The organism is Lysobacter capsici (assembly GCF_014779555.2).
GTDB classification, from domain to species: Bacteria; Pseudomonadota; Gammaproteobacteria; order Xanthomonadales; family Xanthomonadaceae; genus Lysobacter; species Lysobacter capsici.
The window spans coordinates 230687-461372 of sequence record NZ_CP094357.1; the positions used below are offsets into that span (position 1 = coordinate 230687).

182 protein-coding genes and 3 pseudogenes (2 of these 185 cut by a window edge) are annotated in these 230686 nt (G+C 67.1%); 118 read left to right on the forward strand and 67 right to left on the reverse strand.

What is annotated here, in order from left to right; all coding sequences use genetic code 11:
* From sctT to IEQ11_RS00980, 6 genes are all read right to left on the reverse strand, one after another.
* Nucleotides 1-544 carry the 5' portion of a type III secretion system export apparatus subunit SctT gene (gene sctT, locus IEQ11_RS00945; protein ID WP_036113385.1) on the reverse strand. Its footprint begins 242 nt before the window's first position, so only the first 544 of its 786 coding nucleotides appear in the window; the start codon lies at nucleotides 542-544; its stop codon lies off the left edge, out of view.
* A 34-nt stretch (nucleotides 545-578) separates the two neighbouring features.
* Entirely contained in the window at nucleotides 579-836 is a 258-nt protein-coding gene (gene sctS / locus IEQ11_RS00950; RefSeq protein ID WP_269769273.1) for a type III secretion system export apparatus subunit SctS, read from the reverse strand.
* Nucleotides 837-977: 141 nt separating this feature from the next.
* Nucleotides 978-1910 carry an EscR/YscR/HrcR family type III secretion system export apparatus protein gene (locus IEQ11_RS25850; RefSeq protein ID WP_281439901.1) on the reverse strand — a complete coding sequence of 311 codons (933 nt, stop codon included), beginning with the start codon at nucleotides 1908-1910 and terminating at the stop codon, nucleotides 978-980.
* 3 nt (nucleotides 1911-1913) lie between these two features.
* A complete protein-coding gene (sctQ, locus tag IEQ11_RS00965) occupies nucleotides 1914-3014 on the reverse strand; it encodes a type III secretion system cytoplasmic ring protein SctQ (RefSeq protein WP_036113395.1) in 1101 nt (366 codons plus the stop codon).
* Nucleotides 3007-3609: a response regulator transcription factor gene (locus IEQ11_RS25855; protein WP_036113398.1), complete on the reverse strand. Its 603-nt coding sequence runs from the start codon at nucleotides 3607-3609 to the stop codon at nucleotides 3007-3009. The genes sctQ and IEQ11_RS25855 overlap by 8 nt, the downstream gene beginning before the upstream one ends.
* Before the next feature lie 360 nt (nucleotides 3610-3969).
* Nucleotides 3970-5064, reverse strand: a complete 1095-nt coding sequence (locus IEQ11_RS00980) for a sensor histidine kinase (protein WP_191823034.1) — start codon at nucleotides 5062-5064, stop codon at nucleotides 3970-3972.
* A 168-nt stretch (nucleotides 5065-5232) separates the two neighbouring features.
* On the opposite strand from IEQ11_RS00980, the gene IEQ11_RS00985 reads away from it, so the two are divergent.
* The 14 genes from IEQ11_RS00985 to IEQ11_RS01050 all read left to right on the forward strand — a co-directional run bounded on the left by IEQ11_RS00985 (nucleotide 5233) and on the right by IEQ11_RS01050 (nucleotide 17780).
* Nucleotides 5233-5694 carry a FliO/MopB family protein gene (locus tag IEQ11_RS00985; RefSeq protein ID WP_036113401.1) on the forward strand — a complete coding sequence of 154 codons (462 nt, stop codon included), beginning with the start codon at nucleotides 5233-5235 and terminating at the stop codon, nucleotides 5692-5694.
* A 420-nt stretch (nucleotides 5695-6114) separates the two neighbouring features.
* Nucleotides 6115-8178 (forward strand): FHIPEP family type III secretion protein, encoded by a 2064-nt coding sequence (locus IEQ11_RS00990; RefSeq protein WP_191823035.1) that lies wholly within the window; start codon nucleotides 6115-6117, stop codon nucleotides 8176-8178.
* A 125-nt stretch (nucleotides 8179-8303) separates the two neighbouring features.
* Entirely contained in the window at nucleotides 8304-9761 is a 1458-nt protein-coding gene (locus tag IEQ11_RS00995) for an FHA domain-containing protein (protein ID WP_191823036.1), read from the forward strand.
* 185 nt (nucleotides 9762-9946) lie between these two features.
* Nucleotides 9947-10339, forward strand: a complete 393-nt coding sequence (locus IEQ11_RS01000; RefSeq protein ID WP_194735187.1) for a hypothetical protein — start codon at nucleotides 9947-9949, stop codon at nucleotides 10337-10339.
* A gap of 170 nt (nucleotides 10340-10509) precedes the next feature.
* Entirely contained in the window at nucleotides 10510-10923 is a 414-nt protein-coding gene (locus tag IEQ11_RS01005) for a hypothetical protein (protein WP_036113409.1), read from the forward strand.
* Nucleotides 10924-11000: 77 nt separating this feature from the next.
* A complete protein-coding gene (gene sctJ, locus IEQ11_RS01010; RefSeq protein WP_051547798.1) occupies nucleotides 11001-11762 on the forward strand; it encodes a type III secretion system inner membrane ring lipoprotein SctJ in 762 nt (253 codons plus the stop codon).
* A complete protein-coding gene (locus IEQ11_RS01015; RefSeq protein WP_096411654.1) occupies nucleotides 11759-12406 on the forward strand; it encodes a hypothetical protein in 648 nt (215 codons plus the stop codon). The genes sctJ and IEQ11_RS01015 overlap by 4 nt, the downstream gene beginning before the upstream one ends.
* Nucleotides 12407-12450: 44 nt before the next feature.
* Nucleotides 12451-13185 (forward strand): FliH/SctL family protein, encoded by a 735-nt coding sequence (locus tag IEQ11_RS01020; protein ID WP_051547799.1) that lies wholly within the window; start codon nucleotides 12451-12453, stop codon nucleotides 13183-13185.
* A 52-nt stretch (nucleotides 13186-13237) separates the two neighbouring features.
* Nucleotides 13238-14593: a FliI/YscN family ATPase gene (locus IEQ11_RS01025; protein ID WP_082124656.1), complete on the forward strand. Its 1356-nt coding sequence runs from the start codon at nucleotides 13238-13240 to the stop codon at nucleotides 14591-14593.
* Complete coding sequence (locus tag IEQ11_RS01030; protein ID WP_036113413.1) at nucleotides 14590-15081, forward strand: hypothetical protein; 492 nt, start codon at nucleotides 14590-14592, stop codon at nucleotides 15079-15081. The genes IEQ11_RS01025 and IEQ11_RS01030 overlap by 4 nt, the downstream gene beginning before the upstream one ends.
* An 11-nt stretch (nucleotides 15082-15092) precedes the next feature.
* Complete coding sequence (locus IEQ11_RS01035) at nucleotides 15093-15842, forward strand: hypothetical protein (RefSeq protein WP_036113415.1); 750 nt, start codon at nucleotides 15093-15095, stop codon at nucleotides 15840-15842.
* Between the two features lie 78 nt (nucleotides 15843-15920).
* Nucleotides 15921-16397, forward strand: a complete 477-nt coding sequence (locus tag IEQ11_RS01040) for a hypothetical protein (protein ID WP_036113417.1) — start codon at nucleotides 15921-15923, stop codon at nucleotides 16395-16397.
* Between the two features lie 154 nt (nucleotides 16398-16551).
* Nucleotides 16552-16863 (forward strand): EscF/YscF/HrpA family type III secretion system needle major subunit, encoded by a 312-nt coding sequence (locus IEQ11_RS01045; RefSeq protein ID WP_096411659.1) that lies wholly within the window; start codon nucleotides 16552-16554, stop codon nucleotides 16861-16863.
* A complete protein-coding gene (locus IEQ11_RS01050; protein WP_343226519.1) occupies nucleotides 16863-17780 on the forward strand; it encodes a DUF6683 family protein in 918 nt (305 codons plus the stop codon). The genes IEQ11_RS01045 and IEQ11_RS01050 overlap by 1 nt, the downstream gene beginning before the upstream one ends.
* A gap of 1161 nt (nucleotides 17781-18941) precedes the next feature.
* Here IEQ11_RS01050 and IEQ11_RS01055 read toward each other — a convergent pair.
* Together IEQ11_RS01055 and IEQ11_RS01060 are read right to left on the reverse strand one after the other, a co-directional pair.
* Nucleotides 18942-20183 (reverse strand): hypothetical protein, encoded by a 1242-nt coding sequence (locus IEQ11_RS01055; protein ID WP_191823834.1) that lies wholly within the window; start codon nucleotides 20181-20183, stop codon nucleotides 18942-18944.
* 217 nt (nucleotides 20184-20400) lie between these two features.
* Complete coding sequence (locus IEQ11_RS01060; protein WP_191823835.1) at nucleotides 20401-21627, reverse strand: MFS transporter; 1227 nt, start codon at nucleotides 21625-21627, stop codon at nucleotides 20401-20403.
* A gap of 414 nt (nucleotides 21628-22041) precedes the next feature.
* Between IEQ11_RS01060 and IEQ11_RS01065 the strand changes: the two genes are divergently transcribed.
* Nucleotides 22042-22266 carry a hypothetical protein gene (locus tag IEQ11_RS01065; protein ID WP_096411668.1) on the forward strand — a complete coding sequence of 75 codons (225 nt, stop codon included), beginning with the start codon at nucleotides 22042-22044 and terminating at the stop codon, nucleotides 22264-22266.
* 66 nt (nucleotides 22267-22332) lie between these two features.
* On the opposite strand, the gene IEQ11_RS01070 is transcribed toward IEQ11_RS01065, so the two are convergent.
* On the reverse strand, nucleotides 22333-23445 hold the full coding sequence (locus IEQ11_RS01070; RefSeq protein ID WP_046658666.1) for a glycosyltransferase family 4 protein: 1113 nt from the start codon (nucleotides 23443-23445) through the stop codon (nucleotides 22333-22335).
* A 368-nt stretch (nucleotides 23446-23813) separates the two neighbouring features.
* On the opposite strand from IEQ11_RS01070, the gene IEQ11_RS01075 reads away from it, so the two are divergent.
* From IEQ11_RS01075 to IEQ11_RS01100, 6 genes are all read left to right on the forward strand, one after another.
* Nucleotides 23814-24170: an ArsR/SmtB family transcription factor gene (locus tag IEQ11_RS01075; RefSeq protein ID WP_036110794.1), complete on the forward strand. Its 357-nt coding sequence runs from the start codon at nucleotides 23814-23816 to the stop codon at nucleotides 24168-24170.
* 72 nt (nucleotides 24171-24242) lie between these two features.
* The gene (locus tag IEQ11_RS01080) at nucleotides 24243-24449 is read left to right on the forward strand and encodes a hypothetical protein (RefSeq protein WP_153019062.1); all 207 of its coding nucleotides are present in this window, start codon (nucleotides 24243-24245) and stop codon (nucleotides 24447-24449) included.
* A gap of 1028 nt (nucleotides 24450-25477) precedes the next feature.
* Nucleotides 25478-28246, forward strand: a complete 2769-nt coding sequence (locus IEQ11_RS01085; protein ID WP_191823836.1) for a TonB-dependent receptor — start codon at nucleotides 25478-25480, stop codon at nucleotides 28244-28246.
* Between the two features lie 288 nt (nucleotides 28247-28534).
* The gene (locus IEQ11_RS01090) at nucleotides 28535-28963 is read left to right on the forward strand and encodes a YciI family protein (RefSeq protein ID WP_096411674.1); all 429 of its coding nucleotides are present in this window, start codon (nucleotides 28535-28537) and stop codon (nucleotides 28961-28963) included.
* 202 nt (nucleotides 28964-29165) lie between these two features.
* Nucleotides 29166-29600, forward strand: coding sequence for a VOC family protein (locus IEQ11_RS01095; protein WP_036110806.1), 435 nt, complete (start codon nucleotides 29166-29168; stop codon nucleotides 29598-29600).
* Nucleotides 29601-29850: 250 nt separating this feature from the next.
* Nucleotides 29851-31122 (forward strand): RNA polymerase sigma factor, encoded by a 1272-nt coding sequence (locus IEQ11_RS01100; protein ID WP_057920392.1) that lies wholly within the window; start codon nucleotides 29851-29853, stop codon nucleotides 31120-31122.
* A gap of 433 nt (nucleotides 31123-31555) precedes the next feature.
* Here IEQ11_RS01100 and IEQ11_RS01105 read toward each other — a convergent pair whose 3' ends face one another.
* The 5 genes and pseudogenes from IEQ11_RS01105 to IEQ11_RS01120 all read right to left on the reverse strand — a co-directional run bounded on the left by IEQ11_RS01105 (nucleotide 31556) and on the right by IEQ11_RS01120 (nucleotide 35841).
* Nucleotides 31556-32272, reverse strand: coding sequence for an MgtC/SapB family protein (locus IEQ11_RS01105; protein WP_191823131.1), 717 nt, complete (start codon nucleotides 32270-32272; stop codon nucleotides 31556-31558).
* A 47-nt stretch (nucleotides 32273-32319) separates the two neighbouring features.
* Nucleotides 32320-33648: an ABC transporter ATP-binding protein gene (locus IEQ11_RS01110; protein ID WP_191823132.1), complete on the reverse strand. Its 1329-nt coding sequence runs from the start codon at nucleotides 33646-33648 to the stop codon at nucleotides 32320-32322.
* Nucleotides 33649-33719: 71 nt separating this feature from the next.
* Complete coding sequence (locus IEQ11_RS25965) at nucleotides 33720-34709, reverse strand: ABC transporter permease subunit (RefSeq protein ID WP_425494698.1); 990 nt, start codon at nucleotides 34707-34709, stop codon at nucleotides 33720-33722.
* Nucleotides 34698-35471: pseudogene (locus IEQ11_RS25970) on the reverse strand (ABC transporter permease subunit); the annotation flags it as partial. The pseudogene IEQ11_RS25970 and the gene IEQ11_RS25965, both read right to left, overlap by 12 nt.
* A complete protein-coding gene (locus tag IEQ11_RS01120; RefSeq protein WP_191823134.1) occupies nucleotides 35389-35841 on the reverse strand; it encodes a hypothetical protein in 453 nt (150 codons plus the stop codon). The pseudogene IEQ11_RS25970 and the gene IEQ11_RS01120, both read right to left, overlap by 83 nt.
* Before the next feature lie 489 nt (nucleotides 35842-36330).
* Between IEQ11_RS01120 and IEQ11_RS01125 the strand changes: the two genes are divergently transcribed.
* The gene (locus tag IEQ11_RS01125; protein ID WP_191823135.1) at nucleotides 36331-36720 is read left to right on the forward strand and encodes a hypothetical protein; all 390 of its coding nucleotides are present in this window, start codon (nucleotides 36331-36333) and stop codon (nucleotides 36718-36720) included.
* A 30-nt stretch (nucleotides 36721-36750) separates the two neighbouring features.
* On the opposite strand, the gene IEQ11_RS01130 is transcribed toward IEQ11_RS01125, so the two are convergent.
* On the reverse strand, nucleotides 36751-37341 hold the full coding sequence (locus tag IEQ11_RS01130) for a TetR/AcrR family transcriptional regulator (RefSeq protein WP_191823136.1): 591 nt from the start codon (nucleotides 37339-37341) through the stop codon (nucleotides 36751-36753).
* 142 nt (nucleotides 37342-37483) lie between these two features.
* Between IEQ11_RS01130 and IEQ11_RS01135 the strand changes: the two genes are divergently transcribed.
* From IEQ11_RS01135 to IEQ11_RS01160, 6 genes are all read left to right on the forward strand, one after another.
* On the forward strand, nucleotides 37484-38515 hold the full coding sequence (locus IEQ11_RS01135) for an NAD(P)-dependent oxidoreductase (RefSeq protein WP_191823137.1): 1032 nt from the start codon (nucleotides 37484-37486) through the stop codon (nucleotides 38513-38515).
* Nucleotides 38516-38624: 109 nt separating this feature from the next.
* Entirely contained in the window at nucleotides 38625-41822 is a 3198-nt protein-coding gene (locus IEQ11_RS01140; protein WP_191823138.1) for an efflux RND transporter permease subunit, read from the forward strand.
* Between the two features lie 921 nt (nucleotides 41823-42743).
* A complete protein-coding gene (locus tag IEQ11_RS01145) occupies nucleotides 42744-43232 on the forward strand; it encodes a hypothetical protein (protein WP_191823139.1) in 489 nt (162 codons plus the stop codon).
* Between the two features lie 147 nt (nucleotides 43233-43379).
* On the forward strand, nucleotides 43380-45023 hold the full coding sequence (locus IEQ11_RS01150; protein ID WP_191823140.1) for a multicopper oxidase family protein: 1644 nt from the start codon (nucleotides 43380-43382) through the stop codon (nucleotides 45021-45023).
* Nucleotides 45024-45070: 47 nt separating this feature from the next.
* A complete protein-coding gene (locus IEQ11_RS01155; RefSeq protein WP_191823141.1) occupies nucleotides 45071-45847 on the forward strand; it encodes an FKBP-type peptidyl-prolyl cis-trans isomerase in 777 nt (258 codons plus the stop codon).
* 445 nt (nucleotides 45848-46292) lie between these two features.
* Nucleotides 46293-48044, forward strand: a complete 1752-nt coding sequence (locus IEQ11_RS01160; RefSeq protein ID WP_191823142.1) for a DNRLRE domain-containing protein — start codon at nucleotides 46293-46295, stop codon at nucleotides 48042-48044.
* On the opposite strand, the gene IEQ11_RS01165 is transcribed toward IEQ11_RS01160, so the two are convergent.
* Together IEQ11_RS01165 and IEQ11_RS01170 are read right to left on the reverse strand one after the other, a co-directional pair.
* Nucleotides 48028-48330: a hypothetical protein gene (locus tag IEQ11_RS01165; RefSeq protein ID WP_191823143.1), complete on the reverse strand. Its 303-nt coding sequence runs from the start codon at nucleotides 48328-48330 to the stop codon at nucleotides 48028-48030. The genes IEQ11_RS01160 and IEQ11_RS01165 overlap by 17 nt on opposite strands.
* A gap of 14 nt (nucleotides 48331-48344) precedes the next feature.
* On the reverse strand, nucleotides 48345-48800 hold the full coding sequence (locus tag IEQ11_RS01170) for a hypothetical protein (RefSeq protein WP_148650138.1): 456 nt from the start codon (nucleotides 48798-48800) through the stop codon (nucleotides 48345-48347).
* A 364-nt stretch (nucleotides 48801-49164) separates the two neighbouring features.
* Here IEQ11_RS01170 and IEQ11_RS01175 point away from each other — a divergent pair, with 364 nt between their 5' ends.
* On the forward strand, nucleotides 49165-49977 hold the full coding sequence (locus tag IEQ11_RS01175) for an ankyrin repeat domain-containing protein (protein ID WP_191823144.1): 813 nt from the start codon (nucleotides 49165-49167) through the stop codon (nucleotides 49975-49977).
* 271 nt (nucleotides 49978-50248) lie between these two features.
* Entirely contained in the window at nucleotides 50249-51229 is a 981-nt protein-coding gene (locus IEQ11_RS01180; RefSeq protein WP_096411699.1) for a TerC family protein, read from the forward strand.
* Nucleotides 51230-51340: 111 nt separating this feature from the next.
* On the opposite strand, the gene IEQ11_RS01185 is transcribed toward IEQ11_RS01180, so the two are convergent.
* Nucleotides 51341-51580, reverse strand: a complete 240-nt coding sequence (locus IEQ11_RS01185) for a hypothetical protein (protein WP_191823145.1) — start codon at nucleotides 51578-51580, stop codon at nucleotides 51341-51343.
* Nucleotides 51581-51686: 106 nt separating this feature from the next.
* Between IEQ11_RS01185 and IEQ11_RS01190 the strand changes: the two genes are divergently transcribed.
* The gene (locus IEQ11_RS01190; RefSeq protein ID WP_191823146.1) at nucleotides 51687-52340 is read left to right on the forward strand and encodes a DNA alkylation repair protein; all 654 of its coding nucleotides are present in this window, start codon (nucleotides 51687-51689) and stop codon (nucleotides 52338-52340) included.
* A gap of 119 nt (nucleotides 52341-52459) precedes the next feature.
* Here IEQ11_RS01190 and IEQ11_RS01195 read toward each other — a convergent pair whose 3' ends face one another.
* A complete protein-coding gene (locus IEQ11_RS01195; protein WP_191823147.1) occupies nucleotides 52460-54322 on the reverse strand; it encodes a hypothetical protein in 1863 nt (620 codons plus the stop codon).
* Between the two features lie 412 nt (nucleotides 54323-54734).
* On the opposite strand from IEQ11_RS01195, the gene IEQ11_RS01200 reads away from it, so the two are divergent.
* Nucleotides 54735-55337, forward strand: coding sequence for an NAD(P)H-dependent oxidoreductase (locus IEQ11_RS01200; protein ID WP_191823148.1), 603 nt, complete (start codon nucleotides 54735-54737; stop codon nucleotides 55335-55337).
* Nucleotides 55338-55460: 123 nt separating this feature from the next.
* Here the strand turns inward: IEQ11_RS01200 and IEQ11_RS01205 are convergent, their stop codons facing one another.
* Together IEQ11_RS01205 and IEQ11_RS01210 are read right to left on the reverse strand one after the other, a co-directional pair.
* Nucleotides 55461-56486: an isoaspartyl peptidase/L-asparaginase family protein gene (locus IEQ11_RS01205; protein ID WP_191823171.1), complete on the reverse strand. Its 1026-nt coding sequence runs from the start codon at nucleotides 56484-56486 to the stop codon at nucleotides 55461-55463.
* A gap of 76 nt (nucleotides 56487-56562) precedes the next feature.
* On the reverse strand, nucleotides 56563-57654 hold the full coding sequence (locus IEQ11_RS01210; protein WP_228464956.1) for a cyanophycinase: 1092 nt from the start codon (nucleotides 57652-57654) through the stop codon (nucleotides 56563-56565).
* A 162-nt stretch (nucleotides 57655-57816) separates the two neighbouring features.
* Here IEQ11_RS01210 and IEQ11_RS01215 point away from each other — a divergent pair, with 162 nt between their 5' ends.
* The 3 genes from IEQ11_RS01215 (at nucleotide 57817) to IEQ11_RS01225 (ending at nucleotide 62716) form a co-directional block, all read left to right on the forward strand.
* Nucleotides 57817-58395, forward strand: a complete 579-nt coding sequence (locus tag IEQ11_RS01215; RefSeq protein WP_191823149.1) for an RNA polymerase sigma factor — start codon at nucleotides 57817-57819, stop codon at nucleotides 58393-58395.
* Nucleotides 58373-59533 (forward strand): FecR family protein, encoded by a 1161-nt coding sequence (locus tag IEQ11_RS01220; protein WP_191823150.1) that lies wholly within the window; start codon nucleotides 58373-58375, stop codon nucleotides 59531-59533. The genes IEQ11_RS01215 and IEQ11_RS01220 overlap by 23 nt, the downstream gene beginning before the upstream one ends.
* Nucleotides 59534-59656: 123 nt before the next feature.
* Nucleotides 59657-62716 (forward strand): TonB-dependent receptor, encoded by a 3060-nt coding sequence (locus IEQ11_RS01225; RefSeq protein ID WP_191823151.1) that lies wholly within the window; start codon nucleotides 59657-59659, stop codon nucleotides 62714-62716.
* 136 nt (nucleotides 62717-62852) lie between these two features.
* Here the strand turns inward: IEQ11_RS01225 and IEQ11_RS01230 are convergent, their stop codons facing one another.
* Nucleotides 62853-63620, reverse strand: coding sequence for a trans-aconitate 2-methyltransferase (locus IEQ11_RS01230; protein ID WP_191823152.1), 768 nt, complete (start codon nucleotides 63618-63620; stop codon nucleotides 62853-62855).
* A gap of 248 nt (nucleotides 63621-63868) precedes the next feature.
* Between IEQ11_RS01230 and IEQ11_RS01235 the strand changes: the two genes are divergently transcribed.
* Nucleotides 63869-66037: an FG-GAP repeat domain-containing protein gene (locus IEQ11_RS01235; RefSeq protein ID WP_191823153.1), complete on the forward strand. Its 2169-nt coding sequence runs from the start codon at nucleotides 63869-63871 to the stop codon at nucleotides 66035-66037.
* A 108-nt stretch (nucleotides 66038-66145) separates the two neighbouring features.
* A complete protein-coding gene (locus tag IEQ11_RS01240; RefSeq protein WP_191823154.1) occupies nucleotides 66146-67024 on the forward strand; it encodes an NAD(P)-dependent oxidoreductase in 879 nt (292 codons plus the stop codon).
* A 6-nt stretch (nucleotides 67025-67030) separates the two neighbouring features.
* Here the strand turns inward: IEQ11_RS01240 and IEQ11_RS01245 are convergent, their stop codons facing one another.
* A complete protein-coding gene (locus tag IEQ11_RS01245) occupies nucleotides 67031-67444 on the reverse strand; it encodes an MmcQ/YjbR family DNA-binding protein (RefSeq protein WP_191823155.1) in 414 nt (137 codons plus the stop codon).
* A gap of 224 nt (nucleotides 67445-67668) precedes the next feature.
* Here IEQ11_RS01245 and IEQ11_RS01250 point away from each other — a divergent pair, with 224 nt between their 5' ends.
* From IEQ11_RS01250 to IEQ11_RS01305, 12 genes are all read left to right on the forward strand, one after another.
* Entirely contained in the window at nucleotides 67669-80907 is a 13239-nt protein-coding gene (locus IEQ11_RS01250) for an RHS repeat protein (RefSeq protein WP_191823156.1), read from the forward strand.
* A gap of 2 nt (nucleotides 80908-80909) precedes the next feature.
* Complete coding sequence (locus IEQ11_RS01255) at nucleotides 80910-81326, forward strand: hypothetical protein (RefSeq protein WP_191823157.1); 417 nt, start codon at nucleotides 80910-80912, stop codon at nucleotides 81324-81326.
* A 330-nt stretch (nucleotides 81327-81656) separates the two neighbouring features.
* Complete coding sequence (locus IEQ11_RS01260; RefSeq protein WP_191823158.1) at nucleotides 81657-81869, forward strand: hypothetical protein; 213 nt, start codon at nucleotides 81657-81659, stop codon at nucleotides 81867-81869.
* 132 nt (nucleotides 81870-82001) lie between these two features.
* A complete protein-coding gene (locus IEQ11_RS01265) occupies nucleotides 82002-82814 on the forward strand; it encodes a hypothetical protein (protein WP_191823159.1) in 813 nt (270 codons plus the stop codon).
* 167 nt (nucleotides 82815-82981) lie between these two features.
* A complete protein-coding gene (locus IEQ11_RS01270) occupies nucleotides 82982-83527 on the forward strand; it encodes a CdiA C-terminal domain-containing protein (RefSeq protein WP_152670258.1) in 546 nt (181 codons plus the stop codon).
* 3 nt (nucleotides 83528-83530) lie between these two features.
* Nucleotides 83531-83827, forward strand: coding sequence for a hypothetical protein (locus tag IEQ11_RS01275; protein WP_191823160.1), 297 nt, complete (start codon nucleotides 83531-83533; stop codon nucleotides 83825-83827).
* 293 nt (nucleotides 83828-84120) lie between these two features.
* A complete protein-coding gene (locus IEQ11_RS01280) occupies nucleotides 84121-84519 on the forward strand; it encodes a hypothetical protein (protein WP_191823161.1) in 399 nt (132 codons plus the stop codon).
* 524 nt (nucleotides 84520-85043) lie between these two features.
* The gene (locus tag IEQ11_RS01285; RefSeq protein ID WP_191823162.1) at nucleotides 85044-85430 is read left to right on the forward strand and encodes a hypothetical protein; all 387 of its coding nucleotides are present in this window, start codon (nucleotides 85044-85046) and stop codon (nucleotides 85428-85430) included.
* Nucleotides 85431-86162: 732 nt separating this feature from the next.
* Nucleotides 86163-86501 (forward strand): hypothetical protein, encoded by a 339-nt coding sequence (locus IEQ11_RS01290; protein WP_191823163.1) that lies wholly within the window; start codon nucleotides 86163-86165, stop codon nucleotides 86499-86501.
* 12 nt (nucleotides 86502-86513) lie between these two features.
* Nucleotides 86514-86951: a hypothetical protein gene (locus IEQ11_RS01295; RefSeq protein WP_191823164.1), complete on the forward strand. Its 438-nt coding sequence runs from the start codon at nucleotides 86514-86516 to the stop codon at nucleotides 86949-86951.
* Between the two features lie 809 nt (nucleotides 86952-87760).
* Entirely contained in the window at nucleotides 87761-88006 is a 246-nt protein-coding gene (locus IEQ11_RS01300; RefSeq protein WP_191823165.1) for a hypothetical protein, read from the forward strand.
* A complete protein-coding gene (locus IEQ11_RS01305) occupies nucleotides 88003-88437 on the forward strand; it encodes a hypothetical protein (protein WP_191823166.1) in 435 nt (144 codons plus the stop codon). The genes IEQ11_RS01300 and IEQ11_RS01305 overlap by 4 nt, the downstream gene beginning before the upstream one ends.
* A 180-nt stretch (nucleotides 88438-88617) precedes the next feature.
* Here the strand turns inward: IEQ11_RS01305 and IEQ11_RS01310 are convergent, their stop codons facing one another.
* The 3 genes from IEQ11_RS01310 to IEQ11_RS01320 all read right to left on the reverse strand — a co-directional run bounded on the left by IEQ11_RS01310 (nucleotide 88618) and on the right by IEQ11_RS01320 (nucleotide 89820).
* Entirely contained in the window at nucleotides 88618-88818 is a 201-nt protein-coding gene (locus IEQ11_RS01310; RefSeq protein ID WP_191823167.1) for a hypothetical protein, read from the reverse strand.
* An 82-nt stretch (nucleotides 88819-88900) separates the two neighbouring features.
* Complete coding sequence (locus IEQ11_RS01315) at nucleotides 88901-89290, reverse strand: hypothetical protein (protein WP_191823168.1); 390 nt, start codon at nucleotides 89288-89290, stop codon at nucleotides 88901-88903.
* A 248-nt stretch (nucleotides 89291-89538) separates the two neighbouring features.
* The gene (locus tag IEQ11_RS01320) at nucleotides 89539-89820 is read right to left on the reverse strand and encodes a hypothetical protein (protein ID WP_191823169.1); all 282 of its coding nucleotides are present in this window, start codon (nucleotides 89818-89820) and stop codon (nucleotides 89539-89541) included.
* A gap of 691 nt (nucleotides 89821-90511) precedes the next feature.
* Between IEQ11_RS01320 and IEQ11_RS01325 the strand changes: the two genes are divergently transcribed.
* Nucleotides 90512-91567, forward strand: a complete 1056-nt coding sequence (locus IEQ11_RS01325; protein WP_191823170.1) for a two-component system sensor histidine kinase NtrB — start codon at nucleotides 90512-90514, stop codon at nucleotides 91565-91567.
* Nucleotides 91564-92964, forward strand: coding sequence for a nitrogen regulation protein NR(I) (ntrC, locus tag IEQ11_RS01330; RefSeq protein WP_057920421.1), 1401 nt, complete (start codon nucleotides 91564-91566; stop codon nucleotides 92962-92964). The genes IEQ11_RS01325 and ntrC overlap by 4 nt, the downstream gene beginning before the upstream one ends.
* 126 nt (nucleotides 92965-93090) lie before the next feature.
* On the opposite strand, the gene IEQ11_RS01335 is transcribed toward ntrC, so the two are convergent.
* Nucleotides 93091-93303: a hypothetical protein gene (locus IEQ11_RS01335; protein WP_247024691.1), complete on the reverse strand. Its 213-nt coding sequence runs from the start codon at nucleotides 93301-93303 to the stop codon at nucleotides 93091-93093.
* 112 nt (nucleotides 93304-93415) lie between these two features.
* On the opposite strand from IEQ11_RS01335, the gene IEQ11_RS01340 reads away from it, so the two are divergent.
* The 3 genes from IEQ11_RS01340 to IEQ11_RS01350 all read left to right on the forward strand — a co-directional run bounded on the left by IEQ11_RS01340 (nucleotide 93416) and on the right by IEQ11_RS01350 (nucleotide 95605).
* Entirely contained in the window at nucleotides 93416-93988 is a 573-nt protein-coding gene (locus tag IEQ11_RS01340; protein ID WP_191823845.1) for a superoxide dismutase family protein, read from the forward strand.
* Nucleotides 93989-94367: 379 nt separating this feature from the next.
* Complete coding sequence (locus IEQ11_RS01345) at nucleotides 94368-94850, forward strand: GNAT family N-acetyltransferase (RefSeq protein WP_191823844.1); 483 nt, start codon at nucleotides 94368-94370, stop codon at nucleotides 94848-94850.
* Entirely contained in the window at nucleotides 94847-95605 is a 759-nt protein-coding gene (locus IEQ11_RS01350; protein ID WP_191823843.1) for a hypothetical protein, read from the forward strand. The genes IEQ11_RS01345 and IEQ11_RS01350 overlap by 4 nt, the downstream gene beginning before the upstream one ends.
* Nucleotides 95606-95642: 37 nt before the next feature.
* On the opposite strand, the gene IEQ11_RS01355 is transcribed toward IEQ11_RS01350, so the two are convergent.
* Nucleotides 95643-96560, reverse strand: a complete 918-nt coding sequence (locus IEQ11_RS01355) for a hypothetical protein (protein WP_191823842.1) — start codon at nucleotides 96558-96560, stop codon at nucleotides 95643-95645.
* Nucleotides 96561-96659: 99 nt separating this feature from the next.
* Here IEQ11_RS01355 and IEQ11_RS01360 point away from each other — a divergent pair, with 99 nt between their 5' ends.
* Nucleotides 96660-97952, forward strand: coding sequence for an acetyl-CoA C-acetyltransferase (locus IEQ11_RS01360; RefSeq protein ID WP_411920268.1), 1293 nt, complete (start codon nucleotides 96660-96662; stop codon nucleotides 97950-97952).
* Nucleotides 97953-98135: 183 nt separating this feature from the next.
* Here IEQ11_RS01360 and IEQ11_RS01365 read toward each other — a convergent pair whose 3' ends face one another.
* Nucleotides 98136-99596: a sulfatase family protein gene (locus IEQ11_RS01365; RefSeq protein ID WP_191823841.1), complete on the reverse strand. Its 1461-nt coding sequence runs from the start codon at nucleotides 99594-99596 to the stop codon at nucleotides 98136-98138.
* A 140-nt stretch (nucleotides 99597-99736) separates the two neighbouring features.
* Between IEQ11_RS01365 and IEQ11_RS01370 the strand changes: the two genes are divergently transcribed.
* On the forward strand, nucleotides 99737-100474 hold the full coding sequence (locus IEQ11_RS01370) for a hypothetical protein (protein ID WP_191823840.1): 738 nt from the start codon (nucleotides 99737-99739) through the stop codon (nucleotides 100472-100474).
* A gap of 132 nt (nucleotides 100475-100606) precedes the next feature.
* On the opposite strand, the gene IEQ11_RS01375 is transcribed toward IEQ11_RS01370, so the two are convergent.
* Nucleotides 100607-101992 carry an XVIPCD domain-containing protein gene (locus IEQ11_RS01375; RefSeq protein WP_096411741.1) on the reverse strand — a complete coding sequence of 462 codons (1386 nt, stop codon included), beginning with the start codon at nucleotides 101990-101992 and terminating at the stop codon, nucleotides 100607-100609.
* A 39-nt stretch (nucleotides 101993-102031) separates the two neighbouring features.
* Nucleotides 102032-102769, reverse strand: coding sequence for a hypothetical protein (locus IEQ11_RS01380; protein ID WP_191823839.1), 738 nt, complete (start codon nucleotides 102767-102769; stop codon nucleotides 102032-102034).
* A 460-nt stretch (nucleotides 102770-103229) separates the two neighbouring features.
* Here IEQ11_RS01380 and IEQ11_RS01385 point away from each other — a divergent pair, with 460 nt between their 5' ends.
* The gene (locus IEQ11_RS01385; protein WP_191823838.1) at nucleotides 103230-104810 is read left to right on the forward strand and encodes a CocE/NonD family hydrolase; all 1581 of its coding nucleotides are present in this window, start codon (nucleotides 103230-103232) and stop codon (nucleotides 104808-104810) included.
* 239 nt (nucleotides 104811-105049) lie between these two features.
* Nucleotides 105050-105622 (forward strand): hypothetical protein, encoded by a 573-nt coding sequence (locus tag IEQ11_RS01390; protein ID WP_191823837.1) that lies wholly within the window; start codon nucleotides 105050-105052, stop codon nucleotides 105620-105622.
* A gap of 1045 nt (nucleotides 105623-106667) precedes the next feature.
* On the opposite strand, the gene IEQ11_RS01395 is transcribed toward IEQ11_RS01390, so the two are convergent.
* From IEQ11_RS01395 to IEQ11_RS01405, 3 genes are all read right to left on the reverse strand, one after another.
* Nucleotides 106668-107918 (reverse strand): heme biosynthesis HemY N-terminal domain-containing protein, encoded by a 1251-nt coding sequence (locus tag IEQ11_RS01395; RefSeq protein ID WP_096411750.1) that lies wholly within the window; start codon nucleotides 107916-107918, stop codon nucleotides 106668-106670.
* 94 nt (nucleotides 107919-108012) lie between these two features.
* On the reverse strand, nucleotides 108013-109011 hold the full coding sequence (locus tag IEQ11_RS01400; protein WP_046658711.1) for a uroporphyrinogen-III C-methyltransferase: 999 nt from the start codon (nucleotides 109009-109011) through the stop codon (nucleotides 108013-108015).
* Nucleotides 109012-109146: 135 nt separating this feature from the next.
* Entirely contained in the window at nucleotides 109147-109998 is an 852-nt protein-coding gene (locus IEQ11_RS01405; protein WP_191823197.1) for a uroporphyrinogen-III synthase, read from the reverse strand.
* A gap of 178 nt (nucleotides 109999-110176) precedes the next feature.
* Between IEQ11_RS01405 and IEQ11_RS01410 the strand changes: the two genes are divergently transcribed.
* From IEQ11_RS01410 to IEQ11_RS01430, 5 genes are all read left to right on the forward strand, one after another.
* Nucleotides 110177-110635: a YiiD C-terminal domain-containing protein gene (locus IEQ11_RS01410; protein ID WP_036107600.1), complete on the forward strand. Its 459-nt coding sequence runs from the start codon at nucleotides 110177-110179 to the stop codon at nucleotides 110633-110635.
* Nucleotides 110636-110683: 48 nt separating this feature from the next.
* Nucleotides 110684-111106, forward strand: coding sequence for a hypothetical protein (locus IEQ11_RS01415; RefSeq protein ID WP_036107603.1), 423 nt, complete (start codon nucleotides 110684-110686; stop codon nucleotides 111104-111106).
* A 288-nt stretch (nucleotides 111107-111394) separates the two neighbouring features.
* Nucleotides 111395-111832, forward strand: coding sequence for a rhodanese-like domain-containing protein (locus IEQ11_RS01420; protein ID WP_036107606.1), 438 nt, complete (start codon nucleotides 111395-111397; stop codon nucleotides 111830-111832).
* 260 nt (nucleotides 111833-112092) lie between these two features.
* On the forward strand, nucleotides 112093-112605 hold the full coding sequence (gene secB / locus IEQ11_RS01425; RefSeq protein ID WP_036107609.1) for a protein-export chaperone SecB: 513 nt from the start codon (nucleotides 112093-112095) through the stop codon (nucleotides 112603-112605).
* A gap of 31 nt (nucleotides 112606-112636) precedes the next feature.
* Nucleotides 112637-113683: an NAD(P)H-dependent glycerol-3-phosphate dehydrogenase gene (locus IEQ11_RS01430; protein WP_036107612.1), complete on the forward strand. Its 1047-nt coding sequence runs from the start codon at nucleotides 112637-112639 to the stop codon at nucleotides 113681-113683.
* A 270-nt stretch (nucleotides 113684-113953) separates the two neighbouring features.
* On the opposite strand, the gene IEQ11_RS01435 is transcribed toward IEQ11_RS01430, so the two are convergent.
* Complete coding sequence (locus tag IEQ11_RS01435; RefSeq protein WP_036107614.1) at nucleotides 113954-114571, reverse strand: porin; 618 nt, start codon at nucleotides 114569-114571, stop codon at nucleotides 113954-113956.
* Nucleotides 114572-114926: 355 nt separating this feature from the next.
* On the opposite strand from IEQ11_RS01435, the gene IEQ11_RS01440 reads away from it, so the two are divergent.
* The 12 genes from IEQ11_RS01440 to IEQ11_RS01495 all read left to right on the forward strand — a co-directional run bounded on the left by IEQ11_RS01440 (nucleotide 114927) and on the right by IEQ11_RS01495 (nucleotide 130632).
* On the forward strand, nucleotides 114927-115682 hold the full coding sequence (locus IEQ11_RS01440) for a 2OG-Fe(II) oxygenase (protein ID WP_228464960.1): 756 nt from the start codon (nucleotides 114927-114929) through the stop codon (nucleotides 115680-115682).
* A gap of 245 nt (nucleotides 115683-115927) precedes the next feature.
* A complete protein-coding gene (locus tag IEQ11_RS01445; RefSeq protein WP_191823195.1) occupies nucleotides 115928-116710 on the forward strand; it encodes a peptidoglycan-binding domain-containing protein in 783 nt (260 codons plus the stop codon).
* 249 nt (nucleotides 116711-116959) lie between these two features.
* On the forward strand, nucleotides 116960-119233 hold the full coding sequence (locus tag IEQ11_RS01450) for a TonB-dependent receptor (protein ID WP_247024695.1): 2274 nt from the start codon (nucleotides 116960-116962) through the stop codon (nucleotides 119231-119233).
* Nucleotides 119230-119988, forward strand: a complete 759-nt coding sequence (locus tag IEQ11_RS01455; RefSeq protein ID WP_191823193.1) for an ABC transporter ATP-binding protein — start codon at nucleotides 119230-119232, stop codon at nucleotides 119986-119988. Before IEQ11_RS01450 ends, IEQ11_RS01455 begins: the two co-directional genes overlap by 4 nt.
* Nucleotides 119985-121388: a DUF3526 domain-containing protein gene (locus IEQ11_RS01460; protein WP_191823192.1), complete on the forward strand. Its 1404-nt coding sequence runs from the start codon at nucleotides 119985-119987 to the stop codon at nucleotides 121386-121388. The genes IEQ11_RS01455 and IEQ11_RS01460 overlap by 4 nt, the downstream gene beginning before the upstream one ends.
* Nucleotides 121385-122920: a DUF3526 domain-containing protein gene (locus IEQ11_RS01465; RefSeq protein ID WP_191823191.1), complete on the forward strand. Its 1536-nt coding sequence runs from the start codon at nucleotides 121385-121387 to the stop codon at nucleotides 122918-122920. The genes IEQ11_RS01460 and IEQ11_RS01465 overlap by 4 nt, the downstream gene beginning before the upstream one ends.
* Before the next feature lie 3 nt (nucleotides 122921-122923).
* Entirely contained in the window at nucleotides 122924-124861 is a 1938-nt protein-coding gene (locus tag IEQ11_RS01470) for a TonB-dependent receptor domain-containing protein (protein ID WP_191823190.1), read from the forward strand.
* A 26-nt stretch (nucleotides 124862-124887) separates the two neighbouring features.
* Nucleotides 124888-125880, forward strand: a complete 993-nt coding sequence (locus IEQ11_RS01475; RefSeq protein ID WP_191823189.1) for a GHMP family kinase ATP-binding protein — start codon at nucleotides 124888-124890, stop codon at nucleotides 125878-125880.
* Nucleotides 125880-126941 carry a pyridoxal-phosphate dependent enzyme gene (locus IEQ11_RS01480; protein ID WP_194735196.1) on the forward strand — a complete coding sequence of 354 codons (1062 nt, stop codon included), beginning with the start codon at nucleotides 125880-125882 and terminating at the stop codon, nucleotides 126939-126941. The genes IEQ11_RS01475 and IEQ11_RS01480 overlap by 1 nt, the downstream gene beginning before the upstream one ends.
* 24 nt (nucleotides 126942-126965) lie before the next feature.
* A complete protein-coding gene (locus IEQ11_RS01485) occupies nucleotides 126966-128234 on the forward strand; it encodes an ATP-grasp domain-containing protein (protein ID WP_191823188.1) in 1269 nt (422 codons plus the stop codon).
* Nucleotides 128235-128526: 292 nt separating this feature from the next.
* The gene (locus IEQ11_RS01490; RefSeq protein ID WP_191823187.1) at nucleotides 128527-129387 is read left to right on the forward strand and encodes a Rossmann-like domain-containing protein; all 861 of its coding nucleotides are present in this window, start codon (nucleotides 128527-128529) and stop codon (nucleotides 129385-129387) included.
* A 24-nt stretch (nucleotides 129388-129411) separates the two neighbouring features.
* Entirely contained in the window at nucleotides 129412-130632 is a 1221-nt protein-coding gene (locus IEQ11_RS01495; RefSeq protein ID WP_191823186.1) for an MFS transporter, read from the forward strand.
* Between the two features lie 105 nt (nucleotides 130633-130737).
* Here IEQ11_RS01495 and trmL read toward each other — a convergent pair whose 3' ends face one another.
* Nucleotides 130738-131217, reverse strand: a complete 480-nt coding sequence (trmL, locus tag IEQ11_RS01500; RefSeq protein WP_046658720.1) for a tRNA (uridine(34)/cytosine(34)/5-carboxymethylaminomethyluridine(34)-2'-O)-methyltransferase TrmL — start codon at nucleotides 131215-131217, stop codon at nucleotides 130738-130740.
* A gap of 168 nt (nucleotides 131218-131385) precedes the next feature.
* Here trmL and IEQ11_RS01505 point away from each other — a divergent pair, with 168 nt between their 5' ends.
* The 10 genes and pseudogenes from IEQ11_RS01505 to IEQ11_RS01550 all read left to right on the forward strand — a co-directional run bounded on the left by IEQ11_RS01505 (nucleotide 131386) and on the right by IEQ11_RS01550 (nucleotide 147856).
* On the forward strand, nucleotides 131386-134250 hold the full coding sequence (locus IEQ11_RS01505) for a M16 family metallopeptidase (RefSeq protein WP_191823185.1): 2865 nt from the start codon (nucleotides 131386-131388) through the stop codon (nucleotides 134248-134250).
* 533 nt (nucleotides 134251-134783) lie between these two features.
* Nucleotides 134784-135107 (forward strand): annotated as a pseudogene (locus IEQ11_RS01510) (DUF4156 domain-containing protein); the annotation flags it as partial.
* Between the two features lie 252 nt (nucleotides 135108-135359).
* Nucleotides 135360-136382, forward strand: coding sequence for a 3-oxoacyl-ACP synthase III (locus IEQ11_RS01515; RefSeq protein ID WP_036107633.1), 1023 nt, complete (start codon nucleotides 135360-135362; stop codon nucleotides 136380-136382).
* 442 nt (nucleotides 136383-136824) lie between these two features.
* Nucleotides 136825-137070, forward strand: a complete 246-nt coding sequence (locus IEQ11_RS01520; RefSeq protein WP_036107635.1) for a hypothetical protein — start codon at nucleotides 136825-136827, stop codon at nucleotides 137068-137070.
* A 275-nt stretch (nucleotides 137071-137345) separates the two neighbouring features.
* Nucleotides 137346-137972 carry a biofilm formation regulator BacA gene (gene bacA / locus IEQ11_RS01525; RefSeq protein ID WP_191823184.1) on the forward strand — a complete coding sequence of 209 codons (627 nt, stop codon included), beginning with the start codon at nucleotides 137346-137348 and terminating at the stop codon, nucleotides 137970-137972.
* Nucleotide 137973: 1 nt separating this feature from the next.
* A complete protein-coding gene (locus IEQ11_RS01530) occupies nucleotides 137974-138684 on the forward strand; it encodes a PspA/IM30 family protein (protein ID WP_096411817.1) in 711 nt (236 codons plus the stop codon).
* Between the two features lie 55 nt (nucleotides 138685-138739).
* Nucleotides 138740-139510, forward strand: a complete 771-nt coding sequence (locus IEQ11_RS01535; RefSeq protein ID WP_191823183.1) for a hypothetical protein — start codon at nucleotides 138740-138742, stop codon at nucleotides 139508-139510.
* A gap of 76 nt (nucleotides 139511-139586) precedes the next feature.
* Nucleotides 139587-141650, forward strand: coding sequence for a flotillin family protein (locus IEQ11_RS01540; protein ID WP_036107646.1), 2064 nt, complete (start codon nucleotides 139587-139589; stop codon nucleotides 141648-141650).
* A gap of 109 nt (nucleotides 141651-141759) precedes the next feature.
* The gene (locus IEQ11_RS01545; RefSeq protein ID WP_191823182.1) at nucleotides 141760-147135 is read left to right on the forward strand and encodes a DNA repair ATPase; all 5376 of its coding nucleotides are present in this window, start codon (nucleotides 141760-141762) and stop codon (nucleotides 147133-147135) included.
* A gap of 13 nt (nucleotides 147136-147148) precedes the next feature.
* Nucleotides 147149-147856 carry a phospholipase D-like domain-containing protein gene (locus IEQ11_RS01550; RefSeq protein WP_191823181.1) on the forward strand — a complete coding sequence of 236 codons (708 nt, stop codon included), beginning with the start codon at nucleotides 147149-147151 and terminating at the stop codon, nucleotides 147854-147856.
* A 242-nt stretch (nucleotides 147857-148098) separates the two neighbouring features.
* Here the strand turns inward: IEQ11_RS01550 and IEQ11_RS01555 are convergent, their stop codons facing one another.
* The 9 genes from IEQ11_RS01555 to IEQ11_RS01595 form a co-directional block, all read right to left on the reverse strand.
* Nucleotides 148099-149298 (reverse strand): CaiB/BaiF CoA transferase family protein, encoded by a 1200-nt coding sequence (locus IEQ11_RS01555; protein ID WP_191823180.1) that lies wholly within the window; start codon nucleotides 149296-149298, stop codon nucleotides 148099-148101.
* 133 nt (nucleotides 149299-149431) lie between these two features.
* A complete protein-coding gene (locus IEQ11_RS01560; RefSeq protein WP_228464959.1) occupies nucleotides 149432-151333 on the reverse strand; it encodes a glycoside hydrolase family 127 protein in 1902 nt (633 codons plus the stop codon).
* Nucleotides 151330-153522, reverse strand: coding sequence for a formylglycine-generating enzyme family protein (locus IEQ11_RS01565; RefSeq protein ID WP_191823179.1), 2193 nt, complete (start codon nucleotides 153520-153522; stop codon nucleotides 151330-151332). The genes IEQ11_RS01560 and IEQ11_RS01565 overlap by 4 nt, the downstream gene beginning before the upstream one ends.
* Before the next feature lie 43 nt (nucleotides 153523-153565).
* The gene (locus tag IEQ11_RS01570; protein ID WP_191823178.1) at nucleotides 153566-154468 is read right to left on the reverse strand and encodes a ribokinase; all 903 of its coding nucleotides are present in this window, start codon (nucleotides 154466-154468) and stop codon (nucleotides 153566-153568) included.
* Entirely contained in the window at nucleotides 154465-155889 is a 1425-nt protein-coding gene (locus IEQ11_RS01575; protein ID WP_228464961.1) for a serine hydrolase domain-containing protein, read from the reverse strand. Before IEQ11_RS01575 ends, IEQ11_RS01570 begins: the two co-directional genes overlap by 4 nt.
* Nucleotides 155890-156142: 253 nt before the next feature.
* The gene (locus IEQ11_RS01580; protein ID WP_191823176.1) at nucleotides 156143-158413 is read right to left on the reverse strand and encodes a TonB-dependent receptor; all 2271 of its coding nucleotides are present in this window, start codon (nucleotides 158411-158413) and stop codon (nucleotides 156143-156145) included.
* A gap of 578 nt (nucleotides 158414-158991) precedes the next feature.
* Nucleotides 158992-159873: a LysR family transcriptional regulator gene (locus IEQ11_RS01585; protein ID WP_036107659.1), complete on the reverse strand. Its 882-nt coding sequence runs from the start codon at nucleotides 159871-159873 to the stop codon at nucleotides 158992-158994.
* 235 nt (nucleotides 159874-160108) lie between these two features.
* Nucleotides 160109-162703 (reverse strand): sodium:solute symporter, encoded by a 2595-nt coding sequence (locus IEQ11_RS01590; protein WP_191823175.1) that lies wholly within the window; start codon nucleotides 162701-162703, stop codon nucleotides 160109-160111.
* A gap of 88 nt (nucleotides 162704-162791) precedes the next feature.
* Nucleotides 162792-163646 (reverse strand): HpcH/HpaI aldolase/citrate lyase family protein, encoded by an 855-nt coding sequence (locus tag IEQ11_RS01595; RefSeq protein ID WP_036107662.1) that lies wholly within the window; start codon nucleotides 163644-163646, stop codon nucleotides 162792-162794.
* A gap of 370 nt (nucleotides 163647-164016) precedes the next feature.
* Here IEQ11_RS01595 and IEQ11_RS01600 point away from each other — a divergent pair, with 370 nt between their 5' ends.
* From IEQ11_RS01600 to ubiB, 6 genes are all read left to right on the forward strand, one after another.
* Complete coding sequence (locus IEQ11_RS01600; RefSeq protein WP_191823174.1) at nucleotides 164017-164919, forward strand: alpha/beta fold hydrolase; 903 nt, start codon at nucleotides 164017-164019, stop codon at nucleotides 164917-164919.
* 7 nt (nucleotides 164920-164926) lie between these two features.
* The gene (oleC, locus tag IEQ11_RS01605) at nucleotides 164927-166597 is read left to right on the forward strand and encodes an olefin beta-lactone synthetase (protein ID WP_191823173.1); all 1671 of its coding nucleotides are present in this window, start codon (nucleotides 164927-164929) and stop codon (nucleotides 166595-166597) included.
* Nucleotides 166598-166948: 351 nt separating this feature from the next.
* Nucleotides 166949-167959 carry a 2-alkyl-3-oxoalkanoate reductase gene (gene oleD / locus IEQ11_RS01610; protein ID WP_191823716.1) on the forward strand — a complete coding sequence of 337 codons (1011 nt, stop codon included), beginning with the start codon at nucleotides 166949-166951 and terminating at the stop codon, nucleotides 167957-167959.
* Between the two features lie 81 nt (nucleotides 167960-168040).
* Complete coding sequence (locus tag IEQ11_RS01615) at nucleotides 168041-168202, forward strand: DUF1328 domain-containing protein (RefSeq protein ID WP_036107675.1); 162 nt, start codon at nucleotides 168041-168043, stop codon at nucleotides 168200-168202.
* A gap of 149 nt (nucleotides 168203-168351) precedes the next feature.
* Nucleotides 168352-169014, forward strand: a complete 663-nt coding sequence (locus IEQ11_RS01620; RefSeq protein ID WP_036107678.1) for a ubiquinone biosynthesis accessory factor UbiJ — start codon at nucleotides 168352-168354, stop codon at nucleotides 169012-169014.
* Complete coding sequence (gene ubiB, locus IEQ11_RS01625) at nucleotides 169011-170699, forward strand: ubiquinone biosynthesis regulatory protein kinase UbiB (RefSeq protein ID WP_191823715.1); 1689 nt, start codon at nucleotides 169011-169013, stop codon at nucleotides 170697-170699. Before IEQ11_RS01620 ends, ubiB begins: the two co-directional genes overlap by 4 nt.
* 765 nt (nucleotides 170700-171464) lie before the next feature.
* Here ubiB and IEQ11_RS01630 read toward each other — a convergent pair.
* Nucleotides 171465-174251 carry a M16 family metallopeptidase gene (locus IEQ11_RS01630; protein ID WP_191823714.1) on the reverse strand — a complete coding sequence of 929 codons (2787 nt, stop codon included), beginning with the start codon at nucleotides 174249-174251 and terminating at the stop codon, nucleotides 171465-171467.
* Between the two features lie 135 nt (nucleotides 174252-174386).
* Here IEQ11_RS01630 and IEQ11_RS01635 point away from each other — a divergent pair, with 135 nt between their 5' ends.
* On the forward strand, nucleotides 174387-175151 hold the full coding sequence (locus tag IEQ11_RS01635; RefSeq protein ID WP_228465037.1) for a pseudouridine synthase: 765 nt from the start codon (nucleotides 174387-174389) through the stop codon (nucleotides 175149-175151).
* 3 nt (nucleotides 175152-175154) lie between these two features.
* On the opposite strand, the gene IEQ11_RS01640 is transcribed toward IEQ11_RS01635, so the two are convergent.
* Both IEQ11_RS01640 and IEQ11_RS01645 read right to left on the reverse strand, forming a co-directional pair.
* Complete coding sequence (locus IEQ11_RS01640) at nucleotides 175155-175751, reverse strand: DUF2059 domain-containing protein (RefSeq protein WP_191823712.1); 597 nt, start codon at nucleotides 175749-175751, stop codon at nucleotides 175155-175157.
* Nucleotides 175752-176520: 769 nt separating this feature from the next.
* A complete protein-coding gene (locus tag IEQ11_RS01645) occupies nucleotides 176521-177132 on the reverse strand; it encodes a hypothetical protein (protein WP_191823711.1) in 612 nt (203 codons plus the stop codon).
* 145 nt (nucleotides 177133-177277) lie between these two features.
* Between IEQ11_RS01645 and arfB the strand changes: the two genes are divergently transcribed.
* From arfB to IEQ11_RS01660, 3 genes are read left to right on the forward strand one after another with little or no spacing between them, the layout of a single operon-like run.
* Nucleotides 177278-177691, forward strand: a complete 414-nt coding sequence (gene arfB, locus IEQ11_RS01650; RefSeq protein WP_057920462.1) for an alternative ribosome rescue aminoacyl-tRNA hydrolase ArfB — start codon at nucleotides 177278-177280, stop codon at nucleotides 177689-177691.
* Nucleotides 177692-177704: 13 nt separating this feature from the next.
* Nucleotides 177705-178337, forward strand: a complete 633-nt coding sequence (locus tag IEQ11_RS01655) for a 1-acyl-sn-glycerol-3-phosphate acyltransferase (protein WP_036107702.1) — start codon at nucleotides 177705-177707, stop codon at nucleotides 178335-178337.
* Nucleotides 178338-178372: 35 nt separating this feature from the next.
* Nucleotides 178373-178819, forward strand: a complete 447-nt coding sequence (locus tag IEQ11_RS01660; protein WP_191823710.1) for a hypothetical protein — start codon at nucleotides 178373-178375, stop codon at nucleotides 178817-178819.
* Between the two features lie 238 nt (nucleotides 178820-179057).
* Here the strand turns inward: IEQ11_RS01660 and IEQ11_RS01665 are convergent, their stop codons facing one another.
* The gene (locus IEQ11_RS01665) at nucleotides 179058-179762 is read right to left on the reverse strand and encodes a GntR family transcriptional regulator (protein ID WP_191823709.1); all 705 of its coding nucleotides are present in this window, start codon (nucleotides 179760-179762) and stop codon (nucleotides 179058-179060) included.
* Nucleotides 179763-180505: 743 nt separating this feature from the next.
* On the opposite strand from IEQ11_RS01665, the gene IEQ11_RS01670 reads away from it, so the two are divergent.
* Nucleotides 180506-183163 (forward strand): collagenase, encoded by a 2658-nt coding sequence (locus IEQ11_RS01670; protein WP_228465036.1) that lies wholly within the window; start codon nucleotides 180506-180508, stop codon nucleotides 183161-183163.
* A 309-nt stretch (nucleotides 183164-183472) separates the two neighbouring features.
* On the opposite strand, the gene IEQ11_RS01675 is transcribed toward IEQ11_RS01670, so the two are convergent.
* Nucleotides 183473-184441 carry a LysR family transcriptional regulator gene (locus IEQ11_RS01675; RefSeq protein WP_425494657.1) on the reverse strand — a complete coding sequence of 323 codons (969 nt, stop codon included), beginning with the start codon at nucleotides 184439-184441 and terminating at the stop codon, nucleotides 183473-183475.
* Nucleotides 184442-184575: 134 nt separating this feature from the next.
* On the opposite strand from IEQ11_RS01675, the gene aceB reads away from it, so the two are divergent.
* Complete coding sequence (aceB, locus tag IEQ11_RS01680; protein ID WP_191823708.1) at nucleotides 184576-186213, forward strand: malate synthase A; 1638 nt, start codon at nucleotides 184576-184578, stop codon at nucleotides 186211-186213.
* 160 nt (nucleotides 186214-186373) lie between these two features.
* Nucleotides 186374-187675 carry an isocitrate lyase gene (gene aceA / locus IEQ11_RS01685; RefSeq protein WP_036107713.1) on the forward strand — a complete coding sequence of 434 codons (1302 nt, stop codon included), beginning with the start codon at nucleotides 186374-186376 and terminating at the stop codon, nucleotides 187673-187675.
* A gap of 1116 nt (nucleotides 187676-188791) precedes the next feature.
* Here the strand turns inward: aceA and IEQ11_RS01690 are convergent.
* Nucleotides 188792-190840: an alpha/beta fold hydrolase gene (locus IEQ11_RS01690; protein WP_191823609.1), complete on the reverse strand. Its 2049-nt coding sequence runs from the start codon at nucleotides 190838-190840 to the stop codon at nucleotides 188792-188794.
* A gap of 395 nt (nucleotides 190841-191235) precedes the next feature.
* Here IEQ11_RS01690 and IEQ11_RS01695 point away from each other — a divergent pair, with 395 nt between their 5' ends.
* On the forward strand, nucleotides 191236-192204 hold the full coding sequence (locus IEQ11_RS01695) for a GGDEF domain-containing protein (RefSeq protein ID WP_228465024.1): 969 nt from the start codon (nucleotides 191236-191238) through the stop codon (nucleotides 192202-192204).
* 23 nt (nucleotides 192205-192227) lie between these two features.
* Nucleotides 192228-194855, forward strand: coding sequence for a putative peptide modification system cyclase (locus IEQ11_RS01700; RefSeq protein WP_191823608.1), 2628 nt, complete (start codon nucleotides 192228-192230; stop codon nucleotides 194853-194855).
* Here the strand turns inward: IEQ11_RS01700 and IEQ11_RS01705 are convergent.
* Nucleotides 194807-195127, reverse strand: coding sequence for an NHLP-related RiPP peptide (locus tag IEQ11_RS01705; protein ID WP_036115012.1), 321 nt, complete (start codon nucleotides 195125-195127; stop codon nucleotides 194807-194809). The genes IEQ11_RS01700 and IEQ11_RS01705 overlap by 49 nt on opposite strands.
* 360 nt (nucleotides 195128-195487) lie before the next feature.
* Between IEQ11_RS01705 and IEQ11_RS01710 the strand changes: the two genes are divergently transcribed.
* Complete coding sequence (locus IEQ11_RS01710) at nucleotides 195488-196669, forward strand: putative peptide maturation dehydrogenase (protein WP_191823607.1); 1182 nt, start codon at nucleotides 195488-195490, stop codon at nucleotides 196667-196669.
* Between the two features lie 263 nt (nucleotides 196670-196932).
* Complete coding sequence (locus tag IEQ11_RS01715; RefSeq protein WP_096411904.1) at nucleotides 196933-198006, forward strand: NAD(P)H-dependent flavin oxidoreductase; 1074 nt, start codon at nucleotides 196933-196935, stop codon at nucleotides 198004-198006.
* Between the two features lie 87 nt (nucleotides 198007-198093).
* Here the strand turns inward: IEQ11_RS01715 and IEQ11_RS01720 are convergent, their stop codons facing one another.
* The 4 genes from IEQ11_RS01720 to IEQ11_RS01735 all read right to left on the reverse strand — a co-directional run bounded on the left by IEQ11_RS01720 (nucleotide 198094) and on the right by IEQ11_RS01735 (nucleotide 201289).
* Nucleotides 198094-199101, reverse strand: a complete 1008-nt coding sequence (locus IEQ11_RS01720) for an alpha/beta fold hydrolase (protein WP_191823606.1) — start codon at nucleotides 199099-199101, stop codon at nucleotides 198094-198096.
* Between the two features lie 203 nt (nucleotides 199102-199304).
* The gene (locus tag IEQ11_RS01725; RefSeq protein ID WP_191823605.1) at nucleotides 199305-200171 is read right to left on the reverse strand and encodes an alpha/beta fold hydrolase; all 867 of its coding nucleotides are present in this window, start codon (nucleotides 200169-200171) and stop codon (nucleotides 199305-199307) included.
* Nucleotide 200172: 1 nt separating this feature from the next.
* Nucleotides 200173-200328, reverse strand: a complete 156-nt coding sequence (locus IEQ11_RS01730; protein WP_187313323.1) for a hypothetical protein — start codon at nucleotides 200326-200328, stop codon at nucleotides 200173-200175.
* A gap of 130 nt (nucleotides 200329-200458) precedes the next feature.
* Nucleotides 200459-201289, reverse strand: coding sequence for a helix-turn-helix transcriptional regulator (locus IEQ11_RS01735; protein WP_191823604.1), 831 nt, complete (start codon nucleotides 201287-201289; stop codon nucleotides 200459-200461).
* 184 nt (nucleotides 201290-201473) lie between these two features.
* Here IEQ11_RS01735 and IEQ11_RS01740 point away from each other — a divergent pair, with 184 nt between their 5' ends.
* The 3 genes from IEQ11_RS01740 (at nucleotide 201474) to IEQ11_RS01750 (ending at nucleotide 204554) form a co-directional block, all read left to right on the forward strand.
* On the forward strand, nucleotides 201474-201887 hold the full coding sequence (locus IEQ11_RS01740) for a hypothetical protein (protein WP_191823603.1): 414 nt from the start codon (nucleotides 201474-201476) through the stop codon (nucleotides 201885-201887).
* Between the two features lie 107 nt (nucleotides 201888-201994).
* Nucleotides 201995-203092, forward strand: coding sequence for a GNAT family N-acetyltransferase (locus tag IEQ11_RS01745; RefSeq protein WP_191823602.1), 1098 nt, complete (start codon nucleotides 201995-201997; stop codon nucleotides 203090-203092).
* A gap of 58 nt (nucleotides 203093-203150) precedes the next feature.
* On the forward strand, nucleotides 203151-204554 hold the full coding sequence (locus tag IEQ11_RS01750) for an FAD-binding oxidoreductase (protein WP_191823601.1): 1404 nt from the start codon (nucleotides 203151-203153) through the stop codon (nucleotides 204552-204554).
* Between the two features lie 154 nt (nucleotides 204555-204708).
* Here IEQ11_RS01750 and IEQ11_RS01755 read toward each other — a convergent pair whose 3' ends face one another.
* Entirely contained in the window at nucleotides 204709-206232 is a 1524-nt protein-coding gene (locus IEQ11_RS01755) for a YifB family Mg chelatase-like AAA ATPase (protein WP_036114996.1), read from the reverse strand.
* A 10-nt stretch (nucleotides 206233-206242) separates the two neighbouring features.
* Nucleotides 206243-206509 (reverse strand): ubiquinone biosynthesis accessory factor UbiK, encoded by a 267-nt coding sequence (gene ubiK, locus IEQ11_RS01760; protein WP_036114994.1) that lies wholly within the window; start codon nucleotides 206507-206509, stop codon nucleotides 206243-206245.
* 330 nt (nucleotides 206510-206839) lie between these two features.
* On the opposite strand from ubiK, the gene IEQ11_RS01765 reads away from it, so the two are divergent.
* The gene (locus IEQ11_RS01765) at nucleotides 206840-207178 is read left to right on the forward strand and encodes a P-II family nitrogen regulator (RefSeq protein WP_191823600.1); all 339 of its coding nucleotides are present in this window, start codon (nucleotides 206840-206842) and stop codon (nucleotides 207176-207178) included.
* A 111-nt stretch (nucleotides 207179-207289) separates the two neighbouring features.
* On the opposite strand, the gene IEQ11_RS01770 is transcribed toward IEQ11_RS01765, so the two are convergent.
* Nucleotides 207290-208186: a LysR family transcriptional regulator gene (locus IEQ11_RS01770; RefSeq protein WP_191823599.1), complete on the reverse strand. Its 897-nt coding sequence runs from the start codon at nucleotides 208184-208186 to the stop codon at nucleotides 207290-207292.
* Between the two features lie 106 nt (nucleotides 208187-208292).
* Here IEQ11_RS01770 and IEQ11_RS01775 point away from each other — a divergent pair, with 106 nt between their 5' ends.
* Both IEQ11_RS01775 and IEQ11_RS01780 read left to right on the forward strand, forming a co-directional pair.
* Entirely contained in the window at nucleotides 208293-209357 is a 1065-nt protein-coding gene (locus IEQ11_RS01775) for a YeiH family protein (RefSeq protein WP_228465022.1), read from the forward strand.
* A 486-nt stretch (nucleotides 209358-209843) separates the two neighbouring features.
* Complete coding sequence (locus IEQ11_RS01780; RefSeq protein ID WP_046658766.1) at nucleotides 209844-211124, forward strand: M12 family metallo-peptidase; 1281 nt, start codon at nucleotides 209844-209846, stop codon at nucleotides 211122-211124.
* Between the two features lie 219 nt (nucleotides 211125-211343).
* Here IEQ11_RS01780 and speE read toward each other — a convergent pair whose 3' ends face one another.
* Nucleotides 211344-212198, reverse strand: coding sequence for a polyamine aminopropyltransferase (gene speE / locus IEQ11_RS01785; RefSeq protein WP_191823598.1), 855 nt, complete (start codon nucleotides 212196-212198; stop codon nucleotides 211344-211346).
* 281 nt (nucleotides 212199-212479) lie between these two features.
* Here speE and speA point away from each other — a divergent pair, with 281 nt between their 5' ends.
* The 3 genes from speA (at nucleotide 212480) to IEQ11_RS01800 (ending at nucleotide 215737) form a co-directional block, all read left to right on the forward strand.
* The gene (gene speA / locus IEQ11_RS01790) at nucleotides 212480-214369 is read left to right on the forward strand and encodes an arginine decarboxylase (protein ID WP_191823597.1); all 1890 of its coding nucleotides are present in this window, start codon (nucleotides 212480-212482) and stop codon (nucleotides 214367-214369) included.
* Between the two features lie 17 nt (nucleotides 214370-214386).
* Nucleotides 214387-214638: a YciI family protein gene (locus tag IEQ11_RS01795; protein ID WP_057920493.1), complete on the forward strand. Its 252-nt coding sequence runs from the start codon at nucleotides 214387-214389 to the stop codon at nucleotides 214636-214638.
* A 160-nt stretch (nucleotides 214639-214798) separates the two neighbouring features.
* On the forward strand, nucleotides 214799-215737 hold the full coding sequence (locus IEQ11_RS01800) for an NAD(P)-dependent oxidoreductase (RefSeq protein ID WP_484502480.1): 939 nt from the start codon (nucleotides 214799-214801) through the stop codon (nucleotides 215735-215737).
* 1332 nt (nucleotides 215738-217069) lie between these two features.
* On the opposite strand, the gene IEQ11_RS01805 is transcribed toward IEQ11_RS01800, so the two are convergent.
* Nucleotides 217070-217483 (reverse strand): hypothetical protein, encoded by a 414-nt coding sequence (locus IEQ11_RS01805; RefSeq protein WP_036115295.1) that lies wholly within the window; start codon nucleotides 217481-217483, stop codon nucleotides 217070-217072.
* Nucleotides 217484-217542: 59 nt separating this feature from the next.
* Here IEQ11_RS01805 and IEQ11_RS01810 point away from each other — a divergent pair, with 59 nt between their 5' ends.
* Nucleotides 217543-217956 (forward strand): hypothetical protein, encoded by a 414-nt coding sequence (locus tag IEQ11_RS01810; protein WP_191823776.1) that lies wholly within the window; start codon nucleotides 217543-217545, stop codon nucleotides 217954-217956.
* Here the strand turns inward: IEQ11_RS01810 and IEQ11_RS01815 are convergent.
* The 3 genes from IEQ11_RS01815 to radC form a co-directional block, all read right to left on the reverse strand.
* Nucleotides 217950-218846 (reverse strand): SPOR domain-containing protein, encoded by an 897-nt coding sequence (locus IEQ11_RS01815; RefSeq protein ID WP_191823775.1) that lies wholly within the window; start codon nucleotides 218844-218846, stop codon nucleotides 217950-217952. The genes IEQ11_RS01810 and IEQ11_RS01815 overlap by 7 nt on opposite strands.
* Nucleotides 218847-220535, reverse strand: coding sequence for an arginine--tRNA ligase (argS, locus tag IEQ11_RS01820; RefSeq protein WP_191823774.1), 1689 nt, complete (start codon nucleotides 220533-220535; stop codon nucleotides 218847-218849).
* A 141-nt stretch (nucleotides 220536-220676) separates the two neighbouring features.
* The gene (gene radC / locus IEQ11_RS01825) at nucleotides 220677-221351 is read right to left on the reverse strand and encodes a RadC family protein (RefSeq protein ID WP_046658771.1); all 675 of its coding nucleotides are present in this window, start codon (nucleotides 221349-221351) and stop codon (nucleotides 220677-220679) included.
* A 213-nt stretch (nucleotides 221352-221564) separates the two neighbouring features.
* Here radC and coaBC point away from each other — a divergent pair.
* The 4 genes and pseudogenes from coaBC (at nucleotide 221565) to IEQ11_RS01845 (ending at nucleotide 226203) form a co-directional block, all read left to right on the forward strand.
* A pseudogene (gene coaBC / locus IEQ11_RS01830) lies at nucleotides 221565-222796 on the forward strand (bifunctional phosphopantothenoylcysteine decarboxylase/phosphopantothenate--cysteine ligase CoaBC).
* Nucleotides 222797-222827: 31 nt separating this feature from the next.
* Nucleotides 222828-223109, forward strand: coding sequence for a hypothetical protein (locus IEQ11_RS01835; RefSeq protein WP_036115307.1), 282 nt, complete (start codon nucleotides 222828-222830; stop codon nucleotides 223107-223109).
* A gap of 103 nt (nucleotides 223110-223212) precedes the next feature.
* The gene (gene dut, locus IEQ11_RS01840) at nucleotides 223213-223671 is read left to right on the forward strand and encodes a dUTP diphosphatase (protein WP_036115328.1); all 459 of its coding nucleotides are present in this window, start codon (nucleotides 223213-223215) and stop codon (nucleotides 223669-223671) included.
* 216 nt (nucleotides 223672-223887) lie between these two features.
* On the forward strand, nucleotides 223888-226203 hold the full coding sequence (locus IEQ11_RS01845) for a phosphomannomutase/phosphoglucomutase (protein ID WP_096411942.1): 2316 nt from the start codon (nucleotides 223888-223890) through the stop codon (nucleotides 226201-226203).
* An 812-nt stretch (nucleotides 226204-227015) separates the two neighbouring features.
* Here IEQ11_RS01845 and IEQ11_RS01850 read toward each other — a convergent pair.
* The 3 genes from IEQ11_RS01850 to IEQ11_RS01860 form a co-directional block, all read right to left on the reverse strand.
* Nucleotides 227016-227666, reverse strand: a complete 651-nt coding sequence (locus IEQ11_RS01850) for a hypothetical protein (protein ID WP_191823773.1) — start codon at nucleotides 227664-227666, stop codon at nucleotides 227016-227018.
* Nucleotides 227667-227812: 146 nt separating this feature from the next.
* Nucleotides 227813-228469, reverse strand: coding sequence for an orotate phosphoribosyltransferase (gene pyrE / locus IEQ11_RS01855; RefSeq protein ID WP_191823772.1), 657 nt, complete (start codon nucleotides 228467-228469; stop codon nucleotides 227813-227815).
* Nucleotides 228466-229029: a GNAT family N-acetyltransferase gene (locus IEQ11_RS01860; RefSeq protein WP_052756556.1), complete on the reverse strand. Its 564-nt coding sequence runs from the start codon at nucleotides 229027-229029 to the stop codon at nucleotides 228466-228468. Before IEQ11_RS01860 ends, pyrE begins: the two co-directional genes overlap by 4 nt.
* A gap of 56 nt (nucleotides 229030-229085) precedes the next feature.
* Here IEQ11_RS01860 and IEQ11_RS01865 point away from each other — a divergent pair, with 56 nt between their 5' ends.
* Together IEQ11_RS01865 and IEQ11_RS01870 are read left to right on the forward strand one after the other, a co-directional pair.
* Nucleotides 229086-229859, forward strand: a complete 774-nt coding sequence (locus IEQ11_RS01865; RefSeq protein WP_046658775.1) for an exodeoxyribonuclease III — start codon at nucleotides 229086-229088, stop codon at nucleotides 229857-229859.
* Nucleotides 229860-229941: 82 nt separating this feature from the next.
* Nucleotides 229942-230686 carry the 5' portion of an AmpG family muropeptide MFS transporter gene (locus IEQ11_RS01870; RefSeq protein WP_247024697.1) on the forward strand. The gene runs 602 nt beyond the window's last position, so the window shows 745 of its 1347 coding nt (coding positions 1-745); the start codon lies at nucleotides 229942-229944; its stop codon lies beyond the right edge, outside the window.

Below are 230686 nucleotides of genomic sequence, written 5' to 3' on the forward strand. Positions count from 1 at the left end.
TCATCAGGTAACTGAACTGGCCGACGAACAACTCCATGCCGGCTTGATGCAGGTTCGGGAAGAACGAGTTCACCGGCCACATCGCATAGCTCGACAGCAGCAGGTCGAGGAACACCAGGAACGCGCCGCTGGCCATGAACAGCCACGAGGCGAAGTGCGACAGGAAGTTGCCGTGCAGCGAGGCCTGATGGCCCTGGATCGGATCGAACACCTGCGCCAGGGTCATGCCGACCTGGGTGTCGATGACGTTGCCGGCGGCGCTGATCGCCCAGAACACCATGCCGTAGCAAAACCCGATCGACACGCCGATGAACAATTCCTTGAGGATGATCGGCGCCCACGAAAACGTGCCCAGCTCGTTGAGCGGCACGCCGTTCATCGCCACCGGGATCGCGATGATCGCCAGGCTGACCATGAAACTGTTGCGCACCAGCGGCGGCATGTTTTCGTTGGTGATCAGCGGCAGCATCATGAACGCGCCGATCACCCGCGGCAGCACCAGCCCCAGCGCCAGCATGATGTTGCCGACCGAATCGAAATTCATCGGCGCGCGCGCCGCGCGAGCGAACCGCCGCGCATCAGTGCCGGACCATGCCCGGGAAATCGAGGAAGATGCGGTCGGCGAAGGTGTACAGGGTGCCGCCGATCATCGAGGCGGTCACGAACAGCGTCACCACGATCACGGTGAATTTTATCGCGTAGGCGAAGGTCTGTTCCTGCAACTGGGTCGCGGCCTGGATGAAGGCCACGACCAGGCCGACCACGGCGGCGGCGACCACCGGCGGGCCCGACAGCAGCAGCGTCAGCCACAGCGCCTGTTTGGTCATTTCGAGCATGTCGCCCATTAGCGTGCTGCCGGGAATTGGGAATCGGGAATCGGGAATCGGAAAAGCGGGGCATCGGGTGTGGAGGGTGAATCGGCAAAGCGATGACGCCCGCTTTTACGATTCCCGATTCTCCATTCCCGATTCCCGGCCTCACCCGCCATAAGTCAACACCAAGCCATGCACCAGCTTGGCCCAGCCGCCGATCAGCACGAACAGCAGCAGCTTGAACGGCAGCGACACGGTGGTCGGCGACAGCATCATCATGCCCAGCGACAGCAGGATGTTCGACACCACCAGATCGATGATCAGGAACGGCAGGAAGATCAGGAAGCCGATCTGGAACGCGGCGGTGAGTTCGCTGACGGTGAACGCGGGGATCACCACCAGGAAATCGTTGACGCTGATGTCGGCGCGCGCGTTGGGCGGCAGCAGGCGCTGCGCGCTGCGCAGGAAGAACGCGCGCTCGGCGTCGCTGGAGTGCTTGATCAGGAAGGCGCGCAACGGCTCCTTGCCGGCGTCCATCATCTGCAGCAGGCGGGTGGTGTCCATCTTGCCGGTGCCGCCCAGCAGGGCCGACGGCGCGGCCGGGCGCTTCGCGCCGGCGGCTGGTGCTGCGGATTGTGCGGTGGCGGTGTTCGTCGTCGTCGTCGCGGGCGCGGCGGCCGGCGCGCCCGGAACCGTCGCCGCGGCGGCAGCGGTAGCCGCGGGCACGGCACCCGGCGCCGCGGCGACGCCCGGTGCGGCTGCGGTCGCGGGCGTCGCGGTTGCCGGCGTCGCCGCCGCGGCAGTCCCCGGCGGCTGACCCTGCGTGGCCGCGGCCACGGTGGTGCCGCTCATGCGCGCGTTGATCGCGTCGTGGGTCTCCAGGATCACCGGATACATCACGTAGATCGACAGCACGATCGCCAGACCGTTGATGACCACGTTCGGCGGCACCTGCTGCAGGCCGAGCGCGTTGCGCAGCAGGCTGAGCACCACCACGATCTTGGTGAACGAGGTCACCATCACCGCGACGAACGGCGCCAGCGCGAGGCTGACCACCGTGATCAGCACCAGCGCCGGCGAGAACGAACTGAAATCCATGGTTCAGCTCCAGGCGATCAGACGAACACCCAGGGTGTCGCCGACCGCGACGATTTCGCCGCGACCGGCGTCGCGGCCGTTGGCGCGGATCACCACGTTCGCGCCTTCCAGCCGCGAGGGCAGCGCGAACACGTAACCGGGCTGGAAGCCGGCCAGATCCTCGTAGCGGCATTCGAGCCGGCCCAGGTCGAATTCGAGGCGGACCGGAACCTCCGGTGCGTTGGGTTCGGCCGATTCGGGCGCGGCTTCGGTGTCGCTCATCGCGGAAGTCTCCTGATGCGTGGAAAGGGTCAACGGCGGGCCGTCGATGCGCCAGCCGTCGGCGACCGGCAGCAGCGGCCAGGCATAGCCCGGCACCTGCGCCTGCACCGGCGGCGGACGTTGGTAATTGCCGATCACCAGCACGTCGCCCGGACGCAGCTGGCGCCACTGCGCGCGGCGCAGTTGCGGGCCTAGCCAGCGCAGCGCGATCGGCACCGGCAGGTCGGTCCAGTCGCGGTAACCGCCGGAGTCGTCGTCGCGCGAACGCTCGAAGCTCTCGGCGCGGAACAACAGCCGTTCGACCCAGCCCGGCGGGATGCGCAGATGCCCGCGCACGCGCACCTGGCCGCCGCCGTCGGCGATGGTGAAGGCCAGCCACAGGCCGTCGAGGCTGGCGGCGCTATGCGTTTGCAGGTCGTGCAGCGAGGTGTTGCCGTCGTCGACCACCGGGATCAGGGCGATATCGAGCGCCTGGCTCAGCCGCACCAGCTGCGATTCGTGCGCCAGGCTCCAGGCCAGCACGCGCGAGCGGCCCTGGTAGTCGCTCCAGTGCAGGCCGGTGTCGGTATCGATCGCCAGCCCGCTGTCGAGCTGCAGCTTGATCCGCGCGCCGTCGCCTTCGAGCGTCACCACCTCGCCGTCGATCGCGCCGGCCTGGGCGAAGCTCAGCCAGCCGCCGTCGCGCACCGGCCAGCGCTGCGCGGCGCCGAACAGCCCGCACAGCGCCTGCGCCTGCCACAGCGGCAGCGACGGCACCCGGCCGCGGATCGAACCGGCCTGCGCCTGCGCCGCGGGCTGCGAATAGTGTTCATGCCCCGTCATCGGGCCGTGCGATTCATCCATGGCCCAATGCCACCTTCATCAGCTCGGGCAGCGAGCGTACTCCGAGTTTGTTCATCATGTTCGATCGATGCAGCTCCACGGTCTTGACGCTGATGCCGAGCACGTCGGCGATGATCTTGTTCGGCTTGCTCGCCACCACCAGGTCCATGACCTGACGTTCGCGCGGGCTCAGCTTGGCCAGGCGATCGTCGCCGGCCTCGCTGCCGGCGTGGTTGCGCGCATTGACGATCGCGGCCCGGATCGCATCGATCACGGCCTCGTCGCTGAAGGGTTTTTCGAGAAAATTGGACGCGCCCTTGCGCATCGCCTCGACCGCGAGCGGCACGTCGCCGTGCGCGGTCACGAACACCAGCGGCAGGCCGATCCCGCGCCGGCGCAGTTCCTCCTGCAGCTGCAGCCCGCTCATCAGCGGCATGCGGATGTCGGAAACCAAACAGCACGGCTGCGTGCCGTGGCGCTCGCCGGCGTAGGCGTCCAGAAACGCCGGCCCGGAGGCATAGGCCTGGACTTCGAACCCGGCCGTTTCCAGCAGCCACGCGGTGGATTCGCGAAAGCCGTCGTTGTCGTCGACCAGGTAGATGCGTGCTTCGGTCATCAGCGATGCTCTCCTTGCCGGCGCCGCCGGGCTCGTCGCGTTCGCGCGCCCCGCACTTTAGACGGCGCCGCGCCGCCTGTGTCGCATGCGGCCGGCGGCAGTTCGCGCGACGCGTACGACAGTCGGATGGGCGTGGGCTGGGTCACGGGCGGATCCTTCGCGGCGAATCGGGCGTTGCAGGACATGAACGGGTGGCCGGCGTCATCGCCCGCGCTCGCGTCGCGCTGAGTTTCAGCGAACGCGACGGTATAACCCGCCAGGCGGTGCTCGCGATGGTGACCTTTGTCATCTGTGATCGGCCCGCGGCGGATCGGTCCGGCGGCGCGGCGCCCGGGCGCGCGCGAGGTTCGCGGGCGAGCATCAAGTACGGGCCTCATAGCGGGGCAAGGTAAACCCGAACACGCTGCCGCCGCCTTCACGCGGCTCGAAGAACAGCCGGCCCTCGTGGTATTCGATGATCGAGCGGCAGATCGCCAGGCCGATGCCCAAGCCATCGGTCTTGGTGGTGAAGAACGGCGAGAACAACTGGTCCTGCTCGGCCGGGCTCAGGCCGGCGCCGCGGTCGGACACGCGCACCTCGACCTGATCGTCGAGGTTCATCCGCGCGTCGATGCGTAATTCGCGCCGCGCCGCGGGGATTTCGCGCATCGCCTCGATCGCGTTCTTGACCAGGTTCAGCAGCACCTGCTCGATCATCACCCGGTCGGCGAACACCGGCGCGAGGTTGGTCGGCAGGCCCAGATCGATGCGCAGCTGCAGGCGTTCGGCCTCCAGCCGCAGCAGTTCCAGCACGGTGTCGGCGATCCGGCTCAGCTCGTGCGCGTCGCGTCGCGGTTCGCGCGCGCGCACGAACTCGCGCACTCGCGAAATCACCGCCGCGGCGTGTTCGGCCTGGGTCCGCGCCGCTTGAAGCGCGCGTTCGACCTGGACTGGGCCGCCGGCCTGTTCGACCAGGCGCAGACTTCCGTTCAGATAATTCATGATCGCCGCGAGCGGTTGATTCAACTCGTGCGCGAGCGTCGCGGCCATCTCGCCGACCGACATCAGGCGCGAGGTGAACAGCAGTTTTTCCTGGCGGTTCTTGTGCGAGTCCAGGGTCTCGATGCGTTCGCTGATGTCGATCGCGGTCAGCACCTCGACCGGCGCGGCGGCGTGTTCGGCGCGGCCCCAGTGCAGCGCGTACCAACGGCCGCTGTGCGGCGCCAGCACCTCGCGCGGGCCCTCGCTGTCGCCGCTGTCGCCCTGCAGCAGCGCCAGCAGCGCATCGCGGCTGGCGTGCTCGGGCAGCGCGCCGAATTCCTCGCGATAACGCGCGTTGCCGGCGATCAGGACGCCGCCCGCGTCGAACATCGCGCAGGCGAACGGCACCGCGCCGAGCAGGCCGGCGGACGGGTCGATGGCGGCCGGAGCCTGCGCGGCACGCTTGCCGGCGCGGCTCGTCTTGACGTTGCCCATGCTCACATCCATGCCATGCCGGCCGGCCCGACGATGTGAAGCCGCGGGCATCGGCGAGGGCGCCGCGCGTGTCGGGGCGCCGGGCTGTTACGGTATGTCGCCGCGATGGGCCGCGCCCCGCGCGCTCCCGCACCCACGTTCGAATCCTCGGTCCCGCACTGACTCGCCATGCCGATACTGCCCCTGCTGCCGCGTTGCGTAATCCGTTGCCTAGCCGTCCTGGCCTGCGCGCCGGCGTTGGCGTTCGCCGCCGCCAAGCCCGCGGCGCCTGCGGCCGCCGCCGCGCAACCGCCTTCGATGTTGTTCGAATTCATCTCGATCCTGCTGCCGGTCGCGGTGGTCATCGCCGCGCTGCTCGCGGTGCTGCATTACCTGCGCAAGCGCCACGGGTTGAGCGGGCGCGATGCGCCGCTGTCGATCCTGCAGATCCTCCCCGTCGGCCCCCGCGAACGTATCGTCGTGCTGCGCACGCGCAGCGGACGCGCGCTGGCGGTCGGCGTGGCCGGGCAATCGCTGAACCTGATCGCCGAACTCGACCCCGCGGACATCGCGCCGGCGGTCGCCGCGACGGTTTCAACCGCAACTGCTTCTGTGCCGGCCGTCGCAGCTTCGACCGAACACGAATCCTGAGCGCTGCGCGCTTACGTTAGTCGAACGCGATCACGCAATTGCGCACGAGTTCACAAAAACAGCGATGAATGAGCGCGAATGTAAGCCTTGGGGATCAAGGCGACGTGATTGTGCAGATCACGCACAACAACGTTTGCGTTCACACAACAGGTGACACTTAACACTTAGTATCGGCCGTCCGAACCGGCATCGTGTTTGAGGACAGCGCCATGCGTGGGTGCTCAGGGGTACATGGCAGAGCAGTGATTGCTTCCAGCGTTCGATACAGCGCAAAACCGACGACGATCGCGACCCGCGGCTTGACGCCGTGGCGTAGCGCGGTCGCCGCTGCGCGTGTCGGCGAGGTACCCGAGCCGCCCCGCGTCGCCGACGCCCGAACCCATGCCCGATCACCCAGCAACAGGATGTGGGGCTGACCGAATGCGAGCACTGCTGAGTTCCCTGATGGCCGCGCCGCCCGGCACGCTTCCGCGTCGCCGCGCCGGTTACAGCGACGTGATCCTGGCCATCGGCGCGGTCACCATCATCGCGGTGATGATCCTGCCGCTGCCGCTGGCGATCATCGACACCCTGGTCGCGATCAACATCGCGATCGGCTTCGGCCTGCTGCTGATCGCGCTGTACATCCCAACGCCGGTGGCGTTCTCCAGTTTCCCCAGCGTGCTGCTGCTGACCACGCTGTTCCGGCTGTCGCTGTCGATCGCGATCACCCGCTCGATCCTGCTCGAGGCCAACGGCGGTCATATCGTTGAAACATTCGGCAGCCTGGTCGCCGGCGGCAACCTGGTGGTCGGTTTCGTGGTGTTCCTGATCATCACCGTGGTCCAGTTCATCGTCATCGCCAAGGGCGCCGAGCGCGTGGCCGAAGTCGCCGCGCGCTTCACCCTGGATGCGATGCCGGGCAAGCAGCTGTCGATCGACTCGGACCTGCGCGCGGGCATGCTCGACAAGGACGAGGCCAAGAAGAAGCGCCGCCTGCTGGAAGTGGAAAGCCAGCTGCACGGCAGCCTCGACGGCGCGATGAAGTTCGTGAAGGGCGACGCCATCGCCGGCATCGTCATCATCATCATCAACCTGCTCGGCGGCCTGGCCATCGGCGTGCTGCAGAAGGGCATGCCGCTGGCCGATGCGACCCACACCTACAGCATCCTGACCATCGGCGACGGCCTGGTGTCGCAGATTCCGGCGATCCTGGCGACCATCGCCGCCGGCCTGGTGGTGACCCGCACCGCCGGCGACGAGGACGACCGCCACCTGGGCGAATCGATCACCCGCCAGGTCACCGGCCAGCCGCGCGTGCTGCTGATCACCGGCTGCCTGGCGTTCCTGATGATCTTCGTGCCGGGCTTTCCGAAGCCGGTATTCCTGGTCCTGTCGATGGTGCTGCTGGGCTTCGCCGCGTGGCGCTATCGCCACGGCTCGGCGGTGCTGCGGCGCGTGTTCAAGGTTCCCGAGGGCGAGCGCGGCATCGACGAGAAGGTCGTCAACGAAGACGAGATCGCGCCGCCGGCGCCGTTGCAGCTGGAGCTGTCGCCGACCCTGGCGGCCGCGTTCGGCGAACACCTCACGCGCGAGCGCATCGTCGACGTCGCCCGCCGCCTGCGCGACGAATACGGCGTGCCGCTGCCGGTGCCGGTGATCAAGATCGCCGCCGACCTGGACAACGGCGACGGCCTGGGCGGCTATCGCCTGACCGCGTTCGGCGCGCGCATCGCGTTCGGGCGGCTGTCGCCGAACGCGCAGTTCCGTCCGGCCCGGCTCGGCGACGCCAACGCGCCCAAGCTGCCGGGGTTCTTCCCGCCGCTGGCGGGCGAGTGGACCGGCCAGGCCGGCGCCGATATCCGCGACGGCCTGAGCACGGTGATCGAGCATTCGCGCGCCGCGCTGGAACGGCGCATGGGCAGCTTCATCGGCATCCAGGAAACCTCGAACCTGTTCGGCAAGATGCAGCGCGACTACCCGGACCTGGTCAAGGAAATGCTGCGCGTGGTCGCGCCGCAACGGGTCGCCGACGTGCTGCGCCGGCTGGTCGAGGAAGGCGTGCCGATCCGCAATCTGCGCGACGCGTTCGAAGCGATCACCGATGTCGGCGGGCGCGAGAAGGACGTGGTGCTGCTGACCGAATACGTGCGCGTCGCGCTCAAGCGCGAAATCGCCGACCGCTACGCCGACAGCGACCGCACCATGCAGGTGCTGCTGATCCATCCTGAATTGGAGGACCGTCTGCGCCAATCGGTGCGGGTGGCCGGCGGCGCGACCCAGCTGGCGATTTCGCCCGAGCTGGCCGGTCGCCTGGGCAGCGAGGTGCGCGCGCATCTGAGCCGCCAAGCTGAAGGCGTTAAGCCAGTGCTGTTGTGTTCACTGGATGTTCGCCGTCATCTGCGCAAGCTGCTGGAGATCGATTTCTTCGAACTGCCGGTGCTGTCCTATCAGGAACTCGCACCTGACCTGCGCATCGTGCAGGCAGGCCAGGTCAACGCCTGAGGAGCCCAGACGATGAATCTTCTCCGCCGTCCTTCCCCCCTTCACCGGTCGTCCGGCCCGCGCGCATCGCGCGTCCCGACCGCATGCGCCGCCCGCCGCGGCGGCGTCTGAGACAGGAGTCCGCCATGTCCATCGACGAACATCCGAACACTTCAGGTCCGCTCACGCCGGGCGACGCCGCCGCGCCTGCCGGCGATGCCGGCAAGAGCGCGCTCGACGCCAAGCCGCACGGCGAGGCTCCTCGCGCCGAAATCAGGATCACCCCGGCGATCAGCGTGCTGCGCGTGGTCTCCGGTTTGCACACCGGCGCCAGCCGGCCGTTGTCGGCGCAGGAAACCGTGCTGATCGGCAGCAGCGGCGATTGCGACATCGTGCTGTCCGATCCCGGCGTCGCGCCGCGCCACGCGTTCCTGACCCGCATGGGCGGCACGGTCTCGCTGCGTGCGCTCGACGCGCCGCTGACGATCGACGGCCAGACCCTGAATCCGGGCGACCCGGCCGAGTTGAGCGCGATGCAGCGCGTCGACATGGGCGGCGCGTCGATCGCGGTCGGCGCCGCCGAAGACCCGGGTTGGGCGACGATGCTGCCCAACATGGGCGAGCTGGCCAAGCCGGCCAAATCCTCGATGCGCCATCTGCCGCTGATCGCCGGCTTGGCCGCGCTGTCGCTGGTGTCGGTGGCGATCGCCGCGGCGGTGATGCCGGGCTTCGAGAAAAAGCCCACGCCGAAGGAAGTGGTGCAGCCGCTGATCAAGGAATTCTCGATCGCCGGCGGCCGCCTGATCGAAAACGACGACGGCAGCCTGGTGCTGTCGGGCACGGTCAAGGACGCCACGGTGCGCGAGATGATCCGCAAGCGCCTGGTCACCGATGAAGTCGACGCGCGCCTCGACCTGCGCACCGGCGACGACATCGCCGGCGACGTGCGCGAAGTGCTGCGCAGCCAGGGCCTGACCACGCAGACGCGTTACCTGGGCAACGGCGATGTCGAAGTGATCGGCCGGTTCGAGAACGAGGACGTGTTCAAGCGCGCGGTCGCCTCAAGGGCGATGCAGGACGTGAACGGCGTGCGCCGGGTGATTCCGCGCAACCTCGCCGACGAAGGCCAGCCGGCCGGGCCGACCGTGGCCGCGCCGGAGGTCAAGAAGGCGCCGGTCAGCGTCGAACCGACCCGGATCGTGCAGATCGTCCGCGGCGGCGCCAACCCGCACGTGATCGACGTCGACGGCCACGAGTACGCGGTCGGCGACGTGATGCCCGACGGCCGCAGCCTGATCGCGATCGGCGACAAGGCCTGGGCGCTGAACAAGCTGACCGGGATGACCGACCAGCTCAAGGCGCAGCCGCTGACCGCCGAGGAGCAGGCCGCCGCGGCGGCGGCCGCCAGCGGTGTCCCGGCCGCCACGCCGGGCACGGCGCCGACCGCGACCGCGGCCACTGCCACCCCGGCCGCGCCCACCGCGCCGGTGAGCCCGGCCGCCAGCCCGGCCGCGCGCTCGCCCGCGGCGCCGGCCGACAAGCGCAGCGACAACCCCTTCAGTGTCTCCGAGGCGCCCGCGAAGCCGGCCGGGAGGCGTGAATGACCCCGACCACCCCCGGGTCAGCACTAGCTGGTTTCACGTGTGTATCACCGATTAAATCCATGATCGGCACCATGCATCCGCTTTAGGTCCGTACTGGGCCGTATGCAGTGCCGCATTCAGAGTTCCGCTTCATCCGTTGTTCCACGCCATTCAGCGGCCACGCCGCAACGAGCAGGAGAGACGTCATGAGCAATACGGTAAATCCGAACGCCGGCGGCACCGCCGGCCTGGTCACCAGCTTCATCGCCGATGTCAACAAGAGCAACACCGTCGGCAACGGCAAGAACGCCAGCGCTTCGTCCAACGGCGGCGGTGGCGGTGTGTCCGCCGGCGGCGGCGCGGGCGGCGGCAGCGGCAGCTGGTTCGAAGCGATGGCCAAGGCGTGGGGTTCGACCCTGGACAGCCAGGCCGGCCGCATCACCGAGCTGTCGGGCTCGATCGGCGGCGGCAACGACCAGCCGTCGGCGATGATCGCGTTGACCTCCGAGAGCCTGCGCATGCAGTTCATCTCGAACAACGCCTCGACCTCGATCAACAGCATCGGCGACGCGTTCAAGACCCTGGCGTCGAAGAACTGACGGCGCGGCGCGGCCCGACGTCGCCGCTTCCTGCCGCGGCGCCCGGATCTCGGTCCGGGCGCCGGCTGCGTCGAAGCGCCGCGATCGCACCGCGCACCGCACCGTCTGTTTTTTGATCGCCAGCCGTAATTTGTTGTTCGTTCGGACCCAACGCTCCAGGAGAAAGGGCCATGATCGAAGCCATTCAAGTCGCAGCCGAAGCCGCACAGCCGGCCGCCGCATCGCCGGCGCAGTCGCCGCAGGCGTCGGCCTACGACATCCGCGAGTTCGCCGCCGCATTCGACCGCGGCGCCTCGCCGACCTCGGCCGGTGCTCAGGCCGGCGCGCCCGCGCAAGCCGCGCCGACCGAAATGTCGCAGGGCACCCGCGCGGTGCTGGCCGCGCTCGACAATCTCAACGGCGGCGCCGACAAGATCGACGCGGCGACCAAGACCATGTCGGCCAACAGCGCCGATCTGACCTCGGGCGAGATGATCCAGATGACCATGCGCTGCCACCAGTTCATGTTCACCTCGCAGCTCACCTCGAACGTCGCCAACCGCACCTCCGACGGCATCCAGCAATTGTTCCGTCAGCAGTCCTGAGCAGTCGCTCGCAATCGGTACGCAATCACCACGGGGGATGCATGGGTAGGGCGTCAGGCTTCAATGCGTTACGAGTCATGGCGGCCCTGCTGGCCTGCCTGCTGATCGTCGGCTGTACGCGCACGCCGCTGTACAGCCAGCTCGACGAGCAACAGGCCAATGAACTGATGGCGGCCCTGCTCGATGCGGGGATTCCGGCCGAAAAGGATCCCTCGCCGAGCAAGACCGGCTGGGAGGTCATGGTCAATCGCGGCGACATCCCCTACGCGATGCAGGTGCTGACCTCGCGCGGCTTGCCGCGGGCGAAGTACAGCTCGCTCGGCGACGTGTTCAAGAAGGAAGGCTTCGCCTCCTCCGCGCTGGAGGAAAAGGCGCGCTACCTGTACGGCCTGTCGCAGGAACTGCAGCGCACCCTGACCCGCATCGACGGCGTGGTCGAGGCGCGCGTGCATATCGCCTTGCCCGACCGCGACCCGCTCGGCGGCAACGTGCAGGATTCCTCGGCCTCGGTGCTGATCTTCGAACGCCCCGGCCAGAGCCTGCGCGATCGCGAGACCGACATCAAAGTGTTCGTCAAGGACAGCGTCGAGGGCTTGGACGACGTCAATAAAGTCACGGTCAAGTTCTTCACCGTGACTGCGCCGCCGAAGGCGCATCAGGGCGGCGGTCCGCTCAACGCGGTGATCGGCTCGATCGACCTGAGCGCGGTCATCATCGGCGCCGGCGTGCTGGTGGTGCTGGCGATCGTCGCGTTCTTCTTCGGCCGTCTGCGCTCGCGCTTCGCTCCGGCCGCCGCGGCCGCGCCGACCAACGCACGCAGCGGGGTCTGGAACGGATGAGCGGCACGGCGGCGCTGCGGACGATCCTCTCCGAGGTCGATCCGAGCTGGCACGGCGACGGTCCGAACCGGATCGCACCCGAACTGCTCGCCGCCGCCCGCAACAGCGCGCTCGGCCGTCGCCTGCTAGGCCGCTGGCTCGCCGCCGGCGACGCGCCGGCCTTGCTCGCGCCGCAACCGGGCGAAGGTTTCGGCGCCGCCGCGCTGCGCTGGCCGCGCGCGCGGGTCGAACGCCTAGTGCGCGATCTGGGCGCGCTGGCCTATGCGCCGGCGATCCGCGCCGAAGTGCGGCGCGATCCGGTGCGCCGGCTCAAGCAGGCGCTCGACAACGCCTACCTGCTCGCGCTCGACAGCCTGGTCTGGGACGGCAAGGTCCAGGCGCAACTGGGCGCGCAGCTCAACGCCGAACTCGATGCGGCGCTGCGCGATCCCGACGATCGCACCATGCTGGACCTGCTCGACCGCCGCGGCCGCGCCGAACTGCGCTTGTGGGCCGAGCGCCGCGACCCCGGCCTGGCCGACTGGTCGCGCCTGCTGCTGCCGCGCGCGCTGCACGACCCGAGCTCGACGCTGGTCGCGCATCTGCCGCCGGAAACGGTCGAACGCCTGCATAGCCATCACGGCGCCAGACCGCTGGCGGCCTGAGCCGCCGCGTCGCCGCCGGTCATCGCACTCACCCAAGGACACTCATGCACGCCGATCCGCTCTCCGCCGACCTGTCGTCTTCCGCGTCCGCCACGGCGGGCACGGGTTTGACCGACGGTCCGCGCCGGATCGAACCGCAGCGCGCCACCGGCACGGTGGTGGTGTTCGAGCGCAAGCAATTCGAACGCGCGGTCGCCGGCACCATCGTGCCGGCCAAGCAGTGGAACGCGATCGGCGAACTCGATCAGACCCTGGCGCGGGTCAATGCGCTGTACGCCGAGGCCGGCGACGAGATCAAGCAGGCGCGCGAGGCCGGTTACGCGGCCGGCTTCGCCGAAGGCCTGGCGCGCGCGCAGCAGCAGATGGCGCAGCAGCTGGCCGACCTCAACGAACGCCGCGCGCGCGTGCTCGCCGACGCCGGCAGCCGCGTGACCGAACTGGCCTGCGCGATCGTCGCGCGGATTTCCCCCGAATTCGACGCGCGCAGCGTGGTGCCGCCGCTGGTCATGCACGCGGTCGAGGCCGCGCAGGCCGAGCAGTTCCTGCTGATCCGCGTGCACCCCAGCGTGCGCGAGGACGTAGCCAAGGGCCTGGGCCTGGTGCGCCAGGCGCATCCGGTGGTCGGGGTGATCGAACTGGTCGACGACGAAAGCCTGGACAAGCTCAGCTGCGTGGTGGTGTCGGAGGTCGGCGAAGTGCGCGCCGGCGTGGCTCAGCAGATCGAAGCGATCCGGGTCGCGTTGTCGGGCGCCGAGTACGGCGCGGAGCACAGCGAATGAACCGCCGCGCGCTCGCGGCGGCGTTCGCATGCCGTGCTCGGGCAGGCGCGCGATGAGCAGCTTGCAGCGCACCATCCTGCAACCGGTCGCCGCGCCGGTGCCGCAACAGGACCCGCTGATCGCGGCGCTGGCGCGCGTGCCCAACGTGGTGCGCATCGGCAAGGTCGCCGAAGCCTACGGCACGATGATCCGCGCCACCGGCCTGAAGGCGATGATCGGCGAGCTGTGCGAACTGCGCAGCCCGCGCGACCGCAATTTCCGCCTGGCCGCCGAAGTGGTCGGCGTGTCGCGCCAATACACTTTGCTGACCCCGCTGGGCGCGCTCGACGGCGTCGCCCACGACACCGAAGTGATCGCCACCGGCCGGCAGGCCTCGGTGCGCGCCGGCGACGGGCTGCTCGGCCGCATTCTCGACGCCAACGGCGATCCCATCGACGGCCGCGGCGGGTTCGGTCCGACCGTGCAGATCCCGATCTACGCCGCCTCGCCCAATCCGCTCGCGCGCAGCCTGATCGACCGTCCGTTCGCCACCGGCGTGCGCGCGATCGACACGGTGATGACCGCCGGCGTCGGCCAGCGCCTGGGCATCTTCGCGGTCGCCGGCGGCGGCAAGAGCACCTTGCTCGGCATGCTCGCGCGCGGCGGCGACGCCGACGTCAACGTGATCGCGCTGGTCGGCGAACGCGGCCGCGAGGTCAACGAATTCATCCAGGACAACCTGGGCGAAGCGGGCCTGAAGAAATCCATCATCGTCGTCGCCACCTCCGACCGGCCCGCGCTCGAGCGCAGCCGCGCGGCCTGGGTCGCGACCGCCATCGCCGAGTATTTCCGCGACCGCGGCCAGCGGGTGATGCTGCTGGTCGACTCGGTCACGCGTTTCGCCCGCGCCTTGCGCGACGTCGGCCTGGCGATCGGCGAACCGCCGGCGCGGCGCGGTTTCCCGCCGTCGGTATTCAGCGCCATGCCGCGTCTGTTCGAGCGCGCCGGCAACAACGACAAGGGCAGCATCACCGCGTTCTACACCGTGCTGATGGAAGGCGAGGACGGCGACGATCCGGTCGCCGAAGAAGTGCGCTCGATCCTCGACGGCCACATCGTGCTGTCGCGAAAACTCGCCGCGGCGTATCACTATCCGGCGATCGACGTGCTGACCAGCCTGAGCCGCACCATGCCGCGGGTCGCCGACGACGGCCATCAGCGCGCCGCCGGGCAACTGCGCAAATACCTGGCCAAGCATCAGGACATCGAACTGCTGCTGCAACTGGGCGAGTACAAGCGCGGCAGCGACGCCGAAGCCGACATCGCGATCGAGAAGATCGAACCGATCCGCAAACTGCTCAAGCAGTCCGCCGGCGATCTGGCCGACTACAAACAATCCGTCGACGCGCTGCGCAGGTTGTTCGGATGAGCCGCTATCCACTGCATACGCTGCTGCAACTGCGCTCGCACCGGGTCGAGACCGCGCGCGGCGTGGTGATGGAACGCCAGCGCCAGGTGCAGGCGCGGCGCGAGGCCTGCACCGCGATCGAGGGCGAGATCGCCGACCTCAATCGCGAACGCGCTGGTCAGCGCCTGCGCCTGCTCGATCCGCCGCCGCCGGGCGTGCCGTGGCCGATGGCGATGTCGCAGCGCGAATCGCATATCGACCATCTCGGCGAACTCGCCGTCGCCGCGCATCAGCGGCTGCTCGATGCGCAAGGCAAATTGCGCGAAGCCGAAGCGGCGTTGGACGAAGCGCGCAAGGCGTTCTTCCGCGCCCAGGCGCGGCTGGACGCGCTGGAAAAGCGCAAGGACGTCTGGCGCAAGGAACAACAGGCGGCGAGCCAGCGCCGCGAGGAAGCCCATTCCGCCGACCTGCTGATGGCCTCGCGCCAACAGTCGCAAGGCCCCTTCTGATCGAGGTCGCCATGAGCACGATCCGCAACAGCTCGCCCTCCGCCGATGCCGATGCCAAGCGCGCCGAAGCCGCCAAGCAGGCCGAGCAGGCGCAGCCCACGCGCGCGCCGACGCGCCAGCCGGCCGCGCCCGAATCGGTCGATCAGTTCCGCAGTCTGCTGCAGCAGCGCCAGGGTGGCTTCGCCCAGGCCGGCACCGCCGGCAAGGACGAAGGCCTCGCGCGTTTGCTCGGGCAGAGCGAAAGCGCCGCCGACGGCGGCAAGATGACCGCCGAACAGGTGCGCGCCGAAGCCGGCAACGCGGTTGCGCGCAAGCAGGCCGCCGGCGAGCGCGCGCACGAACACCAGCGCCAGTCGGTCGGCTTCGAGCGCGTCGACAGCGCGCCGCCGCCGGCCGAAAGTTCGGCGATGCTGCAGGCGCAACTCGCGATGCGCGACACCGCCACCCCGCCGCCGGCCGCGCAGCCGACTTCCAACGCCGCCGCGTTCGCCGACCTGATCGAACGCCACGTGCGCCAGCTCGCGGTCAGCAACGGCGGCGCCAGCGGCGAGCAAGGCCAGGTGCTGCTGCGCCTGTCCGACCAGACCCTGCCCGGCACCGACCTGCTGTTGACCAAGACCGCCGAGGGCTGGCAGCTGCGCGCCGATTCTCGCTCGCGTTCGAGCTACGACGCGATCCGCGACGCCGGCCCGGAGCTCGCGCGCCGTTTCGCCGAACGCAACCTCGGGCAGCTCAGCATCGATCCGCATTTCCACGACTGACCTCGCCGCGCGAGGTCCGCGTCCGCGCCGTGAGCGCGCGGACGTTTCCTTCACTCAACCCGATGGACCGCCACCGCCATGACTCAAGCGACCGCCGACGACCAACGCCGCCAGCTGCGGGCTTCGTTCGAAGACCTGTTGCAGCAGCAGCCCGACCTGAGTTCGCAGGACCGCGCTTTCCTGCTGGGCAAGCTCAACGAGGCTCTGGACAAGCAGGACCTGAATGCGCCGATCCAGATCGATCCCGAGGGCATGCGCCGCGACTGGGCCGCCGCGGTCGACGCGCTGATGCCCGAAGCCGACGCCAGCGAACGCGAATTCCAGATCCGTCGTTTCAACGACACCCTGGAGCCGTTGCAGCGCGACGCGGTACAGGACGCGCTGGAATACGGACGCCGCCTGCGCGAGGACGGCGAGATCGCCGCGGCCGAATGGCTCAACGAGCGCAACGCGCAGCGCAAGAAGCGCAATACCGCGGCCGCGGTCACGAATTCCGCGGCCGGCAGCGGCAACAAGAAGCCGGCGCCGCGCAATCCCTGGGGAAATGGCGGCTAAGCGCACGCATTGCACCCGCCGGCACCTAGGGTACGCCATAGCTTGTAGGCCCCCGGGCCCGGCGGGAAGATGGAATCCAGAAACAGGGGCGGTTCGCGGCGAGATGGCAGAACGGCTCTATCTCTCACACCGAAATGAATTTTTGGAGAACGACATGAGCAACGACGTCAACGCCCTCTTCGTCAACTCGCTGGCCACCCAGGAAGTCCGTGGCAAGACCGAGGAAGCCAAGGCCAGCGGCGGCAAGGGTTGGCTGTATGCGATCGCCGAGCTGACCGGCAAGCTGGCCGACAAGAAGGCCGACCAGATGACCAAGGCGATCGAAGGCCTGCCGGCCGACGCGAAGCCGAGCGACATGCTGAAGACGCAGGCCGAAGTGTCCGAGTTCCAGCTGATGATGAACACCTTCACCAACGTGGTGAAGACGCTCGGCGACACCAACGCGCAGGCTTCCCGCAAGAGCTGATGCCGCGTTCGCAAGCCGCCGCGAAAGGAGCGAAGCCTGGCTTCGCTCCTTTTGCGTTTCTGCGTCATGGGTTTGCGGCTGTCGCTTGGTTCCGGCGCGCGCGTTTAGGTGCTTGCGACGGCAGTCGCGACCGACGCCATGGCCTTGGTGTCGCGCTGGGCTCGATCGCGCTGGCGCTCAGTGGCGCGGTCGCGGCGCAGGATTACCAGCCGCAGATGGACGGGTTCAACTCGACCATGGACTCGATGCAGAGCGTCGCCGGCACCGCCGCGGTCAATGCCGCGATCAAGCGATCGTTGAGTCAGCGCTCCGGCGCGGCGGCGCCGGCTCAGCGTCCTTCGGCCCAGCGCGGCGCGGGCGCTTCGAAGTCGCCTGCGGCCGCCACAGGCAGCACCGCCGACCTGTCGTTCCGGCGCGATCCTGCTACTACCGAGCGCGTGCGCGCGGCCTTGATCGCCGCGATGGCCAAGCAAAGCCGCGGCGTCGCCGACGACTTCGCGCGCCGTTCGGCCAGCGCCGAGTACCGCCAGCGTTTCGCCCGCGTCCTGCCGGCGCAGGGACTGGCCAACGACAACCTCGCCGATGTCGCCGCCTACCATGTCGCGGTCAACTGGGCCCTGGTTCATCAGGCGCCGTTGCCGAGCGGTGCGCGCCTGATCGCCTTGCGCAACCAGTTGCGCGGCTCGCTGGCGCAGGGCAGCACCTTGCCGGAACTCGCGCCGCAACGCCGGCAATGGGTCGCCGACGATTTCCTGTTCCGGGCCTTGAACCTGTCCGAACGCATCGACGCCTTCGCCCGCCGTCCCGAGCCCGACACCCAGGCGCAGTTCGCACGCGCGGCGCGCGAGGATATCCGCCGGACGCTGGGCATCGATCTGCAGAATTATCGATTCACTGCGCAGGGGTTGGTGCAGTAGCGTTGCTTGGCGGTGTACGGGGTCTCGCGCCTGCGAGGTCTTGCGGGGGCGGCTCTCTTGGCTGGGCTTCAGCCCGGACGCCTTCCGCTCCGATCGCGATCTTCATGACCCTATCTAACGATCGCGCCATTCATTCGATGGCCCCCTGTAGGAGCGGCGCAAGCCGCGACCGCGCCATGACGGCAATATCGCAACCTGCGCCGTAGGCGAATTCCCGCGGTCGCGGCTCGCGCCGCTCCTACAGGTAGGCCATGTGGCTTTCGCTTGGGCTTGAAGCCGCGCAGTTCATCCAGCGCTGCGAAGCTTGGAACTCGCGTCAGCAAAAGCACACCCGATGGGCGATGTGTATGGATGCGCCTACTCGCGCCATGACGACAATATCGCAACCTGCGCTATAGCCGAATTTCTGCGGTCGCGGCTCGCGCCGCTCCTACAGGTAGGCCATATAGATTCAGCTCGGGTCTGAAGTGGCGCAGTTCATCCAGCGCTGCGAAGCTCGGAACTCGCGAGAACAACAGCACACCCGAAGGGCGGCGCACATGGATGTGCGCCGTGCGCCACCGGGACAGGATGTCCCGTGTGGCGCATGCCTGCGTAAGCACCGTACTTGCGGGCCCTTGATTCACAAAAAAGCGTTTTTCTTTGGTTACCTTTCTTTTGTCGCTTTTGACAAAAGAAAGTAACTCGGCCGCTTGCGGACGAAAGCTGTTGATCTTGCCTTTGGCTTCAAAGCTCTAGAGCTTCAAAGCTTTGAAGCTTTCAAAGCTGCAAGCCAGATCAAAGGCTTCCGCCGCTAAAGCGGCGGGTCACTTTCTTTTGTCTAAAGCAACAAAAGAAAGGTAACCAAAGAAAAATGCTTTTTTGTGGATCAAGTGCCCGCAAGCGCGGAGCTTCCGCAGGCATGCGCCACACGGGACATCCATGTCCCGGTGGCGCACGGCGTGCATCCTGCACGCCGCCCTTCGGGTGTGCTGTTGCTAACGCGAGTTCGGGGCCTCGCAGCGCTGGTGGGTAGGCTCTGCTTCACGCTTAAGCCAAAGCCAAAGCCAAAGCATCAACAGGACGCCCGGAGCCGAAGCATCAAGACGATGTCGAAACCAGTCGAAGCGGAAAGCGAGGGGTACAAAGACGCCGCGCGCGCGAAGCGCTCCGGGCGCGACCTCAACGCCGATTGAGTCGCCGACCCAACCACCACGCCCCGGCTGCCACCGCCACGCCGAGCAGCAGCGCCACGCCGCTGCCGCCGGGACTCGCGCGCTCGGTGATCAGGCTGCCGTCGGGCAGCAACAGCACCACCGCCATCGCCAGGCAGACATAGGCGGCTACGGTCAGCACCCAGAACAACCACTGCAGCGCCCGCACCACTTCCAGGCTCGGCTGGTGTTCGTGCGTGGGGCGATGCACGCCGCCGCGGCCGAAGGCCGACAGCCACTGGGTCAGGCTGGCGTTGTCGACCCGTCCGCCGCGTCGCAGCGGACGGCGCTGCATGCTTTCGCCGGTGTAGATCTGATTGTTGGGCAGGCCGTCGCCGCGTTGCTGGGCGATGCGGTCGTTGAGGTTGAGCGGTTGATTGCGCGCGTCGTTGTTGAGCGTGTTGGTCTGTATCGACGGCAGCGTCGCCGAGGTTTCCGACGGCGGCGGCGCGGCGGTCGCGCCGCTGGCGCCGGGCGGGTTGGCGTGCTGTGGATTGGCCAGGCGCGCGAGCACGTTCTGCTGCGCGATCAACGCGTCCTGGTTCATGGCCGCGGCCATCGGCGCGGCCGGCACCGCATTGGGCGTGTTGTTGGCGACCAGGGTCAACGACGGCGCGGCGACGTTGCTGGCGGTCGCGTTGGATGCGGCCGCGTTGGCGAGCGCGCCGTTGCTGGCGCCGTTGGGCAGCACCGCGGCATTGGGCAGGGCGTTGCCCTGCACGCTGGCCGACGAGGCGTTCGCCATCGCCGCCGGCACGGCGTTGAAGTTCGTCGGCCGGTCCAGGCTGGCGAACTGCGCGGCGTTGTTGAGCGCGCGTTCGGACAGCGTCGGCGCGGGGTATTGGGTCGGGCTGGTGTTGAACGGGGCGTTGCTGTTCTGCGCGGATTGCCCGGGCAGCATGCGGCTGTTGGGATTGGCCAGATCGCGCAGCAGGTCGCCGTTCGCGCCGGGGGTCGTGCCGTTGTTGAACAGGCCGCCGCCGTTGGCCGCGCCGGGGTCGCCGGCGCTGTTGTGGTTGCCGGGCTGCGGATTGGGCGCGTTGGGATCGAGCGGTTTGCCTGGGTCCTGCGGGCCGCCTTCGAAACCCGGCAGCGTGATGTCGGGCAGGTCCCCTGGGCCCTGCGCGCCAGGCACCTGCGGCCCGCCCGGAAACGACGGTCTGTTACCGGGCAAGGGTAAGGGCAGGCTCGTCGGCAGGTTGATGGACATGGGCGTACTCCCACGCAGGGGCTCGCGCCGCGGCGGCCGCGCGTGCATCGACGTTAATGCCGCGACCGCGTCGCAGCATCCTCGGGCCGACCCTAGGTGAATGGCGCGCACCGTAATGCGCTTGTTCGCGATTGCGGCGCGCACGCGGCGGCGCCGCGATCGAGCCATCGTTCCCGCGGCTGCGCGAACGGCCGCAGCCGTCGCCAGCGCCTGGCACTCAGCCGCGCACCGGTTGCGCAGCGCTGCTGCGCAGCACCCAGGTCAGGGCGATCGCGCCCGACGCGGCGAGCGCGACCGGAATCGCGGCCGCCGGCCAGCCCGCGGCCTGGACCACGCTGCCGAACAGCGACGGGCCCAGCACCTGGCCCAGGTAGCTGCCCTGCATCAACAGACCCATCGCCACCGCGGCCAGCGCCGGGTGCGGGGTGAGCTGGGTCGCGCCGTTGATCGCGCTGGCCGGCAACAGGCCGCCGGCCAGGGAGAACAGCACGCACAGCGCGAACACCGCCGGCGCCGGCAGCCCCAGCGCGAACGCGCCGATCGCCGACAGGCCCATCGCCGCGCTGGCGATCGCGATCAGGCGCCAGCCCGGCGTCCCGCGACGCAGCAGCAGGCCGGCGCTGAGGTTGCCGATCACGTTGGCACCGACCGCGACCGCGCTGAGCAGGCCCGCGTCCAGCGCCGAGACCTGCATGCGCTGCATCAGCAGGGTCGGCAGGAAACTCAGCACCGCATAGAACTGCAACGAGTACAGCGCGAACACCAGCGCCAGCAGCAGCGGTCCGCGCGCGCCGGCGACCGCGAGCGCATCGCCGGCGATGCGCCGCCACGGCGTGGCGCCGGTCGCGGCCTGCGGCGCCGGCACGCCCGTGCGCAGCAGCAGCGCGGCGGCCACGCACAACGCGGCGTTGATCAGCCAGAAGCCGCGCCAGCCATCCAGGGCCGCGCCGGTGGCCAGCGCCACCGCCATGCCGGCGGGCAGGTAGCAGCTCCAGATCGCGAACACGACGTTGCGATCGGCCGGCCGCGACACCCGTTGCAACACGCTTGCCCCGGCGACCGCGAACAGCAGGAAGCCCGCGCCTTCGAGCACCCGGCTGGCCAGCAGCCCGGCCAGGCTGTGGACCACGCTGCCCAGGGCGCTGCCGGCGGCCATCGCCAGCAAGCCGCCGACCTGCAGCGCGCGATCGCCCAGCCGCGCCACCAGCGCGCCGGCCGGCACGCTGGCGACCAGGCCGAGCATGCCGAACACCGCCATCACCCAGCCGCCCGCGCGCAGGTCCAGGCGCAGATCGGCGCTGAGCGCGGGCAGGGCGATGGCGACCTTGCCGACCTGCAAGGCCGCGATCAGGCCGGCGCCGAACACCGCGGCGACCGCGATCCAGTCGGTGGAAACGACGACCGGCACGGCCGGCGAGCGTGAGGGCAGGGGCAAGGCGGTCATGGGCGGGGCCGGTGGAAACGATGTGGCCACCTTGCGACCTCAAGCATGGTCGAGGTCAACGAAAGACACCGGAACAGTGCGATCTGCGTGCTGCAGTGCAACGTGATGGGCATCACCACCCCAGCGCCATGGCCGGGTTTATGGCACCTAATGCGTGACCTATGTCACTTATTAGACAAAAACATGGTGATTTAAGGTGGGGCAAGAACCTTTCGGCGGCGTTCGAGTCAGAGAGTGTTCTAGCGTTCAGCTTCATGGGAGGACGGCGCCCGCGGTGGGGACCGCGTTCGTCACAGTCCCACACGGTCCGTCGTTGCTTCCCCCGGCGATGACGGTTCATCCAGCGACCCGGCTCGTCCGGGGAGAAGAACCGATGGGCGGGCTTGAGCCCGTCGTTGCCAGGGGAGTGGAACCATGCATCGAACCCGCGCCGAACTCGACGGCGATTTGTGCCAGCTCAGCGCTGCATTGCCGTTGTGGCGACGCCATTGGAGCGACGACACGGTGTTCTGGCCGCGCGTCGACAGTCTGGTCGAACGACTGCTCACGGTGACGCCGCGCAGCGAGCGCGGGCACGTGGTGTCCAACATCAACCGCATGCTGCTGTCGCAGGGCCTGCAGCACGCGCCCTACGAGTAAGCCGGCGAATGAGCGGGCGCACCAGCCTGCCAGCGCGCGGCGGCCGCGTCGCGGTTCGCGCGCGGCTTACTTCTTGAGCAATTCGTCGAGCAGCGCGGCCACCCGCGCCGCGTAGGCATTGGGCGCGAAGCGCTGGGCGAACGCGCGGCGCTGTTCGGCGCTGCCGACCACCGATTCGCGGCTGAGCCGGATCATCAACTGCGCCAGCAGGTGACGGTCGTGCGGATCGAAGCGCGGCATGTCGCCCGGCGCGACCTCCTCCAGCGCACTGCCCTCGGCGACCGCGACCGGCGTGCCGGCGGCCAGGGCCTCCAGCACCGGCAGGCCGAAGCCTTCAGCGTATGACGGCTGCCACAGCCGTTCGGCGTCGACATACAGCCGCGCCAGGCCGGCATCGTCGATCGCCTCGAACCAATGCACGCCGTTGAGCCGCTGCAGCTCGGGCGCGACGTCGCGCGGCGCGCCGACCACGACCAGATCCGGGGTGTCGTAATGCTGGCGGCGCGCGTCCAGCCACGCGCGCAGGAACAGGTCGGCGTTCTTGCGCGGCTCGCGGGTGCCGACCAGCAGCCAGTAGCGCGGCGGCAACGGCAGCGCCAGTTGGCTGCGCTCGGCTGGCGGCGGCAGCGGCGCGACCGCGTCGGGCAGCACGTACAGCTTGTGCGCGTGCGCCGGGTACAGGCGGCCGCATTCGGCGGTGGTGTAGCGCGACGGCGTCCAGATGGCGTCGGCGCTGGCGATGGAATGGCCGATCGCGGCCTGGTCGACGACCCGCGAGGTCAGCGCCCGCCACGGCGTTGCGGGCGGGCGGCGCAGGGTCAGCCGGAACAGGTCGTGCAGCAACAGCACTTGGCGCACGCTCGAGGGTTTGCGCCACACCGGCAGGCCGCCGTTGGCGGCGGCGATGTAGACGTCGACGCGCTCCTCGCGCAGGGCCGCGGGCAGAAACCCGGCCTCGTAGCGCCAACGCCGGCGCAGGCCGGGCTCGGCGTCCAACGGCACGCCCAGATCGGCGCTGACCGCGATCGCGCGGTGCGGATGATCGCGCGGCGCCTCGGTGAACAGCACCGTCTCGACGTCGTCGCGGCGACGCAGCGCGCGCTCCAGCGCCAGCACCTGGCGGCCGGGGCCGGTGTGCGGCGCGGCGGTCGCGGCGCGGTAGTCGAGGCCTATGCGCATCGGCGTGAATCGTTCGGATGCGCGCACGCCGGGGCCGCGGCGACAGACCGCCCGGCGCACGGAAATACCTGGGAAAACACGTTGAAATACACAAGCGTCATCGGAGTACCGGCATGCCCTGGCCAGACGACTAACGGGACATGCAGCCGAGTCAGCCCTTCCCTCTTAGTGCGAACAGCGTCACATTTATTATGTGATGAACCGCGCTGAGGTGCCCGATGAAAAGTGCCGCTGTTCATGAAGAGGCTGAACGAAATTGCGCCCTGGCACAGGCCGCAAGCCTGGACGGCGCCATCACGGCACGCTTGACACCCTGCGCCGAGCGGGCTTCAACTAGCCGTGTTATTTAACCTACTGGTTGAGTTGATATGCCCGCCGACCCGCTCAGCACCACATTCGCGGCCCTGGCCGATCCGACCCGGCGCGCGATCCTGGCCCGGCTCGCCAACGGCTCGGCCGGGGTGACCGAACTGGCCGAGCCGTTCGACATGAGCCTTCCGGCGATCTCCAAACACATCAAGGTGCTCGAGCGCGCCGGCCTGATCGCGCGCGGCCGCGAAGCGCAGTGGCGGCCGTGCCGGCTGGAGACCGCGCGGCTGCGCGAAGTGTCCGGCTGGCTCGACCGCTATCGCGAATTCTGGGACCAGCGCCTGGACCGGCTCGACGATTACCTGACTCAGTTGCAGACCACTCACGAGGCGGCGCATGCGCGTGACGACGACTAGCGCGCGCGTTCGAAGCGCGCAGGTTCGCGATCGCGCGCGGGCGTCGGCGCGAGCGTGGAGCGACGGCTGACGATGGCCGACACCGGCGCGCCCGATCGCAAAGCCAACGGCAAGCGCGTCGAAGCGTCGTCGACCCGGCCGGCGCGCGCGCCGTGTTGCGGATTGCCGAGTCCGCTGGCGAGCGCGATCCGGCATACCGTGGCTGAGCCGGTGGCGCCTTGCGTTGCTGCATCGGGCGAGGTCAAGCGGCGCGGGCGGGGTGCGCGCGAAACGGGCTGAGCGGGGATCGGGAGGTTTTGCAGCGCACGCGTGTTGGCGGACTGCCGGTTTGGATTGCGCGTGTGGGGTTCTTCGATGCATGGGGCGGCCCTCACCCCAACCCTCTCCCGCAAGCGGGAGAGGGAGCGTTGGTTTCGGCGCGGCTCAATACCGTGTCGAGCTTTGATGCGGTGTCGAGCCTTCACTGTGTGCCGACTATCGACGTCGCCGCTGCACTCTCCCTCTCCCGCAAGCGAGAGAGGGAGCATCGGTTTCAGCGTGGCTCAATGCCGTGTCGAACTTTGATGCCGCATGGAGCATTCGCTCTGAGCCGACTATTGACGCCGCCACTTTACTCTCCCTCTCCCGCTTGCGGGAGAGGGTCGGGGTGAGGGCCGAGTTGCTCATAACATCCAGCATCCCACGCACGCCATCGAACACCCGCGCGCGAAGCCGAATCCTCGCCGCACACGTGATCGCATCCAATCGCACCTGACGCACCTGACGCACCTGACGCACCTGACGCACCGATGCATTGCGCAGCGCCGCAAACACTCGACACATTGCGCAAAGTCGCGCCGCGAGTAAGCGGAACTGCGTCGAAGTATGCGGCGGCCCGGACGTATTAACGTCGATTCCCACGCCGACCGTGATCGCGATCGCGTACTCGCTACGCGGTCGGAAAGACCGATACGCCCGTGTTTTCAGGGGATTTCGCAAGCATGGGTACGGCGATTGAACAACGACGGCATATCCGGTTACGCAATCGCGCGCATCAATCCGTCAGCGCGACGCACAACCGATTGCACGTGCGCGTCCCGACAATGTCGATCAGACATGGGCCAATGCGCGCAGCACGAAAACGCCACGCACCAGACATCAAACACTGATCACCGGGCAAGAAACACCAAGTAAGAAACACCAAGCACTAAACACCAAGCACTAAATACCAAGTACGAGCACCAAGTAAGAAACACAAAACCCGAGCCACCTTGTCCAGCCTTGTTCGCCTTGTCGTTCATTCGCACGACCACCCACGGGAGCCGACCATGTCGCACGCCATCCTCAGCCACGCCATCGCACGCGCGCTGTTCGCCGCCGCCATCGTCGGCGTCGCGCCCGTCGCCGCTTATGCGCAGGACGCGGCGCAACCCACCACCTTGGATCGGGTCGAAGTCACCGGTTCCAACATCAGCCGCGGCGACATGGAAACCGCCTCGCCGGTGCAGGTGGTCACGCGCGCGGAAATCGATCGCACCGGCAAGGCCAGCATCGCCGAATACCTGCAGACGCTGACCACCGACGGCGCCGGCACGATTCCGAAAACCTTCGGCACGGGTTTCGCCGGCGGCGGTTCGGGCATTTCCCTGCGCGGCCTCGGCGCGGGCTCGACCCTGGTGCTGTTGAACGGCCGACGCACCGCGCCCTACGGCCTGGCCGACGATGGACAGAAAGTGTTCACCGACCTGAGCACGATTCCGATGGACGCGGTCGAACGCGTGGAAGTGCTCAAGGACGGCGCCTCGGCGATCTACGGCTCCGACGCCATCGCCGGCGTGGTCAACATCATCCTGCGCAAGGAATTCACCGGCGTCACCGTGCGCAGTTCCTACGGCGTATCGGGCGAAGGCGACGGCCAGCAGGCCAAGGCCTCGGCGACGTTCGGCTTCGGCAATCTGAGCGAGGACCGCTACAACGTCTTCTTCAACATCGAAGCCAGCCAGACCGACGAGATCCAGGTCGCCGACCGCGCCGATCGCAAATGGATCGGCACCGGCGACGCGCGTCGCTGGGGCTACAGCCAGACCAAGCGTTTCATGAACGGTTTCATCCTCGGCGCCGACGCCGACGGTTCGCCGGTCGGCAACGTCAAGAACCCCGCCAGCGGCCAATACGTGTCGTTGCCGGGTTGCGAAAAGTTCTCGACGATTCCGCAGACCGATCCCGGCGGCGGTTGCCTGTGGCAGGCCGGCCAGTTCAACAGCCTGACCCCGGAAGAGAAGTACGTGAACCTGTTCGGCCGCGCCACCTTCGTGCTGTCGGACAACTTCGAGGCCTATGTGGAAGCGGGCTATTCGAAGAAGAAGAACACCTTCGTCAACACGCCGTCGGACGCGTCCGGCGCGTGGGGTTATCCGGGCGGTCCGGTCAACGGCGATTCCGGCGACGGCGCGGTCGTGCTGGGGCCGAATCATCCGGACAATCCGTTCCCCGGCCAGGCCGCGAACCTGCGCTACACCGCGTTCGACGTCGGCCCGCGGGTGATCCGCACCGACAGCGAATTCAGCCGCTTCCTGGCCGGCGTCAAGGGCACCGCCGGCGCGTGGGATGTCGATGTGGCCTACCTGCATTCGCAAAGCGATCTGACCAACACCCGCGACGGTTTCCTGCGCTACAGCGCGGTGCGCGACGCGCTCACCAACGGCACCGGCCCCGGCGGCTATTGGCGCCTGGGCCAGAACGCGAACCTCAATTCGCAGGCGCTGTACGACTACATCTCGCCGACCATCCACGCCGACGGCAAGACCACCTTGGACCTGTTCGACGTCAAGGGCTCGCGTTCGCTGATGGACCTCAAGGGCGGCGCGCTCGGCGTCGCGTTCGGCGCCGAGTGGCGGCGGCAGAAAGCCGAGCTCAAGCCGCAGACCTACACCGACGCGGGCGACATCATCGGCCTGGGTTATTCGGCTTACGAAGGCACCCAGGAAGTCGCGGCCGGTTACGCCGAAATCGTCGCGCCCGTGCTCGAAAGCCTGGAGCTGTCCGGCGCGGTGCGCTACGACAGCTACAAGGGCGGCGACAGCGCGACCACGCCGAAGTTCGGGGTGAAGTGGAGCCCGTTGAAGCAGTTGTCGCTGCGCGCGACTTACGCCGAAGGCTTCCGCGCGCCGAACCCGGCCGAGTCGGGCAAGGGCGGGCTGGCCGGCTTCACCGCCGCGGCCGACCCGGTGCGTTGCCCGGGCGGCAACCCCGCGCCGGGCGGCAGCGTGCGCGATTGCGATATCCAGATCGCGGTGATCACCAGCCCCAATCCCGACCTCAAGCCCGAGGAGTCCAAGAGCTACACCGTCGGCCTGGTGTTCGAACCGACCGCCAGCACCACAGTCACCCTCGACGGCTGGCAGATCAAGCGCACCAACGAGATCAACGTCGAGACCACCGATGCCGCGATCGCCGCCGGCAAGGTGATCCGCAGCGACAACAACCTGCCCGGCCAGGCCAACACCGGCACCTTGCTCGCCGCGCTCGCCAACTACGTCAACTCGGCCTCGACCACCGTGCGCGGCATCGACCTGGACGTGCGCCAGGGCTTCGATCTGGATTCGGCCGGCAAGCTCAACCTGGATCTGCAGTGGAGCCACATCACCACCTTCGAACGCGAGGAACTCGACGGCAGTTCGCTGGAGTTCGCCGGCACCCACGGCAACTGCGACGTGACCAACTGCATCGGCACGCCCAAGGACCGGATCAATTTCGGCGCGACCTGGGAGCTCGGCAACTGGAGCCTGAGCGGCGTGGTCAACTACATCGCCAGCTTCAAGAACGTGCGCGCCGAAGGCGACGTGTGCGCCAGCCGCTACGCCGACGGCAGCCCCGCGCCGGGCGGTTGCCGCATTCCCTCGTTCACCACCGTCGACCTGTCCAGCCGCTGGAAGGCCAAGGACGGGGTGGAAGTGTTCGGTTCGATCCAGAACCTGACCGACAAGATCGCCCCGCTCGACCCGCTGACCTACGGCGCGATCAACTACAACCCGATGCATTCCAGCGGCGCGATCGGCCGCTATTTCACGGTCGGGGTGAAGTACAACTTCCAGTAAGGCGCATCGATCGCGGCGGACCGTCGTCGTCGCGAAACCCCGAAGACCTGCTCCGCGCCCGCCGCGGAGCAGGTCTTCGTGTTTGCGGCCACCGAAGCCCCCGACCACTACTCACACCGATCCGGCCCGAGGCCGCGGGCTGCCTTTACGACTCCCGATTCCCCTTTCCCGATTCCCGGCCTCAACCGACTGTCGATTCCCGCCCGCCCCATTCGTCGCCTTGATGAAGCCAGCCCGACCGGGACCCGCCGGGACCCGGGGCCGGCTCGCCGACGAGGAGCGAGGACGATGAAATTCATGTTGCTGGTCAAGGCCGATGCCCGCAGCGAGGCCGGCGTGCTGCCCGAGGCCGCGCTGCTGAACGCGATGGGCGCCTACAACGAAGATCTGGTCCGCGCCGGCGTGTTGCTCGCCGCCGAAGGCCTGCAGGCCAGCGCCAAGGGCGCGCGGGTGTATTTCGACGGCCGCGGCCGCCGGGTCGAGGACGGGCCGTTCGCCCACACCGACGAACTGATCGCCGGGTTCTGGCTGATCCAGGCGCGTTCGCTGGACGAGGCGATCGAATGGGTCAAGCGGGTGCCGAGCCTGGACGGCTCGCCGGCGCAGATCGAAATCCGCCAGGTGTTCGACGCGGCCGATTTCGGCGACGCGCTCAGCCCGGACCTGCGCGCGGCCGAACAACGCCTGCGCGAGCAAGTCGCCGCGCGAGCCGGTTGAACGGATCGCGCCGAACCGGCTCGTCGTCCGCATATCGCCGCCAACGCCACAAAGTCTTTCGCGGCGGAGGCTTCAGCACCGACGCCGTTAGATCCGCTCGCCCGCGAGCCGCATCCGCGCCGGCCCCGTCCGTGCCCACCGCCATACCGACCGTCACCTCAACGCCATGTCCTTTCAACGATCCGCACCTTTGGAGCCCGTCATGCAACTGGTCACCTATCTGTCCTTCAACGGCGACTGCCGCCAGGCCTTCGAGTTCTACCTCAAGACCCTCGGCGGCAAGATCCTCGCGCTGATGCCGTTCGGCGATCAGGCCGGCTGCGACGGCGGCGAATTCGATGCCGCCGACCGCGACAAGATCATGCACGGCTGTTACGAACTCGACGGCTGCATGCTGATGGGCACCGACGCCACCGCGTCGCACCCCTACCAGGGCGTCGTCGGCGCGCATGTCGCGCTGATGCTCAACGACCCGGCCGACGCCGAGCGCATCTACGCCGCGCTGGCCGACGGCGGCAGCGTGCAGATGCCGCTGCAGGAAACCTTCTGGGCCTTGAGCTACGGCATCGTCACCGACCGTTTCGGCGTGCCGTGGATGATCAACTGCGTTCGCGCCGGGGTCGGCTGCCCGGAATGATCCGGCGCGAAACGGTGGCGCGGCTTCGCGGGATTTCCCGGCCGCAAGCCGCGACCGCGCGAATCGATAGCGCGCTGTCGCCTCGGTAAGGATCGAATCGCGGCGCAAGCGTCGCGTGCCCATCGACAGCCGCGATGCGGTCGACGTGTCGCGGCCATGGCCCGCATCGTTGCCGTGCGCTGCGGGCCGAGCGCGAGCCGAGGCTTCCCGCCCTTGCATCGCCGCGCCCGAGGTGGTCTGATCGGTCGTCGTGACGGACCCCCACTCTTCCAGCGCCACGCACAAAGCCATCGATGCGGTCTGGCGGATCGAATCGGCCAAGCTGATCGCCGGCCTGACCCGCATGGTGCGCGATGTCGGCCTGGCCGAGGAACTCGCCCAGGACGCGCTGGTGGTCGCGCTGGAAAAATGGCCCGAGAGCGGCGTGCCGGACAACCCCGGCGCCTGGCTGATGCAGACCGCCAAGAACCGCGCGATCGACCGGCTGCGGCGCAAGAAGCTGCTCGACCGCAAGCACGAGGAAATCGGGCGCGAGATCGAAGCCAGCCAGGACGAAGTCGAGGACGCGTTCTTCGACAAGCTCGACGACGACATCGGCGACGACCTGCTGCGATTGGTGTTCATCTCCTGCCATCCGGTGCTGTCGACCGAGGCGCGGCTGGCGCTGACCCTGCGCCTGCTCGGCGGCCTGACCACCGACGAGATCGCGCGCGCCTTCCTGGCCAGCGAACCGACCATCGCCCAGCGCATCGTGCGCGCCAAGCGCACCCTGGCCGATGCCCAGGTGCCGTTCGAGGTGCCGCGCGGCGAGGAACTCGCGCAGCGGCTGTCGTCGGTGCTGGAAGTGATCTACCTGATCTTCAACGAAGGCTATTCGGCGACCGCCGGCGACGACTGGATGCGTCCGGGCCTGTGCGAGGACGCGCTGCGGCTCGGCCGCATCCTGGCCGGGCTGATGCCGAAGGAAGCCGAGGTGCATGGCCTGGTCGCGCTGATGGAAATCCAGGCCTCGCGCTCCAAGGCGCGCACCGGTCCGGACGGACAGCCGATTCTGCTGCTGGATCAGGACCGCGCGCGCTGGGACCGAATGCAGATCCAGCGCGGTCTGAGCGCGCTGGAACGCGCGGTGCAGCTGAGCGGCTCCAACGGCCCCTACGCCCTGCAGGCCGCGATCGCCGCCTGCCATGCGCGCGCGGCGACCGCGCAGGACACGCCATGGCCGCGCATCGCCGCGCTGTACCAGCAACTCGCGCTGCGCACGCCGTCGCCGGTGATCGAACTCAACCGCGCGGTCGCATTGTCGATGGCGTTCGGCCCGGCGGCCGGCCTGGAGTTGGTCGATACCTTGCTCGACGAGCCGTCGATGAAAAGCTATCACCTGCTGCCGACGGTGCGCGGCGACCTGCTGTTCAAGCTCGGCCGCCGCGAGGAAGCGCGGATCGAGTTCGAACGCGCCGCAGGGCTGACGCGCAATACGCGCGAGCGCGAGTTGTTGTTGGCGCGTGCGGCGGAGAGTGGTTAGGGGATTTCTCCCTACTGCTCGTCATCGCCGCGAAGGCGGGGATCCAGAGACTTCTGCGCCATCTCCCCAGAACGTCATTCCCGCGAACGCGGGAATCCATAGGCTTCAGCGCCATCCCTCCAGAACGTCATTCCCGCGAAAGCGGAAATCCAGTGACTTCGAGTGTTCTCGCATGAAAGGCCCTGGATGTTCGGCTACGCCGAAGTAAAGCAAAGCCCGCCTTCGCGGGAATGACGGTAGGGAGGTACGTTGGGGCGTGGAAGTACGTTGCTTCGGATGACTTGCGTAATCGAAAGGAGGGAGCGCTACGCTCTAACCGATTCCCGATTCCCGATTCCCGATTCCCGATTCCCGATTCCCGATTCCCGATTCCCGATTCCCGATTCCCGATTCCCGATTCCCGATTCCCACCAATCAATCCCGCGTACTCGAATCAATCGCGAGTACTCGATTCCCAAGTCACATGCCGAACCCCCGGCATACGCCGCAATCGCTCCACCACCGCATCGAGTTCCTTCGCATCCACCGCGGTGCTGACCAAGGTCGCGACGATCTCCACCGCGCCCTCGCCGTGCTCGTCGAGCTCGACATCGCCGACCGGATAATTCGCCGCCTCCAGATGCTCGACCAGCCACTCGCGCGCGGCCGGCAGCGACGCGGGGTCGGCGCTCAGCCGCACCTCGTAGGTCGCTTCCGACAACTGCGCATCGATCGGAATGCGATTGATCGCATTCACCAACGGCCGCAGCAAGGTGTTGCCGGCGATCACGAAGCCGGTCAGCAACACGCCCTCGGCGATCATGTCCGCGCCGGTGCAGGCGCCGACCGCGGCCGAACACCATAACGTCGCCGCGGTATTGAGCCCGCGCACGTTCATGCCTTCCTTCATGATCACGCCGGCGCCGAGAAAGCCGATGCCGGACACCACGTAGGAAATCACCCGCACCGCCTCGGCGCTGCCGGCCAGGCGCATCCCCAGGTCGACGAACGCCGCCGCGCCGAGCGCGACCAGCGCATTGGTGCGCAGTCCGGCGGTGCGCTGGCGGTACTGGCGCTCGGCGCCGATCGCGGTGCCGAGCACGAACGCGGCGAGCAGGCTGATCACCGTGTCGAGAAAGGGATAGAGCTGAAAGGTCTGGATGAAGCGCATGCCGCGGCTCCTTCGAAGGTGGTTGGGCAGGTCGGATAAGCCGTAGATCAGCTCGGGTTGTCGAGGGTGAAGCGATCGGCCTGTTCGTCGTAGGCGAAGTACTCGGCGTAGCGCGCCCAACTGGTCACCGCGCGCAAGGTCGCGGCGGCGTATTCGGCCGACATGTGGTCTTCGAGCTCGTCGCGGAAACGCTGCGCTGGCGCCTGATGCGAGGCGCGCTCATCGAGCACGCGACGGATATGCGCGGCCAGCGGCACCTTGGCCGCGAGCTGGCGGGCGAACTCGCGCTTGCGCGCATCGATGTCGTCGCCGGCGAAACGCAGGCCGGCCTCGCTCAAATGCAGATCGCCGTCGTCGAGCGTGGCCAGACCGAGCAACTGCAGGCTTTCGGCGATCGGAAACAATTCGTCGACCTCCATCTGCCATTGCGCCGCCAACGCCGGCAGATCGGCGCGGCCGCGGTACGGCGCGGCGGCGACGGCTTCGATCAGGCCGGCCATCAGATTGCTCGACACCTGCGGCAATTGCATCGCCAGACCCGGCCGCATCGCGCCGCTCTCGCGCGGCGCCCGCGCCGAGGGCGAACCGGTCATGCGCGCGTAGATGCGGTCGACCTGGGCGCGGAACGCCGGGTCGAGCCGATCGCGCGGCCGCGGCAGCTCGACCCGGATCTCGTCGATCACCCGGCCCGGATTGGAGCCGAAGATCGCGATGCGATCGCACATCAACACCGCTTCCTCGATGTTGTGGGTGACCATCAGGATCGCTTCGATCGGCATGCGTCCTTCCGACCACAGATCGAGCAGGTCGGTGCGCAGGGTCTCGGCGGTGAGCACGTCGAGCGCCGAGAACGGCTCGTCCATCAGCAGCACGCGCGGCTGCACCACCAGCGCGCGCGCCAGGCCGACGCGCTGGCGCATGCCGCCGGACAGTTCCTTCGGGTATGCGCTTTCGTAACCGTCCAGGCCGATCAGATCGATCGCCGCGACCGCGCGGGCGCGCCGTTGCGCGGCGGCGATGCCGCGCGCTTCCAGGCCGAGCTCGACGTTCTGCAACACCGTCAGCCACGGGAACAGGGCGAAACTCTGGAACACCATCGCGATGTCGGCCGGCGCCCGGCTCAACGGCGTGCCGCAGAACGCGACCTCGCCCGCGCTGGGTTGAATCAAGCCGGCGATCGCGCGCAGCAAGGTGGATTTGCCCGAGCCCGAACGGCCGAGCAGGCCGACGATCTCGCCGGCATGCAGGGTCAGGTCGACATCGTCGAGCACCACCAGCGGCGCGGCGCCGTCCTTGCGGTAATGCTGGCGCAGATGCCGCACTTCGATCAGCGGCGCGACGGCGGGCAGGGCGGGGGCGAGGGCGGAAAAGGTCATGGTCGTGACTCCGATGCAGCGATAACAAAAAGGCGATGCGCCGATGCGAATGCAGGCGTCGCCGCGAACGATCAATCCAGGCGCAGCCGCCGTTCGGCATAGGCGTACAGCGGGCGCCACACGATTCGGTTGAACAAGGTGACGAACAGCGACATCACCGCGACGCCGAGCACCACCCGATGGAAGTCGCCGGCTTGCGTGGCGCGCGCGATGTAGGCACCCAGTCCGTAGGCTTCGACCCGCTGATCGCCCCAATGCACCAGCTCGGCGACGATGCTCGCGTTCCACGAGCCGCCCGACGCGGTCAGCGCGCCGGTGACGTAATAGGGAAATACGCCGGGCAGGATCGCGCGCCGCCACCAAGTCCGCGAACGCAGCCGATACACCGTCGCGGCTTCGCGCAGATCGGTCGGGTAGGCGCTGGCGCCGGCGATGACGTTGAACAGGATGTACCACTGGGTGCCGAGCACCATCAGCGGCGACAGCCACAGGTTCGGGTTCGCGCCGGTGCGCATGATCGCGATCACCGCCACCGGGAACAGCACGTTTGCCGGGAACGCGGCGAGGAACTGCGCCAGCGGCTGCACGCGCTGCGCCAGCCGCGGACGCAGGCCGATCCACACCCCGACCGGCACCCAGATCACGCTGGCGATCGCGATCAGGACCGCCACCCGCGCCAAGGTCGCCAGGCCGCCGCCGAACGCCTCGGCCACATCGCCCAGGCTCAGCGTCTGACGGCCGTAATCGAAGGCGAACCAGCCGCCCCAGGCCGCCACCGCGAGGGTCAGCGCCAGCCAGATGCGATCACGCCAGTCCGTCGTTGCCGCGCGCTCGGGTGCCGCCGCGATCGCGCGCGTACGCAGCCGCAGCAGCATCGCGCGTTGCCACAGCCACGCGATCGGCCGCAGCGCGCGCTTGAGCAGACGCGTGCGCCGCGCCATGTCGTAGACCCACGACGCCGGCCGCTGCTGTCCGGCGGTCTGCTCGACCCGGAACTTATCGGCCCAGGCGACGATCGGGCGGAACAGCAACTGATCGTAGAGCGCGATCAACAACGCCATCGCCAATACCGCCCAGGCGACCGCGGCGATGTCCTTGTGCGCGATCGCCAGCGCCAGGTACGAGCCGATGCCCGGCAGTTCGAGCGTGGTGTCGCCGACCGTGATCGCTTCGGACGCGACCACGAAGAACCAGCCGCCCGACATCGACATCATCATGTTCCACACCAGTCCCGGCGCGGCGAACGGCGCGTCCAGGCGCCAGAAACGCTGCCATGCGCTCAGGCCGAAACCGCGGCTGACTTCATCCAGATCGCGCGGCACCGTGCGCAGCGACTGGTAGAACGAGAAGGTCATGTTCCAGGCCTGACTGGTGAAGATCGCGAACACCGCCGCGCATTCCGCGCCGAGCTGGCGACCCGGGAACAGGCCGAGAAAAAAAGTCACGGTGAAGCTGAGAAACCCCAGCACTGGCACCGATTGCAGGATGTCGAGCGCGGGCACGATCACCCGTTCGGCGCGCCGGCTCTTGGCCGCCCAGGTGGCGACCACGAAGGTGAACAACAGCGAGGCGAGCATCGCCGCGAACATGCGTAAGGTGGTGCGCAAGGCGTATTCGGACAGGTTCGCGATCCGCAGCGATACCGGCTGTTGGCTCAGGCCGGCCAGTGGTTCGCGCAGGTCGGCCGCGCCGTGCGCGAGCGCGGCCGCGGCGGCGATCAGCAGCGCGAACGCGGCCAGGTCATAGGCATTGGGCCAGGCGCGCGCGCGGACCAGCGCGGCGACCAGCGGGGAGTGCGGACGGGGACGGACGATGGGCGTCATGGCGAATCTCGATGCGGCTCGATGGAGCGGCGCGGTTCGGTCGAACCGCGGCGGCACGGGTGAATGCGCGGTACGCGCATGCGGCCGGCGGAGGTTCCTCGCTCACGCCTTCGGCGCGGTTCGTGCGCCAACGGCATTCGAGACGCTGGTCGAGCCCATTGCGTTGCCAGCGCGCGGTCAGGCGCGGGTTGTCGTCGGTTGCGCGGCGATGCGCGCTCGCGGCGGCGTGGTCGTTCGCCAAGCGCGCGCGGCTTGGCGCGACGGCGTCATCGACCAACAGGCGAGCGTCGACGCGCGCTGCACGCACGGATGCGAGCAGGCGCGCTACCGACTGCGCTGCAATCGGGACGAATGCGGTCTTCGGGGGCATCGGCGATCTCCGGACGAACGGAAACGCCAAAGGCCACCTGGGCAGGTGTCTTCAGATGGAAACTGCAGTGCTTGTGTAGAGACGCGCGAATCGACGATTCGGCGATAGCGGCTCCGTTCTGCGTGAACGGGGCCGACCTGGGACATCCCAGACCTGTGGCGATCCGTCAGCGCGCGCGCTGCAGCAAAGGTCTAGATCGACTGTCCAAGGGGAGCCTCTGGGGTGGGCGGGAATGCGTGAACGGGCGCATGATCCTCGCCGATCGCCACCGGGTCAACCCCGCGCGGGCCTTTGCTGCATGAAGGTTTTGTAATGCGCGGCCGCGTCGAGGCCGTTCGCGCCTGCGATCGCGGACGATCCGAAGCCAGGTTGCCACGGTTGAATTCGCCCGTGACAAACTGGCGAGAATGCAGGCTGGCCGGCGCACCGTTCACGCATCGCCGTGACCTTGCCAGCGCATCAATGCACGCGGCCACGGAGGCAAAGCGGATGAGCGAAATCGACTGGGCGTTCGTGTTGCCCTTGCTGGTGCTCAACGGCGTGACCACGCTGCTGGCGTGGAACAGCCGCAACCACGCCGGCCGTTCGCGCCGACGCCAGATCGCACTGATCTGGCTGTTGCCGGTGATCGGCGCGGTGCTGGCGCTGATCGCACAGGCGCAACGCAAACCGCCGGCCGCGCGCGTGTCGGTGTCGCGCGCCAACACGCTGCATTACGGCAACGGCGCGACGGTATGGAGTTCGGCCGTGGCCTATCGTTACGAACGCGATGGATACGCCAGCGATGGCGGCAGCGACGGTGGCGGCAGCGCCACGGGAAACGGCGACGGTGGCGGCAGCGACGGTGGTTGCAGCAGCGACGGCGGCGGTTGCGGCTGAGCCGCCGTCGGACGCGATGCGCCGCGACGGTCAGTCCGCGCGCATCCAACGCTCGATCAACGACGCCAGGGTCCGCGCCGCATCCATTTCGGTCATGCGTCCGGCGCTCATCTCGCGCGACAGGGACTCGCCCGCGCCGACGATGGCGATGCAGCGGCGCCGCAGTTCGGCGTCGTCGACCTTGGCGTACGGCGCCAGCAGATCGCGATAGAACGCCACATAGCCCTGCACCAGTTCCTGCTGCACGCGCTCCATCTGCTCGTCGCCCTTGAGCGCGGCGAAGATCGCGTGGCACTCCGGGCCGGCGGTGCGGAAGCAGCTCATGTAGCTGTCGCCCATCAACGCGGCGACATCGGCCAGACGCTTGGGCGTGCGGGCGAAATCCTGGGCGACGGTCGCGGCCTGACGTTCGTCGATCTGCTTGTACAGCGCGATCAGCAGACCCGAACGGGTGCCGAAGTGCTCGTAAGCGATCGGCTTGCTGACGCCGGCGCGCTCGGCCACGTAACCCAGGGTCAGCGCGTCGGTGCCTTGCTCGCGCACGATCGTCATCGCCGTTTCCAGCAATTGGTCGCGGCGTTCGGCCTTGGGCAGGCGGCGGGCGGGGGCGGAGGAACTCATGCGCGGGACTCGTGCGGGGAAGACAGGAAGCGCTTGACAGCGCCGGGCGAAGTGTATCTTACTATTGGTAACTTACCAATCGTAGCTTGTGCCGGAATCCATTCCGGACCCGCGCCGGCCACCTCCTCACGGAATCCTCGTCATGAACGCAAACGCTCTCAAGCCCGTCCTCATCATCGGCGGTTCCGGCGTGGTCGGCGCGCAAGGCGCGCGGGCCCTGCGCCGGCTGCACCCCGAGCTGCCGATAGCGATCGCCGGCCGCGACCTGGCCCGCGCCGAAGCGGTCGCCGCGGCCCTCGGCAACGCTCACGCATTGCGCGTGGACCTGCAACGCGCCGATCTCGGCCTGCCCGAGGACGCGCAATTCTCCGCGCTGGTGTTGTTCGTCAAGGACGACACCCTCAACTCGCTCAAGTACGCGCAACGCCACCGCCTGCCTTACGTCAGCACCTCCAGCGGTTCGTTCGAGATCGCCCCGGAAGTGGCGCGCCATCTGCGCGCACCCGATGCCGCGCCGATCCTGCTCGCCAGCCACTGGCTGGCCGGCGCGGCGACCTTGCCGACCCTGCATTTCGCCGAAGAATTCCGCCGCGTCGACCGGATCGAAATCGGCGCGCTGCTCGACGAACACGACATGGGCGGCCCGGCCGCGGCGGCCGATTACGAACGCCTGGTCGATGCCGCCGCCGCGCAGATTCTCGAAAACGGCCGCTGGCGCTGGGTGCGCGGCGACGAGGCCGCGCGCAGTTTTCTGAGCGTGGACGGCACCCGCGTGGCGGCGTCGGCGTATTCGCCGCTGGACGTGGTCAGCCTGGCCGCGGCGACCGACGCGCATTCGATCCGCCTCGACATGGCGCTGGGCGAAAGCGCGAGCCGGCGCCGTGGCGAAGCGTTCTCGACCGAGATCGTGATCGAACTGGAAGGCGAGTTGCACGACGGCCGCATCGCGCGCCGCCGGCACGAACTGACCCATCCGCAAGGCCAGGCGCCGATCACCGCTATCGGCATCGCGCTTGGCGTCGAACGCCTGCTGGGCCTCGCCGGCGGCGAGGCGGTCGCGCCCGGCCTGTACACGCCCGACGTGCTGATCGACCCGGCGTATCAGCTGCAGCGCCTGCGCGAATTCGGCGTGCAGGTGCGTCGCGCGCCGGATGCGATCGCCGCCGCCGCGTAAGCAAGACCGCGGCGAATCCCGCCGCGAATTCGGTCTCATCCTTCAAACGGCCGACGCCGATGCGTCGGCCGCGACCCCTTGTGGCCGCGCGTCGCGGCAGGACACCGTCATGGACTTCTCGCGTTTCTTCATCGACCGGCCGATCTTCGCCGCGGTGCTGTCGATCCTGATCTTCGCCGCCGGCCTGATCGCGTTGCCGCTGTTGCCGGTCAGCGAATACCCCGAGGTGGTGCCGCCGACCGTGGTGGTGCGCGCGGTCTATCCCGGCGCCAATCCCAAGATGATCGCGCAGACCGTGGCCACGCCGCTGGAGGAGGCGATCAACGGCGTGCAGGACATGATGTACATGAAGTCGGTGGCCGGCACCGACGGCGTGCTGGTCACCACGGTGACTTTCAAACCCGGCACCGATCCCGATCAGGCCCAGGTGCAGGTGCAGAACCGGGTCAGCCAGGCGCATGCGCGCCTGCCCGAGGACGTGCGCCGGCAAGGCGTGACCACGCAGAAGCAATCGCCGACGCTGACCATGCTGGTGCATCTGGTATCGCCCGACGGTCGGTACGATTCGCTGTACCTGCGCAATTACGCGACCTTGAAACTCAAGGACGAACTCGCGCGCCTGCCCGGCGTGGGCCAGACCCAGATGTTCGGCAGCGGCGACTACGCGATGCGGATCTGGCTCGATCCGGGCCGCATCGCCGCGCGCGGCCTCACGGCCGGCGACGTGGTGCGCGCGATCCGCGAACAGAACGTGCAGGTCTCGGCCGGCCAGCTCGGCGCCGAACCGATGCCCGGCGGCAGCGATTTCCTGGTGCCGATCAACAGCCAGGGCCGCTTGAACAGCGTGGCCGAATTCGCCCAGATCGTGCTCAAGCGCGGCGACGATGGCACGATCGTGCGCCTGTCGGATGTGGCGCGGATCGAGCTCGACGCGGCTGACTACACCTTGCGCGCGCAGCTCGACAACGTCGACGCGGTGGCGATCGGCATCTTCGAATCGCCCGGCGCCAATTCGATCGCGCTGTCGGACGCGGTGCGCGAACGCATGGACGAATTGTCGCGAAAATTTCCGCCCGGGCTGGAGTACCGAATCGTCTACGACCCGACCGTGTTCGTGCGCGATTCGATCAAGGCGGTGGTGACCACGCTGGCCGAAGCGGTGCTGCTGGTGGTGTTGGTGGTGATCGTGTTCCTGCAGACCTGGCGCGCATCGATCATCCCGCTGCAGGCGGTGCCGGTGTCGGTGGTCGGCACCTTCGCGGCCTTGTACGTGTTCGGATTCTCGATCAACACCTTGAGCCTGTTCGGTCTGGTGCTGGCGATCGGCATCGTGGTCGACGACGCGATCGTGGTGGTGGAAAACGTCGAGCGCAACATCGAAGGCGGGCTGACTCCGCTGGAAGCAGCGCATCAGGCGATGCGCGAAGTGTCCGGGCCGATCATCGCCATCGCCCTGGTGCTGTGCGCGGTGTTCGTGCCGATGGCGTTCCTGTCGGGGGTGACCGGTCAGTTCTACAAGCAGTTCGCGGTGACCATCGCGATCTCCACGGTGATCTCGGCGATCAATTCATTGACGCTGTCGCCGGCACTCGCGGCCTTGTTGCTCAAACCGCACGGCGCGCCGAAGGATGCCGCGACGCGGCTCATCGATCGCTTGCTGGGCTGGCTGTTCCGGCCGTTCAATCGCTTCTTCGGTTCGAGTTCGCAGCGCTACCACGGCGCGATCGGCCGCCTGCTCGGCCGGCGCGGCGCGGTGCTCGCGATGTACGTGGTGTTGCTCGCGCTGAGCGGGCTGATGTTCAAGGCGGTGCCGGGCGGGTTCATCCCGACCCAGGACAAGCTGTACCTGATCGGCGGCGTGCAATTGCCCGCCGGCGCGTCGCTGTCGCGCACCGATGCCTTGACCCGCAAGATGAGCGCGATCGCGATGCAGACCGACGGCGTGGCCGCATCGGAAGGTTATCCCGGCCTGAACCCGCTGCAATTCACCAACACGCCGAACAGCGGGACACTGTTCTTCGAACTCGAACCGTTCGACCGGCGCGGGCGCAGCGCGCAGGCGATCAACGCCGAACTCAACGAGAAATTCGCGAGTCTGCAGGAAGGCGTGGCGTTCTCGTTCATGCCGCCGCCGATCCTCGGCCTGGGCACCGGCTCGGGCTATGCGCTGTACATCCAGGACCGCGACGGCCAGGGCTACGGCGCCTTGCAGAACGCGCTCAACGATTTCACCGGCGCGATCGCGGGCACGCCGGGACTGGGCGTGCCGATCAGCACCTATCAGGCCAACGTGCCGCAACTCGATGCGCAGGTCGACCGGCTCAAGGCCAAGGCGCAAAGCGTACCGCTGAGCGAGCTGTTCGATACCTTGCAGACCTATCTGGGCTCGGCCTACGTCAACGACTTCAATCAGTTCGGCCGCACCTACCAGGTGATCGCCCAGGCCGACGGCGCGCATCGCGACAGCGTCGAGGACATCGCCAACCTGCGCGTGCGCAACGATCGCGGGCAGATGGTGCCGCTGGGTTCGATGGTCACCCTCGCTCACAGCTATGGCCCGGACCCGGTGATCCGCTACAACGGTTATCCCGCCGCGGACCTGATCGGCGAGGCCGATCCGCGCGTGCTGTCGTCGAGTCAGGCGATGCAGTCGCTGCGCGACATCGCCCGGAAGACGCTGCCCAACGGCATGCGGATCGAATGGACCGATCTGAGTTATCAGCAGGCGACCCAGGGCTCGTCGGCGCTGATCGTGTTTCCGCTGGCGGTGCTGCTGGCGTTTCTGGTGCTCGCGGCCTTGTACGAAAGCTGGACCTTGCCGCTGGCGGTGATCCTGATCGTGCCGATGACCTTGCTGTCGGCCTTGGCCGGCGTGTGGCTCAGCGGAGGCGACAACAACGTATTCGTGCAGGTCGGTCTGGTGGTGCTGATGGGGTTGGCGTGCAAGAACGCGATCCTGATCGTCGAGTTCGCGCGCGAACTGGAGTGGCAGGGGCGCGGCATCGTCGAGGCCGCGCTGGAGGCCTGCCGCCTGCGTTTGCGCCCGATCGTGATGACCTCGATCGCGTTCATCGCCGGCACCGTGCCGTTGCTGATCGGCCAGGGCGCGGGTAGCGAAGTGCGCGCGGCGACCGGCGTGACGGTGTTCGCGGGGATGCTCGGGGTGACCTTATTCGGTTTGTTTCTGACGCCGGTGTTTTATGTGGCGTTGCGGATGTGGGTGGCGCGCAGGGGCGGGGTGATGGTGGGCGCTGGTGCGTCGTCGTCCATAGTCGAAGAGGCGGCTGGTTCTGCGACTCCTCATTGAAGCAATCGGTGGATGACCATCCCACTGAAGCAATTGGTGGGTGACTGTCTCCACGGAAGTGGCCAGCGCGTCAATCGTCGCCCACTTTGTAAAAGGGGGCGTGCGCCCGACGTCGGTACGAAGCTGGATCGAAACACCAGCGCGGGGGATTCGCTTTTCCTCTGGGTGCATGCGATCGGGCAAACGCTAAGCAAAAGCAAAAGCGAATCCCCCTGGCCCCCCTTTTCCAAAGGGGGGACCCCTTCGACAGGGATCGATCCCTTGTTGAAGTTTCGGCAGCTGATGATCCCCGCGGAAGCGATCGTTAGAGGACCATCCCCACGAAGCGACCATCGCGTCAACCGTCGCCCACTTTGCAAAAGGGGGCGAGCGCCCGACGTCGGTACGAAGCCGAATCGAAACGCCAGCGCGGGGGATTCGCTTTTCGACTGGGTGCATGCGATCGGGCAAAAGCTAAGCAAAAGCAAAAGCAAAAGCAAAAGCGAATCCCCCCTGGCCCCCCTTTTCCAAAGGGGGGAACCCCTTCGACAGGGATTGATCCCTTGTTGAAGCTTCGGCAGCTGATGATCCCCGCGGAAGCGATCGATAGAGGACCATCCCCACGAAGCGACCATCGTCAACCATCGCCCACTTTGTAAAAGGGGGCGAGCGCCCAACGTCGGTACGAAGCCGAATCGAAGCGCCAGCGCGGGGGATTCGCTTTTCGCTTGGGTGCAAGCGATCGAGCCGAAACTAAGCAAAAGCAAATCCGCTTCCCCCCTTTTCGAAAGGAGGAAAACCTTAATCAGGACTGCGACTCGCAACCCCTTTCCCCGCCGGAACAACCGTCCCGGCAGCACCCCAAGCGCCTCGCAACCTCCCCGCCAGCGTGTAAAGTGGCCCGGCCGGGGGGCCGACTGAATCGACGTCGAGGGGAGTTTCGTGGAGCAAGCAATCCGACTGGCCGGCTTCTTCGCCGCGCATGGGGTCTGGTGCGTCGCCGACGGCGAGGCGCTGATTCCGCTGTACGCGTACGAGGACGCGCAGGGCGCGCGCAAGATGATCCGCTACGACGCCGACTCGCTCGAAGACGGTGTGGCCCTGGCGCGCGCGAGCCTGGCCCAGAACGACGAGGAGGCCGCGCAGGCGGTGGTCGTCCACGACGGCTATGTCAGCCTGGAGTCGGGACGCACCGACGCCTTGATCGTGATCGCGCGCGATCACGCCGCCGATCTGACCCTGACCATGGCCATCCCTTACCGCAACGCCGCCCATCCACAGGGCTTCGCGGTGCATCGGCCGAAGTTCCTCGACTGGCGCGGCGCGAGCGAACCCGATTACGCGCTGCTCGGCGAACAGTTCTTCGCCGGGGTCGAGATGCACGAACTCGGCGACCGGATCTGGCAGGCCAAGCTCGACGATTCGATCTGAGCGCCACGATCGGCGGCCCCAGGATTGACCCGCGTCACAGAAGCATCGCCTGCCGGCAGCATCTGCAATAACCGACGTGGATGATGGCGGGTCGCTCACGACCCATCGCCAGAGCCGTCGCACCATGCAGCCGGGGACCGCGCACCGATGACCGATCCGCAACGCCGCCGTTTTCTGCTCGGCCTAGCCGTGGGCGGCGCCGCCACCGTGGCCGGGCCGATCGCGATGTGGCGCTGGACCGGCGGGCACGGCCACCGCATGGGCTCGGCGCCCGCGCCGGACCTGCAATTGCTCGCGCCCGAAGCGCGCTTCGTGCAGCCGCTGCGCCTGCCGAGCGCGGAAGGATTGCTGGCCGAGATCGAACTCAAGCAGCCGCTGCAATTGATCGCGCAGGCCACGACGCAGGCGCTGTTTCCCGGCGCGCCGACGCAACTGTGGGCCTACGCCACCCAAGCCAACGCGCGCGCGGTGATCAACCCGCTGCTGCGCGCGCGCCGCGGCGACACCATCGAGGTCGGCCTCGACAACCGTCTCGCCGAAGCCACCACGATCCATTGGCACGGCCTGTCGATCGACGAAGCCAACGACGGCAGCGGCCTGCATCCGGTCGAAGCGGGCACGCAGCGGCGCTATCGCCTGCGCATCGACAACCGCGCCGGCCTGTACTGGTATCACGCCCATCCGCACGGCCGCACCGGCGTGCAGCTGCAGCGCGGGCTGGCCGGTCTGCTGTTGATCGAGGACGCCGAGGAACTCGCGCTGCGCCAGCGCCTGGGCATGCGCTGGGGCGAACGCGACCTGCCGTTGATGATCGCCGACAAACAGGTCGGCGCCGACAACGCGATCGTCTACAAGGACGGCGCCGACGACTGGATCGGCAACCGCGTGCTGGTCAACTGGACGCCCGAGCCGTACCTCGAAGTGATCCCGGCGTGGTATCGCTTCCGCCTGGCCAACGTCGCCAACGCGCGCATGCTGCGCGCAGCCTTCATGCAGGGCGAACGCGCGCTGACGATGCAGTTGATCGGTACCGACGGCGGCCTGCTCGAACGCGCCTGGCCGGTCGACGACGTGTTCCTCGCGCCGGCCCAGCGCATCGACGTGCTGGTCGATTTCAGCGCGCTCAAGCCCGGCGAGCGGGTGATGCTGCGCAGCCTGGACTTTGTTGCGATGGAGAACGAGGACGAATCGGGCGCGTTCCTGCCCGATCCGATGGCCGATCATCCCGGCGCGGCCGCGATGGGCGAGCCGCTGGATCTGATGGAGGTGCGGGTGATCGAGTGCGCGACCGATCAGCGCCCGCCCGCGCACCTGCCCGACCTGAGCGCGATCTCCAGCATCGGCCCGCTGCCCGACACCACCGACTGGCCGGTGCGCGCGCTGCGCCTGCGCATGGACGAAGAAGGCCGCTGGTTCATCAACGACTGGAATTTCCACCTCAGCGGCCACGAGCCCGCGTTCTCGATCCGGCGCGGCAGCCGCGAGGTCTGGGAAATCCGCAACAGCATGACCAGCATGCCGCACCCGATCCATCTGCACGGGTTCCAGTTCCGGATCCTGTCGCGCGCGATCAGCCCACCGGACATCCGCGGCCGTCAGGTCGCGGCCGGCGGCCTGAACCCACAGGACCTGGGCTGGAGCGACACCGTCGTGGTCTGGCCCGGCGAAGTCGTGCGCCTGGCCATCGATTTCGCCCAAGCTTTCAGCGGCACCCAGCGCTACATGCTTCATTGCCACAACCTCGAACACGAGGACATGGGCATGATGCTGACGTTCGCGGTGACCGACTGATCCGTATCGACCGACTCAAGCCACCATCGCCCCACGGAGCCGCCTGCATGCGCCGTTCGACCGTTTCCCGCCTCTGTTTTCTCAGCGCCGCGCTTGCCGTCGCCGCCGCATGTACGCCTGCGTCCAAAGACGCGTCGAAACCAGGGGCGACGGACGCACCCGCGCCGCTCACCGCGGCCCAGGTCGACAGCGACAAGGCCAAGGTCAGTTACATCGTCGGCCGCGATTTCGCCCGCAGCATCGAACCGGTGCGCGGCGAACTCGATACCGAGGTGGTGCTGCGCGCGATCCGCGACGCCCAGGCCGGCCGGCCCTCGCTGTTCGACGAAGCGCAGAGCAAGCGCATCCGCGAAGGGTTCAGCGAACACCTGCGCAGCAAGCACGACGCCGACATCAAGGCGCTGGCGGCGCGCAATCTGCAAACCGGCGAGGAATTTCTAAAGCGCAATGCGCAAGCGCAGGGCGTGACCACCACCGCGTCGGGGCTGCAATACCAGGTGATGCGCGCGGGCAAGGGCGCGCATCCGAAAGCCAGCGACACGGTGCGGGTGAATTACCTCGGCCGCCTGCTCGACGGCAGCAAGTTCGAAAGCACCTACGACACCGATCACCCGGCCGAATTCGTGCTCGCCCAGGTGATGCCGGGCTGGACCGAGGGCGTGCAGCTGATGACGCCGGGCAGCCAGTACCGGTTCTGGATTCCGGCCAAGTTGGCTTATGGCGAACGCGGCATGGCCGGGCAGATCGAACCCAACTCGGTGCTGGTGTTCGAGATCGAATTGCTGGAGATCGCGGGCGAGGGTGCGCCGACGCACGACGAATGAGTGGGCGTGGGCGGGTTGAAACGAATCGCCGGTTGAAACGAAGGCGTCGGGGCAGCTCGCTTTCGCCGCGCTGATGGGGGTGAAGAGCGTCGGACCGAGCCGCCGCCCGCGACCTGCGCTCATCGATGCATTGGTGATGACATCGATAACCCGACACAGCGGAAATGCAGCTGAAACCAAGCCGCGAACGCACAGAAACGATCCAGCCAATGCACGCGGTTCCGGTGACCGAGCGCTTCAGCCGCTAGCCGCCTGGTCCAGATCGCCGCGCCAACACCCAACCGCTCGTCGTCCAGGCGTCGGACTTGTGACCGAGACCTCAGCCAGGCCCGCAACGGGCGCGAAGTCCGTCGCAATCATGTAGCAGTTTTCCGGCCAAACTCCGCAGCCATCGCGGCTCGTATCGTCGCGTCCACCCGCCACTCCCCGTCTTCGGAGACAGCCAGTGAATTCCAAGCTCGCCCACGGCGCCCTCGCCACCGTGCTCATCGGCGCCGCGTTCGCGCCCGCGCAGGCCGCCCAGCGCACGCTGCAACTGTCCGAGGACAACACCCTCAGCAAGCCGATCAGCGCCAGCGCATCGACCCTGCGCGGCACGCCGCTGGCCAGGGCGGCCTTGTCGCAGGCGGTGTCCAACCGCGTCTGCGAAAGCGGCGCCAAGTGGCTGCGGGTGGGCTTCAAGCAACTCAAGCTGTCGGGCTACGACTCGCTGGTGCTCAGCAGCAGCGGCGGCGACCGCCTGGTGCTGGAGGGCAAGCAGTGGAACGACCGCAGCTTCACCACCCGCGCGCTGCGCGGCGAATGCGTCGACATCCAGCCTTACTTCAGCCAGCCCGACAGCGGCTTCCAGCTCGACCGCTACGAATACAGCGCGGTGCCGCTGGAACTGGCCAGCGTGGTCGTGGCCGGCGCCGGCGACATCTGCGACACCAGCGGCAACGCCTGCCAAGGCACCTCCGACCTGATCGTGTCGATCAACCCGACCGCGGTGTTCACCGCCGGCGACAACGCCTACAGCAGCGGCACGCTGACCGAATACAACAACCGCTACGCGCCGACCTGGGGCCGCTTCAAGGCGCTGACCAGCCCGTCGCCGGGCAACCACGACTACAACACCACCGGCGCCAGCGGTTACTTCGATTACTTCAACGGCGTGGGCAACCAGACCGGCCAGGCCGGCGATCGCAGCAAGGGCTATTACAGCTGGGACGTGGGCGACTGGCATTTCGTCGCGCTCAACACCATGTCCGGCGGCACCGTCGCGACCGCGCAGATCGACTGGCTCAAGAGCGACCTGGCCGCGACCACCAAGCCGTGCATCGCCGCGTACTTCCATCATCCGCTGGTCAGCCGCGGCAATTACAGCGGCTACAGCCAGGTCAAGCCGATCTGGGACGCGCTGTATGCGGTCAAGGCCGATCTGGTTCTGGTCGGGCACGATCACAACTACCAGCGCTACGGCAAGATGAACCCCAATCAGGCCGCCGCCAGCGACGGCATCCGCCAGATCCTGGTCGGCACCGGCGGGCGCGCGTTCTACGGCATCAGCGGCAGCCACGCCTTGCTCGAGGCGAGCAACGCCAGCACCTACGGCGTGCTCAAGCTGACCTTGACCGCGACCGGCTACACCGGCGACTTCGTGCCGCGCGCCGGCAGCAGCTACACCGATCATTTCACCGGCACCTGCAACGACGCCGGCACCCCGCCCGCGCAGTCGCTCACCCTCAACGCGACCCGCGACGTCACGGTCAAATCCGGCGGCACCCGGGTCAACACCACGGTGTTGTACGCCGACGGCAGCGACGGCGGCCAGGTGTTGCGCGGCCTGATGGGCTGGGACGTGTCGAGCGCGAACGGTCTGAACCTGACCGGCGCGCAGGTGAAGCTGCAGGTCAGCGACAGGTCCGCCGGCGTCTACGATCTGTATCAGGTCGCCAGCGCCTGGAGCGAAAGCAATGCGACCTATGCCGGCGCGACGCTCGGCAGCAAGCTCGGTTCGGTGACGCCGAACGCGACCGGCGCGCAGTACATCACCCTCAACGCGACCGGCCTGCAACTGGTCAAGAACTGGGCGAACGGCAGCGTGGCCAACAACGGCGTGATCCTGGTGCCGGCCTCGGGCGTCACCGACGGCGTCGACTGGTCTTCGCGCGAAGGCGCGAATGCGCCGCAGCTGGTGCTCAGCTATACGCCTTGAACAACCGCCGGCTTTGATAGCGCCGGCGCAGCCTTAGGGCCGCCGGCTTGGCGAGGTATCCATCCAGACCGGACGCGCGATCGCGCGTCCGGTATTCGGCGCCGTCAGCCGCCGCCACTGGAACCTCGCACCTCCGCGACACCTCCGGGGATGAGACGCGGCGCGAACGCGCGAGGTTCCAGTGGCGGCGACTGACGATCGCGCGCGGCGAGCGCGCATCGGCCGCGACGAATATTGCGATGCCGCCGGCCGTGCGGTCGGCCTGTTGTAAGTCGGCCTGTTGCAATCAGCCCGCTGTAATCAGCTGTTCACCTGCAACGCAGGCCGCGCATTCGCGCCCACGCCGATCATCAACTTGACCGATTCCTTGATCCGCTCGGCGCCGCCCAACTTGACCGCGGCGATCAGGCGTTCGCCGATCGTGCGGCTTTCGTCGGCGGTGCTCGCATGCGCGCCGAGAATCGCCAGACCTTTCTCGGTCAGCCGATAACGTAGCGCCAGATGCACGAACGGCACGCCGTTCAAGGACTCTTTCACGCAGGCGGTGCTGCGCAGATAGCCCTCGTCCATCAACCATTCGAAAGTCGCGCCGCAGGCGAGCACCGCCGCGGCCATCGCTTCGCGATTGCCGGGGTCCACGCCGGGCATATGCCGCGCGGATTCTTCGGCGTTGAAGCGGGCTACGACGGGATGCTGTTCGAGCGCGGCCGCACAGATGCGTGCGGTGGCTATGCTGAAAACTTCAATGTTTTTCATTAATGACGCCCCCTGACGTCCTTGCTATTTACGAGGGGCATACGTAAAAACGGTGTGATGAAAAATGTTGTAAGAAATTGAAAAGTAAAGGGTATTTATTGATTATCGTCTCGTTGAATATGTGATGCGCGCATGGAGAACCATGACAAACTGACCCGGCGCGGCAGTTGCGGTCGGTGCGCGGCAAGCGGGCGGGAAAATCTCGATCAGGTAGATGAACGACGCGTGGGCCGGATGTGGCTCCAAATCGTTCGATTTCGATGGGAGCCAATTGCTGGCTGAGCCGATCGCGCGCCGCTTCAACTCGATGCGCATCGCGCGCCGCCGTACCCGCAAGCCATCCAACCATCGACAAGGACGCGACATGAGCACCGACAAAATCTTCGACGCCGCGCGCGAAGGCGACATCGAAACCACCCGCGCCTGCCTCGACGCCGGCGCCGATCCGGCCGCGCTCAACGCGTACGGTTTCACCGCATTGCAAACCGCGGCGATGGGGTCGAACACGACGCCGGTCGAGCGCAACCTCGCGGTGCTGCGCGTACTGCTCGACGCCGGCAGCCCGCTGGAATACGCGGGCAAGGACGGACGCACCGCGCTGTACCTCGCCGCCGAGTTCGCGCCTACGACCGATGCGGTGCAGTTGCTGATCGATGCCGGCGCCAAGGCCGATATCAGCGATGGCCACGGCAACCACATCCTGGTCAACGCGATGACGGACGAAGTGATCGAACTGCTGTCGCGCGTAACCGGCAAGCCGATCCCCGAACCGCCGCCGCCGGAACCCGAACCGGTCAAGATGACGCCGGCGCAATGGCGCGCGGCGAAGCTGCGGATCGATGCGGTGTTCGCCACCCTCGGTCAGGCCGGCGTGGTCGCGCTGCACGACGCCGGCTACACCCAGGCGGACGGATTTTCCGACGCCAGCGAGGCCTTCCTCGACGGCGGCGGCGAGGCCGCCGGCCTGCACGGCGTGTGCTTCTACACGCGCCAGGACCTGAACGCCGCCAAGCGCAGCAGCCGGCTCTCGCTGGGCTTCTGGGGCGCGCCGGAAGGCGCCGACGCCGACATGCTGCGGGTCGGCGGGCTCATCGTCGCAGCCTTTCGCGACGCGGATTTCGAGGTGCGATGGAACCAGACGGCATCGCTGCGGCCGGAACTCGACCTGCGCACCTGAGCGCGATCCGACGCGCCGGTGAAGCCTGCAGCTGAACCGCAATTCATGTGCCCGCGTGTTATCTTGCGCGCAGAAGGGGAGTAGCTCCCGACTGCCGCATCGTCATTACGGGTCCACAACCCCGGTGCGCAGGCATCCATCACCGACCCGCGTCGGCCGGATGCGAGCAAGACCTTCGCCGACAGCGGCGAAGGCACGTCTTCCAGATCTCAACGGACGACGCTTCGTGCCCTGCGGCTACGAAGCGCCTTTAATCATCCGGGAGAGTCATATGGAAACCATCGGTAGTCCGATGCTGTGGGGCGCGTTCGCCGCCTTCGTCGTCGTCGCGCTGCTCGTCGATCTGGTGCTGATGCGCCACGGCGGGCCGCACAAGGTCACCTTCAAGGAAGCCGCGTGGTGGAGCGTGGGCTGGATCGCGCTCGCGCTGCTGTTCAACGCCGGCCTGTGGTGGTGGCTGCGCGAGCAATCGGGCGCCGACATCGGCAACCGCATCGGCCTGGAATTCCTGACCGGTTACCTCGTCGAGAAATCGCTCGCGGTCGACAACATCTTCGTGTTCCTGATGCTGTTCTCGTACTTCGCCGTGCCCGAGGAACAGCGCCAGCGCGTGCTGGTGATCGGCGTGCTCGGCGCGATCGTGCTGCGCGCGATCCTGATCTTCGCCGGCGCCTTGCTGCTGGCCAAGTTCCACTGGATCTTGTACGTGTTTGGCGCGTTCCTGATCTTCACCGGCATCAAGATGCTGATGGCCGCGGGCAAATCGCCGGATCTGGACAGCAACCCGGTGCTCAAGTGGATGCGCGGGCATCTGCGCCTGACCGACGACTACCACGACAGCAAGCTGTCGATCCTGCGCGACGGCAAGCGCTGGTACACGCCGCTGTTCGCGGTGATCGTGCTGATCGGCGTGACCGACGTGATCTTCGCGGTCGACTCGATCCCGGCGATCTTCGCCATCACCGAAGACCCGTTCATCGTGTTGACCTCGAACGTGTTCGCGGTGCTCGGCCTGCGCGCGATGTTCTTCCTGCTGCAGGGCATGGCCGACCGCTTCCACCTGCTGCCGTACGGCCTGGCGCTGGTGCTGGTGTTCATCGGCGGCAAGATGCTGTTGATCGATGTGTACAAGATCCCGGTGCTGATCTCGCTGATCGGCGTCGCCGCGATCATCGGCGGCTCGGTGGTGTTGAGCCTGATGCGTCCGGCCGCGGCCAAGCCCGGCGAGGGGCAGGGCTCCAGCGCGGTCTGACCGCGCGGCGACGACGCCACCGGGCCGAATCGCGATCGGGGTACATGGCGTGGCGCGGCATCGATGGTTACATTGATGCCGCGCTGTCGCTTTCCGCCCTTATCGCCGGTGTCAGGACATGGCCAGAACCGCTAGTTCGAAAGCGACCGCTCCGGCGGCGAAGACGCCGTCCGCGACCCGGCGAACGGCCGTGAAGAAAGCGGCGGTCACGAAGGTTGCGGCGAAGAAAGCGGCGGCGAAGAAAGTCGTCGCGAAGAAAGCCGCGCCGACCAGGACCGCGCCGGGCAAGGCCGCGTCGAAGAAAGTCACCGCGGGAAAATTCGCAGCGACGAAGAAGCCGGCCACGGTCAAGACAAAACCCAAGGCTTCGGCAACCCGAGGCACGGCCCAAAGCGCCGCGCCCGCGCCCGCGCGTGCCCTGGCGACCCGCCTCGACGACGCCCTGCATCAACTGCGAATGTCGTCGAGCCAGGCCTATCGCGACGGCCTGGCGCGTTACGCGATTCCCAGCGAGCGCGCCTTCGGCGTACCGATGGGTTCGATCCAGGCGCTGGCCAAGCGCCTGGGCCGCGATCACGAGCTCGCGGCCGCGCTGTGGGGCAGCGCCTGGTACGAAGCGCGCCTGCTGGCGTCGTACGTCGACGACCCGGCCTGGGTCACGCCCGCGCAGATGGACCGCTGGGCGCGCGACTTCGACAACTGGGCGGTCTGCGACACGATCTGCTTCGCCCTGTTCGACCGCAGCCCGCACGCGTGGCGCAAGATCGAGCAATGGGCGCCGCGCCGCGACGAATACGTCAGGCGCGCCGCGTTCGCGCTGCTCGCCAGCAAGACCGTCCACGACAAGCAGGCCGACGACGGCTTGTTCCTGCACGGCCTGGAACTGATCCAGACCCATGCCGACGACGAACGCAACTTCGTCAAGAAAGCCGCCAACTGGGCGCTGCGGTCGATCGGCAAGCGCAATGCCGTGCTGCATGCCGCCGCGCACGAAACCGCGACGCGGCTGGCCGCGCGCAAGGACTCCGCGCCGCGCTGGATCGGCAAGGATGCGCTGCGCGAACTCAACAGCGCCTCGGTAATGGAACGGTTGGCGAAACGGGCGCGTTGATCGATGCGCAAGCGATGCGAAAATCGCTAAAAAAAGCCGCACGCCCCGGCGTGCGGCCATGCAGGTCGGGATCGAAGTCGTCGCGTTATCCGATTTCGCTTTAGACCGAGCGTTGGAGTTTACCAGACGTAGCCGAACTGGGCCTGCGGCGTGTACTGCAGCTCGTACTGCGCCGCCCAGCCTTCCCCGAGTTGCGTCGTCGACAGGTGGACCTGACGGATCGGGTGATAGAACAGATACAGCGGACGCATGCCCTGAACCGCGTTGGTTTCGATATAGCCTAGCAAGCCCTCCTGGTTCTGGCCGTTGCAGTCGGCGGCGGTCCACAGGAAGTGATCGGCCCGTCCGATCACCACGCAGCGGTACAGTGGCACGGCGCCCACCGATGCGGCGCTTTTGATCCGAAAGCGGGTGGCCTCGCCTTCCAATACATAACCGGTGCCGTCGTACTCATGCGGATCGGTGCTGTAGGCGCGGTCGTTGCCCAGGGCCCAGCGGTACACCTGTTTGGTCGCCAGTGTCGAGACGGTGCCGTTGCCGACTTGATATTGACCGGACTTCGCCAGCAGCACCGAGGGATCGGTACTGCCGCTGCGGACCGCGTGGACATAGAGCGGTATCGCGCTCGCCGCCGAAACCGCCGACGCCGGCAAGGTTGCCTGGAAGCGATGCGCCGTGCCCGTCATCGTTCCGCAGACCTGGTTTTCGCTGGAAAGATTCGGCAGATTCGCCGTCACGGTCGTCAGCAGGGTTCCGCCGCGCTCGTAAGACTGACCGCCGAATAGCGCGACGGTGACCGGCGTGTTCCAGGCGCGCGCGCAGGCCCAGCCATCGACGATCCACTCGGTCCCCTGCTGGCGGATGTCGTCGACATAGCCCATCAGTGGATAGGTCTGGCGCGCGACGAGCTTGAGATTCCTGACGCTCAAGCCCAGATGCGCATACGTGTCCGAACCGGTCGGAACATAGGCTTCGGGATTGAACACCAGGGTCGAAACGTAATAGTCCTCGGGGCGATAGGACAGCAGCGGCTTGTTGTTGGCGTGCAGGAACTCGTTGGACTTCTTGAGCACTTCGCGAAAGCCCGCGGCGTTCATGGTCAGCTTGTACGGGTAGTAGTCCGGCGAAGCGCTATGACGCATCGCGGTCGTGGTCTGATCGGACAGATTCAGGGTGGGGACGTGACCCAGCGGCAGGTTGACGATAAGGCAGCCCGAATCGGGATCGCTCATGACGTTGAATTCGGCTTGGTCGATCCGCGGGTCGAAGGCGGCGGCGCCGAGGCAGATGGTGCGCTGATGGCCGCTGGTGGCCTCGTTGATAAGCAGATAGCCCAGGACGTTGAGCTGCCCTTTGTTCACCGTGTCGCGGTCGGCGGTCTTCACCTTGAGATCGAACGACAGCTCGATTTCATCCTGGTAGGAATGGCGAAACGGGTAATGCCATTGGCTGAAGTCGTACTGCAGGACCGAGGTGGCCTTGCAAAATTCGTTGTGGATCGGGAAATCCGGCGAATGGATGTTGATGCCGATTTCGCCGCCCTTGACCTGGAAGCCGGTGGACCCCGGCCAGGACGCGTCGGTGGCGGCTTGGTGCGACGCGTAAGGCGCACCGACTTGCAGGCCGGTCCATGGCGCGAAGTGAGTCGCCGACGACGCGGCATACAGACGCACGGCTTCGTCGTCGGCCCACAGCACCATGTTCATTTGGTCCTGAGGGATCGAAGCCACTTTTCGGCCGCCGGCCATTTCGTAGTACGACAACTGCCCGCGCACCGAAGGGCCGTTGCAGGGGCCGGTCTTGTCGTGCGTGCCGATGTACAGGTTCGAATTGACCGAACTCAGGACGGGTTGCTCGATCAGGCTGGTTTCCCGGTAGGACAGGCTGCCTCCGACCAATCCATCGCAATAGGCGCTGGAACAGTAGCTCAGGGCGGCGCAGCCGGTGAGCGCGAGAATGGCGTAGTGACTTGTGCGGATCATGGGATTTCCTTATCGCATTGAGATCGACGACGGCGAGGGCCGTATTGTCCCATGGTGCCGCCATGCGGTCCGTGCCGCTGCGACGCGTTCAACGGTCATGCGTGTTGAGTCGCGACGGATTTAATGGCGAAAGAGTGCCAACTGCAATCGCTGGAGTTAGGTGCAAGACACGTCGCTCGTGCTCCTCGCCCGACGGTATGCAGCCCGCCGCCTTAATCCTGCGGTCATGCCAGGCGATTTCGCCATACGGACCTGTCGTGATCGCGGTTGATGACGATAGTCATGAGGAGACGATCCGCGGGTCGGCTAGGATGCTGCTGGACTGTCAGCATATTGCGGCGGACCGGCGAGGCTCGGCGGCCTGCTATCGCCGCCGTTGCGTTCACCGGCTTTATCTCGGAATCGTATCTGCATGCTCGCATCCCTCATCGTCGCCAACCCAAGCCCCACCAGCCTGAGCCATGCGATGGCGCAGGCGGCGCGGGAGGTGCTGAGCGAGCATGGCTATCGAATCGCCTTCCACGACCTGTACGCCGAGCAGTTCAATCCGGTGCAACCCACCGGCGAAAGCGGCAATGTCGGTTCGAGCGATCCGCTGGTCGAACGGCATTGCCAGGAGCTTGCGCGCGCCGATCTGATCGCGATCTTTCATCCGAACTGGTGGGGCCAGCCGCCGGCGATGCTCAAGGGCTGGATCGATCGGGTGTTCCGCCTGGATACGGCGTATGCGTATCCGCCCGGCGTGTCCTACGAGGGCGTCCCGGTGGGCTTGCTGAAGGCACGCCATGCGCTGGTGTTCAATACCTCCAACACGCCGGCCGATCGCGAGATGGCAGCTTTCGGCGATCCGCTCGAAGCGATCTGGGCGCGCTGCGTGTTCGGCCTGTGCGGCGTGGACAGCGTGATCCGGCGCATGTACGGCCCGGTGTCGGGCAGCGACGCCGCGCAGCGCGCGCAATGGCTGGACGAGGTCGGGTCGCTGGTTGCCGCCGCGGCGCGTCGTGAGGTGGCGTAACGGCAAGCCGCACTGATCACTGGCGATCGCACGGGCGCGATGCACGGCGTGGTTTCTATCTGCTGCAACGCTGCATCAATGCGGCGTCGCGCGCCGCATCTGCACCAACCTCGTGGCGATGGCTCAGCCGTCGGCTTTGGGATCGCCCGGCTCCGCCAGCACATCGTCCTTGAACAAGGCCACATGCGGCTTGCCGTCCGCGCCGATCCAGCCGCGGTACATGCCCTCGGTATTGAACGGCAGGGCGAACCGGCCGTCGGCGCCGAGCACGATCGCGCCGCCGTCGCCGCCGGCTTTCGGGATGTCGCGGTTGATCACGCCTTCGCCGGCTTCGCGCGGGCTCTGGCCGGCGTACTGCATGCGCGCGCAGATCTCGTGCGCGGCGACCGCGCGGATGTAGAACTCGCCCCAGCCGGTGCCCGACACCGCGCAACGCGCGTTGGCGTAGGTGCCGGCGCCGATGATCGGCGCGTCGCCGACGCGGCCGTAACGCTTGTTGGTCATGCCGCCGGTCGAGGTGCCCGCGGCGAGGTGGCCCTGCGCGTCGAGCGCGACCGCGCCGACGGTGCCGAAGTGCTTGGCGGTTTCCAGGTTGGCGTGGGCCTGGCCGGCGGCTTCTTCCTTGAGCGCCTGCTGCAATTGCTGCCAGCGCTTTTCGGTGCGGAAATACGACGGATCGACCAGGGTCACGTCGTTGTCCTTGGCGAAGGCTTCCGCGCCGTCGCCGACCATCATCACGTGCTTGGATTTTTCCATCACCGCGCGCGCGAGCAGGATCGGGTTCTTGACCCGGTGCACGCCCGCGACCGAACCGGCGCGCAGGCCGGCGCCGTCCATCACCGCCGCGTCGAGTTCGTTTTTGCCGTCGTGGGTGAACACCGCGCCGCGGCCGGCGTTGAACATCGGTGCGTCCTCGAGCACGGTGATCGCGGCGGTGACCGCGTCGATCGCCGGTTTGCCCGCGGCCAGTTGCCGGTGCCCGGCGCGCAGCGCCTGTTCGAGCGCGGCGCGCGCATCGCGTTCGTCCTGCGCGCTCATGCCGGCGCGGACCACGCCGGCGCCGCCGTGGATCACCAGCACCGGTTGCGTCGCCGGCGCGGTGGCCGCGGTGGCGGGTTCGGCGGCCTGGGCGACGGCGGCCGAGGCCATCAATGCAACCAGACAGGCATGACGCAACGCATAGTTCATTCTCGGCTCCAGCTCGGTGGCGTGCGGTGGGTCGGCATCAGGCCGCGGGTTCGCGGCGGATCAGCTGCCCGGATTCGACATCATAAAGCTCGCGGAACGCGGGCTGCTCGACCTTGAAATCGCGCAGGCGCAGACGGCTGCCGGTGCCCAGGCCGATCACCGGCACCTCGCGGATGCTCAGCGGCTGGCCCGGCGCATAAACCTTTGCCGACCGGCGCGGTCGCACCAGCCACACATGCCCGCCGTTGCCGCTGAACACCGTGCCGTGACCGCGCGCGTCGATGCACAGCGCGGTGTATTCGTCCACGCCCAGGCCGACCAGATCGTCGCGCGCGTGTTCGTTCGACAGGCGCGCGACGAACGCGATCAATCGGCCGAGCCGTTCGCGCTTGCCGAAATGGCTGTCGGTGATGACTTGCTGCAGGTACGGCATGTGCAGGAAATCGTCGACCAAGGTCAGCTGCGGGCCGGTGGGATCGTGCAGGGCCGTTTGCGAGACCAGGCTGCCGCCGTCCATCGCGCCGTACGAATAACCGCCGAGGATGGCCAGGCCGGCGCTGGTGCCGCCGATCGGCTTGCCGGCGCGCACGTGCGCGTCGAGCGCGCGCGCGAGCGGCGTGCCTTTCCAGAAGCGCACGTAGTTGGACTGATCGCCGCCGGCGATGAAGATGCCGTCGGCTTCGCGCACGATCGCCAGCACCCGCGGATCGCTGGCGGCGCGGCGATCGTCGAACACCAGCGTCTGCGCGGCGGTGATGCCGCCGATGTCGTGGAAGAATTCGTTCTGCGCCTCGACCGAGCCGGACGCGCGCAAAATCACGATGCGGCCGTGGCCGGCGCGCTGGATCATCCATTCGAACGCCTCGCGCGGCCAGTCGCCGCCGCCGACCAGCATCATCCCGGCCTGGGTCGACGCCGGCCGCGGCGCGGACAAGTCGCCGATCTGGTAGTAGCGATAGCCTTCGCGCTGCGCGGATGCAGCCGATGGCGCGGGTGCTGTTTCCCGCGCACACACGGCCGAACCGATGCCGGCGAGCAAGGCGAACAACAACGCCTTCGCCATCGCGCGCTTGAACGCGGCATGCACCCAGCGCGGCTGCGCCGATCGAGCGATCGACGACGTCGCCATCGACGTCTTGGGTCCTTTCGACGAACTGCGCATCGCTCGGCCTCGGCGGGGATCGCTGTTGATGACGAACCAGGCCGCATCATCCCCCATCGCCTCGCCCACACACCGTCGCGGACGCCACCAGCGTGGTCACGCGGCCGGTCGTCGGCTAATGTCGGCGCAATGGACACCGCCCTCGACGCCTGGTTCGCCGACGAAATCCTGGTGCATGAAGCCGCGCTGGTGCATTACCTGCGCCGGGTCTGGGCGCATATCGACGATGTCCACGACCTGCGCCAGGAGATCTATGTGCGCGTCTACGAAGCCGCCGGCCGGGCGCGCCCACACCAGCCCAAGTCGTTCCTGTTCGCGACCGCGCGTCATCTGATGACCGACCGGCTGCGCCGCGGCCGGGTGGTGTCGATCGAGCCGGTGGGTGATTTCGAGTCCTTGAACGTCTTGGTAGATGAGGTGACGCCCGAACGCCGGCTCGGCGCGCGGCAGAACCTCAGACGCCTAGCCGACGCTTTCGACCTGCTGCCCGGCCGTTGCCGGGAAGTCGTCTGGCTGCGCCGGGTCGAGGAGCTGCCGCAGAAGGAGGTGGCCGCGCGCATGGGCATCACCGAGAAGACCGTGGAAAAACAGGTCGCCAAGGGGATGCGTCTGCTGGCGGAGCACTACTACGGCGCAACGCAGTCGCCCGCCGACGATGCGCAGGACGCCGACAGGAATCGCGAACATGGCAGGAAGCAGACAGATTGAACGCGCCGCCGCCGCCTGGCTCGCCAGGCGCGACGGCGGCGACTGGTCGCCCGGCGATCAGGCGCAACTCGATGCCTGGCTCGCGCAGTCGACCGCGCACCGGGTCGCGTGGCTGCGGCTGCAGGCGGCGTGGAATCAGAGCGACCGGCTGAAGGCCTTGGCCGCAGGCGTGGCGCCGGGCGAAGTGCCCGCGCGCGGCGCCTGGTCGGCGTCGCCGTACGCGCCGCGCGGTGAGGCACAGGCGAGTGGTCAGGATGATCGAGCCACGGCGGAGCCGCTCGATCCCGAGGAAGACGCGCGCGCGGTCGTCGCACAGGCATCGGCTGCGGCGCCCGCGACGGCGGTGACGACCGCGCCGCTGATCGGGCTGACGTTCACACCGCGCGCCACGCCGCGCAGTCCGCGCACCGCGCGTTATGCCGCGGCGGCCGCGATCGCGCTGGTGGCCATGTCCTTGCTGTGGGGCTGGCAGCGCTACGGCGTGGTCGAGCATCGCTCCTACCGCACCGCGATCGGCGCGCTCGACACGATCGGGCTCGCCGACGGTTCGCGCGCGACCCTGAGCAGCGACAGCCGCATCGACGTCGCCCTGTCGCGCGCGCAGCGGCATGTCGCGCTGGAACACGGCGAAGCCTTCTTCGACGTGGCCAAGGACCCAGGCCGGCCGTTCGCGGTCGATGCCGGCGCGCGCCGGGTGATCGCGGTCGGCACGCGCTTCTCGGTGCGCCGCGACGGCCCCGACCTGCGCGTGGTGGTGACCGAGGGCACGGTGCGGCTCGAATCCGAACCGGTCGACGGCCGCACTCAGCCGACCACGCTGTTGCCGGCCGGCAGCATCGCCCTGGCCGGCGCCAACGGCGTGCTGGTGCGCAGCGGTTCGATCGAGGACGCCGAACGCTTTGTCGACTGGCGCAACGGCTATCTGGTGTTCCGCGACACCGCGTTGAGCGCGGCGGTGGCCGAGTTCAACCGCTACAACACCCGTCGCCTGGTGATCGGCGATGCCGCGGTTGGCGAGCTGCGGGTCGGCGGCAACTTCCGCTGGTCCAATGCCGAGGTGTTCGTCGGCCTGCTCGAGCAGGCCATGCCGGTGCGCGCCGAGCGCCTGCCGGACCGGATCGTGCTGCACAGCCGCTGAGGCCGTCCGGCCTCGCATGCGTGGCCCAGGGGCGCCGCGCATCCGCGGCATGCGGGATTTTTCGAATTCGTTCGTCTGATAACACAACGGCGCCGCATGCGCGCCGATGGGGAGGGGAACCCGATGGTGCGTCGTCTGCGCGTGTTGCTGTTGAGTCTGGCCTGTACCGCCGCGCTGTCGGCGCAGGCGCAAGTCGCCGCGGGGGCGGTCGACATTCCGGCCGGCGATCTGGTTTCGGCGCTGGACGCGCTGGCGCGGCAATCGGGGGTGCAGTTCGTCTACCGCGCCGATCAGCTCAAGGGTTTGCGCACCTCGGGCGTGCGCGGCGCGATGCCGGCCGCCGATGCGCTCGACCGCTTGCTGCGCGGCAGCGGCTACGTCGCGCGCCGCGATGCGTCGGGGGCGATGGTGATCGTGCAGGCGCCGAAGCCCGCGCCCGCGCCGCGCACGCCGCCCGCGAGCGGCGGCGCTTCGGCCGAACCGGCCTCGGTGACCGAACTGGAAAGCATCCAGGTCACCGGTTCGCGCATTCCGCGCGCGCAGATCGAAGGCCCGGCGCCGATCACGGTGATGACCGCGCAGGAGATCAAGGCCAACGGCTTCACCAGCGTGCCCGACGTGTTGCGCGCGATGACCCAGAACGGCGGCGAGACCCAGAGCCAGCAATCGGCCAGCGGCGCGGACTTCTCGCCCGGCGCGCAGCAGGTCGACCTGCGCGGACTCGGCCCCAATCACACCCTGGTGCTGGTCAACGGCCGCCGCATCGCCGACTTTCCGATGCCGTTCAAGGGCCGCAGCAATTTCACCGACATCTCCAACATCCCGCTGGGCATGGTCGAGCGGATCGAGATCCTGACCGGCAGCGCCTCGGCGATCTACGGTTCGGACGCGATCTCCGGCGTGGTCAACTTCATCCTCAAGAAGCAGGCCGACGGCACCACCGTGGATTTCCGCATGGGCGACAGCACCCGCGGCGGCGGCGAGTCGTTCAACCTCAGCGTGTCCAGCGGCTACAGCAACGAGCGTTTCAGCGCGATCTACGGTTTCGAACTGCAGGCGCAGAACCCGTTATGGGCCTACGAGCGCGCGCGTCAGGATTCGACCAAGGACGCGCCGACGCAATCGACCCGCGCGGCGCGGCGCGCGTTCCTGCGCACCAACTTCGACGACGAATACCTCGATCCGGGCGCGGCCTGCGCCGGTCTGGCCCAGCTCAACGGCGGCACCACGTATCGCGCCTCACGACCGGGCTGGGGCGCCGACGGCGAGGACGGCTATTACTGCGGCAGCGACGAGTCGATCGGCTACGGCACCATGATCAGCAAGCGCAAGGGCGTCAACGCCTTCGCCTCGCTGGGCTATCGCTTCGACAACGGCAGCGAGTGGTTCGCCGACGTGCAGATGGGTTACCACGAGCTGTCGATGTTCCGCGACGTGAGCAGCTGGAGTTATCAGGCGCCCGACGGCAACGAGGACGGCTATTTCTTCAATCAGGCCACCGATCAGGTCGAGTACTGGCAGCGCCAGTTTTCGCCCGAGGAAATGGGAGGCCTGGACGCCGGCACGATCCGCAACCGGCAGAAGACCCTGAGCCTGACCACCGGCTTCAAGGGCCGCTGGGGCGAGCACTGGGATTGGGAAGCGGCGTTGAGCCATTCGCAGTACCAGTCCACGATCAGCTGGCCGCAGATCGTCGCGTCCAAGGCCAACGATCTGTTCCTCGGCCCGCAACTGGGCAGCGACGACGACGGCCTGCCGATCTTCAACGCCGATCCCGAGCGCCTGTACCGTCCGCTGACCCGCGCCGAGTACGACGCGATCGCCGCGCGCACCGTGTACCAGCCCAAGTCGCGCACCGACACCGCGTCGCTGACCCTGACCAACACCGAGCTGTTCACGATGCCGGCCGGCGCGGTCGGTTTCGCCGGCACCCTGGAAGTCGGCAACCAGAGCTACAACCTGCGCCCCGATCCGCTGGCGACGCAGTACTACTACTACAGCTGGCGCGATTCCGACGGCAAGGGCAGCCGCGACCGCTGGGCCGCGGCCGGCGAACTGCGCCTGCCGCTGCTGGAAAAGCTCAACCTCAGCGTCGCCGGCCGTTACGACCAATACCGCTACGGCGGCCACGACATCGACAAGTTCACCTACAGCGCCGGCCTGGAATGGCGCCCGGTCGAATCGCTGTTGTTGCGCGGCTCCTACGGCACAGCGTTCCGCGCGCCGGACCTGCACTACGTGTTTTCCGGCGAAGGCAATCTGGAATCGTTCGGCGCCGACTATTACCGCTGCCGCACCGAGGAGCCCGATTCGGACCTGGGCGATTGCTCGTACTCCGACGAAAACCTGGTGGTGACCCGCCGCGGTAACCGCGAACTCGAGCCCGAGACCAGCACCGCGTGGACCGCGGGCCTGGTGTGGTCGCCCATGGCGAACCTGGATTTCTCGATCGATTACTTCAACATCGAACTGCGCCAGCAGGTCCAGGACCTGCGCATCGACGGCATCCTGCAGGGCGAGGCCAATTGCCGATTGGGCCGGCGTCCGGACGGCAGCGCGGTCGACGCGGCCTCGCCGACCTGCGTCGATGCGCTCGCGCGGGTCGGCCGCAACGGCGACGGCGATCTGTACAGCGTCTACATCAACCCGATCAACATCGCCCGCGAACGCACCAACGGCATCGACTTCAACGCGCGTTACCGCCTGGAAACGCGCTTCGGCAGCTTTCGCTTCAACGGCAACTACAGCTGGGTGCGCGAACACGAAAGCCAGCAGTACAGCGGCGACCCGGTCGAGGACCAGTTCGCGGTCAACAGCGGTTTCGATATTCCGCGCAGCAAGGCCAGCGTCAGCCTGAGCTGGGACAAGGACCGCTGGACTACGACCCTGCACGGCGAACGCCTGGGCAAGTTGCCCAATTACGATTCCTACAACCAGTCCTACGATCCCGACGACGGCGGCAGCGCCTGGGTCGGCGCGACCTACCGCTACAACGCCTCGGTGCAGTACCGCTTCACCGACCACGCCCAGCTGTCGCTGGCGGTGACCAACCTGTTCGACAAGCTGCCGCCGAAAGACGCGACTTACACCAGTTACCCGTATTACGACGTGTCCTGGTTCGACACGGTCGGCCGTCAGGTGTACCTGCAATACACCCACAAATTCGGCGGTAGCGCGCTTTAGTTACCCGCTTCCCGCCGCAAGGATGGCGGCGGGAAGCTTTTTCTTTGGAGCGGACGCGTCGAAATCGCGATTGCGGCATCGTTACGCCCGCATGCTCTTCCCGATTCCCGATTCCCGATTCCCGATTCCCGAAACTTCACTGCGCCGTGCGCGCGACCACGAAGATCCGCCGGAACTCGAACCAGGTCGTGCCGTCGCTACGCGGCGGATAAGCGCGATCGAGCATCGGCGCCAGTTCATCGCGAAACCGCTGCCAATCGGCGTCGTTCAACGCCGACCGCACCGGCCGCAGCGCGGTGCCGGTGATCCATTCCAGCACCGCGTTCGGGCCCGACAGGCGCTGCACGTAGGTGGTTTCCCAGGCATCGACCGTGCAGTCCTCGCCGGCCAGCAACTCGGCGTACTGCCGCGGCATGTCGACGGTATCGTCCTCACGCAAACCGACATCGGCCAGTTGTGTCGTCCAGCCCGCGCTCGCGGCGAGTTCGCGGGTGAGCGCATGCGAGGGCGCGTCGAAATTGCCCGGCACCTGCACGGCGATCCAGGCGCCCGGCGGCAGTTCGCGCGCCCAGCGCCGCAGCAGATCGCGATGCTCCGGCACCCATTGCAGCACGGCGTTGGAAATCAGAACGTCGGTGTCGGCTTGCGGCGACCATTCGCGCAAGTCGATCAACCGCGCGTCGATGCCCGCCGCGCGCGCCGCCGCGACCATCTCCGGCGAGTTGTCGCTGGCTTCCAGCGTTGCTTGGGGCCAGCGCTGCGCCAGCGCGCGGGTCAGGTTGCCGGGGCCGCAGCCCAGGTCGACCACCCGGCGCGGATGCTCGGCGCCGATGCGTCCGACCAGATCGAAGAACGGCCGGCCGCGCAGGTCGGCGAAGTCGAGGTATTTCCTGGGGTCCCACATGGCATCGTCCCGTCGTCGTATCGGCGATCACTATAGAACCGTCGTACGGAAGATCGCGCGAGGAACCGCGCCAGAAATCGCAAAGTTGCCGGCCATCGCACAGGCGAGTCGACGTTGCCGCCGCCGGGCAGCCCGCTCGCAGCCACTGCGATCGCGCTAGCGGATAATGCCGGTGCTGCCGGCGTTGATGTCGCCTGATCCGCCATCGCATGCGGGCAGTGCCGATTTATTCGCTCAAGGATGGTTCCATGTTCAGACACACGCTTCTTTCCGCCGCGCTGGCCGCCTCGTGCGCCCTGCTGGCCGCGCCCGCTCCGGCGCTCGCCGCCGACCCCGGTCATTTCATGGCCGTGCAGAACGGCGCGCTGGTCATCGACGGGCAACGCATCGCCTTGCCCTCGACCAACATGTTCGATCTGCTCTACCTGTACATCAACGACCCGGTGCGCGGAAAGCAGAAGCTGTCCAATGCGCGCGGCAGCGGCTTCAAGGCCGTGCGTTATTTTTCCTCCGGCACCTACAGCGAATCGACCCAGCTGTTTCCCGCGGTCGAGCTGTGGGAAACCCCGGCCACCCGCGCGCAGTTCTATGCCGCCTACGACCGCATGGTCGCCGACGCGGCCGAGCTCGACGTCAAGCTGATTCCGGCGCTGGTGACCGGCTGGTCGGACCCGACCGAAGTCAACCGGCCCAGCGGCGCGGCCTGCCAGCACGCGCCGAACTCGTTGCCGTTGCTGCCGGGCAGCGACAACCGCGCCGCCTTGAAGGCGTTCGCGCTGGCGCTGGTGACGCGTTACCGCGCGTCCGACACCGTGCTGTTCTGGGAACTGGGCAACGAGTTCAACCTCAACGCCAAGCACCGCAACAGCGCCGAGCTGTGCGTGACCCGCGAGGACATCGCCGCCTACATCGCCGAGATGGCCGCGGCGATCAAGGCCATCGACTCCAATCATCTGGTCGCCGCCGGCGTGGCCCAGGAAGGCGATGCCTTGATGCTCGCCGACCAGCCCGGCGCGTACAACGATGCGGGCGATTACTTCCGCCTGTATCACGACATTCCCAATGTCGACCTGTCGACCGTCCACATCTACGAGCAGTATTTCTATCCGGCGCCGTCGGGCTCGGCGAACATGGCCGTGTTCCTGCGGTACTTCAAGGGCATCGCCGACAGCCTCGGACGGCCGCTGTGGGTCGGCGAATTCGGCGCGCCGTTCGATCAGGCGTGGTCGGACAACAACTTCCACGATGCGCCGATGTCGCTGCTGTTGGCGAAGCAATACCTGGGCATCGATCTGGCCACGACCTGGAACTGGGAATCGCGCGAATACGGCTCGCCGAGCTTCCACCCGGAAATGGTCCGTTTCAGCCTGGACCCGGACGAAGACGGCGATGCGATCGCGGCGCTGACCTATCCGCAGGCGCGCATGGGCGGCAACCGGCCCGGAGTGACCTGGGCGCCGATGAGCGGCGATGCCGACGGCGACGGCCGCAGCGATCTGCTCGCCGCGGCCGATCGCGGCCTGTGGCAGGTGTCGCTGATGGGCGCGCAGCCGGCGGTGCCGGGGCAATGGACGTCCAAGTTCGCCGACAACGCGCTCGATCCGGCCGGCGCGCCGTTCCAGCGGCTGGCCGGCGATTGGGATGGCGACGGCAAGGCCGATATCGGCGTGAAGGCGCGCGACGGTCGCTGGTTCGTGGCGTTCTCCGACGGCAAGCGTTACGTCGGCGGCGCGCAATGGCTCAGCGGTTTCGGCAGCGACGCGGCCGATCCGGCCGGCGCGCCGTTCGTGGCCATCAGCGGCGACTGGAACGGCGACGGCACCAGCGACATCGGCCTGAAGGCGCGCGACGGCCGCTGGTACACCGCGACCAGCAACGGCGCCGCGTTCGCCAATCCGAGCCTGGCGTTGTCGAACTTCGTCAACGAGAACCTGGACCCGGGCGGCGGCGGTTACAACGTCCTGACCGGCGACTGGAACGGCGACGGCAAGACCGACATCGGCGCGAAGAGCCGCGATGGCCGCTGGTTCGTGGCGCGTTCCAACGGCGCCGGCTTCGTCGATATCGCGCACTGGCTGAGCAATTTCGGCAGCGACCTCGCCGATCCGGCCGGCGCGCCGTACCAGGCGATCAGCGGCGACTGGAACGGCGACGGCAAGACCGACATCGGCCTGAAGGCGCGCGACGGCCGCTGGTTCACCGCGTTGAGCACCGGCAGCGGCTTCGTCAACGCCAGCCTGGCCTTGTCGAGTTTCGGCGATGAAAACCTGGACCCGAACAACGGCGGTTTCACCGCGTTGAGCGGCGACTGGAACGGCGACGGCAGGACCGATATCGGCATCAAGAGCGGCGATGGCCGCTGGTTCGTCGCTTACTCCAACGGCGCGGGCTTCACCGCGCCCGCGTTGTGGCATTGAGCGATTGAGTCATCCGCCCGCGGCCGCGATGGAGGCGGCCGCGGGCATCGGTCACACTGACGGCGAATCGCGTAACGACCGGCGGCGCTCTACTCGCGGAGAAACTTCATGACCACGCAGATCGGCTTCATCGGCCTGGGCGTAATGGGTCAGCCCATGGCGCTCAATCTCGCCCGCGCCGGCATGACGCCGGTGGTTTGGAACCGGTCCGCCGCCGCGTTGGCGGTGTTGGGCGAGGCCGGCGCGCGCGTGGCCGACAGTCCGGCGCAGGTGTTCGAACAGGCGCGGGTGGTGATCGTGATGCTCGCCGACGAGGCCGCGATCGATGCGGTGCTCGGCCGCGGCGCGCCGCGGTTCGCGGCGCTTCTGCGCGATCGCATCCTGGTCCACATGGGCACGACCTCGGCCGAGTATTCGCGAGCGCTGGAAGCCGATATCCGCGCGGCCGGCGGCGGTTATGTCGAAGCGCCGGTGTCGGGTTCGCGGGTGCCGGCGCAGGCGGGCCAACTGGTGGCGATGCTCGCCGGCGACGAGGCCGTGGTGCAGCGGGTGCGGCCCTTGCTGTCGCCGATGTGCAGCCAGAGTTTCGTCTGCGGCGCGGTGCCCAATGCGCTGCTGATGAAGCTGTCGGTGAATCTGTTCCTGATCACGATGGTGACCGGGCTGGCCGAGTCGGTGCATTTCGCGCAGCGCCAGGGCCTGGACCTGCGTCAGTTGCAGGCCATCGTGGATGCCGGGCCGATGGCCAGCGCGGTGTCGAAGATCAAATTGGCCAAGCTGGTCGACGGCGATTATTCGGTGCAGGCGTCGATCGCGGATGTGTTGAAGAACAACCGCTTGATCGCGCAGGCCGCGCGCGACGCCGGCATCGCCTCGCCCTTGCTGGACGTGTGCCACGCCTTGTTCGGCGAAACCCTGGCGCAGGGCCACGGCGCCGCCGACATGGCCGCGGTGGTGCGGGCGATCCAGGCGCGCAGTTCGGACTGAGCGCGCTCAGGCGCGCGGGCGGTCGAGCAACGTGATCAGTTTCTTCGGCGCCAGCACGCAATAACTTTCGACGATCAGGTCGGCGATCTCATCCCAATCGCTGTGTGCGTCGATCGCGACGCCGACGATGTCGGCGAACCACGGCGGCTTGAAGAACGGCGCCCGGGCGAACTTCGGCGCCGCCACCCGCGCGAGTGGCAAGCGAAACGTGAGCACCGGCAGCGGCCCGTCGCGGCCGGCCGCCTGCGCGTATGCCGGCGGCCAGCCGCGGTCGATCATCACGGCGTGAGCGAAATTTTTCTTGCCGATCATCCAGCGCATGCCGGTCCAGGCGGATTCTTCGTGCACCTCGGGCAGGCCGAGGCAGATGGCGTTGAGTCTGGCGAGGATTTCGCGCGGAACGCTGGCGTGTTCGCTCATCGGGATGGCTCGCGGCGGTGTCGGTGGCTGTCGCGTGTGGCTGCTTTCAAGGTGGCGAATTTGCGCATTGTTCCTGCATGACGCGATCGACAGCGTCGACTGCCGCGAGATTCGCTGCAGAAAAAATCACATCTATTGCCCATTAACTTTAACCCCGAAGATCGGATTTGTTCCCAGAGCAAGGACGCCGCGCAGGGCCGTCCATCGGACGCGAGAGGGAACACATGACGACTTTGATTTCGGGCAGCGGCTTGGGTGTGTTCAACAGTTCCTTCACCCAGGTGGGGCGAGGACTGGGCAGCGACACCCGGACAGCCTCCGGACGCCACGGCCAATACGTCAACGTGGCCACCGGCAACCTGATCGTGCAAGGCCAGGACGAACAATTGTTCGGCAACGGCTTTCTCGCCAGCCAGATGCGCACCTACAACAGCCGCGGCTTGTTCGGCGAGTTCGGTTCCGACGGTTGGAACGGCGGGTTCGAGACGCGCGCGGGCCTGCGCCTGCTCAACGTTCTCAACACCCGCGGCAGCCAGGTGCAGCAGTTGCTCGGCGACGGCTCGATGGTCTACTACGACTACGACGAAGCCAGCGGCGATTACATCAGCACGGTCGGCGACGGCGCGCACGATCGCTTTCGCTACATTCCGCAGCAAACCGGTCAGCCGGCGCGCTGGCAGTGGACCGACGGCAACCAGACCCGGCGCGAGCAGTACTTCCCGGGCACCTTGCTCGGCATCGGGCTACTCGACGGCCGCCTGTCGAAAACCACCGACCTCAAGACCGGCGCCGAATACACCTTCGTTTACGACGATCAGGGCCGGTTGCAGCGCATCGACGGCAGCAACGGCGACGCGCTGGTGTTCGAATACGACCGCTTCGGCTCGCGCCTGCTCGGCCTGTCGACCGTGGAAGGCGGCGTCGCCCGTTCGCAGATCCGCTACGGCTACGACAATCAGGGCCGGCTGACCCGGGTCGAAAGCGACCTGACCCCGGGCGATTGGAGCGACAACGCCGGCAATCCGGCCCGCAGCTTCGTCACCACTTACAGCTATGAGCAAAGCAGCCAGCGGCTGGCGCGGATCGTCCACAGCGACGGCACCGAATCGAGCTATACCTATTACACCAGCGGCGCCGCCAGCGGCCGCGTGCGCACGGTCAGCAGCGGACGCGCCGCGGACGGCTCGCTGCAGACGCTGACCTTCAGCTACGACCTGCAGGACGACCACCGACGCACCGATGTCAGCGACGCCAGCGGCCGCACCTGGACCTATGGCTACGACGCCGCGGGGCAATTGATCCAGGTGCAGGCGCCGGCGATCGACGGCCTGCGCGATGTCACCGATTACCAGTACGACGCCGCCGGCAACGTCATCCGGGTCAGCACCCAGCGCGGCGGGCAGCTGCTCAGCCGCAGCGATTTCAGTTACGACGCCAACGGCAATCTGCTGTGGCAGTGGGATCAGGTCGATCCCGCCCAGGGCGGCGCCGCGCGCGCGGTTCAGCGCACTTACACCGCCGCCAATCAGCTGGCCAGCGAGACTGTGTTCACCGGCCTGGACGCCGACGGCGTCGGCACCGCGCAGGCGCCGGGCGGTGGGCTGACCACGCGCTTCGTGTACGACGCGAGCAACCGCCTGCGTTATGCGATCGATGCGGCCGGTGCGGTCGAGGAACGCACCTATCACGCCAGCGGCAACGGCATCGGGCAGGTCGCCAGCACCCGCCGTTATCTCGGCGCCGCCTACGTCGCCGCCGACGCCAGCCTGGCCGCACTGGACGCGTGGACGACCGCGGCGCAGCGCGCGCAAAGCGTGCTGGTCGAATCGCACTACGACGTCGCCGGCCGGCTGTCGCGCACGCTGGCGTACGCGCAGCTCGACGCGAACGGCGCCGGCATCGTCGACGACGCGGCCGAACTGATCGATTACGTCTACGACGCACAGGGCCTGCTGCGCCAGAAGATCGTCCAGCGCAGCGCTACCGCGGCCGCCAACGACGGTCGCGACAGCGTCGAAACCACCGCCTACGGCTACGACGGCATCGGCCGCATGCTCTCGGAAACGGTCAGCGAACGCGTCGGCACCGGCGCGGTGCGGGTCGTGCGCACCACCGCGTGGGTGCATCAGGACAACGGCAACACCCTGCGCACCACGCTCGAGGGCGGGCCGGCCGGCGACGGCGTGAGCGCCAACGATCAGCTGCGCACCGAACTGCGCAACGCGTCGGGCCAGTTGATCGCGACGACGGTGTCGGCGGTGGCCGGCGGCGAAACCCGCACCAGCCGCAACTACTACGACGGCACCGGCCGCCTGCGCGCCAGCGAGGATGCGTCGGGCGCGCGCGTCTACTTCTTCTACGATGCCGAAGGCGCGTTGGCCGGCGAGGTCGACGTGCAGGGCACGGTGACCGCGTACGTCCGCGACGGCCTGGGCCGGGTGGTGCGCACCACCGTGCACGAGCAGCGCGTCGATACCTCGTCGTGGCTGGTCAACGGCGCGGTGGCGCCGGCCGATTTCGCCGCCGTTCGTCCCGCCGCCGCCGCGAACGATCGCAGCGTGCTCGCGAGCTACGACGCGCTCGGCCGCCTGCTCAGCCAGACCGACGCCGAGGGCACGGTCACCCGGCACGTCTACGACGGCGCCAACCGGTTGATCGAAACCCGCGTCCAGGCCGCCGCCAACGACGCGCCCGAGCGCGTGCTGCGTTATCTGCGCGATGCGCTCGGACGCGAAGTCGGACGGCTCGACGCCGAAGGCTTCCTGGTCGAGACCCGTTACGACCGCGCCGGCCGGGTCGAGGCGACCATCGCCTATGCCGCGGCGACGCCCGACGCCGCGCGCGCGGCCGGCGATCTGGCCGCGTTGCGTCCGCTCGCCCACGCCGGCGATCAGCTCACCCGCTACTTCCACGACGGCCGCGGCAACCGCATCGGCGTGCTCGATGCCGAGGGCGCGCTGACCGAAGCGGTGTTCGACGAGGCGCGCAACGAACGCGCGGTGCGCGTCTACCACCAGCGGATCGCGAGCCCCGCCGGCAACGAGAGCTTCGCCCAGTTGCGCGCCCAGGTGCAGGCCGGCGGCGCGCGCGAAACCCGGCGCCAGTTCGACGCGCTCGGGCAGTTGCGCACCGAGCTCGATCCCGAGGGCACGCTCAGCCGCTACAGCTACGACGCCCAGGGCCGCCTGCTCAAGACCGAGCGCGCGGTCGGCACCAGCGAAGTGCGCGAAGGCCATCGCCGCTACGACGTGTTCGGCAATCTGATCGGCGAACTCGACGGCGAAGGCGCGACCCGCCTGCTGCCAGGCATGAGCGAGGCGCAGCTCGATGCGATCTACGCCCAGTACGGCGTGCGGCATGGCTACGACGTGCTCGGGCGCCGCACCGAAAGCGTCGACGCCGAAGGCAACAAGACCTGGTATTTCTACGATGTCGCCGGCCGTCCGACCTTCACCGTCCACGGCGTGCAGGATGCCGCCGGCGTGCGCAACGGCGCCGGCGAAGTCAGCGAAACCCGCTACACGAACTTCGGCCAGGTCGGCGAAACCATCGCCTACACCGGCCGCATCATCATCGCCGCGCCGCACGACCGCGCCCGCGTCGACGATGCGGTGCGCGCGCTGCAGTTCGTCGCCGCGCAGGACAGCCGCCATCGCTTCGTCTACGACCGCCGCGGCCAATTGACCGAGCACACCGACGCCGAGGGCGCGGTCATCCGCAACCGCTACAACGGGTTCGGCGAACTGGCCACGCAATGGCGCGACCTCGGCGCCGGCCGCGAAGTGGAAACGCGTTACGCCTACGACCGTCGCGGTCTATGGCTGAGCCAGACCGAGCAATCGGTCGGCGCCGCGGCCGACGGCAGCCTGCGCGGCGTCAGCCGCGGTTTCGACGCGTTCGGCCGCGTCGCCACCGCCACCGATGCGCGCGGGCACAGCATTCAGTACGGCTACGACCGCCTGGGCCGACAGATCAGCCAGCGCCAGAGCGTGTCCGGGCGCGAGGAAATGGCGTCGACCGCCTACGACGTCCACGGCCGCGTCCTGACCCAGACCGATGCGCTGGGCCGGGTTACCCGCTACGCCTACGATGAGGCCACCCGCAGCGCCACCGTCACCACGCCCGAAGGCATATCGACCACCTCGACCCGCAACCGTTTCGGCGAAACCGTGCGCGTGACCGACGGCCTCGGCCGCGTGACCACCTTCGATTACGACCGCGACGGCCTGCTGCTCAAGACCACCGATGCCTTGAACGGCGAAAGCCGGCAGCAGTTCGACGCGCGCGGCCTGATGATCCGCAGCGTCGACGCGGCCGGTCGCGTGGTCCGCTTCGTCTACGACGCGCGCGGGCGCGCGATTGAGCGCACCGAGGATCCCGATGGCCTGGCGCTGACCCAGCGCACCGTCTACGACGGCCAGGGCCGCAGCGTGTCGGTGACCGACGCGGCCGGCGTGCGCACCGCGCTGAGCTACGACCGCCAGGGGCGTCTGATCGAACAGGTGCACGACGCCGACGGCCTGGCCCTGCGCACCACCTACGCCTGGAACACCCGCGGCCAGCAGGTGCGCGTCACCACCGGCGCGGGCACCGCCGAAGCGCGCACGGTCGAATACGGCTACGACGCCCTGGGCCGCCGGGTGCGCGAAACCATCGCGCCGGGCGTGCTCGACCTGACCACCACCTATGCCTACGACGGCAACGACAATCTGGTCGCGCGCACCGACGCCGCCGGCCGCGTCACCCGCTACACCTACGACGAAGCCGATCGCCAGCGCTTCGCGATCGACGGTGAAGGCGGCGTGGCGGAAGCCGCGTACGACGCCAATGGCCGGGTGGTGGCGGTGCGTGCTTATGCGAACGTCATCGACCTGAGCGGCCTGCCATTGTCGATCGACAGCGCGCAGGTCCAGGCCCGTCTGCGCGCGGACGATGCGCGCGACGTGCAGGACTACCGCGTGTACGACCGCGACGGCCGCGTGCGTTTGCGCCTCGATGGCGCCGGCGCGGTCGCCGAGACCGTGTACGACGCCGCCAATCAGGCGACCGCGGTCACCCGCTATGCCAACGCCAAGGCGCTCGACCCCAGCCTGCGCGCGCAGCTGTGGGCCGGCACCGCCGATATCGGCGGCCTGCTGGCCGGTGTCGCCGCCGATCCGGCCCGCGACCAGAGCAGCTACAGCGTGCGCGACGCGCTGGGCCGCGAGCGCCTGAGCATCGATGCCACCGGCGCGGTCACCGAGACCGTCTACGATCCGGTCGGCCGCGCGCTGCGCAGCGTGCGTTACGCCAATGCCTGGCCGCTCGACGACGGCCGCCGCGCGCAACTACGCGCCGGCACGCTCGACGCCGACACGGTGTTGAGCTCGCTGGCCGCCGATCCCGCGCGCGATCGCAGCGTGGTGCTGGTCTACGATCGCGTCGGCCGCCTGCGTTACACCCTGACCCGCACCGACACCGACCGCGCGGTGGTGAGCGAAAGCCGCTTCGACGCGGTCGGCCGGGTGGTCGCGCAGACCCAGTACGGCGTCACCATCGGCTTCAATCCAGCCTCGAGCGAGGCCGACGTGGCCAGCGCGCTGAGCGCCGCGCTCGCCGCCGATCCGGCCCGGCAACGCAGCACGCATACGGTGTACGACGCCGCCGGTCGCGCGCGCTTCGTGGTCGATGCGGTCGGCGCGGTGACCGAAATGCGTTACGACGCGACCGGCCTGGTCGTGCAGAGCGTGCGTTACCAGCAGGCGCGCGCGTTCAACGGCGCCAACCTGGCCGATCTGGTCGCCTGGACGCAAAGCCAGCCCGCCGGCGAACGGCGCATCAGCACCACCTTGCACGACGCCGCCGGCCGCGCGAGCGTGCGCACCGACGCGCTCAACCGCAGCGAGACCATCACCTACGACGGCAGCGGCCAGGTGCTCAGCGTCACCAACCGCGACGGCCACCGCTGGACCTACGAGTACGACGCCGCCGGCCGCAAGCGCACCGAAATCAGCCCGCCGGTCGCGGTCGCGATGGCCGACGCCGCCGGCAATGTCGGCGTGGTGATGCGCTCGGTGATCGCGCGCATCGCCTACGACGGCCAGGGCAACGTCATCGCCCGCACCGACAACGCCGACACCGCGCAGGCGCGCACCACTGTCTACGTCTACGACAACCGCGGTCATCAGGTCCGCACCGTGTTCCCCGATGCCGGCCGCATCGATCCGGCCAGCGGCGAACTGGTGGCCAGCGGCCGCGCGCCGAGCATCGACGTGGTTTACGACACGCTCGGTCGTGCCGTGGTCCAGCGCGATGTGCGCGGTCACTACAGCTACAAGACCTACGACCTGCTCGGCCGCCTCGCCGCCGAAGTCGACCAGGAAGGCTACGTCACCGCCTACGCCTACGACGCGCTGGGCGAACAGACTGGCCTGACCCGCTATGCCCATCCGATCGGCGCCGGCCTGCTCGGCGCGGGACAGCCGATCGACCGCGCGCAACTGCTCGGCGCCCTGATCGCCAGCGATCGCGACCGCAGCCTGAGCACCACCTACGACCAGCGCGGCCACAAGGCCAGCGTGGTGCAAAGCGTGGTCAGCGTGGTCAACGCCGACGGCAGCGTCGTGTCGATCGCGCCGGCCAAGCGTTTTGTCTACGACGCGTATGGCGATCTGGTCAAGGAATCCGAACAGCTCGACGCCGCCCGCTGGGCCGACACCTACCGTTACTACGACGCGCTGGGCCGGCTCACGCTCAGCGTCGATCCGGAAGGCTATGTCAGCGCGCAGCGCTACAACACCACCGGCGAAGTGGTGGAATCCATCGAGTACGCGCGCGCGGTCGATACCGCCGCGCTAGGCACCGCCCAGCCGCCGGCGCTGCCGGCCGCGGGCGACGCGGCCATTGGCTACGACCGCAGCACCCGCCGTCAGTACGATGCGCTGGGACGCAAGGTCAGCGAGACCGTCACCCGCCACACCCACGATGCCAACGGCGTCAGCGGTGTGCGCGACGTCGTCACCACGATCGGCTACGACGGCGAAGGCCATGCCGTGCGCGTCGACGTCGACGGCCAGGCCACCACCACCGTGTTCGATGCGCTCGGCCGCAGCGTGTCGGTGCTCGAAGCCGAGCGCGATGCGATTCGCGCCGATGCCTACGATCAATTGCGCAATGTCGGCGTCGATCTCAACAGCGCCGGTCTGACCGAGCGGGTGTCGCCGTACAGCACGATGGTCTACGACGCCTTCGGCAATCTCGTGCAGCTGCGCCGTTACGCCAACGGCTGGCGCAGCGGCGAGGCCGCGCCGCAGGCCGCCGCCAACGACACCTTGCACACCACCCGCTACGACCTGCAGGGGCGCGCAGTGTGGGAGCGCGACTCGGCGGGCACCGTCTACATCAAGCAGTACGACGAAGCCGACAACCTGATCGAGGTGCGCTCGCGCCTGGACGGCAACCAGGGACGCAGCGCGGTGATCGTGGTTGCGACGTCCTACGACCGCAGCGGCCGGCAGACAGTCACGCTGACCACCCGCGAGCTTTACCAGGACGGCCAGTTCACCGGTGTCGCGCGCGATGCTGCCTCGCAGGTGCGGTACAACGCGTTCGGCGAAATCGTCGCCAAGGACAGCCGCACCGACACCGCGCTGGCGACCGAGCAGTTCGCCGCGCAATACGTCTACGACGCCGCCGGCCGGGTCGTCGCCAGCAACGCCGAAGGCGGGCAATGGCGGCGATACGGCTACAACGCGGCTGGCCATCTGCAGACCACCGCCCAGGCGATGCGCCTGGGCGGCGCCGACGGCGCGCTGGTCGACGCGGTGACCAGCCAGGTCACCGACCGCCTGGGCCGGGTGATCGAACAGACCCAGCCGGCGTTCGGCGACGATCTCAATCAGCGCCCGCGTTGGAGCCAGCGCCTGGACCGCTGGGGCAATGCGCTCGAAAGCGTCGATACCCGCGGCGGCATCACCGTCAGCGTCTACAACGAAGCCAACCAGTTGGTGCGGCAGACCCGGCCGGAGGTCGTGGTCGTGCATCGCGACGGCAGCCAGCGCGTCGAGCGTCCCGAAAATGCCTGGTTCTACGACGCGCTCGGCCGCCTGCTCGGCATCCGCGACGCCAACGGCTACCTGCGTCAGCAGAGCTACGACGCCGCCGGTCGCCTGATCGCCGGCCGCGATGCCACCGGGCACGTCACCCGCATGGCCTACGACGCGCTCGGCCAGCAGGTGCTCACCCAGGATCCGCTGGGCCATCTGACCTTCCGCCTGTTCGATGCCGCCGGCCGCATCGCCGGGCAGGGCGACTATCTGATCAATGGCGAAGGCACCGCGCGCGACTGGCAACTGCGCGAGGTCTATCGCCTCAATCAGCGCGGCGACCGCATCGCGGTGACCGACATCACCGGCCAATCGGCGCTGTACGACTACGACAGCCGCGGCCTCGTCGTCCGCAGCCGCAGCAATGCCGGCGTGACCATGAGCTACGGCTTCGACGCCAACGGCAGGAAGATCCGCGAGACCAATGCGCTGTCGGATCCATCGCTGATCGGCGGCGGCGGCGGGCGCCGCACCCGCGCCGACGAAGAAGGTGAGGTCGTTTACCTCGACGAACAAACCTGGGACTACGACGATTTCGGCCGCCTAATCGACCACAACGACCTCAGCGGCGCCGACTACGGCTACGAGTACGACCCGCTCACCGGCCAGTTGCAGGGGCAGACCAGCCACTGGCGCGCGCAAACGCAGCAGGTCGCCGCATCCGGCGAAGGCCCGCGCGAAGGAATGACCTGGGAAGAATGGCGGCGCTGGCGCGACGGCCAGCAAGCGCCCTCGCTTGAACTGCCGCCGATCGTGGTCGGCTCGGGCACGCGCGAAACGGTCTACTACGCCAACGGCCAGGTGAAGGAGCTGCGCGAAGGCGATAACTGGTTCCGCTACACCTACGACGCCGCCGGCAACCGTACCAGCGAAGAATCCTTCACCCGCGACGGTGCCGGTCAGCGCATCCACTTGCTGGTGCGCGCCGAGTACGACGCACACAACCGTATCGCGCGGGTAACCCAGGACGAAGTTGGCAACAAGCGCCTGCTCGACGTGAGCTACGGCTACGACGCGGTCGGCAACCGGCGCAAGGTTGAAGCCGCCACCGACTATGGCGATCCGAACCTGGCGCAGATGGACGAGGGCGGCCTGTTCAACGGCGGCTTCGAACACGGCGATACCGCATGGGAGAAGGAGAACGGCTGGAGCATCGTCAGCAACGACCCGGGCAAGGGTTACAAGGGCAGCGGGTTCAGCGCCCAGTTCAACCTGACCGGCGAAGGCGGGCGCATCACCTACAAGGAGCCGATCCCGGTCCGCGGCGGCGAGCGCGTCACCTTGAGCGCGGCGGTGCAACAGGGCGCATCGGATTCGGGCAAGGCCGGCGGCGGTGTGTTCCTCTACTTTCTCGACGCCAACGGCGATCCGATCCCAGACAGCGTCGTGCGCGGCAACATGGTCACCGATGGCTCAGGTGGCGCGTGGCACCTGTCCACCTTGAGCGCGTTGGCGCCACCAAACGCGGCCTACATGAAGATCGGCGGTGTGGCGTATCGCACTACCGGCAACGATCCGTTGTGGATGGACGATTTCCGCTGGTCGTTCTCGGTGCCCAACGGCGATTTCATCGACGGCGACACCGGCTGGAGTGTCAAGGAGGATGGCTGGCGCATCGTGCCCAACGGCCCGCCGAACCCCGACTTCAGCGCCGCGTTCTTCGGCCCGACCGCCGGCCGCATCTACAGCGATGCGCGTCCGGTGTTGCGTCCCGGCCAATGGATCAGCGCCAGCGCGATGGTCCAGCGCAACAGCAGCCACTCCGGCGGCGGGGTGTTCATCCATTTCCTCGACGCCAACGGCAATGGCGTGAGCGTCGCCCGCGGCACGATGATCGAAAGCGGCATCCACGGTATGTGGCAGGAGTCCACGCTCGGCCCGGTGCAGGTGCCGCCGGGCGCGGTGACGATGGTGATAGGCGGGGTGGCGTACACCAACGGTGATTCGGCGATCGTGATGGATCGCTTCACCTGGCAGTACCCGCGCGACGAAGACACGCCCGGCGCACCGAGCCAGAGCCCGCGCTACAACGCCCCCGAAGCGGTCAAGACCTACTGGTACGACTACGATGCCGAAAACCGCGTCACCGTCGCGCACGGCAAGCTGGTCAACGGCCAGATCGTGCTCGGCAATCCCGATGTGAGTTACGGCCTGGCCTACGACGGCGCCGGTCGCGCCGTGCATCGCCGTTTTCTGCAAGGCCAGCAGGTCATGCAGGAAACCACCCGCTACGATCAACGCGGCCAGCGCGAGTTGGTGTACATGGCGCAACCGCTGGGCGGCAGCGCGCCGGTCGCGTTGAAGGAGCGCTACGTCTACGACGCCCTGGGCCGGTTGAGCCAGCGCCTGGAGTACTTCGACGCCGACGACCAGCGCAAGGACATCCCGGTCGCCGGCTGGATCAAGCACGCCGAAACCTACGAGTACGACGCCGACGGCCGCGTGCTGCGCCAATACAGCTACGGCCGCCCGTTGCAATGGACGCCCGACCCCAACGCATCGCAATGGACACGCTACGAACGCGAAGCGCTGAGCCTGATCTCCGAAGTCGACTACGCCCGCTACGGCTATGACGATGCTGGCCGTCAACGCGGCTATGCCTTCGTCAGCCACGCCCTGGAGGACAGCACCGGCGCGCTACCCAACACGCCGGTGGGTTACACCCAGTACTACAGCTACGAATACGACGCACGCGAAAGTTACCTGGAGGCTGCCGTCCACGGCACCAGCAGCAATACCAACTTCAAGGCGACCACCACCTACAGCCAATACGACGCCTGGGGCCGCCGCGCCGCCGTGCGCGAACGCACCCCCGGTCAATCCAGCGTCGACGACAAACTGCGCTACTTCAGCTTCGACGGCGACGGCAACATCCTGCGCCGCCGCGAAGGCCACTTCAAGGACGGTCGGTTCCTGCAATACGCCGAAGAATCGCTGCAGACCCAGACCTATGCGTACCTGACTGGCCAACACATCGCCTCGGGCAAGTTCAACGGCGACGTCGACCTGCTCGGCCGCATGACCGCCTACCAGAGCAGCGAAGTCGGCGTCATCCGCATCCCCGTGCAAGCCGGCGACACCCTGCGCCGCATCGCCGGCCGCGTCTACGGCAACGAAAACCTGTGGTACGTGCTGGCCGAAGCAAACGCGCTCGGCGCCGACACCGAACTGACCGCGGGCACCACGATCAAGGTGCCCGACGTCAAGGTCACCGCGAACGACGCGAACACATTCAAACCGTTCGATCCGAGCGAAGCGATTGGCAGCACCACGCCGAATCTGCCGTACATCGAGCCGCCGCCGAAGAACAGCTGCAATGCCCTGGCAATGGTGTTGATGGTGGCCGTGGCGGTGGTGGTGACGGTATTCACCGCGGGCGCGGCGGCGGTAGCTATGAGCGCGGCGGCACAAAGTGTCGGCTTCGGCGCCGCTGCAGCGAGCATGGGCGGCGTCATGGCGGCGGGTGGCGCAGCGCTTGGGGGAAGTCTGGGGGCGCTTGGAGCAGTTGCCGCGGGTGTTGGCGGGTTTATGGGCAGCGTCGCCAGCCAAGTCGTAGGTAAGAGCCTCGGTGTAGTGGATCACTTCAGCCTGCGTGGAGCAGTCTCCAGTGGTTTAACGGCGGGCATTAGCGCAGGTCTTGGGGGCGTTATTGGTGGCGGTCAGACCGTCGCCGAATTGCTGAGAGGTAATCAGTACGCGACAGTAGCCACCCTGGCGGTGGGTAACACACTTGGTGGTTACGTCGCTAATAAAATTGCCGGTGTTCCCGGCACCCATTTCAGCTGGAAGGCCGTTGCCGCCAACACGGTTGGTTCCGTCATAAGTTCTGGAATAAGCGACGGGTTAGGGTTGATCACGGACAAATTCGGCACGAATCTAACTAATAATCTCGTCGGCGGAGTTGTTAGCCTGCATAGTCGGCGTGCCCTTGGATTCGATGAAGATATTAACTACAAAGATATCTTGGCCGACGCATTTGGTAGCGCGATTGGTAGTGGACTGGTTGAAAAATCCATCGGTGGCAGTTTCTTCGGGCCCGCCAATGGAAGGATGAGTAAACGCGAAGGCGCAGTCGCTCTCGCGCGCCATAATCGTGAACTGAATGGAAATGGTAAGCCGCAGCTCGCCGGGGAGAACGCAAAAATATACCTTGATCTGTTGGAGATTGGGCAGTACTTACAACGCAATGACGGCCGAATTGATGAATCAGATGCTTGGGTATGGAGTTCGCTAACGTCGATTAGCGGCCAAGTAGGTGGGGGTGCGCCTATGGCAGGCGCCATCGGATCGGGCTTGTGGGGGGCAATGGCGCTGCTCGGGCCGGCGCTGCCGTTGGTTGAGAAAGACCTTAGGGCGAAGACCAAAGTCGATCCCGCCGAATTATTACGGGATATCGCGCCAGGATTAGCGGGTTTGGAAGGAAAGCTGGATCAAGCAATTGATGCCCTGAATCGAGCTGGTCGGCAATTAGGTGAAATTAGAAGCGATGATCCGGCGGTAGAAACATATGTTCGAGGGATGGGGATCGCGCACGGCATCGCCATCGATGGACTTATCGCAAATGACATAGCGGGCGCCATCGGATTCGTGGCCGAAGTAGCAACAGACACCCTCATTCTTTACGCATCTCAGACTACGAATTTCGACTTTGGCGTCGATGAGGTCAATCAAAAATACGGTGCGATGTTCGAGGCAGTAACAGATTTTCTGTCGAGTCCTCTTGAGAACTCCAAGAAATACGCAAAGTCTCGCTGGGATGAGCTAGGGGCTTTGTACAGTACTGCAGAGAGTCCTGCCGATAACCGGCTGTACCATGATTTCGCATTTGGCCGCGCCGCTGGAAAGGCGGCTTACGATGCCGTGTCCACAGCCGCTTTGGGTGTTACGGTAGCTGGTTTGGCGGTCAAAGGTGTCGCTGGGGCGACTCGTATTATCAAGGCCGCCGCAGCTGCGCGTAGAGCTACTGTGGTACCTGGGAAGTATACGGCGAAAATAAAAGATGCCCTCGCATCCAGTAAGCCTGGTACTCGGTTGGAGGGCGAAGTTGCTAAAGCTTTGGATGAACATGAGCTTCTGCTTAATTTCCAGAAACCATTTCATCGAGGGTTCAATAGTCGAAACGGAATTGGGGAGATTGATATTGAAACTCCTCGTTTTATAATAGAGATTGGGATTGGTAAAAAGCCGAATAAGAAAGAGCAACTAGAGAATCTTATTAACAATAGAAAAATAAATCCTGAGAATAAGCCTGTTATACTTTTTCTTCCGAACATGACTAGCCGACAGGCTGTTGCAGCTTATAAAAAAGCGGGGGCTATTGAAGTTGTCCACAATATAGATCAGTTGCTCCGTTACAATGCCGATAAGGGAGGGCTGTAGTAATGGGTCTGTCAGCTTCAATAATTACTTCCGAATTCGTGTGTTCTAAAGAGTTGGGTGAATTTTGTTTTTCAATCGGAGGGTGGTTAGTCGAAGGCGGTGGCGGGGGAAGGTACGGCGTGAATAATGGTGACACTAACGTATGGCTCGCCATCCAGTCTGAGTGGATGACTGAAATGCTCTATGACCAGGATTTCGACAACGCGTGCGCGAAAATTTTATGCGCCCCGCCAAAAGTAGTCATCGAAATGGAGTGTGGTCGCGGAAGTAAGCAGGACAGCCTTTACGTCTATGTTGCCTACATGTTTTCAAAGAAGTGGAATATTGTTCTTTGTGATATTGATGAGCGCATACTTTCTCCAGCTGAGATAGAGGCTCGATGTGCGGCAGAGTGCGGTGATTTGCTTTCTGGATCTTAATTTTTGACAATGCGGGCCAAGAAGTAGGGGGGTAACGGCTGGAGTTTGAGTGTCCCGCGAATTATTATCCGGAAACAGATTCCAGGCGCCCGATTTCAAGTGAACTTTCTCATCCTTTGACCCGACGTCGGCCGCATCCACATCGATGCGCGTCCGGCACTGCGCCCCGGCCAATGGATCAGCGCCAGCGCGATGGCTCAGCGCAACAGCAGCCACTCCGGCGGTGGGGTGTTCATTCACCTCCTCGACGGTACCGGCATCAGCGTCGCGTGCGGCACGACGCCTTCATAAAGATATCCTCGATGGAAAGTATCACTATCGGGGGTGATAATGAATTTCTCTTCATGGTCTGATCTTACAGGGGCGATTGATAAGTTAATGAAATCAGAAGGATCGGAGGAGGAGTCGGATGGCCTTCTGAATGATTTGTGTGTGTGGGCTGTTATGCCAAAGGTTTCGGATATGATTTTTTATCCGGAAGAAGATCTGACTGCCGAAGAAATCGCAGACCGTATTTCAAGTTACAAGCCTGTACTTTTGTAGGTTAAGAGTCTCTCTGTTCTTTGAAATCTAGGCAAACAGCAATCATCAATCAATCCGCGCCTGGCAAGCGCTGCTCGACGTGCGCTATCGAGCGCCGGCGAAGCCGGCGCCAACCCGCTGCTCGACAGCGTGGTGCGCGGCAACATGTTCACCAGCGGCTCGGGCGGCGCCTGGCATCCTTCGTCGCTGAGCGCCTTGGTGCCGCCGGGCGCGGCCTACATGAAGATCGGCGGTGTGGCGTATCGCACTAGCGGCAACGATCCGTTGTGGATGGACGACTTTCGCTGGTCGTTCTCGGTGCCCAACGGCGATTTCATCGACGGCGACACCGGCTGGAGCGTGAAAGAACCCGGTTGGAACATTGTGCCCAACGGCCTGCCGAACCCCGACTTGAGCGCCGCGTTCTTCGGCCCAACCGCCGGTCGCATCTACAGCGATGCGCGTCCGGTGCTGCGCCCCGGTCAATGGATCAGCGCCAGCGCGATGGTCCAGCGCAACAGCAGCCGCTCCGGCGGCGGCGTATTCATCCACTTCCTCGACGCCAACGGCAACGGCGTCGCGCGCGGCACGATGATCGAAAGCGGCTCGGGCTGGCAGGAATCCGAACTCGGTCCGGTGCAGGTGCCGCCCGGCGCGGTCACCATGGTGATCGGCGGCGTGGCCTACACCAGCGGCAGCTCGGCGCTCGTGATGGATCGCTTCACCTGGCAGTACGCGCGCGACGAAGACACCCCGGGTACGCCGAGCCAGAGTCCGCGTTACAACGTCCCCGAAGCGCTGAAAACCTACTGGTACGACTACGACGCCGAAAACCGCGTCACCGTCGCGCACGGCAAGCTGGTCAACGGCCAGATCGTGCTCGGCAATCCCGACGTGAGTTACGGCCTAGCCTACGACGGCGCCGGTCGCGCCGTGCATCGCCTTTTCTGCAAGGCCAGCAGGTGATGCATGAAAACAGGGGTCAGAGTGGACATTAGTTAGAAAGTCTACTCGGATCCCTGTTTTCACAGTTGGTGGTGAACGAAGTTGCGACCCTTCCATTCAAGGCGACTCGATTGGGTCGGGTCAATGGACCTGGAGGTGGTCATAGACACTCAGCCATCGATGACATATTGGCCGGAGGCTCCGGTAATCATCGTACGGTTGCCAGCGCGGACGGCGAATTCAATCCGTTCGTGCCGCAAATTTCGGCTCATCATGCGCAGGTGAGCGCTATATCCGGCGATGTCGGAGAAATCCGGGCAAAGATACGGGATTTAAGTAATAAAGATACGCGGGCGGAGCTAGATGCTGCGGTGATGCTGAGTAACTCAGGCCTCAATGTGCATTTCAGGAAGCCTGCCGGAGAGATCAGGGGCGGGGAGGGGCGCACATCGGACTTCTCGGTCGGCGGAGAAGCCGGGACTGGCGTAGGTGGTGTCAAGTACGACGTTTATGCGCCTACCACGGACAAGTCCGGTGGTGTGGTCCGCATGGCTAAATCAAAGCTCGATCAGGCCGATCGACTGATAATATCTTTAGACAATACGCCATTGCAGGTGGCCGATCTGTCGAACCTAGTGAAGCGGGTGAATGGCTTGGGCGGTAATAGGTTCCTGCAGGAAGTGATATTTATGAAGAATCAGCAGGCCGTTGCGCGAATTGTGAAAGGAGATTGATCCATGGGTGTGGTGCTTTGTGGGTGCGGAAAAACGTTCAATGACGGTGAGATTCCATGCCCGCATCAATTCAATTTGATCGCCGATGTCGATCTAGATGAAGTTTCGGATGCCATGGTCTTGGCCTTGAACGAAGCGGACGACGGCCATGTAAAAATGCAGGTGACGATGATGGCTGGGGGCAAGGTTACCTACCGTTGTCCACACTGCCATGGCCTTCTGGTTTTTTGGGATGGATTGGATCGGGCGCCTAAGTACTACCCGTTGGGCGACTGGGGCAAGTCGGATGAGACGGATTGATGCTTAGCTGGCGATCGAGGTTGCCGGGCGCGCGTTGAGGTAATTCCAGCGTGCGCGATTGGACGGGAATTTCGACGGATAGTGTCTTGTCGGAAGAACGGCAGTCGAGGCGCATATTCTCCGAAAACAGGGGTCCGAAAACAGGGGTCAGAGTGGACTTTACTCAGAAAGTCCACTCTGACCCCTGTTTTCAGGCTGCCTCCTGAGAAGGTCCAGATTTCCATCACTGAAGCTTGGGGAGTATTTGACAATGGGCCTCAAACGCCGCTTTATTTCGGTTTCTAGGAAGGGCTATGCCTGATCCATATTTCTGTAAGCTATATGTTGATACGGATGAAGAAATTTTGGAGCTTCAAGGGCTTTTAAAAAAACTGGAATTTGATATTTTTAATGAATTTTCCATCGAAATTATTGTCTATCGAAACGAAGATTTCAAAGAGATGGCTAGGAGGTTGGTTCCTTATAGTTTTATCGAGTGTTCACGGTATTATGTGGAGGTTGGTACTTTGAAGGAAGTCCCGGAGTACATTTTAGGTTTTCAATCTGCGGTGGCGACGCTTGTGTCTAGTCTCAGAAGTGAAAAACGGTTTATCACGGTTTCCTGTGATTTCGAGGATATCATTGTTAATAAAACAGGTTGGAATTGGACAAGGGATACTCCTGAGCCGCCGGAAAGAACACTGTGCGAATGATGTTTGCCGGCCACGGCGAGATGGCTGTTAGGTTCAACCTGAGAGGCGAGGGCAAGCACGTAACTTGTAAAGCACCGATTTCCCATGCGGGTTGTTAAGCGCTCAGCCCTTGGTGCTATGGGTGCAACAAGGCGCCTCAAGTTTGCCGGAACAGGCGGGCGAACAGAGGCAGAGTGGACTTCCTGATATGGCTTGAGGTCGATCCACCTTCTTACGAGCGCTCGATCCTTCGCTGCTACCGCAGATCACTGCGGTTGAGTTATGAGCATTGCGTGTAATCGGTAGGGACCGAGCGCGTTAGTTTTACTCGAATAAATTGAACGGTTTGTTGAGTTCTGATACGGATCCGAACACAGGGTGCGATAGCAAGTGCGTCAAGTTGATCGGTAGGGTCGCGCGCATCCAGCGCCGACGAAGCCAGGGGGCGATGTTCCCTTACTGGCTCGACAATCGGATTGGCATAGTTGTGCTTGAAAACAGGGGTCAGAATATCCAACTGAACGTATTTACAGGAAACTGACGTCATGACTAGTAGTGATGTTGCGGGTGGCCGGAAAAGGTCTTATCCGATGCTCTTGCTGGCGGTAGAATCCGTGTTCAATTCCGCTCTTGAAAAAGGTGGAATGAATCGATATCAGGCATTTGCCTTTACATACGATGAGATGGAGCGCCTGCTTAACGTTTCATCCCCTTGGATAAGGTGTGCTACGCATATTGCGTTGTTCAAAGTCGCGCATGCTAATGGCGTGCATCTTAAGTTGGGTGATCCGTTTGAGTCCGATGTTCGAGATGAGTTGCGTGACTCTCTCAATGCTGTCGATATTTCTACGTTAAAGGACGCAACTTCAGTTCAAGATTTAGGTAACTTCGAGCGGGATGCCGAGCTCGTTCATGGCGCCTATCTATGCTGAACGTTGCAAACACCGGCAGTGCCAGACGAGTCAATGGCACTGTTCTGATGAATAGAGGAGACGCCGTTGGCGAGCTATATGGTGCTCAAAAGCTGGAGCATGTTCTTCAAAACAGGGGTCAGAGTGGACTTTCCTTAGAAAGTCCACTCTGACCCCTGTTTTGACCCTTGTTTTTCTACGCACGAACTTGGGCACAAAGCGCATAGAGGCACATCTGTTCCCCCAGGTGCTTGGAATGATGAGCTCAGGGCGAGCTATTGGACTGCGAGAAATGCACCAGGACTGAACCAAATGGAGCGCATTTATCTTTTGAATGATGCAACCATGCGCGCTAGAGAAGCTGGTGCGCCTATTCGGATGAATTAATTTATGCGAGAGATGCTCTATGGCTACTGACAAAAGATGCCCCACGGAAGAAGAAGCTCTCCATGTGGAACAAGCATTTTCTAAGTCCATTGAGAATGGTCGTACTGAAAAGAGATGTCCATGGTGCGCTGGAGATTTTGATTTTAATGATGGTGGTAGCGGCTTTCTAATCACCTGCACAAACTGTGACTTACGGCTAACCGTCAGAGGAGTTTAGCCTTTAGAGACTTTCGATTACTTGATCGTTGTGTCGATCAGCGATGAATTTGCAAATACGATCTCTGCCAGTTCACCAGTTGAAATTGCTTGGGTGTGCCGTCCAATACTTGGGACGGAACATATGGAGCATGGAGTCGTGGTGACTACTTGTCGGCAGGCGAGACCATAGGCGGTGTTGTCGGCATTCCGTTGCCTTTGGCTAAGGTGGGGTGCTTCGGTAAGTTCCGTGCTTTGGACAATGTGGTTGCAGACATAGGCGGCGTCGGAAGCAAGGTGCGTATTGGTCCATGGAGCAAAGGCGCAAGCAATGTCGTGGAAGGCGGATTTTTTGAACAGTGTTTGCATGTGAACTGGCAGCAGAAATATGTGCAGTTCAAAAACGAGGGAGGTATGCCGAACATATTGCTAGGCAAGGGCGCGGGAATCGAGATCTTCAGATCCAACATCGTCGGATATACAGTTGTCAGCCAAGGGCGAGATAAGTAAAGGAAGGGATCGATGACAGGTTTAAAGAGAGTCTTTACCTTTCAGGAGGAGCTGAGGGCCGATCCGGCATTCCTGACCGCCATTCAAGAGGCAACCTTGGATCCGGAGGAAAAGGTGTTCGGTTTGAAAGGCACGCACGGACTCCTAGGCACAGAGGAGTGGTGGAGTAATGTCAGGAGCGGCGTCATCCGTTCGTTTGTGAAAGAGGGCGTCGTGATGGAAGTGATGAATGCCGATTCAGCCGAGTACGAGCCCAGCTTCGAGATGGATGTTGACGGCGGTCAGTATGAATATCACCAGTGCTTCGTGAACGATCGGGCGGACTTGGCGCTTTACAGACCCGGTGCGAGAGTCAAGATGATCGTCGCGTTGGATGAGGGCAAGTCCTTGGACGAACATGGCAAGACCCGGTACTTGGATCTGGTGTTGGAAGTGTTTGTGTCGACCTGAGTACAGGAGCGTTGGGCAGCTTTAGGGAAGCTCTGAACAACTCCTGCGGAAAAACAAGAACGGAGTCAGGCTGGGGCTCAGGTTGCGTTATCTGAGCCGTGACCGTGCTGACACTAGCGGCTCGGCTCAACGGCTTCGCCGTTCAAGCCGAAGCCGTATCGCTGCGCCGAACTGGCATTGCGATCGGACGCGAGGGGCAACAGCAACCACCGCTTCACCGTGCACCGAACATCCCGCTGCAGGCCATCCTTGGCCCGCCGTCGACGGCCACGGCGCTCCTTGCTCGCGGCGCGTACCGCGCCGGGGGCACCGCGACCCGAACGTCCGTCGTGCTTCGCGCGACCATCCATGGCCGCGTTCCTTCGTCCATCCTCACCGAGTTGCGTGTGGATCGACTGCTACCACTTCGGCGAGTTCATCGCCACGTGCCTGCACGCGTGCGGTGCACGCCTACAACAGCCGAATGCCCACTACGTGCCCACGCTTCGCGTGTGCAGGTATGCGGGCGCGTCGGCTTAACCGCTGCGCGGTTCAAGCTGAACGCGAATTGTGGTCGCGGCGGTTTCAGCTGCAAAGCCAAAGCGCCGCAGCGGGGGGCTCCCGAGGAGCGCTGGTGTCGTCGCAGGTTAGCGCTGTGCTCCGCGCGTCAAGGCTAAGCCCGCTATTCATTGCGCAACCGCTGGGAGGCAGCGTGTCGGCCGCGTTGAAGGAGCGCTACGTCCACGACGCCCTGGGCCGTTTGAGCCAACACCTGGAGTACTTCGACGCCGCCGGCCGCGTGCTGCATCGGCAGCCACTCCGGTAGGTTCATGCCGGAAGATCTTGCGCCAGTGCATCTTGCGATGGCCGGACAATCCGAAGGCAGGTTCGGCGGCGGTACTTCGCGCTTCCACCAATCTGAAAACACGCTTTATCATCAGCTTGAAATGATGAATATCCTCAATAGCGGACGTGGAAATCTTCCCACTTTCATCAGGGATATGCCCTTGAAGACGCATCTTCGGGCGTTCACCAATCAAGCCCGAGTGGTCGCCCGTGATCTGGGGGAAATATGAGCGCCAGCCTGAATTCAATTGATCCGTCCGAGATCATTGGTCTGAGCACGATCGAAGAGGCCGTGCTTGACAGTGCATCCTTACCGTCGGATGAAGTTCGCAAGCGCTATCTGCTGATAGGGGATGCACTGTACGTTAGCGCGCAGGCGCTCCGCCTCGACGAGGATTTTGACAACTTGTTGGTGTTCGCCGTCGGCGTGGCTGAGGAGATGTCCGATGTTCTGCTTCGACAGGCGATTGCACTATCGAACCGTAGGCATTGGCAGTATCGTCCTTTGATGTTGAAGAGCGATGAGGGTAACGATCCGAACAGCGAAGTGATCGCAAAAGACGACCAGAGCAATGCGATGGTGGATTGTTTGTTGTATCACCTGCGAAAGGACGATCGGTATGCAGCGGGTGCGGACGTATTGATGGCTTCGCAAGGGTGACGCCGAGGAAATTTCTGACGCGATCAAATGAGTAGACAGCCGCTATCAATCAGGCAGCGGCTGATGCGCGAAATTATTCCGGTTGTATGACGTCGAGGATGCGCTCTACCTACTTGGCCTACAGCCGGAAGACTTTGGCCAACGCCCGACGCCTCGGTCGCTCGTGTTGCGAGTGTCAGGTTAAGGGTCGATGGTCGGGTCGATCATTTCGACGATGTTGAACAGTTCGTCGCGAAAGACTGGCAGGTCGTGAACGCGTGAATCGGCAGCGCGATGTTTCCCGGAACGCATGGTCGAGCCGATCGGCGCCGGCACACGGAACGCCGACAAACAGCGTAAGAGCATCACGGAGATTCTTTGGATCAAATGCGCCTTGGTCACGCTTGCGAAGTCGACGCCCGCATAGTTGCCGGAATCTCAATCGACCCGACGGCGCCGTTGGTAGCCCCAGCCACCTCAGCCGCTAAGCAGCACTAGGCACCCGTGCCGCCCGATCCATGAAGTACCCGACGATCGCGCCGATCGCGATCGGCACCAGCGCATAGATCGGGATGAACACCAAGGCGACCGCCGCCTGCGCGTCTGCGGCCAGATCCAGCGAGTAATGGGCGAAGGCGAGAAAACCGAAGCCCAGCAGCGCGGGCGCCCATAGGGACGACGGACGCTTGTAGAGGAGGCTGACGGCGATGATGGCGCCCCAGGCGATGGCGTTGAAGGCGCCCAGGAACAGCCAGGCGCCGATGCCCGTGTCCGTGTATTGCGCAAGCCAGCCGATGCCGTGCGGCAGACGCGCCGCATACGGCAGCAGTATCCCTACCAACATCACGATCAGTCGCGCCTTGCGCATCGTCATGACGACCATCCTGGTTGCGATCGGTCCCCAAGGGGGAATGGCCGGATTCTCGACGGACCATGGCGGGGCGTCAATCGGAACCGCGTGGCGACGCGCTCAATTCGTCGGATCGGCGGGGGCTGCGCAAGCCAATCGCCATTTCGGATTGGCTTTGGCCGATCTACCCGCCACAAGCAAAAGGCCTCGCCGAAGCGAGGCCCTTGCTGGATCACGCTTCGGCCAACCCGTCGGATCGGCCAGCGCCGCGATCAACCTTCCGGAAGATCGCATTTCATCCGCGCATCGATATGAAACGGCTTGGGCACGTCGGGGTTGGGACTCTTCTGCTCGCCGTCGAGCTTGAACGAATCCGGGTCGGGCTTGCCGCCGCGTTCGGTGCAGGCCGCGGTCAATTTTTCCTTCACCGAGGCGATGGCGCTGTCGCGGGTCGGGCCGGACGCGCTGTTGGTCAGATTGACCACTTCCGCGAACGCGTTGTGGCTCATGCCGAAAGCGACACCCATCAGGGCGATTACATACCACTTCTTCATGCTTACTCTCCTTAGTAAACGACTTTGCCGCGCGTCGATGGTACTGCGTGGGATGTTGGGCCGATGTTATCCGGCGCCCCTCGTCGATGCCGCGTAAAGGGTTGCGTTCAACAACTCACGAGCGGTCGCCGATTCAGTCGCGCGGCTGCAGTTTCGATGAGGTTCGTCGAGCGCGGGACTTCGCGATCGGTGATGACGATATCTTTGGTTATTGCTGGATTTAACCGTGTTTCGTGGATTGTCGGGCGAGGTCGGATTTGGAAAAACGCGCAAGCAGATGACGAAGTTAAAGCGGCGTTACACAGTCGAGCTCGTATCCCCTCGGCCCGTCGATAATGAACATGTGGACTGAAAGTGATCTTCATGTGTCACTCGCCAAGGCGATGCGCGAGTGGCGAGGACATCACGATGCAATCGCTTGCGTTCGAGCCTTCGCTCCACCGCCTGGCGTCATGAGGCGACAACCGATCGCCATCGTCCTGCGCGAATGCACTTGATCCCTCTGTCGCGATTTAACCCAACCACTCCGCGCGATCGACACGCACAGGCTCAGCAGGTCCCCAGGACCATCAGGTAACGGGTTTCCATCCAGTCACGGCTGCCGCCGTGGACCTGAAATGTGACGAATACCGGCGCCAAGCCCGCGACCGGTAGCCGATCCTCCCCCGAAGCTTTGCACTAAGATGGTGCAATGCCCGCCGACCCCCAGCCCGCCCCCGACCTGAGCCTCGACAGCCTGACCACGCCGCTCGCCTGGAGCGATGCGGGTGGGACTTTGAGCGGCTGCAATACCGCGTTCTCGCGCTGGTTCGGAATCGGCGCGCGGCGGTTGCTGGGTTGGCCGCTGGCCGGCCTGGACGCGGGCGACGGTCGTCTGGCGCTGGCCTTGTCGCGCGAAGGCGGCGACGAGGCGCCGCTGCGGATGCGGCGGATGCGGCTGCGTTACGCCGACGGCGAGGAGCGTTTCGCCGATCTGTGGCTGAGCCGGCGCGAAGGTGGCGGCTGGTTGCTGGAAGCGCACCCGGTCGACGAATTTCCCGGCGACGACCCGGCCTTGCTGCTGCCGTCGGCGTTGTCTGCGTCGTTGAAGGGGCTCGCGCACGAATTGCGCAATCCGTTGGCCGGGCTCAAGGGTGCCTCGCAGCTGTTGGCGCGGCGGGTCGACGATGCCGATTCGCGCGAGTTGATCGGCTTGATCGACAGCGAGGTCGAGCGCCTGACCGGCCTGGTCGACCGTCTGCTGACGCCGGCGCCGCCGCGGCCGCACGCGCCGTTGAACATTCATGCCGTGCTCGAACGCGTGCTGCGTCTGGCCGAGGCCGACGCGGGTTGGGCGGTGCGGCTGGTGCGCGATTACGACCCGAGCCTGCCCGAATTCGACGGCGACGCCGATCGCCTGATGCAGGCGGTGTGGAACCTGGTGCGCAACGCGATCGAGGCCGGCGCGACCCACGTCAATCTGCGCACGCGCATCGAACACGGCGTGCGCATCGCCGACACTTCGCATCCGATCGCGTTGCGTCTGGAGATCATCGACGACGGCCACGGCGTGCCCGACGAACTGGCAGAGCAGCTGTTCCTGCCGCTGGTGTCCGGCCGCGCCGAAGGCAGCGGGCTCGGCCTGGCGCTGGCGCAGCAGGTCTCGCGCGAGCACCGCGGCTCGCTGGCGTATCGCTCGCGTCCGGGCCACACCGTGTTCACCCTGCTGTTGCCGATGCATATCGAAAGCGAAGGAGACGCGACATGAGCGCGGCGCGGGTGTGGGTGGTCGACGACGATCGTTCGGTGCGCTTCGTGCTGGCGACGGCGTTGCGCGAGGCCGGTTACAACGTCGATGCGTTCGAAAACGCGGCCGATGCGCTGGATGCATTGGATCAGCGCGGCGCGCCGGACCTGTTGTTCACCGACGTGCGCATGCCCGGCGATGGCGGCCTGGTGCTGCTTGAGAAGCTCAAGGCGCGCGCGCCGTCGTTGCCGGTGGTGGTGATGAGCGCCTACACCGATGTGGCGAGCACGGCCGGTGCGTTTCGCGGCGGGGCGCAGGAGTTCCTGTCCAAGCCCTTCGACCTGGACGATGCGGTGGCGCTGGCCGCGCGCACCTTGGCGGCGAACGAAGCGCAGGACGAGGTCGCCGAAACGCCGCAGGCCGCCGCCGATACCTTGATCGGCGACACCCCGGCGATGCTGACCTTGTTCCGCGCGATCGGACGCCTGGCGCAGGCGCCGCTGTCGGTGCTGATCACCGGCGAAACCGGCACCGGCAAGGAACTGGTCGCGCGCGCGCTGCATCGCGAATCGCCGCGCGCGGCGCGGCCGTTCGTGGCCTTGAACACCGCGGCGATTCCGTCGGAATTGCTGGAAAGCGAACTGTTCGGGCATGAGGCCGGCGCCTTTACCGGCGCCCAGCGGCGCCATGTCGGGCGGTTCGAACAGGCCGACGGCGGCAGCCTGTTTCTCGATGAAATCGGCGACATGCCCTTGCCGTTGCAGACCCGCTTGTTGCGGGTGCTGGCCGAAGGCGAGTTCTTCCGCGTCGGCGGACGCGAATTGATCCGGGTCGATGTGCGGGTGATCGCGGCGACCCATCAGGATTTGGAAACTCTCGTCGCGCAGGGCCAGTTCCGCGCCGATCTGCTGCATCGCCTGGACGTGGTGCGCCTGCGCCTGCCGCCGTTGCGCGAACGCCGCTTGGATGTGCCGCAACTGGCCGAACGTTTTCTCGCCTCGGCCGCGATCCGGTTCGCGGCGCCGGCCAAGCGCCTGTCCAAGCCGGCGCTGGAGCGGCTGCGCGCGCACGATTGGCCGGGCAACGTGCGCGAACTGGAGAACGTGTGCTGGCGCCTGGCCGCGCTGGCGCCGGGCGATACGATCACCCGCGAAGACATGGACGAGGTGCTCGGGGTTTCGGTGCGCAAGCCGAGCGACGCGGCCGAATGGGAAGCGCAGCTGTCGTCGTGGGCGCGCGCGCAACTCGCCGACGGCCGCGCGAACCTGCATGCCGATGCGCGCGAGCGCTTCGACCGCGCCTTGCTGGAAGCGGCGCTGGAACATACCGGTGGGCGGCGCACCGAGGCGGCGACGCGCTTGGGGCTGGGGCGCAATACCTTGACGCGCAAGTTGGGGCCGGGGCGCAAGCGCAGTTAGTTGATGTGTTCGGTAGTTCATTCGTTCGGTAGTTCATCCGGTGGCGCCGGAGCGTGTGATTCGCGGTCGCGGCTCGCGCCGCTCCTACAGGGAGCCCTTGTAGGAGCGGCGCGAGCCGCGACCGCGTCACATCGCATCGCGACGAACGCATCGCTTCGAGGCCAATTCCCGCCATCCGCCCAGCACCGCCCGTCCGGCGATGCAGCACTTGGCGAAATCGCCGATCCGATGTCGCGCCGTCGCCCAGGCCGCCATAATCGCGACGCCAGCCATTCGCCAGCCATTCGCCAGCCATTCGCCAGCCATTCGCCAGCCATTCGCCAGCCATTCGCCAGCCATTCGCCAGCCTCTCTCCGCCGCCGTTTCACCTGCGCTGAACCCGCGCGGGGCTAGCGTCGGGCCACCGTCCCATCCGGCGCCGCGTCATGGCGCCGACGCACAGGAGTCCCGCATGAACCACGTACTTCGCACGATCACGATCGCCTCATTCGTCGGCGCGTTGGCCGCCTGCGGTGGACAAACCACCAAGCCCACGCCGCCGCCCGCGCCGCCCAGGCCGGTGTCGACCGCGCAATCGGCGATGGTGGTGCTCGCCTCGGCCTCCGGCAGCCTGGTCAGCGGCAAGTTGACCTTGCGCCCGATGGGCGACGGCGTGCATCTGACCGGCGAGATCGGCGGACTGACGCCCAACAGCGTGCATGCGATCCATATCCACGAGAAGGGCGATTGCAGCGCGGCCGACGCGAGCAGCGCCGGCGGCCATTTCAATCCGGCTGGCCAGCCGCACGGTCAGGTCGGTCACGGCGCGCATCATGCCGGCGACATGGACAATCTCAACTCCGATGCCGAAGGCGTGGCCAAGGTCGATGCGCATGCCAGCGGCGTGACTCTCGGCGGCGGCGCGGCCAACGATGTCGCCGGTCGCGCGGTGATCGTGCATGCCGTCCAGGACGATTACAAAAGCCAGCCCGCCGGCAACGCCGGCGCGCGCGTGGCCTGCGGCGTGATCAAGATCGTGCAGTGACGGTTGATCTGCGCTGAGCGCGGCCGATCGCCTCCCGCCGCGGCGGGAGGCGATGGCGGGTTTGGCGAATCGGATCGATCGGGTGCCGCGGGATCTGTCGATGCTGGGCCTTCAGGTCCGAAACCGTTCGGTCCGCTCGAGCTTGAATTCGAGGATTCGATCAACCGGCGCCCAGGGTTTCGCCGATCACCGCGCGGCGATCTGAGCCGGAAGCGGAAGGCCTGAAGGCCTAACCGTAATAGGCCTCGCAGCACCGAGGTCCCGCGTGCGTGCACGTGGTCACGGCGTCGCGCCGATAACGATTCAGAGCGGGCGTCGCCATCGCCCATCGGCCACGCATCGCCTTATCCTGGGCGCATCCCATGCAGCGACCCACGCCATGACCCACTTGCGCATCCGCGACGCCGTTCCCGCCGACCGCGACCTGATCGCCGACTGGATGATCGCGATGGCCTGGGAAACCGAGCACAAGCGGCTCGACCCCGACACCGTGCGCGCCGGCGTCGCCGGCGGCCTGGCCGATGCGGCCCGGGCGCGCTACTTCATCGCCATGCGCGAGGCCGAAGTCGCCGGCAACGAAACCATCGCGGTCCCGGCCGGCACCTTGATGTTCACCCATGAATGGAGCGACTGGCGCAACGGCGACTGGTGGTGGATCCAGAGCGTGTACGTCGCGCCGGAGCACCGCAGGCAGGGCGTCTACAACGCCTTGCACGGCCACGTGGCGGCGTTGGCGCGGGCGACGCCGGGCGTGGTCGGTCTGCGGCTGTATGTCGAGCGCGCCAACGCCAATGCGCAACGCACCTACGAGGCGATGGGCATGGTCGATGCGGGATATCACATCTACGAACAGCACACATGACGGGCGCGATGCTCACGACGGCGCGCATCGGATTCGCGCTGGCCTGCGTGCTGTCCGCGGGTCGCGCCTGTGCATCCGGCGACGATCGCGCGAGCGATATCGTAGGTAAGTGCAGCACCGATACCCAGATCGAACACAATCGCGACGGCTCGCAACTGGAACTGCGCAAGCGTTCGTGCGAGGGCGGCGACCAGATGTCGGCGACGGTCTGGTACCGCGTCAGGCCGGAGGATGCGGCGCGCGAGCTGATGCATTACCAGTCGCCCGATACGCCGGGCTCCTGGGCCGCGAGCCTGGTCGATTTCGATCGCGACGGGTGGTTCGACCTGCGCCAGGGCGGCCAGTGCGGCGCAGGGCCGAACTGCGAAGGCGAGATCCATCGCTTCGACCCGCAGCAGCGCCAGTTGTACCTGATGCATGCCGGCGCCTGGGCCGATGTGAGTTTCGATGGCGAGTATCTGGTCGAATCCGGCCGCGCGAGTTGCTGCGCCTGGGAGTATCACGTCTACCGCGTGCGCCATCGGCCGCGCCCGGTGTTCGATGAAAGGCCGGACTTCATCATCCTGGCCGATGCCGGTTTCGTCGGCGACGACAAGGACGGCGAATCGCCGGCCACGCGTTGCCGTTTCAGCCGTCGCACAGGCGATGAGTACGGGGTGATCGCGCCACCGGCGAAACGCTGGCTCGAGTACTGCTCGCTGTATGGCGACGACTATGTGGTCGAGCCGCCGGAACCCGTCGCGGGCGAACCCTAGGCCGGATCGTCGGGAGCTTCCGCGCCGTCGGTCGTGCTTACAACTGACCGGGCTCCGGCGCCCCATCGCAATGCACGAACGTCACCGGCACCCCATGCGCGCCCAGCACCGCGGCGATCTGCTTGAGCCGCGCTTCGAAGTGCTGATAGCGACGATTGAGTTTCTCGCGGCATTCCTCGGTGCCGCACGGGGCTTCGGGCGCGTAGCGCTGATGCCAGGCGTTCGGCGAGAACAGGGCGATGCGGGCTTCGCCTTCGCTGTAATGGATCAGCGGCTCGGGCGGGGCGTCCAGCCATTCCTCGCCGTCGGGCTGCAGCAGCGCGGTTTCCAGCAGCGGCCACAGCGGGCCGAGGCCGGCATGGTCGTACTGCATGGCCATCATCGCGGCGAGGTCGTGCACGGTCAGGTAGCGCGCGTGTTCGACCTGCAGGCCGAACGCTTCCTGCGCGGCCAGGGCGGTGTCGGCGCCGGCCATGCCGCGTTCGAGCAGGCTGGATTCGAGCAGTTCGCCGACCCGCGCGACCCGGTCCGGGTCGCCGCTGAGCACGAACGGCACCAGCCGCAGCGGGCCGCCGGCGTAATCGGGCGAGGGCGCCAGCGCGCCGGGCAGTTGCTGTTCGTGGGCGCCGAACGCGATCACCCGGCCGGCGTCGCCGGCGCCGCGCTCGCGCGGGGCGTTGGCCGACAGTTCGTCGAGTTCGCGGTGCAGCGGCCAGCCCGGGCGCAGCAGTTCGACCGGGTCGTAGTGGGCGCCGACGGTGACCAGGTCCAGCGCCGCGGTCTCGGCGGCGAAGCCGGCCAGGTCGCGGGCGATCTTCTCCGACAGGGCGCCCGCGTCGTGGCGCGGCAAGGCGCTGCGGCTGACCGCGGCGTCGCCCTTGAGCTCGAGCGCGAGGGCGCCGAGGACGTGCAGGGGCGCGGACGGGCCGCTGGCGGAGGGGCTGGCTGAGCTCATGGTCACCGAAGATACGCTGGCGTTTGGTAGAGCGCGTGTGCGGCGCTACACTGGGGCCCATTATGCCCGGTCCGCCGCGACGGGCCCTGTGAGAACTCCTTGCGAGGTGTGCCGATGCGCCAAAACCGTCCCGTCGCCGTGCTCGGTGGCGTGCGTATTCCGTTCTGCCGCCAAAACACCGCCTATGCGGATGTCGGCAACCTGGGCATGTCGGTGCGCACCCTGGGCGCGTTGGTCGAGAAGTTCGGCCTGCACGGCCAGCAGCTCGGCGAAGTGGCGATGGGCGCGGTGATCAAGCACAGCAGCGACTGGAACCTCGGCCGCGAGGCCGCGCTGTCGTCGGGCCTGTCGCCGCTGACGCCGGGCATCACCCTGCAGCGCGCCTGCGGCACCTCGCTCGACTCGATCATCACCATCGCCAACAAGATCGCGGTCGGCCAGATCGAGGCCGGCATCGGCGGCGGTTCGGACACGACCTCCGACGTGCCGATCGTGTACGGCAAGAGCCTGCGCCGGCGCCTGCTGGAAGCCGCGCGCGGGCGTTCGACCAAGGACAAGCTCGCCGCGTTTAAGGGCTTCCACCTGCGCGAACTCAAGCCCGAGTTCCCCGGCGTGGCCGAGCCGCGCACCGGCAAGAGCATGGGCGAGCACTGCGAGGACATGGCCAAGCAGTGGAACATCTCGCGCGATTCGCAGGACGAATGGGCGCTGTCGTCGCACCTCAAGCTGGCCGCGGCCTACGAGCGCGGGTTCTTCGACGATCTGGTGGTGAGTTTCCGAGGCGTGTCGCGCGACAACAACCTGCGCGCCGACAGCACCCTGGAAAAGCTCGCGACCTTGAAGCCGGCGTTCGACAAGACCTCCGGGCGCGGCACGCTGACGGCGGCCAATTCCACCCCGCTGACCGACGGCGCGTCGGCTTGCCTGCTGGCTTCGGAGGAATGGGCGCAGGCGCATAACCACGAAGTGCTGTGCTATCTGCGCGACGCGCAAGTCGCGGCGGTCGACTTCGTCCACGGCGAGGGCCTGCTGATGGCGCCGACCGTGGCGGTGCCGGAGATGCTCAAGCGCAACGGCCTGACCTTGCAGGATTTCGACATCTACGAAATCCACGAAGCCTTCGCCGCGCAGGTGCTGTGCACGCTGCGCGCGTGGGAGAGCGAGGACTACTGCAAGACCCGCCTCGGCCTGGACGCGCCGCTGGGGCGGATCGATCCGGCCAAGATCAACCCGAACGGTTCCTCGCTGGCGGCCGGTCACCCGTTCGCCGCGACCGGCGCGCGCATCGTCGCGACCGCGGCGAAGGAGTTGAAGCAGCGCGGTGGTGGGCGGTGTTTGATTTCGATCTGCACGGCCGGTGGTATGGGTGTGGTGGCGATTCTGGAGCGGTGAGTTGCGCGGTTTCCTTCTCCCGCTTGGCGGGAGAAGGTGCCCGAAGGGCGGATGAGGGCGCGTTGCGCCGTTAGTGGCTAGTCCCGCGTGCCCTCACCCCAGCCCTCTCCCGCGAAGCGGGAGAGGGAGCAAAATGCCGCTGCTCATAGCTCATAGCTCATAGCTCATCGCAGCAGCTAGATATCAAGCAGCCGGCCCACCCCGACTCGTCCCCGCGATGTACTGCGGCGGCCAGCCCACCGGCGTCGTGCCCTTCTCCTTCATCTGTATCGCCAACTCCGCTTCCAGCACCGCCTGCTGATCGGCGTAAGCCGGGTTGCCGGCCAGATTGGTGTTCTGCTGCGGGTCGGCGGACAGGTCGTACAGCTCCCAGTCGCCGCCCTGGCTCTGCGCGCCCGCGGCCGGCGCATACACCGCATACGTCCACTGCGCCGAACGGATCGCGCGGATCACGCTCGGGCCGTTGCCGCCGATGTCGTCGTAGGTGTAATGCACATAGTCCTGCACCGAAGTGCCGGTGCCTTCGAGCAGCGGGCTCAGGTCGGTGCCGGCCAGGCCGGGGAACTGCGAGCTCACGCCGAGCAGGCTGGCCAAGGTCGGCAACAGGTCGACCGAACTGGCCAGCGCCTGCGTGCTTTGCGGCTGCGGCCACGCGATGGGATTGGAGAACAGCAGCGGCACGTGGATGGCTTCGTCGTAGACGTTGACGAATTTCTCGACCATGCCGTGCGACAGCCCCAGCTCGCCGTGGTCGGCGAAACGCACGATCAAGGTCTGATCGATCTGTTCGGCGCTCATCGCATCGAGGATCTGCTGGATCTGCGAATCCACATAACCGACCAGATACGCATAGAAATCGACGAAGTCCTGCTCGGTGGCGCCGTCGTTGCCGCTCATCTGGGCGAAGGTGTAGCTCGATTGCGCGCGCGGTTTGCTCGATAGGTTCTCATTGGCGTTGAGCGGGATCGGCGCGGCGGCGGCGCGATACGTGGTCGGGTCGTAGTAGCTCGCGGCCTGATTGAGATAGCCCAGATGCACGTCGTGCGGATTGACCAGCGACACCACCAGGCAATACGGCTCGGCCGGCGGCGCGGCGAGGAAGCTCAGCGCATCGGCGAGGTAGCGCTGATCGTTCTGGTTGGGCGCGCCGGGCGTGACCGGGCCGGTGTCGAGGGTGCCGCCGCCGAGGAAGGTGGCGTTCAAGCTGATGCCGGCGTCGTTCGGGTCCCAGGTCGAAAAGCCCCACTGCGCGAGCTCATCGTCCTGCGTGCCCGGTTCGTTGTTGCCGAGCAGATGCCACTTGCCGATCCAGTAGCAACCGTAGCCCGCGGCCTTGAGCACGCTGGCGAGATTGGGAAACTGCGAGGGCGGCGGCAGCGGCGCGCCGCCGGTGTGGGTGCAGCCGGTGACCGCCGGGTACTGGCTGGTCAGAAACGTCGCGCGGCTCGGCGAACACATGCACGCGCCGGTGAACGCGGCCTGGAAATCGATGCCGTTGGCGGCGAGCTGGCGCATCGCCGGCATGGCCGCGGCGAGGGTCGGTTGGTAGGACGCCGGCCATTGCAGCAGGCTACGTTCCTGGTCGGTGATGATCAGCAGCAGGTTGGGTTGCTTGCCGTTCGAGAACAGATCGCTCAGGGCCATATCGGTCGCTCCGTGGGATGCAAGCTCAAACGCGGGTAACGACGCCGGCAGGACGGCCGTGAGCGCCGCGCGTCGGCCGGGCGCATACAGGCGCCGCGTGCTCGGGCAATATGTGCGCACCGTCACGACAAGGAGCTGTCATGCGTCGTTCCATTCCCACCGTTCTCGCCTTGCTGGTCATCGCGTTGTTGCCGCTGTCGGCCGCGGCGATGAGGTTGACCGAGCAATCGTTCGTCTGCCCGATCGACGGCCAGAAGTTCTCCACCCGGCTGATGAGTTCGGGCACCTCGTTCGGCTCGTATTTCGATACCCAGCGCTTCGGCGCGATCGCCTCGCCGGCGCCGCTGCCGGCGTGCCCGGGCAACGGTTTCATCGTGGTCGACGACAGCCGCGTCTACAGCGATGCCGAGTTGGTCAAGCTGCGCGCGTTCGTGGCCTCGGACGACTATCGCGGCTGGGTCGCGAACGACACGCCGTATTACCGGTTGGCCAAGCAGATGGCCTGGTCGGGCGAAGCGCCCGACCGCATCGCCGGCGTATTGCTGCAGGCCACCTGGGAGGCCGGCGGCAAACGCTATCCGCGCTATGCCGCCGAGGCGCTGGAGGCGATGCAGCAACGCGCCGCGCGCGAGGCCGGCAGCGATCGCGTCTACCACACGCGCATGCTGATCGGCGAATTGCAGCGTCGGCTGGGGCGCTTCGATCAGGCCCAGGCGACCTTTGACGCGCTGCGCGAGGACCGCGCGTTTCCGGGCAAGCAGGAACAGGAAACCGCCGTCTACATGCGCAAGGTGCTCGACGCGCAGTTGCAGTTGATCCGTGCGCGCAGCGTCGCGCATGCGCGTCTGGACGAGGACGGCACGATCGTCGATTTCTGATCGTCGGTTGCGATGAGATCGCGCCGCGGTCGAGTGCGGCGCGATGCGTGATCGGATGGTTGCTCGATCGCCCGATGCGCGCGGCGATCAGGACTCGCGCCGACGCCAGAGCGCCGGCACGAATCACAGCGCTCAGGCCATGCTGCGCACGGGATTGCGTTGCTGTTCGGCCTGCTGTTCCTGCTGCAGCGCCGCCTGCTGCGCAGTCGCCTGCGGCTGATTCATCGCCAGCGCCTGGAACGACTGCTCGACCTTGGTCTCCATCGCCTCGCGGGTGTTGGTATGCGCGCGCTGGGCGGCCGGATCGGACGGATCGCCGCGGACCACGAACACGTTCTCGCCGGCGCCGAGCCGATCGGTGCCGCGGCTGAGCACGACCGCGTCGACCCGGTCGAAGCGGTTGTCGCCGGCGAGCTGGGTCAGGCGCGCGGTCAGGCGTTCGCTGCCTTCGTCATAGCTGCGGCCGTGCGCGGCGTCCAGACGCTGCACGCCGTCGCGGCATTGGCAGTACAGCGAGTGCTGCGGATGGTCGGCGCGGCGCGGGTCGAACGGCGCCGATTCGTTGCCGCCGACGCGATCGCCATAGTCGCCGAAGTCGGCGCGGGCCAGTTGCACCGGCGCTTCGCCGCGTCCGGGTTCGCGCGCCGGTTCGCCGGCGTCGGACAGCACCGCGGGGCTGCGCATGATCGGCCGGCCGCGATTGGGATCGGCCGGATGGAAATCGTCGCGCATCTCCTGCCGGTGCAGGCGCACCGCGCGGGCATCGTTGAGTTCGGCGATCAGGGCGCGATCGGTGACGGTGCGCGACATGCCCATGCCTTCGTCCGGCCCGGAAATCTGCGCCGATTCCGACCAGGTCCCCTGGCGCGGGCTGTACTCGTAGAGCATCGGCGCGCGCTGGATGCGGTTGGGGTCGATGTTGGATTCGCGGCCCATCGCGGTGGCGCTGACCGCGGCCAGGCGACCGGTGTAACTGGTGGCTTCGCCCGGCGGCAGATTGCGGCCGATGTCGTACAGGGTGCTGGCGGTGCGGCCCAGGCCGAGCGCGCCGTTGTTGAGCATGTGGTCCCAAACGCGTTCGACTTCGGCCTCGCCGTGGGTGCGGCGCGCGCCTTCGAGCAACTGCCGCGGCGTCCAGGCATTGGGATTGATGCCGGCCTGGGTGAAGGATTGATCGTGGGCGCGCTGCACGTCGCGCGCGGGCAGGTTCAAGGCCAGTTCGGGATGGCCTTCGCGCACGTGCTCGCGGCGCATCGCCAGGTCGCGGGTGATCAGGTCGACGCCGAAACGCTCCCAGTCGCGCTCGCTCATGTCGCGGCCGTCGCTGCGCGCGCGCATGTCGGCATGCAGGTTGGCGACCCGGCCGGGCGCGTTGTCGTTGCGCACCACGCCCAGCGCGAGCGTGCCGTAGCCGTCGTTGCCCGGGTGCTGGGCGAGGTAGTTCCAGTACAGCTCGCGATTACCCTGCTGGGCGTAGTGCCCCAGGATGGTCAGGTCGCGTTCGTTCAATCCGCTCATCGGGTGGTCTTCCTTGCTGTCGTTTCAGCCGGCGCCGGGTCAGGGCGCGGCGTTGCTGTGGTACTGGTCGAACAGGCCGCGCACGCGCGCGTCGATGCGTTGCCAGTCCTTGAGGAATACCCGCAGGTATTCGACGGTGACGCGGGTGTTGTAGCGCGGCAGGATCAGACTGTGCTCGCAGGTCGCGATCGGCGGCTTGATCTGTTCGAGCGTGTCGCCGTCGAGCACCACGCCGTCGGGCATTTCGCGCGCGCTGCAGGTGATCACCGTGGTCAGTTTGCCCTGCGCGTCGCGTTGCACGAACCAGTCGCGATTGAGCGCGGACTCGCGCTGCCGCGCCAGGTCGACCTTGTCGCCGTGCTGCTTGAGCAGGTAGGCGTCGAGTTTGTGGAAATCCAGATAGTAGGGCTGCAGGCCGAACACCGGTTCGCCGCGCAGGCGCAGGTCGATGTTCAGCGAGGGGTCTTCCTGCGCGGCCTGCGGCGAATCGATATCGGAACGGATGATCCGCTCCAGCAGACTGTCGAGCGGCACCCGGTCGATGAAGCTCGGGGTGATGTTGACGCCCTTGCGGAACCGGTCCTGGTCGTCGAAATAGCGCACGCCCGGCGCCAGCGGCTGCAGGTCCGGCCACTGCACGATCAGCCGCATGTTGCCCTGGAAATCCGGGCCGAGCTGGGTGTCGAAGTAATTCGCGGGAATCTCGAAACGGTGCGGGCCGAGCTTGGCCTGCACCGGTTTGTCGTTATAGGGCGAGGCGACGGCGGCGTCCGTCATGGCATGAGGCTCCTGGGCTGGGCTGGAGGGCAGCGCCGACGATGTGCAGGCCACCAGCGCGAGGCTGGCGGCGAGGACGAAGCTGCGGCATGTCCGGGCCGAGGTCGTCATGGGCATCCTCCATTGATGCGGTGCGGATGTACGGGTGGGGGTCGCACAGCGGGCCAGTCTAGGTGTGGCTGCTGGAGGGGTAAAGGAAGCCGGCGATGCGCCGGTCCTTGCGACCGCGCAGCGCGGTTGGTTTGCGCCGATCGCGGCTCCCGGCGCGGCATCCCCGGCGATGTCGGCCAGGCAAATACCCGCCCGTGCCCCGATCCGTGATCGCAGTCGCGCCGGTTCACCAAGCTGCGCCGGTGGCACGGTTGTTGTGTCTCCATTCGCGGTGGTACGGTCGATCGGCAACAAACCATACGCAAACGTATCTTAATGTGCTGAACAGTCTCTGGGAGGGGACAGCCTCATGCGCAAGCTCGGGTCGTGGTTCGTGTCATGTCTGGTCCTGACCGTGTTCGCCGCTCCGGCGATGGCGGGTGGTTTCAACGGCAGCTATCAACGCATTCCCGGTTGGGACGGCGCGGAAATGGGCGCATTCGTGATGGTGCCCAAGGACCAGGGCCCGGGACCGTTTCCGCTGCTGGTGATGCCGGCCAGCTGGGGCGCGCCGAACCTGGAATACGTCGGACGCGGCGCGGTACTCGCCGGCCAGGGCTATGTGGTGGTCAGCTACACCTCGCGCGGGTTCTACGATTCGGCCGGTCAGATCGACATCGCCGGGCCGGGCACGGTCGAGGACGTCAGCGCGGTGATCGACTGGGCCCTGGCGCATACCCCGTCCAACCCGGCCAAGATCGGCGCCAGCGGCATTTCCTACGGCGCCGGCATCAGCCTGCTCGCGGCCGAGCGCGATCCACGGATCAAGGCGGTCGCGGCGCTGAGCGGCTGGGCCGACCTGGAGGCCTCGCTGTACGCCAACCGCACCGTCAGCCAGCAAGGCGCGGCCTTGTTGGTGGTGGCCGGTTCGCTGACCGGACGGCCCGGGCCGGAACTGGCCGGCGCCACCGCGCGCATCGCGCTCGGCGACTTCGATGGCGCGGTCAACGGCCTGCTGCCGGTCGTGCCGCAGCGCAGCCCGATCACCGACGCGGCGGCGTTGAACCGCAACGGCACCGCGGTGTTCCTCGCCAACGCCTTCAACGACAGCCTGTTCCCGCCGGGCCAGTACATCGACTTCTACACCGGCCTGAGCGGACCCAAGCAACTGCTGTTCGCCCATGGCGATCACGCCACGGTCGAGGTCGCCGGCGCGTTCGGCCTGCCCAACGAGGTCTACACCGGCGCGGTGCGCTGGTTCGACCATCACCTCAAGGGCATCGACAACGGGGTCGAGCGCGAACCGGCGGTGCGGCTGAAATCGCAGGACGGCGACTGGCGCGGCTATGCCGACTGGAACGCGGTGCAGACCGGTTCGACCGTGCTCGCCTTGAGCCGGCCGAGCGGCCTGATCGCGCCGACCGGAGAACTGCGCGCCACGCCGAGCACCGGCTGGAGCCATTCGATCCTGACCGGTCTGCCGACCGTCGCCGATTCGGGCATCGCCTTCGTCAGCGGGTTCCTGCAATCGGTGCAGGTCGCGCCGCAGGCGTCGATTCCGCTGGTCCTGCGCGCCGGCGCGGGCGTGTGGCAGACGCCGATGAACTGGCTGCCGCAGCAGCTCAGCGGCATGCCGAAGCTGCACGTCACGGTGACGCCGAGCCAGTCCGAGGTCAGCCTGTTCGCCTATCTCTACAGCGTCGACCTGCTCGGCAACGGCACCTTGCTCAGCCACAAACCGTATTCGCTGCGCGGCGCGCGTCCGGGCGTGGCGCAGACCATCGACCTGCGCCTGGAAGCGACCAGCTGGGACATCCCGGCCGGCCGCCGACTGGTGTTGGTGGTCGATACCCAGGACCCGCGCTACACCAGCGCGAGCACGATCGGCGGCAGCGTGAGTTTCAGTTCGCCGGCGTCGGATCCTTCGACCTTGACGTTGCCGCTGCACTGACCGCCGCCTGAGCATGCGGGAACGGCGACGGCGGCATCCTGGCGATGCCGCCGTTGTTTTGTGCGCGATTGCGCAAACCATCGCAGCCGATAAGATGGGCGCGGGGAGTCATGCAGTCATTCGCGCACGGGCCGGAACTCGGGTCGGTGACGGATGTTGGCCGTGGCCCCATGCGGGTCAGGCGTTGCATCGGGCAGGGGGTCCGAAGCCGTGCTGGCCGCGATGCGAGACGCCGGGCCATGCCGACCTTCAATCCCTACGAAGCACCGAAAAGCACGTTCGCCAGCCCGGTCGAATCCGATCACATCGATGACCTGCAAGGCCCCTGGCGCGATGGCGCCGACCTGGTGGTCCGCCACGACGCTCATCTGCCGCAGCGCTGCATCAAATGCAACGCCGCCGCGGTCGTCCCGTTCAAGCGTCGGCGTTACTACTGGCATTCCGGCGGCTATTACCTGCTGATCCTGATCAACCTGCTGATCTATGCGGTGGTCGCCGCGATCGTGCGCAAGCGTGTCTACATCAGCGCGGGCCTGTGCGCACAGCACGGCAAGCGGCGCACGACGATGATCGTGACTTCGCTCGCCGGCGGCGTGGCGGCGGCCGGGGTGTTCATGCACGCCGCGCAGGGCGGTTACGGCCCGCCGCTTTTCCTGCTCGCGGCGTTTTTGCTGATCGCTTCGATCGTGGTCGGCATGGTCGGCGGACGTTTTCTCAATCCCAAGCGCATCACCGAGCGCTACGCCCGTTTCAAGGGCTGCGGCCCGGCGTTCCTGGACACCCTGCCGCGCTTTCGCGGCGCGGATTATTGATGCCGCGCTTGCGCGATTCGTTCGGCATGGTCGGGCCGATTCGCTTGCGATCCGATTGAGCCTGCGGCAACGACTGCAGTGGTGTCCGATCGTGATGCAGATCCGTGATGCGCTCGTGTCGCGTTGGTAGTGGCAGTGGGATTCGGCGGGATTTCTTTCGGTCATGTGATATCGCTGCGTCGCCACCGCGGCGCCGTGATCGCAGTCGCGCGGTCGCGGCTTGCGCCGCTCCTACAGGTAGGCCATGCAGCTTTGGCTTTGGCTTGAGCGTGAAGCCTTGCAGTTCATCCAGCGCTGCGAGGCTTGTAACTCGCGAGAACAACAGCACACCCGTAGGGCGGCGCACATGGATGTGCGCCGTGCGGCACCGGGACAGGATGTCCCGTGTGGCGCATGCCCGCGGAAGCTCCGCACGCGCGGGCCCTTGATTCAAAGAAAAGCGTTTTTCTTTGGTTACCTTTCTTTTGTCGCTTTTGACAAAAGAAAGTAACTCGGCCGCTTGCGGACGAAAGCCGTTGATCTTGCCTTTGGCTTCAAAAGCTCTAGAGCTTCAAAGCTTTGAAGCCTTAAAGCTGCAAGCAGGATCAAAAGCGTTCCGCCGCTGAAGCGGCGGGTCACTTTCTTTTGTCTAAAGCAACAAAAGAAAGGTAACCAAAGAAAAATGCTTTTTTGTGAATCAAGGGCCCGCAAGATCGGAGCAGACGCGGGCATGCGCCACACGGGACATCCATGTCCCGGTGGCGCACGGCGTGCATCCTGCACGCACGCCCTTCGGGTGTGCTGTTGCTAACGCGAGTTACAAGCCTCGCAGCGCTCGAGGTGATGACTGAAACGAGGCCAAAGCTACATGGCCTACCTGTAGGAGCGGCGCGAGCCGCGACCGCGGGACTACGACAACCTTGAAACTTATTCGTATGCGTGCTCCAACGGCAACCCGTGGCGTGCCAACACCGGCCGCGATGCGGCCACATCGTTGTCTGCATCCGCGCAAAACAAAACGGCCGCCCCGAAGGCGGCCGTTCCGGCGGACAAGCGACGAATCGACTCAACCGCGCAACCGCGGCATCCCGAATTCGTCGCGTTCCTCGATCACCGCCTCATCGAACAACTTCTGGCGCAGATCGCGACCCGGCAGCTCGGTGATCGCTTCGCCGCGTCCGGCGCGCAGGGCGTTGACGTAGCTCAGGCGCGCGCGGTTTTCGTCGCCGACCTGGGCGAAGCCGTGGCCGAGTTCTTCCCAGGCTTCGCTGTTGGCGCCCTGGGCCAGGGCCCGGTGCAGATAGGCTTCGGCCTGCGGCCACTGGCCCTGCGCGCGGGCGATGCGGGCCAGGCTGACCAGCAGGCCGGGACTGCCGGGGTGCGCCTGCAGCCAGCGTTCGGCGTTGGCGCGGCGCGCGTCGAGGCGGCCGATCGGCAGGCGGCCGTAGAGCGCGGCCAGCGATTCGTCCCAACGCGTGTCGAGCGCCTGTTCCAGACTCTTGGCGGCGGCTTCCTCCCAACGCAGCGCGGCGGCGCGTTCGGCGTAGGCGGCGACCGCGGCGGGGTCGGTCTTGAGCGGCTTGGGCAGGGTTTCCCAATGATCGGCGAGCACGTTCGCGTCGGCGGCTTCGCGCAGCGCGGCTTCGGCCCAGGCGGCTTCGTGCTGGCTCAGGCGTTCGGCCGGCCAGACGTTGTGTTGGCGCAAGGCGCCGAGCAGACCGTAGGCCTCGCCGGCACGGCCGAGCGCGGCCAGCGCCTGCGCGCGCAGGGCCAGGCCACGCGGCGGCAGCGGCTGCGCGGTCGGCATGTCGAGCGCGGCCAGCGCGTCGCCGGGACGGTCTTCGGCCAGCGCCAGGTCGGCGGCGGCGAGGGCGCGCGCGACCGGATGGTCGGCGGCCAGGGCATCGAGGTATTGCACCTTCGCGGCGGCATCGCCGCGCGCGGCGGCGGCACGCGCGGCGGCGACGCCGGCGATCGCGGCCACGTCGCGGTTGCGCGCGGCCTGCGCCAGCGACTTCTCGGCGCGGGTCCAATGGCCCTGATGCAAGGCGTCGAGGCCATCGATCAGACGCGCGCGCGCCTGCTTCTTGCGATGCCGGCGCACCGCGGTGAACGGCAGACTGAGCACCTTCCACACCAGCCACAGCGCCAGCAGTCCGCCGATCAGCATCAGCAGCGCCTTGGGCACGTTGGTGAAATAGTTCATGCCGCCGTAGGTGACGACGACCTTGCCCGGATCCTGCACCAGCAGTTGCGCGGCCAACGCGCCGACCAGCGCGAGCACGATCCAGAACAGCAGATTGCGGAACAGATTCATTGCGGTGGCTCCTTGCTCTGACTCGCGCGCCGGGAATCGCCCGGGCGCGCGCGTTGATGCATATGCGACGACGCTGGCGTGCGGTGCGGCCGGATCAGTGGGCCGTACGCAACTGGCGCAATTGCTGCAGTGTGGTGCCCAGGGTAGGAACCGAGAGTGAAAGCGGCAGCGCGGCGATTTCGCGCAACTGCGCAAGCTGCCGCTGCTGCACGGGCGAGGCGGCCGACAGGCGCTGCACCCAATACTCCGCGCGGCTCAGCGCGGTGCGCAAACCCGGCGCGTCGCGGCGTTCGGCGGCGGCGCGGGCCAGCGAGATTTCCAGTTGCAGGCCGGCCAGCGCGGCGGCGCGGTCGGTCGGGTGCGCGGCCACGGTGCGGTCGACCGGCTGGCTTTCGATCAAGGTGCCGAACGCGCGCTGCCACCACGGCGCCAGCACCGGCGCGGCGGCGCTGGCGGTGTCGGGCGGCAGGCTCAGGCCCTGGGCGAGCGCGTCGAGCTTGGCCATGGCCTGCACCCGCGGTTCGATCCCCAGTTCCTTGAGCGCGGCGGTTTCCTGCAGCAGGGTCTGGCGCAGGCTCAGGTAGGCCGGGTCGTCGATGCCGTCGAGCACGCCGCCGGCCAGGGCGTAGGCGCGGCGCGCGCCTTCCAGGTCGCCGGCGATCAGCAGGCGCTGCTGGCCCAGGCTCAGCAGCAGCTCGGTTTCGTCCAGGCGCATCGCCTGGGCGCCGTGGCGGTCCGGGTCGGCGAGCTTGGACACGCTGTCCTCGATCAGCGCGGCGCGCTGGCCGATCCCGTGCAGTTCATCGCGCAGCACGCGGTTGGTGCTGTCGGCCTGGACGATGCGGCGGTTCTGCGCGTCCTGATTGGTGCGCAAGGTGCTCAGGCGCTGGTCCAGCGCGTCCAGGCGCTGGTCGGCATCGGCTTCGGCGGCGAGTTCGCGCGCCTGCCGGTGCTGCCATTCGCGCCAGCCGTACCAACCGCCGCCGCCGAGGATCAGCAGCACGATCAGCAGCCACAGCCAGCCATTGGAGCCACGCCGCGGCGGCGCGGAAGCGGAGGGAGTCGAGGACACGGTATCGAGGGGGACGTTCATGACCCGGCCATGCTACCGGATGAGCGCATCAAGACCGCCTTGACGGCGCAAATGGCCGGCGGCTGGCGGGGCCGCCGATGGTGCGGCCGGCCGGGTCGGCGCCGGCGCTCATCGCCCGTGCGCGGGCGCGCGACCTCAATCGTCCTCGGACGACGCCCGCGGCTCCGGTTCGGTGAGCGTCGCCCCGGGCAGCAGCGCCAGCGCGGCCGGATCGAGCAGGTCCTCCGGCCGCGGTCCGGCCGCCACCGCGACCTCGGCGAAGCCCAGGCTCCGCGCCAGATCGGCCAGACGTTCGCTGGCCGCGCTGACGTTTACGCCGCGCAGCCGCGCCGCCGCGGCGTCGGGCAATTGCGCGAGCACCTGTTGCAAGGCCTCGCCGCTGGACAAGGCGAGCACGGCCGGCGCATCGAGTCCGATCACCTGCGCGATCGCGAAGCGCGACAAGATCGATGGCTCGCGTCGATAAATGTCGGCGCGCAACACGCGCGCGCCGCGTGCCTCGAACGCGGGCGCGAGCACGCCGCGTCCGCCCGGCGCTGTGATCAAGCCGACGCTGCTGCCGTGCAGTCGCTGCAACGACGGCAGATCGAGCAGACCTTCGCTGGTCATGCGTTCGGGCGATGCGACCTCATCGATGCCGATGTCGCGCAATCGCGCCGCGGTGCTTGCGCCGACCGCATACCAATGCTGATCCATGCGCCGCAGTGTGGAGCGCATCGACGGCGCATCGCTGCGCTGATCGGCCGCATGCAGATCGTGCAGCGCATGCGCTGCATTCGGGCTGGTGACGACGATATGCGTAGCGTCCAGTGCATCCGCCAGCGCGCGTCGCGCCGTAGCGTTGTTATGCGTATGCACCGACCAAGGTGACAGTTCGATCAATGCGCCGCCGTATCGTTTTGCTATCGCGCGCAATGCTTCATGCTCGTCGCTTGGGCGCAACGAGATCACGTACCATCGCGGCGGTTGTCGCGGCGTGCGGCTCATGCGATCAGCTTCGCACAGTGTCCGCATCGCGTGCAGTCGCGAACGGTCGCGGGCCGTCGCGATCGCGCGCGTCGACGCATCGCGCACAACGCGATGGGTTGCCATGAAGTCGTCATGTGTCCGCTCCAGGTTGCCGCTTTCATTCCGCCTTGTCCTTCCCCCAACGTAGCCAGTCCCGATGCCCTTAGATGCCGCTCAGCAACGTCTGCACCAGCACTACCAGTCCATGCCGCCGGTCGCGGCCATGCAGGTTTCCATCGCCGGCTACGACGGCGCGCGCCTGCGGCTGCATGCGCCGCTGGCGCATCACGTCAACGACAAGGGCTGCGCCTTCGGCGGCAGTCTGGCGTCGATGATGACCCTGGCCTCGTGGGGGCTGGTGTCGCTGGGGCTGGAACGCGCCGGGCTGCAGGCCGAGGTGTTCGTCGCCGACAGCCAGATCCGTTACCTCGCGCCGCTGTTCGCCGATCTGGAAGTGCATGCCGAGCTGGCGCCGGAGGCCGACTGGAACAGCTTCCTGGCCACCCTGCGCGAACGCCGCCGCGCCCGCACCTCGCTGGTCGCGCGCGCGCTGTTGCCCGAGGGCGGCATCGCGACCGAGTTCACCGCGCGCTACGTGGCCATCGCTAAGCCCTGACGGCGCAGGTAGGATGCACGCCGAACGTCCCATCCGCCGGAGTCCGCGATGCGCCTGCTGAAATTCGTGCTGCTGTCCTGCCTGTTCGCTTTCGCGCTGACCGCCTGCCAGACCACCGGCACCCAGAACAACAAGCTCAGCGAGATGCAGTACAACTACTCGGCGGCGATCCGCTGGGGCGATTTCGAGGGCGCGGTCAATCTGATGAAGCCCGAGCTGCGCGCCAAGATGGCGCCGACGCCGCTGCAGCTGGAGCGCTACAAGCAGATCCAGGTCTCCGGTTACGCCGACGTCGGCAGCAGCGCGGACAAGGAAAAGGGCACCGCGGTGCGCCTGGTCAACATCGGCGTGATCAACCGCCACACCCTGGCCGAGCGCAACGTGCGCTACACCGAGGCCTGGGAATGGGACCCGGAAATCAAGACCTGGTGGCTGATCAGCGGCCTGCCGGATTTCTGGGAAGGGCAGTAAGCCCCAGGTTTCTTCTGCATCGCCCGAATCCTTCTCCCGCTCGCGGGAGAAGGTGCCCGACAGGGCGGATGAGGGCACGCGGCTTGTTGGCCCCTCACCCCAACCCCTCTCCCGCACGCGGGAGAGGGGCTAAGCAATACCCGCGTTGGTTGCAGTGCGCCGCGTCGGCCACCGACCATCGCGCCCAGCCCCGTTTTGCTTGCCGGCCCGCCCTGGGCGACAATCGCCGCCCCGCGAGGGCCGTGCCGGCCTCCGCCCCGATTCGCCCCGTGCGTGAGTCCGCCTTCCGTGAGCTTTGATGAACTGCTGGCATTCGCCGGCCGCCACATGTACCTGTCGCTGGGCTTCGTCGGTCTGACCGTCGCCATCGTCTACACCGAGATCGCGCGCCTGTTCCGCGGCTACAAGGCCCTGCGCCCGGCCGAGCTGACCGCGCTGATCAACCGCGACAACGCCCTGGTGATCGACCTGTCGGCGAGCGGCGAGTTCGAAAAAGGCCATATCGCCGGCAGCCGCTCGGTCCAGGTCAGCCAGTTCGACCCGGAAAGCAAGCTGCTGGCCAACGCCAAGGCGCTGCCGGTGGTCGCGGTGTGCCGCACCGGCCAGGCCTCGGCCGACGCGGCCAAGCGGCTCAAGAAGGCCGGTTTCGAACAGGTCTATTGGCTCGACGGCGGCGTCCAGGCCTGGCAGCAGGCCGATCTGCCGCTGATCAAGGGCCGCGGCTGAACCGGGCCGCCATAACGAGTCGGTCGTCGCGCAAACCGGCCGCGTGTCGCGAATACGCCACGCGCCGCGCCCACACTGCCTCAATCCGTGAGCGATTGCCGCCCGTGCCCTTGATTGGCGCCGGGCCCGCCTCAATTCACTCGATTCGTCGTCGATGACGGGCCGCAGGGGCGAACCCGGCCGGGCGTTTGGTCCCGGTCCGCGCGAGCGGGCATAATCGACCTCTTTTCCGATTTCAATTCCGCTGGGGGAGTCACCCGATGTCCGAAGAAAACGTCAACGGCGCAGTAGCGCCGGCCGAAGCCGCAACCGGCCCCGCGTTCACCGTCGAGAAGATCTACGTCAAGGACGTGTCCTTCGAGGTGCCCAATGCCCCGGCGGTGTTCGCCGAGACCGCGCAGCCGCAGCTGCAGCTGAACCTGTCGCAGAACGTCCAGCGCGTCGGCGAGAACGCCTATGAAGTCGTGCTCGGCGTGACCCTGACCTGCACCGCCAACGACAAGTCGATGTACCTGGCCGAAGTGAAGCAGGCCGGCGTGTTCGGCCTGGTCGGCTTCGACGCCCAGACCCTGGACGCGATGCTCGGCACCCACTGCCCGAACGTGCTGTACCCGTACGCGCGCCAGCTGGTCAGCGACCTGATCCAGGCCGGCGGCTTCCCGCCGTTCTTCCTGCAGCCGATCAACTTCGACGCGCTGTACGCCGAAGGCATGCGCCAGCGCGCCCAGGGCGGCGACAACCTCGCCGACGCGGAAACCGCCGGCAACGCCTGAGTCCGATCACTTTCAGGGCCCGCCCGCGCGCATGAATTCACCCGCCTCGGCCACCACGGCTCCGAAACCGCGCATCGCGGTGCTCGGCGCCGGCTCCTGGGGCACCGCGCTCGCGGCCCTGATCGCCCGTCACGGTCATCCGACCGTGCTGTGGGGCCGCGACGCCGACGGCGCCGCGGCCATCGACACGCTTCACGAAAACCCGCGTTACCTGCCGGGCATCGCCCTGCCCGAATCCTTGCGCGCGACCACCGATCTGGCGGCCGCGCTCAAGGACGCCGACCTGGTGCTGGTGGTCGTGCCCTCGCACGCCTTCGCCGAAACCCTGCGCCAGCTGGCGCCGCACCGGCCGCCGCACGCCGGCGTGGCCTGGGCGACCAAGGGCTTCGAACCCGGCAGCGGCCGCTTTCTGCATGAAGTCGCCGGCGAAGTGCTCGGCGCGGACGTGCCGCTGGCGGTGGTCACCGGCCCCTCGTTCGCCAAGGAAGTCGCGCAGGGCCTGCCGACCGCGCTGACCGTGCATTCCGACGACGCGGCGTTCGCCCAGTCGGTGGCCGATGCGCTGCACGGTCCGGCGTTTCGCGCCTACACCGGCGACGACATGCTCGGCGCCGAGCTCGGCGGCGCGATGAAGAACGTGCTCGCGGTCGCCACCGGCGTCGCCGACGGCATGCAGCTCGGCCTCAACGCGCGCGCCGGCCTGATCACCCGCGGTCTCAACGAAATGCTGCGCCTGAACCAGGCGATCGGCGGCCAGCCCGAGACCCTGATGGGCCTGGCCGGTCTCGGCGATCTGGTCCTGACCTGCACCGGCGATCTGTCGCGCAACCGCCGCCTGGGCCTGGCCCTCGGCCGCGGCCAGTCGATCGAAGACGCGGTGCGCGAGATCGGCCAGGTGGTCGAATCGGTGCAGACCGCCGACGAAGTCATGCGCCAGGCCGAACGTCACGGCATCGAATTGCCGATCTCCAACGCGGTGCGCGCGGTGCTGCACGGCGAAATCACCCCGGCCGACGGCTTGCGCAAGCTGCTGTCGCGCGAACAGAAGCCCGAGTACCCGACCGACCTGTTCGGTTGAGCCGTCGCTTACGGCGTTGATGCGTCAGCGGGCTGACGCACGTCGGAACCATCGCTTTGATCGACAACGCGGCCATCGCCGCGTCGGGCTTGCGTGCGCGCGATGTCTCGATCGGTGACGCGCGCGGCGGCGACTCGATGCGATCGTCGGCCACGATTTCGCGACGCAAAAAAAGAGCCCGGCTTTTCAGCCGGGCTCGATCGCGACGATTCAGGGGGAGAGAGAGAGAAGAATCGCGATTGGTGCGGAGTGCTGGTCGGTAGCGCTTTCTTAGAAGCTGAAGCGCGGCCCGACGAAGAACTCTTTTTCGCCGCCGTCGAGGAACTTGGCGTCGGCGGTGATGCCCCAGCTCTGGTTGAACTTCACCAAGGTGCCGACGCGACCGTAGAACTTGCCGTCGTAGCCCTTGTCGTAGTCCTGGTAACCGGCCAGTGCGTAGCCTTCCCAATTCGGGGTGAGGGTGCCGCGAACGCCGGCTTCGACGCTGCCGCCCTTGATCTTGTCGCTGATGCTCAGGCCGTTCACGTCGGCCTTGCTCTGCTGGTACGCGATGCGGGTCAGCAGGTCGACGCGCTTGGTCAGTTCGTGGTTGTAGCCCACGCCCAGGTTCCAGTTGTCGACATCGATGCTCGGGGTGCGGAACACGCCGTTGCCGACGAAGATGTTCTTCGCGTCGGTTTCCTGCTTGCTGTAACCGCCGAACACATGGAAGTTCGGAGCGAACGCGTAGGAGCCGTTGACGGCCCAGCCGTCGGAGTCGGCGAAGCTCGACTTGGCGTCGGTCTTGGCGTAACCGGCTTCGACGTAGTTGTAGGAAACGCCTTCGGCCGCCGAAGCGGCGAACGGAATGGCGGCGGCGAGGGTGAGGGCAAGCAATGCGCGCTTCATAAAGGTCATAGCCTCTTTATTGGTTTTATTCCGAATCTCGCGCCTCGCGAGAGGCATCCAATGGATTCGGTGTGCGCAGTATCGTCATCGCGCTTCAATCGAAGCTGAATTTTCCGGGGGTTTTTACAGGAACTAAACGTTCTGCTTACGGTACTTGGACATTTTCTAGCCCATTGGTCATGGATTTTTTCGAGTTTCGAAATCCATTTGCGCGGCATTCTTGCTCGCGGCTGAATATGCACACGACACATTCGGCAAGGTCGGCGATGAAACCCGCGCCACGGCGCAAGCAGCGGATATCCGGCGCGCGCGAATGCGCGAATCATCGATGACATTCGTCATGCATGGCAGCCGTATGAACGCCGACCAAATCGAAGCCGACACAGTCTCGTCGCAAACAGACGAAACGCCGATCCGCCACGTCGATCGCCGCGACTGGGCCGCGCTGGCTGCCTCGCTCGATGCCAGCGGCCATGCGCTGTTGCCCGGCGTGTTGAGTCCGGCGCAATGCGAAGCGCTGGCGCGCGGCTACGACGACGAGGCGCTCTATCGCAGCCGGGTGGTGATGGCGCGGCACGGCTTCGGCCGCGGCGAATACCGATATTTCCGTTATCCCTTGCCGTCGCCGCTGCACGACCTGCGCGAAGCGTTTTATCCGCATCTGGCGCGCATCGCCCAGGGCTGGAACGAAAAGCTCGGTCAGGACCTGGAGTATCCGCCGACGCTGCAGGGCTTCCTCGACCGCTGCCACGCCGCGGGGCAGACCCGGCCCACGCCGTTGCTGTTGCGCTACCGCGCCGGCGATTACAACTGCCTGCATCAGGATCTGTACGGCGAGCACGTGTTCCCGCTGCAGCTGGCGATTCTGCTGTCCGAGCCCGGACGCGATTTCGAAGGCGGCGAGTTTGTGTTGACCGAGCAACGGCCGCGCATGCAGTCGCGGGTCGAGGTGGTGCCGCTGCGCCAGGGCGATGCGGTGGTGTTCGCGGTCAACCAGCGGCCGGTACGCGGCGCGCGCGGCTATTACCGGGTGGTGATGCGGCATGGCGTGAGCCGGCTGCGCGCGGGCGAGCGGCATACCCTCGGGGTGATCTTTCACGATGCGACCTGAGCCGCGCGGGCGCGCGCCGCGATCGATGCATTGGCCGTCGCGCGCCGAATGATGCAAATCCGAACACCTCCACGTTGACCGTCCGCGCCGGCCTGTGGCGTTGGCTATGAGGTCGCGGCCTCGCGCATGAGCGCGCGCTGCCGCCGCGAACACCACGACGACCGCCGATGCGCGGCGCATGCCCGCGTGGCGCATGCCGCGGTTCGTCGTGCTCATGGACGCAGTAGCCGACAGGGAGTAAGGCCATGGCTTTGCAGGATCAGACTTATGTGCGCCGCGAGCTGGAGTTCCCGGGCGCGCTGACCAACGGCGCCAGCGGAGCGGGGACCCGGCGCATCCAGGAATGGCTGGGCTTTCACGGCAACGGCACGCCGATCGACGGCAAGTTCGGCCCGGCGACGAACCGCGCGATCGAAGCGTTCGCCGCGCGCAAGCAGATCGCTTACGCCGGCAGCCTGACTCAGCAGGTATGGAACGCGCTGGTCGAGCCGATGGCGCGCGTGGTGGCCTTGCCGGCGAGCGCGCCGAGCAAGCCGTATCCGCAACTGGTGCGCTGGTTCGCCGAGCAGCATCTGGCGGCGCATCCGGTCGAACTCGGCGGCGCCAATCGCGGCCCGTGGGTGCGCCTGTACATGAAGGGCAGCGAGGGCGACGCCATGCTGTGGTGCGCGGGCTTCGTCAGCACCGTGCTGCAGCAGGCGGCCGACAAGGCCGGGCGCAGCGCGCCGATCGCCGGCAGCTTCGGCTGCGACGAACTCGCCCGTCAGGCCAAGGACGCCGGCCGCTTCGTCGCGGGCAAGTCGGTGGTCAGCGGGAGTCCCGGGTTCGCCGCGCTCGGCGCCTGCGGCATCTTCCTGGTGCGCAAGACCGCGAGCGACTGGGTCCATACCGGCTTCGCCTTCGATGGCGATGGCGAAAGTTTTCTGAGCATCGAGGGCAACACCGACCACAAGGGTTCGGCCAACGGTTTCGAAGTGGCCAAGCGCACCCGGCGCTGCGCTTCGAACGATTTCATCCGGCTCGGCTGAGTTCGCTCACCGGGCACGCTTGGGCCGGTTCGGCTGGTTCGCCCGAGTCTCGCCACCGTTGTCGTGTTTGGCCCCCACGGCCCGCGCTTCTCTTTGGAGCGCGGGCCGTTCGCGTTGCTGAGTCTGCTTCGCTCAGCCAGACGAAATCTTGACGATGCGTATTGACGTGCCCCGCACCGCGACTTACATTGCGGTCGAATTGAAATAATATAACGTTTCAATTCACACTTCTTCGGGGCGCAGATCACAGTGAGCAAATGCAGTCAGGGCGACCGCCCAGGGGCGGTCTACATAGCGCGGGCGATGCTCGCGTGCGCGGTCGTGGCGGCCTTGCCGGCCCACGCGCAGGACGTCGCCACGCCCGGCGGTCGGGCCGACACCGCGACCAGTGGCGCGGCCAGCGAATCGGCCGGCGGCGCCTCGCCCAAGCTGCTCGACCGGATCACGGTCGAAGGCGTCGCCACCCCGGCGACCTCGCTCGACAGCCCCAACAGCACCGGCTCGCGGCTGGGCCTGAGCGCGCGCGAGACCCCGGCCATGGTCGAGGTCCTGAGCCAGGACCAGATCCAGGCGCGCGGCCTGCGCGGCAGCGTGGAAGCGCTCAACGCCGCGCCCGGGGTGCTGGCCGGGCAACTGCCGTCGTCGCCGGGCATGACCTCGATGCGCGGCTTCAGCGGCGGCGCGATCGCGCTGCTGGTCGATGGCGTGCGCCAGACGGCGGCGCCGTTGATCACCCGCGACTTCGACAGCTGGAGTTTCGAGCGCATTGAAGTGCTCAAGGGCCCGGCCTCGGTGCTGTACGGCGAAGGCGCGCTGGCCGGCGCGATCAATCTGGTGCCCAAGCGGCCGAACTTCGACGGCAGTGCGTTTTCCGCGCTGGCCGGCTGGGGCAGCTTCGGTAGCCAGCGTTATGCGCTCGACGCGAACTTGCCGGTCGGCGACGACCTCGCCCTGCGCGCGGTCGTCAGCCGTCGCAGCGGCGACGGCTATGTCGACGGCACCGCCAGCGATGCGACCTCGGCCACTGTGGCCGCGCTCTGGAAGCCGAGCGACACGCTCGACATCGACATCGCCCTGGATCACTTCGAGGACGACTACGACACCGCGTACTGGGGCACGCCGCTGATCCCGGCGGCGATCGCGCGCGATCCCAGCGGCCTGGTCCGCACCGGCAACGGTCTGGTGCTGGACAAGGCCATTGCCGACCGCAACTACAACGTCGGCAACGGCGTGCAGGGCGGGCGCAGCGACTGGTTGCGCACGCGGGTCGCCTGGCAGCTCGGCGACGGCCTGCGTTTCAGCAACGAATTCAGTTATTACGACGCGCATCGGCGCTGGTTGAATTCGGAGACGTATACCTACAACGGGCGCAGCGGCTTGCTCGATCGCGGCACCACCCGGATCGAGCACGATCATCAGTTCTGGAACGAGCGGGCGACGCTGTTCTCGGACGCGATCATCGGCGGGCGGCGCAACCGGGCTTCGGTTGGGGTCGAATTCACCGACGGCGACTTCGCGGTGATGCGCCGTTTCGGCACCACCACCGCGGTCGATCCGTTCGCGCCGGTACGCGGCCAGGTTTCTTTCGACGACAACGCGATCAATTTCCCGGGCGCCGGCAATCGGGTCGATTTCGATTCGAATACGCGGGTGGCGTCGTTGTTCCTCGAAGACGCGCTCAACCTGACCCCGCGCTGGCTGCTGCTGGCCGGGCTGCGCTACGACCGGATCGAACTCGAACGCAGCATCCGCGACTTGAACACCGGCAGCGTGAGCCGCTTCGAACGTCGCTACGAGCCCTTGTCGTGGCGACTGGGCACGGTGTTCGATCTGACGCCGAAGACGCAGCTGTTCGCCCAGTACAGCGAAGCGGTCGCGCCGGTCGGCAGCCTGCCGTTGCTGTCGTTGGCGAACTCGCGGTTCGAGTTGACCCACGGCCGCGCGGTCGATGTCGGAATCAAGAGTTCGTTCTGGCAGGACCGCGTCGATCTGAGTCTGGGCGGTTACTGGATCGAACAGGACGATATCGTCACCCGCGACCCGGCCAACGCCAATGTGTCGATCCAGGGCGGCCGGCAATCCTCGCGCGGCATCGAGCTGTCGGCCTCGGCCGCGCTGACCCGCGCGCTGCGGGTGGACGCGAGCGTGGCGGTGCTGGATGCGCGCTTCGATGAGCTGCGCGAGGCCGGCGGCGTGAATCGCGCCGGCAATGTTCCGCCGAACGTGCCCGAACGCGTGGCCAACCTGTTCGCGAGTTATCGCTTCGAAGGCGTGCCCATCACCCTCGGCGGCGGCGCGCGTCATGTCGGCGCGTTCTACACCAACAACGCCAACAGCATCCGCGTCGCCGCGCACACGGTGTGGGACGCGTCGGTCGCGTACCGCTTGCCGTTCGGCGAGATCGCGCTGTTCGGACGCAATCTGACCGACGAGTTTTACGCCGACTGGTCCGGAGGCGCGACCGACCAGATCGTGATCGGCGCGCCGCGCAGCGTCGAGCTGACTTTCAAGGTGAATCTATGAGCCTGTTGCAAGCGCCGCCGAGCCCGCGGCAAACCCCGACCTTGCAGATCCATGCGGTGCGCAAGGACTTCGGCGACCGGCATGCGCTGGAGGCCTTGTCGATGACGATCGCGCCGGGCGAGGTGTACGCCTTGCTCGGCCCGAACGGCGCGGGCAAGACCACCACGCTCAATCTGATCCTGGGTTTTCTGACGCCCGAGTCGGGCCATATCGAAGTCGCCGACGTGCGCGTGGAACGCGATCCGCTGGGCGCGCGCGCCAAGATCGCGTACTTGCCGGAAACGGTGATGCTGCATCCGACCCTGAGCGCGATCGAGAACCTGAGCTACTTCGCCCTGCTCGGCGGACGCCGGCTCGACGAGGCGCAGGCGCGCGCGTTGCTCAGCGAAGCGGGCTTGCAGGACGAAGCGCATGCGCGTCGCGCCGCCGGTTTTTCCAAGGGCATGCGGCAAAAAGTCGGGCTGGCGATCGCGCTGGCCAAGAACGCGCAACTGCTGTTGCTGGACGAACCGACCTCGGGCCTGGACGCGAGCGCGGCCAACGATCTGTCGCAGGGCGTACGAGCGGCGTCGCGGCGCGGCATCGCGGTGTTGATGGCGACCCACGATCTGTATCGGGTCAAAGACGTCGCCCATCGGCTCGGCATCCTGCGCGCCGGCCGATTGCTGACCGAGCGCCACACCGCCGAGTTGTCGGCCGCGCAGATCGAGTCCTTGTATCTCGAATTGCTGGCGGTGGACGGGCAGGCCGCATGAGCGCGTCGCTGACCCGCTTCGAGTGGACCTTGCTGCGCCGCGACCGGCGCGCGTGGTGGGCGTTGCTGTGCCTGGGCGCGCTGGTGCTGATCGCGTTCGCGGTCGATCTGTCGGCGATCGCCGGCGCCAACGCGGCCAAGGCCGAGGTCGCCCACGCCGAACGCGCGCGCTGGCTCGGCCAGGGCGAGAAAGATCCGCATTCGGCCGCGCACTACAGCATCTTCGCGTTCAAGCCCACGCCGGTGCTGGCCGCGCTCGATCTGGGCGTGGAGCCCTTCGTCGGCCAGACCGTGTGGCTGGAGGCGCACGTGCAGAACGACATGCTGTATCGGCCGCAAGGCGACGCCTCGGCCTTGCAACGCGCCGGTCTCACAAGTCCGGCCGGATTGCTGATCGGGTTCGCGCCGCTGGTCGCGTTCCTGCTCGCGTTCACCGCGGTGGCGATGGACCGCGAACGCGGCACCTTGCGGCTGGCGCTCGGCGCGGCGTTGCGGCCGCGCGCGATCGTGATGAGCAAGGCGCTGGCGATCTGGCTGGCTTTGGTCGCGACCTTGGTCGCGCCGGTGACGCTCGCGGCGACGATCGCGGCGGCGGCGCTGGACGCGTTCGACGGCGATATCGCGCTGCGGCTGTTGCTATGGGCCGGTGCGATGTCGCTGTATCTCGCGGTGCTGACCGCGGTCGGGGTGACAGTATCGATGCTGGCCGGCAGCGTGCGCGGCGCGCTCGCGCTGCTGTTCGGGCTGTGGATCGTGTTCGGCCTGGCCTTGCCGCGCTGGGCCAACAGCGCGGTCGAACGCGCGCAGCCGCTGCCGTCGTCGCAGGCGGTCAAGCAGCAGTTGATCGATCAGGCGCCGTCGTTCTGGACCGCCGAGGACGCGAAGAAACATCAGGCCGCCTTGCTGGCCAAGTACGGCGCACGCAGCAAGCAGGAGCTGAGCGTGGACTTGCGCGGCGCCGAGCTGGATCTGAGCGAGCGTCATTCGCACGAAGTCTTCGATCGCGTGCTCGGCGGCTTCTACGACCAGGTCGAAGCGCAGGACCGCGCCTATGCCGCGATGGGCTGGCTGTCGCCGATGGCGGCGATGCAGAGTCTGTCGCCGCTGCTCGCCGGCAGCGACTTCGTCCATCACCGCGGTTTCATCGACGGCGCCGAGCGTTACCGCCGCGCCCTGGTCAATCGCATGAATCAGGACGTGATGGCGCATCCGCTCAACGGCGAACAGGCGCGACACACCGCCGGCGAATCGCTGTGGGCGCAGATACCCGAGTTCCGCCATCAACCGCCGCGTCTGGGCGCGGCATGGGGCAATGCCGCCGCGGCGCTGTTCGCATTGCTGGGCTGGAGCGTGCTGGCCTTGGCCGGGTTGCTGTGGACGGCGCGGAGGATGAAGCCATGAGCGCGATCGCACACGAGGCCGGTCGCTTGCGCGCGGCCGAGACCGCGCCGGTGACGGTGGGTTTCAGCACGCTGCTGGCCTGGGAACTGCGCCATATCGGCCGCCAGCGCCTGCTGTGGATGGTGCTGGTGTTGCTCGGCCTGGCGATGCTGTGGGGCGCGTACAGCGGCGCGAGCCTGCATCGCGCGCAGACCGCGGCGATCGCGCGCAGTCACGCCGCCGATGCGGCCTGGACCGCGCAGATCCGCGAGCGCGCGCGCCGCTATGCCGAGCCGGCCGAAAGCCCGGTGCCGTATTGGCAGGACCCGACCGACGTGGCCGGTTTCAGCCGCTATTTCCTGCGCGCGCAGAGCGACAAGCCGCATCTGCCGTTGTCGCCGCTCGCGGTCGGGATCAGCGACCTGATGCCCAGCCGCCTGCCGGTCAAGCTGGAAACGCCGTTCGGCGCCGAGCCCGCGTACGACTTCGAAAATCCGCGCGGGCTCGGGCTCGGCCGGTTCGATCTGGGCTTCGTGCTGATCTATCTGTTGCCGGTGGCGACGATCCTGTTGATCGGTCTGCTGTCCACGTTCGAACGCGATCACGGCATGTTGCGGCTGATCGCCGCGCAGCGGGTCGGGCCGCGGGCGTGGCTCGGCGCGCGCGTCGCCGCGATCTTCGCCTGGCTCGCGCCGGCGACGCTGGCGTTGTTGTTGTTGAGTCTGTTGTTCGCCGGGGTCGACGCGACTGCGGCGATGCCGGAACTGTTCGCGTCGGCGGCACTGGTGGTGGCCTACCTGTCGTTCTGGGCCACGCTGGGATTCGTCGTGGTGTCGGCATGGCCCAGCGCCGCCGGCGCGATCAGCCTGATGGGCGCGCTGTGGGCGGCGCTGGTGATCGGTGTGCCGCTGCTCGGCAGCGCATGGGCCGATCGTCTGGGCGATGCGCCTACGCCGGTGGCCTATGTCGATGCGCAACGCCGCGCCAACGATGCGATCGGCAGCGAGCGCGACGCGATCGTGACCGCGATGTTTCGCGCGCGCGCCGATCTGGCCGCAGCGACCGATCGCGTCGCGAAGATCGATTACGCGACCCGCATGACCTTCCTGGCGCCCGAGCTGGAGCGACGGCTGGCGCCGTTGCGCGATCGTCAGCTGGCGGCGCGCGCGGCGCGCGAACGCGTGTCGGACTGGGCCGGCTATGTGTCGCCGTCGCTCGGCCTGGAGCAGGCGCTGTCGGTGCTCGCCGGCACCGACAGCGATCGGCATCGGCGTTTCGAGCAGCAGACCCGCGCCTACCAGCTGCGCCTGCGCGATTGGTTCTATCCGCGCATCCAGCGCGAGATCGCCACGCCGACGCCGCGACCGCCCAACAGCTACGGACGAATGAACTTCGCCGAGTACGACGCCATCCCGGTCTACCTCGGCGCCGAACTGCCGGCGTCGGCGCGGGTCGCCGCGACCTTGCCGTTCGCGGCCTGGCTGTTGCTGTTGGCCGCGCTGCTGACCGGCTTGGCGTTGCGGCGGTTGCGGCGCTGGCCGACGGAGCTTTGATCGATGAAACAACGTCATGGATGGATCTGGAGTCTGAGCGGCGCGCTGGCCCTGGCCGGCAGCGCGCACGCGCAGCGCGCCGGCGACAACGCGGTGACCGCGGCCGAGGACGCGTTCGGCGCGACCCTCGGCAACGAAACCATCGGCCTGTACAGCAGCAAGCAAGTGCGCGGATTTTCGCCGGTGGACGCCGGCAACGTGCGCATGGACGGGGTGTACTTCGATCGCCAGGGCACGGTGCCGCCGGCGCTGGTCGAAGGCTCCACCATCCGGGTCGGTCTGTCGGCGCTGAACTATCCGTTCCCGGCGCCGACCGGCATCGTCGACTATCGCTTGAAGAAGGCCGGCGACGAACGCGTGATCAGCGTGCTCGCCGCGCTCAATGCCTACGGCGCGCCGGCGCTGGAACTGGATGCGAAACTGCCGATCGTCGATCAGCGCTTCGGCCTGGCCGGCAATATCTCGTTCGCGCGCGAGGAGTACTACGACGGCGCCGATGCGCGCTATGTGCGCGCCGGCCTGGTGCCGCGCTGGCGGCCGACCGAGAACATCGAGATCCTGCCGTTCTGGAGCATCTCGCGCGGCCGCGACGAAGAGGTCGCGCCGACCATCATCACCTCGGGCAATCACCTGCCGCCGAAGATCGCGCGGCGTCGGCATTTCGGCCAGAGCTGGTCGGACAACGAATACGACAGCCGCAACTACGGCGTGCTCGGCAAGGCGCGCTTCGGCAACAACTGGGCGCTGGCCGGCGGCGTGTTCCGTTCGATCAACAACCAGCCCAGCGGCTTTGCCGAATTGTTCGTCGAAACCACAGCCGATGGCATGACCCGCGAGAAGGTGATCGCCGATCCGCGCCAGCGCTACGCCTCGACCAGCGGCGAGTTGCGCCTGAGCCGCAGTTTCAGCGAAGGCCCGCGCCTGCACGTGCTGCATCTGGCGCTGCGCGGGCGCAGTCTCGACAGCGAGTACGGCGGCTCGGCCGACGCGATCGATTACGGCTGGCGCCGGCTCGGCGAACCGCGGCCGATGCCTCAACCCGACAGTTTCGAATTCGGCGCGCGCACCCGCGATCACGTCGAACAATGGACCGGCGGGCTGGCCTACGAAGGCCGTTGGCGCGATGTCGGCGAGTTGAGCGTCGGCGTGCAGCGCAGTCGCTATCGCAAGAGCGTCGATCAACCTGGTCTGCCGCGCACCTCGTCGCGCGACGATCCGTGGCTGCCGAACGCGACCGCGTCGGTGTACTTGAACAAGTCGCTGGCCTTGTACGCCGGCCACACCCGTGGCCTGGAGGAAAGCGGGATCGCGCCGGACGACGCGGCCAACCGCAACCAGGCGCTGGCGGCGATCCGCACCCGCCAGACCGACGCCGGCCTGCGCTGGGCCTTCGCCGACAACATGAAACTGGTGGCCGGCGCGTTCGACGTGCGCAAGCCGTACTTCACCACCGACGAGAACAACGTGTATGGCGCGATCGGCGAAGTGCGCCATCGCGGGCTCGAGCTGAGCCTGAGCGGACGGCCGATCGACAGCCTGAGCCTGGTCGCCGGCGCGGTGCTGATGCGTCCGCGCGTGAGCGGCGAAGCGGTGCGGCTGGGGCGCGTCGGCGATCGTCCGATCGGCCAGACCGAACGGGTGCTGCGCAGCGATCTGGAGTACCGCCCGCCGATGCTGCCGGGCTGGTCGTTCGATCTGGCGATGAGCCACTACGGCGAACGCGTCGCCTCGCGCGACGGCTTCAACCGGGTGCCGGCCTACACCCTGGTCGATGTCGGCGCGCGCTATCGCTTCAAGCTCGGTTCGGCGCCGGCGAGCTTGCGCCTGCTGGTCGCCAACGCGGGCGACACCTACACCTGGACCATCTACGGCAACAACAGTTTCGGCCTGACCGACGGGCGGCGCTACGTGGCGCAGCTGGCGGTGGATTTCGACGGCTGACCGATCCACAACGGGGAGACGTGGCGATGCTGCGGCAGCAATACATCGGTGGCTTTCAACGCGGCATGCCGGCGGCGCCGGACGGGACATGCGCGGGTTCGGCAAGCGGCGAGGCGGGTTACGCCGAATCGGCGGCCGCGGCGTCGCGTCATGCATCGGCCGCGATCTGCAGCGGCGTGTGTCACGGCACCCTGGGCGAATTGCTGCAGGGGCCGTACGAACACGACGGCGAGTTGCATATCGGCCTGATCTCGCTGCCGGTGCGCAAATACAGCTGGATGCATTTCACGCCGGGCGAGGCGGGCGATATCGAGGCCGAGCTGGCCGGCAAGGACAAATGCCGGCGCGCGATCGAGCTGTATCTGCGGCATTACGGCAAGCGCTTGCCGGCCGGGCGCTGGAGCCACGATTCGGAATTGCTGCTCGGCAAGGGCATGGCCAGCTCCACCGCCGACTTGGTCGCGACGATCCGCTGCCTGGACCGGATCTTCGGCCTGCATTCGCCGGCGCCGGTGATCGCCGCGCTGCTGCGCGAAATCGAACGTTCCGACAGTGTGTTTCTCGACACCCATGCGCTATACCTCAGCGGCCGCCAGGAAATCGTGCGCGCGTTCGATGCGCCGGTGCGGCTGCACGCGTGCTACATCGACGAAGGCGGCACGGTCGAGACCGAGAAGGTCGCCCATCCCTTGCTCGCCCACTACCAGCGCAATCTGGCGGCGTACCGGCATAACCTCGATCGCGCGATCGACGCCTTCGCCCGCCACGATCTGCGCCGTATCTGCGAATGCTCCACGCGCAGCGCCGAACTGGCGCAGGGCGTGATCGCCAAGCGTCATTTCGAGGTGTTGCTCGAACGCCAGCGCGATTTCGCCGCCGACGGCATCGTCGTCGCCCACACCGGCAGCCTGCTCGGCTATCTGTTCATCGCCCGCCCCGATCCGGCGCGCATGGGCGAGCTGTCGTCCTTCTTCCGCGGCCTGGGTCACCAGTGCCGCTTCGCCGAGACGGGGTTGTGATGACCGTGCATGCGCATATCGCCGACGCGATCAAGGTGCCCGATCTGGTGCGGCTCGGGCCGAACCTGTACGTGGCCCGCTTCGAAACCATGAAGGTGTACTCGACCCTGGTCGCGGTCGAGCGCCTGCTCGCCGATGGCCGCATACAACCTGGCGCGACCTTGATGGACAGCTCCAGCGGCATCTACGCCTACGCGCTGGCGCTGGCCTGTCACAAGTTCGGACTCAAGTGCCACATCGTCGGCTCCAAGACCGTCGACAAGACCTTGATGCTGCAACTGCGCATCCTCGGCGCGACCATCGAGCAGGTCGAGCCGCGGGCGACCTTGAAGATGGATCAGAGCCTGCGGGTGGCGCGCATCCGCGAGTTGCTGGATGCCGATCCCTCGGTGCACTGGATGCAGCAATACCACGACGACATCCACTACGACGGCTACGAGCCGGTGGCGCAACTGCTGCTCGATTCGATCGGCGGCGCGGCGCTGAGCGTGATCGGCGGGGTGGGCTCGGGTTGCTCGACCGGCGGACTGGCGCGCGCGTTGCGCGCGCACGATCCCGCGGTCGAACTGATCGGCGTGCAGCCGTTCGGCAGCATGACCTTCGGCTGCCAGCACATCGAAGATCCCGGCATCATCATCGCCGGCATCGGCAGCTCGATCCCGTTCCGCAACGTGCGCCACGGGCTGTACGACGAGATCCATTGGGTGTCGTTCGACTATGGCCTGTCGGGATCGATCGCGCTGCTGCGCGAGCACGCGGTGTTCGCCGGCCTGTCGACCGGCTGCTGCTATCTGGTCGCGCAACGCGAGGCGGCGCTGCGGCCCGAACGCAACATCGTGTTTCTCGCCGCCGACACCGGCCATCGCTATGTCGATGGCGTGTTCGCTCAGCACGAACAGGCGCTGGCCTTGTCCGATCTGCAACCCACGCGCATCGATTCGCTCGATCGGCTGGTGCTGCCGTGGTCGGCGATGGCGTGGCGGCGCGCCGATTTCGACGACCAGGCGCCCGCGCCGCAAGTCCTTCCCCTTCCGGCGCCTTCGCTTGCCGCCGTTTCCTGATTCCCCTCCTGGAGCACTATCGCCATGGCGCATTTCTTGATGATCGAAAGCTGGGTCGGCGGCACCGGCCGGATATTTCCGCCCGCGATCGGCCGGCTCGGCCATCGCTACACCTTCGTGACCCGCAACCGCGGTCATTATCTGGATGCGCGCTCGCGCGAGATCCATCCGGTGATCGAACACGCCGAACACGTGTTGACCACCGAGACCAATGACGTGCCGGCGCTGATCGAATTCCTGCGCGCGCAGCACGCGATCCTGAAGTTCGATGGCGTGGTGACGATCTGCGATTACTACATCGACACCGTGGCCCAGGTCGCGCAGGCGCTCGGCCTGCCGCAGGCGTTTTCGGCCAATGTGGTGATGGAGCGGCGCAAGGATCAGGTGCGCGAGGCGATCGAGCGCGCGGGCCTGCCGAATCCTAAGTTCGCGGTGACCGCGTCGTGGGACGAAACCCGTCGCGAAGCACAGCGGATCGGCTATCCCTTGATCGTCAAGCCGACCGACCTGGCCTCGAGTGCGTTCGTGCGTCTGATCCACGACGAAGGCGAGTTACGCCAATCCTTCGATGCGCTGGAGCAGTTCCCGCGCAACTTCCGCGACCAGGCGCGGGTGCCGCTGCTGTTGCTGGAGGAGTACATGCTCGGCGAAGAGGTCAGCGTGGAGGCGTGCACCTATCGCGGCCGCACCACGGTCATCGGCATCACCGACAAGAGCGTGACCGGGTTTCCGTATTTCATCGAGGACGGGCATATGTTCCCGGCCAAACTCGACCCGGCCCGGGCCACGGCGATCGAAGCGCTGGTATGCGGCGCGCTGGAGGCGGTCGGGCACGATCACGGCATCAGCCATACCGAGGTGAAACTCACCGCGAATGGGCCGCGCATCGTCGAGATCAATCCGCGTCCGGGCGGCAACTACATCGCCGAGCTGATCCAGCGGGTGACCGGTATCGATTTGCTCGACGCGCAGATCGAGCTGGCGTTGGGTCGCGAACCGGATCTGACGCGCAAGCCGACCGGCGTGGCGAGCGCGGCGATCAAGTTCCTGGTGCCGCCGCGCGCGGGGCATGTCGCCACGGTCGATGGGGTGGCGTCGTTGGACACCGATCCGGCGGTGCAGCGATGGAGTCTGTCGCCGATCGCGGGCAGCGAGGTCGCCGCGCCGATCGATAACGCTTGTTATCTGGGGCATGTGGTCGCGGTCGACAGAGAGGGCCTGGAGGCGCGCGCGTATGCCGAGCGTGCGTTGGGGCGGGTGGTGTTGCATTACGCCGAGGCTGTTGCGGCGTGATGCGTCTCTCGTAGTCACCAAGCCCCTTCGTACTGCTTTTCCCCCCTTTGTAAAAGGGGGTAGGGGGGATTCGCTTTTGCTCCTGCTCTAAAAGCAACAGAAGCGGCGACGGCAACAGCAACGGCAACAGCGAATCCCCCCTACCCCCCTTTTACAAAGGGGGGAAAAGCAACGGCAACCGCAACAACAACGGCAACAACAAAGCGAAAAGCACCGCGGCCGCATCAGTGGCCCACCAGCCATCAATCCGCTTCGCCCACATCGCCCCAACCGCCAAACTCCGAGACCCACCATGCCCACCGCCACCCAGTCCCTCTCCCACACCTCCGTCGCCGACCTAACCGCCTCCGTACTGCGCGGCGATTACGGCGACGACCCGGCGCAGCTGCATGCGGTGGGCGCGTTCTGGGTCCGCCAGAGCACCCAGTTCCCCGGCACCGACACCAAGTACCGCAACTACTACCTGGTGCTGCGGGTGGAATCGGGTTTCGGCGGCTGTTGCGTCGAACGCGATCAGCTCGATTCGGTGATCGCCGAAGAACTGTCCGGCCGCAGCGTCGCCGAGCTGCTGCGCGATGAACGCACGCCGGTGCGGATCGCCGCGCTCGATGCCTATCTGTCGCTGGTGCGGCCGCACCGCGAGGCCGCGCGGGCGCAGGTGTTCATGCTGCCGCACGGCACGCCGCTGCAGCGCGCGAAGGCGCGCGATCAGGCGATCGCCAGTCTGCTGCGGATCGAGCCGGGCATGCGGGTGGGTTTGATCGGCGTGGTCAATCCGCTGGTCGATGCGATCCGCGCGCATGGCGGGATTTGCTTGCCTTGCGACTTCAATATGGAGCGGACGGCCGACGGGACTGAAGTAGTTAAAGACATGGCGCTTGTTTTGGCGCAGGCCGACTTGGTCATCGCCACCGGCATGACCCTGAGCAATGGTTCGTTCGACGAGATCCTCAGCGCCACGCGCTTGCGCAATATTCCGCTGATCGTCTACGCGCAGACCGGCAGCGCGATCGTGCCGCGTTTCCTCGGCGACGGCGTGGCCGCGGTGTCGGCCGAACCGTTTCCGTTCTCGCAGTTCAGCGCCGATCCCACCCCGATCCATCTGTATCGCGCCGAAGGCTTCGCCGCCGGCGATGCGCGCGTGGCGGCCTGAGGGCGCGAGGTGGAGGCGACGTCGGTGGCGATCGATGAAGGCGCGACGCTGAGCGAAGCCGCGCGGCGTCGCGGATTGCATGGTTTGCTGGTTTACACCTTTCTCATGGTGACCGGCTTCGCCATGCTCATGCCGCTGGTCGCGGTGCACTTCGTCAACGACCTGGGCATGGCGGCCGCGGCGGTGGGGCTGGCGTTGGCGGTGCGGCAACTGACCCAGCAAGGGCTGGCCCTGATCGGCGGCGTGTTGTCGGATCGCTACGGCGCGCGGCGAATGATCTGCCTGGGCGTGTTGCTGCGCGCCGCGGGTTTCGCCAGCCTCGCGTTCGCCGACGCATTGCCGATGCTGCTGTGCGCGATGCTGCTGTCGGCGCTGGGCGGGGCCATGTTCGAAGCGCCGTATCAGGCCTCGATCGCCGCGCTGACCGACGAAAACACGCGGCCGCGCTATTACGCGATCAGCAACTGGATCAGCGGCGTGGCAACCACGCTGGGGCCGCTGCTGGGCGTGGCCCTGCTGCATTACGACTTCCGTGTGGTGTGCCTGGCGGCGGCGGCCTGCTTCGCGGTGAATTTTCTGGTGGCGCTGCGCCTGCCGCAGGTGCGCATGCCCGACCGACCGCCGCCTCTGCGGCATGGGCTGGATCTGGTGCGCGGCAACCGCGCCTTCATCGTGCTGGTCGGCTTGATGATGTTGTATTGGTTCGTCGCGGTGCAGATCAACATCAGCTTCCCGCTGCTGGCGCAGCGCCTGACCGGCACGGTCGACAGCGTCGGGGTGATGTTCGCGCTCAGCGCCGGGCTGACGGTGGCGCTGCAATACGGCCTGGTGCGCTGGCTGGAGCGGCGCTGGAGCAGCGCGCAGGTGCTGGTGGCCGGGGTGGTGGTGATGTCGCTCGCGGCCGGCGCGATCGGCCTGGTGCGCGACTTCGCCGGCCTGCTGATCTGCGTGGGCGCGTTCTCCATCGGCGCGCTGATGACCCGGCCCACCCAACAGACCTTGATCGCCGGCCTCGCCGATCCGCGCGCGCTGGGCACCTTCCTCGGCGTGAGTTCGCTCAGCCTCGCGGTCGGCGGCGGCATCGGCAATATCGCCGGCGGCTGGATGGTCGATCTGGCGGCGACGAAGCAATGGCCGTGGCTGCCGTGGGCGGTGTTTTGCGTGGTCGGTCTGGCCAGTGCGTTCGGCCTGCATCAGGCGACGCGTGTACGTCGCGAGCGCGCGCCGGTCGTCGCCGAATCCTGATTTCCCCTCGTGCTGCAATTGCCCTCTCCGCAATCCGGGCGGAGGGGGCTTTTTTTCGCGCTGGTGCGAGCGCGCTTCGAACGTCGTACCGCGGGTTCGGAGCGATCACTCCCCGCCCACGAACCCCAGCTGCCGCCACGCCTCGAACACCACCACCGCGACCGAGTTCGACAGGTTCAAGCTGCGATTCTCCGGCCGCATCGGCAGGCGCAGGCGCTGCGGCTGCGGCACCGCGTCGAGCACGTCCTGCGGCAAGCCGCGGGTTTCCGGGCCGAACAGGAAGGCATCGCCGGCGCGGTACTGCGGGCTGTCGTGACGGGTGCGGCCGCGGGTGCTCAGGGCGAACAATCGCGGCGTGGCGGACTGGGCCTGCGCGATCGCGGCCAGCGCGGCGTCGAGGCTGTCGTGCACGCGCAGGCTGGCGTACTCGTGGTAGTCCAGCCCGGCCCGGCGCAGTTGCTTGTCTTCCAGGGTGAAGCCCAGCGGCGCGATCAGGTGCAGGCGCGCGCCGGTGTTCGCGCACAGGCGGATCACGTTGCCGGTGTTGGGCGGAATCTCGGGCTGGTAGAGGATGACGTCGAACATGCGCGCATTATGCCGCCCGGCCGTCGGCGAACGCAGCGCGCATGCGCCGGCGAACGCAAAAGCGCGGCCTCACCCCCTGTGACCGGCGGCCTATGCCGGCGGCACCCCGCCCGCCTAGGATGGAGGCCTTGGTCCGTCCGCGGACATTTGATTTTCCAAGGAGTTCGCATGCCCTCGTCCCGCCCGCTGTCCCTTCGTCCGCGCACCGGCGCGCTCGCCCTGGCGCTGGGCCTCGCCCTGGCCGGCGGCCTCGCCGCGCCCGCGCTCGCCGCGCCCAAGGCCGAGGTCTCGATCCCGTACCAGGAATTCACCCTGCCCAACGGCCTGCGGGTGATCGTCCACACCGACCGCAAGGCGCCGATCGTCGCGGTCAATGTCTGGTACCACGTCGGCAGCAAGAACGAGCAGCCCGGGCGCACCGGCTTCGCGCATCTGTTCGAGCACTTGATGTTCCAGGGTTCGGAAAACTACAAGGGCGAGTTCTTCACTCCGTTCGAACTGGTCGGGGTGACCGATCAGAACGGCACCACCAACGTCGACCGCACCAATTATTTCCAGAACGTGCCGACCACCGCGCTCGACATGGCGCTGTGGATGGAGTCCGACCGCATGGGCCACCTGCTCGGCGCGATCGACCAGAAGACCCTCGACGAACAGCGCGGCGTGGTCCAGAACGAAAAACGCCAGGGCGAAAACCAGCCCTACGGCCGCCGCATCAGCGCCAAATTGTACGAAGCGCTGTACCCGGCCGATCATCCCTACAGCTGGCAGACCATCGGTTCGATGGCCGACCTCGATGCCGCCTCGCTGGACGACGTCAAGACCTGGTTCCGCAGCTGGTACGGCCCCAATAACGCGGTGCTGGTGCTGGCCGGCGACATCGACCTGGCCACCGCCAAGCAAAAGGCGCTGCGCTACTTCGGCGACATTCCCGCCAGCGCGACCCTGGCCGACATGGCCACGCGCATTCCCAAGCGCGAGCGCGACACCGAGGAGGTCATTCCCGACCGGGTACCGCAGGCGCGCATCTACCGCGCCTGGCCGGTCGCCCAGTTCGGCGCGGCCGACGGCATCGATCTGCAATTGTTCGCCCAGGTGCTCGGCGGCAGCGCGGCCTCGCGCCTGGACGCGCGGCTGGTGCATAAGGATCGTCTCGCCGACGGCGCCAGCGTGTCGATCAACGACGCCGAGATCAGCGGCACCCTGGTGATCATGGCCACGGTCAAGCAGGGCGTGGACCCGGCCAAGGTGCGCGCGGCGATCGACGAAGAGGTCAAGCGGCTGATCGCCGACGGGCCGAGCGCGGAAGAACTCGAACAGGCCAAGACCTCGACCCGCGCCGAATTCGTGCGCGGCATCGAGCGCATCGGCGGCTTCGGCGGCAAGTCCGACGTGCTCGCGCGTTGCGCGGTGCTGCTCGGCAAGCCCGATTGCTATCGCGACGAACTCAAGGAACTCGACAAGGCCAGCATCGCCAGCGTGCAGGCGGCCGGGCGCAAATGGCTCGGCGTGGGTTCGCACACCTTGCTGGTGCAGCCCGGCGACAAGCCGGCCTCCTCGCTCCCGGAAACCGTGCGCGCCGCGCCGGCGACCAAGCCCGCGGCGATTCCCGCCGCCGATCCGCGCTTCAAGACGGTCGCCTCCGACCTCGACCGCAGCACCGGCGTGCCGGCGACCACGAGCTTCCCCGCACTGCATTTCCCCACCCCGCAGACCGCGCGCCTGAGCAACGGCATGCAGGTGGTGCTGGTCGAACGCCACGAAACCCCGGTGGTGCAGTTGTCGATGGAATTCCCCGGCGGTTTCAGCGCCGACCAGGGCCGCAAGCTGGGCACGGCCAACTTCGCCATGGCCATGCTCGACGAAGGCGCCGGCGAATACGGCGCGCTGCAATTGTCCGGACGCAAGGAGGCGCTCGGCGCCGAGCTGTCGAGCAATGCCAGCCTGGACATCGCCAGCGTGTCGCTGTCGGCGCTGACCGACAAGCTCGATCCCTCGCTGGACCTGCTCGCCGACGTGGTCCTGCGTCCGCGTTTCGACAACGCCGAGATCGAGCGCGTGCGCGCGCAGTGGCTGGCCGGGATCAAGCAGGAGAAGGCGCGCCCGCAGACCGCCGCGCTGCGCGTGTTGCCGCCGCTGCTGTACGGCGCCGGCCACCCGTACGCGATTCCGTTCACCGGCACCGGCACCGAGGCCTCGATCGCCTCGCTCACGCGCGAGGATCTGGTCGCGTTCCACAGCGACTGGCTGCAGCCCGACCGGGTGCGCGTGATCGTCGCCGGCGACACCACGCTCAAGCAGATCGTGCCGCTGCTCGAACGCCGCTTCGGCGACTGGAAGGCCAAGGCCGGCGCCCCGGCCTTGCCGGATCTGGCCCAGGTCGCGCGGCCGAAGGCGCCGCGGGTGTTCCTGGTCGACCAGCCCGGCGCGATCCAATCCAACATCTATGTCGGCGAACTGATCGCGCCGACCGGCGACGCGGGCACGATCGATTTCGATTTCGCCAACGGTGTGCTGGGCGGCGAGTTCAGCTCGCGCCTCAACATGAACCTGCGCGAGGACAAGCACTGGGCCTATGGCTCCTACAGCGGCGCCGGCAATGCCAAGGGCCAGCGCCCGTGGATCGCGCAGGCCGCGGTGCAGTCGGACAAGACGGTCGAATCGCTGAGTGAACTCAAGCGCGAGATTGGCGCCTTCGCCAGCGGCGCCAAGCCGGTGACCGCGGCCGAAGTCGCCAAGGTCCGCGCCGCCAACACCCTGAGCCTGCCGGGCGCTTATGAAACCAACAGCGCGGTGATGCTGCAGGTCAGCTCCGACCAGCGTTACGGCCGCCCGGCCGATTACATCCTGCAGTACAAGGCGCGCAACGACGCCATGACCCCGGCGCTGACCCAGGCCGCGGCCAAGGCGCTGGACCCGGATGCGTTGACCTGGGTGGTGGTCGGCGATCTGTCCAAGATCGAGCAGCCGATCCGCGACTTGAAGATCGGCCAGGTGCAGGTGATCGACAACGACGGCAAGCCGGTGCGGTGATCGCGGGCGCGCGATCGCGGGGCAGGTTGGCCGCGGTCGCGAAGTGATGAGGCGAGGTGATTGCAGCGGGCCGCATCGATGATGCGGCCCGTTGTGTTTTTGTCGGTTTGCTGCGCATGCAGCGTCAACTGCAGAACGCTCCAGGACGTCATCCCGCGAAGGCGGGCTTTGCTTTGGCGCAGCCGAACATCCAGAGACTTCAGCGCCATCTCTCCAGATCGTCATTCCCGCGAAAGCGGGAATCCAGTGACTTCAAGCGTTCTCGCACGAATAGCCCTGGATGTTCGGCTGCGCCGAAGTAAAGCAAAGCCCGCCTTCGCGGGAATGACGGTAGGGAAGTACGTTGGGCGTGGAATCAGGTTGCTTCGGATGACTTGCGTAACTGGCAACGGTGGAACGCTACGCTCTCACCGATTCCCGATTCCCGATTCCCGATTCCCGATTCCCGATTCCCGATCGCCCAGCACCATTCCCCCCGCGCTCAGCCGATTCCAGCGACAATGCGCCCGGTCCAATCCCTACCCGAGGTCCTCATGCGCGCACCGGCACTGCTGTCCCTGTCAGCCATCGTTCTGGCGTTGAGCGCCTCGGCCTGCACCTGGGTCAACATGGCCCCGGGCGCGCAGGCGGTGCGGGTGTTGTCCGCGGGCGCGGCGCCGGGCTGCGAGAAGCGCGGCGAAGTCGTGGTGTCGGTCAAGCACAACGTCGCCTTCTACGAGCGCAACGCGCTGCGCGTGCGCGAGGAACTGGAAACCCTGGCCCGCAACGAGGCCCCCGGCCTGCAGGCCGATACCATCCAGCCGCTGGCCGATCCGTCGCAGGGTTCGCAGCGTTTCGCCGCCTACCGCTGCGGCCCCGGCGCGGCCCCGGCTGCGCAAAAACCGGCTTCCGGCGCCGCCCAGACCTACCCGGTGGGTGGCTGAGCGGGTTTCCAAACGGCCGCGTACGGGTTTTTTGAGTGCCGGTAACGCCTGTAATCGATTGTTTAGCAAGGGTTTTAGGCCGGTAAGGCCGGCCGGCACCCCGGTCGCGGTGTGACCGGAGCTAATGCGCGGGGGGCGGGAAGACGCTACGCTGTCGCACTTTTCTGCCCCAAGGGTTTAACGCCCATGCTGTTCCAACATGTCGCCATCGCCGGCCTCGCTCATGTCGATGCGCCGCGAAAGCTGACGTCCGATGAGATCAACGCCCGGCTCAAGCCGACGCTCGACCGCCTCGGCATCAAAGTGGATGTACTGCAGGACGTCGCCGGTGTGCGCGAGCGTCGTCTTTGGGACGGCGATATGAAGCCTTCCGACGCCGCCACCCTGGCCGGCGTCAAGGCGCTGGCCGACGCCGGCATCGATGCCGACCGCATCGGCCTGCTGGTCAACACCTCGGTCAGCCGCGACTACCTGGAGCCGTCCACGGCCAGCATCGTCTCGGGCAATCTGCGCCTGGGCGAGAACTGCCAGAACTTCGACGTCGCCAACGCCTGCCTGGCCTTCATCAACGGCATGGACATCGCCGGCCGCATGATCGAGCGCGGCGAGATCGACTACGCGCTGATCGTCGACGGCGAAACCGCCAACCTCGCCTACGAGAAAACCCTCGAACGCCTGAGCCACGCCGAAGTCACCGAAGCGCAGCTGCGCGACGAGATGGCGACCCTGACCCTGGGCTGCGGCGCGGCGGCGATGGTGCTGGCGCGTTCGGAGCTGGTGCCCGGCGCGCCGAAGTACCGCGGCGGCGTGACCCGTTCGGCGACCGAGTGGAACCATCTGTGCGTGGGCGATCTGCACCACGACCGCATGGTGGCCGACGGCCGCATGCTGATGATCGAAGGGCTCAAGCTCGGCCACAAGACCTTCGCCGCGGCCAAGGCCGCGCTGGGCTGGGCGGTCGAGGAACTCGACGAGTTCGTGATCCATCAGGTCAGCCGCGCCCACACCCAGGCCTTCCTCAAGGCCTTCGGCATCGACCCGAAGAAGGTCATGACCATCTTCGGCGAGCACGGCAACATCGGTCCGGCCTCGGTGCCGATCGTGCTGAGCAAGCTGCGCGAGATGGGCCGCCTGAAGAAGGGCAGCCGCGTCGCCCTGTTGGGCATCGGCTCGGGCCTGAACTGCTCGATGGCCGAGGTGGTCTGGTAACTCCCGCGCGATCCGCGCGGCCGTGATGCCGCCGCGGCGAACGGCGATCGAAACAACGACAGGCCCGGTGCGAAAGCATCGGGCCTGTTGGTTTCTGGATGCCGGCGAATGCGCGCGGTGATCGAACAGGTTCGTGTTCGTTTGCATGGCTGCGCTGTTTTGGTGGAATCGGTTTCGGCTGCCGATGCGTTTTGCGTAGTGTTCCGGGCACTTCGATGGTGAGAGGTTCACGGCGATCGCGGCGACAAGCGTCGCGGCGCAAGCCCCTGTGAACGACGACGTTGCCGAAGCGCCGCGCGGAGCGCGCGGCAGCCGGGATATCGGGCGCATCGCCGCGATACGTGCATGTGCTCACGCTTGCTATAGTCGAGGTCTACCGCGCGCGCGTCGCCATCGCCGCCGCGCCAAGGACCGATTCCTCACCCGCAACGGAGTTGCCGACATGGCCCAGCCCAAGAGCCACCTCGAGATCGCCCTGGCCTCGATCCCGGTGTTCACCAACGACGGCACGCTCGACGTCGCCGAACTGCAGAAACTGCTCGACCTCGCCCTGCGCGATAAACTGGTCGACGAAGACGAAAAGCGCGTGCTCGGCAACATCTTCAAGCAGGCCGAACTCGGCGAGCTCGATGCCGAGGTGAAGCGGCGTATCGACGAAGCGCGCAAGCTGCACGACATCCCGGCCTGATGCGTGGCCGGCGGCCTTCGCGGTCGCCGGTCGGGTTTCGTCGTGGTCGAACTGGCGCGGTCGCGGCTCGCGCCGCTCCTACAGCTAGCCCATGTAGGAGCGGCGCAAGCCGCGACCACGCATCCTCACGCGACGGCGCAAGCCCAATCCCTTGCCTGCCCAAGTCCTTGAATTCCTTGACAAGCCCACCGCATTCCGTGGCCTCCATCACCGTCCGTCGGCTCTTACATGTCACGTCTTGCCAATGTCACATGTGATGAATTAACGTGAACGCCATGGAACGCCGATCCTCCGCCTATTACCAGCGCCGCCATCGCGAACGTCTTCGCGACAAGGGTCTGGTCAAGAAAGAGCTGTGGGTGCTGCCCGAGTTCGCGGACGAACTGCTGGTGGTGGAAAAGCGGATGCGGCAGCCGCGCGGTGCGGCGCCGGGGCGTGGACGCGTGGAGAGGGCGATGAGCGACGGAAAGGTATGGACGGCCGAAGGGCTGTTCGACGCATTGGCGCAGGCCGACGAATTCGTCTACGGCGAATCGCATATCGAGCTGATCGACGGCGCGCAGGCCAGCCTGCACCTGGTCATGGGCGACTACGGCGATCTGCCCTTGTTCCTGGCCGTGGTCGGCGACCAGATCGTGGTCGAGGCGCTGCTGTGGCCGGTCTCGCACGTGCGCGACCCGGCCGCGTTCAACGAAGAAGTGCTGCGCACCCACAAGGTGATCTTCCCGTTGTCGACCATCGGCATCGAGACCCTGGCCGACGGCGAGTCGGTGTACATGATGTTCGGATCGCTCAGCGCCGCGTCCTCGCTGTCGAACGTGCTGTACGAAATCGAGACCCTGGCCGACAACGTGATCAAGGCCACCGAGGCCTATGAGCAACTGCTGCTGGAGGCGGCCTGACATGCCCAAGTCCGACGGCGGCAATATCTGGAGCAAACTGCTCGGCTCGCTGCGCGGCGGCGCGCACGAGCTCGGCGAAGACTGGCTCGACAGTCGCGCGCTGCGCATCCTCGATCAGGAAATCCGCGACTGCGACATCGAACTGCGCCAGTCGCGCGAATCGCTGGCGCACCTGCTCGCCCGCCACACCCTGGCCGAGCGCGCGCTGAGCGAATCGGGCGAGAAGATCGCCGAATACGAAACCTACGCGATCAAGGCCCTGGCCTCGGGCGAGGAAACATTGGCGCGCGAAGTCGCCGACAAGATCGTGCAGCTCGAATCGAGCCGCAGCGACGATCAACGCCATGTCCAAGCGCTGGCCGCCAGCGTGGCCGAACTGCGCAAGACGGTGGCGATGGCCGAAGGCAACATCCGCCGCTTGAAACAACAGCTCGACACGGTCAAGGCGACCGAGAGCGTGCAGCGCGCGCAGGCCGCGGTCGCCCAGCGCTATGCCGGGCCGCATAACAAGATGCCGACCGCGATCGACTCGCTGGCGCGGATCAAGCAAAAACAGGCCGAGCGCGGCGCGCGGGTGGAAGCGGCCGAGCAACTGGCGCGTACCGATCGCGGCGACGCGCTGGAACGCAAATTGCGCGACGCCGGGATCATGGCCGATGACGCCGGCACCGATGCGGTGCTGACGCGATTGCGACAAAAATTGCCGGATTGACCGGCGCGATGGCAGTGCCGCCCGGACGGCGGCGAGCGGGGAAGGGAGGGGTGCGATGATCGAATTTCTGACGATCGTGTTTGCGTTTCCGACGGCGTTCTACACCGTGCTGCTGGGGGTGGTGATCGGCTATTGGTTGTTGTCGGCGCTGGGACTGGTCGGCATGGACGCGGCCGACGGCTTGTTCGGCGGCGGTCACGGCCACGGTCACTTCGGCGGCGACGGCCACGGGCTCGGGCACGGCCACGGGCACGGTTTGGGGCATGGTCATGGACACGCCCTGGGTCATGGCCATGCGCTCGGCGACGTCGCCCACGGCCACGGCCACGGCGATGCCGCGCACCATCATCAAAGCGTGTTCGATCCGCTGATGCGCCTGGGTCTCGGCGGCATTCCGGTAACCGTGGTGCTGAGCACCCTGATCGCCAGCGGCTGGGCCTTGAGCTTCTTCGCCGACCTGTTGCTGCTGCGCCTGCTGCCCGACGGGCCGCTGCGCACCGTCGCCAGCGTCGGCGTGATCATCGTCGCCTTCATCGTCTCCATTCCGGTCGCCGCGCTCGCCTTGCGCCCGGTGCGCAAGCTGCTGCGCAAGATGCAGCCCGAGCCGCCGCGTCCGTTGCTGGGTCAGACCGCGACCGTGCGCAGCCCGGTCAACAAGGTCACCGGCACCGCCGCGCTGGAAGACGGCGGCGCCGGCCTGATCCTGCAGATCCGCGACGACAAGGGCCCGGGCTACCAGCGCGGCGACCGGGTCGTGCTGATCGAATACATCGCCGAACAAAACGCTTACCGGGTGGTGAGCGAAGACGAATTTCGCGGCGCCTGAGCCGTATCCGCAACCGTAGTTCCGACGCCGCTCAGGTCGACGCGTCCGCAACGTTGAGTCATAGGGAGATGCAACAATGAGCTTGCCTTCGAGTGCTTTTACGATCCTCACCCTGGTCGGGTTGGGCGTCCTGATCGTGTTCGTCCTGCTGATGATGTTCAAGGCGTTCTACATCAAGGTCCCGCAGGGCACCGCGCTCATCGTCAACGACATGTCGTCCACGCCCAAGGTGCATTTCACCGGCGCGCTGGTGTACCCGGTGATCTACAAGAAGGAGTTCATGAAGATCTCCTTGATCACCCTGGAAGTCGACCGGCGGGCCAAGGACGGGTTGATCTGCAAGGACAACATGCGCGCCGACATCACCGTCGCGTTCTACCTGCGGGTCAACGAGACCCAGCAGGACGTGCTCAAGGTCGCCAAGGCGATCGGCGTGGACCGCGCCTCCGACCGCACCGCGGTCAACGAGCTGTTCAACGCCAAGTTCTCCGAGGCGCTCAAGACCGTCGGCAAGCAGATCGACTTCGTCAAGCTGTTCGAGAACCGCCAGGAATTCCGCGACCGCATCATCGAGGTGATCGGCAACGACCTCAACGGCTACATCCTCGAGGACGTCGCGATCGACTACCTGGAGCAGACGCCCAAGTCGTCGCTGGATCCGACCAACATCCTCGACGCCGAAGGCATCCGCAAGATCACCGAGCTGACCGCGGCGCAGAACGTGATCACCAACGAGCTCGAGCGCAACGAGCAGCTGGCGATCACCAAGAAGAACGTCGAGACCCGCGAAGCCATGCTCGCGCTCGAACGCCAGCAGGCTGACGCCGAGGCGCGGCAGAAGCGCGAGATCCAGACCATCCAGGCGCGCGAACAGGCCGAGACCGCCAAGGTCCAGGAAGAAGAGCGGCTCAAGTCGGAGAACGCGCGCATCTCGGTGCAGGAGCAGCTCGACATCCGCGAGGAGAACCGTCAGCGCGAAGTCGAAGTGGCGCAGCAGAACCGCCAGCGCGCGGTGGTGATCGAGGTCGAGAAGGTCACCCGCGCCAAGGATCTGGAAATCGTCGCGCGCGAACGCGAGGTCGAGCTCAACCGGATCGAGAAGGAAAAGGCGCTGGAGGAACAGCGCAAGGAAATCGCCAACGTGATCCGCGACCGGATCGCGGTCGAGAAGACCGTGGCGCAGGAGGAAGAGCGGATCAAGGAAGTGCGCCAGGTCTCCGAGGCCGACCGCGCCAAGCAGGTCATGGTGCTGCACGCGCAGGCCAAGGCCGAGGAAGAGATGGTGCGCCAGGTCAAGCAGGCCGAGGCCGACGAGACCGCGTCCAAGCACAAGGCGGTGGAGATCACCACCTTGGCGCAGGCCGAGCTGGAATCGGCCGGCAAGCAGTCCGAAGCCAAGAAGAAGATGGCCGAAGGCATCGAGGCCGAGCGCGCGGCGCCGGGCCTGGCCGATGCGCGGGTGCGCGAGATCACCGCCGCGGCGATCGAGAAGGAAGGCATGGCCAAGGCCCGCGTGGTCGCCGAGACCATGGGCGCGGAAGCCAAGGGCGAGCAGGAAAAGGGCATGGCGCAGGCGCGGGTGATGGAAGCCCAGGCCGACGCCAAGCAGAAGCTCGGCCTGTCCGACGCCAAGGTGCTGGAAGAAAACCTGTTCGCGCAGGCGCGCGGCGAAGAGCAGCTGGGTTCGGCCAAGGCCAAGGCCAACCGCGACCTGGGCATGTCGGAAGCCGACGTGCTGCTGCAGAAGCTCAAGTCCGAAGCCGAGGGCCTGTCGCAGAAGTTCGGCGCGCTCGATTCGCTCAGCGACCAGTCGCGCGCGCATGAAGAGTTCCGCATGCAGCTGGAGAAGAACTTCGAGCAGGCCATCGCCGGCATCGACGCCAACAAGGAAGTGGCGAAGGAACAGGCCGACGTGCTGGCCGCCGCGCTCAGCAAGGCCAACATCGACATCGTCGGCGGCGAAGGCGCGTTCTTCGATTCCTTCGCCAAGGCGCTGTCGGTCGGCAAGGCGATCGAAGGCGTGGCCGGCAAGAGCCCGATCGTGCAGGACGTGCTGCAGCGTCTGCTCAGCAAGTCCGACGACAAGAGCGCGAGCAAGGGCGACGGCAAGCCCGCCGGCGAGACCGCGCTGGATTCCTGAGCGCGCGCCTGACCCAGGGAATGCGCCGCCGCTCGCGGCGGCGCATCGGATTGACGTCCGCGGCGCAAGCGTTTCGCGCCGCGGGCAGGACCGGTAGGACGAACCACTGATGGCCGACACCAAGCCGACCGCTTCCACGCCGAACACCGGCGCGGGCGACATTTCCAACGACAGCGCGAAGGCGGCCGCTCACGCGGCGGTCGATCAGGCCGTCGCCCAGGGCGGCGCGTACGAGGTGCTGAGCAAGCGGCTGAGCGAACAGGGCCTGCGCTTGCGCGGCATCGCGCAGGGGCTGAACCAGCAGCGCCTGAGCGAGTTCGGCAGCAGCCAGATGGAGGTGATCGGGCGGTTCCGCATCCGCACCGAGAACAACTGCGTCGCCCGCGACATCGTGCAGGTCGGCGATCTGTTGCTGTTCGGCTACAACGTGTTCATGGGGTTGAAGAAAGAGACCGTCGTCGCCGACGTGTTCTCGCTGTACAAGCTGGTGCAGGGGCCGGAAGGCTACGACGTCACCCCGGTCGAGCTGAAGGGCAGTTTCCTGGGCATCGACAGCTTCGCTCAGGACTTCCGCGAGCTGTACGCGTACTACAAGCACACCCGCCTGATCCAGCTGATCGTGCGCGACGGCAAGCTGCTGGCCGCGTTCCAGATCGGCGAGCGCATCACCGACCTGCGCGTGTTCCGCTGGTCGGTCTCGCCCAGCGGCGAAGTGCGCTACATCGACAACCGCGGCGAGCGCGACATCGCGCTGCCTGCGCCGTTCGATTTCGAATGGACCCGCGCGACCCGCGAGATGGTGGTCAACGGCCGCCATCCGCATTTGAACATTCTCGACAGCGTGTTCGTCGAGACCGTCAACGGCGATCTCACCATCAAGGTCGAGAACAACACCGAGGACGGCAAGGGCATTTACCGCGAACCGGTCGAGGACAAGACCCAGTCGCTGGACGATGCGCAGGTCGATTTCGCCAAGGTCGGCAGCCTGATCCTGCTCAAGATCCTGCCGTATCGCGAGGAGCAGTGGCGCTACCTCGTGTTCAACACGCTGACCCGTAAGGTGCTGCGCCAGGATGCGATCGGCCTGGCTTGCATCCAGTTGCCCGAGGACCACGGCATCATCTTCCCGGGCGGGTACTACCTGCAAAACGGCGAGCACAAGAGCTTCGACCAGTCGATGGACGGCATGCGCTACAAGCGCAGCATCCGTTCGCCCAACGGCGAGGACGTGCTGTACCTGTTCTACGAGCCCGAACAGGGCCGCACCGCGATGTTCACCTACAACATGATCGAGCGGCGCCTGCAGACGCCGATCTTCGGTCACGGCTATGCGCGCCTGGACGACGGGCGCATGGTGATCTTCGCCACCGAAAGCGACGAGCCGACCCGCGTGCATCCCATGCAGGTCTGGCAGACGCCGTACTACAGCGACGAATACGCGGCCAAGCAGCCGGCCGGCAACAGCTTCATGGGCAAGATCGGCAACGCCGAGCTGGTCCGCGGCGTGTCCGAGCTGATGAGCCTGTCGCGCGAGATCGAGGCCACCGAGGTCTCGGCCAAGCGTTACGGCCTGCTCGCGCAGAACACCCGGCGCCTGTTCGACGCGCATCACTGGCTGTCGGATCCGAACTGCGGCGAGACCGCGCCGCTGTTGCGCGAGATCGCCGCGACCGCCGAGTCGGTGCTGGACGAATACGAGAAAGTCGAAGGCATCCGCAATCAGTCCGACCGGGCGATGCGCGAGGCGCAGAGCAAACAGAAAGGCTTGCTCGACAGCCTGCAGCCGGAGAACTGGGAGAAGGTACAGGAGTTCGTCGACGCGCTCAACGGCCTGACCGCGCAGCGCGGGCATCTGCTGACGATCCGCGAATACCGCTATATCGATGTGGCCGCGATCGATGCGATGGAGCAGACGCTGGTCGCCGAGCATGAGCGCATCGGTACCGCGACCGGCGAGTTCCTGGCCGGCGACAAGGCGCTGGCGCCGCTGGCCGACCGCCTGGCCGCGCTCGACGCGCAGGCGCAGCAGGCAACCACGGTCGCGCAACTGGTCGAGCCCCTGGAGCAGATGCGCGCGATGTCCGGCGACCTGGACATGCTGTCGGCGCTGATGGCCACGCTCAAGGTCGACGACGCGACCCAGCGCACCCGCATCGTCGAAGCGATCTCGGAAATCTATTCCAGGCTCAACCAGGCCAAGGCGCGCGCCGATCAGCGCCGCAAGGGGCTGGGTTCGGCCGAATCGGTGGCGCAGTTCGGCGCCCAGTTCAGCCTGTTCGGCCAGAGCATCGCCAGCGCGCTGTCGCTGGCGCAGGACCCGGAAAAAGCCGACGAACAGCTGTCGCGGCTGATGGTGCAGCTGGAGGAACTGGAAAGCCAGTTCGGCGAACACGAGGCCTTTCTCGGCGACATCCTGAGCAAGCGCGAGGAGTTGCTGGAAACCTTCGAGGCGCACAAGCAGACCTTGATGGACGACCGCCAGCGCAAGGCGCAAGCGGTGATGGACGCGGCCACGCGCATCCTCGACGGCCTGGGCCGGCGCACCGCGCGTTTCGCCAGTGCCGACGAGCTCAATGCCTTCTTTGCCGGCGATGCGCTGATCCTCAAGCTGCGCGAGCTGGCCGAGCGCCTGCGCGCGCTCAAGGACAGCGTCAAGGCCGACGACGTCGAGGCGCGCATGAAGGGCGCGCGCGATCAGGCGGTGCGCGCGCTGCGCGATCGCAGCGAACTGTTCGAGGAAGGCGGCAACGTCATCAAGCTCGGCCCGCGTCACCGTTTCAGCGTCAACACTCAGGAACTCGACCTGACCCTGCTGCCGCGCGGCGACGTGTTGAACCTGCATCTGACCGGCACCGATTTCTTCGAGCCCTTGAACAACCCCGATCTGGATGCGGCGCGCGCCTACTGGGGCGTGTCGATGGATTCCGAATCGCCGCAGTTGTACCGCGGCGAGTACCTGGCCGGATTGGTGATCGAAGCCGCGGCCGGCAATCGCGAAGGCTTGAGCCTGGACCTGCTGCATCAGCAGCTCGCCCAACCCGAGGTGCTGGGCCGCACGGTCCGCGACTTCGCCGCGCCGCGTTATCGCGAGGGCTACGAGAAGGGCATCCACGACCACGACGCGACCTTGATCCTGCAGGCGCTGCTGCCGCTGCGCGCGAGCGCGGGCCGGCTGGCGTTCGAACCGGCGGCGCGCGCCTGGGCCGCGCTGTACTGGTCGCAGGTCGCCCAGCACGAGCCGCAGAAGCAGTGGCCCGAACGCGCGCGCACGTCCGCCGATATCCAGCGTCTGTTCGGCAGCGCCTCGGGCCTGGATGCGCTGCGCGGCGAGATCGCCGAGGCGATGAGCGCCTACGCGCAGCAGCACACGCTGGCGATCGATCCGGCCCTGACCCCGCGCGCCGCCGAGTATCTGGTGCAGGAGCTGTCCGACGAGCGCCCGCAATTCGTGTTCAGCAAGTACGCGCAGCAACTGCTGCAGGCGCTGCGCGAGAAATTGACGGCGGCGCGGATGTGGGACGGTTTCGCCGCGGCGCTGGACGGGCTCGGCGATCGCGTCGCCGCGCGCTGGGCGCTGGCGATGAACTGGATCGAAGCGCTGGCGCGCGCGCCGGAACTGGCGCCGCTGGCCGGTTACGCCGCCGAGGCGGCGACCCTGCTGCTGCTCGATCAGCGTTTCCCGAAGAAGATCACCGAGACCGACCTGAGCGCCTCGGTGCAAGGCTTGCTCGGCGAGCATCCGCGGGTGAAGGACGGCCGCATGACCCTGGCGATCGACGACTGGTCGGCGCGCCTGCGCCATCATCGCGAGAGTTTCGTGCCGGGCTTTCAGCGTTATCAGGCGCTGCGTCAGGAGATCGTCGGGCGCGAACGCCATGCGCTGCGGCTGGACGAATTCAAACCGCGCCCGCTGAGTTCGTTCGTGCGCAACAAGCTCATCAACGACGTGTACCTGTCAGTGATCGGCGACAATCTGGCCAAGCAGATGGGCACGGTCGGCGAGAGCAAGCGCAGCGACCTGATGGGCCTGCTGATGATGATCTCGCCACCGGGTTACGGCAAAACCACGTTGATGGAATACGTGGCGCACCGGCTGGGCCTGATCTTCATGAAGATCAACGGCCCCGCGCTGGGGCACGAAGTGCGTTCGCTCGATCCGGCGCAGGCGCCCGACGCGACCTCGCGCCAGGAGCTGGAAAAACTCAATCTCGCGTTGGAGATGGGCAACAACGTCATGCTGTACGTCGACGACATCCAGCACACCCATCCCGAGTTTTTGCAGAAATTCATCTCGCTGTGCGACGGCACCCGCCGCATCGAAGGCGTATGGAAGGGCCGCACCCGCACCTACGACATGCGCGGCAAGAAGTTCTGCGTGGTGATGGCCGGCAACCCGTACACCGAGTCCGGCGAGGTGTTCAAGATTCCGGACATGCTCGCCAACCGCGCCGACATCTACAACCTCGGCGACGTGCTCGGCGGCATGGAGGCCTCGTTCGTGCTGAGCTACATCGAAAACAGCCTGACCTCGAACCCGGTGCTGGCGCCGCTGGCCACGCGCGAGATGGCCGACCTGTACCGCTTCGTCGCCAAGGCCGAGGGCAAGCCGTTCTCGGCCAACGAACTCAGTCACGCTTACAGCGGCGCGGAGATCAACGAGATCGTCGCTACCCTGGAGCGCCTGATCCAGGTGCGCGAGGTGGTCTACAAGGTCAACCAGCAGTACATCGCCAGCGCCGCGCAGGCCGAGACCTATCGCACCGAGCCGCCGTTCAAGCTGCAAGGCAGCTATCGCAACATGAACAAGCTGGCCGAGAAGATTTCGCCGGTGATGAACCAGGCCGAGCTGCAGCAGTTGATCGGCGATCACTACCAGGGCGAGGCGCAGCTGTTGACGTCGGGGGCCGAGGAGAATCTGCTCAAGCTCGCCGAGCTGCGCGGTGTGCTGACCCCGGAGCAAGCCGCGCGCTGGACTCAGATCAAGCGCGATTTCCAGCGCAACAAGGCCATGGGTGCGGGCGAAGCCGATGTCGGCGGCCGGGTGGTGGCGCAGCTCAACGATCTGGTCGAAAGCGTGCGCTCACTGGATTCGTCGGCGAGCAAGGCGGCCGCGGCACCGGTGCCAGTGGCGCCGGAAAATCCCGCGCCATGGGTCGAAATTCTCGATCTGCTCGAACGCGTCGCCGCCGCGCAGTCCGCGCCGCCGCCGCTCGCGCCGACCGCGCCGGCGCCCGATTACGACGCGTTGCTCGGGCAATTGGGCCCGTCCTTGCAGCACGCACTCGACCCGCTGGTCGGTCGTCTGCACGACAGCGCCGAGCGTCAGACCCGGATCAACGAGGCGCTGGTGGAGATCTTCAAGCACCTGGGCGAACGCGAATTGCAGGACGCGCCGACCCGGGCGGCGATGACCGAGCAACAGCGCGAACTGCAGCGCGCGCTCAACGATTTCGCCGACCGGCTCAACGGTCGCGTGCAACGCTAAGGAAGGCAAGACCATGGATTTCGCACGACTCGACCAGACCCTGCGCGAGAGCATCGCCGACTACACCCTCGACAACGAGGAGAAGTTCGAACTGCGCGAGCTCGGCGGCAGCGTCGGCGCCGACCGCGTGCGCTACCTGCGCAACCGCGCCTTCGACATGACCCGCGAGTTGATGCTCGCCGAGCCGCCGCGCACGCTCGATGCCTTGCGTTGGCTGGAGCAGGTGGTCAAGACCCTGGACGTCGTCGCCGCCGCGCCGGCGGTGGTGTCGAGCGCTTATTTCGCTCCCGGCGATGCGTGTCTGCGCAAATTGCGCGAGCTGTGCCGCGGCGCCAAGCGCAGCGTCGATATCTGCGTGTACACGATTTCCGACGATCGCCTGACCGAGGAGATCCTGGCCTGCCACAAGCGCGGCATCGCGGTGCGGCTGATCAGCGACAACGACAAGAAATTCGACGAAGGCAGCGACGTGCTGCGGATGCGCGAACTCGGCGTGCCGGTGCGGATCGACGACAGTCCATTCCACATGCACCACAAGTTCTCGTTGTTCGACGGCCGGGTGCTGGCCAACGGCAGCTTCAACTGGACCCGCAGCGCGACCACCAGCAACGAAGAGAACCTGGTGGTGACCGACGATGCGAATCTGGTGCGGTGCTTCGCGGGGCAGTTCGAGGAGTTGTGGGAGAAGTTTTTGCCTGGGGCGGATGCGGCGCGCTACTGAGGTTGCGCCGCGATCGGATCGGATTGCGTCAGGGTTGAACGCACATCGACGCTCCAACGGATTCCTTGCCACTCTCATCGCCGTCATTTCCGCGAACGCGGGAATCCAGTGTCTTTGGCGAGTTCGTACGAAAGTCGCTGGATTCCCGCGTTCGCGGGAATGACGTTCTTGAGAGGGCGCCGAGATCCTCGGCGAAGTGAGCCAAACGTATCCAAAGTCAGTGCGAGCAAGCACCGAAACCCTCACCCCCGCCGCTTGCGCCCCACCGCCCCCGTCTCCCCCAACTCCGCCTTCACCGCCTGCGTATCCTGACCCAGCATCGGCGCGGCGAATGCGGCCGGACCGGGGGTGCGGCCGAACTTGATCGACTGGGCGACGCCGCGGTAGCGGCCGACCTGCGGGTGGTCGATCGCATCGACGATGCCTTCGGCCAGCACCTGCGGATGATCGAACATGTCCTCGATCCGGCGCGCGGCCGCGCACGGCACCTCGTCGCCGAAGATCGCTTCCCACTCCATCGCGCTGCGCGCGGCGAGCGCCTGCTGCAGGCGCGGCACGATCTCGGCCACCGCCTGCGCGCGCTTGCGCACGCTGTCGTAGCGCGGGTCGTCGGCCAGTTCCTGCAGATCGGTCTTCTCGCACAGCGCTTTCCAGAAACGCGCGGTATTCGCCGAGATATAGATATGCCCATCGCGGGTCGGATGGATGCCGGTGACGCCGCCCGAGCGCATGTCGCGGCCGATGTCCAGGCCTTCGCCGTCGGCCCAGATCATCCGAGCCGACTGCATGGTCAGCGCGCTGCGCAGCAGCGACACGCCGACGAACTGGCCCAGGCCGCTGCGTTCGCGTTCGAACAACGCCGAGGACACGCCGGCCGCGAGCAAGGCGGCGGCGTAGTAATCGACCACCGAGCCGTAGATGATTTCCGGCGGTCCGCCGCGGCGGCCCTGCAGGTTGCACATGCCGGTCATGGTCTGCAGCACCTGGTCGTAACCGGCCTTGTCCTTCATCGGCCCGGTCTCGCCGTAACCGGTGACCGCGCAATAGATCAGCCGCGGGTTGATCAGCTGCAATTGTTCGAAATCGATGCCCAGGCGCTTGGGCACGCTGGGACGGAAGTTGTGTACCAGCACATCGGCCTCGCGCACCAGACGCAGCAGCACCGCGTGGTCGTCGGCGCGCTTGAGGTCGAGCACGATGCCGCGCTTGCTGCGATTGACACCGAGAAAGGCGCGGCTTTCGCTGGCGAGGGTCGAGGGATATTGACGCAGATTGTCGCCGTCGGGCGGCTCGATCTTGATCACGTCCGCGCCCTGATCGGCGAGCAGGCTGCAACCGTAAGGCCCGGCGATGTAAGCGCTCAGATCGAGGACCCGCACGCCGGCCAGAGGGCCGGACGCCGCGACGGGTTCCGCGAACGGATCGGAGGAAGTGGGGGTCATGCCGTGCTGTCCGGACGATGCGTGAGGCTCGACCCACTCTGCGCCGGGGGCGGGCCGATAAAAAGGCGAGTTAGGTATGTTCTGCGAGCACAAATTATTACTTGGGCGTTCCCGCACGCCGTGCACGCATCGTTCACCGCGGCGATACCGGCGGCAACGACAGCCAGGTCAGCCGCCATGCGCCGTCGACGCGGCCGCCGGCGCAGTAATAGGGCTCAAATACCAGCGGCGCGCGATAGCCCGGGTCCAGTTCGATCCGCGGCGTCGGGTGCCGCGCATCGGCCGCATGCCAGTGCAGCCAGTCCGACGCGGGCGCGGCCGGCGGCTTGAGCGTTTCCTCGGTCTTGAAGCCGTCGATCAGGCCGGTCGCATACACCAGCGGGCCGCAGGTCACCGCCAGATACTCGTTGTGCAGCACTTCCTGCGCGACCGGACTGCCGTCGGGCGCGCGCGATTCCTGCACGTTGCGATTGACCGTGGTGTGGAGGTGCGGGGCCATCGGAAAGTCGATGGCGATGCGGTCGCTGTCGTTCCACTCGCGATCGAGCACGAGGTAGTCGCCAAGTGCGATCGCGGTCGACACGGATTCGCCATTGATCGACACCGATGCGTCGTTCGCCCACGAAGGAATTCGCAACTTCAGCGCGAATCGCGCCGAGCGTTCCGGATTCACGCGCAGACCGATGCGGCCATCGAACGGATACGCCGTGTCCTGCTCGATCCGCACCGTGCCCGCCCGCGCCAGTTCGACCCGCGCCGCGCCCGGTCCGTACAGATTGACCGCCAACGCATCGTCGCCGCCGCGCGTGTAGGCGATGGCCGGCAATTCCTCGATCGCCATCGCGCCGCTGGATTTGCAGCAGCGCCAGTACGTCGTATGCACGCGCCGCCCGTTGGGAAACACGTAGTAGCACCAGTCCTCGCCGTTGGGCGCCTGCGCGCCGAGCAGATCGTTGTAGGCCGAGCGTTCGATCTCCTCGGCGTAACACGCCTGGCCGGTGATGCGCAGCAGTTCGCGATTGAGCTGGATCCAGGCCAGGGTCGAACAGGTTTCGACATAGCCCTGCGGACTGAACACGCCGGCCGGATTAAACACTTCGCGCGAACGATGAGCGACGCCGCCCCAGGGGCCGCCGCCGAGGCTGAGGTGATGATCGCGGATGCTGCGCCACAGCGATTCGACCGCGCTCAGATACTCGGCGCGGCCGGTGGCGCGATGCAGCTTGGCCAGGCCGACCAGATTCCACGCGAGTTGATAGGCCTTGCCGGTGGCGATCTGCGCCGCATCCACGCCGGCCAGCGCGCGGGTGAGCAGGGCGAGATCGGGATGGGCGTCGGCCTGGCTGATCACGGTCAGGGCCAGATCGAGAAACCCGCGCTCGCCGGTGGCGAAATACAACTCGACCGCCGGGTCCAGCAACACCGTGGCCGACATGCCGTGGTGATTGCCCAGTTCGGTGATGTCGATACCGCCGCGGGTCAGCGTGTCGAGGCACAGCGCGCCGATCCTGCGCGCCGCGTCGAGATAGCGCGGTTCGGGAAAGTGCTTGTGGATTTCCAGCAGGCCCAGGATCAGATAGGCGTGGGTCCAGATGTCCCAGGTGCGCACGCTCGGCGCGCCGTCCCAGGTACCGGGCTTGGGCGCCTGTTTGCGCATGAAGCGATGCTCGGGCGCATAGGTGCCCATGTAGCCGTCGGCCTCCTGATGCGCGACCAGAAAATCGGCGACCCGCCGCACCCGCGCCAGCAGGTCCTCATCGCCGCTGCGCGCGGCCGCCTTGGCCGCGGCGACCAGCCACTTGCCGGCATGTTCGCCGTACCAGTCGCCCTCGATGTTCTGCTGGCGATGGGCCGGGGTGAAGATCGCGATCGCCGGGCTGGTTTCGTCGACGATGAAATGCGCCAGACGGCCGCGGCGATTGGCCTCGAGCGCGTCGCCGAGCAGGCCGTCGAGACGGACCTCGACGCGCGCGGTCTTGGCGGTGTAGTCGCTGTGAGTCATGGCGTCGGATGAAGGCTCAGGGTCGCTGCTCATGCGCTCGCATCGACCACGCAGCGGAAACCGATGCAGCCCGAGCGGTCCTTGCTCGGCGCCATCAACAGATACTTGCCGTGCTGATCGAGCCGGTAGGCCTGCGGAAAATACCAGTGCGAAGTCTGCGGCTGGTACGAACTGCCGCCGCGCAGCACCGCGCCGCGGGTGTGTTCGTCGTGGTATTCGTCGGTCCATTGCCAGACGTTGCCGACCAGATCGAGCACGCCAAACACGCTGGCCCCGGCCGGATGCGCGTCGACCTCGTCGGGTGCGCGCAGGCGCCGGCCGCGATAGGGCGCGGGCACCGCGTCCTCGCGCCAGTCGTTGCCCCACGGATAGCGGCGGCCGTCGCCGCCTTGCGCGGCGTACTGCCACTCCCATTCGCGCGGCAGGCGCTTGCCGGCCCAGTGCGCGTAGGCGCGCGCGTCCTCGATCGCAATCCAGGTCACCGGGCGATTCTCCCAGCCCGCGCGCGGCGCGCCGTCGACCCAGTCGCGCAGGTAGTTATGCGCATCGCGCGGCGCATAGCCGCTGGCCTGGACGAAGCGGTGGTACTGCGCGTTGGTGACCGGCGTGCGGTCGATGAAGAAACGTTGCATCGACATGCGCTTGCGGTGATTGCGCCGCGCGCTGTCTTCCCACGGGTATTGCACGTCGACGCCTTCCCAGGTCTGGCCTTCGATCTCGATCCCGCCGACGACGAAGTCGAACTCGCCGGCCGGAATCTCGACCATGCCCTCGGGCGCGGTCGCGACCGCGCTCACCGGCGCGATCGGCACCAGCCGCTGCTGCAGGGAATGCCATTGCTTGGAATAGCGATGCAGCGGGATGTCCGACAACTGGCGCATGCCGTCGAGGAAAGTGTCCAGGCCGGCGTGTTCGACGCCCGGCGCCAATGCCAGCAGCGCGCCGAAGCCGCGGCCTTCGAGAACGAATTCGAACACCGCCTGCCCGCCGTCGATGCGCGGTTCCAGCGCGACTCCGTTCCAGGCATCGAAATAGCGTGTGCCCGGCTCGTGCGCGACCGCGATCTGTTCGCCGTCGATCTCGTATTCGTTGCGATTGACCAGATGCCACACCGTGGTGCCCGCGTGCGGGAAACGGCTGGCGAACACGCCGGCCTGGCGGGTGTGCACGTACGGACGCCAGTCGGCGCTGGTCATGCACGGCGCGAACTCGCGTTCGATCGTGGCGATGCGGCGCAGGGTTTCGGCGTCGCGGTCGGTGAGCTGGTTCCACAGGCCCCAGATGTTTTCCCAGGCGTTGTAGCCCACGCCGTTGAAGAAGATGTATTGCAGGTCGTGGTTGCGATCGCGGCCCCAGCGGTTCTCGTAGTTGATCATGTGGCGCGGTTCGAGCCACTTGAACTTGGCCACCGGCGGGATCAACTCGTTCGGTGCTTTCTTGCCCCAGCTCTGCACGTTCCAGATCAGCGCCTCCTCGGCGCTGATGGTGGATTCGGGTTGCAGCACGACCGGATGGCCGAGCGCGTCGCAGGCATCGAAGAACGCGCGCGGCACGCCGTTGTAGGTGTCGCCGTTGACGCCGTCGGCGCCGACCGCCTTGACCAGCGCGGCCACCGCGTCCCAGTCCTTGACCCCGCTGTCGCGGGTGCCGTGGTCCCAGGGCATGGTCGGCAGAAACACGCGCACGCCGCGGCGATGGAAATCCTCGATCGCGCCGCGCAGGCCGTCGAGTCCGCCGGGCAGGTCGCCGGCCAGATCGAACTGGTTGCGATCGTCGACGCCGATGTTCGGATACACATGCCAGATCAGCACGCTGTCGATGCCGCCGTAGCGGCGTTCGAGATCGTCGAGATAACGGTCGACGGTGTAACGCCCGGCGACCGGATCGTAGAAGTAGCGGTCCTCGGCCATCATCTGCGCGTGGACGAAATTGCGCTGCGCCCATTGCAGTTCGGGTCGGCGGTAATGCGCGTCGTCGTAGCCGATGCGGATCAGGTGCTCGCGGCGCCAGTCGATCAGCTCGGCGATCCAGTCGTCCAGGGTCGCATCGACATCGACCTTCCAGTGACCGATCTCGGCGAACGGCCAGCCCGGCGCCTTGCCCGGCAGCGGCAGATAGCGTTGGGTGGTGACGTGCGAGAACTTGTATTCGGTGCGCACGGCGCGACGTTCGTCTTCGTGGGAAGCGTGATCGTCGGCGGCGGTTCGGTAAGGGCTGGTCATGGGGGCGTCGGTGGGGAGCGAGGCGGGAATGGAGGGCCGGCGATCAGAGCGTTGCGGCGAGCAGCCGTTCGACTTCATCGCGCGTCGGCACGCTGGTCTGCGCGCCGGCTCGCGTGCAGGCCAGGGCCGAGGCGGCGCTGGCGCGGCGCAGGGCCACGGCGAAGTCCTCGCCCTGGGCGAGCGCCGCGACCAGTGTGCCGCAGAACGTGTCGCCGGCGGCGGTGGTGTCGAGCGCTTGAATCGGGAACGCGGCCTGGGTCAGAAAACGGCCGTCGACGCGCGCGCGGCAGCCGCGCGCGCCGAGCGTGACCACGACCCGGGCGGTGGGGATTCGCGCCAGCGCGGCATCGATGTCGTCGGCGATGCCGCTGAGCGCGGCGAGTTCGCCTTCGTTGACGATCAGCAGGTCGACGCAGTCGAGCAGCGAGGCCGGCAACGCGCGCGCGGGCGCGGCGTTGAGCACGACCACGACGCCGGCCGCGCGCGCGCGTCGCGCCCAGGCTTCGATCGCGGGCAGCGGGGTTTCGAGTTGCAGCAACAGATGGCCGACGCCGTCGAGCGCGGGCAGATCGTCGGCGCGCAAGGCGGCGTTGGCGCCGGGCGCGACGGTGATCGCGTTCTCGCCGTCGTCGGACACGCAGATGAAGGCGGTGCCGGTGGCGTGATCGGGACAGCGGATCAATTGCAGTTCGACCCCGGCGTCGCGCAGCGAGGCTTCGATCGGCGCGGCATAGGCATCGTCGCCGAGCGCGAGCAGCATGCGCGTGGCCGCGCCGCCGGCGCGCGCGCAGGCGATCGCCTGGTTGGCGCCCTTGCCGCCGGGAAACGTGGCCAGCTCGCGGCCGAGCACGGTTTCGCCGGGCGCGGGCACGTGGCTGGCGCGGACGACGAAGTCGAGGTTGGCGGAACCGGCGATCAAGACGGAAAGATTATTCGATCCGCTCATTTCGTCGTATCCGGGGTCGTGGTGTCGTGAGTGTCGCCTTTGCTTGTATCCGCCATCGCTTCGTCGACCAAGCGATAGAAGTCCTTGCTGATCCTCGGCAGATCGCGCGGTACATCGCCGCGCGGCAGATGCTGCAACAACGCGATCGCGACCCATCGACGCGCCGGATCGATCGCATAGGTGGTCGACGCCGCGCCGGGCCAGCCGAAGCGGCCGACCGATCCGGGCTGGCCGCGCTTGACCGGATCGATGACGACCGAGCCGCCGAAGCCGAAGCCTTCGCCCGGGTTGAATTGATGCACGGGCGGATCGAGCATGCTGAGTTGGTTGCGCAGCATCAGGGCGACGGTTTCGGCTCGGAGGAGGCGTCGAGTGGGTTCGACGGTCGTCTCGGGTTCGCCGCGCTCTTTCCTACCGTCATTCCCGCGAAGGCGGGAATCCAGAGACTTTCGTGCAGCCACGTTAAAGTCTCTGGATTCCCGCCTTCGCGGGAATGACGAATTGAAAGGATGTCGGTCCGAAAGGTTCGTTGCTTCATGCGGACAATTCGAAGCCGTACCCGTACCCGTACCCGTGCTCGAAGCCAAAGCAAAACCCGAATCCTTTGCCGCAATCGCCCCGCCATCCAACAACACCTGCGCAAACCGCGCATAGTCGCAAGCCGTCGAATACAACCCGCCCGCGCCGCTGGCATACGCATTCAACGCCGCGCCCGGTTCGCGCGCGCTCGGCCCGTCGGCGATCCGCAGCCGCCCGTCGTCGCCCATCGTGGTGATGTCGACCACGCGTCCGCGCTGCGACGCCGGCACGCTGAAGCCCGTGTCGCGCATGCCCAGCGGAACGAAGATGCGCTCGCGCAGGAAGGCATCGAACGGTTGCCGCGCGACCACTTCGACCACCCGGCCGAGCACTTCGATCGCGGCGCCGTCGTAGCCGAAACGGGTGCCGGGATCGGCCGCGAGCGGCGCGTGGCTCAATCGCTCGACGAAGCCGCGCAGATCGCTCGCCGCGTGCGGGTCGTTGCGTTCCATCAGCTCGGTCGCGGCTTCATCGCCTTTCAAGCCCGCGGCGAACCCGGCGGTGTGGGTCAGCAGTTGGCGAATGGTGATCTCGCTGTTGGCCGGGCGCAGTCGCGGTGCGTCGGCGCTGCCGCCGATCAGCACCTGGCGATGGCCGAGTTCGGGCAGATAGCGCGAGACCGGATCGTCCAGGCCGATGCGGCCTTGTTCGACCAGCAGCATCACCGCGGCCGAGGCGATGGTCTTGCTCATCGAGTAGATGCGGAAGATCGCGTCCTTGCGCATCGGTTCCCGACGGGCCAGGTCGCGGTGGCCGTAGGCGTGGAAGTCGACGATGCGGCCTTCGTGCGCGATCAGTACCACGGCGCCGAGGTAGCCGTCGGCACCGGTCGTGTCGCGCATGAAGCGGTGCAGCGCGCTGAAGTCGGGCTGGACCGTGGGCTGGACGCTGGCCTGGACCGCATGGGCTTGGACCGCATGGGCTTCGTTCGCAAGGCTTTGAGCACACGCCAACCCCGCGCAGCCCGCACCCAGGATCAGCAGGCAACAGCGAAGGGCGGCGGAAACGGGCAAGGCATGCGGTCCTGCGTGGCGAAAGCGACCGCCGCGAGCGATCGGGCTCGGCGGCGGTGTCGGGTACGGCCTGGGCGGGCGATCAGAACTTGAAGGTATGGGTGAGCGACACGGTGCGGCCGCGTCCGGCCCAGTAGTTCTGGAAGCCGCCCGGCGGCTGCGACCAGCTCAGGATGTACTGCTTGTCGAACAGGTTCTCGATGCCGAGCGAGAACTTGCCATAGCGCTCGGTCTCGAAGTTCATGCCCAGGTCGAACAAGGTGTAACCATGGGTGCTTTCCTTGAAGCTGAAGCGCTGGCCGTCGAACGCGCGCACGTCGCTGCCCGACAGGTTGCGCGAGAACAGCGTGGTCGCGCCCAGGCTCATATCGGCGTGCGGCAGGAAGTTCCAGGTCAGGGTCCAGGCGAACTTGTCGGGGTTGATGTCGAGCACGCCCATCGGCTTGTTGGTGCCGCCGGCGGGGTAGCGTCCGGCCGCGTCGGCGGCCCAGAACGAGGTCTTGCCGGCGGTGTGCGAGTACACCGCGCTGAACCGCCAGTCCTCGTTGAAGCGCCAGTCGCCCGACAATTCGTAGCCCTTGATCCGCACCGGCGCGCGCAGCAGGACGAAGTCGTTGGTGGCCGGGTCGATCGCCAGCGATTGGCCGTAGTCGGACTTGGAGTCGTAATGCGAAGCGCTCAGCGCGCCGCGCTCGCCGCGCCAGTTGAAGCCGAACTCGGTGTTCTTGACCACGATCGCGTTGAGGTCGAGCAGATCGCCCACGCCGATGCGCGGATCGTTCGGGCAGCCGTCGGGCTGGGTGTCGCCCGGATCGTTGGAGCACTGGATGTTGCGCAGCGGGATGCCGACGTTGGCCAGGGTGAAGCCTTCGCCGTAGGAACCGAACACCGACCAGGCGTCGTTGATGCGCCAGACCGCGCCGAGGTTCTTCAAGGTTTCCTGGTATTCGAGCGTGCCGCCGTCGACATGGCGGCGATCGCGATACCAGGTGGTGGTGTAGCTGTCGACGTGCAGTTCGCCGTCTTCGCGGCGCAGGCCGCCCGACAGGGTGACCGGGCCGATGTCCCACGACAGCTGCGCCCACGGCGCCTTGCTGCTGTATTCCATCGGCGGCACCCACAGCCGGTTGGTCAGCGCCAGGCGCTGCTGCGCGGTGTCCTTGACCAAATCCAGGCCGACCCGCAGTTCCAGCCCGCTGACCGAGAACAGCGACGGCCGCGCCCACGAGGTGCGCAGGCCTTTCTTGTTGGTGACGATTTCCGATTGGTCGTAGATGGTGTCCATCGGCGCGATCAACGGGTCCTGCTTGTCGATCGTGTTTTCCGGCAGATAGCGCATTTCCTGATCGGCCTTGTAGCCGTTGATGGTCAGGGTGCCGCCGAAGAAATCCGAATGGATGTAGCTGAGCTGGTATTGCTTGAAGTCGTTGATCGCGGCCTTCGAGCCGAAGATCGAACCGCGCTCGGAGGTGTTGGTGCGGGTCGCGCCGCACAGCGCGGCTTCGTCGGGACGGCAGCCCAGCACCTGCACGTAGTTGGCCTTGCCTTCGATGTTGAAGTGGCTGATCGAGCCTTCGATGCGCTGCACGCCGTCTTCGCCGAAGTTGTAGCCGGCCTTGATGAACACGTTGCTCGCTTCGGTGTCGGCCAGCGAACCGCTGGTGTTCATGCCGATGCGGCGGCCGTTGCCGTCGTAGGTGATGCCGCGGTCGAGAAACGAGGCCGCGGCGATCATGTCGAAGTTGCCGGCCTTGCGGGCGAAGGTCGCGCCGAGTTTCCAGCCGGCGCTGTCGTCCTTGAACTGGGTGGTGTAGCGCGAGGTGATGGTGAACTCGTTGCCTTCCTTGGTCGGCGCCGCGGACAGGTAGTTGATGATGCCGCCGGCCGCGCCGATGCCCTCCGACGCCGACGGGCCGTTGATGACCTCGATCCGGCCGACGATGCCCATGTCGGTGAAGGTGCCGTTGCGAGTGCCTTCGCGCAGCGGCGAACCCTGCGGCACGCCGTCGAACAGGCGCAGGGCGACGCGGCCGCGCAGGTTCTCGCCGGTGTTGCTCATCGCCTGCGAGGATTCGGCGTAGCCGGGCACGGTGCGCGCGAGCACCGCGGTGGCGTCCTCGGTCAGCACCAGGCTGCGTGCGAGTTCGGCCTTGGACACCAGGGTGATCGCGCCGGGAATCTTGTCGACCGCCTTGGGGCTGCGGGTGCCGGTGACGACGACGTTGTCGAGGTCGACAGCGGCTTTGTCGCTGCTGGGCGTGGCGGCGGGGTCGGCGTCTTGCGCGTAGCTGGTGCCCGCGAAGGTGGAGAGCAGCAGCACGCTGCTGATCGCGGCGGTAAGTGGCTTGAGCATGTCGGTCTCGTTGAGTGCCGGTGATCGAGCCTGCGCGTGAGGGGGACGCGTGCCCGTGGTGGCGTGCACAAGGCGGCGGCGCTGTCGCTGTCGCGACCTCTCCGTGTCGCGCCGACGTCCGTGCAGGTTCGAGGCGAGCCTATGCGCTCGCCGTCACGGTTGGAACCGACGCGGAGTATGTTCACAGACTAGGTTTTGTTGTCTTAAGCGCCGCGGGTCGATAGCAAAAGTTTTGTCGCATTGCAGCATCGATGCGCGCGATGCATGACGTCGCGGTAAAAACCGCAAGACCGCCGCGGGCGTCCTGCCGGCGGCGGTCTTTGGGGAGGTCCGAGGATTGAGCGATGGCGGACGAAACAAGGCGATGCGAGTGCGCCATCCGCTGCGTTCGCGAGCAGCCTAACCGCCGCATCGCCGCGTTGGAACCCGAAACTGCGCGAATAAGACCAAGGTTTTAGTTGCATGTGCGCAACGTCGTGTGTCGATGTGGCCGCGCTGCACCAGCGCTTGTGCCTGGGTCAATCGGCGAGGTGGCGATGCGTCACCTGCGATGCTCAACGCGGCGCTCGACGCGGCGGTCAACGTGCTTGCGAGGTCATCGCTTTGCGGCTCTCGCGCAGGAACGCGGTGACCAGGCGCACGCGCACGCTGGACCGCGACCAGACGATGCCGATGCAGCGTTTGGCGGTCGAATCAGTCAGCGGGATGCGCGCCAGTTGCAGGCCTTCGGGCCACGGCGGCGCCCAGTCGGGCACCAGCGACACGCCCAGGCCGCGGTCGACCATCACCGCGATCGCGTTGAGCGCGTTCAGTTCGAAACGCTCGCGCGGCACGATGTTGGCCGCGCGCAGGTATTCGTCGGCCTGGCGGCCGCCCCAATGGTGGCGGTCGTAGCGGATCAGCGGCTGGGTCGACAGCAGTTCGCGCGGATCGCGCCCGGCCATGCTGCGCGGCGCGAGCACGATCAGCGGCTCTTCGCGCAGCAGCTGCCACTCGCAGGTCTTCGGCAGCGGGAACGGCGCCTGCAGCACCACCGCGGCATCGATGTCGCCCTTTTCGACGGAATGGTACAGATCGGCCGAATAGCCCGGCTGGATGAACACGTTGATGCCCGGAAACGATTCGACCATGCGCGCGAGCACGTCCGGCAGCATGCCGGCCAGCGCGGTCGGGCAGGCGCCCAGGCGCAACTCGCCGGAGATTTCGCTGTCGTTGGCGACGCTGCGCAGGTCGGCGACGTTGCGCAGCAGCTCGCGCGTGCGCGGCAGGATCCGCGCGCCTTCCTCGGTGACGCTGACGGTGCGGCCGACGCGCGCGATCAGCGGCGCGCCGATCTCGCGTTCGAGCGTGCGGATCTGCTGCGCGACCGCGGCCGGGGTGATGTTGAGCACGCGCGCGGCGGCGGCCATCGAGCCCTGATCGACCACGGTCACGAAGGTATTGAGGAACTGGGTTTCCACAAGGCACCGGTTGGGGCGGGAATCGAAAATCGGGAATCGGGAATCGGGAATCGGGAATCGGTAGAGCACTTGCGCCGGCGATTGAAGACTCGCCGGCTACCTGGTTCAACTCAATACATCAACCTTGGCCGCAGTGCCAGCCGCGCCGGCTTTTGATCTTCGGATTCCCCATTCCCGGCTTTACCGCAACCTTGCGCGCAGTGCCAGCCGCGCCGGCTTTTGATCTTCCGATTCCCTACTCCCGATTCCCGATTCCCGGCTCCACAGCATTCCCCATTCCCGGCTCCACAGCCCGATCGCGAAAGATCGTCAACCCATTCAACGACTGCCGCGGCGCCGGGAAGAACAGGCTGGCGAGATAGCCGATCACGATGCACAGCAGGATCGAGATCGCCAGGTAGTAGTACGGATGGACCATCTGCAAGGTCCAGATGGCCAGGGTCAGGGCGATGCTCGCGGCGATGCCGATCGCCACGCCCTGCCAGTTGGCGCGGCGGGTGAACATGCCCAGCGTGTAGGCGCCGGCGAAACCGCCGCCGAGCAGGCCGGCCAGTTCGATCGACAGATCGAACAGGGAATGGATGTCGAACTTCGACAGCAGCAGCGCGGTGCCAATGCCGATCAGGCCGACCACCACGGTCATGATCTCGGCGAAGAACACGCTCTGCTTCGGCGTGCGGTTCTTCGCCAGCTTGTCGTAGAAGTCCACCGAGATCAGCGTCGCCACCGAATTCATGATCCCCGACAGCGTGGCCATCGCCGCGGCGAAGATGCCGGCGATGATCAACCCGGTCACGCCGACCGGCAATTCGGCGGCGATGAACATCGGGAAGGTCGCATCGATCGGCAGCAGCGGGTTCATCCGCTCCGGGTTGTTCTTGTAGTAGACGAACAGCGAGGTGCCGATGGTGTAGAAGATGATGCCGCCGGGGATGGTGATCGCGGCGAAGGCCCAGATCGAACGCCCGGCCTCCTTGTCGGACTTGGTCGACAAGGTGCGCTGCATCAGCACCTGGTCCTTGGGGAAGGTCAGCACCACTTCGAACACCACCAGGAACAAAAAGCCCCAGACCGTGGCCTTGGTGATGTCGAAGCTGAAGTCGAAGGTGTGCATCTTGTCCAGCGACATCGCGGTGGACCAGTACTGGTCGAAGCCGCCGGGCAGGTGCCAGATCATGAAGCCGATCGCGAACAGCGCGCCGCCCATCTTGACGATGACCTGGACGAAGTCGGTCCAGATCACCGCCTTCATTCCGCCCATCGCGGTGTAGACGATGGTGAAGCCGCCCATCAGGATCACGCTCCAGAACACGCTGATGCCGGTGATGGTGGCGATGCCGAGCGCGGGCAGGAACAAGATCACGCTCATGCGGCTGCCGATCTGGACCAGGATGCACAAGGCGCTGGCGAGCATGCGGATCGCCGGATGGAAGCGCGTCTCCAGATACGAGAACACCGACATCAGGTCGAGCCGGCGCAGCAGCGGCACGATCCACACCGCCACGAACATCAGCCCGAACACCGCGACGACGTTGTTGGCCAGGTATTGCCAGTTGGTTTCGAAGGCCTTGGCCGGAATCGCGATGAAGCTGATCGAGCTGGTGTTGGCCGCGTACAGGCTCACGCCCGCGGCCCAGAACGGGATGCTGCGGCCGCCGACGAAGAAGCTGCTGGTCGAGCCGCGCTTTTCGCGCATGTAGAAGAACAGACCGATGCCGATCATGCCGCCCAGGTAGACCACGATCACCACCCAGTCCAGCCAGTGCAGGCCGAGCTTGCGCGCCTGCACCTGGGCGGTGGCGAATTCCACCTGCCGGCCGTCGGCGGACGCGCGCGCCCACATCAGGCCGTCGGGCCAGCTCGCGGTGGCGGTTGCGCCGGCGGCGACCTGCGCGCCGGGCAAGGTCGCCCAGGAACCGGTGATGGTCTGGTAGATCATCAGTTTCGCCGCGGCCTGGGCGTTGGCGGGGTCGATGATCGGATACAGCACATGCGCCTGACCGGTCGCGCGGCCGGCGCCGGGCAGGACCTGGCCGGGGATGCGGCTGACTTCGCTCCACTGGTTTTCCGGCGAGCGGCGCAGCATGCGGTCGGCGCCGCCGCGCGGATCGGCGACGATCACGAACAGCGCGCGGGTCTGCGCGACCAGCGAACGCGGCGCGGCGGCGCCGGGCCAGCCCGGCAGCGAGGTCCAGGCCGCGGCTTCGTCGGCGAGCGGCCGTTGCAACAGCTGCGCGCTGCCGTCGGCGGCGAGGCCGGCGACAAACAGGCTGTCGCCCGACAGGGTCGCGCGCAGCGACGACAGCGCGATCGGCAGCGGCGGCAATGGTTTCAGGTCGAGGCGGGTGTCGTTGCTCGTCACACGCGCGATGACCGGCGCGGTTGCGACCGCGCTGACGGGTTCGGTTTTGAGCGCGGAGGTTTCAGCAGGCTTGGCTTGTGAACGCGCGGCTTGAGAAGCAGCGACCGCGGAAGGAGCAGCAGCGCTCGCCGACGCATCGGCGGGCAACAGATAGGCGCGGGTTCCGTCGCCGATCACCGCGCCGGCCTGCGCCGCGCCGCTCCATTGCAACGGCAGCCAGCGTTTGCCTTCGGCATCCAGGCGCCAGGCCTGATCGCGGGTCAACGCAACGGTGCGGCCGTCGAGGTTCGCCATGCCGACCAGCGGCGCGGCGGTGTCCAGCGCCGGCAAGGTGCCGGCGAGCAGCGGCGTCAGCGGTTCGGCCTGCAGCGGCGCGGCCAGGGCCAGACCGGCGAACAAGCCCAGCGCCACCGCCTTGGCGCGCACGCCGCGGCAGGCACGCGCGAACGCGTAGGAACATTGCGACATCGAATTACGCCCCATCATCGACGCGCACCGGAACGTCCGGCCCGCGGTAGTGCCATGTCTGTCCGCGGGCCGCGCGCGCGGGCGCGACTCACGTCCGCCGCGCCGAGGCCAGCAGCGCCTGCGCCCGCTTGAGGAACGGCAGGTCGATCATGCGCCCGTCGACCACGAACACGCCGCGGCCGCCGTCGGGCGCGGCCCGCGCGGCGTCGACGATGCGCCGCGCCGCCTCCAGTTCGGCCGGGGTCGCGGCGAACGCGCTGTTGGCCAGCGCGACCTGACGCGGATGCAGGCAGGTCTTGCCGAGAAAACCGAGCCGGCGCGCCGCCCGCGCCTCGGCCACGTAACCGGCTTCGTCGTGCAGGTCGGCGTAGGCGCTGTCGAGCGCGAACACGTCGGCCGCGGCCGCGGCCATGCGCACGGCGAACATCGCCGAGTGGACATTGGCCAGATCGTAGCGCTCGATGCCGGCGTCTTCGAACAGATCGGCCAGGCCGAGTTGCAAACCGGCCACGCGCGGATGCGCGGCGGCGATGTCGGCCGCGTGCAGCAGCGCGCGCGGGGTTTCGATATTGACCAGCAGCCGGATCGGCTGGCTCACGCCGTTGAGCGCTTCGGCGCGCTCGATCGCGGCGATCGCCTCGTGCAGCGCGGCGGCCGATTCGATCTTGGGCAGATTGATCAGGGCCACGCCGTCGCGCGCGACCGCGGCGAGGTCGGCGGCGAAATGCGGCGAGGTCGGATCGTTGACCCGCACGATGATGGCTTTGCGCGATGCGGCGACCGCCTCGGAGCCGACGAAGGCGGCGACCGCGATGCGCGCGGCGGCCTTGCGCTCTTCGGCCACGGCGTCTTCCAGGTCCAGCGACAGCGCATCGGCGTCGCCGGCCAGGGCCTTGTCGAACAGTTCCGGCCGTACCCCGGGCACGAACAGCTTGCTACGCATACGGCCACCGCGGCGGATCGAGATCACTCATGGCCCCGGAGTGTGCGTCAAGCAAACAGTGGCAATCGCACAGGGGTCGCATGTTCAAACGATAGGTTTTGTATTGAGTGGAGCCGGGAATGGGGAATTGGGAATGGGGAATCGGAAGGGCGGGGCGCGGCGATCGGGTGGGCACGAGGTCTGAGTGAGAGGACGTTTCAGCGCCGATACCCGAAGCCGCGTGGCCTCATCCGACGGCGGCAGCGTTCGAATCCCGGGTTGCCCCTCCCGATTCTCGATTCCCAATTCCCGATTCCCGGCCCCAAACAGCCGATAATGCCGCCCTGTCCGCCAGGCCCGCCCCCCGCGCGCGCCGCTTACCGAGTCGCCGATGACGTCCAGCTCCCGCTTCCCCGACTACCCCTTCCAGCCGCAGCGTTTCGAGGTCCGCCCGGGCATCGGCATGAGCTATCTCGACGAGGGCCCGCGCGACGGCGAAGTCGTGGTGATGCTGCACGGCAACCCGTCGTGGAGCTTTTACTGGCGCAAGCTGGTCAGCGGGCTGAGCGATCGCTACCGCTGCATCGTCCCCGACCACGTCGGCATGGGCCTGTCCGACAAGCCCGACGACGCCGGTTACGAGTACACCCTGCAATCGCGCGTCGACGACGTGGAAACCTTGCTGCGCCACCTGGGCATCACCGGCCCGATGACCCTGGCCGTGCACGACTGGGGCGGCGGCATCGGCTTCGGCTGGGGGCTCACGCATTCCGATCAGATCAAGCGGCTGGTGATCACCAACACCGGCGCGTTCCCGCTGCCGGCGGCCAAGCCGTTGCCCAAGCGCCTGCGCCTGGGCCGCGATTCGTCGATCGGCACCGGCCTGATCCGCGGCTTCAACGCCTTCGCCGGCGGCGCCTCGCGCCTGGGTGTGGTCAAGGCGATGCCGGCCGACGTGCGCCGCGCCTATGTCGCGCCGTACGACAGCTGGGCCAACCGCATCGCCACCTCGCGTTTCGTCCAGGACATCCCGCTGGGCGAGGGCGACAAGGCCTGGTCGCTGGTGCAGGCGATGGGCCGCAAGCTGCCCGAATATGCCGACCGCCCGGCCTTCATCGGCTGGGGCCTGGCCGATTTCGTGTTCGATCATCATTTCCTCAAAGGCTTCACCGACGCGCTGCCGCGGGCGCAGGTGCATGCGTTCAAGGACGCCGGGCATTACGTGCTGGAAGACAAGGCCGAGCCGCTGGTGCCGCAGATCCGCGCCTTCCTCGACCGCCATCCGCTGAGCTGAGGTCCGCATGGACGCCGCACCCGACCGCGCCACCTGCAACATCGCCGCCGCCTTGCCGCGCTTGGCCGCGCAATCGCCGCAGCGCGTGGCGATGCGCTGCCCCGGCACGCGCCGCGCCGATGGCCTGGCCAGCTACGACGTCGAGCTGACCTACGGCGAGCTCGACCGCCGTAGCGACGCGATCGCCGCCGGCCTGGCGAAGCGCGGAATCGTGCGCGGCACCCGCGCGGCAATCATGGTGCGGCCGTCGCCGGAGTTCTTCCTGCTGATGTTCGCCCTGTTCAAAGCCGGCGCGGTACCGGTGCTGATCGATCCGGGCATCGACAAGCGCGCGCTGCGCCAATGCCTGGACGAGGCCGCGCCGGAGGCCTTCATCGGCATTCCGCTGGCGCATGCCGCGCGGGTGGTGCTGGGCTGGGCGAAGTCGGCGCGCATCCGCATCACCACCGGCCAGCGCGCGTTCCTGGCCGACGACACGCTTGAGCGGGTCGAACGCGCCGGCGCCGGCGTGGGTTCACAGCTGGCCGACACCCGGCCCGACGAAGTCGCCGCGATCGTGTTCACCAGCGGCTCGACCGGCGTGCCCAAGGGCGTGGTGTTCCGCCATCGCCATTTCGTCGCCCAGATCGAAATGATGGGCGAGGCCTTCGGCATCGTGCCCGGCGGCGTCGATCTGCCGACGTTCCCGCCGTTCGCCCTGTTCGATCCGGCGCTGGGCCTGACCTCGGTCATCCCCGACATGGACCCGACCCGGCCGGCGCAGGCCGATCCGGTCAAGCTGCTCGATTCGATCAACCGCTTCGGTTGCGATCAGCTGTTCGGTTCGCCGGCGCTGATGGCGGTGCTGGCGCGGCACGGCCAGCCGATGCCGACGATCAAGCGGGTCACTTCGGCCGGCGCGCCGGTGCCGCCGGACACGGTCGCGCGCCTGCGCGAACTGCTGCCCGACGACGCCCAGTTCTGGACCCCGTACGGCGCCACCGAATGCCTGCCGGTCGCGGTGATCGAAGGCCGCGAACTGCAATCCACCCGCGCCGCCACCGAGGCCGGCGCCGGCACCTGCGTCGGCCGCGCGGTGGCGCGCAACGACGTGCGCATCATCCGCATCGACGATGCACCGATCGAGCAATGGTCCGACGATCTGATCGTCGAGGCCGGCGTGGTCGGCGAAATCACCGTCGCCGGGCCGACCGCCACCGACAGTTATTTCAATCGCGACGCGATGACCCGCCTGGCGAAGATCCGCGAAATCGTCGACGGCGCCGAGCGCATCGTTCACCGCATGGGCGATGTGGGCTATCTCGACGAACAGGGCCGGCTGTGGTTCTGCGGGCGCAAGACCCACCGGGTCGAGACCGCGAACGGTCCGCTGTACACCGAGCAGGTCGAGCCGGTGTTCAACACCCATCCCAAGGTGCGCCGCACCGCGCTGGTCGGCACCGGTACCAAAGGCGCGCAGCTGCCGCTGCTGTGGGTGGAACTGCACAAGCCGCGTATCGGCAACAGCGAGCGCGAGCAGATCGTCGAAGAACTGCGCGCGATCGGCGCGGCGCATGCGCATACCGCCGGCATCGAGCGCTTCCGTTTCCACCCGGGGTTTCCGGTCGATATCCGCCATAACGCCAAGATCGGCCGCGAAAAGCTCACGCTGCAAGCCCAGGCCACCGAAAGCCGGTAAGCCCCCTGTAGGAGCGGCGCGAGCCGCGACCGCGACACCACGGTTACGACGTATGCGCGATGTCGCGGTCGCGGCTCGCGCCGCTCCTACAGTCGGGCCTCGCGTCGATGCGGCGATCTGGTTTTTTTGCGGCTTGGCATGACCTTCCATACCCAGTTCACCGAAAGCCGTTGATGCTACCTGTAGGAGCGGCGCAAGCCGCGACCGCGACACCACAGTAACGAGGTAGGCGCGGTGTCGCGGTCGCGGCTTGCGCCGCTCCTACAATGGGAGCCTGGTGGTTTTGCATCGATCTGGTTTTGGGCCACTTGGCATGATCACTTTTATCTCTATGACTTCGGGGCTGATGCTATGAAGATTTTGGTCACCGGCGGCGGCGGATTCCTCGGCCAGGCCCTGTGCCGCGGCCTGGTCGCGCGCGGCCATGACGTCGTCAGCTTCAACCGAGGCCATTACCCCGCGCTCGATGCGCTCGGCGTGACCCAGGTGCAAGGCGACCTCGCCGATCGCGCCGCGGTGATCGCCGCCGCGCAAGGCTGCGAGGCGATCTTCCACAACGCCGCCAAGGCCGGCGCCTGGGGCAGCTACGACAGCTACCACCAGGCCAACGTGGTCGGCACCGACAACGTCCTCGCGGCCTGCCGCGAGCACCGGATCGGCAAACTCGTCTACACCTCCACGCCCAGCGTGACCCACCGCGCGACCCATCCGGTCGAAGGCGGCACCGCCGACACCGTGCCCTACGGCGAAGGCTTCAAGGCCGCGTACGCGACCACCAAGACCATCGCCGAAAAAGCCGTGCTCGCCGCCAACGACGCGCGGCTCGCCACCGTCGCGCTGCGTCCGCGTTTGATCTGGGGCGTGGGCGACAATCAACTGCTGCCGCGTCTGGTCCAGCGCGCCAACGCCGGCCGCCTGCGCTTCGTCGGCGACGGCAACAACCGCATCGACACGACCTACATCGACAACGCCGCGCAGGCGCATTTCGATGCCTTCGATCATCTCGCCCCGGGCGCCGCGTGCGCCGGCCGCGCCTACTTCATCAGCAACGGCGAGCCCAAGACCTTGCGCGAAACCCTCAACGGCCTGCTCGGCGCGGTCGGCGCGCCGCAGGTCGACAAGACCTTGCCGTTCGGCGCCGCCTACGCCGTCGGCGCGGTCTGCGAGGCGTTGTGGCATGTGTTGCCGCTCAAGGGCGAGCCGCCGATGACGCGGTTTCTGGCCGAGCAATTGTCGACCACGCACTGGTACGACATGGCGCCGGCGACGCGCGACTTCGGTTACGTACCGAAGGTCAGTTTTCACGAAGGACTCACCCGGCTGAAGGCCGCCTGCACGCAAGCGCCCATCATCACCAAGTGACAACCTTCGCTGGCACAGGATCGAACCGTGCCATCGGACAACCCTCCGGTGGTGGCTTTCTCTCATGCCAGGAGGTTCCCCATGCTTCACTACGCCGCCGTCTTCTTCGTCATCGCGATCATCGCCGCGGTCCTGGGCTTCACCGGCATCGCCGGCGCCGCCAGCAACATCGCCTGGATCTTGTTCGTCGTGTTCGTGATCCTGGCGATCATCTCGCTGTTCCGCGGCCGCAAGGTCGCCTGACGCCGGTCCGACGCTCGATAACGCTCGACCGTTCCGCCGCCGGCCCGCGCATCGCGCGGGCCGGCGTGTTTCGGGCGCCGACGCGGCCGCCCGAATCGCCGCCCGAATCGATGCATGGATGCAGCGGAGCACAGGGCTACAATGGCCGCATGACCGACTCAGATCCCTCGTTCCTGTCCTCGCTCAAGCCACTAGCCGGACGCGCGTTGGAAGCCGCGCTCAACCGCGCGCTGGCGCTCGACCCCGACACGCGCGACAGCCTGCGCGCGCTCGACGGCCGCAGCGTCGCCCTGCATCTGGCCTCGCCGCCGATGGCGCTGCGCATCCTGGTCGCCGGCGAGCGGCTCGAAGTCGGGCCGGTGCGCGACAGCGACGAACCCGATCTGTCGGTGCGCAGCACCCTCGGCGCGATCTTCTCGCAACTGCCCAACCTGCTCGGCGCCGCGCGCAACGAGCAGGCCGCGCCGGTCGGCAAGATGCGGATCGAAGGCGACGCCGATCTGGCCCGCCGCCTGCAGCGTCTGGCCGAACGCTTCGATCCGGATTGGCAGCAGCCTTTCACCACCGTGTTCGGCGAGGTGGCCGGCGTGCAGATCGCGCACGCGGTGGCCGGCGCCTTGCGCCATGCCCGCGACGCCGCCGGCGCGCTGGCCAGCAATGTCGCCGAATACGTCACCGAGGAATCGCGCGACGTGGTCCCGCGCGACGAACTCAATGCCTTCCACGACGATGTCGATGTGCTGCGCGACGATGTCGAGCGCGCGGCCGCGCGCGTGGCGCGTGTGCGCGATCGCGCGAGGCGCGGCGCATGAGGTCCGCCATCCGCGCCTGGCGCATCGGCCGCGTGTTGCTGCGCTATCGCCTCGACGATCTGCTCGACGGCACGCCGGTCGAGCGCTGGCTCAAGCTCGCGCGTCCGTTCGTGCCGCGCGCCCCGGCCGAAATCGCGGCGATGTCGCGCGGCGCGCGGCTGCGCCTGGTGCTGCAGGAACTCGGGCCGATCTTCGTCAAGTTCGGGCAGATCCTGTCGACCCGCCGCGACCTGGTGCCGCCCGACATCGCGATCGAACTTGCCCTGCTGCAGGATCGGGTCGCGCCGTTCGACGGCGAGACCGCGCGCCGCATCGTCGAGGGCACGCTCGAGCGCAGCATCGAGGACGCGTTCGAATCGTTCGATATCGAGCCGCTGGCCTCGGCCTCGATCGCGCAGGTGCATGCCGCGCGGCTGGCGCCGGAAAACGGCAATCCGGCGCGCGAGGTGGTGGTCAAGGTGCTGCGTCCGGATATCGAGGGCAAGATCGCCGGCGATATCGCGCTGTTGAACGCGCTGGCCGCGCTGGTCGATCGCGCCCATCCCAGCGCCGACAAGATCCGCCCGCGCGCGATCGTCGCCGAAATCGAAAGCACGCTGGCCGCCGAACTCGACCTGCAGCGCGAAGGCGCCAACGCCAGCGTGCTGCGCCGGTTCTGGGCCGACAGCGACGACATGTACGTGCCCGAGGTGATCTGGTCGCATACCAGCGAACGCGCGCTGACCCTGGAGCGCGTCTACGGCATTCCCTCCGACGACATCGCCGCATTGGACGCCGCCGGCATCGACCGCAGCGCGCTCGCGGCCAAGGGCGTGCGGGTGTTCTACACCCAGGTGTTCCGCGACAACTTCTTCCACGCCGATGCGCACGCCGGCAACATCTGGGTCGACAGCGACCCGTCGCGTCGGCGCAATCCGCGTTTCATCGCGCTCGACTTCGGCATCATGGGCCAGTTGTCGGACGAGGATCAGTACTACCTCGCCGAAAACTTCATGGCGATCTTCAACCGCGACTACCGCCGCATCGCCGAGCTGCACGTGCAGGCCGGCTGGATTCCCGCGCACATCCGCATCGACGAACTCGAAGCGGCCACGCGCGCGGTGTGCGAGCCGTACTTCACCCGGCCGCTGAGCGAAATCTCGCTGGCCGAGGTGCTGGTCAAGCTGTTCCGCACCGCGCAGCGCTACGAACTGACCTTGCAGCCGCAGCTGATCCTGCTGCAGAAGACCTTGCTCAATATCGAAGGCGTGGGCCGCCTGCTCGATCCCAAGCTCGACATCTGGGCGGTGGCGCGGCCGGTGCTGCAACGCATTTTGCTGGAGCGCTACAGCCCGCAGCGGCTGGCGACCGAGTTCCGCAAGCGCCTGCCCGAATTCGTGACCCGCGCGCCGGAAATGCCGCGTTTGCTGCATGCATGGCTGAGCCAGCAAGTCTCGGGCCAGCACGAACTGAAGATGCGCTCGGCCGACATCACCGACCTCAACCGCAGCATCCGCGAGGCGGTGCGCCGCACCGTCGCGGCGATTCTCGGTACTGGCCTTTTGATCGTGGCGGCGGTGCTGTTCGGACTGGAAGCCGGCGGGCCGCGATTGTGGTCGATCCCGGCGTCGTCGTGGATCGCCGGGCTGGGCGGCTTGTGGGCATTGCTTGCGGCGTGGCCGCGGGGCAAGCGCGAATCGCGTTAGGTCGATCTGGTTTGATCTGATTTTGTTCGATTCGATTCGATTCGATTCGATTCGATTCGATTCGGATTGGTGCGATTCGATCCCGCCTAGCGCGATAGACCCTCGATCTTGCGCATGCGCTTTTGCTGTTGCCCCCTTTGACAAAGGGGGCGAACGGCCGCGAAGCGGATGTGGGGGATTTGCTGTTGCTGTTGCTTGCTTTGAAGAGCAAAGGCAAATCCCCCCTGGCCCCCCTTTTGTAAAGGGGGGAAAAGCAACAGCAACAGCAACAGCAACAGCAAAAGCAACGACAACGGCAGACTCGGGAGCGGACACGTGCGCCAATCATGCCCACTTTGAAAAAGGGGGCGAGCGCCCGTCGCGAGTTCGAAGCCGGATCGAAACGGTCGCGCGGGGGATTCGCTTTTGATGGGCGCGGAGCAAAAGCGAATCCCGCTTGGCCCTCCTTTTGCAAAGGGGGGAGAACCCGTCAGGTGGGATGGGTGAGGTCGGGCGATTGCACGGCTTCGGCAGGTGGACGTCGAGTAAGCGCGAGTCGTGGCGCAAGCGTCCGCGCATCTGCAGCCGCGCCGTCAAGCCTCTGCTGTTGCCCCCTTTGACAAAGGGGGCGAACGGCCGCGTAGCGGACGTGGGGGATTTGCTTTTGCTCCTGCTTGCGGTGAAGGGCAAAGGCAAAAGCGAATCCCCCCTGGCCCCCCTTTTACAAAAGGGGGGAATCCGTCAGGTGGGATTAGTGACGGTGGGGGGTTGCGCGACTGCGGCGAGTCAGTTCACGCCGGACTTTTTCGCCGCCGCGGCGAAGTCGCCGGCCATGTAAACGCTCAGCTGATCGGGCTTGAGGTGTTTGCGGATCGCCGCGTTCACCGACTCCACCGTCAAGGCCTTGAACTTCGCGTCCAGGTCGGCCGAGAACTGCATGGTGCGGCCGTAGAACAGGTTGCTGACCAGGCCGCCGGCGATCGCCGGGTCGGACGCGCGCGCCTGTTCGCGCTGGGTCAGCAGGCCCGACACCGCGTCGCGCAATTCGTCGGCGGCGACGCCGTCCTTGATCAGCCGCGCGAGTTCCTCGCGCATCGCGGCCTCGACCTTGCCCAGGTTCTGCGGCGCGGCGATCGCTTCCACCGACCAGCTGCCGGCATCGTCGCGGCCGTCGCGGCTGCTGTCGGCGTCGAGGTCGCTGCCCACGCCGTAGCTCAGGCCGTCCTTCTGACGGATGCGATCGGCCAGCCGCGATTTGATCGAGCCGCCGCCGAGGATGTAATTGGCCGCGATCAGCGCGGGAAAATCCGCGTCGGTGTCCTTGAGCGAAATGTTCGCGCGCGCCAGCAGCACGCCGTTGGCCTTGTCCGGGGTTTCGAAGCGTTGCTGTTGCGGCGCCACCGCGGTGTAGTGGGTCGCGATCGGCGCGTACGGCTTGGGCGCGCGCCAGTCGGCGAACAACTGCTGCAACTGCTGCTTGACCGCGACCGGATCGAAATCGCCGACCACGCTGATCTGGCCTTCGGCCGTGCCGTAGAAATCGCGATGGAAGGCGCGCACGTCCTCGATCTTGAGCGCCTTGATCGCGGCCAGTGATTCGTCCAGATCCAATGCATGCAGCGGATGGCCGACCGGCCACGGATCGAAATGCTTGCTCATCGCGATGCCGGCGATGCTGCCCGGTTCCTGGCGCGAGGCCTCCAGGCCGGTGATCGCCTGCAGGCGGTACTGCTCGAATTCCTTGTCCGGAAAGCTCGGCGTGCGCAGCACCTGCGCGGCCAGCGCGAGCGCGTCGGCGAGTTGCTCGCGCCGGGTGCTCAGGTCGATGCGCGCCGATTGCAGGCCGCCGCCGATGCGCGCGGCGGTTTTCAGCGTGTCGAAGCGCGCGTCGATCTGTTCGCGGCTCAGGCCCTTGCTGCCGCGCATCAGCAGCGCGCCGGCGACATTGCCGGCGACATCATGGCCGGTCAGCGCGTCGGCGTTGGCGAAATTGAACGAGGCCGCGACATTGACCGTGCCGCCGCGGGTCTTCTTCGGCAGCAGCGCGATCTTCAGGCCGCTGCCGGCGCCGGTATCAATGGTGAAGGTCTGGGTGCGCGCGTCGATATTGGCCGGAGTCGGGTCGAAGTGTTCGCCGGCCTGCAACGCGGCCTTGCCGGTGTAGCCCTGCAACAAGCTGGCTGCGCTCGGCGCGGGCGCGATGTCGACGCGCTTGGGCGCCTGGGTGGGTTCGAAGCGGCCGAAGGTGCGGTTGCTCGATTGCAGATAGGTGCGCGCGACCCGGTTGACGTCGTCGGCGGTGACTTTCTCCAGCGCGTCGCGGTAGTGGAAGTACAAACGCCAGTCGCCCGCGGCGACCGCATCCGACAGGCCCATCGCCACGCCGGAGACATTGGTGTAGGCCAGTTCGAAGCCGTTGGCGATGCGCTGCTTGGCGCTGGCGACTTCCTCGGCGGTGATCGGCTGGCGCTGGATCTGTTCGAGTTGATCGATCAGCACCTGCTCGGCCTTGGCGGTGTCGGCGTCCTTCGGCAGCGCGGCCAACGCGGTCATCAGGCCCGGATCGCGGCGTTGTTCGCTGCCGGCGCCGATGCTCGCGGCCAGGCCGGTTTCGACCAGCGCCTTGTGCAGGCGGCCGCCGGGAACGTGGCCGAGGATGTCGTCGAGCACGCCGAGCGGCGCGGCGTCGGGATGGGTGCCGGCGGGGATGTGGTACGCGCTCATCAGCACGCGCACGTCGCCGACCCGGCGCACGGTGACTTCGCGTTCGCCGTCCTGCGCGGGTTCGCGGGTGTAGAACGCGCGCATCGGCTCGGCGGGCTTGGCCAGCGGGCCGAAGCGTTGCGCGACCGCGGCCAGGGTCTTGTCCGGATCGATCCGTCCGGCCAGCACCAAGGTCGCGTTGTCGGGCCGGTACCAGGCGCGGTAATAGGCCTGCAGGCGTTCGATCGGCACCTGCTCGACGTCGCTGCGCGCGCCGATGGTGTCGTTGCCGTAGTGATGCCACAGGTAGGCGGTCGAACGCACGCGTTCGATCAGCGCCGACACCGGGCTGTTTTCGCCGCTTTCCATCTCGTTGCGGACCACCGTCATCTCGCTGTCGAGGTCCTTGCGGGCGATGTCGGAATGGACCATGCGGTCGGCTTCCAGCGCCAGCAGCCAGTCCAGGGTGGCGTCGTTGGCCGGGAACGAGGCGAAGTAGTTGGTGCGGTCCTGCGAGGTCTGCGCGTTGTAGTTGATGCCGCGCTTCTTCATCTCGGCCGGGATTTCGCGATGGCTCGGCGTGCCCTTGAACAGCATGTGTTCGAGCAGATGGGCCATGCCGGTTTCGCCGTAGTTCTCCTGCAGCGAGCCGACGTTGTAGATCAGGTTGACGGTCACCGTGGGCTGGGTCGCGTCGGGGAACAGCAGCACGCGCAGGCCGTTGCCGAGCCGGTATTCGCAGATGCCTTCGACGCAGGGCCCGGCGCTGACGCCGGCGGGCGGCGGCGAGGCGGCGGCGTGGGCGCTGCCCAGCGCGATCGCCACGGCGAGGCTGAGCGAGGCGAGGGCGGAGGATCGGCGTGAGGGCATGAAGGGTCCTGAGTTGCGGGCGGCGGTGAACGATGAAACGCGAAGCGACCAAGGTAGCAGCGCGGCGAGTGTGGGTGCGGATGCGGCAAATAGACGAAAATGACCGTCGATCCTTCGTTTCGGACCCACGGCCGCATGAACCACGAACTGACTCCGGCCGACGGCGCCTTCGACAGCGGCGACGAATCCGTCGCCGTCCCGGCCGAACTGCCGGTGCTGTACATCGACGAGGTTCTGGCGGTTATCGACAAGCCGGCGGGGCTGATGGTTCACGACAGCGCGCTGGCGCGTGGCGAAACCGACTTCGCCGCCGACCGCCTGCGCGCCCAGTTCGGCCGGCCGATCTTCCTGGTCCACCGGCTCGACCGCGCCACCAGCGGTTGCCTGCTGCTGGCGTTCGATCGGCAGACCGCCTCGGACCTGGGCAAGGTGCTGATGTCGCGCGAGGTCGAGAAGGATTACCTCGCGGTGTGCCGCGGCTGGCCGGCGCAGGACGTGTTCGAGGTCGATCACGATCTCGACGGCGGCCCGGGCAAGCCGCTGAAGAAGCCGGCGCAGACCCGGTTCGCGGTGCTCGGCCGGACCGAGCTGGCGCTGCCGTCGTCGGGGTTCGAGACCTCGCGTTACGCCTTGCTGCGCGCGCAGCCGCTGACCGGGCGGTTCCGCCAGATCCGTCGCCATCTCAAGCATCTGTCGCATCACCTGATCGGCGACACCAGCCACGGCGACGGTCGCCACAACCGCAGTTTTCGCATGATGGGCATCCACCGCATGCTGCTGCACGCGCAGCGGCTGGCGTTCCTGCATCCGCGCAGCGGCGAGCGGATGCAGGTGGTCGCGCCGGTGGATGCGCAGTTCGCCAAGGCGCTGGCCTTGTTCGAACCGCCTGCGGCGGCGTGAGCCTTACTGGCCCTGGTTGACGATCACCGGCGGCGGTTCCGGAACCGAGACCGGGACCGGCGGTGCCGGCGGCGCGGGCGGGGCTTCGTCGGTGATCTGGCGGATGTCCTTCTGCAGGTCCTGCTGGATCTGTTCGAACATCTTCTTCATCAACGGCTGCATTTCCTGCATGGTCTGGCCCATCGCCTTGGGCATCTTCTCCAGGATGCTGCGGCCTTCGGGCGTGCCGTAGAAATCGATCATGGCCTGCACTTCGTTGGCCTGGAAGGTGTCGCGGTAGACCTTGCGGTAGATCGGCGCGACGTTCTCCCAGGCCAGCAGCTGGTCGGCGCGGGCCATCATCTTGTCCATCGAGCGCTGCAGCGACTGGCGCTGGGCCGGGCTGAGCTTGGTGCCGGCCATCGCCTCGGCCATGCCCTGGGTGGACGCGTTCATCTGCTGGACGATCTCGCGCTTCATGCGCTCGTAATTCATCGTCTGCATGAGCTGGTCGACCTGGGCGTCGCTCGGCGGCGCGGCATGGGCCGGCGCGGCGAGCAGGGCGAGCGACAGGGCGCTGATCGACAGCGCGATGGCGGGCAGACGGTAGAGGGATTTCATGCGGGGTGCTCCTTGCGTGGAGCCGCATGGTCGGGCGCGCGGGCGCATGTCGTCAATTCGCTGTGGATGGCGCGGGAGGTACGTAGCGCCGATCTGCTCCCTCTCCCGTCTACGGGAGAGGGCCGGGGTGAGGGCAAGCGGGCTGACATCTGCCGTCGAAACTCAGATCGCGAGCGCCCTCATCCGCCCTGCGGGCACCTTCTCCCGCAGGCGGGAGAAGGACTCGGCGTGGTGGCCTTTTGGCATGAGTGGAGCTAGCCGTGCGCTCCGATGCGACGGCTCGGCTCAGAGTTGCACGCCGTTGCGGACGGCGCGGGCGGTACACCGCGCCGATCTGCTCCCTCTCCCGTGTACGGGAGAGGGCCGGGGTGAGGGCACGCGGGCTGACATCCGCCGTCGAAACTCAGATCGCGAGCGCCCTCATCCGCCCTTCGGGCACCTTCTCCCGCTGCGCGGGAGAAGGACTCGGCCTGGTGGCCTTATGGCATGAGTGGAGCTAGCCGTGCGCTCCGATACGACGGCTCGACTCAGGGATGCACGCCGTTGCGGACGGCGCGGGCGGTGCACCGCGCCGATCCGCTCCCTCTCCCGTTTACGGGAGAGGGCCGGGGTGAGGGCACGCGGGCCGACATCTGCCGTCGTCACTTAGATTGCGAGCGCCCTCATCCGCCCTTCGGGCACCTTCTCCCGCAGGCGGGAGAAGGAATCAGCTTCGGGGCGTTATGGCCCGTGTGGAGCGGGCCATCCGCTTCGCTGCAACCCGCTCAGCTCAGGGATGCACGCCGTTACCGCGATACACCGGCTGGCCATACGCCGCATTGGTCGCGGCGTTGGTCAGATCCTGCAGCAGCGCATCGCGCAGCACCTGCGCGGGCTTTTGCTGGTTGTTCTGCGGATACCCGCCCTGCTGGTAACCGTTGTAGCCCGAGTCGTAACCCGAGTTGGCGTTGTTGTAGCGCTGATTGGTCAGCTGCTCGAGCACGCGCCGGCCTTCGGGCGTGCGCGACAGCTCGGCGATCGCCTGCAGGTCGGCCGAGCTCATGCCGCGGCCGTCGTAGCCGTTGCCGCTGTCGTAGCGGTTGTCGTAGCCGTTGCCGTTCTGCGGCATCGCCCGCGCGGCGTTCTCCAAGGTCCGCAGGAAGCTGCTCTGCTGGCCGGCGAACTTGCGCAGGATTTCCTGATCGGTCGAATTCGCGCGCCGGCCGACCAGCGCCTCGGCGACGGCCTGGCTGGACTGCATGATCTGGTTCTGGAAGCGCGGGTCGCTGATCGACTGCACGCGCGCGGGGTCGTAGCCGTTCTGCGCGCAGGCCAGCGCCGGCACGGCCAGCAGGCAAGCGGCGAACAGGGACGCGAGAAGCGGGCGGGATGGACGCAGCATGCGGGGTTCCTCCATGGACCGGTCCAGGCATGGTCGCCCCCGGGGCCGGTCGCGTCAACGACGCGGGTCGCAAACGCCGGGCCCGGTCAAGGCCGCGTCATGGACGTGAACGCGCGCCGGTCTACAATCGGTCTCGGAGGAGAGCATGGCGGAACCGGAAATCACCATTCCCGAGCAGGAGTTGGTAGAGCGCTTCGTGCGTTCGACCGGCCCGGGCGGGCAGAACGTCAACAAGGTTGCCACGGCGGTGGAACTGCGCTTCGATATCGCGCAGTCGCCCTCGCTGCCCGAGGCCGTGCGCGAACGTCTGCTGACCAAGCGCGACCGGCGGGTGACCCTGGAGGGCGTGCTGGTGATCAGCGCGCAGCGCTTTCGCACCCAGGAGCGCAACCGCGAGGACGCGCGCGTGCGCCTGGCCGCGTTCGTCGAAAGCGGGCTGCACGTGCCCAAGCCGCGCATCGCCACCAAACCCAGCCGCGCCGCCAAGGAGCGCCGGATCGGGGCCAAGAAAGAGCGCGGCGCGACCAAGCGCAACCGCGCGCAACGCGATTGGGACTGACGACGGAGCGTGCATGTCTAGCGATCGAAACACCGATTCGAACGACGACCAGCTGTCCGTCGTGCTGCCGTTGCCGCCGAAGGTGCCGCAGGTGCGGCGCAACCGCCTGACCCGCTGGATCGGCCGCAGCATCCTGCGCCTGGGCGGCTGGCGCATGGTCGGCGCGTTTCCCGACATCCCGCGCGCGGTGCTGATCGGCGCGCCGCATTCGTCCAACTGGGACGGCGTGTGGGGCTTCGCGGCCAAGGCCGCGATGGGCCTGGACGTGAAGATCATCGCCAAGGAATCGCTGTTCCGGGTGCCGCTGCTGGGCCTGCTGCTGCGCCGGCTCGGGGTGATCCCGATCAACCGCAACGCCGCGCACGGGGTGATCGAGCAGGCCGTGGCGATGATCCGCGGCGCCGAGCGTTTCTGGCTGGGGATTGCGCCGGAGGGCACGCGCAAGGCGGTGGAACGCTGGAAGGCCGGGTTCTGGAAGATCGCCAAGGCCGCCGACGTGCCGGTGGTGCCGGCGTATTTCCACTACCCCGACAAGATCATCGGCATCGGCGAGATGTTCCACCTCGGCGAGGACATGGACGCCGACATGCGCCGCATCCGCGATTGGTACAAGCCCTGGCAGGGCAAGCATCACGGGACGGCTTGAGCGGCCGGCCGCTCAGGCCGCCACTGGACGCAGCCATGAAATCACTTGCGATAAGCGTGGATGGCGACATCCGGGCGGCCGGTTTTTCAATCGGCGGTGAAACAAGCCTGGCGCAGTTGCCCGATTGCTTCGTGATCGGCGAACAAACCCCATGCTCGATTCTGGGCGAGCGCGCGCCCACCCAGTTTGCCGTGGCCCGAGTGGCGTCGGCGGAGGGCACGGTTAATTTGCAGTTGCGGTTCGAGCACGGTGTGCTGGTTTCGAGTTTCATAACCGTGGACGACATAGACGGCCGGCATGAAACGGCCGACGAGTTCTATCGCAGCGTCGGCAAGCGGGAAGATCGCTACCGCCAGTGGCTCAAGCGCCATATCGAGTTCGAACTCGATCAGTTCAAAGGCGGACGCCTGGGGGTGGCGAGAGACAAAAGCGAGAATGTTTTCGTCTACCTGCATACCAGGAACAACCGCTGGGCGAACTGATCTCCGACAGGGCCGGCTCGGCGTAGTCGTTCCGCTGTTGCGTGCCTTGCGTTGACCCGTGCGAGGGTCTGGCGCGGCAGGCGTGAGAATGTCTGGGAATCGGGAATCGGAAGAGCCTGGCCGCGGATCTGTCTGCAATAACAGCGGCCGCAATGGTCTGGCGATCGGGCGCCGACGCCGCGCGCCGATCTTGTTCGCGCGCCTGCTGGAAGCCGACTTTTTGCGATCGTTCGGCGACTTACTCGGCAACCCGCCGCCGCGATCGACGTCGCGTGAGCGCTGGCGGGTCGTCCGGCTCGCTGTTTTCCAGTTGCTCGCGCAGGTCGTGCAGGGTGGTGAGGATGTGTTCGGACAACAGCCGGCTCACCAGCGCCGCGTCGCGCGCGAGCCAGGCCTCGAGGATCACGTGGTGTTCGCTGGCCGCGCGCGCTTCGCGCCCGGCCGGCTCCAGATGCTTGCGCACGTAGCGTTCGGCCAGCACCTGAAGGCGTTCGACCAGTTGCGCGGTGATGTGCTTGCCGCCCGGCCGCACCAGCGCGAGGTGGAAACTGCGGTTGAAACGGACCGTGGCGTGGGCGTCGGCGGTGCCGGCGTTTTCCAGCGCGGTCAGCGCCGCGCGCGCGGCCGCGCGTTCGCCTTCGTCGGCGCACAGGCTGGCGTCGGCGGCGGCCTCGGGTTCGATCTTCAGCCGCAGCGCGAACACTTCCTCGGCCTCGGTCGAGGTCAGCGCCGGCACGAAAAAGCCGCGATTGGGGTGCGAGGACAGCAGGCCCTGCTGTTCGAGCCGGCCCAGCGCCTCGCGCAGCGGGATCTTGCTGATGCCCAGTTCCTCGGCCAGCAGCTCCTGGCGGATCGGCGCCAGCGGCGGAATCTGGGTCGACAGAATCCGTTCGCGGACCACTTCGAAGGCTTGGTCGGACAACGAACGGGGGACGATGCTCATACGTTCAGTCTAACCAACCCTCGCGCGCTCGCGAATGCGGTTGCAGGGCACGCAGGCAGGTAATTCCGGACACGGCGCACATGCCTTGATCGGGCTGCCGCGGCGTCCGGCTTGTGCCTTGGGCAAGCGGGCTCGAATCGGGTTGCAGCGGGCGGCGGCCGATCGAGCCCAGCCCCATCGTCACGAACGGCCACGGCGCCCGGCGCTTGCCGCCGGCCGGTGTGCCGACCGTTCGTCGGCATGCCGCCGCGGTTCCGTACTGGCACATCAAGCCACGACACGGGTCACGGAAGCGGCGCGAATAAGGCATATAACGTATACGTTATACCGATATGCAGCTTTCCGTGTCCGCCGTATGACACGCAGGGGGAAGGCCGCGGCAGTCGGGCGACCCATGCCTGAGGGGGCAGTCGCCGTTACCGGGATACGCACGCGCGGCCGCTGGACGGCCGGGCCGGCGCCTGCCCGGGACCGACGCAATGGGTCGTGTGCCACCGATCGCGGAACCGGACCCCGATGCCCTGCATCGCCATGCCGGCTGCGCGTTCCCGCGCCGCACGCCGCACGCGCCCGTTCCGACGCCGGAGAGCCGCTCGCCATCCAACCGTCCGACCGCACTGCGCAGCATCCGCACCACCTGCCGTCGCACCACCCGTCATCCGTCACCGCGACCCCGGGCCGCCACGCCGCGCATCCGCGCGGGCGCCGCCTGCGCGTCGTCTTTTTCTTCAAGGAGATCGTCGATGTCCTTCGCACCCAAACCGCGGACGCGCCAAGCCCTCATGCTTGGCCTGGCCGTCAGCGTCGTGAGCTGTTTCAGTTATGCCTTGCCGTGGGCGTCCATGCTCGAATCGGTGCAGGCGCGTGTCGCCGCGCCGACGGCGCAAGCGCCGTCGAGCGCGGATTCGCGCAGCCTGGTCGCTGCCGTGAACTCGCAAGCACCGATGGCGCAATCGCGCGCCACCGCCATCACCGGCCTGCCGCGACAACCGGCCACCGAACGCCAATTGTTCGGCGAACATCGGCAGGATCGCGCGCGCGCACCGTCGCGTCGAGCGCCGCAGCAACCGTCCCTGGTCGATCGCGACGACAGCGCCTACGACGGCGCGCAATCGCGCCGCGATCTGCTGCGCCGACCGTCGTTCGCGCACACCTCGGCGCGCGCGAAAGCAGCGGCGTGCGACCCCAACGCCTTCGGCGCGCTCAGCGGCACCGCGCTGGTCGGCGCGGTCAAGGCCGCCAGCGCCGATTGCGTCAACCAGCTGTTCAACGTCAGCGGGCCTAATGCTTACGCCACGTTCCGCGAAGCGCAGATGGTCAGCATCGCCGATGCTTTCGCCACCTCCGCGCGCGGCTACGACGGCACCAATGCCGACAGCACCCTGCAACTGGTGCTGTTCCTGCGCGCCGGTTACTACGTGCAGTACTACGACAGCAGCGTCGGCGCCTATGGCACCCCGCTGCGCAACGCGATCCGTCCGGCGCTCGATGCATTCGCCGGCAACGCCCGCTTCGGCCTGGTCAACGACGTGCATGGCGAAGTGCTGGCCGAGTTCGTCACCTTGATCGACAGCTCGGGCGAGAACGCGCGTTATCTGTCCGTGGTCAAGCGTCTGCTCGACGGCTACAACGCCAGCTACAACGCGTTCTACTGGATGAAGGTGGCGGTCAACAACGCCTACACGATCACCTTCCGCGGCCACCAGGACGCGGCATTCCGCGCGCTGGTGCAGACCGACAGTTCCATCGTCGAGACCTTGTACGGGTTCGCCGATCGCAACTTCGGCCTGCTCGGCGGCGACAACGCCTACCTGGTCGCCAACGCCGGTCGCGAGCTCGGCCGTTTCCTGCAATACGACGGCGCCTTGAAGACGCTGACGCGAGCGCGGGTGAAAGCGCTGATCGATCGCTCGGCGGTGACCGGCCCGACCGCGCGGCTGTGGGTCGGCGTCGGCGAAATGGTCGATTACTACGATCAAGCCAATTGCGCCTACTACGGCCTGTGCGGTTTCGTCGCCCGGGTCGAGGCGGCGGCCTTGCCGATCCGCCACACCTGCAGTCCGACCCTGCGGCTGCGCGCGCAATCGATGAGCGTGGCGGAACTGGCCTCGACCTGCGCCACCGTGGCCGGGCAGGAAACCTATTTCCACAATGCGCTCGCCACCGGCGGCGCGCCGGTCAATGGCGACGGCAACGCCAGCCTGGAAATGACCGTGTTCGACAGCAGCGACGACTACGGCATCTACGCCGGCGCGATCTACGGCATCGACACCAACAACGGCGGCATGTACCTGGAAGGCGATCCGTCGTTGCCCGGCAACCAGGCGCGTTTCATCGCCTATGAAGCCGAGTGGCTGCGTCCGCAGACCTTCGAGATCTGGAACCTCACCCACGAGTACGTCCACTACCTCGACGGCCGCTTCAACATGTGGGGCGATTTCGAGGACGCGATCGCGCAGAAGACGGTGTGGTGGATCGAAGGTTTCGCCGAGTATCTGTCCTACAGCTACCGCGGCGTGGTCAACGAAGGCGCGCGCGACGAAGCCGCGCGCGCGACTTATGCGCTCAGCAAGGTCTACCAGAACGATTACAACAGCGGCCAGACCCTGGTGTATCGCTGGGGCTATCTGGCGGTGCGCTTCATGTTCGAGCAGCGCCACGATCAGGTGAGCGCAATCCTGGCTTACTTCCGTCCCGGCAACTACGCCGGCTATGCCACTTACATGGGCAGCCTGGGCAGCAGCAACGACGCGGCGTTCCGCGCTTGGTTGCCTTGCGTGGCGCAGCCCGATTCGCCGAATTGCGGTACCACGCCGAATCAACCGCCGGTCGCGGGCTTCGGTTTCGCGACCAGCGGCCTGACGGTGAACTTCAGCGACAGCTCCAGCGACGCCGACGGCCACATCGTTTCGCGCAACTGGACCTTCGGCGATGGCAGCACGTCCACCGCCACCAACCCGAGCAAGACCTACGCCAACGCCGGCAGCTACACCGTGCAGTTGACCGTCACCGACGATCGCGGCGCCAGCCACAGCCTCAGCAAGACCGTCGCGGTCAGCGCGCCGGGCCTGCCCGAATGCGTGGGCAACGATGTGCGGGTGCTCGGCAAGAACTGCGCGCGCAGCAATGTCGCGGCGAGCGCGGGCAACTACGCTTACTTCTATCTGTACCTGCCGGCCGGCACCAGCCAGCTGAGTTTCGCCAGCAGCGGCGGCAGCGGCAATGCCGACATGTACGCGAGCACGCGCAACTGGGCGACGCGTGAGTCGTACCAGTACCGTTCGACCAATGCCGGCAACGGCGAGTCGGTGACGATCTCGCAGCCGCAGGCCGGGTATGTGTACGTGAGCTTGTATGGCGCGAGTGCGTTCAGCGGCGTGCGGGTGACGGCGCGGTACTGATCGGCCCTCACCCCAACCCCGCCCCAGCCCGAACGCATGGCGTTCGGGCGTTCGGTGCCGCGCGAGCCGGTGGCTCGCAAGCACGGCCCCTCACCCCACAAGCGGGAGAGGGGCTTTCGCACCGCACCGAAGATTCGTTATCTACCTGTAGGAGCGGCGCGAGCCGCGACCGCGAAATCGCAGATACGACGTCACTTCAGTAAAACCGACACCACGGATGAAAACGACGCCACTGCGATACAGGCGCCGTAGCCGTGGTGTCGTGGTCGCGGCTCGCGCCGCTCCTACAGGTAGCTACGGAAGGAACGATCAACGATCGGATTGCCCGGTCGCGTAATAATCCCCACGCACGAACAGATCCGGCTGGATCAATTCGGTGAACGCGCGCGCCTGCGGCGACAGGTACTTGCCCTTGCGCACCACCACGCCGTAACTGCGCGAGGGGAAGTAGTCGGCCAGCGAACGCGCCGACAGCCGCGCGTGGTCGGCGTCGGTCAGGCAGATCGCGGTGACGATGCTGATCCCCAGCCCCATCGCCACGTACTGCTTGATCACCTCCCAACCGCCGACTTCCAGCGCGACCGTGTACGGCACCCGGTTCTGCTGGAACACCAGGTCGACCATGCGATACGTGGTAAGCCGCTGCGGCGGCAGGATCAGGCCGAACGGACTGAGATCCTGCAGGCTCAGCTTCTCGAGCTTCGCCAGCGGGTGATCCTTCGGCGTGATCAGCATCGGCTCGAACCGATACACCGGCGCGTAGCTCAGGTCGCCGGGCACATCCAGCATCGACCCGACCGCCAGGTCCACCCCGTCCGAGCGCAGCAGGTCCAGGCCGCTGGCGCCGGTGACGTTGTGCAGGGTCAGCCGGACCTCGGGATGGGCCGCGCGGAAGGCTTCGACGATCTTGGGAAGCAGGTACAGGATGGTCGAGCTGCCGGCGGCGACGTTGAGGTCGCCCGCGTCCAGGCCGCGGATGCGTTCGCGGAAGGCCCCGTCCAGCCCGTCCAGGCCCTCAACCAGCGGCCGGGCCAGTTCGTACAGCTCCTGGCCCTCGCGGGTGAGGCTCAGACGGCGGCCACTGCGCTCGAGCAGACGCACCCCCATTTCGCGCTCCAGGGCCTGAAGCTGAAGGGTTACCGCCGGCTGGCTCAGGTATAGCGCCTCAGCCGCACGTGAGACAGAGCCTAATCGGGCGGTCTGGCAGAACGCCCGCAGTGGCTTCAGGCGGTCGCCTTTGTAGGCAAATCGGGGACTTAGCACACGCGTGGATGTCACGTGAAAGCCATATATAAGTTTTACAAATGATATGCATTGAAAAAACTTGATTGTCAAATACAAGACGGCGCCGCATGGTCTGGGGCAAGGGACGCGCTCGTAGCGAGCCGCCCCATCCCCACAGGAGTCGCCCCATGTCGGCAGTGATCAAGCAATGGCAGGACCCGCAACCCGAGCCGCAACGTCCGCCGGGTGACGGCATCGAGCTCACGGCCACCCTGGCCGGACAGGAGCCGTTGCTGACCCCGGCCGCCCTGAGCTTCCTCGCTGGCCTGCATCGCCGTTTCGAACCCGTCCGCCAGGCCCGGCTGGCCGCGCGCCGCGAGCGTCAGGCGTTCTTCGACGCCGGCGGCCTGCCCGATTTCCGCGACGACACCGCCGCGATCCGCAATTCCGCCTGGCGCGTCGCGCCGCTGCCGGCCGCGCTGCTCGACCGCCGGGTCGAGATCACCGGCCCGACCGACCCGAAGATGGTCATCAACGCGCTGAACTCCGGCGCGAAGGTGTACATGGCCGACTTCGAGGACAGCACCGCGCCGACCTGGGCCAACCTGATCGCCGGCCAGCGCGCGCTGCGCGACGCCGTCGCCGGCCGCCTGGACTGGACCGCGCCCGACACCGGCAAGCATTACGCGCTCAAGCCATTCGAGCAGCAGGCGGTGCTGATGGTGCGCCCGCGGGGCTGGCACCTGGACGAGAAGCACCTGCGCGTCGACGGCGCGGCGATCTCCGCCAGCCTGTTCGACCTGGGCCTGTTCGCCTTCCACAACGCCAAGGCGCTCGCCGCGCTGGACCGCGGCCCGTACTTCTACCTGCCCAAGCTGCAGTCGATGGAAGAGGCGGCGCTGTGGAACGAGGTGCTCGAGCACGTCGAGACCGAACTGGGCCTGGAGCCCGGGCAGATGAAGGTCACCGTGCTGATCGAGACCCTGCCGGCCGTGTTCGAGATGGACGAAATCCTGCACGCGCTGCGCAGCCGCATCGCCGGGCTCAACTGCGGCCGCTGGGACTACGTGTTCTCGTACATCAAGACCTTCCGCGCGCATCGCGACAAGGTGCTGCCCGAACGCGGTCAGGTCACGATGACCCAGCCGTTCCTGCGCGCCTATTCGGAACTGTTGATCCAGACCTGCCACAAGCGCGGCGCGCACGCGATGGGCGGCATGGCCGCGCAGATCCCGATCAGCGGCGACGAAGCCGCCAACGAGGCCGCATTGGCCAAGGTTCGCGCCGACAAGCTGCGCGAAGTCACCGCCGGCCACGACGGCACCTGGGTCGCGCATCCGGCGCTGATCCCGCTGGCGATGCGCATCTTCGACGAGCGCATGCCGACCCCGCACCAGCAGCACGTGCTGCGCGAGGACGTGCTGATCATCCGCGACGATCTGATCAAGCCTTCGTTCGGCACCATCACCCGCGCCGGTTTCGAGGGCAATGTCGAAGTCTGCGTGCGTTACCTCGCCGCGTGGCTGGAAGGCAACGGCTGCGTGCCGATCCACTGGCTGATGGAAGACGCCGCCACCGCCGAGATCGCGCGCACCCAGCTGTGGCAGTGGCTGCACGCGCCGTCGCTGTTCCTCGACGACGGCACGCCGGTCGATTTCGCCCTGCTCGAGCGCGCGCTGATCGGCCTGCCGAGCAAGCTCGCCGGCGATGCGAAGTTGCCGGGCAGCGGAAAGCTCGATGAAGCCATCGCGATGCTCGACGAGCTGACCCATTCCCCGACGCTGGCCGAGTTCCTAACCACTCCCGCTTACGAACGCATCGACTGACCCCCTGTAGGAGCGGCGCAAGCCGCGACCGCGACATCGCACATGCGCTGCAAGCGTGGTTTCGCAGTCGCGGCTCGCGCCGCTCCTACAGTCGCAAACGATCCATCTCAGCTACCCGACATCCCACGTCACAACGACCCAAACGCAAGGAATCGAAGTCATGAGCCACACGCTGCCGACCGCCGATCAACTCCGCCAGGATTGGGCCAGCAACCCGCGCTGGGACGGCATCACCCGCCCGTATTCGGCCGAAGACGTGGTGCGCCTGCGCGGCACGGTGCCGGTCGAACACACCATCGCCAAGCTCGGCGCCAACAAGCTGTGGGCCTCGCTGCACCGCGAAGACTTCGTCAACGCGCTCGGCGCGCTGACCGGCAACCAGGCCATGCAGCAGGTCAAGGCCGGCCTCAAGGCGATCTATCTGTCGGGCTGGCAGGTCGCCGCCGACGCCAACATCGCCGGCGAGATGTACCCCGACCAGTCGCTGTATCCGGCCAACTCGGTGCCGCAGGTCGTGCGCCGCATCAACAACACCCTGCTGCGCGCCGATCAGATCCAGTGCGCCGAGGGCACCGGCGACATCGACTTCCTGCAGCCGATCGTGGCCGACGCCGAAGCCGGTTTCGGCGGCGTGCTCAACGCCTTCGAACTGATGAAGGGCATGATCGAAGCCGGCGCCTCGGGCGTGCATTTCGAAGACCAGCTCGCCTCGGTCAAGAAGTGCGGCCACATGGGCGGCAAGGTGCTGGTGCCGACCCGCGAAGCGGTCGAGAAGCTGGTCGCCGCGCGTCTGGCCGCCGACGTCATGGGCGTGCCGACCCTGATCGTCGCGCGCACCGACGCCGAAGCCGCCGACCTGCTGACCGCCGACATCGACCCGAACGATCAGCCCTTCACCACCGGCGAGCGTACCAACGAAGGCTTCTACAAGACCCGCAACGGCCTGGACCAAGCGATCAGCCGCGGCCTGGCCTACGCGCCGTACGCCGATCTGGTGTGGTGCGAAACCGGCAAGCCGGACCTGGAATTCGCGCGCAAGTTCGCCGAGGCGATCCACGCCAAGTTCCCGGGCAAGCTGCTGGCCTACAACTGTTCGCCGAGCTTCAACTGGAAGAAGAACCTGGACGACGCGACCATCGCCAAGTTCCAGAAGGAAATCGCGACCTACGGTTACAAGTTCCAGTTCATCACCCTGGCCGGTTTCCACAGCCTCAACTACGGCATGTTCAATCTGGCCCACGGTTACGCGCGCCGTCAGATGAGCGCGTTCGTGGAGTTGCAGGAGGCCGAGTTCGCGGCGGCGGAGAAGGGCTTCACCGCGGTCAAGCATCAGCGCGAGGTCGGCACCGGGTATTTCGATGCGGTGACGCAGACGATCCAGGGCGGGCAGTCGTCCACGGTCGCGCTGAAGGGTTCGACGGAGGAGGAGCAGTTCCACGATTCGAAGAAGGCCGCGGCGTGATCTGAGATCGCGGTTTTCGGGTTGGGTAAGACGAAGGGCTCCGGGAGGAGCCCTTCGTTGTTTGTGTGGTTTGCGGTTGTCTGGTCTGTGATTTTCGATCGATACCTTGAGTCATGAGTTACGACGTGGCGACACCGCCCCCTGTAGGAGCGGCGCAAGCCGCGACCGCGCCATTTCGACAGCGTCGAGGCTTACGTCGTAGTTGTATTTTCGCGGTCGCGGCTTGCGCCGCTCCTACAGGTAGGCCATGCAGGTTCGGCTTGGGTCTGAAGCCGCGCAGTTCATCCAGCGCTGCGAAGCTCGGAACTCGCGAGAACAACAGGACGCCCGAAGGGCGGCGCACATGGATGTGCGCCGTGCGCCACCGGGACAGGATGTCCCGTGTGGCGCATGCCTGCGTCTGCTCCGCACTTGCGGGCACTTGACTCAAAGAAAAGCGTTTTTCTTTGGTTACCTTTCTTTTGTCGCTTTTGACAAAAGAAAGTAACTCGGCCGCTTGCGGACGAAAGCTGTTGATCTTGCCTTTGGCTTCAAAGGCTCTAGAGCTTCAGAGCTTGAAGCAACATCAAAAGCTTCCGCCGCTAAAGCGGCGGGTAACTTTCTTTTGTCCAAAGCCACAAAAGAAAGTAACCAAAGAAAAAGGCGTTCCTGTTTCGAATCAAGAGCCCGCAAGTGCGGTGCCTACGCAGGGGTAGGCCACACAGGACATCCATGTCCTGGGTGGCCTACGGCACGCATCCATGCGTGCCGCCCTTCGGGCCTGCTATTGCATCGTGAGTTACAAGCCGCGCCGGGCCAAGGCAATGCAAAAGCTAAGCGGCAACAGCAACAGCAAATCCCCCGCGCTGGAGCGCAGGAACGACTTCGGAGTTTCGCGGGGCGCGTGCCCCCTTTGTCAAAGGGGGCAATGAGGGGCGCGACAGGAGCTAGGCTTCATGCGAAGACGCGAAGACGCGAAGACGCGGAGACGCGGAGATGCGGAGACGCGGAGATGCCGAGACGCGAGAGCGTGAAGGTGCGAAAGCACGGAAGTACCCACGCGCCTACGCGGATCTGAGCATGCCCGCATGCATGCTCATCCACGCACGCACGCACGCACGCGCCGCACCCCCAGCCCTACTTCTTCACTTCCTGCGTATGCGCCTTCAACGCATCTGCCAACCCCTTCACGCCATCCGCCCCCGCCGGCACCGTGATGCTGGACCCCTTGAGATCCTCGCCGATCGCCTGCGCCCGCCCGCCCAGGCACTGCGACAAAAACCCCTCGGCCACCGCGTTGAACGCCATCGAGTTCTCCGGCCGGGCGAAGCCATGGCCCTCGTCGGGGAACAACACGTACGTCACCGGGATCTTCTTGGCCCGCATCGCCTCGACGATCTGATCGCTCTCGGCCTGGTTCACCCGCGGGTCGTTCGCGCCCTGGCCGATCAACAACGGCTTGCTGATCTTGTCGACCCGGGTGATCGGCGAACGCTCGGCCAGCAGTTTGCGGCCGGCCGGCGTGCGCGGGTCGCCCATGCGGCGGGCGAACTGTTCGAAGATGCTGGCCCAGTACGGCGGGATCGTCTTGAGCAGGGTTTCCAGATTGGACGGGCCGACGATGTCGACGCCGCACTTGAAGGTGTCCGGGGTGAAGGTCATGCCGACCAGGGTCGCGTAACCGCCGTAGCTGCCGCCCATGATCGCGACCTGGTCGGGCGTGGTGATGCCTTGCTTGACCGCCCAGTCGACCGCGTCGATCAGGTCGTCGTGCATCTTGCCGGCCCACTCGCCGTCGGCGGCGTTGATGAAGTTCTTGCCGAAGCCGGTCGAGCCGCGGTAGTTGACCTTGAGCGAGGCGTAGCCGCGGTTGGCCAGCCATTGCGCGGTGGCGTTGTAGCCGTACACGTCGCGCGACCACGGCCCGCCGTGCACGGTCAGGATCAGCGGCACAGGTCGCTGAACCTTGCCGTCGCGTTCGGCGCCGGCCGGCAGGGTCAGGTAGCTGACCAGGGTCTTGCCGTCGCGCGCGGGAATTTCCCGCGGCCACATCGGCACCAGCGCGGCGCCGTCCAGGGCCGGGCGCGAGGCGAACAGCTTGGTCAGCGCGCCGCTGCCGCCGCTGTCGTAGCGGTAGATGGTCGAGGGTTGTTCGGCCGAGCTGTAGTCGACGATCCAGGTCTTGTCGTCGAGGCTGCGCGAGGTGATGGTGTATTCGCCCTTGCCCAGTTTCGATTCCAGCCGCGCGAGCTCGGCCGCGACCGCCGGGTCCAGCGGCCGCCACTGCCGGCGCAGGTAGTTCACCGAGACCGCCTGCGGTTCGTCGCTGACCGGGTCGCTCAACAGCTCGCCGACATCGGCGCGCGGGTCGTCCGACAACAGGGTCTTGTGGCCGTCGCGGTCGATCGCGTACAGCGCCGAGGTGTCGCGGCCGCGCGAGTCGGTCGCGTACAGGGTCTTGCCGTCGTCGCTGTAGCCTTCGATCGCGCTGGTCTGGGTGTCTTCGAACGGGATCGTGTCGACCACCTTCCAGCCCTTGTCGCCGTCGGGCGCGAGCAGTTCGATGCCGCCATCGTCGCGCGCGCGGCTGACCCGGCCGACCCGCAGATCGCCGTCGGCGTAGTACGAGGCGATGCGTTCCTCGTTGCGATGCACCAGGGTGCGTTCGCCGCTGCCCAGGTCGACCCGGTACAGGTCGTGCCACTTGCCGTCGCGATCGTTCATCGCGACCAGCACGCTGTCGCGATGGCGATGGGCCAGCCGCACCAGGCCGGCGCGGGTCTTGGGGTAGGGGGTCAGGTCGCGCGCCGGGCCGGGCTTGGACAGGTCGACCGCGTACAGATGGAAGTTCTCGTCGCCGCCGCTGTCGCGCAGGTACAGCAGGGTGCTGTCGCGGTAACTCCAGACGAACTGGCGGATGCCACGCGCCTTGTCGTCAGTGACCGCGCGCGCCTGGGCCGGCTGGTCGATCGGCGCGACCCACACGTTCATCACCCCGTCGAGCGGCGCGAGCCAGCCCAGGTAGCGGCCGTCCGGGCTGATCTGCGCGCCGGTCCGGTCCGGGTTGCCGAACAGCGCCGAGCGTGGGATCAGTTCGCCTTCGACCGACGGACGCACGGCGAAGGCGGGGCTGCACAGGCCGGCGAGCACGGCGGCGGCGAGGGGCGCGAGGGATCGTGGCGACATGACGGACTCCGGTGAAAGACGGGACGACGTGGCGGTACGGGACGATCGGATGACGGAAGCCGAGTATGAACAGCGCGGGGGCGGAGGCGGTAGACGCCGCCGGCCGGGGGCGATGCCGCCATCGTATTCAGCGTGGCGCGATGCGGTCCGGCGGTCCTGTTGCAGTGGCGAAACGCGCATCGTCATCGCGCGCCGTGGCATGTAGCATCGCCCCCAGGACTGGCCGTTTCGGCCTTCTTGCGGCGTTAGCAGTTCAGACCAGGTGCTATCCTGCCGGTAAGGCTCCACAGGACGTGGGGCGCGGGGAGATCGGGATGAATCGCGACACGGCGGCGCCCTCGTTGGGCCGCGAGACCGACAATTCGACTGTGACCGCGGCGCCGACGGATGTGGCGATGGCGGTGCTTACCCCGGGCGAATTCGAACTGTTCGCCGAGATCGGTCGGCCGCGTCGGATCGAAGCCGGCCAGGTGCTGTTCCGCCGCGGCGAACTGGGCACCACCATGTTCGTGATCGCGCGCGGCGCGATCACCCTGGACTTCGGCGACGACCTGGTCACCAAGCGCCTGGGCGTGCGCGAATTCTTCGGCGAACTCGGCCTGCTGATCGGCGATCACGCGCGCAGCGCGGATGCGATCGCGGCCACCGACGGCCTGCTGGTCGAGCTGCGCCACGAAGAGTTTCAGCGGTTGGTCGATCGCGACCCTTCGCTCGTTTCGTATTTCCTGCGCCGCGCGATCATGCGCGTGGTGCTCAACGAACAAAGCCTGATCCGGCGCCTGCGCCGGCGCAACCAGGATCTGGAAGCCGCGCTCGACAGCCTGTACGCGACCACCCATCAGCTCAACCAGACCGAAGAGCTCATCCGCACCGACGACCTCACCGGCCTGTACAACCGCCGCGGCCTGACCTTGCACCTGCAGGACGCGCGCGCGGCCGGCATGGCCGAGACCATGGGCCTGGTGCTGATCGATTGCGACCGCTTCAAACAGGTCAACGACGATCACGGCCATCTGGCCGGCGACCGCGTGCTGCAGAGCGTGGCCAACATCCTGCGTTCGGTGGCCGGGCCCGAGGACATCGCCTGCCGTCTGGGCGGCGACGAATTCTGTCTGTTGGTCGCCGCGCGCACCCGCCAGGACGTGATGCGCTTCGCCGACTTCATCGTTCACACCGTGCATGGCCTGCTGCTGATCCCGCAGTCTCCGCCGACCATCTGTCCGGTCAGCGTCGGCGCCTGCCTGGTCAGCGCCAAGCACGAGTGGAACGACTGGTACGCACACGCCGATACCGCGCTTTACCAGGCCAAGCGCCTGGGCGGCAATCGCGTGCATTGGCAGGACGCCGAACTGACGCCGGCGTGAGTTCCGCCGACAAGGATGCCGCGATGAACGATGCCCACCGCCCTCTGGCCGAAGGTCCGCAACTGCGTACCTTGCTGCTGACCGACCTGTGCGATTCGACCACCCTGGTCGAACGCCTGGGCGACGGTCCGGCGGCGGAGTTGTTTCGCGCTCACGACCGTCTGGTGCTGGCCTTGCAGCAACGCTGGCGCGGCCGCCTGATCGACCGCTCCGACGGCTTGCTGCTGTTGTTCGAGCGGCCGATCGATGGCCTGGGCTTCGCCCTGGATTACGCGCGCGGCCTGCGCGAGCTCGGCGCGGCGCGCAAGCTGGAGCTGAAGGCGCGCGCCGGCCTGCATGTCGGCGAAGTGCTGACCTGGCGCAACAGCGACGAGGCGGTGCAGGTCGGGGCCAAGCCGGTCGAAGTCGAGGGCCTGGCCAAGCCGATGGCCGGCCGGCTGATGGCGACCGCGCGTCCGGGCCAGATCCTGTTGTCGGCGGTGGCCGAACCGCTGGCCCATCGCGCCGCGCGCGAACTGGGCGAACGCGGCCAGCAACTGCTATGGAAATCGCACGGGCGCTGGCGCTTCAAGGGCGTGCCCGAGCCGCAGGAAATCTACGAGGTCGGCGAACCCGGCATCGCCCCGCTGCGCGCGCCGCCGAACGGCCCCAAGGCCTGGCGCGATATTCCGCTGTGGCGGCGTCCGGCCGCGCTTGCCGCCGAGATCGCGGTGCTGGCGGTGATCGGCACCGGCGTGTGGTTCGCGACCCGGCCGCAGCCGGCGATCGCGTTCAACCAGCGCGACTGGGTGGTGGTCGGCGACCTGCGCAACCTCACCGGCCAGAGCGTGCTCGACGATTCGCTCGAACAGGCCTTCCGCATCAGCCTGGAGCAGTCGCGCTACGTCAACGTGCTGTCCGACCTGAAGGCGCGCGACACCCTCGAACGCATGCAGCGCAAGCCCGACACCACGCTCGACCGCGCGGTCGCGTCCGAGATCGCGCTGCGCGACGGCGCGCGCGCGGTGATCCTGCCGACCGTGGCCGAAGTCGGCGGGCGGGTGCGGATCAGCGCCGAAGTCATCGACCCGCATACCCAGACCACGGTCTATGCGCAATCGGCCGACGGCGCCGGCGCCGACTCGGCGCTGGGTTCGATCGACACGGTCACCGCCGGCTTGCGCGAAAAGCTCGGCGAGGCGATGAAGTCGATCGAACGCGATTCCGAGCCGCTGCCGAAAGTCGCGACCAAGAACCTCGACGCGCTGCGTTCCTACGCGCTGGGCCAGAAGGCCTTCGGCGCCGGCCGCTACGACGACGCGGCCAACTTCTACCAGCGCGCGACCGCGCTGGATCCGAACTTCGCCCTGGCCTACCTGGGCAGCGTGCGCACCGGCGTGGCCTCGGTCAACGCGACCCACGCCAAGCCGTTCCTGGCCCGCGCGATCGAGCACCGCGACCGCCTGCCGCCGCGCGACGCGCTGTACCTCGACGCGTGGTCGGCCGAATTCGTCACCGGCCATCAGGCCGCGAGCAAGTGGAAGCTGCTGGCCGACCTTTACCCGGATTACTTCGCCGGCGCGGCCAACTACGCCTTCAACCTGATGCAGGAAAACCGCTACAAGGAAGCGCAGGCCTACGCCGAGCGCACGACCTTGCCGCAGAACCCGCTGCGCGGCCACGGCTACGACCAGCTCGGCCGCAGCGAACTGGGCCAGGAGGATTTCGCCGCCGCGCGCAATGCCTTCGATCAGGCGCTCAAGCTCAATATTTCCGACGCCGCGCGCCGCCGCGCCAACGTTTCGGCGGCGCAGGGCGGCTACGCCGACGCGATGCGCCGGTTGGAGAGCAAGTCCGACGGCGGCAAGCAGGGCTATGCGCGGGTGCAGGATCTGGACAAGACCTCGGTGCTGCTCGATCAGGGCCGCTGGGCCGAGGCCGAACGCTACATCGACGCGGCCGCGCGCCTGCCGGTGGAAGGCAACGAATTGCTGCAGCACGTGCTCGGCGTCGCCGCCGGCAGCGTGACCTCGCTCAACGGCGACCGCGCGCGCGCGCGCGCGCGCCTGGGCGCGTCGGCCAAGCGCGCGCTCGACGCGGCCGCGGCCGATGCCGCCTACGACGAAGTCGATTACGTGTACTTCGCCCTGGCCTCGGCCTATCTGGTCCAGCGTCAGGGCGATTCGAGCCTGGCCCAGTCGGTGCTCGACGCGCTCAAGGACCGCCCGCAGCTGTGGGCGACGCCGAAACTGTCGGAATTGCGCGAAATCGTATTGGCCGGCCAGGAGCGTTTGTCCGGCAAGCCCGAAGCGGCGATCCGCCGCCTGCGCACCCTGTTGACCGGGCACGAGCTGTATCAAAGCCGCGCCGCGCTGATGGAGGCCTATGCCGCCGCCGACCAGCCCGAGCAGGCGCTGATCCAGGCGCGCTGGTTGGCCAGCCATCGCGGCCTGGCCTATATCGAACCGGTCGGCGCGCAGTCGTTGCAGCCGTTGAACGTCGCCGATTCGCGCCTGGCGCAACTGCGCGCGGCCGAATTCCTGAACCAGCTCGGCCGCACCGAGGAAGCACGCAAGGAGGCGCAGGCGTTCTTGGCCGCCTGCCCTCCCAAGTTGTTGCCGGCTTACTTCTTCTCGAGGGTCGAGAGGATCCTGCCCGCTTCGAAGCAGTGAGGGTTGTTGTAGGCCGCGGCCGAGGTCAGGAAGTCCTTGATCAAGGCGCGGGCCTGGGCGATCTCTTCCTTGGGCGCGATCTGGACCGTGGTCATGCACGCCATCAAGGCGTCCTCGGGAATGTCGTGACCGGCCTTGCGCACTGCCGCGACCGGGTCTTTCGCGAACAGATCGCGGAAGTCGTTATCGGTGCTGAGCAGTTCCAGCAGCTTGTCGGCGACGGCCGGATCGAACGGCGTGTGCTCGCCGCCGGGTGGTTTTCTGGTAGCCATAGTTTCCCCATTTCCCCCACTAATGATGCCCGTTAAGGGCGTACTGAGCGCCGAATCTAACCCCGTAGGGACAACGCGACAACCTGCGCGAACAGGTCAACCATGCCTGCGCGCACGCGTTGCATGCGCCCGATGACGGCGATTTCTAACGCGCGGGTGTGACCGCAGCGTGGCGTGAGCCGTTTCGTTATGCCAATTCAGCTTGCGCCGCAGGCACCGCTGGCGATGGAGTGGCCGGCGTCGCGCGAACCTGCGGCGTCGGCGCCGACGGTCCGGAGCGCGTGATAACGTCCTGTCCCGGCCGGCAACGGGCGGGTCCGACTCGCGCCTCCGGCTTCGCCTACGACACAGGACCGCTTCATGCGCATACGCCGCTGCGCCGTGCTCTTCTTCGAGCCGCGCGAACAGATCGGCTTCGATCTCAATTCGCTGCTCAGCGGCGGCGCCGGCCTGCACCGCGAGCTGCGCTGGCTGGCCCTGGCCGCGCATCTGGAGGCGGAGGTCGAGGTCGACGGCGATGAGCGCGAACTGCTCGGCGCGCTCAGCCCCGGTTTCTGGATCGACAGCGCGACGCTCGAGCCGCGCTTCGCGGCTTCGTTACAACGCCTGCTCGAACAAGGCCTGATCGTGGCCGAGGACGCGCGCCACGCCGGCCATCGCGAACGCGACGAGACCCTGCGCGCCGGCCACTGGTGGCCGGCGGCGGCGATGGCGCACCGGCTCGCGCGCTGGCAGGGGCTCGACAGCGTCAGCGTCATGGAAGCCAACGAAATGACCACCGCCGCCGAACTGCGGCGCAAGCTCGGCCCGCCGCCGGTGCATGCGCCGCAACGCGGCGACGCGCGGGCCCGAGTGACGCTGCCGCGCGTCGACGGCAACGACTTCGACGCGCTGCTGGCGCGACGCGCGACCTGCCGCAATTTCGACGGCGAGCGCTCGCTGCCGCTCGAATTGTTCGCGCACATGCTGCAACGCGTGTTCGCCGCGCAGGCGCAGGTGCGGATCGACGACGACACCGTGTTCCTGAAGAAACACACGCCGTCCGGCGGCGGCCTGCATCCGACCGAGGCTTATCTGATCGTGCAGCGCGTCGACGGCATCGCGCCGGGGTTGTACCACTACCACGCCGCCGATCACGCGCTGCAGCCCTTGCCCGCGCCCGACGAACCGCTGGAGACCTTCGCCCGCCGCGCGCTCGCCGGCCAGCACTGGTTCTCCAACGCGCCGGTGCTGGCGGTGCTGGCGCCGCGCTATGCGCGCAGCTTCTGGAAGTACCGCAATCATCCGAAGGCGTATCGCGCGCTGGTGCTCGACAGCGGCCATCTGTCGCAGACGCTGTATCTGAGCGCGACCGAACTCGGCCTGGCCGCGTTCGTGACCTCGGCGATCAACGAGATCGATATCGAACGCGGCTTCGGCCTGGACCCGCTGGTCGAAGGCCCGCTCGCGGTGTGCGGCTTCGGTTGGCGCGCGCAGCGGATGGAAACGACGGAGTTCGATCCAAACGAAGAAGTCTGGACGCCAACGCCCGAAAAACAGTGAGACAAGGCCGATCCCACCGCGCGCGGTTGCTCTCCATTGCAACAACACTCCAGGTCATAGAAAAAATCCGGACACCAGCGCCCGAACAACAGTGAGACAAGGCAGGCCCCACCGCGCTCTGTTCCCCACTGCTGCAACAACACTCCAGGCCTTCGCGAAATTCAGCCAACCCGCATCCGCAACGCAGCATGCCAACCCCGAGCAAGACACCGCCGCCACGGTAATGCCATCCTCACCGCATCCACCGAGAGAGGTCGACCCGTATGTGGCCCGATCGTCGTATCCAGGAATTGTTCGGCATCGAACTGCCGATCGTGCAGGCGCCGATGGCGGGGCCGACCTTGGCCGAGATGGTGATCGGCGCGGCCCGCGCCGGCGCGTTGGGATCGCTGCCGTGCGCGCTGCTGAGCCTGGAGCAGGCGCATGAGCAATGCCGTCTGATCCGAGAGGCCACCGATCGGCCGCTCAATCTGAATTTCTTCTGCCACCGCCCGCCCGCGCCCGATCCGGCGCGCGACGCCGCCTGGCGCGAACGGCTCGCGCCGTATTACCGCGAGTTCGGTCTCGACCCGGCGATGCCGGTGTCGCCGTCGAACCGCGCGCCGTTCGATGCGCAGTGGTGCGAGCTGGTCGAACAGCAGCGCCCGCGGGTGGTGAGTTTCCATTTCGGCCTGCCCGACGCCGACCTGCTGCAGCGGGTGCGCGCCACCGGCGCGCGGGTGATTTCGTCGGCGACCACGGTGGCCGAGGCGCGCTGGCTCGAACAGCACGGTTGCGACGCGATCATCGCCCAGGGCGCCGAAGCCGGCGGCCACCGCGGCGTGTTCCTGAGCGATGACGTATCCACCCAGGTCGGCCTGTTCGCCTTGCTGCCGCAGATCGTCGACGCGGTCGACGTGCCGGTGATCGCCGCCGGCGCGATCGGCGACGCGCGCGGCATCGCCGCGGCGTTCGCGCTCGGCGCGGCGGCGGTGCAGATCGGCACCGCGTATCTGTTTTGCCCGGAAGCGAAGATCTCGCCGCTGCATCGCCGCGCCTTGTTCGATGCGCGCGAGGACGAGACCGCGTTGACCAACGTCTTCACCGGCCGACCCGCGCGCGGCATCGTCAACCGCCTGATGCGCGAAGCCGGACCGCTGTCGCCGCTCGCGCCCGCGTTCCCGCTCGCCGGCGGCGCGCTCGCGCCGCTGCGCGCGAAAGCAGAAGCCGCGGGCGCGGCGGATTTCATGCCGCTGTGGTCGGGGCAGGCGCGCTATCGGCGCGAGCTGTCGACTTATGAGTTGACGCGTGCATTGGCGCGCGAGGCGTTGGCCTTGATCGGTACTCGCGCCAGTTGATCGATTGCGTCGGTTCGCCGCGATGCATTGGCATCGCGGCGTCGATCTGCGTTGAGCGAACGCGGTTCAGCGCGCTCGCGTCGAATCTCAGCGCCAATCGGCCGCCTGCGCCGCCCACGCATTCCAAAGACGCCGCGCTTCCTCGGCGATCACGTCCGGCCGTTCTTCCGGCCAGAACAGCTTGCTGCTTTCGAGTTTGCGCACGCCACGCGAGCCGCCGAAGGTGCTGGCCCAGTAGTCGGGGCTTTGCTTGGAAAAGATCGTATCGGCCATGCCCCACACGATCCGGGTCGGGGTCTTGCTGCGCTTGAGTTCGGCTTCGATGCCGAGCAGCACGTTCGGTTCCAGTCCGACCGCATAGGCGTGCGCCATCGCCTTGCGGTGCGCGCTCGACAGCAGCGGCCCGAAATAGGTGTCGATGGCCTCGTCGGTGGGCTGGGTGGGGTCGGCGAAGCACATGCCGCCGATGCCCGCGGCCGAACGCGCGAGTTGCGGGTCCTGCCACCACGGCGCCAGCCATTCGTCGACGAAACGGCCTTGCCGCGCCAGGTCGATCACCGGTTGCAACGCGGGCGGCGGGCTGTCGTGTTCGGTGTCGCCGTTGGTCAGCAACAAGGTGCGCACGCGCTGCGGGTGATTGACCAGCAACAGTTGCGCGACGGTGCAGCCGCTGTCGTTGGCGACCACGTCGACGTCGTGGACGCCCAGGTGATCGAGCAATTCGATCAGCATCGCGACCTGCGCCTTCGGTCCGACGTCCTGATTGGCGGCGACGCGGGTGTAACCCATGCCCATGAAATCCGCGGCGATGCAGCGGCGGTACGGCGACAACCGGGTCAGCGCGCCGCGCCACTGGAAACTGTTGAGCGGGAAGCCGTGCAGGAACAACGCGGCCGGGCCGCTGCCGCGTTCGACATAGGCGATCTCGCCCGAACGCAGATTGGCGTAGCGGCGACTGGCGTGGAAACTCGATGCGTCCAGCTCGCCGCTGACGACCGGCGCGGCAGCGTGGTCGGGACGCCGCGCCAGACAGGCGGCGAGGGTGCCGGTCGCCAGGCTGCCGCCGGCGAATTGCAGGAAACGTCTGCGGTTCATGAGCGAATTCTCCAAAGAACGGCGGTTGCGCCGGCGTGGAATCGGGTCGGTCGGGATCGATCGGCTCGACGCGACGGCAATACGCCGCCATCGCCGCGCGTTGCCGCCGCGTCGAGGATCGATGGGTTGTGGTGTTGCGCCGCCGCTATGCGGTCAGGCGTGAATCGTCGCGACGCAGGTTCGCCGCGCGCGGCGCGCGAGGCTCAGACGCTCGCCAGCCAGTGCGCGCGCAGCAGGTCGTTGAACTGCGCCCAGCGTTCTTCCGGGAAGAAGATCCGCGCGCCTTCCAGTTCCACCCGTTGCCGGGTGCCCGGAATCGTTTCGGCCAACCAGTGCGACCAGCGCGTGTCGAAAAAGACATCGTCGGTGCCCCAGGCGATCAGGGTCGGCGCCTGCAGGGTTTTGAGCTGCGGTTCGATCGCGAGGGTGTGGCGCGGATCGAACTCGCCGAGAAACCGCTGCAGATCGCGCGTGCGTTGCGGGTTGCGCAGGAACGGCCGCAGGTAGATCTCGATGCTCGCATCGGACAAGCGCTCGGGATGTTCGTAGGCCGGGCCCAGCGCCTGCGGCGAGCGGTATACGGCCTTGTCGGCCAACATGCCGCTCAGCGCATCGGCCAGGCCACCGGCCGCGGCCATCGCCAGGAACGGTTTGAACGCTTCCGGCGGCCAGTTGTCGTGAGTGTCGCAGTTGGTCAGGGTCAAGCTGCGCACGCGCTGCGGGTGCAGCGCGGCGAAGATCTGGGCGATACCGCCGCCGCTGTCGTTGCCGACCAGATCGACCTGATCGATGCCCAGCGCATCCAAAAACTGCGCGAGCATCGCCGCGTTGGCGGTGACCGAGACATCCTGGTCCGGCGCGATCGCGGTATCGCCGTGGGCCAGCAGGTCGACGGCGATGCAGCGGCGCAGAACGGACAACTTGGCCAGCTGATGCCGCCACAGATGCCCGTTCAACAGCACGCCGTGGACGAACAGCGCGACCGGGCCGCGGCCTTGTTCGCGATACGCGATCGAGCCCGACGGCGTGTCGACATGCTGCAGGGTGAGGGTGGGCGCGTTGCCGTCCATGTCAGTCGTTTCCGGGCGTGATCGCCGAGTCGTAGGCTTCCTTCAATTTGCGCGCGCAGTCGTCGCAGCACACTTCGACGGCCTTGCCGCCGATGCGGACCTGGAACGCGCTGTCGTCCAGCGGGCAATCGCAGGCGGCGCAGGTTTTGTTCGTCATGACGGCTTCTCTGGGTACGCCCGACGTCCGGGCAGGCACAGTAGGCCACCGCGGCGCTGGCGGCGCTGTCAGAATCTTTAGCGATCGGTTCCGGTGGTTCCGGAACACACCGTCCCGGGACGGCGCCGTCTCAGCGCTGCAGCGCGGACTGGCGGAATTCCGACGGCGAGCGGCCGTAGGTCTGCTGGAACGCGGCGCTGAAGTGGCTGTGGCTGGAGAAGCCCAGGTCTTGGCTCAGCGCGCTGAGGTCCTCGTACTGGCCCAGCAGGTCGAGCGCGCGCGCCAGCCGCAGGCGCAGTTGATAGCGATACAGCGGCAGGCCTTCGACCTGCTGGAACACCTGGGTCAGGTACACCGCCGACACCCCGACTTCGGCGGCGATCTCGGCCAGCTTCCAGCGCCGCGACAGGTCGCTGGTGAGCACCAGCTTGGTCCGTTCAACCAGACGTTGCCGGCCGAGGCTGGCGCCGGCCGCATGCGCGGTGCGCGGGCCGAGCGCGCGCTGGACCAGGGTCAGGGTCAGGCTTTCGGCTTCCAGCGCTTCGGCGATACCTTCGCGCAGGCTGTGGCGGACCATCGCGACCAGCGCCTGCGCGCGCGCGTCGATGCGCAGGCGCGGCAGTCGGAACGCGAGCGCATCGCCGTCGCGCAGCAAGGCCTTGGGCGCCAGTTCGCGCAGCATCGCTTCCTCGACCCAGACCGCGAGGCTGGCGTCGCCGCCCTCGATCGGATGGCTGATCCGGTAGCGTTCGCCGGCATTGAAGAACAGGACCTGGCTGGATTCGGCCACGGTCAGGTCCTCGCCGACATGGCGCACGTACACCCCGCGATACGGAAACACCAGGTGGGTGGCGTCGGCGCATTCCTCCTGGGTCGGCGCGCGGCAGGTGCCGGTGCAATACACGTCGCGGACGGTGACGGTCAGCGTCTGCAGCAGAGCGTGGACGGTGAGTTCGGACATGCCCTTGCGATGGCTGGGTGCGGTGGGCGGCGACGGCCGGGCCGAGCGCCGATGTCGCGGCAATGGATGCGACGGGCTAGCTTAGCGCTTCGGTTCGCGCGGCGCTGGTTTTCCACCGACGAAATCGTCGTCGCGTCGGCAAACGCTTTGGTACGGCGATGAATGCGGCGGCGAACGGCCGGCGATGAACGCGGTCGCGCATGAATCCATGACGCGCGGCATCAAGCGCCTGTGCCCGGGTGAACCGTTGGCGAATCCGCGGAATAACCCTCGCTCACCCGTCAATGCCGATCACGTTTTTCGAACCGGCGCGGACCAACTATTTCCCGGGCCGCGGCTTGAGCAGGCGGCGATTACCTGGCGGGTTGTTCGTTATTCGGATCGCGCCGGAGCGCGTCGGGCAATGCATGTCCCGGTGTTGAATCGCGATGTCGCGTTGCCGCGGGTCCGCACGCGCCTGCACCGGACACGGCGCGCGAACCGGTTCGCATCATGGCGCGCGGGGCGGCGACCGCCGTCGATGCTGTCGGGTCGCCAAGGCATCGACACGCGCGGCCATGGCCGCCGCCGCGAAGTCGCGATGTGGATGAACCCGTAGCGCCGCGAACCTCGGCATACGCCGCCGAGGCGTCCGGCGTTGTTCCAACCCTCGGCGGATCGGTCGCGTAGTCGCGCGGCCGCTGCGCGAAGTTCAGCGGAGCCGAAATGGCACTGACCATCGATGTGCATCGTTCCTTGCAATCCATCGACGATGATGCGTACCGCGCCCTGTATGCCGCGAGCGCGGCGCCGCTGTTCTACGACCGGCGTTTTCTCGACGCCGCCGAGCATTCGCCGTTGCTGCCGGTGGAGAAGGTCTTTTACCTGTGCGCACGCGACGGCGATGAGCTGGTCGGCGTCCTGCCGGCGTACCTGCAGCGCGTCGCCGCCATCGATCCGCTGGGCCTGTTGCAACGAACCGCCGGCGTGCGCGACGACGGCGGCGACCTGGGCTTGTTCAGCCACATCATGCATTGCTGGGACAGCACGGTGCCCGTGCGTCCCGATCGCAGCGACGCGTTCGCCGCGCTGCTGCGCGAGTACGAGCGCCTGGCCCGTGGCGAAGGCGCCCGCCATGCCGGTCTGTTGAACGTTCGCGACGCTGGCGTGCTCGGGCAGGCGCGTGGGCAGGGCTATCGCGCCTGTCACCTGGTCGATCGCTACGACGTCGATCTGCGCCGGTTCGATCATTTCGAGCAGTTCGTGCAGCGGCTGCCCAACGATGGCCGCTGCGAAATGAATCGCCAGCTGCGCAAATTCGAGGCGAGCGGCGCGACGGCGCGAGTGATCGCGCCGCCGTTCGACGGTGTGCTCGAGCGACTGACCGAACTGTGCTTCCGCACCACCGCCAGGAACGGCACCCCGCAGTATTTTCCGTCGGCGCCGTTGGCGCGGTTCGTAAGACGCTGCGGGGGCCTGGTTCGGCTGGTGGTGGTGGAATGCGAGGACGAACTGGTCGGCGGCATCATCTGCTTCGAGCAGGGCGACCACATCCTTCTGTGGTCGGCCGGCGTCGTTTACGACCGCTCCAGTTTCAGTCCCTACACCCTGTGCTTCGCCAGCGCTTACCGCTACGCCTTCGCGCGCGGCCTTAAGCGGCTGGAGGGCGGGCGCCTCAACGAGCGGATCAAGCGCCGGCTCGGCCTGACGCCGGTGCCGCTGTATTCGCTGATCGCCCGCGACCTGCCGCTCGCCGCGCTCGAGTCGCGCGCGGGCCTGGGCGCTACGCCGGCCGCCGATCCGGCCCGGCGCGCGTTGCACTGATTCTTTTCGCCGACCCACCGACCCACCGATTCATCGCCTGTGCCACCGGAGCCAGCCCGTGCAATCGCATTACCAAACCCTCAGCGCCGACGACTTCCGCATTTTTCCGCGCAGCCTCGATGGCAAGGCGCGCTCGCGCCATCACCCCGAGTACGCCGGCTGGCATCGCGACCTGAGCTGGAACGGGCGTGGTTTCGACCGCTACCCGGAATACATCGTGCGCGCCGAATCGATCGCCGACGTGGTGCACAGCATCGACTTCGCGCGTCGCCACGGTTTGCCGGTCAGCGTGCGCGGCAGCGGCCACAGCTACGCCGGCTGTTTCCTGCGCAACACCGGCATCCTGCTGGACTTGTCGGCCTTGTGCGATATCCAGATCGATCCCGACCGACGATCGGCGCAGGTCCAGCCGGGCGTGAGCAGCCGGCAGCTGAGCGCCGCGCTCGCCCGTCACGGCCTGGCCTTTCCGACCGGACACGGCGGCGAGGTCGGCCTGAGCGGGTTCTTGCTCGGCGGCGGGCTCGGCATCAATTTCCGCGCCTGGGGCGGCATGAGCACGTTCAATGTTCGCGCGATCGATCTGGTGACCGCGGACGGCGAGGTGCTGCATGCCGATGCGCACGAAAACCCCGAACTGCTGTGGGCCGCGCGCGGCGGCGGACCCGGTTTGTTCTTCGTGGTGACCCGCTTCCATCTGGATTGCTGGCCGCTGCCGGGCTGCATCACCAGCAACACCTATTTGGCGAAGTTCAGCGACCTGCCGCGGTTGCTGGCGCGGATCGAACAGGCGCAGCCCGATCCTTCGTTGCAGGTGATGCTCGCGATCGTGCCGAAGAGCGACGATCGCGCGGCCGAAGAATGCGGCCGGCAGGTGATGTTGAACACGATCGCGTTCGCCGACAGCCCGGCGCATGCGCGGGCGCTGCAGGCCTCGCTGTCGGGGCAGGTGTCCGCCGGATTGATCCGCGCGGTCGAGGTCGACCAGCCGAGTGATTTCGAATCCATCTACCGCCAGGGCGACGCGATGCTGGTGTCCAGGCGCTACCGCACCGACAACATCCTGACCGATCGAGGTGAGGACGCGGTCGCGATACTCGCTGCGCATCTGCCCTCGCAGCCTTCGCCGGCCACATTGCCGCTGTTGATCTGGCGCGGCGCTTCGTCCTGGTCCGATGCGGCCTGGTCGGCATCGGGACGCTGGTTCTTTTCGACTTATGCGCAATGGAATGAAGTCGCCGACGACGAGGTCAACCGCGGTTGGCTTAAATCCTTGTACGACGAGCTGGCGACGGTGGCGTCGGGCAGCTACATCAACGAGTTCGATCTGGAGGAACGATCAGGCAGCGCACACCGGTGTTACTCCGCCGAGAGCTGGTCGCGCTTGCGCCGGCTGCGCAGGCAGTACGACCCTCACGGCGTGTTCCATGATGTGTCGATGGACATGTCGGCGGGCGATCGTTAGCCGCGAAGCGGCCCGGCGCAGGCCCGTCGGGTCGATGCCGATGAAGGCGCGGCCACGCAGCCGCGGCGGGCGAAGGATCGCTGCGATCTCGCCGGCGGGATCGTCATCGCGGCTCGGCCGTCGGCTGAGCCGCGGATCGCCGTCGACGGGAGCCTCACGCGGCCGATTGAAGCCCGCGATCGGCGCGCCGATAGCCGATCGCCTCGGTCAGATGCGCGGTGGCGATCGCCTCGCTGCCGGCCAGATCGGCGATGGTGCGGGCCACGCGCAGGATCCGGTGCATCGAGCGCGCAGACAGTTGCAGGCTTTCGACCGCGCGTTCGAGCAGTTCGTGATCGCGTTCGTGCAGGCGGCAGGTCGCGCTGGTCTCGGCCTGACTGAGCTGGGCGTTGATGCGGCCGCTGCGCGCTTGCTGCCGTTGCCGCGCCAGCACGACGCGGGCGCGGATGGCCTCGGAGCATTCGCCGCCGGGCTGGTCCGGTCGCAGGTGCGAGGGCGGCAGGCGCGGCACCTCGATGTGCAGGTCGATGCGATCGAGCAAGGGACCGGAAATGCGCGCGCGGTAACGGCGGATGGCATCCCCGGCGCAACGGCAGCGGCCGCTGCTGTCGCCGGCCCAGCCGCAGGGGCAGGGGTTCATCGCCGCGACCAGCTGGAACCGCGCCGGGAACTCGGCGCTGCGCGCCGCGCGCGACACCGTCACCACGCCCGACTCCAGTGGTTCGCGCAGGACTTCCAATGCGCGCCGTTCCCACTCGGGCAATTCGTCGAGGAACAGCACGCCCTGATGGGCCAGGGAGATTTCGCCGGGGCGCGGGTCGGCGCCGCCGCCGACCAGGGCGACCGCGCTGGCGGTGTGGTGCGGCGATCGGAACGGGCGCTCGCGCCAGCGCGCCGGATCGAGTCCGCGCCCGTGCGCGCCGCCGCTGACCGAGGCGATCGCCGCGGTTTCCAGGGCTTCGGCTTCGCTGGCCTCGGGCAACAGGCCGGGCAGACGCGAGGCCAACAAGGTCTTGCCGCAGCCCGGCGGGCCGATCAGCAGCAGATGGTGGCCGCCGGCCGCGGCGATTTCGAGCGCGCGCCGCGCCTGCGCCTGGCCGCGCACGTCGAGCATGTCCGGCCCGGCGACGCGCACCACCGGCAAGGCGACGGCTTCGGGCAAAGACTTTTGCCCGCTGAGCATCGCGCACACTTCCAGCAAGGTGCGGCCGGTGCGCGCCTCGACCCGGCCGGCGAGGGCGGCTTCGGCGCCGTTGCCGGCCGGCACCACCAGCCGATGCCCGGCATCGGCCGCGGCCAGCGCCGCCGGCAGCACGCCGTCGATCGCGCGCAGTTCGCCGGTGAGGCCGAGTTCGCCGAGAAACTCGCAACCGTTCAAGGCCTCCAGCGGAATCTGTCCGCTCGCGGCGAGGATGCCGAGCGCGATTGCCAGGTCGTAGCGGCCGCCGTCCTTCGGCAGATCGGCCGGAGCCAGATTGACGGTGATGCGCCGCTGCGGGAATTCGAACTGCGCGCACTGGATCGCCGCGCGCACCCGGTCCTTGGCTTCGCGCACCGCCGCTTCGGGCAGGCCGACGATCGACATGTTCGGCAAACCGCCGGCGAGATGGACCTCGACCCGCACCGCGGGCGCACGGACGCCCGATCGCGCACGGCTATGCACGAGTGCCAGATTCATGGCGGCCGGGTCAGTGCTGGGGCGTGTCGGCGCGATCGAGTTGCGCTTCGAGCTCGGCGACCGCGCGTTGCAGTTCGTCGAGCTTCTCGCGCGTGCGCAGCAGCACGGCGCGTTGGACTTCGAATTCCTCGCGGGTGACCAGGTCGAGCTTGGACAGCCCGGTCTGCAACACGGACTTGAAGTTCTGTTGCATTTCCTCGCGGCCTTCGCGCAGGCCCGAGGGCACCAGCGAGCTGAGGCGGCGGGCGAGGTCGTCGATGGTGTTCAGGTCGATCATGTAAAGAAGCTCCTCCGGTGTTGGGGTCAGCTTGACCGCCGGACCGGGACCACGCCGTCGGCTGGGGCCGTGGCGGGCTGTCGGAAAAGTCCGAAGTGGATGACGCGGTCACTACATCACGCCCTCGACCGGCCCTGCAAGCGCTCGGCTTGCACGCGTTCAGGTCTTCGGACGGCGTTGCATGATCGTCCAACGCCGGACGCGCAGGCGGTGTGAACGCCGCCGGACGGACGGCACGGCGGCCGCCGCGCCTGAGCCGCCGGCTAGGTCGCGGCGGCGGCGGCGCGCTATCCTGCGCGCGAATCGAATCGGTGGCGCGGAGACAGACGAATGAAGATGGTCATGGCGGTGATCAAGCCGTTCAAGCTCGACGATGTGCGCGAGGCGCTGGCCGAGGCCGGCGTGGCCGGCATCACCGCCACCGAGGTCAAGGGCTTCGGCCGCCAGAAGGGGCATACCGAGTTGTATCGCGGCGCCGAGTACGTGGTCGACTTCCTGCCCAAGATCAAGCTGGAAGTGGCGATCACCGACGATCAGATCGATACCGTGGTCGAGGCGATCATGAAGGCCGCCGGCACCGGCAAGATCGGCGACGGCAAGATCTTCGTCTGGGACCTGGAGCGCGCGGTGCGCATTCGCACTGGCGAGTTGGACGGCGACGCGCTTTAAGGCGAGAAAAGAGTTCACAGGAGTGAGGAACGAGTCGAGCCGCATGGCTCGAGCGTTGCGCAGCTTTGCCGCTGAACTCGTTCCTCACTCCTGCGCACTCGTTCCTCGCTTCTAAATTTCTTCGTCGAGCAAGAACGCCTGCAACGCCGGCGCGCGCGGGCGATTGCGCAGTTCCAGCCGATACAGCGGGCGGGTCAGGCTCTCGTCGTCGCCCAGCGCGACCGCGCGCACGCGCTGCATGGTGATCAGGTCGGCGACCACGGTCGCCGGCAGCAGGGCGATGCCGGCGCCGGCGACCACGGCGCGCGCGATCGCTTCGTTGCTGCCGATCTCGATCACCCGCGCCGGTTCGATGCCGCGCGCGGCGAACAGCGACTGCGCGACCTGGCGCGTGCCCGAGCCGTGTTCGCGCAGCAGCCAGGTCTGCCGGCTCAGTTCGGCGATCGAGGCGCGGCGCTTGGCGCCCACGGGGTTGTCGGTCGCGGCGATCAGCCGCAGCGGTTCGCTGCGCCACAAGCTCGCCTCGATGCGCGGGTCGTCGACCGAGCCTTCGACGAAGCCGACATCGACCGCGCAATCGATCACCGCATGGCGGATCTGTTCGGTGTTGCCGACCACCAGTTCGGTCGCCAGGGTGGGATGGCGACGCACGAACGGGCCCAGTTGCTGCGGCAGCCAATAGGCGGCGATGGTGGTGCTCGCGCCGATGCGCAGCCGGCCCTGACGCAGTTCGACCCGGTCGCGCACGTCTTCGACCGCGATCCGCTCCAGGGCGAAGATCGCGCGCGCATGTTCGAACACGGCGCGGCCGTGGTCGGTCAGCTGGATGCCGCGCACGGCCTTGCCGTCGCTGCCGGTGCGCTCGATCAGCGGCAGGTCCAGCTGCAGCTCGAGTTCGCGCACCGCCTTGGACACCGCCGACTGGCTGACGAACAGGCTGTCGGCCGCGCGCGAGAAGCCTTGCTGCTCGACCACGGTCAGGAACACGCGCAGCAGGTGCAGGTTCATGCTATGAGCTCACCTCATGGATAGTTGAATTATATGTATTGGACTCCCCGAGTGGGCGGGCCTACCTTGGCGCCGCTTCCTCACCGAGTCCGCCGCCGTGTCCGCCCTGAATCCGACTTCGTCCGTTCCCGTCGCCGCCCCGCAGGGTGCTCATCGGAAGCGCGGGTTCTGGCCGGGGCTGGGCCTGGCGGCCGCGATCGCCGCGGTGGCGATGGGGCTGGCCTCGCTGCCGGCGCTGCAATCCTTCGGTCTGAGCGCCCTGACCCTGGCCATCGTGCTCGGCATCGCGGTCGGCAACACGGTGTTCCCGGCCGTCGCCGCCCAGGCCGGCCCGGGCGTGGACTTCTGCAAGAGCACGCTGCTGCGCGCCGGCATCGTGCTGTACGGCTTTCGCGTCACCTTTCAGGAAATCGCCGGGGTCGGTTGGGCCGGGCTGGCGATCGACGTGGTGGTGGTGGCGACGGTGTTCGGTTTGGCGACCTGGATCGGCACGCGCTGGCTGAAGCTGGACCGCGAAACCTCGATGCTGATCGGCGCCGGCAGCGCGATCTGCGGCGCGGCCGCGGTCATGGCCACCGAACCGGTGGTGCGCGGACAGGCGCATAAGGTGTCGGTCGCGGTCGCCACGGTGGTGGTGTTCGGGACGCTCGGGATGTTCGTGTACCCGTGGCTGTATCCGTATCTGGGCATGAGCGAGCACGCGTATGGCGTGTATGCCGGCTCGACCATCCACGAGGTCGCCCAGGTCGTGGTCGCCGGCCGCGCGATCGGCGAATCGGCCGCTTCGGCGGCGGTGATCGAGAAAATGCTGCGGGTGATGCTGCTGGCGCCGTTCCTGTTGATCCTGTCCTCGCGCATCGGCGCGAGCGGCGAGGGCGCCGCGGGCAAGGCGAAGATCGTGATCCCGTGGTTCGCGCTGTTGTTCGTGGTGGTCAGCGGGTTCAATTCGCTGCATCTGCTGCCGGCCGCGTGGAAGAGCGCGATCGTGCAGATCGACACGGTGATGCTGGCGATGGCGATGGCGGCGTTGGGCTTGCGCACGCATGTCGGCGCGATCAAGCAAGCCGGGGCGAAGCCGATGCTGCTGGCGGCGATCCTGTTCGGGGTGCTGACGATCGGCGGCTACGCACTCAATGTCGGCGCGGCGAAGTTGTTCGCCGCCATCGGCTGAGCTGCACGAGCTCCCGCGTTCGCCGTGGCGCGACGCGCGCCTTCGGCACAACGAGTGTGCAATGGTCATGAGTACTCGCTCGCGGCCTGCGCCCCTGCCACTGCCGGATCGCGAAAAACCCCGCCGATCGCGGGGTTTTTTCTTGTCTGCCCGGCGCTTGGGCGATCAACGTCACGATGCGGGCGAGCGCGCGCCCGGTGCACGCCACTGCGATGGGCTGTTGTTGCTCGCATGTCGCCTGCGCATCGCAGCGCCGATATGCCGATGTGTGATTCGTATCGCGTTTAAGCGAGGAATGCGCCACTTGCGCGGCCCACCGCGGCCGGGCGCTTGCGTGCAAGCTCAAGGCCGTTCTTCGCTGCGGCCGAATTCTTCCGCGATCGCGCCATCGCGCGCGGCGACCCACGAGCAGGCGATGAACGCTACCGGGCGACCGCGGTCGTCCGCCATCACTCTTGATGTCGCAACGCTTACGGGGAGAGTCACATGCACAAGGCAATCTTGGCACTATCCATCGCGGGTCTGGTCACCGCCACCGTCAACATCGCCGGCGCGCAATCGGCCGCGGTGCCGGAACTGTTTCAGGCCCAGCCCTCGAAGGCCGCGGCGCCCGCGAACGTCAGCGCCATGGTGCGCGGCAAGACCGCGCTATGGGCCGCGTCGGTGTCGATCGATCGCCAGGCCCTGGTCGGCGCGCAGCGCGAATTGATGCTGAGCATGCCGGAGGGCGCGCGTCTGCACATGCGTCTGGCGAAGTCCTATCGCACCGCCAACGGCGATACGGTCTGGTCGGGCGCCGACCGCCTGCTTCCCGGCGGCCAGCTCAAGCTCGGCGGCCAACCGCCGTCCACGGCGCTGTTCGTCGTGCGCGGCGAGCGCGTCACCGGGCAGATCGTCGCCGCCACCGGCGAGGTGTACGAGGTCCTGACCTCGGAGGACGGCGCGCGGCAGTACCTGGTCAAGCGCGATCCTGCGAGTCTGGAGGGTGGGGACGATACGCCCGCGCAGGTCGATCTGGCGCCGCAAACCGATCGCGGCCCCGCGCTCGCCGCGCGTCCGGCGGCGGGCGCGCTGCTCGCCGATTCGATCGTCCGCGTGCTGCAGGTCTACACGCCGGAAGCCGTGGCCGAACTGGGCGGGCAGAATTCGGCGAACGATCGCGCCGCGTTCTTCATCGCCCAATCCAATACCGCGTTCACCAACAACGCGCTGGCGCTGCGGTTCGAAAGCGCCGGAGTCCGCTTCACCACCCAGGCGCAATCGACCGACAGTTCCGACACCCTGCTGTCGCGCATCCGCGGCACCACCGACGGCTGGTACGACGCCTACTCGACCACCGAGCGCAACAGCACGGCCGCCGACCTGGTGACCCTGGTGGTACGCGACGGCCTGGTGAGCAGCAGCGGCGGACTGCTGTGCGGGCAGGCGTATTCGATCGGCGCGACCGCGGCCAACGGCTTCTTCGTGCAGAACCATTCCTGCAGCACGTTCACCTTCGTGCATGAGGCGGCCCATCTGTTCGGCGCGCGTCACGACAACGATCCGAACACCACGCCGTTCTCGTTCGGTCACGGTTACGTCAACAGCGCCGGCAATTTCCGCACGATCATGGCGGTGAACTCGAATCCGCAGCCGCGCATCGGCTACTTCTCGACGATCGACCAGAGCTACGTGTCCGGCGGCGTGAGCCGGCCGCTGGGCACCAGCACCCGCGACAACGAGCGGGTCATGCGCGAGCGCGCGGCGGCGGTCGCGGCGTTCCGCTGACGGCGGCGCGGTTGCGGCGGCCGAGGGGCGTTGCCCCGAGGCCGCCAACTCGCGCGGTCGTTCGGATTCTCCCTGTAGGAGCTGCGCAAGCTGCGACCGCGAAACGGCGCTTGCGTCGTAGCTGCGGTTTCGCGGTCGCAGCTTACGCAGCTCCTACCGTCGTACTACGAAAAAGCCCCGCGAGTGCGGGGCTTTTTTTCGGCGAAGATCGCGGACGGTTTATTCGCCCAACGCCTGCGCCACGAACGCCGGCGTCGACAACGCGCCGTGGTGGATGCCTGCGTTGTAGTACTTGCTGTCGAAGGTCTTGGCCTTGGCGTCGGCTTCGCGGAATTCGAAACCGCCGGCGCTCTTGCGCGCCAGAGTGCAGCTCCACCAGCCGGTCGGGTAGCACGGCTGCGGGAACGGCAGGGTCTTGAACGACTGGAAGCCGGCCTTGCCCATCTCGGTGCGCATTTCCTGGATCAGCTTGAGCAGCATCAACGGCGACTCGGACTGCTGGACCAGGATGCCGTCCTCGCGCAACGCGCGGAAGCAGCTTTCGTAGAAGGCCTTGTTGAACAGGCCCTCGGCCGGGCCGACCGGATCGGTCGAGTCGACGATGATGATGTCGACGCTGCCGGCCGGGCGGTTGGCCATGTAGGCGATGCCGTCGTCGAACAACAGCTGCGCGCGCGCGTCGCCGTTGCGGTCGCACAATTCCGGGAACCACTTCTCGGCCATGCGCGTGACCTGCTCGTCGATGTCGCACTGCACCGCCTCGACCACGCCGTCGTGCTTGAGCACTTCGCGCAGGGTGCCGCAGTCGCCGCCGCCGATGATGACCACGTTCTTGGGCGCGGCATGGGTGAACAGCGCCGGGTGCGACATCATCTCGTGATAGAGGAAGTTGTCGCGGGTGGTCAGCATGACCGCGCCGTCGATCAGCATCAGATTGCCCCAGTCGGTCGTCTCGAAGATCTCGATCTTCTGGAACGGCGACTGCACTTCATCGAGCTTGCGGGTGATCCGATAGCCGATGGACGAGCCGGTCGGCTCGAAGTTTTCGTAATGCCACTTCGGTTCGGTAGTCATGCGCTTGCTTCCTGGGCTGGGGCGGGAATCGCGGGGCTGCGTCCGATCGCGGCGGCGGCGGGCCCGATCGCCGGGCCGGAGCCGGGCACGATCCGGGCTTGGGGCGCGGATTGTAGCGAACCTGCATGAACGTACGTCGCGAACGGCCCGCCCGGCCGCGGATTTTGCCGACTTGGCCGCCAGCGTCGCGCGCTTGGCCAAGTCGAGCCGGATCGAAGGCCCCCTCGCCGGACGCGGCCTGTAGAATGCGGCTTCCCCATGGTTTTCTGGAAAGCCCGCCGATGTCCGACTGGTCGCTCGATCAGGCCCGCAAGACCTATTCGATCCCGCATTGGTCCGAGGGTTACTTCGACATCGACGGCGCCGGCCGCATCGTGGTCAAGCCGCGCGGCGAGCGCGGCCCGACCGTGGCCCTGCCCGAAGTCGTCGACGCCGCGCGCGCGCAGGGCGCCAAGCTGCCGATGCTGGTGCGCTTTCCCGACATCCTCGGCGATCGCCTCGGCGCGCTGCAGGGCGCCTTCGCCCAGGCCATGCGCGACTGGGATTACGCCGGCGGCTACACCGCGGTGTATCCGATCAAGGTCAATCAGCATCACGGCGTGGCCGGCACCCTGGCCTCGCACGCCGGCGAAGGCTTCGGCCTGGAAGCGGGCAGCAAGCCCGAGTTGATGGCGGTGCTGGCGCTGAGCCGGCCGGGCGGGCTGATCGTCTGCAACGGCTACAAGGACCGCGAGTACATCCGCCTGGCCCTGATCGGCCGCAAGCTCGGCATGGAAACCTACATCGTCGTCGAGAAGCCGTCCGAGCTGCAGCTGGTGTTCGAGGAAGCCAAGGCGCTCGGGGTGAAGCCGGGCCTGGGCGTGCGCATGCGGCTGGCGTCGCTGGGCGCCGGCAAGTGGCAGAACAGCGGCGGCGACAAGGCCAAGTTCGGCCTGAGCCCGCGTCAGGTGCTGGACTTGTGGAAGCAGCTGCGCGACAGCGGCCTGCATGATTGCCTGGGCCTGCTGCATTTCCATATGGGCTCGCAGATCTCCAACGTGCGCGACATCGCCAACGGCATGCGCGAGGCCACCCGTTACTTCATCGAGCTGTCCAAGCTCGGCGCCAACGTGCGCTACATGGACGTCGGCGGCGGCCTGGGCATCGATTACGAAGGCACCCGTTCGCGCAGCTATTGCTCGATCAACTACGGCGTCAATCAGTACGCGTCGAACATCGTCCAGCCCTTGGCCGAGGCCTGTCAGGAATACGGCCTGACCCCGCCGCGCATCGTCACCGAATGCGGCCGCGCGATGACCGCGCATCATGCGGTGCTGGTCGCCAACGTCTCGGAAATCGAGGAAGCGCCCGAAGGCCGGGTGCCGCCGTCGCACGACGACGAGCCGGCGGTGATCCGTCATCTGCGCGAGATCCACGACGAACTCGACCTGCGCCCGGCGGTGGAACTGTTCCACGAGGCCCAGCACCATCACGGCGAAGGCTTGTCGCTGTACGCGCTCGGCCAGATCGACCTGACCCACCGCGCGCGCATCGACGATCTGTTCTACGCGATCGCGCATGCGGTGCGCGCGCGCCTGGACGTCGGCGAAAAGAGCCATCGCGATCTGCTCGACGAACTCAACGAGCGCCTGGTCGACAAGTACTTCGTCAATTTCAGCGTGTTCGAGTCGATGCCGGACGTGTGGGCGATCGATCAGGTGTTCCCGATCGCGCCGATCGAGCGCCTGAACGAAAGGCCGGACCGGCGCGGCGTGATCGCCGACCTGACCTGCGATTCGGACGGCAAGGTCGATACCTACGTCGAGAACGAAGGCCTGGACAGCTCGCTGCCGCTGCATGCCCTCAAGCCGGGCGAAAGCTATCGGCTGGGCTTCTTCCTGGTCGGCGCGTATCAGGAAATCCTCGGCGACATCCACAACCTGTTCGGCGACACCGACGCGGTGGAAGTGCGGGTCGACGGCGACGGTTATCGTCTGGCGCAGCAGCGCCGCGGCGATACCACCGACGTCATGCTCGACTACGTCGGCTACAAGCTGGCCGACCTGCGCGCGGCGTATCGCGACAAGGTCGCCGCGGCGAATCTGCCGGCCGACGAAGCCGCGCGGTTGGACGAGGCGTTGGAGACCGGCTTGACCGGTTACACCTATCTCAGCGACGCGCCCTTGGCTTGAGCTGGGAAACGGGACTTATGAATCGTTACTTGGTCTTGGCCATGCGCCTGCCGCAGTTCGACAGCGAGCAGATCGGCCCGCACCGCGACTTCCTCGACGCCCTGCGCGAGCAGGGCCGGCTGGAGCTGGCCGGCGGCTTTTCCGACAAGAGCGGCGGCGCCTATGTGCTGCGCGCGGTCGACCTGGAAGAGGCCCGCGCGCTGGCGTTCGGCGACCCGCTGCACATCACGGGTTCGTCGCGGGTCGACGTGTACGAATGGCTGACCTGAACGGCCGTCGCGTCGGCTTCACCGCGCCGATGCTTGCGCGTTCAGGTCGATAGGGGTCGCGGTTGCGTATACGTGGACGGGTTCGCGTGTACGCGTATGAGATCGGTCGCAGCAACCAGGCGCTGCCGCATGGCACGATGGCCGGGCTAATCGCTCGGTCGTGCCGAATCATGATTTTTGCAACATCAAGCGCCCGAACGGGCAGAAGGTCGAAATGAAAGTAGGGGTGATCGGTCTGGGAGCCATGGGCGCGCCGATGGCGCGTTACGTGCATGGCAAGGGCGTGTTGACCGCGGTGGGCAACCGCACGCAGTCCAAGGCCGACGCGTTGGCGTCGGAGCTGGACGTGCGCGCGGCGCGTTCGCCGGCGAATTTCGCCGATTGCGACCTGGTGATCTTGTGCGTGTCGCTGGACGCGGACGTGTTGGAAAACGTCGCCGCCCTGGCCGAAGTGCTCAAGCCCGGCGCGATCGTGGTCGACCACTCCACCGTCTCGCTGGAAACCGCGCGCCGTTCGGCGGCGATGCTGGCCACGCACAACATCGGTTTCCTCGACGCGCCGGTGTCCGGCGGCGCCGAGGGCGCGCGCAACGGCAAGTTGTCGATCATGGTCGGCGGCGACGAAGCGCAGCTCGAGCGCGTGCGCGAGGTTCTCGACAGCTACGCCGCGCGCATCACCCACATGGGCGGTACCGGCGCCGGTCAGGCGACCAAGGCGATCAACCAGATCCTGGTCGCCGGCATCAACGAAGCGGTGTGCGAAGGTCTGGCGCTGGGCGAAAAGCTCGGCCTGGAACCCGAGCGCCTGCTGCCGACGCTGATGGCCGGCGCGGCCAGCAACTGGTTCCTCGACAAGCGCGGCGCGACCATGCTGCGCGACGATTTCGCGCCGGGCTTCAAATGCCAGCACATGCTCAAGGACTTGCGCATCGTCCAGGGCATCGCGCGCGACAGCGGCATCCGCACCAACACCATCGACCAGGCCGCGGCGGATTACGCCGAACTGATCGAGCGCGGGCATGGCGAATCGGATACCTCGGCGCTGATCGCGCTCAAGCGCGCGCGCGCGGTGGTGGAGTCCGACGCCGAACAGGCGTGAGGGTCGGCGCGCTTTGCGCGCGCCGGTTTCATCGGCTCTGATCGACGCGGCCGGGTCGCAACGACCGGGCTCTGGATCCCCGCCTTCGCGGGGATGACGGTCTTGGGGATTAGTCGTCTATTTGTCGTCAGCGCGGTGCTTGCATCGCGATGCCTTGCTGCGCGCATCATTTTCGCTTGCCGCTTGCCGCTTGCCGCTTGCCGCTTGCCGCTTGCCGCTTGCCGCTTGCCGCTTGCCGCTTGCCGCTTGCCGCTTGCCGCTTGCCGCTTGCCGCTTGCCGCTTGCCGCTTGCCGCTTGCCGCTTGCCGCTTGCCGCTTGAATTGCTGTTGCTGTTGAAGTTTGGCTTGAGCCTGAAGCCGCGCAGTTCATCCAGCGCTGCGAAGCCACTAACTCGCGTTAGCAAAAGCACACCCGTAGGGCGGCGCACATGGATGTGCGCCGTGCGCCACCGGGACAGGATGTCCCGTGTGGCGCATGCCTGCGAATGCTCCGCACGCGCGGGCCCTTGATTCAAAGAAAAGCATTTTTCTTTGGTTACCTTTCTTTTGTTGCTTTAGACAAAAGAAAGTGACCCGCCGCTTCAGCGGCGGAACGCTTTTGATCCTGCTTGCAGCTTCAAAGGCGTCAAAGCTTTAAAGGCCTCAAAGCTTTGAAGCTCTAGAGCTTTTGAAGCCAAAGGCAAGATCAACAGCTTTCGTCCGCAAGCGGCCGAGTTACTTTCTTTTGTCAAAAGCGACAAAAGAAAGGTAACCAAAGAAAAACGCTTTTCTTTGAATCAAGGGCCCGCGCGTGCGTTGCCGACGCGGGCATGCGCCACACGAGACATCCTGTCTCGGTGGCGCACGGCGCACATCCATGTGCGCCGCCCTACGGGTGTCCTGTTGCTAACGCGAGTTACAAGCCTCGCAGCGCTGGAAGCGAAACCTGACCTCGAACGAAAGCCACATGGCCTACCTGTAGGAGCGGCGCGAGCCGCGACCGCGTCATTACGACAACCTCGAAACCTGCGTCGTAGCCGTAATTCGCGGTCGCGGCTCGCGCCGCTCCTACAGGGGCTACGACGGGCCAGATGCCAGGGGCGGATGGTTGGATGCGTTAATTAGAATCTACGAATGCCGCGTAAACGCGGGCATGCGCCACACAGGACGTCATAGCAAATCGCCCCGCACAGTGCGGGGCGATTTCGTTGCTTGCGATGGCCAATCGAGCCTTGTTTTAGCGCTTACGGCGGAAGGGCACCAGGTGGTCGCAACGGGCCAGAAGCGCCGATCTGCCGCAGCTCAAGAAATTCGAAATTCCGATCCGTGCAGGCCCCTGCAGAAAGCCGCCGATCAGCGAACAGCAAACCCCTTGCCTCGCCGCATGATCCGCTCCCCCAGCAACGCCCCGCCAAACGCCGCCGTCAGGCTCAACACGATCGCCAGCGCGTTGTAGCGCAACGCGCCCGCCATCGTGCGCATCGGCAACGGACTGTCGGGCATCGCCATCGACACGATCGTGAACAAGGTCAGGCTCCACATCGCCACCATCAGCAGCAGCGCGACCCAACGAAAATGCGCGTGACGCGCGATCGCGCCGCCGATGCCCATCGCGATCAGGGCGGCGAATACGTCGATCAGGGGGATCGCTCCCAGGCCGGTCTGGATCGCCTGGCGCGAATCCAGGCCGAGGTATTTGGTGAAGATGCCGAACAGCAACAACATGCCCGCCGCGCTCAGGCAGCCCAGAAGAATGCGCTTGTCCATCCGTTCCCCAACGACTTCATTAGCCGCCGCAGTCTACTTCGCCGCGCGCGCGACGCAGGGTGACCGGCGTCGCGCTGTCGCCGCCGACCCGACCGGAAGGCAGCCCTGAGCCGACGCGCGGTTGCGCGCAATCGGGCGTATGGGTTGCGTTCCCGGCGGCGATCGTGGGTGTCGAATCGCCGATTTTCGAGGCCGCTGCTCGCCGGGCACGCGCGAGGTGGATGAACGCGCAAGCGCGGTATTTACGTGCTTGTCGAACGGGCACATTGCTGGACGCGCGCTCGGCGAAGAATCAAGCCACGACGATGGCTGCCATCGCGTCCGCATCGCGTTTCCAGGCCCTTCGCGCGGCGTCGGACAGGACGCCATCGCGCGACCGCGATCGCCTCGGATCGCCAGGCAACAAAAAAAACGCCGGGCACATGGCCCGGCGTTTTGATGACATCCGAACGCCGCGCGCGGCGGCTTACTGAACCTTGATCGCCATGCCCGGCAAGCCGCTGTCGGCGAGCTTGCGCTTGGCGTCGGCGAGATCGCCGGCGGTGCCGTACGGCCCCATGCGCACGCGGTACACCGTCTTGCCGCTGATCTGCGCCGATTCGACCCGCGCGCCCAGGCCGAGCATCGCGATCTTGGCCTTCATTTCCTCGGCCTGACCCGAGGCCTGGAACGCGCCGGCCTGGAGCAGATAACGGGTGTTGTCGTTCGCCGCGGCGGCCGCGGCCGGGCCCTGGGTCGCGGCGACGGTCGGCGGCTTCGGGGTCACGCTGGCCGGCGGGGTCGCGCTGGCGACCTGAGCCGGCGCCGGGGCCGGTTGCGACGGCGGCGGGGCGATGGTGTCGACCGGCTTGGGCAGGCTGACGGTGGTCGGCGCGGCGGCGGCCGGAGCCGCCGCGGCCGTGCTGGCAGCGGGCGCGGCGGCCACGGCGGCCGGCTGCGGATTCCTGCGCTGCTGCGCGGCGCGGCGCTGCTCCTCGGCGGCCTCGGTGGCGGCGAGTTCGGCGTCGCTCATCTCGACTTCCTTGCCCGGCAACAGGGTGTAGAAGTCGTAGCCGGGGCCTTCCTTGTCGCCCTTGTCGGACTTGCCGCTCTTGCCGTCGGTCCTGGACGCGGGCCTGGCGGCGGCGGTGTTGCCTTCGGGCGCGACCGATTCTTCGTCGGCGGTGACCGCGGCGGGCTGCGCGTCGGGATTGGGCTGCGGGCGGAAGAAGCCGTCGCCGCCGTCGGCCTTGAGGAACTTCGGGGCGACCAGGATCACCACCACGCCCAGCAACAGGCCGAGCACGCCCCAGGCCCAGCCGGGCAGGCTCTCGTTGTTCTGGTTGTTGCGCTTGGCCTGCGATTTGCCGCGTCGTGCTGCCACTTACATCACCTCCGGGGCGTTGATCCCCAATAGCGCCAGACCGTTCGCGAGCACCTGGCGGGTCGCCATCGCCAGCACCAGGCGCGCGTGGCGCTGGTTGGCGTCGTCGACCAGGAACTGGTGATCGTTGTAATACGTCTGGAAGGTCTGCGCCAACTCGAGCAGGAAACCGGCGATCTGGTGCGGTTCCAGGTCGCGTCCGGCCACCGCCACCACGTCCGGGTAGCGCAGCAGGGTCACGATCAGCTCGTGCGCGGCGTCGTCGTTCAGGTCCAGCGCCTGGGCCAGGCCGTGCGCCGGGTCGTAGGACAGGCCGCGCTCGGCCAACTGGCGCATCAGGCCGCACATGCGCGCATGCGAGACCTGCACGTAATAGACCGGATTGTCGAGAGACTGCGAGCGCGCCAGGTCGATGTCGAAGGTCAGCTGCGAATCGGGCTTGCGCGCGACCAGGAACCAGCGCACCGCGTCGCGGCCGGCTTCGTCGATCAGGTCGCGCAGGGTCAGGTAGCTGCCGGCGCGCTTGGACAGCTTCACTTCCTCGCCGCCGCGCATCACCGTGACCATCTGGTGCAGCACGTACTCGGGCCAGCCTTGCGGGATGCCGACATCCAGGGCCTGCAGGCCGGCGCGCACGCGCGCGAGCGAACCGTGGTGATCCGAACCCAGCTCGGTGATCGCGCGCTCGTAGCCGCGCTGCCACTTGCTCAGGTGATAGGCGACATCGGGCACGAAGTAGGTATAGGTGCCGTCGGACTTGCGCATCACCCGATCTTTGTCGTCGCCGAAATCGGTGCTGCGCAGCCACAGCGCGCCGCCTTCCTCGTAGGTGTGGCCGTGGGCGACCAGTTCGCGCACGGTTTCCTCGACCTTGTCCTGCTCGTACAGCGAGCTTTCCAGGAAGTAGACGTCGAAGCTGACGCCGTAGGCGGCCAGGTCGGCGTTCTGCTCGCGGCGCAGGTAGGCCACGGCGAACTGGCGGATCGCATCGAGGTCGTCGATGTCGCCCTTGCCGGTGACGGAATGATTTTCGAATTCGACCGTGGCGCCGTCGAGGTAGGCGCGGGCGACGTCGCCGATGTAATCGCCGTTGTAGGCGTTTTCCGGCCAGCCCTCGTCGCCCGGCGCGAGGCCGCGCGCGCGCAGCTGGGTGGAGATCGCCAGATTGTTGATCTGCACGCCGGCGTCGTTGTAGTAGAACTCGCGCGTGACGTCCCAGCCGTTGGCGTCGAGCACGCGCGCGATGCAGTCGCCGATCACCGCCGCGCGGCCGTGGCCGACGTGCAGCGGGCCGGTCGGATTGGCCGACACGTACTCGACCCCGGCGCGATGGCCGGCGCCGCCGGTGTTGCGGCCGTAGTTGGCGCCCTGCGCGAACACCTCGCCGATCTGGCGGCGCCAGGCGGCTTCGTCGACGTGGAAGTTGATGAAGCCCGGGCCGGCGATCTCGACCTGGGCGATGTCGGTGTTGGCCGGCAACGCGTCGAGCAGCTTCTGCGCCATCTCGCGCGGGTTGCTGCGCGCCGGCTTGGCCAGCAGCATCGCGGCGTTGGTCGAGAAATCGCCCTGGGCGCGGCTCTTGGGACGCTCGATCACGAAATCGGGCGTGGACAGGTCGGCCGGCAGGGTGCCGGCGGCGCGCAGGGCGTCGATGGCCTGCGCGACGAGCGCATGGAGAGTGGCTTTCACAGGGGGACTTCGCGATTCGCAGGGTGCTACGGGACCCGGGATTTTAGAGCAGAACTGAGTTCACAGGAGTGAGGAGCGAGTAAAGGCGACGCGACCGCGGCTTTTACTGGTTCCTCACTCCCGCGAACTCGTTTCTGGCCTTCACACCCAGCCGCGCGCGGCCATCGACACCGGCGGGCCGTCGCCGACCACGAAATGATCGAGCAGGCGGATGTCGATCAGGGCCAGGGCCTGCTTGAGCCGGATCGTCACGTTGCGGTCGTCCTGGCTGGGTTCGGCGTTGCCGCTGGGGTGGTTGTGGCCGACGATCACCGCCGCGGCATTGCGCTGCAGGGCGCGGCGCGCGACCTCGCGCGGGTGGACCTCGGCGCCGTTGATGGTGCCGTGGAACAGTTCCTCGAAGCCGATCACGTTGTGGCGGCTGTTGAGGTAGAGCACCGCGAACACTTCCTGCGGGCGGCCGCGCAGGTGCTGGGCGAAGTAGCGCCCGGCCGAATCGGGGTCGGTCAGCGCGGCGCCGCGCTCCAGGTCGGCGCGCAGGCAGCGCGCGGCCAGTTCCAGCGCGGATTTGAGCGTGCAGGCGCGGGCCGAGCCGATCCCGCGCATGCGCATCAGCTTGGCCGGCGGTTGTTCCAGCAGGTCGCGCAGCGGGCCGTGCTCGGTCAGCAGCTGGCGCGCGGTGCCGACCGCGTCGAAGCCGCGCACGCCCGAGCCGAGGATCAGCGCCAGCAGTTCGGCATCCGACAGCGAGCCGGCGCCGTGGGCGAGGAGTTTTTCGCGCGGCCGTTCCGCGCTGGGCCATTCGTGGATTCTCATGGCGGCATCGTGCAAGCCCGGCCGCGGCGGCCGGCATCGGGGCGGACAGGGCCATCGGGTAAGCTAGAGCCCCGAGCGGGTGTAGGGATTTGCCGGCCGCCGTCGCGAGCGCATCACGCGCCGCGCCGGACCGTGCCGGCGTAACCCGCGCACCCCGCGACGAGAAGCACCAGGCAAGCACCCGAGCAAGCACCCGAGAAGTACCGGCCGACCATGGCGCCCGATCCCATCCCGCACGATCCCAACCCGCCGCTGCGCGACCAGCGCATCCTGCTGTGCGTCTGCGGCGGCATCGCCGCGTACAAGGCCGCCGATCTGGTCCGGCGCCTGCAGGACGCCGGCGCGCAGGTGCGCGTGGCGATGACCGAAAACGCGACCCGCTTCGTCGGCACCGCGACCTTCCAGGCCTTGTCCGGCCATCCGGTGCGGACTTCGCTGTGGGACGACGCGGCCGAACTGGCGATGGGCCATATCGAACTGGCGCGCTGGGCGCAGCGGATCGTGATCGCGCCGGCCACCGCCGACATGATCGCCAAGCTCGCCCACGGCTTCGCCGACGACCTGATCAGCACCCTGTGCCTGGCCTCCGAGGCCCCGGTGACGGTCGCCCCGGCGATGAACCACCGCATGTGGGGCCACCCGGCCACCCAAGCCAACGTCGCCACCCTGCGCAGCCGCGGCGTGAACTTCCTCGGCCCGGCCGAAGGCCGCATGGCCGAACCCGAATCCGGCCCGGGACGGCTGCTGGAACCGCACGAAATCGTAGCCGCGCTCGCCGGAGCGCCGGCATGAGCGCGGCCAGCCTGTCCGGCCGCCGGATCGTGGTCAGCGCCGGCCCGACCTTCGAAGACATCGATCCGGTGCGTTTCATCGGCAATCGCAGCAGCGGCAAGATGGGCTTCGCGATCGCCGAAGCCGCCGCGCGCCGCGGCGCGAAGGTCGTTCTGGTCGCCGGCCCGGTGTCGCTGGCCACCCCGGCCGATGTGGAACGCATCGACGTGCGTTCGGCGCGTCAGATGCGCGAGGCGGTGATCGCCGCCTTGCCGGCCGACGCCTACATCGGCGCGGCCGCGGTCGCCGACTACGCGCCGGCCGTGATCGCGCCGGGCAAGATCAAGAAGAAAGACGAGCAGCTCACTCTGGAGCTGGTGCGCACCCCCGACATTCTGGCCGAGGTCGCCGTGCACGAACGCCGCCCGACCGTGGTGGTCGGTTTCGCCGCCGAGACCCACGACGTCGAGTTCTACGCGCGCGGCAAGCTGGAAAAGAAGCGGGTCGACATGATCGCCGCCAACCGCGTCGGCGTCGCCGGCAGCGGTTTCGAGAGCGACGACAACGCGCTGACCGTGTACTGGGCCGACGGCGCGCTTGCGCTGGGCCCGGCGCCCAAGACCCAGTTGGCCGATCAACTGCTCGATCTGATCCTCACCCGTTGGCCGGCCTGAGCGACGTGCACTCACCTAAACGCAGGCGGCCATGACGATTTTCAGCACCACCGACAACGTGCTCGACGCGGTCCATGCGGTCCTGCGCGACGGCTACGCCGCGGTGCACGGGCTCAAGGGCCCGGCCAAGACCTATTGCCACCGGCTGGTGCGCGCGCTCGACCGGCACGATCAGGTGCTGCCGGCGATCGGCTTTGAGAGCGTGCCGAACCGGGGCTCGGTCTATCTGGTGTACGACATGAACCGGTTTTCCGCCGGCGAAGCCGAACTGCGGCAATTGGTGGTGGCGCAGGACCTCGCCTCGCCACGCTGAGCCGGCGCGGCGATCGGCCGATGACGGTCGCGCGTGGACGCTCGCGCCGATCCGCTCACGGCCGGCTCGTTTCTCTATTTTTTCGTTCGGACGCTTCGACCTGATGAACCACAGCCTGCAACTCAAACTCCTCGACAGCCGCTACGGCGGCGAATGGCCGCTGCCGGCCTACGCCACCGAAGCCAGCGCCGGGCTGGACCTGCGCGCGGCGCTCGATCAGTCGCTGGCGCTGCATCCGGGCGACGCGGCCTTGGTGCCGTCGGGGCTGGCGATCCATCTCGGCGACCCGAGCCTGTGCGCGGTGATCCTGCCGCGCTCGGGCCTGGGCCACAAACACGGCATCGTGCTCGGCAACGGCACCGGCCTGATCGACGCCGACTACCAGGGCCCGCTGCTGATCAGCCTGTGGAATCGCGGCCGCGAGACGTTCACGATCCAGCCCGGCGATCGCATCGCCCAGTTGGTGGTGTTGCCGATCGTGCGCGCGAGCTTGCAGGTGGTCGATCAATTCGAAGCCAGTCATCGCGGCGACGGCGGTTTCGGACACACCGGTCTGCGTTGATGGCGTAATCGAAGTGACCCTGGCACGCATCGTGCTAGGTAATCTCCGGGAATCCACGCGCACCGCCGCGGGCGGTCGCCACGCACAATCCGCGCGGCGAGGCGCAGTCGACGAAATCGCGGGCGTCTTACAGTGCAGACTGGGCGCCGCGGATCGGGTCGGCTTGATGGCAAGCGTCGGCGAGACACGTATCGAATTGGGGAAGGGGCTCTGGCAATGGTGGATATCAAGTTAGAAAAGCCGCAGGTATCGGCGGCGCAACTCAAGCCGGTGCTGTTGCCCCTGGCCGTGCTGTGCGCGCTGCTGGCGCTGTGGCTGGGCTGGGCCGGTGTGCAGCAGCACCTGGATTCCTCGCGCCGCAGCGACCTCAGCCGCGTCCGCGACACCGCCGTCGCCGCCGCGCACGATGCGCTCGGGGTCGAACACAAGCGCCTGCGCGACCGCCTCGACGCGGCCGAGACCCAGGCCGCCCTGCAGGCCGGCGACTACCCGGCCGCGGCCGCGGCGCTGACCAAGAACTGGCCCGGCGCCAAGGCCGTGGTGGTGCTGCCGATCGATCTGGCCAGCGATTACGCGCAACTGCCCAAGGGTGGCTACGGCCGGCTCGGGGCGATGGAAGCGGCGATCGTCGCCGACAAGCCGATGGCGGCGATCGTGCGCGAAGGCGGCAAGCCGGTGCTGGCGCTGGCCGCGCCGGCGCGCGTGGGCGAGCAGCTGGTCGCGGTGGCCTATGTGCAACTGCCGCTGCAGCGCATCAGCGACGGCATCGAGAAGGCCGACGTCGACGGCAGCAGTTACCTGGCCCTGCGTCAGGGCGGTTTCAGCGTGATCGAGCGCGGCGACACCGCGCTGGGCAACGGCGCCGAAGCGATGGCGGCGAAGATTCCCGGCAGCGATCTGCGCGTGGCCGCGGCGGTGCCGGACATCGCCGGCGGCCCGCTCGGCCTGGGCGCGTTGCCGTGCTTCATCGCCGCGGTGGTGCTGGCCTTGCTCGCGTTCGTGCTGATCCGGGTGCGTCAGCGCCTGGGCCGCGCGGCCGCGCCGGTCGAGGATGAAGGCCCGGTTCAGACGCTGGCTGAAACCATGAGCGCCTCACCGCTGGATCTGTTGGCAGGAAACGTGACTGAAAACTCCACCGCTGCGCCCCGCGCAGTCTCCATCGACGGCGGCATCTTCCGCGCCTACGACATTCGCGGCGTGGTCGGGCAGAGCCTCGACCCGGGCATCGCCGAACTCATCGGCCACTCGATCGGCTCGGTCATGCACGACCAGGGCCTGACCGAGATCGTGGTCGGCCGCGACGGCCGTCTGTCGGGTCCGGCCATGATCGAGGGCCTGATCGCCGGCCTGCGCAAGGCCGGCCGCAACGTGGTCGACATCGGCATGGCGCCGACCCCGGTGATCTACTTCGGCGCGTACCACCTGCGCGCGGGCTCGTGCGTGTCGGTGACCGGCAGCCACAACCCGCCGGACTACAACGGCTTCAAGGTCGTGGTCGGCGGCGAAACCCTGTCGGGCGCGGCCATCACCGACCTGTTCCAGCGCATCGTCGGCGGCCGCCTGCACACCGCGGCCGAGCCGGGCACGCTGACCCAGCGCGACATTTCCGAAGACTACGTCCAGCGCATCGCCTCCGACATCCAGATCGACCGCCCGCTCAAGGTCGTGGTCGACGCCGGCAACGGCGTGGCCGGCGACATCGGTCCGCGCGTGCTGGCCGCGATCGGCGCCGAGGTCACCCCGCTGTATTGCGAAATCGACGGCGAATTCCCCAACCATCACCCCGATCCGAGCGAACCGCACAACCTGGTCGACCTGATCAAGATGGTCGCGCGCCTGGACGCCGACCTGGGCGTGGCCTTCGACGGCGACGGCGACCGCCTGGGCGTGATCACCCGCGACGGTCAGAACATCTTCCCCGACCGTCTGCTGATGCTGTTCGCCGCCGACGTGCTCGAGCGCAACCCGGGCGCGATGATCATCTACGACGTGAAGTGCACCGGCCGCCTGCCGGGGCACATCCTGCGCCACGGCGGCAGCCCGCTGATGTGGAAGACCGGGCATTCGCTGATCAAGGCCAAGATGCGCGAGACCGACGCCGAACTGGCCGGCGAGATGAGCGGCCACTTCTTCTTCAAGGAGCGCTGGTACGGCTTCGACGACGGCATCTATTCGGCCGCGCGCCTGCTCGAAATCCTCGCCGCCCAGCCGCAGACCGCGACCGAAACGCTCAACGCACTGCCCAACGGCATCTCGACCCCGGAGATCAAGGTCGACGCCCCCGACGGCGACCCGCACAGCTTCGTCGAGCGCTTCCGCAACGAGGCTTCGTTCGAAGGCGCGCGCCTGTCGACCATCGACGGCCTGCGCGTGGATTACCCGGACGGCTGGGGCCTGGTGCGCGCCTCCAACACCACCCCGATCCTGGTCATGCGCTTCGACGCCGACAGCCACGAAGCGATGGCGCGCATCCAGGACGCGTTCCGCGCCCAGTTGCACGCGATCAAGCCGGATTTGAAGTTGCCGTTCTGAGTGCGGCCGAATCGTGCGGAAAACAAAACGCCGCGGCTTTGAGCCGCGGCGTTTTGCGTCATGGAGCTTGGAGCGCCGTTGATTCGGGAGCGATCGGGCTCCCAATGATGCGTCTGGTGATGACTAGCGCGGCTCTTGAATTAGCGTCGCCAGTGAGCTCCCGACTGTAGGAGCTGCGCAAGCTGCGACCGCGACAGATCGATACCGGCGCCGCGATCGATACCTTGCGTGGTCGCGGCTCGCGCAGATCCTTCAGGGTGGCCGTGGCATACCTCGCTGTAAGAGCTGCGTAAGCTGCGACCACGGCCCATCGATACCCGCGCCGCTCTCGGCACCTTGCGCGGTCGCGGCTCACGCAGCTCCAGGGGGCTGTGGCGTACCCCGCTGTAGGAGCTGCGTAAGCTGCGACCGCGACAGATCGATACCCGCGCCGCTCTCGGCACCTTGCGCGGTCGCGGCTTACGCAGCTCCAGGGTGGCCGTGGCGTACCCGCTGTAGGAGCTGCGCAAGCTGCGACCACGACCCATCGATACCCGCGCCGCTCTCGGCACCTTGCGCGGTCGCGGCTCACGCCGCTCCTACAGGGCTTGGCCGTGGCTGACCCGCTGTAGGTGCTGAGTAAGCTGCGATCACGACATCTCGATATCCACGCCACTCTCGTCAGCTTGCGCGGTCGCGCCTCGCGCAACCCCGCAGTGGAGCGCGGGAGTTCAACCGATGCGGAAACAAAAACGCCGCGGTGATCCGCGGCGTTGCGTGTTCTTTTCTTTACCTGCGGCCTGGAACAGGTCGCGGCCTGCCCGGATCGGCGATCAACCGCCGCCCGGCGCCCGCGATTTCAGCGCGTGATAGCGCTCCAGCGCCGCGGTCAGGTCCTGGTCGGCCAGGCTGCGTTCGAGCACCTGCTGCTTGAGCACGTCCTGCTGGTGCAGCAGTTCGTCGTGTTGGCCGCGGATGTTCTCGGCCAGGGTCTTGCCGACCGGCTTGCCGCTGAGCTCGGCTTCGCCGGCCTTGCGCAGCAGGCTCAGCAGGGCCTGGCGGCGGCCCGCGATGCCGAATTGCGAGGCCTTGACGGTCTCGTCCAGCAGCACGATGCGCTCCTGGAAGGAATTGCGCAGGTCCTGCTCGGTGGCATAGGACTCGGCCATGGCGCGGTCACGGCGCTTGCTCGCTTCGACCGCCAAGGCGGCGCTGCGGGCTTCGCGCGCGGCCTGTTCGGCCGCGGCGCGTTCTTCGCCGGTCAGGGCCCGGTCGACGCGCGCGGTCGCCATGCCGCTCTTGGCGCTGATCTCGGTGCGCGCGCTGTCGACCGCGTGGGCGGGCAGGGCGTCGCCGCAGACCTTGCGGCCGTCTTCGTTCCAGCAGTACAGCTTCTTGCCGCTCGTTTTCGGGTCGGCAGCCGCGCTCGCGGTGGCAAGCGCGAGCAGCAGCGCGCCGGCGATCAGGGACTGGGTTGCGTTCATGTCGCGGTTCCGCCTTCGAATGCTGCGATCTGTCGACCAAGCATCAAGCAAGAGTCGGGCCATGATCGGGTTTTCGAACGTGACCTGCATCACGGTTCGTCGCGCCCAACGCGCTGGCCGGCCCGCCGGCCCCGCCTCGGCGCCGATCAGTCGCCGCGTCCGTACGCCGCGCGGTAGGCCAGCAGGCGCTCGCGCTGGCCGGAGAACTCGGCGCTGTCGCCGGTGAAACCGAGCAGGTCGTCGAGGCTGGCGATCGCGATCACCGGCAGCGCGTGTTCGATTGCGACAGTTTCTGCCGCCGAGCGTCGGGATTGTGCAGGGTCCACGGCTTCCTGCCGGTCCAGCGCGATGACGATGCCGGCCACGGTGCCGCCGGCTTCGCGGATCAGCCCGAGCGCCTCGCGGATCGCGGTGCCGGCGGTGATCACGTCGTCGACGATCAGCACCCGGCGCCCGGCCAGCGGCGCGCCGATCAGCATGCCGCCCTCGCCATGGCTCTTGGCTTCCTTGCGGTTGAACGCCAGCGGCAGGTCGCGGCCGCGGCGCGCGTACTCGCAGCCCAGCGCGGTCGCCAGCGGAATGCCCTTGTAGGCCGGACCGAACAGCAGGTCGAAGTCCAGGCCATGGGCGTCGATCGCGTCGGCGTAACAGCTGGCCAAGCCCGCCAGCGCGGCGCCGGAATCGAAGCGCCCGGCGTTGAAGAAGTACGGGCTGACCCGCCCGGACTTGAGGGTGAATTCGCCGAAGCGCAGGGCGTCGGCCTGCAGGGCGAGCTGGAGAAAGCGGGTGCGATGGTCGGTCATGGGGTCGGGGCAGTGGGGGAAGAAGGGGCGGCGGGCGCCAGGCGCAGCAGCATCAGGTGCTGCGGACCGGCCGAGCCGCCGTGGTACAGCTCGCCGGTGTCGAAGAAACCGGCCTTGAGGTAGACGCCATAGGCCGCGCGGTTGCGCACGTTCACCGTCAGCGCCAGCAGCCGGCGCTCGGGATAGCGGCGGCGCAGGTCGTCGGCGCAGGCGCGCATCGCCGCGGTGCCGTAGCCGCGGCCTTGCTCGCGCTGGTCGATGACGTAGGCGCGCAGGCCCACGCTGGGTTCGCCGAGTGGCCGGCCGGCGATCGCGCTGACGCTGAAGTCCAGGCGGTAGAAGCCGACCACGCGCTCGTCGGCGAGCACCGCCATGGCTTCGCTGTTGCGGTCCAGGCGGGTCTGTTCGAGGTTGTAGGCGGTCTGGCCGACGTATTGCAGCTGCTCGGGCGCGACCTGCAGCGCGCGCACCGCGGGCGCCAGCATCGGCGAGACCACGCACACGCTCACGCGCGCCAGGGCTGGGCTGGAAACGTCGGTCGCCACGGTCATGCCGGGCATGATACCCGCGCCCGGCCGTTGCTATGATCGTGCGCACTTCGTGCCCCGGAGCGCGCATGCGCATCATCAGTTTCAACGCCAACGGCCTGCGTTCGGCGGCGACCAAAGGTTTCTTCGACTGGTTCAAGACCCAGAACGCCGACGTGCTGTGCGTGCAGGAGACCAAGGCCCAGGAGCATCAGCTCACCGGCCCGGCCTTCCTGCCCGACGGCTACCGCGCGTTCTTCCGCGACGCGATCACCAAGAAGGGCTACAGCGGCGTGGCGATCTACGCCAAGCGCGAGCCCGACGAGGTGCGCACCGCGCTGGGCTGGGCGCCGTTCGACGACGAAGGCCGCTACATCGAAGCGCGCTTCGGCAATCTGAGCGTGGTCTCGTTCTACATCCCGTCCGGGTCCTCGGGCGAACTGCGCCAGGGCTTCAAGTTCGAGGTCATGGACTGGCTCAAGCCCATCCTGGACGAGTGGTTAGCCAGCGGCCGCGACTACGTGCTGTGCGGCGACTGGAACATCGTGCGCAGCCGCCTGGACATCAAGAACTGGACCAGCAACCAGAAGAATTCCGGTTGCCTGCCGCCCGAGCGCGACTGGCTCAACGGCATGTGCGCCGAAGACAGCGGCTGGGTCGACACCTATCGCGCGCTGCATCCCGACCGCCAGGACTACACCTGGTGGAGCAACCGCGGCGCCGCGCGCGCCAACGACGTGGGTTGGCGCATCGACTACCAGCTCGCCACCCCGGGTCTGCGCGACAAGCTGCGCGCCTGCTCGATCCTGAAAGACCCGCGTTTCTCCGATCACGCGCCGTTCTGCGTCGATTATGACGTCTGAATCCGGTCGGGCCGGGGCGTCGGCGGATCCGTCGGCGCCTTCGCCGACACCGCCGCCGCCGCGTTCGACGGGCTGGCGGCGGGTGTTGAGCAATCTGCGCCAGCCCAAGGTGCTGGTGATGCTGCTGCTCGGCTTCAGCTCGGGCATCCCGATCTACCTGGTCGGCAACACGCTCGGCTACTGGATGCGCGAGAACGGCGTCGAGCTGTCGACGATCGGCTTCTTGTCCTGGGTCGGACTGGCGTACTCGCTGAAATTCCTGTGGGCGCCGCTGATCGACAAGCTCGACGCGCCCGTGTTCGGCCGCTGGCTGGGAAGGCGGCGCGGCTGGATGCTGTTGTCGCAGGGTGTCGCGGCGGCGGCGCTGGTCGCCATGGCGATGATCGAGCCGCGCCAGGGCCAGTTGCTCTTGGGCGGCTTCGTGCTCGACCAGTTGGCGGTGTTCGGCGTGCTGGCGCTGGTGGTGGCGTTCGCGTCGTCGACCCAGGACATCGTGATCGACGCCTGGCGCATCGAGAGCGCGGACAGCCCGGAGCAGCAGGGACTGCTGACCTCGACGGCCACGCTGGGCTATCGCGCCGCGCTGTTGGTCACCGATTCGCTGATCCTGATTCTCGCCGCGCATGCCGGCTGGGCGTTGTCGTACGACGTGATGGCCGCGCTGATGGGCGTGGGCGTGCTGGCGACGCTGATGGCGCGCGAACCGGCCGCCAGCGTGCTCGCCGCGGCCACCCCGCATCCGGCGCTGTTCACTCCGCGCGGCCTGTTCGATGCGCTGGTCGGCCCGTTCCTGGCGTTCTTCCGCGAGCACGGCCGCTGGGCCCTGC

Bases quoted from the DNA above. Each gene is read 5' to 3' on its own strand.
- IEQ11_RS01335 (WP_247024691.1), bottom strand. From the start codon at position 93,303: ATGGCTGGCGAATGGCTGGCGAATGGCTGGCGAATGGCTGGCGAATGG.
- IEQ11_RS01565 (WP_191823179.1), bottom strand. From the start codon at position 153,522: ATGACCAGCCCTTACCGAACCGCCGCCGACGATCACGCTTCCCACGAA.
- IEQ11_RS01470 (WP_191823190.1), top strand. From the start codon at position 122,924: ATGAAACAACGTCATGGATGGATCTGGAGTCTGAGCGGCGCGCTGGCC.
- IEQ11_RS01480 (WP_194735196.1), top strand. From the start codon at position 125,880: ATGACCGTGCATGCGCATATCGCCGACGCGATCAAGGTGCCCGATCTG.
- IEQ11_RS01770 (WP_191823599.1), bottom strand. From the start codon at position 208,186: ATGAACCTGCACCTGCTGCGCGTGTTCCTGACCGTGGTCGAGCAGCAA.
- IEQ11_RS01390 (WP_191823837.1), top strand. From the start codon at position 105,050: ATGCCGACCTTCAATCCCTACGAAGCACCGAAAAGCACGTTCGCCAGC.
- IEQ11_RS01355 (WP_191823842.1), bottom strand. From the start codon at position 96,560: ATGAGCTCAGCCAGCCCCTCCGCCAGCGGCCCGTCCGCGCCCCTGCAC.
- IEQ11_RS01725 (WP_191823605.1), bottom strand. From the start codon at position 200,171: ATGGACGGCAACGCGCCCACCCTCACCCTGCAGCATGTCGACACGCCG.
- IEQ11_RS01860 (WP_052756556.1), bottom strand. From the start codon at position 229,029: ATGCCCGGCATGACCGTGGCGACCGACGTTTCCAGCCCAGCCCTGGCG.
- arfB (WP_057920462.1), top strand. From the start codon at position 177,278: ATGGCGGAACCGGAAATCACCATTCCCGAGCAGGAGTTGGTAGAGCGC.
- IEQ11_RS01280 (WP_191823161.1), top strand. From the start codon at position 84,121: ATGCCTGATCCATATTTCTGTAAGCTATATGTTGATACGGATGAAGAA.
- speE (WP_191823598.1), bottom strand. From the start codon at position 212,198: ATGACTACCGAACCGAAGTGGCATTACGAAAACTTCGAGCCGACCGGC.
- IEQ11_RS01070 (WP_046658666.1), bottom strand. From the start codon at position 23,445: ATGCGCATAGGCCTCGACTACCGCGCCGCGACCGCCGCGCCGCACACC.
- aceA (WP_036107713.1), top strand. From the start codon at position 186,374: ATGAGCCACACGCTGCCGACCGCCGATCAACTCCGCCAGGATTGGGCC.
- IEQ11_RS01005 (WP_036113409.1), top strand. From the start codon at position 10,510: ATGATCGAAGCCATTCAAGTCGCAGCCGAAGCCGCACAGCCGGCCGCC.
- IEQ11_RS01275 (WP_191823160.1), top strand. From the start codon at position 83,531: ATGGGTGTGGTGCTTTGTGGGTGCGGAAAAACGTTCAATGACGGTGAG.
- IEQ11_RS01020 (WP_051547799.1), top strand. From the start codon at position 12,451: ATGCACGCCGATCCGCTCTCCGCCGACCTGTCGTCTTCCGCGTCCGCC.
- IEQ11_RS01440 (WP_228464960.1), top strand. From the start codon at position 114,927: ATGAACGCCGACCAAATCGAAGCCGACACAGTCTCGTCGCAAACAGAC.
- IEQ11_RS01320 (WP_191823169.1), bottom strand. From the start codon at position 89,820: ATGAAGAAGTGGTATGTAATCGCCCTGATGGGTGTCGCTTTCGGCATG.
- oleD (WP_191823716.1), top strand. From the start codon at position 166,949: ATGAAGATTTTGGTCACCGGCGGCGGCGGATTCCTCGGCCAGGCCCTG.
- ubiB (WP_191823715.1), top strand. From the start codon at position 169,011: ATGAGGTCCGCCATCCGCGCCTGGCGCATCGGCCGCGTGTTGCTGCGC.
- IEQ11_RS01105 (WP_191823131.1), bottom strand. From the start codon at position 32,272: ATGCGCTTCATCCAGACCTTTCAGCTCTATCCCTTTCTCGACACGGTG.
- IEQ11_RS01295 (WP_191823164.1), top strand. From the start codon at position 86,514: ATGACAGGTTTAAAGAGAGTCTTTACCTTTCAGGAGGAGCTGAGGGCC.
- trmL (WP_046658720.1), bottom strand. From the start codon at position 131,217: ATGTTCGACGTCATCCTCTACCAGCCCGAGATTCCGCCCAACACCGGC.
- IEQ11_RS01465 (WP_191823191.1), top strand. From the start codon at position 121,385: ATGAGCGCGATCGCACACGAGGCCGGTCGCTTGCGCGCGGCCGAGACC.
- IEQ11_RS01410 (WP_036107600.1), top strand. From the start codon at position 110,177: ATGCCCTTAGATGCCGCTCAGCAACGTCTGCACCAGCACTACCAGTCC.
- IEQ11_RS01200 (WP_191823148.1), top strand. From the start codon at position 54,735: ATGCTCGCATCCCTCATCGTCGCCAACCCAAGCCCCACCAGCCTGAGC.
- dut (WP_036115328.1), top strand. From the start codon at position 223,213: ATGAACCACAGCCTGCAACTCAAACTCCTCGACAGCCGCTACGGCGGC.
- IEQ11_RS01375 (WP_096411741.1), bottom strand. From the start codon at position 101,992: ATGAGCGGATTGAACGAACGCGACCTGACCATCCTGGGGCACTACGCC.
- IEQ11_RS01030 (WP_036113413.1), top strand. From the start codon at position 14,590: ATGAGCCGCTATCCACTGCATACGCTGCTGCAACTGCGCTCGCACCGG.
- IEQ11_RS01795 (WP_057920493.1), top strand. From the start codon at position 214,387: ATGAATCGTTACTTGGTCTTGGCCATGCGCCTGCCGCAGTTCGACAGC.
- oleC (WP_191823173.1), top strand. From the start codon at position 164,927: ATGGACGCCGCACCCGACCGCGCCACCTGCAACATCGCCGCCGCCTTG.
- IEQ11_RS01345 (WP_191823844.1), top strand. From the start codon at position 94,368: ATGACCCACTTGCGCATCCGCGACGCCGTTCCCGCCGACCGCGACCTG.
- IEQ11_RS01865 (WP_046658775.1), top strand. From the start codon at position 229,086: ATGCGCATCATCAGTTTCAACGCCAACGGCCTGCGTTCGGCGGCGACC.
- IEQ11_RS01590 (WP_191823175.1), bottom strand. From the start codon at position 162,703: ATGTCGCAATGTTCCTACGCGTTCGCGCGTGCCTGCCGCGGCGTGCGC.
- IEQ11_RS01190 (WP_191823146.1), top strand. From the start codon at position 51,687: ATGTCGTCGAGCCAGGCCTATCGCGACGGCCTGGCGCGTTACGCGATT.
- IEQ11_RS01520 (WP_036107635.1), top strand. From the start codon at position 136,825: ATGGCCCAGCCCAAGAGCCACCTCGAGATCGCCCTGGCCTCGATCCCG.
- IEQ11_RS01735 (WP_191823604.1), bottom strand. From the start codon at position 201,289: ATGTCCGAACTCACCGTCCACGCTCTGCTGCAGACGCTGACCGTCACC.
- ubiK (WP_036114994.1), bottom strand. From the start codon at position 206,509: ATGATCGACCTGAACACCATCGACGACCTCGCCCGCCGCCTCAGCTCG.
- IEQ11_RS01060 (WP_191823835.1), bottom strand. From the start codon at position 21,627: ATGACCGCCTTGCCCCTGCCCTCACGCTCGCCGGCCGTGCCGGTCGTC.
- IEQ11_RS01075 (WP_036110794.1), top strand. From the start codon at position 23,814: ATGCCCGCCGACCCGCTCAGCACCACATTCGCGGCCCTGGCCGATCCG.
- IEQ11_RS01730 (WP_187313323.1), bottom strand. From the start codon at position 200,328: ATGACGAACAAAACCTGCGCCGCCTGCGATTGCCCGCTGGACGACAGC.
- IEQ11_RS00990 (WP_191823035.1), top strand. From the start codon at position 6,115: ATGCGAGCACTGCTGAGTTCCCTGATGGCCGCGCCGCCCGGCACGCTT.
- IEQ11_RS01580 (WP_191823176.1), bottom strand. From the start codon at position 158,413: ATGCTCAAGCCACTTACCGCCGCGATCAGCAGCGTGCTGCTGCTCTCC.
- IEQ11_RS01540 (WP_036107646.1), top strand. From the start codon at position 139,587: ATGAGCTTGCCTTCGAGTGCTTTTACGATCCTCACCCTGGTCGGGTTG.
- IEQ11_RS01850 (WP_191823773.1), bottom strand. From the start codon at position 227,666: ATGAACGCAACCCAGTCCCTGATCGCCGGCGCGCTGCTGCTCGCGCTT.
- IEQ11_RS01315 (WP_191823168.1), bottom strand. From the start codon at position 89,290: ATGACGATGCGCAAGGCGCGACTGATCGTGATGTTGGTAGGGATACTG.
- IEQ11_RS01170 (WP_148650138.1), bottom strand. From the start codon at position 48,800: ATGAAAAACATTGAAGTTTTCAGCATAGCCACCGCACGCATCTGTGCG.
- IEQ11_RS01845 (WP_096411942.1), top strand. From the start codon at position 223,888: ATGGTGGATATCAAGTTAGAAAAGCCGCAGGTATCGGCGGCGCAACTC.
- IEQ11_RS01325 (WP_191823170.1), top strand. From the start codon at position 90,512: ATGCCCGCCGACCCCCAGCCCGCCCCCGACCTGAGCCTCGACAGCCTG.
- IEQ11_RS01485 (WP_191823188.1), top strand. From the start codon at position 126,966: ATGGCGCATTTCTTGATGATCGAAAGCTGGGTCGGCGGCACCGGCCGG.
- IEQ11_RS01655 (WP_036107702.1), top strand. From the start codon at position 177,705: ATGTCTAGCGATCGAAACACCGATTCGAACGACGACCAGCTGTCCGTC.
- IEQ11_RS01050 (WP_343226519.1), top strand. From the start codon at position 16,863: ATGCCGCGTTCGCAAGCCGCCGCGAAAGGAGCGAAGCCTGGCTTCGCT.
- IEQ11_RS01365 (WP_191823841.1), bottom strand. From the start codon at position 99,596: ATGGCCCTGAGCGATCTGTTCTCGAACGGCAAGCAACCCAACCTGCTG.
- IEQ11_RS00995 (WP_191823036.1), top strand. From the start codon at position 8,304: ATGTCCATCGACGAACATCCGAACACTTCAGGTCCGCTCACGCCGGGC.
- IEQ11_RS01180 (WP_096411699.1), top strand. From the start codon at position 50,249: ATGGAAACCATCGGTAGTCCGATGCTGTGGGGCGCGTTCGCCGCCTTC.
- IEQ11_RS01405 (WP_191823197.1), bottom strand. From the start codon at position 109,998: ATGAGCCGCACGCCGCGACAACCGCCGCGATGGTACGTGATCTCGTTG.
- IEQ11_RS01545 (WP_191823182.1), top strand. From the start codon at position 141,760: ATGGCCGACACCAAGCCGACCGCTTCCACGCCGAACACCGGCGCGGGC.
- IEQ11_RS01090 (WP_096411674.1), top strand. From the start codon at position 28,535: ATGAAATTCATGTTGCTGGTCAAGGCCGATGCCCGCAGCGAGGCCGGC.
- IEQ11_RS01055 (WP_191823834.1), bottom strand. From the start codon at position 20,183: ATGTCCATCAACCTGCCGACGAGCCTGCCCTTACCCTTGCCCGGTAAC.
- sctQ (WP_036113395.1), bottom strand. From the start codon at position 3,014: ATGGATGAATCGCACGGCCCGATGACGGGGCATGAACACTATTCGCAG.
- IEQ11_RS01530 (WP_096411817.1), top strand. From the start codon at position 137,974: ATGCCCAAGTCCGACGGCGGCAATATCTGGAGCAAACTGCTCGGCTCG.
- IEQ11_RS01550 (WP_191823181.1), top strand. From the start codon at position 147,149: ATGGATTTCGCACGACTCGACCAGACCCTGCGCGAGAGCATCGCCGAC.
- IEQ11_RS01085 (WP_191823836.1), top strand. From the start codon at position 25,478: ATGTCGCACGCCATCCTCAGCCACGCCATCGCACGCGCGCTGTTCGCC.
- IEQ11_RS01110 (WP_191823132.1), bottom strand. From the start codon at position 33,648: ATGACCTTTTCCGCCCTCGCCCCCGCCCTGCCCGCCGTCGCGCCGCTG.
- IEQ11_RS01025 (WP_082124656.1), top strand. From the start codon at position 13,238: ATGAGCAGCTTGCAGCGCACCATCCTGCAACCGGTCGCCGCGCCGGTG.
- IEQ11_RS01715 (WP_096411904.1), top strand. From the start codon at position 196,933: ATGTGGCCCGATCGTCGTATCCAGGAATTGTTCGGCATCGAACTGCCG.
- IEQ11_RS01535 (WP_191823183.1), top strand. From the start codon at position 138,740: ATGATCGAATTTCTGACGATCGTGTTTGCGTTTCCGACGGCGTTCTAC.
- IEQ11_RS01635 (WP_228465037.1), top strand. From the start codon at position 174,387: ATGAACCACGAACTGACTCCGGCCGACGGCGCCTTCGACAGCGGCGAC.
- IEQ11_RS01230 (WP_191823152.1), bottom strand. From the start codon at position 63,620: ATGTGGGACCCCAGGAAATACCTCGACTTCGCCGACCTGCGCGGCCGG.
- IEQ11_RS01415 (WP_036107603.1), top strand. From the start codon at position 110,684: ATGCGCCTGCTGAAATTCGTGCTGCTGTCCTGCCTGTTCGCTTTCGCG.
- IEQ11_RS01380 (WP_191823839.1), bottom strand. From the start codon at position 102,769: ATGACGGACGCCGCCGTCGCCTCGCCCTATAACGACAAACCGGTGCAG.
- IEQ11_RS01245 (WP_191823155.1), bottom strand. From the start codon at position 67,444: ATGAGCGAACACGCCAGCGTTCCGCGCGAAATCCTCGCCAGACTCAAC.
- IEQ11_RS01710 (WP_191823607.1), top strand. From the start codon at position 195,488: ATGCGCATACGCCGCTGCGCCGTGCTCTTCTTCGAGCCGCGCGAACAG.
- IEQ11_RS01125 (WP_191823135.1), top strand. From the start codon at position 36,331: ATGAGCGAAATCGACTGGGCGTTCGTGTTGCCCTTGCTGGTGCTCAAC.
- IEQ11_RS01175 (WP_191823144.1), top strand. From the start codon at position 49,165: ATGAGCACCGACAAAATCTTCGACGCCGCGCGCGAAGGCGACATCGAA.
- IEQ11_RS01220 (WP_191823150.1), top strand. From the start codon at position 58,373: ATGGCAGGAAGCAGACAGATTGAACGCGCCGCCGCCGCCTGGCTCGCC.
- IEQ11_RS01235 (WP_191823153.1), top strand. From the start codon at position 63,869: ATGTTCAGACACACGCTTCTTTCCGCCGCGCTGGCCGCCTCGTGCGCC.
- secB (WP_036107609.1), top strand. From the start codon at position 112,093: ATGTCCGAAGAAAACGTCAACGGCGCAGTAGCGCCGGCCGAAGCCGCA.
- IEQ11_RS01370 (WP_191823840.1), top strand. From the start codon at position 99,737: ATGCGTCGTTCCATTCCCACCGTTCTCGCCTTGCTGGTCATCGCGTTG.
- aceB (WP_191823708.1), top strand. From the start codon at position 184,576: ATGTCGGCAGTGATCAAGCAATGGCAGGACCCGCAACCCGAGCCGCAA.
- IEQ11_RS01645 (WP_191823711.1), bottom strand. From the start codon at position 177,132: ATGCTGCGTCCATCCCGCCCGCTTCTCGCGTCCCTGTTCGCCGCTTGC.
- IEQ11_RS01385 (WP_191823838.1), top strand. From the start codon at position 103,230: ATGCGCAAGCTCGGGTCGTGGTTCGTGTCATGTCTGGTCCTGACCGTG.
- IEQ11_RS00980 (WP_191823034.1), bottom strand. From the start codon at position 5,064: ATGGGCAACGTCAAGACGAGCCGCGCCGGCAAGCGTGCCGCGCAGGCT.
- IEQ11_RS01640 (WP_191823712.1), bottom strand. From the start codon at position 175,751: ATGAAATCCCTCTACCGTCTGCCCGCCATCGCGCTGTCGATCAGCGCC.
- radC (WP_046658771.1), bottom strand. From the start codon at position 221,351: ATGAGAATCCACGAATGGCCCAGCGCGGAACGGCCGCGCGAAAAACTC.
- IEQ11_RS01435 (WP_036107614.1), bottom strand. From the start codon at position 114,571: ATGAAGCGCGCATTGCTTGCCCTCACCCTCGCCGCCGCCATTCCGTTC.
- IEQ11_RS01045 (WP_096411659.1), top strand. From the start codon at position 16,552: ATGAGCAACGACGTCAACGCCCTCTTCGTCAACTCGCTGGCCACCCAG.
- IEQ11_RS01780 (WP_046658766.1), top strand. From the start codon at position 209,844: ATGCACAAGGCAATCTTGGCACTATCCATCGCGGGTCTGGTCACCGCC.
- IEQ11_RS01130 (WP_191823136.1), bottom strand. From the start codon at position 37,341: ATGAGTTCCTCCGCCCCCGCCCGCCGCCTGCCCAAGGCCGAACGCCGC.
- IEQ11_RS01095 (WP_036110806.1), top strand. From the start codon at position 29,166: ATGCAACTGGTCACCTATCTGTCCTTCAACGGCGACTGCCGCCAGGCC.
- IEQ11_RS01035 (WP_036113415.1), top strand. From the start codon at position 15,093: ATGAGCACGATCCGCAACAGCTCGCCCTCCGCCGATGCCGATGCCAAG.
- IEQ11_RS01700 (WP_191823608.1), top strand. From the start codon at position 192,228: ATGAACGATGCCCACCGCCCTCTGGCCGAAGGTCCGCAACTGCGTACC.
- IEQ11_RS01720 (WP_191823606.1), bottom strand. From the start codon at position 199,101: ATGAACCGCAGACGTTTCCTGCAATTCGCCGGCGGCAGCCTGGCGACC.
- IEQ11_RS01490 (WP_191823187.1), top strand. From the start codon at position 128,527: ATGCCCACCGCCACCCAGTCCCTCTCCCACACCTCCGTCGCCGACCTA.
- IEQ11_RS01560 (WP_228464959.1), bottom strand. From the start codon at position 151,333: ATGAGCAGCGACCCTGAGCCTTCATCCGACGCCATGACTCACAGCGAC.
- IEQ11_RS01210 (WP_228464956.1), bottom strand. From the start codon at position 57,654: ATGGCGACGTCGTCGATCGCTCGATCGGCGCAGCCGCGCTGGGTGCAT.
- IEQ11_RS01630 (WP_191823714.1), bottom strand. From the start codon at position 174,251: ATGCCCTCACGCCGATCCTCCGCCCTCGCCTCGCTCAGCCTCGCCGTG.
- IEQ11_RS25850 (WP_281439901.1), bottom strand. From the start codon at position 1,910: ATGGATTTCAGTTCGTTCTCGCCGGCGCTGGTGCTGATCACGGTGGTC.
- IEQ11_RS01350 (WP_191823843.1), top strand. From the start codon at position 94,847: ATGACGGGCGCGATGCTCACGACGGCGCGCATCGGATTCGCGCTGGCC.
- IEQ11_RS01555 (WP_191823180.1), bottom strand. From the start codon at position 149,298: ATGACCCCCACTTCCTCCGATCCGTTCGCGGAACCCGTCGCGGCGTCC.
- IEQ11_RS01835 (WP_036115307.1), top strand. From the start codon at position 222,828: ATGACGATTTTCAGCACCACCGACAACGTGCTCGACGCGGTCCATGCG.
- IEQ11_RS25855 (WP_036113398.1), bottom strand. From the start codon at position 3,609: ATGACCGAAGCACGCATCTACCTGGTCGACGACAACGACGGCTTTCGC.
- IEQ11_RS01120 (WP_191823134.1), bottom strand. From the start codon at position 35,841: ATGCCCCCGAAGACCGCATTCGTCCCGATTGCAGCGCAGTCGGTAGCG.
- IEQ11_RS01445 (WP_191823195.1), top strand. From the start codon at position 115,928: ATGGCTTTGCAGGATCAGACTTATGTGCGCCGCGAGCTGGAGTTCCCG.
- IEQ11_RS01255 (WP_191823157.1), top strand. From the start codon at position 80,910: ATGGGTCTGTCAGCTTCAATAATTACTTCCGAATTCGTGTGTTCTAAA.
- IEQ11_RS01225 (WP_191823151.1), top strand. From the start codon at position 59,657: ATGGTGCGTCGTCTGCGCGTGTTGCTGTTGAGTCTGGCCTGTACCGCC.
- IEQ11_RS01765 (WP_191823600.1), top strand. From the start codon at position 206,840: ATGAAGATGGTCATGGCGGTGATCAAGCCGTTCAAGCTCGACGATGTG.
- IEQ11_RS01475 (WP_191823189.1), top strand. From the start codon at position 124,888: ATGCTGCGGCAGCAATACATCGGTGGCTTTCAACGCGGCATGCCGGCG.
- IEQ11_RS01400 (WP_046658711.1), bottom strand. From the start codon at position 109,011: ATGAACGTCCCCCTCGATACCGTGTCCTCGACTCCCTCCGCTTCCGCG.
- IEQ11_RS01695 (WP_228465024.1), top strand. From the start codon at position 191,236: ATGGCGGTGCTTACCCCGGGCGAATTCGAACTGTTCGCCGAGATCGGT.
- IEQ11_RS01575 (WP_228464961.1), bottom strand. From the start codon at position 155,889: ATGCGCGACACGACCGGTGCCGACGGCTACCTCGGCGCCGTGGTACTG.
- IEQ11_RS01620 (WP_036107678.1), top strand. From the start codon at position 168,352: ATGACCGACTCAGATCCCTCGTTCCTGTCCTCGCTCAAGCCACTAGCC.
- IEQ11_RS01260 (WP_191823158.1), top strand. From the start codon at position 81,657: ATGAATTTCTCTTCATGGTCTGATCTTACAGGGGCGATTGATAAGTTA.
- IEQ11_RS01065 (WP_096411668.1), top strand. From the start codon at position 22,042: ATGCATCGAACCCGCGCCGAACTCGACGGCGATTTGTGCCAGCTCAGC.
- sctS (WP_269769273.1), bottom strand. From the start codon at position 836: ATGCTCGAAATGACCAAACAGGCGCTGTGGCTGACGCTGCTGCTGTCG.
- IEQ11_RS01300 (WP_191823165.1), top strand. From the start codon at position 87,761: ATGCCGGAAGATCTTGCGCCAGTGCATCTTGCGATGGCCGGACAATCC.
- IEQ11_RS01000 (WP_194735187.1), top strand. From the start codon at position 9,947: ATGAGCAATACGGTAAATCCGAACGCCGGCGGCACCGCCGGCCTGGTC.
- IEQ11_RS01755 (WP_036114996.1), bottom strand. From the start codon at position 206,232: ATGAATCTGGCACTCGTGCATAGCCGTGCGCGATCGGGCGTCCGTGCG.
- IEQ11_RS01740 (WP_191823603.1), top strand. From the start codon at position 201,474: ATGAACGCGGTCGCGCATGAATCCATGACGCGCGGCATCAAGCGCCTG.
- IEQ11_RS01205 (WP_191823171.1), bottom strand. From the start codon at position 56,486: ATGGCCTCGGCCGCCGTCGCCCAGGCCGCCGAACCCGCCACCGCGGCC.
- IEQ11_RS01080 (WP_153019062.1), top strand. From the start codon at position 24,243: ATGGCCGACACCGGCGCGCCCGATCGCAAAGCCAACGGCAAGCGCGTC.
- IEQ11_RS01705 (WP_036115012.1), bottom strand. From the start codon at position 195,127: ATGGCTACCAGAAAACCACCCGGCGGCGAGCACACGCCGTTCGATCCG.
- IEQ11_RS01690 (WP_191823609.1), bottom strand. From the start codon at position 190,840: ATGTCGCCACGATCCCTCGCGCCCCTCGCCGCCGCCGTGCTCGCCGGC.
- ntrC (WP_057920421.1), top strand. From the start codon at position 91,564: ATGAGCGCGGCGCGGGTGTGGGTGGTCGACGACGATCGTTCGGTGCGC.
- IEQ11_RS01505 (WP_191823185.1), top strand. From the start codon at position 131,386: ATGCCCTCGTCCCGCCCGCTGTCCCTTCGTCCGCGCACCGGCGCGCTC.
- IEQ11_RS01745 (WP_191823602.1), top strand. From the start codon at position 201,995: ATGGCACTGACCATCGATGTGCATCGTTCCTTGCAATCCATCGACGAT.
- IEQ11_RS00985 (WP_036113401.1), top strand. From the start codon at position 5,233: ATGCCGATACTGCCCCTGCTGCCGCGTTGCGTAATCCGTTGCCTAGCC.
- IEQ11_RS01195 (WP_191823147.1), bottom strand. From the start codon at position 54,322: ATGATCCGCACAAGTCACTACGCCATTCTCGCGCTCACCGGCTGCGCC.
- IEQ11_RS01430 (WP_036107612.1), top strand. From the start codon at position 112,637: ATGAATTCACCCGCCTCGGCCACCACGGCTCCGAAACCGCGCATCGCG.
- IEQ11_RS01140 (WP_191823138.1), top strand. From the start codon at position 38,625: ATGGACTTCTCGCGTTTCTTCATCGACCGGCCGATCTTCGCCGCGGTG.
- speA (WP_191823597.1), top strand. From the start codon at position 212,480: ATGTCCGACTGGTCGCTCGATCAGGCCCGCAAGACCTATTCGATCCCG.
- IEQ11_RS01340 (WP_191823845.1), top strand. From the start codon at position 93,416: ATGAACCACGTACTTCGCACGATCACGATCGCCTCATTCGTCGGCGCG.
- IEQ11_RS01665 (WP_191823709.1), bottom strand. From the start codon at position 179,762: ATGAGCATCGTCCCCCGTTCGTTGTCCGACCAAGCCTTCGAAGTGGTC.
- IEQ11_RS01015 (WP_096411654.1), top strand. From the start codon at position 11,759: ATGAGCGGCACGGCGGCGCTGCGGACGATCCTCTCCGAGGTCGATCCG.
- IEQ11_RS01615 (WP_036107675.1), top strand. From the start codon at position 168,041: ATGCTTCACTACGCCGCCGTCTTCTTCGTCATCGCGATCATCGCCGCG.
- IEQ11_RS01460 (WP_191823192.1), top strand. From the start codon at position 119,985: ATGAGCGCGTCGCTGACCCGCTTCGAGTGGACCTTGCTGCGCCGCGAC.
- IEQ11_RS01305 (WP_191823166.1), top strand. From the start codon at position 88,003: ATGAGCGCCAGCCTGAATTCAATTGATCCGTCCGAGATCATTGGTCTG.
- IEQ11_RS01135 (WP_191823137.1), top strand. From the start codon at position 37,484: ATGAACGCAAACGCTCTCAAGCCCGTCCTCATCATCGGCGGTTCCGGC.
- IEQ11_RS01155 (WP_191823141.1), top strand. From the start codon at position 45,071: ATGCGCCGTTCGACCGTTTCCCGCCTCTGTTTTCTCAGCGCCGCGCTT.
- IEQ11_RS01805 (WP_036115295.1), bottom strand. From the start codon at position 217,483: ATGGACAAGCGCATTCTTCTGGGCTGCCTGAGCGCGGCGGGCATGTTG.
- IEQ11_RS25965 (WP_425494698.1), bottom strand. From the start codon at position 34,709: ATGGCGTTGTTGATCGCGCTCTACGATCAGTTGCTGTTCCGCCCGATC.
- IEQ11_RS01600 (WP_191823174.1), top strand. From the start codon at position 164,017: ATGACGTCCAGCTCCCGCTTCCCCGACTACCCCTTCCAGCCGCAGCGT.
- IEQ11_RS01285 (WP_191823162.1), top strand. From the start codon at position 85,044: ATGACTAGTAGTGATGTTGCGGGTGGCCGGAAAAGGTCTTATCCGATG.
- IEQ11_RS01670 (WP_228465036.1), top strand. From the start codon at position 180,506: ATGTCCTTCGCACCCAAACCGCGGACGCGCCAAGCCCTCATGCTTGGC.
- IEQ11_RS01215 (WP_191823149.1), top strand. From the start codon at position 57,817: ATGGACACCGCCCTCGACGCCTGGTTCGCCGACGAAATCCTGGTGCAT.
- IEQ11_RS01455 (WP_191823193.1), top strand. From the start codon at position 119,230: ATGAGCCTGTTGCAAGCGCCGCCGAGCCCGCGGCAAACCCCGACCTTG.
- IEQ11_RS01040 (WP_036113417.1), top strand. From the start codon at position 15,921: ATGACTCAAGCGACCGCCGACGACCAACGCCGCCAGCTGCGGGCTTCG.
- bacA (WP_191823184.1), top strand. From the start codon at position 137,346: ATGGAACGCCGATCCTCCGCCTATTACCAGCGCCGCCATCGCGAACGT.
- IEQ11_RS01250 (WP_191823156.1), top strand. From the start codon at position 67,669: ATGACGACTTTGATTTCGGGCAGCGGCTTGGGTGTGTTCAACAGTTCC.
- IEQ11_RS01515 (WP_036107633.1), top strand. From the start codon at position 135,360: ATGCTGTTCCAACATGTCGCCATCGCCGGCCTCGCTCATGTCGATGCG.
- IEQ11_RS01150 (WP_191823140.1), top strand. From the start codon at position 43,380: ATGACCGATCCGCAACGCCGCCGTTTTCTGCTCGGCCTAGCCGTGGGC.
- IEQ11_RS01395 (WP_096411750.1), bottom strand. From the start codon at position 107,918: ATGAATCTGTTCCGCAATCTGCTGTTCTGGATCGTGCTCGCGCTGGTC.
- IEQ11_RS01240 (WP_191823154.1), top strand. From the start codon at position 66,146: ATGACCACGCAGATCGGCTTCATCGGCCTGGGCGTAATGGGTCAGCCC.
- IEQ11_RS01595 (WP_036107662.1), bottom strand. From the start codon at position 163,646: ATGCGTAGCAAGCTGTTCGTGCCCGGGGTACGGCCGGAACTGTTCGAC.
- IEQ11_RS01660 (WP_191823710.1), top strand. From the start codon at position 178,373: ATGAAATCACTTGCGATAAGCGTGGATGGCGACATCCGGGCGGCCGGT.
- pyrE (WP_191823772.1), bottom strand. From the start codon at position 228,469: ATGACCGACCATCGCACCCGCTTTCTCCAGCTCGCCCTGCAGGCCGAC.
- IEQ11_RS01570 (WP_191823178.1), bottom strand. From the start codon at position 154,468: ATGAGCGGATCGAATAATCTTTCCGTCTTGATCGCCGGTTCCGCCAAC.
- sctJ (WP_051547798.1), top strand. From the start codon at position 11,001: ATGGCGGCCCTGCTGGCCTGCCTGCTGATCGTCGGCTGTACGCGCACG.